Origin of the sequence: Pseudoalteromonas sp. OOF1S-7 (assembly GCF_022347765.1) — a bacterium.
Classification (GTDB): domain Bacteria; phylum Pseudomonadota; class Gammaproteobacteria; order Enterobacterales; family Alteromonadaceae; genus Pseudoalteromonas.
The window spans coordinates 1-230,686 of the sequence record NZ_JAKRFZ010000009.1 but is presented as its reverse complement, the minus strand read 5'-3'; the positions used below and the strand labels follow the sequence as shown (position 1 = coordinate 230,686).

Below are 230,686 nucleotides of genomic sequence, written 5' to 3'. Positions count from 1 at the left end.
TGACTGCTCCAGCTAACCTGGCTCTCTCCGTCAACTGGCCAGACAATTGATACGCGCGCTCTTTGAAGGGTAAAGTGACATTGGCACCCAGACCACCCTGGGCAAAGAACGCCATTATCGTCGATTCGAATTCAGACAATTCAGCCAGTATGGCCCGGTACTCAATGACCGAATTAAACTGACCAGCAAATTGCGTATGAATGGCAGGAGATTTAGAATGCTTAATCGGGTTTCCAAAAACCGCGTATTTATCCATTGAACGGCCTAACGATATAGTGATGTTATATGAAGCAGTTAATTAAACGCATCTTTAATCAAGATGCAAGTGACAATCCATCCTCAGATGCAACCCATCAGGCTCCGACGCCCGAGAAAACACCTTATGAGATCATCGGTGGCGAAGCTGGCACCCGAGCGCTGGCCAACCGCTTCTATGACATTATGGAAAGTGACCCCTACGCTAAACCTTTATACGATATGCACCCGTTACCACTGGATCGCATCCGTCAGGTATTTTTCGAGTTTCTCTCCGGCTGGCTGGGCGGTCCGGACTTGTTTGCAGAACAATATGGTCACCCCAGGCTCAGAATGCGCCATATGCCATTTACGATAAATAAAGAGCTGCGTGATCAGTGGATGTACTGCATGGACAAAGCCCTTGATCAGGAAGTCGACAACCCTTTGTTACGAGAAGGATTGCGAAAATCGCTGGCTCAATTAGCCACACACATGATAAATCACGACTAAAGTATTAATTTCATATTAAATTAGCGCAATAATTTTTTGCGCTAAGTCAAACTGCCCTGATTACTAAACACGCATAATAACGGCTCTGCTTTTTTAAGGTGCGATGCGTGTGAAATCCATTCAACATAAAATTTATGCGTTACTTGCCATTACCGGCGTACTGGTGCTGATCGCCAGTATATTAAGTAACTCCAGTCAGCAAAAACAACTGGCCGAAGAAACCGTCGAGACCAATATTCGTTTGTTGGCAGACAATTATTTCGATTCTATCAACACCATGATGCTTACCGGCACAATGGCCAATCGCGAGATCCTCAGCGACAAAATGCGTAATCACGATAACATTGAAGACGCACATATTATTCGTGGTGACAAAATCAATAAGCTGTATGGTATGGGTAACCCCAATCAGCAACCCACCAGCGAGGTCGAGCGGGCAGCATTACGGGGTCAGGAAACCCTGGTCATTGAACAGCGCGACGGTAAGCGTATCATGACCTACCTTAAACCGATGGTCGCAAAGGAAGACTATAAAGGAACTAACTGCCTGGGTTGCCATCAGGCACAAGAAGGCGATGTGCTTGGTGCAGTGCGGATCAGTTACTCTCTTGAAGATATTGATGACACGGTACACAGCAACACCTGGCTGAGCACAGGCTTACTGACGGGCATTTTTGCCACGACGTTTGTCATTCTGGGTATTCTTTTTCGCAAGCTCTTTATTGTGCGCCTGAAAACACTGGGCCGTACGATGCGCCTGGCAACCCAGAACAAGGACCTGTCGCTACGTATCGACGATACCATAGACGATGAACTGGGTCGGCTGGCCATCAACTTTAATAAGATGATGGCGTCGTTTAAAGACAACATTGCTCAGGTGTCGGCCTCATCGCATGTGCTGATCCAGTCTGCCGAGCAGATCTACAATGCCGCCGATACGACCGAGCGGGCTATTCAGGAGCAAAAGCAAGGCACGGATTCAGTCGCTGCGGCTATCAATGAGCTGGAAAGCTCATCCAGTGAAGTGAAAAACACCACCCACTTTGCGTCTGAAAAATCTGACAGCAGCAACCACCTTGCCGAGCAAAGCATGGCTGTGGCAGAACGTACAGAGCAAAGCATTAATCAGCTGGCACGCGATGTGCGCCAGGCGGCAGAGCAGGTTAGCCAGCTTCAGACACAAACCCTGGAAGTGGGTAAAGTACTGGAAGTGATCAGCAGCATTGCCGAGCAAACAAACTTACTGGCACTGAATGCCGCCATCGAAGCGGCCCGCGCCGGTGAAGCAGGCCGCGGGTTTGCCGTGGTTGCCGACGAAGTACGCACCCTGGCCACCCGAACGCATGATTCAACCGACGAAATAAAACGCACCATAGACAAGCTGCAAAACGAAGCCGCACAAACGGTTAGTGCAATGAGCGCATCTTGTGAGGAAGCGGATGATCGCGCCATGCAGGTCAAGCAGGTGGCACAGGCACTCAAGGATATTTCGAATCAGATGCATGAGATCAATGCACTGAATGTACAAATTGCCGATGCAACGGAGCAGCAGAATCTGGCCGCCGAGGAGATCAATCAAAGTGTGGTGGCAATTCGCGACAACGCTGAGCAATCTCTGATTGATGCCCATGGCAGCAAACAGATCAGTGAAAACCTCCTCGACCTGGCTCGCTCTTTAGATGAGCAGGTGCGTAGTTTCCGATTGGAGTAACACTACCCTGATAATAAAAAAGGCGCCACCGGCGCCTTTTTTATTACGTGACCAAACTAGTCATCTAGCGTAGACATCGCCAGCCAGTCTCTTGGGCGCAAAAAGTGCTTATACAATAATGCTTCAGGCGCGTCTTCGGCCGGCGTAAAGTCATATTCCCAGCGTGCCAGCGGTGGCATCGACATCAGAATAGACTCTGTCCGTCCACCCGTTTGCAGACCAAACAAAGTACCACGGTCCCAGACCAGATTAAACTCCACATACCGGCCGCGACGATATAACTGGAACTGACGCTGTGCCGCGCTGAACGGCGTATCTTTACGCTTTTCCATGATGGGCACATAAGCATCCAGGAAACCTTTGCCTACGGCTTGCATAAAGGCAAAGCTGGTGTCGAAACCCCACTGGTTCAGATCGTCAAAGAACAAACCACCCACACCCCGGGTTTCTTTGCGATGCTTGAGATAGAAGTAATCGTCACACCACTTTTTATAGTCATCGTAAACCTGCTCACCAAACGGCTCACATACCGCTTTGGCAACACTGTGCCAGTGCTTGACATCTTCGAGCACCGGATAGAAAGGCGTGAGATCAAAGCCACCACCAAACCACCAGATAGGATCTTCACCTTCTTTCTCGGCGATGAAAAAACGCACATTTGCGTGACTGGTAGGGATATGCGGGTTTTTAGGGTGGATCACCAAAGATACACCACAGGCATGGAAGCTGCGCCCTGCCAGTTCAGGCCGGTGGGCCGTGGCGGAAGCTGGCATAGAGGCACCATACACATGGGAGAAGTTCACGCCCCCTTGCTCTATTACGGCACCGTCGCGCATGACACGCGTACGACCACCACCGCCCTCTTCACGCTGCCATGCATCTTCAACAAATTTGCCGCTGCCATCCGCCTGCTCCAGACCCTGACAGATTTCGTCCTGCAGGGCGAGTAAGAAGGCTTTAACGGATTCTAGATTTACCTGACTCAACGTCATTAACTCCTTATGATCTTGCCACTTAAGGCATCACGGATCTGACTTGGACTGGTTTGCTTACCCAGCTCACCCGCCTGATAAAATGCCACCCGATCACCAAATGCCGCCTGAGCTTCTGCCAAGGTCTTAGCCGGCTCTTCGCCACTGAAGTTGGCACTGGTAGACACAATCGGTTTACCAAATGCCTGACACAATTCTTTCACGACAGGGTGATCGGTCACGCGAATTGCAATCCTCGGGTTGCCGCCCGTCACCCACACTGGTGCGCTCGCTTTTACTGGTAGCAACCAGGTCACCGGGCCGGGCCAGGATGAAAATATTTCTGTGCGTTTGTCCTGCGGGATTTTACTGTCATCGACGTACGGCAGGCACTGAGCAAAATTATCGGCAATGAGGATCAACCCTTTTTCTACCGGGCGGTCTTTCAGTGCCAACAGCGCATGGACGGCTTGTTCGTTATCGGGATCACAGCCCAGACCAAAAATGGCTTCGGTCGGGTAACAGATCAGCTCCCCTTGTTGTAATGCTTCGACGGCATTTTGGGGTAACTGACGTTGCGTATCTTGTTCGCTCACTGAGGCTCCTCAATTGTATGCTGACAAACTTTCTGCGGGCATTGTAGCACAGCTTTTCCACCCCGGTGTTTTTGCACCATGACGGGCCAGCCACAGGCCTCACAAGGGTGTGCAACCGGCGGGTGATTCACACTGTACTTGCACTGAGGGTATGCATCGCAGGCATAAAAAAACTTACCATACTTATTCTTGCGTTTGTGTAAGGTGCCTTTTTGGCACTTGGGACAGGACGGACCCGACGCTTCTTCTGGCTCATCATCGTGGGCAATATAGTGACACTGAGGATAGCCGGTACACCCGATAAACATGCCATAGCGACCATTGCGCACAACCAGTGGCTCGCTACACAAAGGACAGGCGCTGTCTTCCAGCACCTTAATATCGTGGTTATCATGATGCGCGATGGCGCGGATGTAATCGCACGCGGGATAACTGGCGCAGCCAAGGAAAGGACCCGACTTACTGTGCTTGATCACCAGCTCAGAGCCACATTCAGGGCAAACCTCATACTCCCGCTCCAGGGCATGCTGGTCTGCATTAAACAACGAATGATCTATTTTACTCATAACAAGTCCCGTCTACTTCACCCCTATGGCTGTGCGTTCGTAATAGTATCAAGGGAAAGAGATATAAGGAACAAAGAAGCGTCAGCCAGGCAATTCGCCTGACCTAACAAAACCGTGCCCCTCAGTGAGTGTAAGGAGGGTTAATGCAGCGGACCTGTGGGTTCTTCGAAGATCAGATCCTCCATCTGGGCATAGGCATGCTCTTTGCCTGGGACATTGAATAACACCATCAGGATCACCCATTTTAAATCGTCCAGACAGATGGCCGGTTTATCCAGCGCACATAAGCGGTCGATGACCATTTCACGGGTAGTACAATCTATCACACCTATTTGCTCAACAAACATCAAAAAGCCCCGACATTCGATGTCCAGCATGGCACACTCTTGCTCAGTGTAGATCCGGATCGCGCTATCCGGGCGGGCGTTTAAATAAGGAATTTCATCAGACTGCTGTAAATCGGCCAATTGCTCCAGCCAGTCCAGTGCTTTGTAAATCTCGTCTTGATTGAAACCGGCCCCGACCAGTTCATCAGTGAGTTCGTTTTGTTCGACGAAGATATCCGCTTCGCTGTGAATATAGTTTTCGAATAAATACATTAGGATATCAAACATAATTAACCCCTCGCTAATTTGATGTAGCCGTCTAGTACGCGTTCTACTTTGTCTTCAAGCTCAAGGTCCAGTAGTCTGGCAAGCACCTTCTCTACTGGCCACTGGGTCCTCTGCGATAAGGTATCTACACTGGTTACCTCAAAGCCGAGATGCTGCAATACGGGGCAGTGCTCCTGTTTTTGGTCACTTTCTACTATATATAGACCGTTTTCGGAGAAAAATCTTACCTCTTCGAGAATATCCTCTATCCGCTCTGTTAATTTTGCACCGTCTTTGAGCAAATAATGGCACCCCTGAGACAAAGGGTTACGGATTGAACCTGGCACTGCAAACACCTCTTTGTTTTGCTCCAGGGCGTAACGTGCGGTGATCAATGACCCACTTTTTATTTCGGCTTCGACCACCAGCACACCCAGTGAGAGGCCTGAAATAATTCGATTGCGACGCGGAAAGTGCTCGGCTTTAGGCTGACTGCCAGGTAAAAACTCGCTCACCAGTAGCCCCTGCTCGGCGACCTGCTGATATAAAGTATTGTGACGGCGTGGATAGACCACATCGACCCCGGTCCCCAGTACAGCCAGGGTAGCGCCCCCCTGGCTCAGCGCGCCCTGATGGGCTGCACCATCCACGCCTCTGGCCAGCCCCGAAGTTACCGTCATACCCGCCCCACTGAGCGACCGGCCAAACTCCCTGGCAATCTCCAGCCCGGTAGCGGTTGCATTACGACTACCCACGATGGCAATTTGTGGCTCAGATAACAAAGACAACCGGCCTTTGCAAAAGAGCATCAAAGGTGCACTGCTGATCTGTTTTAATAATGGCGGGTAAGCGGCGTCAAAGTAACCAACCAGCTGAATGTGCTTCGCGATGCATCGCTGGATCTGGGTATCGATAAAGTGCCAGTCTGGCGCTTGCAGGTAGTGGATTGCATCCTGAGGCAGCCCCACTTCATGCAATCTGAGAGGCGAAACAGTGAAAAGTTCGGCGGGCGTGATGTGCTGAATCGCCCGCTCCAGTGTATTGCTGCCCAGCCCGGGACATATCCTCAGTGCCAGACTGTGCCGTAAATCCAGTGTTGCCATGCGCCCTCCCTGAGCAAAGTGCACTCCTGTGCTGAAACTATGAAATCATACTAAGGCAAGTTGCGGGATTAACGACTGCTGACAGAATCCCCCACTCTGACGGGCTGACGTGTTTTGGTCACCATGGCATAACTGATGTTGTCATACACTTTGAACAACATCAGCTCACCAACCTGTTCTTTTGGCATATGCCAGACGACGCTGTCTTCGTCGTTCTCTTCACCAAACCATTCGCTCACTTGCGTGATCACTTTGTCCAGGCTGCTGGCATCTTCGATATAACTCGGACCCGACTCCTTCTCAATCACTGTAGGAGACTGGCGATGGATTGCAAGTACATTCCCTTCATGCAGGTCATCTTTACGACCTAAGTCGATAACCACAACCGCCATGGTGCTGAACTCACGCAACTTATTGCTGCTCGCAATGATGTTGCCTGAAATGGCCTGCACCGGCTGGGTCATTTTGAAGTTAGCCGAATAACTTTGTCCGCTGGAGATAGGCATCAGCACGTCACTGGGTTTTACTTCACGACGAACCGATTCAATCTTCACCGTGCTCGGTTTGCCAGCTTCAATATTACCGGTTCTGACCACCCGGCCGGTCCCGACCAGAATAGACTCATAGGCTAATATCGCGCCGTTATCAGGATCCCGGTAAGCATCTCCCTTACGATAAATGCCATAGTTACCACCACGAGGCAGATCCCCTTTGACATACAAAAGGTGGCCTTCAATGTTCATTTTGTAGTTGAAGTTTGATCCCAGCACCATAGGTAGCTGCGCGAAGTCCCCGGCTCCCAGCGCTTGTTCGAAACGCATAAAGGGTTCCATCACCGCCAAAGGTAAAGTGGGTATGGCCTGGTTTTTATCGCTCACCACACGAACCTGAGGAGAAAGTCGGCGCACCCCTTTTGCCAGACTCAGCCGTGGGTTCCCCTCGCTATCGTAGTGCAGCGATAAAACGTCTCCCGGATAGATCAGGTGCGGATTGTTAATCTGGGGGTTCCACTGCCATAAAGCAGGCCACTTCCAGGGACTGTTCAAATACAGACTAGAAATATCCCAAAGGGTATCCCCTTTTTTAACAACATAACGCTCGGGCGCACTGGTTTTTACCGCCAGCGTTTGTGCTAAGGCAGGAAAAACAGCACTCGTTGCCAGCAAAAGGGCGGCAATATGAGATTTCATGCAGGCTTCCTTGAGTTATTTTTCGATATTATCCACCAAAACCTGTTAAAGGGGAACGTGAATGGCTAAAATAAGAGCATACATTACCCCATTTAATTCAAGTGTAAAAGGTATCTATGGCTAAGTTAGCAGTACTGAGTTTTCCAGATGAGCGTTTGCGCACGGTTGCAAAACCGGTTGCCGAAGTAAATGACGAGATCCGCCTGATTGTCGCGGACATGCTGGAAACCATGTATGAAGAAAATGGTATTGGCCTTGCCGCCACGCAGGTAGATATTCACCAGCGCATTGTGGTGATCGATGTATCAGAAGAGCGCAACGAGCCACGGGTTTTGATCAACCCTGAAATCACAGCCAAAGATGGTTCAACCGTCAGCGAAGAAGGTTGTTTGTCTGTGCCTTATTCCTACGCCAAAGTTGATCGCGCAGAAACCGTCACTGTTAAAGCACTTAACGAGCACGGCGAAAGCTACGAATTTGACGCTGATGGTTTGTTAGCTGTGTGCGTACAGCACGAACTCGACCACCTGCTGGGCAAGTTGTTCATCGATTACTTGTCGCCGCTGAAACGTCAGCGGATCCGTAAAAAAATCGAAAAAGAAGCCAAACTGGCGGCACGCGCGTAAGCGTGTCGTTACCGACTATTAATTACTACCTAAACTGGGATCTTAAGTGAGCAAATCTCTGCGTATTGTCTTTGCGGGCACCCCGGATTTTGCTGCCAAGCACTTGGCAGCGCTGATCGCATCACACCATGACGTTGTCGCTGTATACAGCCAGCCCGACCGCCCTGCCGGCCGAGGTAAAAAACTCAAAGCCAGCGAAGTAAAAACCCTGGCACTGGAACATAACCTGCCGGTCTATCAGCCTCAGTCTCTCAAGTCTGACGATGCGCAGGCGGAACTTGCTGCGCTGGAAGCCGACGTGATGGTTGTGGTGGCTTATGGCCTGTTATTACCAAAAGCCATTTTAGATACGCCAAGGCTTGGCTGTCTCAACGTACATGGTTCAATCTTGCCACGCTGGCGTGGTGCGGCGCCAATCCAGCGTGCTATCTGGGCTGGCGATAAAGAGACAGGCGTCACCATTATGCAAATGGATGAGGGCCTGGATACCGGCGACATGCTGCACATTGCAACCTGCCCAATTGACCAGGACGAAACCAGCGCCAGCCTGTATAACAAACTGGCCGAGCTGGGACCCGATGCATTAGTGGAGACTCTGGACAAACTGGCCGAAGACAAGCTGAGTGCCGAGCCGCAGGATGATGCACTGGCTAATTACGCCAAAAAGCTTTCTAAAGAAGAAGCCAATATAGACTGGTCAATGGATGCGGCACAAATTGAGCGTAACATCCGGGCCTTTAATCCCTGGCCGGTCTGCTACACCCAGATGCAGGGGCAAACAGTTAAGATTTGGCAGGCTGATATCGTATCGCAGCAAGGCACGCCCGGACAGGTACTCAGTGCCGATAAAACCGGCATCACCATTGCCTGCGGTGAGCAAGCACTGACTATCACGCAACTTCAGCCTCAAGGTAAAAAGCCCATGTCTGCGCAAGACTTTTTAAATGGTCGCAGCGACTGGGTCACGCCTGATAGCCAGGTGGGTGCCTGATGGCCAATGTACGCGCGCTTGCCGCGCAAACCCTGTTTCAGGTTGTTGATAAAGGCCAGTCACTGACGACCCAGTTGCCCTATGCCAGCCGCCAGTTGCCAGTAAAAGACCGCGCCCTGTTACAACAGATCTGCTATGGCGTTTTGCGCTATCTGCCCAGTCTGGAGCACTATTGCCAGCAGCTGCTGGAGCAACCGCTCAAAGGCAAGAACCGGGTCTTTCAGTTCTTACTGTATGTGGGTATTTACCAGTTGCAACACATGCGAGTGCCTGCTCATGCAGCCGTCGCCGAAACCGTTAATGCGGCCAATAAGCTTCAGGCGCCTGGACTGAAGGGGCTGATCAACGCGGTGTTACGTAACTTTCAGCGTGCTCAGGACACGTTAGAAGCCAGCGCCGATGCCATCCCGGTATGCAAATACAACCATCCGGGCTGGTTTATCAAAAAGCTGCAGGCGGCTTACCCACAGCAATGGCAAGATATTTTGCACGACAACCAGCAACAAGCGCCGATGTGGTTACGCGTCAACCAACGCCAGTCGAGCACCACAGACTATGCCGCGCGCCTCGATGGTGAAGGCATTGCGCATACGCTGGACCCGGACTTTGTGGATGGCATTTTGCTGACCAAACCTGTGGATGTGCAGCAGTTACCAGACTTTGCTCAGGGTGCCAGTTCAGTGCAGGATGCCGCGGCGCAAATGGCAGCCCGGTTACTGGACCCGCAAGATGGCGAGCATATTCTGGATGCCTGTGCCGCCCCCGGTGGCAAAACCTGCCATATTCTGGAACTGGCCGATGCTCATGTCATCGCACTGGATGCCGATGGTGAGCGCCTCAAACGCGTCGATGAAAACCTTAAACGTCTGCACCTCAGTGCCCAGTGTCTTGAAGCCAATGCTGCAACACCAGATACCTGGTGGCAGGGCGAGCAGTTTGATCGCATTTTACTAGATGTGCCCTGCTCGGCAACCGGCGTTATCCGTCGACACCCGGACATCAAGTGGTTGCGTCGTGCCACCGACATTGATGAACTGGCGGCCTTACAGGCCAGCATTTTGGATGCCATCTGGCCACTGCTCAAGCCTGGCGGTACGTTAGTGTACGCAACCTGCTCTGTGCTGCCTCAGGAAAATACCGAGCAAGTAACGGCGTTTTTAGCACGCACGGCGGATGCTCAGCTCACCCCGCTGCACGCACAGGACACGCCGGATAAACCCGGATTGCAATTGCTGCCAGGCCATACCGATGGCTTTTATTACGCGCGGCTGAAAAAACAATAATAGCGCTAAACTAGCTTATGAAAATCATCATCTTAGGCGCCGGACAAGTCGGCGGTACACTGGCCGAAAACCTGGTCGGTGAACAGAACGAAATCACTGTGGTAGACATTGACGGCGAACGACTGCGGGAATTGCAGGATAAGTACGACCTGCAAGGCGTAACAGGACACAGTGCACACCCGGATGTGCTCAGGCAAGCCGGTGCCGAAGATGCCGATATGGTCATTGCGGTGACCAGCTCGGACGAGGTCAATATGATCGCCTGTCAGGTGGCCTACAGTATTTTTAATACGCCCACCAAAATTGCCCGGATCCGCTCCGAGCAATACCTGAAATATCGGGAAAAGCTCTTCCATAATGACGATCTGCCAGTTGACCACTATATCGCGCCGGAGCAACTGGTGACCCGCTATATTCGCCGCCTTATCGATTATCCCGGAGCACTACAGGTACTGCAATTTGCCGATGGCATGTTATCTCTGGTGGCCGTAAAAGCCTATTATGGTGGTATGCTGGTTGGTTATGCATTGTCTGCACTGAAAGAGCATATTCCCAATGTCGACACCCGCGTTGCGGCCATTTATCGTCAGGGTAAAGCCATTAAACCGCTTGGTACCACAGTCATAGAGGCCGACGACGAGGTCTTCTTTATCGCAGCGACCAAACATATCCGTGCGGTAATGAACGAGTTGCAAAAACTCGAACGTTCGTACCGTAAAATTATGATTGCCGGTGGCGGTAATATCGGTGCAGGCCTTGCTCGATCACTCGAAAAAAACCACAGCGTTAAATTGATTGAACGAAATCATGCACGAGCTTCTTCCTTGTCAGAAATGCTCGACAATACCGTGGTCTTTTGTGGTGATGCTTCTGATCAGGAGTTGTTGTCAGAAGAGCATATTGAACAGGTTGATGTGTTTATTGCGGTCACCAACGACGATGAAGCCAATATCATGGCGGCCATGCTGGCCAAACGTATGGGCGCACAAAAGACCATGGTACTGATCCAACGGGGCGCCTATGTCGATCTGGTACAGGGTGGCGAAATCGACATTGCTATATCACCTCAGCAAGCGACCATTTCTGCCCTACTCACTCACGTGAGGCGCGGTGATATCGTAAATGTTTACTCGCTGCGTAAGGGGGCTGCCGAAGCTATTGAAGCGGTTGCGCATGGTGATGAAAACACCTCGAAAGTGGTTGGCCGCGCAATCCGGGATATCAAGCTGCCAGCAGGCACCACCATTGGCGCCATCGTCCGGGACGACGAAGTGTTAATTGCACACGATGACACCATTATCCTTTCAGGAGATCATGTCATCATGTTCCTGATTGATAAAAAACAGATTGGCGTGGTTGAAAAGCTCTTCCAGGTCAGTGCACTATTTGTGTAATATGCAGAGCACTTCTGGCTGACCAATACCTGGGTCAGCTAATGCTCCTCTTCTTCAGACAAAATAGACAAGTCAATCAGGTAGTCTTTTAATACCGCTTTAATGGTAGTATCCGGACCCACCACCTGGATCCCCAAAGAGACATTGCCCTCTGCACTTTCAATAATACGGCACACCTTACCTTTGATGGCTGACGCATTGTCGTCTTTGCCTTCAATCAGCACCTCACAGTTTTCTGATTCCAGGTCGTCCGGCAGGTGCTCTTTTTGAATATCGAACATCATGCCAGACAGTGAAATGTCTTTGATGACGCCAACTTCATTGTAGTCGGGTAATTGCAAAATGGCCGGGATCAGGGCTGGCACGCGAGTTTGGGCTCGCAGTTGATAGGTTTGTACTTCGCGAGGGTAAAACAGAAAAATAAGCCGCGCGGGGTGATTACTAATGGCTTTAATGTTCTCTTTGAAGGCAATGATCTGACCATTGCTGTCTTCAGGCAGGGCCCGGACAATGATCTCCGTGCCTGTCTTCACATAATCTGCCGCCGCGCCGAGTCGCTTAGGGTTGGGATAGTTTAAAATAATATATTGATCTTCAAGCACCCCGATAAACTCTGTACGAACGCGTTTCCGGCTGGCCGGCATGACGATTTCAATATCGATTAAGCTGCCCGCTGGAATTTGCGATAAGTGCTTCCTGCTCCGCTGCGTTTTACGCCTCAACATCTTGTAACCCTGCTAACTACTCTGCAAATAGTGTAGCAGCAAAATCTAATTAATATAATGCTAAAACCCTATTAAAGGAACGGAATTAACCTTGTTGCAAATACCCTTTCAACAGAATTGCCGCATCCCTGAGAGTCATCATACGGCTTTGTACTTCCAGCGTGCTAAGTGCGAGGTGTTGCTCGTAGTGTTCAGTAAAGAACAACATAGGTTCACCATTGCGCTTTGTAATAAAGGTAATACCCAGCGTATGTTCATGGCTATTGTGTGTCAGCTGACCCGTGTGCTCTTTCATTACCAGGGGCGGTAAACTACGCGTTTGCCATAATGCGTTTTCTGAAATAATGCCAATCATGCACTCACTGACTTCGACGCCGTCATAACGCAGCAGTGATACACTGCCATGTGCAGATGGTAAACAACTATCGTACTGTAAGCTCCCGGCCCCGCTCATATACTGGTTGAGTTGAGCCACACATTCAGTTAAATCACTGGCGCCGCCAGCCAGATTCACCTGGCTTACTATCCCTGTTGCTACTGCTTTGTGTTTATTTTGCTGTGACATGGCAAACATCCCGGCCATTCCTCATAGTTTCATTTTCTGGCAACACCCACTTTCCTGTATGGGCAACTTAAAAGGTTGGGTATTAACCCTGACGATACAAATATGACACCATCACTAATGAAAAAATGCATTTTTTGCGCTTTTTGATATATTTTTTTAACCGCAGTTAACTTTAACACATTTCAACTTTACACAAAAAACACTAACACCCTGATTTAAAAGGAATGTAATTCATAAACGAGTTGAATTTACAGTTATATGCAATATATTTAATTTACAATTATACCTTTATCAGGTCTGTTTGTTCAGAAAGTTCCACTAAGGAATAAGGCAGGTAAATAGATCAAAGATCGGTGCGGCAGGTCTCGCGGTCTCTTTAGATAAGTGCCCAAAAACCATCCACAGCTCGGCACCCCCGGTCTCGCGTTCGGCACTCTCCGAGTGACGTTAAGTCACTCGTCGTCGCGTAGCGACCGTGCCTCACCCACGCCAGAACGTGGGGGTAAACAGGACCAGCAAAGTGAAGATTTCGAGGCGGCCGAAGACCATCGCCAGCGTTAAGATCCATTTTGCGGAATCAGGAATGTCACCATAGTGAGCGGCGACATCGCCCAGGCCCGGACCCAGATTATTCAGGCACGCAGCAGTGGCTGAGAAAGCGGTAATGTTATCCAGCCCGGTGCCCAATAGCGCAATCATGATGATCACAAATACCAGTGCATAAGCTGAGAAAAAGCCCCACACAGCTTCGACTACTTTGTCGGGCAATGCCTTACGACCTAACTTAATAGAATAGATGGCACGCGGGTGAACCAGGCGATTAAGCTCCCGGATCCCTTGCAGGTAAAGTAAAAACACCCGCACCACTTTCATACCGCCGCCCGTTGAACCCGCACAGCCACCAATAAAACTGGAAAAAATCAGCAAAATAGGCAGAAATAGAGGCCAGGCTGCAAAGCTGTCGGTGGCGAAACCTGCGGTGGTGCTGATAGAAACCGCCTGAAATAAAGCATGATCCAGGGTTTCATCCCCGTTGCTGTATACCTGCTTGGAGGAAAGTACCGCAAAACACAACACCACCAGCGCGAGCTGAATAAACAAAAAGACTTTGAGCTCAGGATCTCTGAAGTATACTTTCAGGCTGCGACCCGCCACGGCCGCATAATGCAGTGAAAAGTTGGCCGCCGCAATAAGCAAAAAGAACACACAAATGGCGTTGATCATTGGGCTATCGAAATAGCCTATCGAGGCGTCATAGGTCGAGAACCCTCCAATGGCGATGGTCGCAAAGGCATGACAAATGGCATCAAACCAGCTCATGCCTGCCCAGGCATACGCCAGCGTACAGGCCAGTGTCAGCGTCACATAGATATACCATAAGTGCTTAGCCGTATCGGCAATGCGGGGCGTCATCTTGGAGTCTTTAACTGGGCCTGGCGTTTCAGCCCGATACAGCTGCATGCCACCGACGCCGAGCATAGGCAGTACAGCGACAGCCAGTACAATGATCCCCATACCACCGAGCCACTGCAGCTGCTGGCGATAGAACAGCACGGACTTAGGTAAGTACTCGATACCGGTCAGCACCGTTGCACCTGTGGTTGTCAGACCGGAAAATGCCTCAAAGACGGCATCGGCAAACGACAGATTAGGCTCACTTAAGAAGATCAGCGGCACAGCCGCGAAGGCACCCAGTACCAGCCAGAACAAAACCACAATCAAAAAGCCCTCTCTGGCTTTCAGATCGCCCTGCTCTTTACGGTTCGGGTAGTAGGCCATCAGGCCAATCAGAACACTAAAGATAAATGCCAGAACAAACGGCACCCCGCCGCCGTCCTTATAGATCAAAGACACCAGCGCCGGTGGCACCATAGTCAGACTAAAGAGCGCAACAAGCTGTCCGAGTATCTTTATAATGGTACGAAATTGCATAGCGCGATTCGCGAGTTATTGTAATTACACCCGATTGTCTACTACATCACTCTGTTAGTAAACCGCGAAACCCGTTCAGGGCTGTTTGAGCGTCAGCGAGACTGCACCGTGAGTGAGATCGAATACAGACTCAATCGCCGTTGTAACCTCTCTGCTGTCGAGTTCAATTTCCCAGCGAATAGTCGCGCCATACTGCTTATCGATATTAAGCACGGTGAACTGGCTACTGAGGTGCTGCTCTATGCTCCCCTGCAGTGCATAGTCCGACTCGCCTGTCAGCGTACTCGCCGGGATCCTAATTTGCGTTGGCAGTAAGGACAGCGCATTGTTCAGCGTCCCACCGTAAGCGCGAACCAGGCCGCCCGTGCCCAGCTTAATGCCACCAAAGTAACGGGTTGTGACCGCGGTGATCTCCCCCAGCCCGGAGCCAAGTAGTACGTTCAGCATCGGCTTACCTGCCGTCCCATTGGGTTCCCCGTCATCCGAAAAGCCCAGTACATGGCTGCCGCCCGGCGCACCGGCGATATGGGCCCAGCAGTTGTGTCGCGCATCCGGATACTGCTCGTTAATAGCCCGAATAAACGCCTTGGCATCAGCGATTGTCGGCGTATGGGCAATATGCACAATAAAGGTGCTTTTTTTGATTTCTTCGTGATGGGAAATAGAACTGCTGGGAATGGCGTATTCAGACATGGGTATTCTACAAACAACACAGGGAGCACTTGGCTCCCAGTTTAACATAGTTCAGTTTGGTGCGGGGCAAAGCTTAATCCAGCGCCAGATCCCGAGTCATATTTTCCAGATGGTCGTCATGAACAATAATATTGTCCTCAATGCGAATGCCGCCATACGGCTTAAACGCGTCAACCTTGTCCCAGTTTACATACTGTTTGTTGTCGGTTTGTGCCAGGTCGCCCAGCAGTGAATCAATAAAATACAGACCAGGCTCAATCGTGAACACCTGATTGGCTTCAATCCTACGCGTGCAACGCAGGAACGGGTGCCCTTGAGGCGGGGCCTGGTGTGTACCCAACTCATCTGCCATAAAGCCTCCCATATCATGAACCTGTAAGCCAAGATGATGGCCCAGACCATGCGGGAAGAAGGTCGAGGTAATCCCCTGTTCCAGGATCCCTTCCACACTCAAACCACGAACAATATCGAAATCTATCAGCACCTGAGCAACACGCTTGTGACAATCCAGATGTAGCTCGCCATATAGTTTGCCCGGCTGCAATGCCTGCCCCAGTTCAATCTGATGGGCGTTCATCACCTTGATCAGATCGGCAAACTCCCCCTTACGCGCGAAGTCATAGGTGCGCGTAATATCAGACGCATAACCATTGAAGTTGGCACCCGCATCGATCAGAAATGACACATGCTGCTGCGGAGCACGACGCTCAAAATGGGTGTAATGCAAAATGGCACAGTTCTCATTCAATGCCACTATGTTGCCATAAGGCGTGTCGTTTTCCATATGCTCAGTGGCCTGCAAGTAAGCCTGCTGAATGCCGTACTCAGACTCTTTGCCATAGAAAGCGTCACGTGCAGCCTTGTGGCCCAGCACGGCAAGGCGGTTCGCTTCACGTAAACAAGTAAGTTCATAACTGGTCTTGTAAGCACGGTGAAAGTGTAAATAATTCATCACCGACTCAGGGTTCATCTGCGTAAAGCCCAATGCCTGTGCCACTTCCAAATACTCGCCAATATACGCCAGGCTGGCTTTGTCATACGGTAAGAATTGCTCAACCTGATCGGGCTGAAGCAGCAGCTGAATATCAAAGTAGTCGGCCCAGAAGTCATTCGGCTCATCCGGTACTTTGTGCCAGAAATCCACCGGACGGTAGAAGATCAGCTTAGGCTTATCTGTGCCATTGACCACCAGCCAGCAGTGCGGATTATCGATGACCGGCAACCACGCTTTGAATTGTGGGTTCACCTTGAACGGATAATACATATCATCCAGAAACTGGCGTTTGGCTTGTCCTGAGTGGATCACGAGTCCATCGAGGTTCTCACGTTCAATAATGGTCTTCGTACGCTGTTGCAGCGTTGCAATGTGCTCGGCATACAAGTTTGCTAGTTGTTCCATTGGTGTACCCATCTATTATTTAATTCGCTTGTGACTGAGTCTAACATAGCGCTACCGGTTTGAAGAAGTAAAGCCGCCCACGGCCAGCCTCGCTATCGCGAGACAGACCAACAAATCGCCCTCTTATTTACCCCCGATCTGCATATCCAGGATCCCCGCAAGGATATTGCCATCGCGCCCTAGTTTAGTGTGGTAGACCTGGCGATACGCCATCACATTTTTCACGTAATCGCGGGTTTCCCGGTAGGGGATCAATTCTATCCACAATTCCGCTGGCATGGCCTCTTGTGGGATCCAACGCTTTACCCGATGAAAGCCGGCATTATACGACGCCGTGGCGAGGATCTCATTGCCCTTGTTCTTACCTTTAAGGTAATCGAGATAATCGGTACCCAGGCGAATATTCGTCGCCGGCTTCATCAACTGGCGCTTAGAAACCCTGGATTTAGCCACATACTTAGCGGTACTAGGCAGGAGCTGCATCAACCCGTAAGCATCCGCATGCGAGCGGGCATCCGGGGCGAACGAACTTTCTCTGCGGGCGATCGCAAAGCTCCACGCCAGATCCACGTCATTACGCTCACTGTAGCGCACAAACAGGTCATCGAATGCCATCGGAAAACGCAGATCAACGTAATTCCAGGCTTTGATTTGTGCCAGGGTATAAATGGTGCTGTCATACCAGTCGAGATCTGCGGCCAGCACAGAGGCCGCCAGCTTTTCCGCAGTACTGGAAGTATTAGTCAGATAGTTCCACTCACGCCGCGCAGCGGTAAAGCGCTCCAGCTCATATAAAGCTTTAGCGCGCTTAAATCCCGGCGCTTCAGAAACCTTAGCCACGATACTGGGTGGCACATTGAGTGGCTCAGCATTGAGTTGCGCTGGTAACCCCAGCCGCGCAGCCGCCAGAAAGCCATAGTAGTCGCGCTCCGGCGCAATCTGGCGCCACAGCGCCTGCGCTTTGTCCATCTGATCACGTTTGGCATAGCTGTAACCCAGCCAGTATTTTTGACCATGACTGAGGTTGTCCATGCCGGTGAACAGCACCGCGATGCCTTCCCAGTCCTGCTCTTTGAGCATATTGCTCATCAGCCACTGACGCAGCTTTTTATCCTGTAACTCCTGAGGCACTTTATTCAGCCAGAACTTGGCCTGCTCATGGCCCTTGGAGGCCAGCGCCAGGGCAAAACGATAGGCCACGCTATCTTGTTGCGCCTGACTAAAGGTGAACATTGCCTGCAACTTGTCCCAGGCCCGCAACGCCAGTTTAGGATCGCGCCAGATCAACCGCCGTACGCCATATACGGCAATTTCCGCCTCTTTGGCAGTACGCTTCTTATATCGGTATAACCCGGCTGCGGCGCTGGGATCGCGACGCACCTTAAGATACAGATCGGCCAGATAGGCTTCGTTACGCGGTAACAGGGTTTTTAAATACTTCAGCAACGAGGCCTGGCCGCCCTGCGCGGCATGGGTGATCCTTTGCCACACCAGCGCTTGTGTCCGATACCCGGCTTTTTGCCACTGGCTAAACAACTTGTCGCAGGCTTTTGGCTGTGACTTGCCGACCACCCACAACGACTCCACCTGATCCAGAATGGCTTTTTCCGGCGCGCCCAGGTCCAGCTGGAACTGCAAATAGGTGCACTTCAGCTGTGCATTACTGGTGTCCTGATAGTGCTCAATAAACAAAGCTTTTTTATTGCGCCGCTTGAGGTAATCCAGCCAGCTTTTACGTACCATCCAGTCCAGCGGCGTATGATCGTATACAGACAAAAAGCGCCCTATCTCGTCCTGATATTTAAGTTTGGGGTGGCGTTTATAAAAAGTCGCCTCGACATAAGGCTTGAGCGGGTGATCGAGCTCGGCAAGCGAGCGCTTAAAGGCCTGATGGTTGCCACTCCAGGCCACCCGCTCTGCATCTTTAAACGCCTGATGTGGGTCAGCGGCCTGACCCAGGTGACTCCAGGCACCACTGCACACCGCAAGGCAGGTGGCAGCAATACGACTAAACCATAATTTCATAGTGCTTTAACTTTCATTCTCTTGATTGGCAGTCAATGTTCCGGGGTGTTTAAAATGCGTGAAAATAAGGCCCACTCCAAAACACCTTCCTTTCTCTGAGTTCCCTGCCCGGGCGCACTGTGTGCACACTGAACAGCCCTGTGTTTCACACCAGACTATTGTGTGGCAACTTGCCCGAGGCTTAACGCCCGGATGAACCTGTCATCCGGAAAATATTCAGCCAAACCACCTTAGCATTGTGCCTGACCCTTTGCAGTAAACCTGCGGTAAATTTTTCATTGCAATTTTCTTTTAAAGACGCCACACTGGATGAAATGACAACTCATCGTACCAGTGTAAAAACACGGGAGAACATGTATGTTAATGAAACGCGAGTCCTTTGTTGTGGATTTCTGCAAAGGCAAAATCGCTGAGTTTAAATTTTGTATGCCAGGTTCGGTCAACAAATTATCTCAGCAAACCCTGCAAGATTGTCATGCGGCGCTCAAAGAGTTGGCGCAACGCGATGACATCGACGGCCTGATCTTTAGCTCCGACAAAGACCACTTTATTGTGGGTGCCGATATCTTCGAATTTCTGCCTACCTTTGACCGCCCGGAAGCCGAGCTGGTTGAGTGGATCAAAGCGGCCACTGACGTATTTGACGCGTTAGAAGATTTACCTTTCCCTACCTTGTCTGCGGTCAATGGCCTGGCACTGGGTGGCGGCTGTGAGTGGGTACTTGCTACCGATTATCGTATTGCCTCTGACAGCGCTAAGATTGGCTTGCCAGAAGTAAAGCTGGGCATTATGCCGGGCTTTGGTGGTACCGTGCGTCTGCCGCGCCTGATTGGTGCAGACAACGCGATGACCTGGATCACCACAGGTAAAGAAAATCGCGCAGCCGATGCCCTCAAAGTAGGCGCAGTGGATGCGGTGGTTGCTCAGGATAAGCTGATGGACGCGGCACTGCGTACCATGGAGCAAGCAGCGGCAGGCAAGCTGGATTGGCGCGCCAAACGTCAGGTGAAGCTTGACCCGCTGAAAATGAACCGCGTTGAGCAAGGCATGAGCTTTGCAATGGCAGAAGGCATGGTGATGGCCAAAACCAAAGGTCACTACCCGGCACCTGTGATGGCGGTTAAAACCATCAAGACTGCTGCCAATATGGGTCGCGATGAAGCCATGGCCGTTGAGAACGCGAGCTTCGCCAAGCTAGCCAAAACCGCTGAAGCGGCGGCACAAACCGGGATCTTCCTGGCCGATCAGTACATTAAAGGCGTTGCCAAGAAACAAGCTAAGCAAAGCCAGACTGACATCAAACAAGCTGCCGTTCTGGGCGCAGGCATCATGGGTGGCGGTATCGCTTACCAGTCAGCGTACAAAGGCACGCCGATTGTCATGAAAGACATCAGCCAGGGCGCACTGGACTTAGGTATGGGCGAAGCGGCCAAGCTGCTTGGCAAAAAAGTCGAGCGCGGCCACATGAAGCTGGACAAAATGGTTGGCACACTGGCGCAGATCAAACCAACGCTTAATGATCGCGACCTGGAAGGCAGTGACATCATCGTTGAAGCGGTTGTCGAGAACCCACAGATCAAGAAAACCGTCCTGGCGGGTCTTGAGAAACAATTGCCACAGGGCACTATTCTGACCTCAAATACCTCAACCATTCGCATTGATGAACTGGCTGAAGGTCTGGAGCGTCCTGAGCACTTCTGTGGTATGCACTTCTTTAATCCGGTGCCTAAGATGCCACTGGTTGAAATTATTCGTGGCGCGAAAACCTCGGATGAAACCGTTGCCGCTGTTGTCGACTACGCACTGAAACTGGGCAAATCGCCAATCGTTGTGAATGACTGTCCAGGCTTCTTCGTGAACCGCGTACTGTTCCCTTACTTTGCCGGTTTCAGCCAGCTCGTCGTGGAAGGTGCCGACTTCACACAAGTCGATAAAGTGATGGAAAATGTCTTTGGCTGGCCGATGGGTCCGGCTTACCTGCTGGATGTGGTGGGTATCGACACAGCCAATCACTGTACTGGCGTGATGGCGGATGGTTTCCCAACCCGCATGGCACGTCAGGAAAAAGATCCAGTTGCTCACCTGGCCAACGCGAATCGCTATGGACAGAAAAACCAGAAAGGCTTCTACCAGTATGCACCGGATCGCAAAGGTCGCCTGAAGAAGAGCAAAGACGCTGACGCCGTTGCCCTGCTGAACGAGATTTGTGATGCACCGGCACAGTTTGACAAACAAACCATCATCGAGCGCTGTATGGTACCGATGATCAATGAAGTTCTGCTGTGTCTGCAAGAAGGCATTGTAGCCTCACCACAAGAAGCCGATATGGCACTGATCTACGGCATTGGCTTCCCGCCGTTCCGTGGTGGTGCATTCCGTTATCTGGATCAACTGGGTCTGGCAGAGTTCGTGAAAATCGCCGATAAGTACGCACACTTAGGCGAAATCTATCAGGTGTCGGAGCAAACCCGTGAGTGGGCAGCTGCCGGTAAAGTATTCTACAAAGTGGAGGGTCAGTAACATGGAACAGGCAGTAATCGTAGATTGTATTCGTACGCCGATGGGCCGCTCCAAGGGCGGTGTGTTCAAACACAAACGTGCTGAAGACCTCAGTGCCCACCTGATGAAAGGCCTGCTGGATCGCAATCCGGCAGTAGCACCGGATTCTATCGATGACATTTACTGGGGCTGTGTACAACAAACCCTGGAGCAAGGCTTTAACGTGGGCCGTAATGCCGCCCTGCTGGCAGGCATTCCACACACAGTACCGGCAGTTACGGTCAACCGCTTATGTGGTTCATCCATGCAGGCACTGCATGATGCGGCACGTGCGATTATGACTGGCGCTGGCGATACCTACTTAATCGGCGGTGTTGAGCACATGGGCCACGTCCCAATGACGCACGGTAACGACTTCCACCCGGGTCTGTCGACATCGGTTGCTCAAGCGGCCGGTGTAATGGGTCTGACTGCGGAATACCTGGCCACCCTGCACGGCATTAACCGTGAACAACAGGATGCCTTTGCAGTGCGCTCACATCAGCGCGCTCACGCTGCCACGGTTGAAGGCCGTTTTGCGCGTGAAATTTTACCAATGGAAGGCCATGATGCCGATGGTGCACCTGTGCTGGTTGAACACGACGAAGTGATCCGTCCGGAAACCACCATGGAAGGCCTGAGCCAGTTACGCCCTGTATTCAACCCGGCTTCTGGCACAGTGACCGCAGGTACGTCATCGGCTCTGTCGGATGGTGCTTCAGCCATGCTGGTCATGAGTGAATCGAAAGCCAAAGAACTGGGCCTGCCAATTCGTGCACGCGTTAAGTCGATGGCGGTTGCAGGTTGCGATCCGTCTATCATGGGTTACGGCCCGGTTCCTGCCAGCCAGAAGGCACTGAAGCAAGCTGGCCTGAGCATAGAAGACATTGATGTGGCAGAGCTCAATGAAGCCTTTGCCGCGCAGTCTTTACCGGTACTGAAAGACCTCGGTTTGCTGGACGTAGCTGATGAGAAAGTGAACCTCAACGGTGGCGCGATCGCGCTGGGTCACCCGCTGGGCTGTTCAGGCTCACGGATCAGCACCTCTTTGATCCACATTATGGAAGACAAAGGCGCTAAGTATGGCCTGGCGACCATGTGTATTGGCCTGGGCCAGGGTATCGCAACTGTTTTCGAACGTGTTGAAGACTAACCCGCACCTGATTCCCTAACCGTTTTAACTTGGTGACCAAGGCAAGCTGCTTCGTGCAGCTTGCCTTTTTTCGTGATCGGGTATCTGAACTTGCATATTTATTTGTCACTTCAGGCGCGCTAGAATAGGCGCTTTATTTTTAAAGGGTACCGCCATGAACTTTGACAACACTGACCACACTCTCGATGCGATTGGCTTGCGTTGTCCTGAACCCGTGATGATGATCCGTGGTAAGGTAAGAAAAATGCAGGACGGTGAAACCCTGTTGATCCTGGCAGACGACCCGTCTACCACCCGGGATATTCCCAGTTTCTGTGAGTTTATGGATCACACTCTGGTGGCGAAAGAAGTGGATAGCGTCCCTTATCGCTATCTGGTGAAAAAAGGCAAATAACTGCAAAGCTGGTGCAACAGCCCCACCAGCTCTATCAATTTACGGACTACATAGGATCGGGCATTCGAATGCAGGCATCTAAATGCGAAGGGTTGCGCTTAATCGCGCTGCACAATCAGCTGGGGGACATCGCTTCTTAAGTCCAGTGCAATCCGGTACCAGCCTTTTCTGTCCGGCATAAAGCCAAAATAGTTGTACACCGTATCACAGTCTGCTGCCAGCGGTTTACCCAGGCTGACCTTGCCATCATAACGAAAACCACAGTTGTAACCTGGTGTCCACTTTGCGTCGGCAATTTTAAATTCATAGACTTTACCCGGACTCATAAAACGCACCCGGACACCGTACAACCCTGTCTGAGTTTGCTTTAACCGATAGACTTCATCGGCATCCCATAAAGTAAAATCGCCGCGTAAATACATGGGTCTGTCCAGCGAGTTTACCGCTGCATGACCATTTTGTACCTGCTGCTCAATCTCGCCGTTAGTGGGCTTACCCGGTGCAGTGGTACAGGCGCTCAAACCCAGTGCTGCTATCAAAGCAAAGATGTGCTGTTTCATTGTTAATCCCGATCACAAAAATAAAAGCCAGCACGAATGCTGGCTTGTTTTAAGATTGGCTGTCTTAGTTTTGTAAGACAGAGATGTCCGCTGTGTTGAGGAACAAACGGCTCAGCTGGCTAAGCAGTGCGAGGCGGTTTTGCTTAACCGCTTCGTCATCTGCCATGACCATGACGTTATCAAAGAAGTTGTCTACTGCTTCACGCAGGCTTGCCAGACGCGTCAGTGCTTGCTGGTAATCCCCTTGCGCATAAACCGGTGCAAGCTCAACTGTCAGTGCTGCTACTTCCTGGGCCAGCTGCTGTTCCGCCATTTCAGACAACAAGGCCGTATTTACTTCAGCGTCGCTGGTGACGTTATTCTTCGCCAGAATGTTGTTAACGCGCTTATTTGCCGCAGCCAGTGCGTCTGCCTGCTCCAGCGTTCTGAAGTGACTCACGGCTTTCACGCGACGGTCGAAGTCTACCGGCTGAGAAGGACGACGCGCCAGTACGGCCTGGATCACATCCACAGCAATGCCTTCATCCTGATACCAGGCACGGAAACGACCCAGCATAAACTCAAACACCTCTTCGGCCACATTGTCGTTAGTGAGCTTATCACCGAACAGTGTGCGCGATTTCTCGACCAGCGCATGAATGTCCAGCTCGAGCTCTTTCTCAACCATGATACGCAATGCGCCAATGGCAGCACGACGCAGGGCAAACGGATCTTTATCGCCTTTTGGCGTCTGACCAATACCAAAAATACCCACCAGAGTATCAAACTTATCCGCCAGTGCGACCGCACAACTGATTGGGTTTGACGGCAAAGCATCACCCGCAAAACGCGGCATATATTGTTCATTCTGCGCGACAGCAACCTCTTCAGCTTCACCGTCAATACGTGCATAGTGCATGCCCATCACGCCCTGTACATCGGTGAACTCCATAACCATTTCGGTCATCAGATCGGTTTTACTCAACAAACCGGCACGCTCAGCCAGCGCTTTGTCGGCACCCAATTGCTCAGCAATAAAACCAGCCAAAGCAGCAATACGCTCAGACTTGTCTTTTAACGTACCCAGCTGTTTTTGGAACAATACCGTGCCCAGTGACTCCAGGCGGCTCTCCAGGGTTTTCTTCTTATCGGTTTCAAAGAAGAACTGCGCATCCGCCAGACGCGGACGAACCACCTTCTCGTTACCTGAGATCACCACGCTCGGATCTTTACTTTCGATGTTAGATACGAACAGGAATTTGTTGATTAACTTGCCCGACTGATCCAGCAGCGGGAAGTATTTCTGATCGTCTTTCATGGTGTAGATCAGCGCTTCAGCAGGGACTGACAGGAATTCTTCCTCAAACGAGGCCACCAAAGTTACCGGCCACTCAACCAATGCCGTCACTTCTTCCAGCAGGTCTTCATCCATCGCCACAACCGCGCCCAGCTTGTCAGCCTCTGCGTTGATCTGCTCACGAATGAGTGCCTTACGGGCTTCGTAGTCGGCTATAACATACGCCCCTTTGAGGGTCTCAAATGCGTCATCAGCGTGGTTAATGCTGACCCGTTCAGGATGGTGAAAACGGTGACCCTGAAGCTGGTTTGAAATGGTTTTACCTAATACTTCGCCTGCAACAACGTCACTGCCGAGTAACGCAGCCACGGTGTGTACCGGACGGATAAATTGCGTTTTGTTGGCACCCCAGCGCATGGGTTTTGGGATAGGCAGTTTAGCCAGTGACTTAGCAATGGCATCAGACAACAAAGCACTCGCCTGCTGACCGGCTACGGTTGCGCGGTGTAGCAACCAGGCTCCTTTGTCCGTTTCCAGAGTTTCAGCTTCTGATACTTCAATACCACAGCCACGCGCCCAGCCCATTGCTGCTTTAGTCGGATTACCATCCGCATCGAATGCGGCTTTGGTTGCCGGGCCACGCTTCTCAACCACTTTGTCCTGTTGCTGGGTTTGCAAGTTCGCTACTTTTAGACCCAGGCGACGTGGTGACGCGTACCAGCTAATGTCTTCAAATGCCAGCTCAAGGCCGGTCAGTTCCGCCTGCATATTCTCGGCAAATGATTCTGCCAGCTTACGTAAGGCTTTTGGTGGTAACTCTTCAGTACCAATTTCAACTAATAGATTTTCTGTGGTCATGATTAATCCTTACAAAGCGGGAATCCGAGTGCCTCACGGGCCTCATAATAAGCCTGGGCACACGCCTTAGACAGCGCACGCACGCGTAAAATATAACGCTGACGTTCTGTAACAGAAATCGCATGACGCGCATCCAACAGGTTGAAGGCATGCGATGCTTTCATCACCTGCTCGTAAGCTGGTAAAGGTAATCCCGCTTCGATCAGCTTCTGGCTTTCCAGTTCACACTGATCGAACTGCCTGAACAACGCATCCACATCCGCATGTTCAAAGTTGTAAGTCGACTGCTCTACTTCGTTTTGGTGGAACACGTCACCATAAGTCACACGACCCATAGGACCGTCGGTCCAGATCAAATCATAGATGCTATCAACACCTTGTATATACATGGCCAGTCGCTCTAAACCATAGGTGATCTCACCCGTAACCGGCGAGCATTCCAGGCCACCAACCTGCTGGAAGTAAGTGAACTGAGTCACTTCCATCCCGTTAAGCCAGACCTCCCAGCCCAGACCCCAGGCACCCAGCGTAGGTGATTCCCAGTTGTCTTCAACGAAACGCACTTCATGAGTCAGGGTGTCGATACCTAGTGCTTCCAGTGAGCCAAGGTACAGCTCCTGAATGTTTTCAGGCGATGGCTTCAGTACCACCTGGAACTGATAATAGTGTTGCAGACGGTTTGGGTTTTCACCGTAACGACCATCGGTCGGACGGCGACAAGGTTGTACATACGCGCTCGACATTGGCTCCGGGCCAATTGACTTTAGGAAAGTCAGAGGATGAAACGTCCCCGCACCCACTTCCATATCCAGTGGCTGCGCGATCACACAGCCTTGCTGCGCCCAATAGTCCTGTAAAGCCAGGATCAACCCTTGGAAGGTTTTGATATCGTATTTTTGCATAGTTGGCTTATTTTTGTATGGTACATGGAACCCAGTTTGGCCGAATCACTGCGGGCCAGTTTGGGCTAATAATGTCTGAAAATTATGCTCAGTATACCGCGAGCGCCGCGCTGTTTTAAGCGTTATCACTAAAAAAGCGCGTAAAAATGCACTCACCGGTGAGTTGCTCAGCCCCTTAATTTTGTGCCATTTCCTTAGCAACTCAAACCCTACTCAGTGACAGAGCGTATAACGTAAAAAGCCACTCGCAGTGGAGTGGCTTTTTGTGGATTAGTGACAAGTCGTAACTTGTTTATACATCCAGATTCACAACGCGCAGTGCGTTTTGCTCGATGAAGTCGCGACGAGGTTCTACCTGATCACCCATCAAGGTGGCGAATAACTGATCGGCCGCAATCGCATCTTCAATGGTTACGCGGAGCATACGACGTGCCGCCGGGTCCATAGTGGTTTCCCATAACTGATCCGGGTTCATCTCACCCAATCCTTTATAGCGTTGTGTATACAAGCCACGTTTGGATTCGGCAATCAGCCAGTCCAGTGACTCAGCGAACGTTTCAACCGGATGCGTCTTTTCACCCCGCTGTACATAGCCGCCTTCACTGATCAGGTGCGCTATCGCCTTACCCGTGTTTACGATACGAACATAGTCTTTTGAAGTGATAAAGTCATAGTTCAGCGTATAGGCCTTATCTACACCGTGCTGGCGAATGTTGACCACCGGGTAATACATGTGACGCTCGTCATCGAAGCTGACTTCGGCACTGTAGATAGTGGCATCTTCGTCATACTTGTCCAAGTCAGCAACAAACGTTTGTATCCACTGCGTCACCTTAGTTTCATCACTCAGATCTGCTTCACTCAGCTCATTCTGATATAAGAGACGAGACATCATCGCGCGCGGATATTTACGCGTCAGGCGGTCGATAACATTCAGCGTTTTCTGATAATCATGCACCATGTTTTCCAAGCGGTTACCTGAAATGGCTTCTGCGCCTTCGCTTGCATAGATGCTTGCGCCATCCAGTGCCAGAGTGGTTAAGTAATCTGTCAGTGCATGGTCATCTTTAATGTAGCGTTCTTGCTTACCTTTTTTCACTTTATACAGTGGCGGCTGTGCAATGTAGACATAACCACGCTCAATGATCTCAGGCATTTGACGATAGAAGAAGGTCAACAGCAGCGTACGAATGTGCGAGCCGTCGACGTCCGCATCGGTCATGATAATAATACGGTGATAACGCAGTTTTTCCGGATCGTATTCGTCACGGCCAATACCACAACCCAGTGCCGTGATTAGCGTGGCAACTTCCTGCGAAGACAGCATCTTATCAAAACGCGCCTTTTCAACGTTCAGGATTTTACCTTTCAGCGGCAAAATGGCCTGATTTTTCCGGTTACGGCCCTGTTTGGCCGATCCGCCCGCTGAGTCACCCTCCACAATGTAGAGTTCAGATTCAGCCGGGTCACGTTCCTGACAGTCAGCAAGTTTGCCAGGCAGACCAGCTAGGTCCATAGCGCCTTTACGACGTGTCATTTCACGGGCTTTACGCGCCGCTTCACGGGCACGTGCCGCATCAATGATCTTGCTTACAACTGTTTTAGCATCACCAGGGTTTTCTAGTAGATACTCTGTTAGTTTTTCAGCCATTGCTTGTTCAACGGCACCCTTCACCTCACTTGAAACAAGCTTGTCTTTGGTCTGTGAAGAGAACTTAGGATCAGGCACTTTAACACTCACTACAGCCGTCAAGCCTTCACGCGCATCATCACCTGTGGCGTTGCTTGCTGTTTTAGCTTTCTTGTTAAAGCCTTCTTTTTCCATGTAGTTGTTTAGCGTGCGCGTCAGGGCACTACGGAAACCCGCTAAGTGTGTACCGCCATCGCGCTGAGGAATGTTGTTGGTAAAACAGTAAATATTTTCCTGGAAGCCATCATTCCACTGCATAGAAACTTCAACGCTAATGCCGTCTTCTCGCTCTGAAGTGAAGTTGAATACATTTTGATGAACAGGCGTTTTTTTACGGTTCAGGTATTCAACGAAAGCCTGAATGCCCCCTTCATATTTAAAGTGGTCTTGCTTGTTCTCTTCACGCTCATCGCTCAGGATAATGCTCACGCCAGAGTTCAGGAAAGACAGCTCGCGAAGGCGTTTTGCAAGAATATCGTAGTGGAAGTTGGTATCTGAGAAAGTCTCGGCGCTTGGCCAGAATCGTAATTCTGTGCCCGTGCTTTCAGCTTCACCAATAACACCCAGTGGCGCATCTGGTACACCCATAGTGTATTTCTGCTGATGCACTTTGCCATCACGGCGAATTGTTAGTTGTAGTTTTTCTGAAAGTGCATTTACAACAGAAACACCTACGCCGTGTAGGCCACCTGATACTTTATATGAGTTGTCATCGAATTTACCGCCGGCGTGTAGCACGGTCATGATGACTTCTGCCGCAGAGACCCCTTCTTCCGGGTGCAGTTCCGTTGGGATACCACGGCCATTATCGCGTACTGACACAGAACCATCGGTATGGATGGTAACGAAGATATCGTCACAGTGCCCTGCTAACGCTTCGTCGATTGAGTTATCAACGACTTCGAAGACCATGTGATGTAGTCCAGTACCATCATCAGTGTCCCCGATATACATTCCCGGACGCTTCCTTACCGCATCCAATCCCTTCAGTACTTTAATACTCGATGAATCGTAATTATCAGACATGGTGTATTCCAATTATTTTGTTATTAAGCGGCCATGTTCCACGTGGAACATCTCAACATTTCGTTTCATGGGTTCCACAATGGCCTGGATACTTTCGGAGTTTATTGCAGTAATAAACAGCTGTGACTGACATTCTGCAAGTAAGTGCGCGATGCTGAGCATCGTATCCTGGCTTAACTCCGAAGGTAAATCATCGATCAGCAATATGGATTGCTTCTCGGTCTCGGCCTCAATCAAATTATTCTGTGCGATTTTTAACGCATAGAGGGTTAACTTTAACTGACCCCGAGACAGTATATTTTCAACGCCGTGACCATTTGCATAAAAATTAAAGTCGGCTTTATGCGGTCCCTTAGTTGTATAGCCAAGCTTGCTATCCCGCTCTAGCTGGGCATTTAGCACCTCGGCCAAGTCCCCTTTCCAGCCTGCGTCATAGCGCATTTCAAGGCCTTTAAAGATGGGGCTTATGACCCCTATCTTATCAAAAAAATGCCGCTCAAACCTACTTATATACGCCTTTCTGAACATATTTATTTGTTCCGCTAGGCGGACAAATTCTCGGTCCCAGGTGCGTATCTGAAGCTGGTACTGAACGGGCTTACTCTTGAGCAATGCGTTGCGCTGTTTGAGTACTTTATTGAAGTCTTTCCAGACACTATAAAACTGATGTTCCACGTGGAACACACCCAAATCGAGAAACTTTCTTCGCTCTTTTGGCCCGCCAAAAAACAACTCATAACTCTCTGGTGTGATCACTTGCGTCGGCAGGATTTGTGCAAGTTCGGCAATTTTACGACTAGACTGACCCTGGATCCTGAGCTGAGTCTCACCTTGCAAATCTTTGCTGATGCCGATGGGGATCGACAAACTGTGCAGTTGCTTTTTACCATGCACAACGCACTTGGTCTGCTCATGACGGATCATGAGCTTATGTTTGTTGGTTCGGAATGAGCGCCCGTTAGACAGGAAATAGATGGCTTCGAGCAGGCTGGTTTTTCCGCTGCCATTTTCACCGAGAATGATATTGATCTGATCGCTTGGTGAAAAAGAAAGAGCCTCAATATTGCGAAAGTTATTGAGGCTAATTTGATTTAAACTCATTTAAGAGCACACACCTAAAACTACAGGCGCATCGGCATAACAACGTACATCGCAGAATCGTCGCTCGCCCCTTCAATCAGGGCACTGCTGTTGGTGTCTGCCAATGTAAATTGCACGTCTTCGGTTTTCAGGGTGTTTAATACATCCAGTAAATAAGACACGTTAAACCCGATTTCCAGGTCATCGCCCTGGTACTCAACTTCAACGGTTTCTTCCGCTTGTTCCTGCTCCGGATTGTTCGCACTGATCTTCAACATGCCATTCGACAAGTTAAGGCGCACACCACGAAACTTTTCATTCGACAGAATAGACACTCGCTGAAATGCACTGCGTAGCCATTCGCGATTCGCAGTCACCAGCTTATCGCCACCACGAGGCAACACCCGTCGGTAATCAGGGAAACGTCCGTCCACCAGCTTACTGGTCAATGTGAACTCAGGGTCCAGAATACGGATGTGATTACTACCAAACTGAATGGTCAACGGCTCATCGTCTGCTGGCAACAAGCGCATGATTTCTTGCACGCCCTTGCGTGGGATGATCAGCTGACGTTGCGTGTTCAACGATGCCGCTAACTGGTGCTGCGCTATCGCGAGACGGTGTCCATCGGTCGCAACCGTTTTAATTTCGCTGTTATCAACCTCAAAAGACATCCCGTTCAGGTAATACCGGACATCCTGGTTGGCCATCGAAAAGTGGGTGGCTTCCAACAGCTGGCGTAACTCAAGTCGGGTGATCTGAAACTCGACTTCGCCATCCCATTGCTCAAGATTCGGAAAATCTTCTGCTGCCAGGGTGGTCAAAGAAAAGCGGCTTTGCCCGCTCGTCAGTAATAACTGATGTTCCTGACTGCTCAATTGCAGCAAAGAACCATCCGGAAGACTTTTACATATATCGAGTAATTTTTTTGCTGGTAGCGTAATACTGGCGTCTGCAACTTGTTCTTCCAGTGTCACATTCGCAACCAACTCAATCTCTAAGTCGGTACCCGTCATCGATAGCACACCATTTTTCACTTCGACCAATACATTGGACAAAATAGGCAGTGTGTGTTTTCGTTCAATGGCACCCGAGACCTGCATCAAGGGTTTTAAAAACTGTTCTCTTGAAATCGTAATTTGCATACTAGGCCCTTAAGACGACAATGTTCGGATCAGGTTTTGATAATCTTCTTTTACTTCATGACTTTCATCACGCAGCGCTTTGACTTTACGGCATGCATGCAACACGGTAGTGTGGTCACGCCCGCCAAAAGCATCACCAATCTCAGGTAAGCTGTGGTTAGTCAGCTCTTTGGACAACGCCATTGCAACCTGTCTTGGACGGGCTACCGAACGGCTACGGCGTTTTGATAGTAAATCTGAAACACGAATACGGTAGTATTCAGCCACGGTGCGCTGAATATTGTCGATGGTAACTAACTTATCCTGCAATGCCAGCAGGTCGCGCAGTGCTTCTTTTACGAACTCGATAGATATCGGACGTCCTGTAAAATTGGCATTGGCGATCACCCGGTTTAATGCCCCTTCCAGCTCACGCACATTGGAGCGCAGTTTTTTAGCAATGAAAAAGGCCACTTCATGCGGCAAGTTAATATTACTCTGCTGTGCCTTTTTCATCAGAATCGCAACACGGGTTTCCAGTTCAGGCGGCTCAATGGCAATCGTCAGGCCCCAGCCAAAACGAGACTTAAGTCGATCTTCAACCCCTTCAATTTCTTTTGGATATCTGTCCGATGTCAGAATGATCTGCTGATTCCCCTCTAATAAAGCATTAAAGGTGTGAAAAAACTCTTCCTGGGATCGCTCTTTGTTGGCAAAAAACTGAATGTCATCGATCATCAAGGCATCGACACTGCGATAGTAACGCTTAAATTCTTCAATGGCGTTATTTTGTAATGCCTTAACCATGTCCTGAACAAACCGCTCGGAATGCATATAAACAATTTTTGCGTCCGGCTTTTTATCTATGATGCCGTTACCAACGGCATGCAACAGGTGAGTTTTACCCAGCCCGGTGCCACCATATATAAAGACAGGGTTAAACGCCGACCCCGGATTATCAGCAACCTGGGTCGCAGCCGCCTTGGCTAACTGGTTAGACTTACCCTCAACAAAGTTATCAAAGGTATAGTTTTCTTTGATGTTGGATTTCACCCCGGATTTAGGGGCTGGTTCAACTTTAGCCGTACTTGGGGCACCCGCCGGTGATGCAGCCGGCTTGGCAACGCTTCCGGCCTGGGCGCTTTGGCCACTCTCACCAGAAGCGGGAGCATTATTGATTGCACCAATGGGTTTACTGCCTACATCAAACCGCAGTTCTGGCGCTTCATCACCGCATATCTCCGTCAGCAGCTCGCTGATGCGGTTTAAATACTTTTCTCTCACCCAGTCCAAAACAAATCGATTTGGCGCATAGATGGTCAAGGTATCTTCGGTACTTTCTGCTTGTAGTGGTCGCACCCACATATTGAACTGCTGTGAAGGCAGCTCATCCTGCAAAACATATAAACAACTTTGCCAAACCGACAGATACACGTCGCACTCCGAAATAGTTAATATTCCCGTACATAAAAACTCAGGATATCGCCAGAATTACCAACAAGGTTATACACAGCTAATCCAAAGGATCGACGGAAATGCTTGTTTATTATCATAAATACATAGGTGGAAGCCGGGTATTATGAGGGGATCTTATCCACAACATCAATATTGACTTTTTTAAAATTCAGGATCTTTCCTAGAAACAAATGTATCCACTTGTTTTTGTTGATATTTTATTTTTCACCTTGTTTACTGATCTTAGCAAAAATACGCCAGGATCTCATCTAAAAAACACGATCATTTTAAGTTTTCCAGAGGATGTTGCCACTTTTCACCCAGGCCATGTGGAAAACCCTCATTTAGCCTGATCTGAGTTGATCACATTCACATACACAGATCGGATCCGATCTCATCGCACAATCTGGATCGTAAATTCACGGATTTTGATCCCACTATTGTCACTATAAAGGTATAATGCAATGCGTTTACCTCAAGGGATAACAGCCACAATGACCGTTTTTTGTTATTTCTGGCTAAAATCTATGCTTGATGGCGCGATTATGATTGACTTTCCTACGCCGCGGCATTAATATCTCGCGCTCGCAATGGCACCTGTGCCAGGATCGCGACCTGCATAGGATGTTTTAAACTTTAACCGATCGGATGGATTAGTTATGAAAAGAACTTTTCAACCTAGCGTTCTAAAACGCAAGCGTACTCACGGTTTCCGTGCACGTATGGCAACGAAGAATGGCCGTAAAGTACTAGCGCGTCGTCGTGCTAGAGGCCGTAAAGTACTTTCTGCTTAATATATAAGTGGAAGACTTTAGCTTCAGCAGGGAGTTACGTCTGTTAACTCCCTCGCATTACTCCCGAGTATTTAACGAACCCGCTCGCGCAGCAACGCCTTATTTTACACTCTTAGCTAAACCCAATGATGTTGGACATCCACGTCTGGGACTGACCGTGGCTAAAAAACGCTGTAAAAAAGCCTGCCAACGCAATCGCATTAAACGTCTTGCCCGTGAAAGCTTTCGCCTAAACCGTCATAAACTGGACAATATTGATATTGTACTGATGGTCAAAACCGGCGTAGACGAGCAAACCAATGAAGAGCTCAGCAAACAACTGGCAAAATTATGGCGTAAAGTGAATGAGCGCTGTAAACCAGGTGCTCCTAAGCCACCACCACATAAACGCCAGGGTAAAAAGCGCCCAGCGTCTAAGCAACGAAATCCCAAACCGACTAAACAGAACGATAAATAAAAGCAAGTGTCGCGACTTATCCCGTCCCGCATCGGCCATGCTCGCTACAATTTATTCAGTTCCATCATACGCGGCAGTGACTCAACGATTAATCGAGTTCAACTTATTGTGATTTCGCTAAAATCGCATGGTGCTCAATGGCTATTTTGACCCCGATAAGGTAAAGTTAGCTCACCTTTTAATCGCCAATTTTCCGCAGTTTTTTGGGAATTGGTTATCAGTTCTGACGGCATCATCATGAATCACTCCCCTTCCACACTATCATCGCGCCTGAGGCAGCAATGTAGAACGTGGATCCGGTGGCCATTTAAGGTATGCCAGAGGCTGATCAAAACACTGCTATTAGGTGTGATCCGTATTTATCAGCAATTTATCAGTCCGCTGTTGGGACCACACTGTCGCTTTACACCCACCTGCTCTCATTACGCAATTCAGGCAATTAATTTACATGGAATTGCAAAAGGGAGTTGGTTAGCGCTTAAACGCATATTAAAATGTCACCCTTTAAGTGCAGGCGGGTCTGATCCCGTGCCTGCTAAATCAACGCAAGATAAACAACACGAGAAATAAGAGCTGTTATGGAATCGCAACGCACGTTTTTATTTATCGGCTTGCTGCTGGTTACCTTTTTACTCTTCACTGAGTGGTCAAAGGAACAAACCGCAGCCAATGCTGATACCAGTGCCGTCACACAACAAGTGGCCGGCCCCGCAAACAATGACCAGGCCGACGTACCGGCTTCCAGTCAGGCTGATGTGCCAATGCAGGCCACTGTGGCTACTCGCTCAGTCATTTCGGTAACCACCGATGTACTGGCAGTGAAAATCGACACCCGTGGGGGTGACATTGTTGAGGCGAAATTACTACAACACGCCGAAACCCATGGCAGCGACCAGCCTTACCTGTTATTGGGTGAGTTTGAAGGTAAACAGTACTTCGCTCAAAGTGGTTTGATTGGCCTGAATGGCCCGGATGCTTCAAGCCAGGGTCGTCCGGTCTATCAAAGCGCTCAGACCAGTTACACGCTGAACGGTGATGAGCTGCGCGTACCGCTGACCTATGTCGACAGCAAAGGGGTACAGTTCAGTAAAACCTTCGTATTCAAACCGGGTCAGTATGATGTGGCACTACAATACGATGTGACCAACCCAACTGCGGATCCAGTTCAGGTGCAGCTGTACACTCAAATCAAGCGCACAGTACAAGAAAAAGGCAGCATGGTTGACCAGACTTATCTGGGCGCAGCTTATGGCACCAGCGACGAACCTTACGAGAAATACTCGTTTTCGGATATGGCTGATGCCAACCTGAACAAGAACACCCAGGGTGGTTACATCGCCTTTATCCAGCATTACTTTGTCAGTGCCTGGGTACCAGGTCAGGAAACAAACAACACCATTTACAGCTCGCTGCGTAATAACAACAGCATCATAGGAGCGAAAGGCGAAGCAACCAATATTCAGGGGAACGGTACGGCACAGCTGACCGCGACCTACTACATGGGTCCAAAAGATATGGATGCATTAGAAGCAATACATAGCGATCTGGACCTCACGGTCGACTATGGTTGGCTATGGTTTATCTCACAGCCGCTGCTAAACCTGCTGAAGTTCTTGTATAGCATTATCGGTAACTGGGGTCTGGCTATCATTGCGATTACCCTAATCGTCAAGACGTTGCTTTACCCACTGACCAAAGCGCAATACACCTCTATGGCAAAAATGCGTATGCTGCAGCCAAAAATGCAGGCACTGAAAGAGCGCTATGGTGATGACCGCCAGAAGTTTGGCCAAGCTACGATGGAGATGTACCGTAAAGAAAAAGTAAACCCTATGGGTGGCTGCTTCCCGCTGTTACTGCAAATGCCTATCTTCCTGGCGCTGTTCTATGTATTCCTGGAATCAACTGAGCTACGCCATGCCGAGTTTATACTGTGGCTGACAGACTTGTCTTCAAAAGACCCTTACTATGTACTGCCTGTTCTGTTTGGTGCCAGTATGTTTCTAACTCAGAAGCTGCAACCTATGACAGTGACTGATCCAATGCAACAAAAGATGATGACCTGGATGCCGGTTATCTTCTCTGTGTTCTTTATCTGGTTCCCGTCTGGTCTGGTGCTGTACTGGCTGGTCTCTAACCTGATCTCAATTGCCCAGATGCTTTACATCTATCGTGGTATGGAGAAAAAGGGCATGAAGGTCCGCGGGTAATACCGGATATAGATAAACAAGAAACGGTCCATCGCGGGCCGTTTTTTTATGCTCGTGATAACACCAAACGGCATATCGGTCTCACAGTCTCACAGTCTCACAGTCTCACAGTCTCACAGTCTCACAGTCTCACAGTCTCACAGTCTCACAGTCTCACAGTCTCACAGTCTCACAGTCTCACAGTCTCACAGTCTCACAGTCTCACAGTCTCATTAAATTTAATTATTTAAATCAATATTTTGATATAATTTGAGATCGGTTTTAGGCCACTTTGATAGGAAAACTTAGGCCCATATTGCACGCTACTTGCCATCTTAACAAGTCAGCGAAACAGTATGTTTGAAGTCCCCCTGTTAGACGCATTAAGCACACCGCATCTCAGCTGGTGGCTACTTCCTCTGGCATTATTAAGCGGTGTACTCACCAGCTTTACGCCCTGCGTTTATCCGTTGCTACCCATTACGCTGGCAACCATGACCAAGTACCGCGCTCAGCTGGCACCACTTCAGTACTGTCTTGGTTTTGCCGCAATCTATGCTCTGCTGGGTGGCATTGCGGCCTGGAGTGGTAGCTTGTTTGGCGTGGTTGCATCTAACCCCTGGATACAGGTTGCTTTTGCCAACCTGCTTATTTATCTGGCTCTGGTGAACAAGGGCTGGCTCGCTTTTCCGCGCCTGCCAGGGCTCAGCTTTCAGGCCACACTGAGCCCTCTTTGGATGGGCATGGCCAGTGCACTGGTCGCAGCACCGTGCACTTCACCGGTACTCGGTGGCTTATTACTGTTTGTGGCCTCCAGCCAGCATCTTGTTTTCGGTGCCCTTTTACTATTCAGTTTTGCAGTGGGCATGAGCACCTTGCTGCTAGTGGCCGGTCTGAGCAGCCAATTACTAAATCGATTGCCCCGTGCAGGCTCATGGCTCAACCACATATCCACTGTCAGCGCACTGTTACTGCTTATTATGGCGCAATATTTTCTCATTCAGGCCGGTAAAAGCTGGCTATAACGCAAGGACTACATTATGAATAAATTCATCACTGGTGCAATATTGCTGGCGCTGTCAGCAACGGCCACGGCTAAATCCTACCCCCCTTTACAGGCAGCAACAGTGGAGGGCCAGGCCGTATCCAGCACCAATAAAGTGACGTATCTAAAATTCTGGGCTACCTGGTGCGCTTACTGTGTCGAAGAAATGCCATTGCTTCAGCAAACGTATGAAAATAGCCAGGGTCGTTACCAGGTTATCACCGTGAATGTGGGCTTTAACCAGACCGTCGAGGGGGTGAAAACCTATTTAAACCGATATGGCTATCAGTTTCCCACTGTATTTGATAGCACCGGCGCGATTACTCGCCAGTACCAGGTAACCGGCACACCTCAGCATATTCTGCTCGATGCCAATGGTACAGAGATCTACCGTAGTGCGTTGATGACCGATGAGCTCAAACAACACCTGGCTCCACAACAACAAGGAACACAGCCATGAAATTGCTAAACCCGATCACCCTATTGCTCAACCTCGCCATATTGATGCTCAGTCTGTGTGCAACGGCCGCACCGACCGAATATATTTTTATCAACATCTGGGATGAATACGCGCAGCTAACCGCCCTGCCCAAGCCGCATCCCAAAATCGAACGCCAGTTTATTCACCCGGACATCAACATAGATAAACCCAGTGTAGATCAGTTTATTGCACAGTTTCCGGCCTATAATGGCCTGAAAATAGATAAGCTCAACCAGCTGGCGATCCGCTATGGTGTAAGACAAACCCCCTACCGACTGGTGGTCGAGGACGGAAAAGTACAGCAGCGAGAAGTGTTGGGCACTATGCCAGCAGATGCACACGTTGCCACCTCTACGGAAGGTAAAGCACTTCATACCTTGTCCGGACAGCAGTTTGACCCTGCCAGACCCGAGACTGGCTTGCGGGTACTATTTTTTAGTGACAGCTTGTGTCCATTTCAGCACATACCAGACTGTACACAACGCATCACGCAAAATAATCGCCTGGCTGCAACGATCGACCATCCGGTGGTAACCGTGATCAAACCTTTTTATGTCGATCAAGCTCAGGCCAAAGCCTATCAAGAGCGCTTTAAAGTCAATCATGAAGTCGTCTTTGATAGCCACAACCAGCTATTTAGTCGCTTTGAAGTGACTGAGTTGCCATACTGGTTAGTGCAAGACAGCCAGGGCAAAGTGATCTACCGGGCAAATCAGGTACCTCCTTTTCCATTATAGCGCCCAGCTGCTCTGACAATATACGCTGTAAGGTTTGTCAAGCATAACACTGGCCAGATCAAATGACGGCTTAGGCGCCGCCCTGATCCCGGTCAACTGGTTAAGCAAAGCTTCGCTGTTAGGGCGGATAGCGAGTTGCTCACTCAACTGCTCTGACAGCACATGATCCTGAACCAGCCAGGCCGCTGCCGCACCATACAGTAATTCCAGATGACTGGCTTGCTCGGGGACGGGCAGTAGTGCCAGTGCCCGCCGGGCCTCGCCACGCTGCAGGTGAATATACATGCGAGTGTAGCGGGCATAGCTCAGGGTATCGACCAGGCCCAGTTGCTGGTATACCCCCTGTGCACGCATCACATACTCTTCAGCCCGTGCCAATTCACCTTGTTTGATCAAACTCCATCCCAGCATCAAATTTGCGTGTGCCGCGGTGATTGTGGATACCTTTTCCCAGCCCAGCAACTCTTCAAAAGTCTTTATGGCTGTGGTTAACCCCGGCGCACCATCACGATTAAGTGCACCATCCATAATGGCCATGCCACGTAACAGCCAGTGTAGCTCATACTGAGGAACAAACTGGGGGTCTGGGTCAGCCTGTACCAGGTAAGCCAGTGCCTTTTCTCCCTGATGAAGCTGAATATAGTAAAACCCTAGGTAAGTAAGTATTTGCTTTCTTAAATAATCATCACCCAGATCTGATGCAATCTCCAGCGCCTCCAGCAGACTTGGTTCACTCTCAGTCACCGGCACCAGATAGTTCTGTCCATAGGCAAATAAGGTCCGTGCCAGTAAATTGCGCTGAGGCGATTGCCGGTAAATTCTCACCGTGCGTTGCAGCACTTGCTGACTGCGCGAGAGATCTAGCAGGCGCTTTGCTTCGGGCCCGGCGGCGGGCGGGTTAGCCAGATAAAAAGCACGCTGCGCATCCCGGTAACCCAGAGTATGACTGCCGATCAGCACATCAGCCGAATTCAGCGCCTTGCTGTATGCTTCCCACTGCTGGGAAAGCCAGGACAGATCGGCCTGTAATTGATACGCCGTTGCCAGCTGCTCCAGTAGCTGATGACGTTGCGCCAGGTTAAGGCCCTGCTGCACCGCTAGCTGTGCCTGCTCATAATGGCCCAGCGCCTTGTTAAACTCTGCCAGATATAAATGGTAACGTACCTGTATCGCAGGCTCTGCAGCAGTGAGATCCATGTCAGCAAAAAACCTTCGGGCCTGACCTAACTCCCCCTGCTGCCAGGCAATACGTGCCAGTTCGAGTTGGGCAGCCAAATGCTGTGGATGCTGGATCAGCGCCGCCTCAAAATAAGCTCTCGCCAGCTTATTCCCCTGCTCATCCAGTGCCTGTAATCCTCGATAGTAGTCCTGTGATGCAATCAGATCTGACTGCATCACTGCACTACTCTGCCCGTCGGGCAAGAGCATCAGTGCCGCAATGACCTGCTCGGCCACTTCTTCAAATCCCATATCGAGCTGCTCAACCACAATTTTTCGCTGCTGCTGCGCCGTACTGACTGTCAGCACATAGCGTTGTTGCTGGCGGGATAAGATGAGCTCAATCTGTTTGCTGTTCTGCCCTTTGATCAACTGAGCAGCTGGGATCAGCTGGTAATCGGATTGCAAGCGCGTCGTCAACGCCGAATTCAATGCATAACCCCACCAGGCATTGGCAGCCACACCGGTATCGTTAGTTAGTGGCAAAATAGTCAAAGCAGGGAGTATCACCTGCTCTGTGACAGGCTTCGAAACTGGCTGACTGATATGACCAAATACAACCCCCCCCGCCAGAATAATGGCACTCAGTAGTGCGAGGAATAATGCTCTGTGTCTGTTGCGTTGCGGTTGTACGAGTGGACAAACCCATTGATAGCCTTGTTGGGGTATGGTGCGGATGAACTTGGGTTGCTGCGCGTCATCACCCAACGCCTGGCGCAGCTCAGCCATACTCTGAGTCAACGCGGTATCACGAAACTCACCGTGCTGCCACAATGCATCCAGTAAAGCTTCGCGCGTGACTACCTGGTGAGGCCGGGCCAATAAAAAATGCAATAACTGGCCGACTTTAGGACGCAGCGGCACGACTTGTTGATCTTTGTTTAATACCAGTCTGTCGGTATCAAAAGTAAACTGAGCGAATACAACCACAGTAGATATCCTTATGTCTGAACCGCCTCTACTATACCTCACTGCGCGCGTTTGCTGTACACTTAGCGCTAATTAGAGTTTGCTTTCAAGGGTCACAATGATCGCACAAGACACCATCGCAGCACAGGCAACCGCACCGGGCCGGGGCGGCGTCGGCATAATTCGAATTTCAGGGACTCTGGCTGAGCAGGTCGCACACAAAATACTCGGAAAATGCCCAAAAACCCGCTATGCGGAATACCTGCCATTCCAGACGCTTCAGGGAGAGCAGTTGGATCAGGGCATTGCGCTGTTCTTTAAAGGCCCGAACTCCTTTACCGGCGAAGATGTGCTTGAGCTTCAGGGCCATGGTGGTCCGGTGGTGCTGGACATGCTGCTTAAAGAGATCAGCCAGGTCGACGGCGTGCGACTCGCCAAACCCGGTGAATTCTCTGAACGCGCGTTTATGAATGATAAGCTGGATCTGACTCAGGCCGAAGCCATTGCCGATCTAATCAATGCAACCAGCGAGCAAGCAGCGAAAAGTGCCCTGCACTCACTGCAAGGTGATTTTTCCAAACATATCAATGCGCTGGTGGAACAAGTGATCCATTTACGCATGTATGTTGAGGCAGCAATCGACTTTCCAGATGAAGAAATCGACTTTCTTTCCGATGGTAAAGTGGCCGGCGACTTGAGCGCCATCATAGAGCAGCTGGGCGTGGTGCGTCAGCAAGCTAAACAAGGCAGCATCATGCGTGAAGGCATGAAAGTGGTGATCGCGGGTCGCCCGAATGCAGGCAAATCCTCATTGCTTAATGCGCTGGCAGGCCGTGAAGCTGCTATTGTCACCGATATCGCTGGTACCACCCGGGACGTACTAAGAGAACATATCCATATTGATGGCATGCCGCTGCACATCATTGACACCGCCGGCCTGCGCGACAGTCCGGACAAAGTGGAACAAATCGGAATTGAGCGTGCCTGGGATGAGATCCGCGCCGCCGATCACGTGCTATTTATGGTTGACGGCACCGAAACCAATGAAACCGATCCAGCCCGGATCTGGCCGGAGTTCATTGAGCAACTGCCTGCGGGCATGGACATCACAGTGATCCGCAATAAAGTTGACCTCAGTGGTGAACAGACCGGTACCAGTCACGATCATGGTCATGCCCTGATCCGCCTCAGTGCCAAAGACAGCACTGGGATTGATCTGTTGCGTGAACACCTTAAGGCCTGTATCGGCTTTACCGGCGCAACAGAAGGTGGCTTTATGGCGCGTCGCCGTCACCTCGACGCACTGGAGCGTGCCGCAGAGCATCTGGAGATTGGCCAGACTCAGCTGGAAATGCACATTGCCGGCGAGATCCTGGCTGAAGAACTGCGACTCACGCAACAATACCTGAATGAAATCACGGGTGAATTTACCTCCGATGACCTGCTGGGTAAGATCTTCAGCTCTTTCTGTATCGGCAAGTAATACAGTACTGAGACGCACCGCTCAGGTGCGTCTCACTCTTCCGTCACTGAGTCTCTTTAGTGAGCGGCGCCACCCCTTTTAAGCCCAGTTCGTGAAATAACGCAATGGCAGCTTGCTCGAATTCATAAAAACTATCCGTAGACACCTGATGACTGGCTGTAACCATGCGGATCGCCAGAGGCTCAACAAATGTTGCGTTAGTGCCCCAGAACCCGGAATGTCCGGTTGTGGAATAACCCTCAAAATCAAACCGCTCCTGCGCCAGACCATAATGCTCCTGAACCCCCTCTTCAGGCACTTCGCTCAGCCAATGCTCGGCAATTTCCATTTGTAACTGAGGATCTTCAACCAACTGCCCCTGATGAAGAGCCGTCATGAACACATTAAGATCATCCAGTGTGGAGACCATCCCGCCGCCAGCCCAGGCAAAAGAGGTATTCACCTGCCGTGCAACCACATTGTGATTGCCGCTCAATTCAGGGGGGATCTCCTCATGCTCAGGAATATAAAAGTAGTGATGCGCTATCTGCTCAGCTCCACGCATCGGTTCATGCCTGTCCATATAAGTGTTGTCCATACCGAGCGGCTGCAACACACGCTCATATAACAACTGCTCAAAGCGCTTTTTGGTGTGTTTTTCCAGTGCCCAGGCGAGTAAGTCGGTATTGCTATTGCCATACAGGTGTTTTTCTCCCGGCATAGTCTCCAAGTTTTGTGTTAATCCACGACCAAGCAGATCGGCAATGAGCAGATCCGAGTGCCAAAGCGCTGGAATATCGTCTTCACCGCCTTGCAGTGCCGCAATAAATGAACGCGTGTCAGGCGCTAACGGGTCATGCAAATAGGAAATAAAATCGCGGATCCCGGTACTTTGATCTAATAGTTGCCGGATTGTAAGTGATCCCCCGCGTTTAACGCCCTCAGCAACATGCAAATCCTCGATGCTATAACCCGGTGGCATATCCTCTGGCGAGATCAACGCAGTGATCGGCGTATCCAGCGTGAATTGCCCTTCGTCAATCATGGAAAAGGTCACTGCCGCGCTTAGTAACTTAGAAATACTGGCAATGCGAAACGGTGTATCCGTCTCTAATACCTGAGTCTGCTGCGCATCCCGATAGCCAGCAGCGCCTCGCCAGACGACTCCATCCTGATTGAAATCTATGAGGGCCTGGATGCCTGGGATCAAGGCTTTATCCGCTTCGTAAATCTGCAATAACAAATCATCAAGTTGCACAAAGACGGTTTCTTGCAGCGACTTTGCGACCACAGTGAAACGTTTACTCTGCGAGACATCAAGATCATCCGTGGCAGTGATCTCAAAGGTATAGTCGCCAGCGGCAGTGGGAAGGTGGACATCGATACTTTGTGCCTGATTGCCCGAGACATGCAGCACAGCATCATCCGGCCCGGAGACCTGACGCCACGCGATTGATTTCAGGTTATCATCCTTATCTGTGACCCTGGCTGCCAGTGTCACCTGAGTCATCGCAATGGCCGTCAATTCAGGTTGTTCAATTGTAATAGTCGGTCGTTCATTGCGGCTAACACATGCGCTCAGCACACCAATACAGATCAGCGCAGCGCCCAAGTTGAGTGATTTCATCCGTTTGCTCCTTTGAAAACTGCGCCTAGGTTATGCTCAGATCACACTGCAAACTGTGAGAAATTGATGAAAAACTGCACATATCTGTCAACATATGTATTTCATAAAGGAACATTGGTGTGACAATCCGTGCTCTGGCGAGCAAACTTACTCACATCACATCATCATCTGAAGGTGGCCGTACAGCATAAACAGCTATGCCACGCACCCAATCCTGTCAGCTATGTGAAAAAGATCGCCATTTTTTAGATTATTTCATTATATAGATCAAACTTTATAGATCCTCTTTTTTATCATGGAAAGACGATCAGATCGTCTTATGCACCAGAATCTATCCACAAGCTAAAAATCGTCCTGATTATGACCCTTTACAGCCATTTCTGTAAGGCCTGATAACCCTAAAAAGCATCAGGATATTCGCGGTTTATCCACAACAAGCACACCGGATTAGCATTTGGAATATTTTATTAAGCCATTGATTAATAGTCGCTTATTATGAAATCACGCGTTTTGACTACTAATTGCGCTAGATTTTTTTATCCCAAACTTAGATCAAGGCTTTACTTCTCTGCGAAGGTCATTAAGATGTCGCGAATACGCCCAGAGTCAGTAATCAGGATCTAACGCCTCATGCGCAATATTGAGATCATCATAGGTAGCCAAATGGGCTCCGCAGAGTACGTTGCAGAACAGCTTGCCGAGCAGCTTAATGCCAGTGAATTCAACACACAACTGCATGAACAACCGGACTTGAGCGCCTGTCAGCATTCTCTGTGGCTGGTGGTCACATCCACTTATGGGGCTGGCGACTATCCGGATAACCTGCTGCCTTTTATAGAGCAACTGTCTGATCATGAAGATCTGAGCCATGTGCAATTTGCCGTAGTGGGTATTGGCGACTCAAGTTATGACACCTTTAATCTGGCCGCCAGTAACTGTGCGCAGCTACTGTCAGATAAAGGCGCACAGCAGCTTTTACCGGTATTAAAGATCGATGTACAAGATGAAGCGCTGCCGGAAGATGCTGCCATCGCCTGGTTGCCCGCACTAAAACAGCAACTGGATCAGGCGTGTTAATCCGATATGCGGATCAGTGATGAGATCTTTTACACAGAAGTTATTCACAAAATGACTCTTTCTTAGATCGCATTGTGGATAACCTTTGATCTAACTGCGGATCTAAGCATACTTATCCATTGGATAGTTTTCATCGGATCTAGGGCTGTGAATAAATAGCCACTTTGATCAAAGCTTTTCATCGTGATGATCCGATCTAATTCACATCATATGATCTGATCTAACTCTTTGGATCAAATAAGGAATACACTGTTATTCACAGATCCGGGCTGATCTAATAGTAAGATCTAATAAAAGATCTTTAAAAAGATCCTTATATATTATTAAGTGATCCTTTTGCTCTGATTAAAATTTAAACGTTTCACTTCTGCGTTTTTCTGGGTAGAATACGCACCCTTTCGAAATTTGCTGGTTGTTTTTAAGTAGGATCCCGTAAATGATTTATCACGAACATTTTGACGTTATCGTTGTTGGTGGTGGTCATGCTGGTACTGAGGCAGCGTTGGCTGCAGCACGTATGGGCATGAATACCTTATTGTTAACACACAATATGGACACCCTGGGACAGATGTCCTGTAACCCAGCGATCGGCGGGATCGGAAAAGGTCATCTGGTTAAAGAGATCGATGCCCTGGGTGGCGCAATGGCCAAAGCGATCGACAAAGGCGGGATCCAGTTTCGTACTTTGAACTCGTCTAAAGGCCCTGCTGTGCGGGCAACCCGAGCTCAGGCAGATCGCGCTCTGTATAAAGCGGCGATCCAGGAGATCTTGCAAAACCAGGACAATCTGAAGATCTTCCAGCAATCGTGTGATGATCTGATCGTTGAACAGGATCAGGTTAAAGGTGTCGTAACCCAGATGGGATTGCGCTTTAGTGCACAAACAGTGGTACTGACAGTGGGTACTTTCCTGGGCGGTCAGATCCACATTGGTCTGGAGAATTTTAAAGGCGGTCGTGCAGGCGATCCCCCCTCGATTGCCCTGGCACAGCGTTTACGTGAACTCCCATTCCGCGTTGATCGACTGAAAACCGGTACACCACCCCGCATTGATGCGCGCACCGTAGACTTTTCAGTGATGCAGGCGCAGCCTGGTGATACGCCAACGCCGGTATTCTCATTTATGGGTAAAGCGTCGGATCATCCGCAACAGATCCCCTGCTATATCACCTATACCAATGAAAAAACCCATGATGTGATCCGCGATAACCTGCACCGCTCGCCTATGTATGCTGGTGTGATTGAAGGGATCGGGCCACGTTACTGCCCGTCTATTGAAGATAAAATAGTCCGCTTTGCCGACAAAGAGAAACATCAGATCTTTGTGGAGCCGGAAGGACTAACTTCTTATGAGTTGTATCCGAACGGCATTTCCACCAGCCTGCCATTTGATATTCAGCTGGAGATCGTGCGTTCAATTCAGGGCTTTGAAAATGCGCACATTTGTCGTCCTGGCTATGCCATTGAATATGACTTCTTCGATCCGCGCGATTTGAAACAATCTCTGGAAACCAAATTTATCAATGGCCTGTTCTTTGCCGGCCAGATAAATGGCACTACCGGCTACGAAGAAGCGGGGGCACAGGGCTTGATAGCCGGTATGAATGCGGCCTTGCAAGTAAAAGGTCTACAAGCCTGGACACCGCGTCGCGATCAGGCCTATACCGGTGTCTTGATCGACGACCTGGCTACTCTGGGAACCAAAGAACCCTATCGTATGTTTACCAGCCGTGCTGAATACCGTTTGCTGTTGCGTGAAGACAACGCGGATCTGCGCCTGACCGAAAAAGGTCGTGAGCTGGGTCTGGTGGATGATGAACGCTGGGCGGCTTACAACAATAAGCTGGAAGTGATGGAACAGGAAACCCAGCGACTGCGTAATACCTGGATCCACAAAGATCATCCGGCGCTGGCGCAAGTGAACGAGCTGCTGAAATCGCCATTGACCCGGGAGGCCAGTTTAGAAGATCTGATCCGTCGTCCGGAAGTCAGCTACAAAGATCTGATGCAAATTGAAGGTCTGGCCAGTGAGCAGGACAATATCCAGGCACTGGAGCAGGTTGAGATCCAGACTAAGTACGCAGGCTACATTGCACGTCAGCAGGATGAGATCAACAAACAGCTACGCCATGAAGAAACGCTGTTACCGGCTGAGTTCGATTATGCTCAGGTCAGCGGTCTTTCTAACGAGGTGGTGGCTAAATTGACAGAAGCCAGACCGCAAACAATCGGCCAGGCGTCTCGTATTTCTGGTATCACCCCTGCTGCGATTTCGCTATTATTAGTGTATCTGAAAAAGCAAGGGTTGTTACGCAAGTCTGCGTAACAACAAATGGAAGACTGTGTTATTAGAACAACTTACAGCCCTGTTAGCCCGCACGGATATCACGCTAACTGAACAACAGAAGCAGCAGCTCGTCGATTATGTCGGGCTGCTCGACAAATGGAACAAAGCCTACAACCTGACTTCAGTGCGCGATCCACAAGAAATGATGGTCAAACACATCATGGATTCACTGGTGGTTGCGCCTCACCTGAGTGGCAAAAACTACATTGATGTAGGCACCGGACCGGGGTTACCCGGGATAGTACTGGCCATTGCCCTGCCCGATACTCAGTTTGTCCTGCTCGACAGTCTTGGCAAACGTGTACGTTTTTTAACCCAGGTAAAACATGCGCTTGGACTGGAAAACGTCACACCGGTTCAGTCTCGTGTTGAAGAATATCAGCCAAGTGTTAAATTAGACGGTGTACTGAGTCGTGCCTTTGCGTCATTGCAGGACATGGTTCAGTGGTGTGGACATCTGGTCGACGGTGAAAGCCGTTTTCTGGCATTAAAAGGTCAGTTTCCGCAGCAGGAACTGGATAGCCTGCCCGCCGGTGTGACTCTGGAACGTGATATTAGTTTACAGGTCCCCGAGCTGGATGGTGAACGTCATTTAATCATTCTGAAAAAAGACTAGTATTCGAGGACATAGTGGCTAGAGTCATTGCGATTGCAAACCAAAAAGGCGGTGTGGGAAAAACCACCACTGCAGTCAACCTGGCAGCTTCCATGGCTGCGACCAAACGCAAGGTCCTGCTCATTGACCTGGATCCACAAGGCAATGCGACCATGGGCAGTGGTGTTGACAAATATGGCGAAGTGGCAACCATTTACGATCTTTTGATCGAAGAGACCCCGATCCAGGACGTGATCAGCAAAGAAACCTCCGGCGAGTACCATCTGATTGCTGCCAACGGTGATGTCACGGCGGCCGAAGTGAAGCTGATGGAATTGTTTGCCCGCGAAGTGCGTTTGCGTAATGCACTGGAATCGGTGCTGGATCAGTACGACTTTATTTTTATTGATTGTCCACCTTCATTAAACATGTTGACGGTCAATGCGATGGCGGCGGCAGATTCTGTGATGGTGCCGATGCAGTGTGAATACTATGCACTGGAAGGACTGACGGCACTGATGGATACCATAACGCAGCTGTCTAAGCTGGTGAATCCAAATTTACAGATCGAAGGGATCCTGCGTACTATGTACGATCCGCGCAACCGCCTGGCGAACGATGTATCTGAGCAGCTAAAACAGCATTTTGGTGAAAAAGTCTACCGCACCGTGATCCCACGTAATGTGCGTCTGGCGGAAGCGCCGAGTTTTGGTGCACCGGCTATGTACTATGACAGAGCCTCCAGTGGTGCCAAAGCGTATCTGGCACTGGCCGGAGAAATGCTCCGCCGTCAGGAAAAACAAGCAGCAGCTGTTGCCTAAGAGGAAGAAAAAACAATGTCGGTGAAAAAACGCGGTTTGGGTCGAGGTCTGGATGCCTTGTTGAGTTCAGCAAAACCTGCTGCTTTGCAATCAGCTCAGCCTGAAGTCACGCAAACCCAGGGCACCGAGCGTGCCGTTGAACCCGAACAGACAACGCAAAGTCATGAGGTGACCGATCAGGAATTACAGCGGTTGCCCATCGAGTATTTGCAGCGTGGTAAATATCAGCCGCGCAAAGATATGTCTGAGCAGGCACTTGAAGAGCTGGCCAGCTCTATTCGGGCCCAGGGGGTATTACAACCAATCGTGGTGCGCCCCATCGCTGAAAATCAGTTTGAGATCATTGCCGGTGAACGACGCTGGCGTGCGGCCCAACTGGCCGAGCTGGACGTGGTACCCTGTATCATCAAAGATGTTGCCGATGAAGCGGCGGTGGCCATTGCCCTGATTGAAAACATTCAGCGTGAAGATCTCAATGCCATGGAAGAAGCAGTCGCGCTCGACAGATTACTGAACGAGTTTGAACTGACCCATCAGCAGGTCGCTGACGCCGTTGGTAAGTCACGCACTACTGTGACCAATTTACTTCGTCTCAATAATCTCAATGATGATGTAAAAATCTTGTTGGAACATGGTGATATTGAGATGGGTCACGCCCGTTGTCTGCTGGCACTGACCGGTGAACAGCAGTCTGAAGCGGCCAGAACCGCCGTCGCTAAAGGGCTAACGGTGCGCGAAACTGAGAAACTGGTGCGTGCGATGCTGGAGCCTGTGGAGCAAAAACCAGCAAAAGAGAAAGATCCGGACGTAAAACTGCTTGAGCAACAACTGGCAGAGAACCTGGGCGCCAAAGTGGAGATAAATTATAACCAAAAAGGCAAAGGTAAGCTGGTGATTTCTTATGCAAATTTAGACGAATTAGACGGAATTTTAGGGCGTATCCAGCCTGATTTTCAACAACCCTCCTAATCTTACCTTCTGAGGCGAAATGGGCGCTCGAAAAGCGTTACATTTCGTCTCGTCAAGTTGCAAATTGAGCAGAAATAAGTATAATTTCGCCAGTTTTCTAGCCCTGATAAAATTTAGCGTCATTAAGGTTAAATATAAGTGACTCATTCGTTAGCAAGCCCATATCGGCGTGCCGCATTAAAAGGTGTTTTATATCAGGGTCTCGTAGCTATCATTGCTGCAGTAATAGTTTTTATTGGTTGGGGAGTGGAAGCAGGCCTGTCGGCGTTGGCTGGCGGTGCGGTGCTGGTACTCCCTAATTTTGTATTTGCCGCTTATGCATTCCGATTTATGGGTGCCAGCAAGGCAAATCAAGTGTATTCCTCACTGAAGCGAGGAAACGGATTAAAATTTTTGCTAACTGTTGTGCTTTTTGCGCTCATTTTTAAGCATTTTTCAGTCGTCATGCTGCCGTTTTTCGGCACTTACATGCTGGTGATGCTGACACAATGGTTGGTTCTGATTTTTTTTAATCATTAACTTTTAGGATAAAACAATGGCTGCAGAAGAAGTGACTCTATCGAGCCATATTCAGCACCACTTGACCAATGCCAAGATGTGTTCGACCGATGCCGGTCTGGCCTTCAATAAAGCATGTGCGGACAGTGGTTTCTGGACATGGCATATAGATACCCTCGCATGGTCCATCGGTTTAGGTCTTATATTCTTATGGATCTTCCGAAGTGCCGCTAAAAAATCCACCACAGGCGTTCCTGGTAAATTCCAGTGCTTTATTGAAATGATTGTTGAGCTCGTTGGTGATAACGTGCGAGACACTTACCATGGCAATAGCAAGCTGATCGCGCCTTTGGCCCTGACGATTTTCGTCTGGGTGTTCTTAATGAACTTGATGGATTTGGTTCCTGTTGACTTCCTACCTGCTTTCGCCGGCTTTGTTGGTGAACAAGCATTTGGTATGGACCCACACGATGTTTACATGAAAATTGTACCGACCACAGACGTGAATATGACTGCTGCACTGGCACTGGGCGTATTTATTCTGATGATCGGGTATTCAATTCGTATCAAAGGCCTGGGCGGCTTCATTGGTGAGCTTACGCTGCACCCGTTCAGCTCTAAGAACAAACTGGTGATGGCTATCCTGATCCCTTGTAACTTGCTACTTGAAACAATCGCGCTGGTTGCTAAGCCTTTCTCGCTGGCACTGCGTTTGTTCGGTAACTTGTATGCAGGTGAGATGATCTTCATCCTGATCGGTGCAATCGGCCTGATGCAGCTTCCACTGCACTTTGTATGGGCTGTATTCCACATCATGGTAATCGTACTGCAAGCATTCGTATTTATGATGCTGACGATCGTTTACCTCAGCATGGCTAGCACAAAAAGCCACTAATTAGCTGAAAGAAAAGAATTTTTTAAACTTTAACTTTAATTTACTATTGAAACTTTGGAGATAAAAATGGAAATCGCAGTTGCTATTAAACTTATCGCTGTTGCTCTACTAATCGGTTTTGGTGCAATCGGTACTGCACTAGGCTTCGGTAACATGGGTGGTAAGTTCCTAGAAGCATGTGCTCGTCAGCCTGAGCTTGCGCCTCAACTACAGGTTAAAATGTTCATCCTAGCTGGTCTTATCGATGCCGTAGCAATGATCGGTGTAGGTATCGCTATGTACATGTTGTTCGCTCTTTAATATTGCAAAATACCTGAAACGAACAACTGTCAAGTAAGGAGGAGCGGTCGTGAACTTAAACGCCACTCTAATAGGTGAATTAATCGCATTTGTGGTCTTCGTATGGTTCTGTATGAAGTTCGTATGGCCACCACTAAATGGTGCGATTGAAGCTCGCCAGAAGAAAATCGAAGATGGATTAGCTGCCTCTGACAAAGCTGAAAAAGATCTTGAGCTAGCGCGCGAAAAAGCGGCTGAAGAACTTAAAGAAGCGAAAACTCAGGCTAGCGAAATCATCGAACAAGCTAAAAAGCGTGCAACGCTGATTGTTGACGAAGAGACAACTCGTGGTCAGCAAGAGCGTGAGAAAATCATTGCTCAGGGACACTCTGAGATCGAATCTGAGCGCAACCGCGTGAAAGAAGAGCTACGTCAACAAGTAGCGACTCTGGCTGTGGTTGGTGCAGAGAAGATTTTAGAGCGTGAAATCGATCAAGCCGCACACAGTGACATCGTTGAAAAACTTGTCGCTGAGCTTTAAGTAGAGGGTATGAGCATGTCTGAATTGACTACTATCGCTCGCCCATACGCTAAAGCGGCTTTTGAACTTGCCGTTGAGAAAGGCACAGTTGAAGCTTGGAATGAAATGCTGTTCTTCGCAGGCCAAGTGGCCCGCGATGAACAGGTTCAGGCACTGTTAGGTGGCATTGCCACCGAAGCAGAGCAGTCTGATGTATTCATCAAGCTATGCGCTGAGCAACTCAACGAACAAGGCCAAAACCTTATCAAGCTGATGGCCGAAAATGAGCGTTTAGCCGCCATGCCAGCTGTTGCAGACTTGTTTGCTGAATTAAAAGCAGACTATGACAAAGAAATTGACGTTAACGTCGTTTCAGCAGCAGCGCTTGCCGAAGATGCGCAAGCAAAATTGGTCGCGGCACTTGAAAAACGTTTCGCACGCAAAGTTAAGCTGAATTGTAGCATCGACGAAACCATCGTAAGTGGTCTGGTCATTAAAGCCGGCGACACCGTTATCGACGGGTCTATTCGCGGCAAGTTAGATCGTCTTGTGACGACGCTACAATCGTAATTGGGAAAAAGAGCATGCAACTTAATTCCACAGAAATTTCTGCACTGATCAAGCAACGCATTGAGCAGTTTGAAGTTGTAAGTGAAGCGCGTAACGAAGGTACTATCGTATCTGTTACCGACGGTATCATCCGCATCCACGGTCTTGCTGACTGTATGCAGGGTGAGATGATCGAGCTTCCTGGCAACCGTTATGCTATCGCATTGAACCTTGAGCGCGACTCAGTAGGTGCGGTAGTAATGGGTCCATACGCTGACCTTAAAGAAGGCGTAAAAGTTAAATCAACAGGTCGTATCCTTGAAGTACCAGTAGGCCGTGGCCTGCTAGGTCGTGTTGTAAACACACTAGGTGAGCCGATTGACGGTAAAGGCGCGGTAGACAACGATGGTTTTGAGCCAGTTGAAAAAATCGCACCGGGCGTAATCGAGCGTCAATCAGTAGACGAGCCAGTACAAACTGGTTATAAGTCTATCGACTCTATGATCCCAGTTGGTCGTGGTCAGCGTGAGCTAGTGATCGGTGACCGTCAGACTGGTAAAACAGCACTGGCTATCGATGCTATCATCAACCAAAAAGACACAGGCGTTAAGTGTGTGTACGTTGCGGTTGGTCAAAAAGCCTCTACCATTGCTAACGTAGTACGTAAACTAGAAGAGCACGGCGCTCTTGAGAACACCATTGTTGTTGTTGCTTCAGCCTCTGAGTCTGCTGCACTACAATTCCTGGCGCCGTTCTCTGGTTGTACTATGGGCGAATACTTCCGTGACCGTGGTGAAGACGCACTAATCGTCTATGATGACCTGTCTAAGCAAGCTGTTGCTTACCGTCAGATCTCACTACTACTTAAGCGTCCGCCGGGCCGTGAAGCTTACCCAGGTGACGTATTCTACCTTCACTCACGTCTGCTAGAGCGTGCATCACGTGTTAACGCTGATTACGTTGAGAAATACACCAACGGTGAAGTGAAAGGTCAAACAGGTTCATTGACGGCATTGCCAATCATTGAAACTCAAGGTGGTGACGTTTCTGCATTCGTACCTACCAACGTTATCTCAATCACCGACGGTCAGATCTTCTTAGAAACTGACTTGTTCAACGCAGGTATCCGTCCAGCGGTTAACGCTGGTATCTCGGTATCTCGTGTAGGTGGTGCAGCGCAAACTAAAATCGTTAAGAAACTAGGTGGTGGTATCCGTCTAGCGCTAGCTCAGTACCGTGAACTAGCGGCGTTCTCTCAGTTCGCTTCTGACCTTGACGATGCAACGCGTGCCCAGCTTGAGCACGGTGAGCGCGTAACAGAGCTAATGAAGCAGAAACAGTACGCACCAATGTCTGTTGCTGACATGTCTCTGTCTCTATTCGCTGTTGAGAAAGGCTACCTGAAAGACATCGAAATCAACAAAGTACTTGATTTTGAAGCAAGCCTTATCGCATTCGCGAAAAGCGAATACGCAGCGCTAATGACTCAAATCAATGAAACTGGTAACTACAACGCCGAGATCGAAGCGCAGCTGAAAGAACTTCTTGAGAAGTTCAAGTCTACGCAAACTTGGTAATGTGTTATGTAGGTGAGTAGTTAGCTGCTCACCCAGATTCGGAGAAAGAGTCATGGCCAGCGGAAAAGAGATAAAAAGCAAGATCGGGAGTATCAAGAATACTCAGAAGATCACCAGCGCAATGGAGATGGTTGCCGCTTCTAAAATGAAGAAGGCACAGGAACGCGTCGCGTCCAGCCGCCCATACGCTGAAAACTTACGCAAAGTGATCGGTCGTATTGCTCAGGCTAACCTTGACTTCCAACACCCGTTCTTAATCGAACGTGAGGTGAAGCGAGTAGGTTACATTGTTATCTCTACTGACCGTGGTCTTTGTGGCGGCTTGAACTCGAACGAGTTTAAGCGTGTAGCGAAAGACGTTAAAGCGTGGAAAGAAAAGGGTGTTGATGCAACATTTGCCACCCTGGGTGGCAAAGCTGCCGGTTTCTTTAAACGTTTTGGCGGTGAGCTAGAAGCCAAAAAAGCCGGGTTAGGAGATGCGCCTTCGGTTCAGGACGTAATCGGTCCTGTCACTGTGATGCTTAAAGCATACGAAGAAGGCAAAATTGATCGCTTATTCGTTGTGTACAACAACTTTGTCAACACAATGAAGCAAGAGCCTGTTATCGATCAGTTATTACCTTTGCCAAAAGCTGAAGAAGAAGTATCAGCTCACGCTTGGGATTACTTATATGAGCCAAACCCAGAGGCGATTCTAGAGACACTACTAGTGCGCTTTATTGAGTCTCAGGTTTACCAAGGTGTAGTTGAGAATGCTGCCTCTGAGCAAGCTGCCCGTATGGTTGCGATGAAAGCCGCAACAGATAACGCAGGTGGCCTGATTGATGAGTTACAGCTGGTATACAACAAGGCGCGTCAGGCTGCAATCACACAAGAGATCAGTGAGATTGTATCTGGTTCAGCTGCCGTGTAACGCTTCGGCAAAGTTTAACGAGAGGAATAGACATGAGTTTAGGTAAGGTCGTCCAAATTATCGGCGCCGTTGTGGACATCGAGTTCCCACAAGACAACGTGCCAGCCGTATATGACGCACTAAAAGTTACAGAAGGCGACCTGGCTGGTTTGACACTAGAAGTGCAACAGCAGCTAGGTGGCGGTGTGGTACGTGGTATCGCACTAGGTAGTACTGACGGTCTGCGCCGTGGTACTTCAGTAGAAGGTACAGCTGAGCCAATCAAGGTGCCAGTTGGTACAGCAACACTTGGTCGTATCATGAACGTACTGGGTGACGCAATTGATGAAGCCGGCCCAATCGGTGAAGAAGAGCGTTGGTCAATCCACCGCGCTGCGCCTTCATACGAAGAGCAAAGCAGCTCAGTTGAGCTACTTGAAACAGGTATCAAGGTAATCGACCTTGTATGTCCGTTCGCTAAGGGTGGTAAAGTTGGTCTGTTCGGTGGTGCCGGTGTAGGTAAAACCGTAAACATGATGGAACTTATCCGTAACATCGCAATCGAGCACAGCGGTTACTCAGTATTCGCCGGTGTTGGTGAGCGTACGCGTGAGGGTAATGACTTCTACCATGAGATGAACGACTCAAACGTACTAGACAAAGTATCGCTAGTATACGGTCAGATGAACGAGCCACCGGGTAACCGTCTGCGTGTTGCTCTGACTGGTCTGACTATGGCTGAGAAGTTCCGTGACGAAGGTCGTGACGTACTGTTCTTCGTAGATAACATCTACCGTTACACGCTGGCGGGTACTGAGGTATCTGCACTACTAGGCCGTATGCCTTCAGCGGTAGGTTACCAGCCAACTCTTGCAGAAGAGATGGGTGTACTACAGGAGCGTATCGCGTCAACTAAGACTGGTTCAATCACGTCAATCCAGGCTGTATACGTACCTGCGGATGACTTGACTGACCCGTCGCCAGCAACCACGTTCGCGCACCTTGACGCAACCGTTGTACTTTCACGTGACATCGCATCTCTTGGTATCTACCCTGCGGTAGACCCACTGGATTCAACTTCTCGTCAGCTTGACCCGCTAGTAATCGGTAACGAGCACTACGAGACTGCACGTGGCGTTCAGACTGTACTTCAGCGTTATAAAGAGCTGAAAGACATCATCGCGATTCTAGGAATGGACGAGCTGTCTGACGAAGACAAGCAAGTTGTATCTCGTGCACGTAAAATCCAGCGTTTCCTGTCTCAGCCGTTCTTCGTTGCTGAGGTATTCACAGGTGCACCTGGTAAATACGTTTCACTGAAAGACACTATCTCTGGCTTCAAAGGCATCTTAAACGGTGAATACGATGACATGCCAGAGCAGGCTTTCTACATGGTTGGCTCAATCGACGAAGCGATCGAAAAAGCCAAAAACATGTAATTAGGGGGTTGTTATGGCAATGACAGTACGCCTTGACGTAGTAAGCGCTGAAAAGAGTTTGTACTCTGGTGACGTGACTGCGATCCAAGTGACAGGTAGTGAAGGTGAGCTGGGTATTCACCCGGGTCACGCGCCACTACTGACTGGCCTAAAACCTGGTATGGTACGTTTAGTAACAGAAGATAAAACAGAAGAGTTTATCTATGTTGCAGGTGGTACGCTGGAAGTTCAACCACAGACCGTAACTGTCCTTGCTGACGTTGCGATCCGTGCGGAAGAGCTTGACGAGCAAGCTGCTGAAGAAGCTAAACGTGAAGCGCAGGCGCAACTGGCTTCAGGCACCGCAGGCGAGCTGGATTACCAGCGCGCTGCAATGCAGCTTGAAGAAGCCCTTGCTCAGCTGCGTCTTCTACGCCAGCTGCGCAAATAAGCAGCCACCTATCTGGTTTAAAAAACCCACGCACTGCGTGGGTTTTTTTATGCCTCTCATTCGATACAAGCAATACATGTTGTTATATACAGCACCAGCCCACAATACATAACCTTATTTTCATTTTCCTGTCTCGCAGCCCGTATTTAACTGTCTGAGGTGAAATGGCAGCAGAGCACGACAAAGGGCGGAAGCGGCATGATGATTGAGTCGTATCTGTTTTGATGATAAAAGTAACATTAGTGTTGCACCTTGTTGCAAATTTCTATCGACAATTCGGAAATCACCCAGTATGGAACCCAACGCTAACGAAACACAGAGTAGATATATCAGCATTAATTCGTGGCAATTAGATATTGATTATCGCTTGCTAAGTAGCGGTGAGGTCAAGCGTGAGCTGGAACCGCTTATCTATGAACTGCTGATGTATTTTATCAAACACAATGCGCAACTGGTTAGCAGAAGGGAGTTAGTTGATGCCATATGGGGCGGTCGTTTTGTGGATGATAATACCATTAACCGGGCTATTTTTGAGTTGAGAAAAGCGCTTAAACTGCCGCACGATGATGTTCAATACATTAAGACCTTTTATAAAAAGGGCTATAGTTTTTTGGCCAATATCGAGCATCTTACACCTTCTCAGAGTGATACAAGTGAAACGGATGAAGACATGCTGGAAATTGCCGGTGGGCAGGCCTCTGCGCCACGCTTGCACGCAGATACAGCCGTCATGACCACCAGCAAAGGAGTCATGCACTGGGTGAGCCTATTGGTCGCGCTTGGGGTTATCTCAGTGGTTATTTTGTTTCTGGCCTCGACCCTGAAAACAGAGCTGATACGACCCCAGCTCTTGCAGCACGAAACGCTGTTTTGGGAAAAGGGGACCGTTATTCTGCCTTCGGTGTCTTTTGATAAGCAATGGCTGGCTTTTTCCGCTGACCAAACCGGTGATGGTCATTTCACTTTGAAATTACAGAAACTGGGTAATTTAAATGTCTATAGTGTAAACAGTGATAAATCGGCAGATGCCTACGCGGTTGGCTGGGCTACGCATAGCCCCGTATTGTACTTTCAGCAGCTGTTTCATTCACAGGAGCGTTCAGGAGACTGTGAGTTGTGGTCCGCAGATTTTAGTGAAGGGATTGAGCAGGTCCACTATCAAAAGCTCTTAGACTGCGATACGTCGTATCTGATGAGTGTAGGCAGTGTGGATCCCGCTCATTCGATTGTCTACACAAAGTATCACTACCGAGGTGAACCGGGTCTGTCGGCACTGGTGCAGCGAAATTTGCTCACTGGTACGGAGTTTCAGATCACGTCACCCGATGCAAGTGGGAAAGGAGATTACTTTTTTCACTTTTCGCACAGCGGTACTAAGCTTGCTTTTCTTAGAGAGAAAGAAGAAAAGTCACAGCTATTTTTTGCCAATATCGATGGAAGTAAACAGCATAAATTATTAGATATAAATGACTTTATTAGTCGTGTGGAGTGGTCAGATAGCGATCAACACATTACCTGGTTTGACGCACTAAGCGGATCGTTGTCACAGTTTTCGCTGGCAAATAATGAATTGGCACTGCAGCCGATGCGCACCAGCCACCCGTTACAAAGCGTTATTCGTGGTAATCATGATAGCTATATCGCAGTCTCTAAATACAGAGACTTTGACGTTCAGCGTTTGCAATATACTGATCGGGAGGTCAAAGTTGCTGCCTATTCGGATTCTATGCTGGATGAGAAGCTGGTTGCGCCTTTTTATACTAAACGTGGCAGTATTTACTTAACAGAAGGTCACGATGGTACAACGATATGGCAAAAATCACAGGCGGGGAGAGAAAAGTTATTTTCCACGGCGCCAAAACAAATGAAAGAGCTGCTGCTCTCACAAGATGACCGCTATCTGGTGATGGCGGATAATCATACGCTCTATATATACTCACTCACAGAGTTATCCCTGGCGTTCACATTGCCTGTTACCGGCGTACTTAATAGCGCGGTATGGCATGATCAGCGCGTCTATTTTACCACACTCAGTGAAGGCCAGTCGCAGTCCTGGTATTTTGATTTGGCCGACAAACAAGTCGTGCCATTTTCATCTATTCCTATGCAGTCCATTCTGTCAATCGATCACCAACACGTCTTGTTTTTGTCCCCGCAAAGGCATTTGATGCAAATGAACAGGGCTGGTGGTCAGCCTCACCTGTTGAAAGATTTTAGCCAGTATTCCTATTTACGCTGGGCCATCAGTGGTGAGCAGGTGTTTATGAGTGATGGCTCCGCCGTTTTTAGTTTTCCAGTCAAGGAACCAGACAGCTTCAAAAAGGTTTATCAATCCGACGGTGGCTTTATATTACGACTGAAAGCCAGTTACCCGCCTAATCCCGAAGTGTTTATCAGTACTGTACAATGGCGAGACAATCTGATGCTGCGCCTGTATGAGCAATGAGAGATGACGTCGTTTGGATGAAAGTGATTTTTTTATATCATTTAAATTCAGTATCTTATGTTTTTTAATTTATTTTTTCCTTAGAAATTCCTGAGTTACTTTTTCCTTCATCGTGCTAATTTAATTACATGGTTTAGCGAGGGTTTTGTCCATCGTTAAGCCATAAGTCATTCAAATTTAACCATGTAAAGTGTAGCGAGAAGAGCAATGAACAAGTACCCGAAACTAAAAAAAATGCCCCTTAAACAGCTGTCAAAAAATGACAAAATGTTACCTGGCTTTGTCACGCCAATGGTAGCCGGTGGTGCCGCACAAGCAGATGCGCTTCCTGATCCTGGTACGGATACCCCGTCTATACACCGGACAACAAAAGGTTAAGCCTTTTAACCTGGAGAGGGGCGAACAAGATGTTACATATCACTGTGTTTTCACCTGACCAGTGTGCTTGCTTTGATTTGGGGTGTCTCAATGAAGTGCTCGGGGATACGTCGCTTCAGGGCCGTTTTTTCAAAACCAAAAGTAAACCTGTTTGTGTGGTGGATACCGTCGACATCAGTGACAGTTTAGTGGCGCTGAGACAAGGCGATGTGGTGATCCTCTGTGGCTGGAATAGCACAGACAGTCACCTATGTCGCCAGTCTGTAAGCTCTGTCGAGGCATTTTTGCGCCGTGGTGGCAAGGTTGTGGTTGTCGGACAATTGCCATTACCAGAACACCAGCGGCTGGTTGCAAGGTATCGCACTCAGATCACTGTGCTGGAGTCGGGTCTGCCTGTGTTGGAATGGGCAATCGGGTTTGTGCAGCGCAATGCGGAGGCTGGCATAGCGAACAGGATTGTTGATCGGCTTAAGCTGTGTCCGATTAAAATTGCTGCCTTAAACGGCCTACAGGCACCGCGTGTGATGGAAGGCTCTGCGAGAATAAAAGAAGTGATTGAGTGGGCTGAATCGCACCCCGAGAAGGTAAAGTCTGTGGATACATTAGCAGAAAAAGCCTTTATGTCGCGGCGAAACTTTGACCGGCATTTTAAAGAGGTGCTAGGTCAGAGCCCGAAAGACTGGTTGATGGAAAAACGCTTTAAACTTGCCAAGTCTTATTTGAAATATAGTGATTTTGGTATGGAAGAGATTGCTTGTTTAAGTGGGTTTGGTAATTACCCCAATCTCAGAAACTGCTTTAGTAAAAAACTCGGTCAATCCCCTAATTCATATCGTATTGTCAGTCGAGCTGTTTAAAATACCTTGCTACTACAGTGATAGCATTTGTTAAATATGCTATCACTGTAGTAGCAAGGTAGATTTAATAAATAAAGTTAGGTCTTTGGTATTTCACAGCCAACATTTGGGTTTGTTCCGCCTCCCAGCTCAAATAGAGCCAGTTCCTCCAGCGCTTCCTGTTCTATATCTTGTTCGAGATCTTCTTTTAAAATCTCAAGTTCCTTTTCTTCTGTTTTATTTAATGTCATTTTTTCACCATGGTTGATTTTAACAGTGATAAATTTAGTTTCAAATATCTGGTGAAGCTAGTTAATGTCTTGAACTTTAGTATGTTGTCTTAATTTTTTTGTTTATTAAAAAATGACTTTGCCATTAAATAATGAGCCTAAAATGGTTTTTTTGTTTTTTTATTGTGGTGTATTCGCTAAATTTTAAACATCAAGTTTAGGAGGGCGTATGGACAATAATATTATTCAAATGTTTAAGGCTGAAAGTGGTGAGGTCAATCGCTTTGATCCGCAGTGGTCTCCAAGCGTAGATCCTTTTCCAAGCAGTTTTGAGTCTAGCACGCCCACTCTGACTAAGCCGCGTACCAGTGGTTACACTATTTATGTCGATCTACCCGATACAGAAGAAGAAATGTTACTGGTACACGGCTATCTGGGTCACCGGGTTAAGGTGACCCGGGATGTCGGGCTGTATTTGCGCTCGCAAGAGGATAAACGTCCGCCACGCCCGCTGTATGGTGAGTGGAGCGATCCGGATTACCGCTATGCGGACATTCCTGCCCCGGATAGCGAAACGCTGGCACTGCTCAAAAGCCAGGGGTTTTTAACTCGCCGGACGCAGGCACAGGAGCTGAGCTTTTTTCGTCAGTTTGCCACTCAGAAGGCCAAAAGGCAGGTAAACACACTGCCATTTTACCTGATTATGCCGACTTATTCGTGCAATTTACGCTGCCCCTACTGTTTTCAGGATCATATGCGGACAGATCCGGCTTATAAGCATCTGCTGACTACCATGTCTGAAGAAACGGTCGATTTGATTTTTGAGCAGCTGCCTGTACTGGAGCAGCGCCACCAGGTGGACGAAAGCCAGGAGCTGACCAGAACGTACAAGTTCTTTGGGGGTGAGCCCTTGCTCAAAGAAACGCGTCCGATTGTTGAGTACTTTATGGCCAAAGCGAAAAGTCATAGCAAAGCCCGGTTTGTGGCCATCAGTAATGGCACCGAGTTACACCACTACCGGGATTTGCTGGGAGAAGATGGGATCAGTGAGGTCCAGATCACCCTGGATGGTAAGCCAGAAGAGCACGACAAGAGAAGAATCTACCCAGACGGGACTGGCAGCTTTTCGTTGATTGCTGAAAACATCACCATGGCTTTGCAGGCCGGCGTTAAGATTATGGCGAGGGTGAATGTTGACAAAAGTAACTTAGCTGATCTGCCCGCGTTAGCAAGCGTTATAAAACAATATGGCTGGCATAGGCATAAAAATTTCGGGTCATATCTGGCCGTGATCGTTGCGCATAACGATCAGACGGAAGACGAAGAGTGTTTTGGCACCCGGGAACTCAACCATGCGTTTAATAAACTAAAGCAAAAATACCCCGACTGTGATGTGTTTCAGGCTGATGGTGATGCCATGAAGAAGAAAGCGCGTCAGGCATTCGATACTGGCACAGGCAACAACATGGTGTCGCAGTTCTGTGGTGCTCATTCCAATATGTATGTGATCGATGCTTTCGCCGACATCTATGCGTGTTACGAAAAAACCGGTGATAAGAAAATTCGTATTGGCCATTTTGACAAGGCGTCCGGGCTGAATATTAACCAAAAAAACGAATGTAACTGGCGCTCACGGACCGTGGCATCTAATCCGATCTGCGCTCAGTGTCGCTATGCGCTTTACTGTGGTGGTGGTTGTGCCATTAATGCGGAGGTTCGAACCGGCAAGCTGCATGCCAATTTTTGTGATTCATTTGGCAAGCGATTCCGTGAAAGTATCGCTGAAGTTTACTGTGAGCGAAATGCATTATGAAAATTCTGATTTGCACGCTGGGATCCGCCGGGTTTTATAACCCAATGATTGGACTTGCTAAAGCGCTAGAGACGCAAGGCCATAAGGTCGCGTTTGTAGCGCATCACCGTAAGGCATTGTATTTACGGCTTGCGGGAGTGATGAGGTTATCTGTGCCCTGTGAGGGAGAAGGGTTCACGATTTCTCAATGGATAAACCCAGAGTTTGGCGCTCTGCAATTTAAGGATGTTATGAGTGCAATTCGTGATTTTACACCGGATCTGATTGTAACGCAGCCCATGGTTTTAGGCTGTATTGCCGCTGCTCGCTACACTTCGACCCCATTTGTGACCGTTGGCCAGTTTACCCCTCTATGGCAGGAGTACTCGTGGCAAGACCCAGGGGTACCCAAGGCTTTATCTAAGCTTCGAAACTGGCGGGCCAGGGAGCTATGTGAGTTTTATTTGAGCTTGTGTCGTCATTTGAACTTGACTGACCAGGTTCGGGATAGCAGAGATCTTCTCGGAGTGCTGCATTTGATCCGCAGTGTGGAGCCCTGGTTGCAGGAGCGTTTGCCACAAGGGCTTGCCTATGCGGGGAGCATGTTATGGGAAGCCGGCCCCAGTCGCGAGGTGCGTGACTGGTTGGCCAGGATGCAGCAACAGCAAAGAAAAATCATCTATGTTCAGCATGGCAAGAGGTTCTTTCTGGATACCTTCTGGGAAAAGTTGCCTGTCTGGTCACGCAGTGATGAGTTTGCTTTTGCGTTGAGTACAGGACAAGTGTGCCCCAGCCCGGTTGAGTGGCCAGAGAATGTCTTATGTCTTCCTTATATCCCACAGTCTCTGATGTTCACCCAGTGTTCACATGCAGTGCTGCACGGACATACTACGTCTGTCTTGGGAGCACTTTTACAGAATGAAAAGACAATAGTATTACCCGCCGGCGGAGAGACGGTGGATAACGCAATAGTTTGCCGTTCACTGGGCAGCATCAAGGTGATCGATGATTGGTCAGCATTGTCATTCGATGAGGTGATAAACCACCACTTTACACCTCACGAAGTTAATATCCCGGAAACAGCAAGGGGGTTCGACTTAGCCTCCGGGCTTATTTGTAATGTTATTAAATCCAGCCAGTTAATGGCGTTTAACTAAGAAGGTAATTAAAAATGAGTGATAAAAAATTAGAAGATGTAACGACAGACGAACAAGAACTGGACATTGATGAAGTGTCTGCTGAAGAGTTGGAGGATCAGGCTGGTGGTATGCATCAGGTAGCACCCTGTGGCACCTATAACGGAGATTGTGGGGTTTACGGCTCGTAACGTGCGGCTTGGGAAAGCTGAATGCAATTCAGCTTTCCAGGTTTTCCGTAACCATACGATTGCAGCTTACTGACAGGCGGCAGCCGTATGGTGATTGACGCAAGAAAAGGAGCCGGGTATGAAAGACGATGAGCAGCATTGGGCAAGCCAAGCACACATATCGGAACATCAGACGGCATATCAGGCTTTAAAACGCGCCAGTCTCGCCAATCAGGCTGTGTCTATCAGTGTGCGTGAGCATGCCCTGTATCGTTCAAACAAGTATCTTTATCTGACCATCTTACTGACTGAGCAGTGTAATTTTCGCTGTACTTATTGTTATCAGACTTTCCGTGATACTAAATTGTTACCGGCGATTGAGGCTGCGCTGAAGGCGTTTATTCACACTGAATATCTGCAGGGGTTAAAACATCTGGAAATATGCTGGTTTGGTGGTGAGCCCACACTGCATACGGAGCCGGTATTGCGGCTGGGTCACTGGATCCGGGCACACTGCCCGCAACTGGTATATCACGCCAGTATGAGCACCAATGGTTACCTTTTGAATGCACGGCTGTTTGGGTCGTTGCTGGCAGCAGGAGTCAGGCACTATCAGATCTCCCTGGATGGTGATGAACAAACGCATAACACCACCAGAAAGCGCCGTACGGGGGCCGGGAGTTTTGTGCGTATCTGGCAAAATCTGACAGCGATAAAGCGACTACCAGGTCAATTTGGCATAGATCTGAGGCTGCACCACCACAAGCTGAACGCGCAGGACTTTGAGCAGTTCAGCGCTTTGGTTGAGCAGGAGTTCGGTTCAGATAGCCGTTTTAATTTGGTGGTCGAGGCCATCAAGAACCTTGGCGGTGCAAATCATAAACAGGCACAGGCACTGAATGTGATGCATGACACCTCGGGCCGTCGTGGGAATAACATTTGTTATGCGGCCATGCCCAGGCACCTATTGATTTACCCGGATGGTCGGCTTGGTAAATGTACCGTCAAGCTGGATACCCCGGAAAATCTCATCGGTCAGTTACATGAGGATGGCAGTATCACGTTGGATAAGGCGCGATTTCGTAGCTGGACCCGTGGATTTAGTACACTCGATGCCGTTGAACTGTCTTGTCCGGCTAACCAGCTTAAGCGTGTCAGTCGCCATCCTGACTCAGTAAAACCAGGGGGAAATTCGATCCCCGTTGTTAATGTTGTAGGGTAATCATGGTTGTTCGAAAGAAGCGTTCTATTATCAGGCCGGAAGTGATCGAGGCGAGAATTGGCATTCAGGGTGACGTGCTCATGATCAGGCCGTTGTCTTTTCGCTATTTGTGCCTCTTTTTTATTTTGGTGCTGCTGCTGGTGTGTGGCTTTATGGTCTATGCCGAGTTTACCAAAAGCACCCGGGTGCGCGGGATCATCAAAAGCCCATTGGGAGTAACGAAGGTTTTACCCAGACAATCCGGGGTGATTGATACGCTCTTTGTGCAGGAGGGGGAAAGCGTGCAAAAGGGGCAGCCATTGTATCAGATCCGCACTGAGCAAAATGGCGTCAGCGGCTCAGTATCCAAAGAGGTGACTCAAAGCCTGATCGAGAGCCTCAAACTGGTCGAAGAAAAGTTGCAGTTTCAGGTCCGGTTGAATGATTTAGAGCTTCAGGAAGCGGAGCGCAAAATCGCGCAAATCAAGAGGGATGCAGCGCATACACAGGAGCAATTGGCGCTTGAACGAGAATACCAACAGCTGTTAGGGAAAGAGCTATCAGAAATTGAAACGCTGTATAAAAACCAGCAAGTGTCTAAGGTCGAGTACAACGGCAAATATGCGCAGTACCTGGAGAAGCGGATTGCGGTTAAGGCGCTGGTCAAACAGCACGACGATTTAATTGCCACAGCGGAAGATGAAACGTTAAAGCGCCAGAATATAGGCGTGAACGGGCACGCTATGGTGCTGGAATATCGGCAAAAAATAAATGCATTGAAACGTGAAATTACCAATGCAGGCGCACAGGAAGCGTATCGAATACTGGCACCCCACGATGGCGTGATTGCCAATATTTATTATCAAAATGGCCATTTTGCGCAGCAAGGGCAGGTGCTAATGAACTTACTGCCAGATGAGAGTGAACTGGTTGCCGAAATCTATATCCCAACGAGTGCAATTGGCCTGGTCAATGAGGGGCAGGCGATCAATTTACGCTATCACGCATTCCCGTATCAGGAGTTTGGCTTGTTTAAAGGTCATATCTACAACATCTCGCAAACGTTGATTGAACCGCATCAGGCGGAAGCGTCAAATCTGGTGGAAGGGCCGGTTTATCGTGCTCAGGTCACCTTGCAGCAGCAATCTTTGTATGCCAAAGGAAAGGAAGTGGGCCTGCAAGCCGGGATGACACTGGATGCCGATGTCTTAGGTGAAACACGAACCATTCTGGCCTGGGTATTTGAACCACTCGCAGAAAAAGTGTCAGGAGCACAGCCATGATTGATCTCATTAATAAACTCAATTTTAGTTTGCGAGCAAAATTACCTGTGGTGCTGCAAAGCGAGGGGGCAGAGTGTGGTTTAGCTTGTTTGTGTATGATCGGGAGCTATTATGGCCATAAACTCGATCTGATCTCATTGCGACGCAAATTCTCGATTAGTCTCAAAGGTGCCACAGTTAAACAGTTAATTAGTATTGCTAATCAACTGGCGCTGATAGGCAGACCGGTGCGGCTGGAGTTAGAGCAATTAAAGCAATGTAAATTGCCGATGATCTTACACTGGGACATGTGCCACTTTGTGGTGCTCAAGTCGGTTGGGAAAGACGGCGTGTGGATCCATGATCCGGCCCGTGGCGCTATCAAATGTAGTTGGGAGCAGGTGTCGCGCTCATTTACCGGGGTGGCTATTGAGCTGCGTCCGTCCGAAAGCTTTGAGCCGGTTGAAGCCGAACTCTCACTGGGTTTTTCTTTGTTGTGGCGAAAAATTACGGGTCTGAAACGCAGCCTGGGGCAGGTCATGTTGCTCTCCCTGGTGATGCAGTGTTTTTTACTGATTGCCCCTTACTTCGTGCAGCTGGTGGTTGACAACGTGATTGTCACCAACGATTTCGAATTTCTGTGGATGCTGGGCGTTGGGTTTAGCCTGCTGTTATTATTGCAGGTGGCCACAAAAGGGGTCAGAGCCTGGGTTATTCTGTATATGCGTTCAATTATGGGGATCCAGCTTGTCGCTAATATGATGCGCCATTTGCTCAGGCTACCAATGAACTGGTTCGATAAACGCTTTGTGGGTGACGTGTTGTCGCGCTTTCAGTCGCTGGATTATATTAAGCGGTTGCTCAGTGATGGGTTTGTCGAAGGCATGTTAGATGGCCTCATGGCAGTGTTAACCTTGTCCATCATGTTCTTTTTGAGCCCCTGGCTGGCGGTGATTACCTTAGTCAGCGTGAGTCTGTTTACCTTTATCCGTACGGTGTTATTTGCTCCTTTGCGCAACAACACCAAAGAATCACTGCAACTCAAAGCGGCCTGCGATAGCTTGTTTTATGAATCGGTGCGATCGGTGCAGCCAGTCAAGGTCTTTAACGGTGAAGCGTCGCGTCAGGCTAAGCTGGAAAATGCCCAGGCCAACTGGATCAATGCTGATGTAAAAGTGGGCAGGCTGAACATCATGCAGCTGACCGCCAAGGACTTTGTTTATGGTTTCGAATACATTCTGTTGATTTGGGTTGGGGCGCTGTTTGTGTTGCAAGACAGTATGACAGTGGGCCTGCTATTTGCTTTTCTGGCCTATCGACAGCAATTTGCCAGCAGCTCGCAACTGTTTCTGGACAAGCTGTTTGAATGGCGCATGATGGGGCTGCATTTGTCACGGATTGCCGACATCGCTTTGTCCGAGCCGGAAGAAGCGCTGGACAGCGACTATCCAATGCTGGGTGAGGTGAAAGGCCGCTTAGAATTAAACCAGATTGCCTTTCAGTATGACAAAAATGAGCCCTTTTTATTCAAGAATTTAAATCTGACTATTGAAGCTGGTGAATGTGTTGTGCTGACGGCACCGTCTGGCTTTGGAAAAACCTCTCTGATCAAACTCATGATGGGCTTATCTGCGCCCACACAAGGCAAAGTGTTACTCGATGGTATTGATATTCGGAAAATGGGATTAGTCAACTATCGCAGTGAGATTGCTGCTGTGATGCAGGGAGACACCTTACTGTCAGGCTCCATTGCGGATAACATTTGCTTTTTTGCCAACGAACAGGACCCAGAACTGATGGAATCGGTGTGTCAGCAGGCGCAGATACTGGATGATATTAAAGCCATGCCTATGGGCTTTAATTCGCTGGCGGGTGACATGGGCAGTACATTATCCGGTGGCCAGGTGCAGCGGGTCTTAATTGCACGCGCTTTGTATAAGCGGCCAAAAATACTGTTTCTGGATGAAGCCAGTAGTGCTTTGGATAAGCAAACGGAGAAAAAAATTAATCAGGTGCTCAAGCAGCTTGGGATCACCCGGATCATGATTGCGCACCGCCAGGAAACAATAGACATGGCAGACAGAATAATCAATCTGCCTGAACTGATCTCTGACTCAGTGCCACCTGAACAAGCCCCGCCCCGTACTCTGGTGGCAGTAAAATAAAGACGCGAAAGGAGTGTTGAAAGTGTTTATTCGTATTTGCCTATGCTTAATGGTGCTACTCAGTAGCGGTGTTCAGGCCCAGTCGCGCATATCCGCAGAAGAGCGTTTGTTTGGTCTGGCCATGCTGTGGAAAGAGGCCAGTTACAATTTTGCCTACTTTGATCAGGTGCCAGATTTGGATTGGGACGCAACCTACCAGGCGTTTATTCCTAAGGTACTGGCGGCTAAATCAGACTATCAATATTACAAAGTGCTAAAACAATTTTTAGCCACCTTAAATGATGGGATGAGTTATGTTCAAATGAGTCATGAACTGAGAAACATACACAATGCATTGCCACCCATTAAGCTGGCCGAGGCTGAGCAACAAGCTGTTGTGGTGGGGATCAGCGAGACGCTGGCTTCCCAATTGCCGTTAGGGTCCATTATTACGCATGTTGATGGCGTCGAGGTTAAAGACAAGCTACAACAAGATGTGTTTCCGTTTATCAGTAGTTCAACAGAGCATATTCGATGGCATGAGGGCATCAAAGGCAATCAGGGTCTGGGTTATGGATTATTGATGGGGCAAGCAGGGACTGTGGTGAAGGTGCGTTTTACGACACCTGCAAATCGCGTTGGCCACCTGTCGATAACAAGAGAAGCTGATTTATCAGGGGTTGCCTGGCAATTAGCCAGCGGTGTGATGGCCAATACACACTCGGTGGCGCATAAGGTCCTGGCTGACAATATCCATTACCTGGCTCTGAATGATTTCTCTCAGGACAGTGTGACCGAACAATTCATTAAGTTGCTACCACAACTGCAAACAGCCAATGGGCTGGTTATAGATTTAAGACAAAATCGGGGCGGGAATACCTTTGTTGCCGAGTCAATTCTCAAGTACCTGACTTTTCATGATTTGCTGGGTGTCAGCAGTAAGATGCGGATCCATAACTCAACCTATAAAGCCTGGGGCAAATATGCGGATCAGTTCAGTTGGGCAAAAAAGTACCAGGATTACTCCCGTGGCAATGCCTGGCTAAAAAATGCGCCGGATACATTAAAGGCAGATGACATAGACAACCGCCATAAAGTGGTGGTGCCGACGGCTATTTTAACCAGCAGGGAGACCTCCTCTGCGGCTGAGAGCTTTTTAGTCTATGCATCAAGTGCACGGCACATTGCCTTGATTGGGGAGCCGACATTTGGCAGCACAGGTCAACCATTGGAGATTGACTTACCTGGCGGTGGGAGAGCGACTATTTGCAGCAAAAGAGAGATGTTTGCAGATGGCCGCGATTTTGTGGGTATAGGCATTCAGCCTGATGTGTATGTGCCAAGAGACATCGAGTACTATTTTTCGCAACGTGATAAAACCTTAATCAGTGCCACTGATTGGTTGATGAAGCAGGGAAATTTGGCGCAGGCAACGGCAAGTAACGCTCACTGAAGCCCTGGCTGGGTAAGAAAAATTAGCCTGACGACATGAGTGGCGCTGATTTTCACCAGCGTTGACTGCCAGCTGTTTTCCCGATGGCCACTGTCGGCCAGGCGCTCTGCCTGATTTTTCTCAGCTCAGAGGGGTTGCAATTTATCTTTGACGTGTGGCTAGCACAATCGACAACCTTGACTCATCTTCAGTATTTGTCGCGCTTCGCGACGGTAGGCACTGATTACGACAAATGCTCCGGCAATTGTCATCATAAGCCGTGATGTATTAAGGCACCTGCCTATCCTGTCTGTACACTCATATCTGACATGCGGAACCTTTGCATGCTGCCCGCAGCTTCCTTTGTGACAACCTCGTTTATTTCTCGACTGGCCCAGATCTGCGCGGGCACTGAACACAGTCTTAATCAGAAAAGGCTTTGCGGTTATGGCGGCCGCCTTACTGGTTGGCGGTAGTGTGCTGGGTCTTTCATTTTCGTCATTTGAGTCAGCTGAGTCAGCAGTCACAGTGTAGGACATGCACTACAATGAGCAGCTTTTATCCTGGATACCCGGCCGATCTATGCGGGCTAAAGTATCACCAAATAATGAGTATGTTGCATTTTCCTTTCTGCCAGAAGGTAGTGAGTCCCAAAGCTTGATCATTAAGGAGCTTAAAACTGGACTGGAGAAAAAAATCAGCGAACTGGGGATTAATTTTTATCCTCTGGGTTGGTCTGCAGATTCGAGCAAGCTGTTTTATCGTTTGGACGAGGCGGACCACTGTGAGGTTTGGCAGGCACAGAGAAACCTGGCTGGCAGCAGTCGCTTTCTATTTGAATGTGATGACTTTATAGAACGTGGTGCCGGTGTTGGCGGTAACGCTTTTGTGTACTCCAAGGCCAATTATCGTGGCCGAGAGCAGTTGTCTGTTTTGATGAATTACGATTTCGAAACCGGCGAAGAGTTCCAGTTAACCTCCCCGAACCTGAACTCGTTTGGTGATATGTTTTTGCTATACGAATCTTCGCTCGACACGGTGTTTTTTACGCGCCGTCAGTACGACTCGTATGAGCTTTATATGACGGATATGGAAGGGAGAACACAGACTAAGCTATACGAATCTAAAACGCCCATCTGGGAGCTTAGTTATAACAGCGAGTCGAATACACTCATGTGGTTTTGCAATGCGACAAACCGGATGTTTGAGTTCTCTATGGATGCAAGAGTGTTGAAAAGCAAGACACAGCTTAGCAATGATGGTAACTATGCCAATGCCTACCCCGTATCCAAAGAGCAAGTGATCGCCGTGAAGTATCCGTATAAGCATGAGATTTATGAATTTAGCCTGGCACAGGGGACTTTGTCGCCGCTCCTGATGAATGACGAGATTAAGCAAGACTTGCAGCCCTAATCTGTGACTGCAAGCGATGCCTCTGCGAGGCCTGAGGTCGCCTCAGTCAGGCGATTCAGGCACGCTGTCGCGTCTTTGCATTTAAACACTGTCTATCAAAGGTGAAATATGTATTTATCGAATGAACAAGCACGCAGTGTCGCAGGTGGCACGAATACTGATAAGAAAGACTATTCAAAAATTGAGTGCGATCTTTAACTAACAAAGGAAAATAAAATGAAAATTATTGAAAATAAAGAACTACTCTCACTGGTTTCTGGTGGTATTGATGAAGGCGGTTGTATTTTGTTCCCGCCTCATGGCCTTAAATAGCACTAAGATCCTTGCAGGTGTGAGCTGTCTGCTCTAATCCACTGCAAAGCAAGCCACACAGCAATCTGTGTGGCTTGCTTATAGGTGCTTTCAGGGGTTGGTTTGAAACATAAACCGCTCGCGCAGTGTATCCAGATGGTGCGTAAAATCAGCTAAAACCGTGCAATGTGCCGTGATTGGCGCGGTTGATATATGACACGCGGCCAGCAAAAAGTGAGCAAAGTCGGTAAGAAGCCAGCAAAAATTTGAATGACTGGTAATTTTCTTGTTATTGCGGTTTGGTTCTTATATTAGCGCTAAAAGGTGGTTACAATTGGCGATAGTAAAAAGTCTCGATCGCATAACTCCGTACCCAGGGTCGGATTAGTGGTAATAAAAAATTAAGGATTCTGTTCAATGGCACTGACAACAGTAATATTAGCCGCGGGCAAAGGCACTCGCATGCGTTCCAAGTTACCCAAAGTACTTCATCCTGTCGCAGGCAGGCCGATGGTACAACATGTAATTGATAATGCTATCGCTTTAGGTGCCAGTACCACAAATCTTGTTTATGGTCATGGTGCACAGCAGTTACAGGAAGCGTTAAAGCACAACGAGGTAAACTGGGTACACCAGGCAGAACAACTGGGTACAGGTCATGCGGTTGCGGTGGCCAAAGAGCACATTGCTGACGATGACACTGTACTGATTTTATATGGTGATGTGCCATTAACGCGCTTGTCCACACTACAACGTTTGCTGGATGTGACACCAGACAGAGGACTGGCTGTGCTGACCGTGAACCTCGAGAATCCAATGGGATATGGCCGTATGTTGCGTGACAATGGCAAGCTGGTAGGGATTGTTGAACAAAAAGATGCCACACCAGAGCAACTGGCCATTCAGGAGATCAACACCGGTATAATGGCGGCCAACGGGGGGTTATTGAAAAAGTGGCTGGGTCAGCTGTCCAATAATAACGCCCAGGGTGAATATTACCTGACCGATATCGTTGCCATGGCACATCAGGATGGTGTTGAGATTACCTCGGCGCAACCGGATGATGCGATGGAAGTCGAAGGCGCCAACAACCGCGTTCAGCTTGCGGGACTGGAGCGCGCTTATCAAAAATGGCAAGCCGAAACCCTGATGCTCAATGGCGCCAGCCTGGCTGATCCGCAGCGCATCGATGTGCGTGGCGAGGTGATCACCGGTGAGGACGTCCAGATTGACGTGAATGTTATTTTTGAAGGCCAGGTTGAACTGGGTGATGATGTTGTCATTGGTCCTAACTGTGTCCTGAAGAACTGCAAAATTGGTCGGGGCGTGGTGATCAAAGCGAATACTCTGATTGAAGAAGCTACGGTGGGCGATCTCTGTACGCTGGGCCCGTTTGCCAGACTGCGTCCTGGCTCTGTAATGGAGACGGATTCGCACGTCGGTAATTTTGTTGAGATGAAAAAATCGCGTCTGGGCAGAGGCTCCAAAGCGAACCACTTAACGTACCTGGGCGACACACTGGTTGGTGAAAAGGTTAACATCGGTGCGGGTACGATTACCTGTAATTATGATGGCGTCAATAAGTCTAAAACCATCATTGGGGATGGTGCATTCATTGGTTCAAACTCTTCACTGGTTGCACCGGTCGAAATTGGTAAGGCTGCCACTGTGGGAGCCGGCTCCGTGATCACCACAAAAGTGGCCGACGAAGAACTGGCGGTTGCCAGAGGCAAGCAACGCAACATTGTAAACTGGCAAAGGCCAGTAAAGAAAGGTTAGTAAAAACGGGAGCTTATGCTCCCGTTTCTGATTCTGACACGGGCATTATATGAGACTCTGCGTAGTGAGTTCCTTTCTGCAGGCCAAAGTGATACATTACGGAGGGTTAATTAAAATTTAACAATAAAAACTCAACCAATCGGGTGTTAGTTAATTATGGAAAATCTCTTTAGAAAAGAAGTATTAGAGAGTAAAAGACACCGGCTAGAAGGAGCTGTAAGTTTAGTTCAACCACCCGTGTTCAAGACACTGGCTTTACTTATCCTGATCGTCGTTGTTATCAGTATCATCTTTCTTGCAAGTGGCAGTTATGCGCGCAAAGAGCGCGTCTCTGGTGTGATAGAACCTAATACCGGGGTGCTGAAGCTGGTCGCGCCACAAACCGGGATCATTGCCGAGGTATTGGTGTCTGAAGGAGACTATGTCGAGGCCGATCAGCCCTTATTACGGGTCGCATCCGCCAAGCACAGTACTCAATCACTGGAACTGAACCAGGCATTACTCAATCAATATGGCTTTCAGCTGCGTAATTTGCAGCAACAAATCAGCCAGCAAAAACGCCAACATATCCTTGAGTTAACGGAGCTTAGGCGGCAAAAAGCCACGTCGCAAGCGCGCCTGAAAGAATTAGACAATCAGGCCAGCACGTTTGAAAAACGGCTCCAGTTAAACCAGCAGATGGTGGGACAGATCAGCACGCTTAAAGGCACCGGCTATATTTCTGAGCTGGAATTGCAGCGGCAAAAAGATACCCTATTGTCTTTACAACAACAGGCATCCAGCATTCAGTCAGAGCGACTGACACTGGCCTCGCAAATTCAGCAGTACGACACTGAGCTGGAAAAGCTACCGTTGCAACACGACGAACGCCTCAGCCAGCTGGAATCCCAGCAGGCAGATCTACAGATCCAATTGTCTTCTGTTGAACAGCAACGCCTTGGGGAGTTGCGTGCGCCAAAAGCGGGTGTGGTGACCGGGTTACTGGGCAAGGTCGGCAAAAGCGTCAATGCCGGGCAGAACCTGCTGAGTATTTTGCCGCAGGGCAGTCAGATGCAGGCGATTATCTATGTACCAACTTCTTCTTTTGGTTTCATCAATCTCGGTCAGGAAGCTAAGTTGCGCTACCACGCCTTCCCCTATGAGAAATTTGGTATTTACAACGGCACCATAGAGCAGGTCAGTAACAGTGTGATCCTGCCGGAAGAAACCAGCACACCCGGTGTGATACAACAGCCCGCTTATCGGGTGGTGGTGTCACTGCAGGAGCAGCAGATCTCTGCCTATGGTAAAGCGACGCCGCTACGCGCCGGGATGATGCTGGATGCCGACATCATTGTTGAAGAACGCTCTTTATTGCGTTGGTTATTTGATCCCGTGTTTAGTATTAAAGGACAGCTGTAGGCTGTAACTACAAGAATAAAAAGGCTTTTTATGCACGTTGAAGACGAATCACCGGTACAGCAGTTACAGTTCTGGTCAAGCAAGTCACTGCCTGTTATTTTGCAATCTGAGGCCGCCGAATGTGGCCTTGCCAGCCTCGCCATGGTGGCGGCTTATCATGGTTATCACAGTGATCTCACTACGCTGAGGCAAAAGTTCAGTATTTCCATCGAAGGGGCAACCCTGCTGGACATTATGCACTTTGCTGAGAAGCTGGAAATGAGTTCGCGACCGCTGCGCATTGAATTGGAAGATCTCGATGCCCTGCAAACGCCCTGTATTTTGCATTGGGATATGAATCACTTTGTGGTGCTGAAAAAGGCCAATGAAAAACGTATTGTGATCCACGATCCGGCGTCGGGCGAGAAAACCTTCACGATGGCGGAGGCATCCAAGCACTTTACCGGGGTCGCGCTTGAGCTGACCCCAACCAAGAGCTTTGAAAAGAAAGAAAAGAAACCCAGCTTGCAGTTCTCGGATTTCTGGAGCCGCATTACCGGGCTGAAACGCTCGCTGACGCTGATTTTCCTGTTGTCTATTTTATTGCAGGTGTTTACCCTCGCCGCCCCCTATTATATTCAGCTGGTGATCGACGACGTGGTACTGACCGGAGACACGAATCTGCTCACGGTGCTTGCTACCGGCTTTTTCCTGGTACTGGTGTTTGAAATAGCCACCAATGCGCTGCGGGGCTTTACCTTACTGCACTTTGGTAACCAGATGAACATTCAGCTCGGTGCCAACTTGTTTCATCACCTGGTGCGCCTGCCCATTTCTTACTTTGAAAAACGTCATATGGGTGATGTGGTATCCCGCTTTGGCTCGTTGCAGCAGGTGAAGCAAATCCTCACTACCGGGGTGATCGAAGCCATAATTGACGGGCTGATGGCCATCATCACACTGGCCATGATCTTTTTTTATAGTCCCACTTTATCGGCCGTGGTCTTAGCAGCGGTAGTGGCCTATGCCATTGTGCGCATTGCAATGTACCGACCGTTTCGCAATATCAGCGAGCAGGAGATCATGGCGCGTGCGGAAGAAAACTCCAACTTTATGGAAACCGTGCGGGGCATTCAGACGATTAAACTGTTTGGCTCAGAGGTGAAACGCGAAGGCCAGTGGCAAAACCGCTATGCTAACGCCATCAATCAGAGCATCCGTCTCGGTAATTTTCAGATTGGCTATGATGCCATCAACCGGGCACTGTTTGGTATTGAAAATATTCTGGTGGTGTATCTGGCGGCGCACTTAGTGCTGGACGGAGGGTTCAGTACCGGAATGCTGTTTGCCTTCATGTCGTATAAGCGCCAGTTTATGGACAAAACGGCCAACCTGATCGAAAAGCTCATTGAATTTAAAATGGTGGGGCTGCACTTTGATCGTATCGCCGATATCGCATTGACCGACAAAGAGATCCTTCAGCCGGATCAGGTTAAGCAGCATCAGGTGAAAGGTCAGATTGAGCTGCGCAATATTTGCTTTGCTTATTCAGATGCCACACCCAACGTACTTAATGACCTTAACCTGACGATTGAAGCGGGCGAGTCTGTGGCCATTACCGGGCCTTCTGGCTGTGGTAAGTCGACCTTGCTGAAAATCATGCTGGGTCTCAATCAGCCAAAAAGTGGTGAGGTCCTGATTGATGGCACCCCTATGGAGCAGATCGGCGCACGTCAGTACCGTCAGCAAATTGCTGCTGTAATGCAGGATGATGAGCTATTGTCAGGCTCCGTGGCTGACAACATTGCCTTCTTTGACACCCCGATCGATATGGAGCGGGTTGTTTATTGCGCCGAGCTGGCGGCGATCCATGACGATATCAGTCAGATGCCAATGAACTACGACAGTCTGATCGGCGACATGGGGTCGAGCCTGTCCGGTGGTCAGAAGCAGCGTATTATCCTGGCCCGTGCATTGTATAAACAGCCCAAAATTCTGTTTATGGATGAGGCAACCAGCCATCTGGACACCAATTTGGAGTCAGATATCAATGAAGCCGTGTCGCGCCTGGATATCACCCGGGTGATCATTGCACACCGAAAAGAAACCATTGCCTCGGCGGATCGGGAAGTGCGCCTGAAAAGAGCTGAGGTGCCTGACCCTTATGCCCAGGAGGAAGAATCGGTGTGCGAATAAGGCCTCACCGAATTGTTTTAATTTTGTAATTCTTGTGTGTTTTTGAGGTTGAGCAAGTGAGTTTTTTAGGTTAACGTCAATTGAGGTAACACAGGTACAAACGAGGTTGTGCGCATCATTGATGCGTATGTACCGCCGGCATCACGATAACAATAACGAAAGACGATTAGATTAAGGATGAACATGCCAGAGCAATTTTCATTGTCGACGCAGCAGCGCGATACCATCAACACCCTACTGACTATCATCACTGACAAAGTCAGCAGCAACGTCAAAGACGTCGACTTACCCCATGGTCTACTGAGTGGGTTAGCGGGGCAGCTGCTGTTTCTATACAAGGCTTATGAATACGACGCGAGCCTGGTCGACGAAGCGCTGTTTACAGATAAACTGGAAGCACTTCAGGAGGAGTTGGATCAACAGAGTTTTGAGCTGAGTAATGGCCTGGCCGGACAAGCCTGGTTACTGGAGTACCTGAATCAGGCCGATCCCGAAGACTATGATCCGGAACTACTCGAAGAAGTCGATCAGCTATTCTGCGCGTCACTGGATCATCAGCCCTGGCAGGGTGAAATAGAAATGGTACTGGGACTTTCCGGATTTGCACCCTATGCCTCTCGCCGTGCCAAGCAGTCAGATCAGACGGCGCTGTATGACGTGATTGTCAGCGGCCTGGAAAGTACTGCAACCCGGTTTGACAATGGCCATATCACCTGGTCGCAACCGCAAACGTCTGTTTATCGCTTTAATAAAGATGCGCCCGAAGAGCCCGAGTATAATCTGGGTCTGGCGCATGGTGTACCCGGTATCATCGCAGCCCTGTTACCTGCGGTAGAAATTCCTACGCTGAGAGAGCGTGTGACAGCCCTGCTTCTGGGGGCCTGTGATTGGTTATTGGAGCAGCAAAGCCCGGACAGCGCATCACCTTCATGTTTTGGCTCTTGCGCCGGAGGAGAGCACCTGTCTCGTCTGGGGTGGTGTTACGGTGACCTGACCATCGCTATGACGCTGGCACGTGTCGGCCAGCAGCTTGATCGCCCGAGTTATATCGAGCGGGCATTAGAAATTGGCCTGCATGCAGCCGAGCGTGATGAGCAGTCTGGTCATATTGTTGATGCCGGTCTGTGCCACGGTTTTTATGGTATGGCATTGATTTACCAGATCCTTAACCAGTTAATGCCTGATCCTCGCTTTCTCCAGGCCATGCAGTACTGGCTTGATCATGCTTTACAACAGTACACCGAGCGGGGCATCGAATCATTATACGCGTATAACGGGTTAGACAAAGATTACTATGAGGACTTTGGTTTTCTGATGGGGTATGCCGGGGTAGGCCTAGCTCTGGTCTCGTTGTTGGATGATGATACAAGCTGGGTCGATTGTTTGTTAATGGCATAGGGAGTGAGTGATGTCTAAGCAGTTAAAAAGTGAAGATTTCTTTGTGATTCGTACGCCTCGTCTGGGGCTTGAGCAACTGGCACAGTTTGGCGAGGATCGTGCCGACACCAATGTGTTGCTGGCTGCCTGGCTGGCCACACCGGGTGTGGAAGAGGCCATTTATCTTGCCAGCCCGTCTTTACTGGAGCGGATCGAACAGTGGCGTACTAAGCCTGAGTCAAAGCAAGGCAAAAAGGTGGCTCATGCGCTGATCAAATATATGGTTCGGATGTGCTCCAGACCCACGCCATTTGGCCTGTTTTCCGGGATCCATCAGGGTAGCATCACCCAACAAACTGAACTGAATGTGGCTGAGTTAACGCAGGACAGCCGTAAAACCCGACTCGACATGTTTTACCTGAATGCGCTAAAAGAGCATTTTATTAAGCATGCCTCACGTTCAGATACCCTGACTTACAAACCGAATTCTTCTCATTATTTTATCGCCGAGCAGTGCCGCTACATAGAAACTTACTTGTCTGAAGAGACTATGCAGTATCGCCTCAGCGCCGTGGAGAGTGACGAGTATTTCCGTTTTGTGCTGGATGTTGCTCGTGACGGAAAAAGCTTTAATGCGCTGGTCGCTCAGTTCTGTGCTCAGTATGACGAAGCGGACCAGGAAGAGGTGGAAGCCTATATTCAGGATCTGATTGATGAAGGTGTACTGCTGGCAGATATTCCCTTGCCACTGACTGGCGAGTCGCCGGATCGGGCACTACTGAAATCCATCACTGCTATCGGAGAGCTCGATACCGCCGATAAATTGGCCACGGCACTGGCGCAAATTGACCAGCTGGACGCACAAAAAACGGGTGACATAGCGCCCTATAAAAAGCTGCTGGCGCACCTGCAAAGTTTGCCGGTGAAGGTGCAAGAGAACAAGTTATTCCAGAGTGATATTTATCGCCACTTTAACGACTGTCAGCTCTCTGGGCAGGAAGTATTACGCTTGCAAAAGCAACTGGAATTGATTGCCGGACTGAGCGTCTCTGAACAGGGGAGCACACTCAGTCAGTTTATGACCAAGTTTAATACCCGCTTTGAAGGCCAGTTTGTGCCGCTCGATAAGGTCCTCGACGATGAGTCCGGGATCGGCATTTCCACTGAAACCGGATATGAGGCCCCGCTGGTGGCCGGGCTGAATCTGGCTCGCAGTGGTGCCGCTCAGCAGAACGTGCCGGAAATCAGTGTACTGGATGGCATTGTAGAAGATGCGCTGAGTCAGCCACAGAATCGCGGCAAAGACTGTGTGGTGCTGCGCGCTAAAACGCTCAGGCAAAAAGTGACAAACAAAGAGGCAGTGGCTAAGTTCCCATACTCGTTTGCCACTATGGTGAGCCTGTATCAGGATGACAGGGGCAATCCTGTTTATAAATTCAATGGCTGCTATGGCCCGTCTGCGGCTAACCTGCTGGGACGTTTTTGTCACCTTGATGAAGGACTGAAAGACGATGTGACGGCACATCTGGCCTGCGAGCAGTCGCACAGTGACGAGGTGATTTTTGCCGAAGTGGTACACATGCCGGAAGGGCGTCCGGGGAATGTGATTGCGCGTCCACATTTACGTCAGTACGAAATTGTCTTCCTGGCTGACAGTGCACTGGATGATGAGTACCAGATCCCATTAAGTGATTTGTATGTCTGGGTGGAAGGGCGCAAAGTTAAGTTATGGAGTAAGCGCCTCAATAAGCAGGTGGTGCCACGCTTGTCGAGTGCTCACAACTACTCTGCGCGCAGTCTCAGTGCCTATAAATTCTTGTGTATGCTGCAACATCAGGATGGCAGACCCCCTCAGTTTAAGTTGCCAGCTAGCCTGGATCGCGCCACATTCGTGCCCCGTCTGATGCTGGACAATCTGATCCTGAGTGAAAAAACCTGGCGCATTGAGAGAACTGAACTGGAAGCCGTCAGCAAAAAAGACCAGTTTGATCGGACTAAACTGGATGCCTTGCTGGCAACCTATCAGCTCGATCCACAGGTGAGCTTTGCCATGGCCGACAATGTGTTACAGCTGGATTTACGTAATCCGGACATGTTTGCCATTTTACTGGCAGAAACCAAAGGTCATCGTCGGGTTGAGCTCAAAGAAGTAATCAGTCAGCACTACCCTTCCAGAGTAGTGGATGCGCAGGGCAACCACTACAGTAATGAAGTCATTATCCCATTCATCAATGAGCATGCCCCGGTGCATCATCATTACAGCGATGATCCACTGGGTAACATTACCGCAGCACCACTGAAACGTCGCTTTAGTGCCGGATCGGAGTGGTTAAGCCTGAAGATCTACTCAGGTAACTCACTGGTTGAGCAGTTGCTGACCGAAGAGCTGCTGCCGCTGATTGAACAAAGTGGCGACCTGTACGACAAGTGGTTCTTTATCCGCTATGGTGATCCGGATTGGCATATACGCTTGCGTTTTCATGGTGATCCCGGGTTGCTATGCGGCCAGCTGCTGCCTAAACTGAATGCCTTACTGGATCCCAAGGTGGAAAGCGGTGAGCTGCATAAAGTCGAACTGATGACCTATGAACGTGAAGTTGAACGTTATGGGGGTCCTGAGTCGATGGCGCTGGTGGAGTCGCTGTTCATGTATGACAGTGAGCTGATAGCCAGAACATGTGCGTTGATCGAGGAATACGGCGAGGATGTGCGCTGGCGCATGGCGCTGGCACAGACCCATAAGCTACTGGATCTGTTCGAATATGATGCTGCCACACGCTTTGCTCTGATCAGCCAGTTACGTGACGGATTTGGCAGAGAGTTTAATGAAACCAGTATGTTACGCAAACAGCTGGGCAACCGTTATCGTGATTATGAAGCACAACTGGATAAAGACTTTGCGATGCTAACCAGGCAGGGGGATGCCGAGGCGGATGAAGCGCAGCAGGCATTGTTTGAGATCCTGTCTCAGTGGTATCTGGCGGCTGAGCCAGTGGTCACTGTACTCAATCGTATGATTGATGAGGGCAAGCTCAACTGTAGTAAAGATACGTTACTGAGTTCATTACTGCACATGCACAATAACCGTATGTTTAAGGCCTATGGTCGTGAGCAGGAGCTGGTGATCCACGATATGCTCCGTCGTAAGTACTTTTCTGCAGATAAAAAAGCCGACTAAGTGACTAAGCCACAAAAAGCGCACTGCCAAGTGCGCTTTTTGTGTTTATGGGGCCCATTGACTACCCTAGAATAACAACTGATTAAAGGATGGTTTTATGAACCTTACAATAACGCACTGGCTCAGTATTGTGGCCCTGCTTGTGTGTAGCACACAGCTGTTGGCAGATGACAACAAACCCGCTTCGCTCGCCAAGGAACTCGCTGTATTTCAACCTTTTTTGGGCACCTGGCAGGCGGATTTTTCAGTCCCGGCAGACCAACCGCCGATGCGCGACATCAGTCGCTGGGAGCGGGCGCTGAATGGCACCGCAGTGCGCACTTTACACTCGATCAATGCCGGTATGTATGGTGGAGAGTCACTGATGTTCTGGGATAAGAGCAAAAATGCCCTGGTGTTTTATTACTTCACCACCGCCGGATTTTATACCCAAGGCACCATAGAAGTACTCAGTCCCACTGAGTTTGTCGCTTTTGAGGACGTAACCGGTAATCAGGACGGCATTACTCAGGTGAAATCCATCAGCCGTTTTACGGACGGCCACTTTACGGTATCGACACAGTACCTTAAGCAAGGAAAATGGACCACGCCAGAGCAACGTACCTATGTGCGCAGTAATGAGACGGTACAATTTAAGTAACCGCTGCGGTCAATTCTAACAATAATAAAGAGTTAAACGTGTTCACCTCGCTCAGTATTTCAGGGCTGACAGTGTTTCAGCTGATCTTTGCCTGGCAGATGTGCTTTGCCGCGATACTCGTATGGCAAAATCCACACAGCCGTTGCCTGGTACTATTTTTTGTTTTCCAGACCTTACTGTGCCTTGCCAACGTGCTTGAAAGCGCCGGCTTTACGCTGGCAGGTTACGTTATTACGCCGGCTTTCACTGTGGCCATGGGGCCAGTCTGGTATCTCAGTGTACGCTACCTGGTGGGTGCCTCAGCAGGTGGCTTACTGTCTGCCGGTCATGTGCTGTTGCCCCTGGTGTCGCTGGGCCTGACCGACTATGTTCAGCCGCTTATTGCGCTGGGCAGCATTATGCTGCTGGGTTATCTGGTGGCGTCTTTAAAGCTGCTGCGTGATTATCGCGATACGGTGTGTCAGGTACATGCCGATGCGGCGACGATGGACCTCACCTGGCTGACCAGATTGCTCGGCGTGTATGCCGTGCTGAGTGTGACGGATTTTGTGCGCATGAATGTGCAGCCCTTGACGCCCATGCCCTGGAAAGCCTACTGGTATTTAGCCCATGAAGTGGGCTTCTTTGCTATTCTGTCGGTGTTGCTGATTGGCGTGATAAAGCAGCCGCAGTTGTTTAATCGCCTGGCCCAATATCAAACCCTCAGTCAGCGTGATGATGCTGGACAGGACACGCAGCTGGCGCAGTCGATATTTGCATCGGTAGACGCACAGGTTCGGGAGCTGGGGCTGTTTTGTCAGCCCCGACTGAGTATTCAACATATCGCGGATCAGCTGTCACTGGGGGTGAAGCAGGTTTCTTGGGCCATTAATTCGGTGTCTGGAAATAACTTCTCTAACTATATCAATGAAGTAAGGCTTGAGCAGATTGAAAAACAGTTGGCTGATCCGGCCCACGCTGGGGCGTCGGTGCTCGATATTGCGATGAACAATGGCTTTAATGCTAAGTCGACCTTCAATCAGGCCTTTAAAGCCCGCACGGGAATGACGCCGACGCGTTTTCGACATGGCGCGCTGAAAAACTAACCAAACGCCACTTTTATTCGTTCAGGATCCGGGATCTGGACGAATAAAAGTAGTTTATTCAATACATTGGTTCTTAACTTAAGAGGAGAACCAAATGTATAAAGCCGTTTTTGGACTACTCGGACTCATCGTTTTGAGTTGTCAGCAGTCACATGCAACCCCGTCGCGTGGTACACCCGGGTATCATAACGATGCATATCAAATCCCCGTGTTGCCTGATCAGGTGCGCGATCCGCTTGCCTATTACCACAGCAAAGAGCAGCTGTTTACCCTGGTTGAACGCGAAGACTGGCCTGCGGTCGTTAAACTGGCCACCGGACTGATCCGAGACTATCAAAACGATGGTGTAACCTGGTATTTGCTGAGCCTGGGGTATCGCCAGCAACAGCAGTGGCAGGCAGCCATTGCACCCCTTAAACGGGCGTTGCAGTTGGGCGTGCGGTTACAGCATTTGCCGAAATGGCATGACAATCCCAACGACATGATGGTGACATTAGCTGAGTTGTATGGGGCGCTCAAAGACAAGGCCAATGCTATGTTGTGGCTGGAGCGTGCGCTTGAGGCGCGCTGGGATGACAAGCCCTCGCTGACGGGTCGTAGCCTGTTTAGTCGCAAGCCGAATCCGCATTTTGCTGCGTTTGCACAGGATGCTGATTATCGCCTCTTAGTGGGCGCAGAGTCCGCCTCTGAGCCGGACAGAGATGCACGCTGGCGCTATGATCTGCATTATCTGGCAGATGAGATAAGGCGTTTACATGTGTCGGCCTTTCATCGTATGAGCGAACAGGACTTTGAGCGCAAGCTCGCACAGATTGATAAGCGCATTCCTGCCCTGAGCGATCAGCAGGTCGTGTTTGAGTTGATGCAGCTGCTCGGCATGCTGGAAAATGGCCACAATTTTATTATTCCGGCCTGGGGTAAGGCGGGCAACACGCAGCAGTTACCCGTTCAGTTTTATCTGTTTAAGGAAGGGCTGTTTATTGTGGCGGCCGACTCAGACTATCAACACCTTATTGGCAAACAGGTTTTGATGATAGGAAATACCCCGGCATTGCAGGCACTGGAAAAAACCGGGGCGGTCAACCCGCGCGATAATAATATGCAGCAAGCATGGCTGGGGCCTTACTATTTGAGTCTGACTCTGGTTTTGCAGGGACTCGGGGTGGTCGAAGATGCCAGTGAAGTTGCAGTGACGATCCGTGGTGATGATCGGCAAACACAGCAGCTGACGCTGACGCCGCGGGCTATGCAGTTCCATGGTTTTCCAAAACTGCCGCGCCAGCACCCGCACTCAGAGCCTTACTGGTCAAAGTTACTGCCTGAACACAAGGCGCTCTATGTCAACTTTAATGCCGTGCATGAACGTCAGGATGTGTCGCTGGATGCCTTTAATCAGCAGCTGCGCGACATCCTGCTGGCCGGACAGGCCGAACACTTTATATTGGATCTGCGCGACAACAGCGGCGGAAATGGTTTTTTGTTGCCCAGCACCATTGCCACCGCGGTGCTGTTCGAGGAGAGGGCAAGTTGCTCATTCTGATTGGACGCAATACCTTCTCGGCCGGTCACGATCTGCTGATGGGGATCAGCAGGCTGACCAGCCCTGTTCTGATCGGCGAGCCTTCGGGGACCCGGCCCAACGCCATCGGTGAGGCGGGCTGGTTTAATTTGCCCTACAGTGGCCAGACAGGGGTGATCTCATCCCAGTTTCATCAGCAGGGTGCGGCAGAAGACAGCCGGGTGTGGCTGGCGCCGGACCTGCCCGTTGCCCTGACGGCAAAGGATTACTTTGCCAGTAAAGACGCTGTGCTGGATGCGGCGCTGACATTGGTATCGGGTAAATCACGCTGAGCCTGATCGAGTTGTTGTATATAAGCATGCGCCAGCGTCAGTGCGGCCTGGCCAAAGGTCCTGAAGGGCTTAGTTTTACTGTTGATATTCACCGCCACGCTGAGCTGATGGCGGGGCACCACGATTAACATACTCTGTGATCCTCGCGATACGCCGCCGTGGTGATAGTAAGTAAACGCGGGCTGGTCGTTGTGCTGGTACTCATGACGGCGCCATCCCAGCGCATAGTTTTGCGGGTTGACCTCGCCATGATTCAGGCGCTGTGGTGTCCAGATCTGTTCGCGCACATCAGCATGCAGATAAGCGGTGTCCAGGTAACCACTGCCGAGTCGCACCAGATCGCCGGGTGTGCTGACTAGACCACCGCCCGCCAGGCGGTGGCTGAGGTTGACAGGGCGCCAGGGAATGTACTGAGCGTCCTGCCCCTGACGATTGAAGTAAAAGGTGACCAGCTTATTGGCTTGTGACTCTGCCCCACTGCGCGTCATCCCCAGTGGTGTCAGCACATGCTGTTGCAGTAACTCGAGATAGGGACGCTGGCCATGCTGAGCCAGTACCGCACTTAGCAAGACGGTGCCATAGCTGGAATAATAAAATGCGTCGCCCGGCCTGGTGCGCAGCGGGCCTTCATCAAACTGTGCAACGGCATCTATGACCCGATCAAACTGAGTATTCAGACTGAGTGAGTGGTATAGCCCAATTGGATCCTGGTTGCCTTTGTAATGGGGTAAGCCGGCGCTGTGTGATGCCAGCTGGCGCGGTGTAATATCCCGCCACGCCGGGTTGGGCAGGGGGACCAGACTGTCTTTTAGCGGCGTATCCAGATTAAAGTGGTGCGCCTGTATCAGCTTGGCCATCAACGTAGCGGTCACGGCTTTGGAGGTGCTGCCAATACGAAACTGATGCTCGGGTGTCAGTGCGGTTTTGGTTGCGATATCGGCATAACCGAGTGTGCCCTGCCAGACGAGTTGACCGCGATGTGCGATAGCGGCGGAAATACCGGGCGCGTTGCTGGCAGCTCTGGTGGTGCGGAGAATGTCAGAGGCCCGGATGTTAAATGCACTGAGTGCCGGTGAGTGACGTTGCTGCCGCGGCAAAGGGCCCGTCGGGAGCGGCTCTGCGCTGGCCAGCACCGGCACTTTTTCCAGATTGAAGGCAAAAAACTGATAGACGGGCCAGCCAAAATAGACCAGCGCGGTGACGAGCAGTAATGTCAGCAGACTGAGTAAGTGTTTCATTGTCGATCCTTAATTTACGATAAACTTTCCTAACTATCTGAGAGTTAAGCTTTTAAATCTTGTCTAAAGTGAAAAATGCTGGCCGATTCTGAAAAAGGGGTTAAATAAGCGGGCCTGATCAACCTATGTGTGTGGCAAAAACCACCGGTTTTGCAGAAGGTTAGCCTTGTCTGAGGCTGGTATGACGCCGTATTCCTGCGTATGCTTGGATATTCATCTTGTTATTAATCCATGACTTACCAAGACTGGCCACAATACTAACAACACAAGGACCCGGTCATGACACTCGGACAATACATCAAACAACTCAGACAACAGCAGGCATTGAGTCAGCCCCAACTGGCAACCCGGATGACGGTTGAGCAGAGTTATCTTTCTAAACTGGAGAACGACCACTCCATTCCTTCGAATGACGTTTTCCGAAAACTGCTGGTGGCATTGCAACTGGATCTCGACAGCTTTATGACGGGTATTGGCGATCAGGGAGACAGACATCATTTAACTCAGATCCCGGATATTGAGGCCTGGTATCAGAACCTCGACAAGCACAGGCTGGCGCGGCGACGCAGTTGGTTAGTGATGGCGCTGATGTGTATCGCTCTGGGCTGTGCGCTATTTTACAGTGGCTATCGCACGATATTTCTGCCCGAGTACCAGTATGAGTATTTTTCCTACGGGGAATTACGAGACGAAGAGCCACTGGATTTGTACACTCGCTGGCATCGCTACGTGAGTGAAGCAGACAAACAGAACCGGGCCGACTATGATGCATTGCGGCTGATGTACCAAAAACGCCAGGCGCCGGAGCTGCTTTTCAGTTATGACTATCGTGGCAGTGCCTTTGTGCAGCCGGTGGAAAATGGGCGCCGGTACTATGAGGTGAAGGCTGAACAAGGGCGCATTGTGCCGCGCCCGGGGAATGCCTGGATGCAGTTTATCGGCATTGTCTTATTCGTCGCTGGCCTGCTTGGTTTGTTTATTGAACGTCGCTATGCCCGGGTGCAGTGAACGCTAAGCTGACCCCAGTGTCAGGCAAAAACCCGTATTGAGCGATATACTCAGGGAAAACAGGTCGGGGGTAAGGTATGGCAAAGCGCTTATTTTTTGGCATTGGGCTGGATGAGCACAGCCAGGCACATATTGATGCCTGGTTACAGGCTCAGATCCGCGCCCGCAAAGCCCCGACCAGGCGGCAAAACTGGCACCTGACCCTGGCTTTTCTTGGTCAGGTTGAGGCACCACAGGAGGCCGAGCTGGTGACATTTGCCCGTCAGTTGCAGGTGCCAGCCTTTTCGCTGAACTTTGCCCACACAGGCTACTGGGCGGGCAATGGAATTTTTTATTTACGTCCCGAACCGGTACCGTTGGCGTTGCGCGGGCTGGCTGAGCCGTTACGTGCGCTGGGGGCTAAGCTGGGTTTGCACTGTGATAGGCAGCCCTTTGCTCCTCACATTACGCTGTTTCGCGGTCATAAAGGTGAGCCCGAAGTGCATGCGCCGGTGGCGCCGTTTACCCTTCAGGTCAAAGCTTTTCATCTCTATCATTCGTATCGCTGTGCAGCACAGGGACTGATTTACCGGCCACTTCAGTCCTTTCACCTACCGGCCGGTGATTAAGTGCTTGTCTGCGGTATTCGCCTGGCGTGAGGTGATAGACCTGCTTAAAGGCGCGGTTAAACGGACCAATCGAGTTAAAGCCCGCCTCATAGGCGATGCTCAGAATCGCCGTTCGTGCCTGCGCTACATCCCGCAGCTGCTCGGCGGCATAAGTCAGCCGATGCTGATTGACGAACTGCGAGAAGTTAGTGAATCCCAGTTGCTGATTGATCAGCATGCGCAGCTGATGAGGTGGAATTGTGAGGCGCTCGGCCAGGGTACCTATGGTCAGTTCCGGCTCACGGTAAATGCCTTGCTCAAGCAAAGTTTGCAATGCCTGATAAGTGCTTTGCCACTTTGCAGGGACGGCCGGTGACGCTGTCTGAGTGGTGTCAGTGGCATACCTGTCGTTGGAGCTGGACAGATAAGTGATGAATAACAACAAGATAAAAATAAAGCCCGCATTGGCCAGCAAGAAGGCCGGGTCGCGCCGGATCAGACTGGCACTGAGCTCAAACCCGATCAGCAACAGGCAATGTAACAGCGCAAAGGCGGCCAGCAGCAACCTTAGCTGACGGCGGCGATTGACCAGATCATCGTTAAAATTGGCCAGGCAGTAGAATAAAGTGGCGCCCATCGCCAGAGCGCAAATTACGTGCATAACGGAATGCCAGTGTGTATTGCTCCCGTAGAGCAAAAACACGCTGCTACTGGCCAGTACGCACCCGCCAAGAAGCCAGCGTCCCCAATGCCTGTTCAGCCAGCGCGGCACCCGCTGGTTGAGCAGATACCAGGCAGAGGCGCAGAGCGTGAGCGGCAGCAACTCTGTCCCTGCCAAAAACAGATTTCGCAGCGGGTTAAATCGCCATTCGGGCAGCGGCTGAGTGAGCAACAAAAACAGGCCCAGAGAGATGGCCAGCGCACTACTGAGGAGGCGTTCAACCGAGGTGAAACGGGGCCAGTTAAACAGCACCAGGGCAACGAGTAACCCCATGGCACTGAAGCGAAAAAACAGATCGGCCAGTGTGACTAGCGACACAGTTTGCGCCACAGTCTGCGTAGCAGCCGGATGAGCATACTATCGCGATTAGCTGCCTGCATGAATAACTGTCGGGTTGCCTGGTTGCGAGCTTTGCTGACATGTTTACGTGCGCACTCATGGGCAGCCTGTTGCCAGTCTTCCCGTTTCAGGGCGGTTAAGAGCCTGGGCCAGCGGCTACTGAGGTTAGTCGTGCCCAGGTTGTATGCCAGATCTAACATGGCCAGCCGAACACTGTCTGGCAGCTGTTGATAGGCCCGGGTGTAGCCATTCTCGGGGCTGATCAGGCGGGTCAGCTCCAGCTCAAATGTGCCGATCTGCAGTTCAAGCAGGCGCATGCTTTCGCTGTGCGGCAGGTGTAGGGTGCAGTGCTGGGCATACCAGCGGGCCGTTTTTCCTGCCGGCAGCCGCGTAAACGCAGAGTACTCCTGTCGCTTTTGCGCCCGGCTGGCAGGCCTGTTGGTGTGCTTGTTGCGCAGACTCAGGCGGGTAAAGGCATCCTGACTGGCAACATGAAAGCCCACGCCTATGGTAGGGTTGCCCCGGGTATCCAGATATAAGTGATCGATCACACCTTCAAAGTGACAGATATGACGAACGGCGGGTGACGATGTACGATGTTTAGATAATAGACGCTTCAGCAAACCGGTTAATGCTCCACTGTGGCCGTGTCATCTTGCTGTGCCAGCATTTGTTTGCCCTCGGTGCAATCAGCGACAGGCGACACATGTGAGTCGACAGTAGAAATATAGCACTGTTTGAGCAACGAGCAGTAACAGGTAAAGACCTCTACCTGCTCCGATATATCATCAATTTTATCCCATAAACGATTGTTAAAATTGCTTTTTTGCATGGTGAAAAGGGGCAACGTGGCGCCGTCGGCGAGCAATGAATGTTCGGCCCGGCTGGTAATATACCAGCCAAACTTGGCCAGCACGTTGACCTCGTTGTCGTCCTGCTGCGCAGTATCAAGGGCTTCACGATATGCGCTGATGTTACAGCAGGCATCGAACAGGGCTGTGAGCGAGTCATAGGCCTGGCCGCGATAGTGGTATTGCACCCATTCAATCAGGGCGGGGCCGGTGCCCGAGTTCAGAATGCCAATGGTGATCCTGGGTCTTTCTGCTTCAAGGTCAAAGTTACTGTAGCTAAATTGCAGCCAGGGCCAGGTTTCGGCTTCCAGCTGACGTTCTGCTGCGGCCACTTGCTCCTGCGCGGCTTTGGCCTGCATATAGGTGGCATAGAAAGACGCGGCCGAGATCAGCATAGCGCACAAAGCCAGCACGGTGTTCATTTTGGAGCGTGACAGCCGCAATTGTTTGCCGCGGAAAAACCGTTTTGGCTTGGCATGATGAGGTGCATTGGGGGTGTCGCCCGGAGGCGTAATGTCCGGGCTGTCATCCACGGTGGGAGAGACGATTTCCTGTTGTGTCATACTGCGAGTCCTGTCGAAATGCGGTTTACGGGGCCGAGAGGTGAATGGCCAGGGTTTCTCCCAGTCGCAGACGATTCGAGTTGCGCTGGTTCCAGCGTTTCAGGTCTTTGACCGAGACGCCAAACTGTCTGGCAATACGCCACAAACTGTCGCCACGTTTCACGACGTAATCCAGGGTTTCTGAGCGTGATGGCAGCAACAAAGTCTGGCCAATCCGGATCATATCGCTGCTCAGCTGATTGAACTGACGCAGCTCACCGACCGTGACGCCATGTTGTTTTGCGATCCGGCTCAGGCTGTCGCCACGGCGCACAACCACCTGCTGCCAGCGTGTATCCGGCAGTGCCTGAAATTTCATGGCTGCCAGTTGCCATTCCTGCGCCCGGGTAGTTGGCACCAGCACATGACCGGGGCCGTTGAGCAGCACGGGGAAGCGGCGAAAGCCCGGGTTGAGGACTTCCAGCTCTGCCCAGTTATGTTGGTCGGGCAGGATCACCGCCTTACCCAGTGCCAGCTGCGTAAAAGCCGGCTGATTGTCAATGGCCGGAAAGTGCATGCGCTGCTGTTTCAGCAGGGCGGCGGCGGCTAGCAGCTTGGGTACATAATGCCGGGTTTGTTTCGGCAATGTGAGCGCAAAAAAGTCAGTCGGCTTACCTGCTTTGTGGTTTCGGGCGATGGCAGTGGCAACCCGGCCTTCACCGGTATTATAAGCAGCAATGGCATGGTACCAGTCACCGTCAAAACGCTTGTGTAAATAGACCAAAAAATCCAGTGCTGCCTGAGTGGACTGGATCAGATCCTGTCGTCCGTCAAACCAGGGGTTGATTGTGACACCATAATGCTTTGCGATTAACGGGGTTAACTGCCACAGCCCAGATGCATGCTTTGCTGAGTAGGCCTGAGCGTTAAAATCGCTCTCTATCAGCGGCATCAATGCCAGCTCAATGGGCAGACCCCGGCGCTCCACCTCAGTCACCAGATAATACAGGTAGGGTTGGGCCCGCTCGCTGATGGTGTGCATATAATTCGGGTGTTGCAGATACCAGTTAACCCGCGCCAGTACTCTGGGATGAGTGGACGTGGCAAAGCTCAGCTGCATGCGAATACGCTGCCAGACGTCATCGCTGGTGTGCGGGGTTGGCAGTGCGGGTAAAGGTCTGTCCGGTACGACTGCTGCGGCCGATGTACTGTGATTGGTCGCCAGGTGGTCATCTGAGCGGGTATCTGGGCGGGTAGACTGACACCCGTTGAGTAACATCAGGGTCATCAGCAGGACAAGGATTCTGACTGGCATGTGGTTATTTGGCGTTATTATTGTTTGTTCTGATTGTATATAAGTTGGGGATTTTTGCCACTCTTGTTAGAAGGAGCTGATCGTTCTGACTGAACTGTACGTAAATTGAGCTACACTCAAGTCAGAGGGTCGATCCCTTCAGGCCTGAATTGTTTGCACCGTCAGGGGGTAGTTATGTTACGTTCCGAACTAAAAAGTGAACTGGATCAGAATCATATGGATGCGGTGATCCTCAGTTACGCTGATTCCAACCATTATCTCGCCGGCGGGCTGGATGCGCTGGGCAATTATCATCTGCTGACCGATCGGCAGGGAAAAACACTGACTTATAATTCTCTGCGCGAAGCCGAGCTGGTGCTAAGCGAACTGGGTGCCACTCAGGCTACTTTTGATATGGAAACGGCGTACGACGAAATGATAGGCAATGTCAGCGATGGTCATTGTCGCTTTGTTATGCCGCTAAATAAAAGCACGCTTTAGCCGCGCCTTGTCCGGGTGATGTGGCGCACGCTAGTGGCGCACGCCAGACGCACTTGCCGGGTACCCGCTAATGAAAAGTCTCGTGGCTGAAGCGCAAATGTTTGGCATCTTCCATCAGCTGGCGAAAATCAGCCTGGGCCAGCTGTAGCAGGTGCCTGTGATCGCCTGACTCTATATACACATGAGGCTGAATGAGCAGCAGATCGTCATAGACAATATCCAGGTGATAGGCTTCGGCTATCGGTGGCACGGCACCGGGGCTGCAGTCTGCAAACAGGCGATACACCTGGCGCTCTTTCATCAGGTGAAACCGTCTTTTGAGGGCGTCGTTCAGGCTGCTGAGGCTGATCTTATAATTGGCAGGCAAGACCGCCATCAGGCGTTTACTTTCGTGATCTTCCAGCATCACCGCTTTTGCCAGTTGTGGTAACGGGATCTGGCTGAGATAAGCCGACCCAAAGGATGACTGACTCTCCACGTGTTCGATAACGCGATAAGGAATGAGGTGTGTGTCTAAGTAGGCACTGATACGATGAGTCATGGGACCTCCTCGTGTTGACTTACTGTGACGTTAAGTATAGACGAGCAGGCCCGGTTCGGAAGGAAAATTCGGCTCAGTGTTTTTCTGGTACGCTGATGTGCATATGACCGCGCGCATAATCCAGGGTTACCAGAAAATGTTTAAGCACGTCATAGCCTACTATCCCTCTGACTTTCCTGCCTTTAATCATACTGGATGTATGGGCATATTGCTTAAGCTGAGAGAATTTATGGCCTTTTTCAGGGTAAGCGAGTCGTACATTCGACAACACAAACGGGCCGAAGGTAAACTCTGCTAACCGGGTGGCGCGCATCTCGCTCAGTGCATTGACCCCTCGCGATGTAATCTGTTCGTCATCCGGGTGAATTAAATCCAGTCCTTCAGCCAGGCGGCGGCCAATTAGCACGCCACTGTTGCTGCCGGTATCGAGCAATAACCAGACTTTTTTGCCTGCCATCTCGGCCTGCACAATGGGCAGCCCTGATCCTTTATGTGTTTGGGTCTTAATGTTTTCGTGCTCCGCCACGTTGATCACGTCACGGGTCACCATGCGTATACGATTATTTGGGTAGTCAATCTGAACAACAAATTGACTAAAAAAGCCAGCGCCAATTAGCAGACTGTTCTGCGAGCTGCCCATATTGATCCCAGCTAATTGATTCAGTTTGGTTTTGATACCAAACAAGTCGACATCAACATTGCTATACAGCTTTCTGCGCTCTGTATCGTGCACACCCTGCACTTTAATGTTGCCACGATGTGCGAGGTCGAGTTTGTGCCGGTTAATAAAGTTCTGATTGATGGCGTTACTCTGCGCGCCCGTATCGAGGATCGCCATGCTGTCTACACCTGCCACAGTGACCGGCACTTTAATATGGCCATTTTCCAGTTCGAATGGGATCCAGGGGGTAACGCCGGCATGGGCAATACCAGATACCATCACCGCTATTAAAAAACAGATGAGTCTTGTCATATTAGAGCGCCTTCCTTGTGTTCAGCGATAAGCAAAAACGCATTATCGCTGAATTTTTCCGCAACGGATAGTTTTGGCGCAAATTTAAAGCTGGCCACTGAGTGTCAGGCTCAGTTGAGGCTGTATTGATTCCTCCAGCACTTCTCTGTGCGCCGGGGCGTGGCTGCGATCAGGGTCGTACAGCACTCTGGTATAGCGGTATTGTGCTTTATTGAGCGTGTTCATTTCGGCTCTGAGTGACAATCCATCGCCAATCTGAGTCTGGATAAATGCACTGAGCTCTGCGCCAGAGCGCTCGGTCAACACCTCATCGTGGTAGTACTCCCGCAGGCGGGTAGGTAAAAAGGCCTCAACCCCCCAGGATAAGGTGGCCTGATCACGGCGAAACCCGATAATGAATTCGTGTGGCGTCAGATCTGTAATGGGACGTACACCGCTGAGCGGATCTTTATATCGCGCGTCCCGCCAGGTGTAGCTGAGCTCAATGCGACTGGCGCTGAGCAGGTGCTCGGTGTTAATGCTCCACTCGCTGTCCAGACCAAAGTAGTGGGCCCGTCCGGCGTTGGTGATGGCACCATTGCCATTGGATTGTACCTGATATTCGTGGACCTCCTGTTGCCACTGATAAAGCGGGCTCAGCGTAAATTCAAACAGATCGGCCCGGGCATATTGCCAGGTGAGCATCAGCTCAGTGTACTGCATGGGCTTGAGCTGTTCGCTGCCATTTTGCGTTCGCTCAAAGCCACTGCTCTGGGAGGTCTGAAACAGGGCAAAGTCGAGCTGTTCAGCCTGGTGCTGGGCACTGAAAGTCAGTTGCGAGGCCTCACTGAAGTCGTAACCCAGCTTGAGCTGGGGCTTAAGCAGGCGATGTTTTAAGGGCGGTTCACCATTGTTGCCGGATGTCAGGGTTGCCTGCTCCAGCGCGAGTTTGCCCGAGAACTGCCACTGCGGCGTTATGTGCCAGCTGGCAGCCAGAAAAGGCTCATAACGCGTTTCTGTAACCTTGCTGGATAACGTGTTGCCATCGTCCCGCGTGTCGGCAGTGACCGAGTTGTAACTGCCTTCTATGCCGAGGCTGGGCTGCAGCAGGTGCGCAGGATTGCTGTAGGCCAGCCTGAGCACCTGTTCGCGGGCTCGTTCGCGCTGGGCAAAGGTCGTGAATGCCGGTTGCTGGTTAAACCATTCTTGTATAGACAAGTCTGATTGCTCACGTCTGGCAAGGCCTGTGAGTTGCCACTGCCAGTCTTCAGGCATGTCTCTGAGCCAGTCAAAGCCCAGCTCATATTCGTTCACCTGTTCGTTATCTGTTGTGCCATTCACGGGGGCTGGCGCAGCCGGTGTCCAGCGATAGCGGGTGAGCCAGTCGGTTTGCTGAGCGGATGCACTGAGTTGCAGGCTGCCATTGCTCAGTGGTGCTCGGCTTACCAGAGCCAGCTGCACGCCTTGCTCGCGCTCCGCAAAATGCTCCCGCTGTATCTCGGATGCCTGTTGCTGCTGCAAAGCCGAAAACAGTGCCAGATCACCAGACGAGTAGGCATGGTTATTGACCCATTTTGCACTCACCGTGTGGTGCCACAGAGCGCGGCGGGTTTGCATGCTCAATATCGCCTCGCTCAATGCATGATCACTGTGCTGAGACTGCACAGTGGCCCGCCAGTCAATGGTGGCCCCCTGATCTTTTTTAATGATGTTCACGACCTGGGTGTATTCACTGAGCTGGCTGAACGGGTGCTGGCCGGTATATAACTCCAGGCCTGCTATCTGATTCATTGGCAGCTGACGCAGCAGGGTTTCGATGGAATCGGATTTGGATAAGGGCACTGCGCCGTCGATCAATACATTGCTGCTGGCTCCACTGAGACCGCGTTCGTTGTTGCCTTCACTCAGCACAAAGGTTGGCAACTGGTTGAGCAGATCCAGAGCATGCTGGGCATTAAACTTGGCCAGCGCAGTTTGATCAAACACCTTGTCGGCTTGCTGCTGACCATACACAGGCGTCAACAGGGTACACAACAGCATCGAAGAGAGCAGAGCAGGTTTAAATAGGTTCATACAACACTCCTTGAAAGTTGGCGCTATATTAAGAGATTCAAACCAAAGGAAACAAAAGCTTAGGGGCCAGTCAGAGCTAGCTGGGATGAATGGACGAGGTCGGTGTATTAATCCCGGTGGGTGTGGGACGAATGGTGTGTTTGCTTTTTAGGCATTTTGAGTAAAGCGGGCTTTTACTGCCTGCTTATAGCCTTTACTGAGGGCCACCTGAGTGCCACTGCGTAGCTGAATCATGGCACTGCCAGAAGGCTTGTTCTGGATCCGCTCTATGGCAGACAGGTTAACGACGTGGGAGCGATGTGTGCGGACAAACTGTGCGGGCAGTTTCGCCATTAACTCTTTCAGAGTGCCGCGTTTCAGATATTGCTGCGTGAGCGTGTGGATCTCCATATAGTTGCTGGCCGCACTAATGTGGGTGATATCGTCAAAAGCCACCAGGACCTTATCCCTGCCCTGATCAACCCACAGCGCCTGCTGATGCTGCCGGGGATCGGCAATGGTGCGCAGTTGGGTGTGCCATAAAATGGTGATGACAAACAGCACCAGCAGGTGGGAGGGCGCAAAGTAGTAAAGTGTATAGGCAATGGGGTCGTCCAGTGCTATCAAGTCGAACAATGCCTGAAACAGCATAGCTATGAAGTAGGCCGCTGTCATGATTTTCAAAAAGGCGGTGGTATCTACCCGTGGCGCTGGTTCAAGCCGGGCCAGAGCGCGAAATATCACAGGAGATATCAGATACCATAATCCCCACTCCTGCACAGCCCACCACAGCGGGTTATTGAGTCGCTTGTCTTCGGGCACCGACCAGTCGTGCAGCAAGTCGATAAAGGTCAAAAAGCCAATCACCAGCGTCCAGCCACACAGCGACAGTAACCATTCTTGTCTGATCCGAGCCGACACCATAATTTCCTATATTTGATACACCCGCGTATTTTAGCATTCTGCAAACGGATGTGAAGCCAAACAAAGTGCCTGCTACTCAAGCGTCATAAACATACACCCCGATATCCCGCCTCCACCTCTGTCCTTCGTCATCTCGCCTTTCTCCTTCCATCACCCAGCTCCTTCCTCCGTCACCCAGCTTCTCCTTCCGTCATCCAGCTTCTTCCTCCGTCATCCAGCTTCTCCCTCCGTCACCCAGCTTCTCCTTCCGTTACCCAGCTTCCCCCCTCCGTCATCCCGGCCCCCGAGCCGGGAACCATAAAAGCGCCGTCAGGTGCCAAAAACAGTCACGAAGCCGAAGGCGAGTAGATCTCGCCCCCCGATCTTTTTGCTGTCATCCAGCCCGTTTCCTCCACTCTCCCCGTCTTTAACAACCCAACTAAAAAAGGGCACTTCCACAATAAAAAAGCCATGCTCAAAATTTAACTTGTTTCGAACCGTAAGTTTCGACTATAATTTCGCAACGTTCGAAACGAAACTTATAACTAAATATAAAACCACGATGACTAAACGCAATACACAGCAACGCAGACACACAATTCTTGCCATGGTAAACGAGCAAGGCGAAGTGAGCGTGGAAACTTTAGCCAGTGAATTTGCTACATCAGAAGTTACGATTCGAAAGGATTTAACCGCATTGGAAAAAAGCGGCCTGTTATTGCGCCGCTACGGGGGCGCAGTTGCGCTGCCCCAGGAAATCGTCGCCAAAGGTAACGATGCGCGCGATACGCTACGTAAAGTGGCAATCGCCAGAGCGGCGGCTACATTGATTAAAGATCACCACCGCATCATTATCGACAGCGGCCGTACTACCGCTGCCATGATCCCGGAGCTGGCGCAAAAGCGCGGGCTGGTGGTGATGACCAATGCCATTAATATTGCTAACCGCTTGTTGGCACTGGAAAACGAGCCGACCTTATTGATGACCGGTGGCACCTGGGACCCCCATTCGGAGTCGTTTCAGGGGCAGGTTGCCGAGCAGGTTTTACGCTCTTACGATTTTGATACCTTGTTCATCGGTGCCGACGGCATTGATGTGGCAAGGGGCACCACCACGTTTAACGAGCTGGTGGGCTTAAGCCAGGTCATGGCTGAAGCCGCCCGTGATGTGGTTGTGCTGGTCGAATCTGAAAAGATCGGCCGCAGAATACCGAATTTAGAATTGCCCTGGGATCAGGTCACGACCTTGATCACCGACAACAACCTGGCCGCCGACTTGCGCCAGGCGATCGAGGCCCGTGGCGTGCAGCTGATCTGCGCAGAGGTAGAATAACAACACACAACGTGCAAATAATGGAGAGTTTATGTGTGGTATAGTTGGTGCGGTAGCAGAACGTCCTGTTAACCGTATTTTGATCGAAGGTTTAAAACGTCTTGAGTACCGTGGATACGATTCAGCGGGTGTGGCATTAAGCAATGCAGGCACGCTGAATACGGTCAAGGCCGTGGGTAAAGTGGCCAACCTGGAAGCGGCCGTGGCCGAAGCCGGTGTCAGCGGACACACAGGTATTGCCCACACGCGTTGGGCTACACACGGTAGTGTAACCGAAGTGAATGCTCACCCTCATATTTCAAACAGCGAAATCGCACTGGTTCACAATGGCATCATCGAGAACCACGAGTCACTGCGTTCAGTATTGAAAGACGACGGCTATACCTTCCTGTCTGATACCGACACCGAAGTGATGGTCCACCTGATCCACCAACTGCGTCAGCAGCACGACTCTCTGCTGGACTCGGTTAAAGCCGCGGTTAAGCAGCTTGAAGGCGCTTACGGCACTGTGGTATTCGACAAAGCCAACGACAACGAAATCATCGTGGCCCGTTCAGGCAGCCCGCTGGTTATCGGCTTAGGTCTGGGCGAAAACTTTATCGCGTCTGATCAGCTGGCACTGCTTGCGGTAACGCGCAACTTTATCTTCTTAGAAGAAGGCGATGTAGCACGCATCACCCGCGATACGGTTGAAATTTACGACATCAACGGCGAGCCGGTTGAGCGTGAAGTGGTTGAATCGAACATTTCTCAGGATGTCTCGGGCAAAGGCGAATACCGTCACTACATGCTTAAAGAGATCTACGAGCAGCCAATGGCCGTGCGTAACACGCTTGAAGGTCGTTTAGATGGCGACAAAGTATCGGTAGATGCATTTGGCGACCAGGCAAACCGGATCTTCAAAGACGTTAAACACGTTCAGATCATCGCCTGTGGTACCTCTTACCATTCAGGCATGGTGGCGCGCTACTGGCTAGAGCAATACGCAGGCGTAAGCTGTAATGTCGAAATTGCCTCTGAGTTCCGTTACCGTGAGTCGTTCGTACACGAAAACAGCTTACTTGTAACCATTTCTCAGTCTGGCGAAACCGCCGATACCCTGGCTGCACTGCGTCTGGCTAAAGAGCAGGGTTACATGGCCTCTATGACCATTTGTAACGTGCCGGGCTCGTCACTGGTGCGTGAATCCGATCTGGCCTTTATGACCAAAGCCGGTGCCGAGATTGGTGTGGCATCAACTAAAGCGTTTACTACGCAATTAGTGGGTTTATTGATGCTAACTGCGTCAATCGCACAGGAAAAAGGCCGCGACCAGAGCGTGATCGTGAACGCCATCAAGACCCTGCCAAACAAACTGGAAGAGTCACTGAACATGGCTGACGGCATCGAAGCGCTGGCAGAAGAATTCGCTGACAAGCACCATTCATTGTTCCTGGGTCGTGGTTCACAGTACCCAATCGCAATGGAAGGCGCACTTAAGCTTAAAGAAATCTCGTATATTCACGCCGAAGCCTACGCCGCAGGCGAGTTAAAGCACGGCCCACTGGCCCTGATAGACGCCGACATGCCAATCATCGTCGTAGCGCCAAACAACGAGCTGCTTGAAAAGCTGAAGTCAAACGTTGAAGAAGTCCGCGCCCGCGGCGGTATCATCTACGTCTTCGCCGACAAAGACTCCAACTTTGCATCAGACGACACCATGCGTGTAATGAACGTGAATCACGTTGAAGACATCATCGCACCCGTTGTCTATACAATCCCGCTACAGCTGCTGTCGTACTACGTTGCCGTGATCAAAGGCACCGACGTCGACCAGCCACGTAACCTGGCTAAGTCAGTGACGGTAGAGTAAGTTGGGTTAGGTTGATTGAACCGGTGTCACATCCAAACTAGGTTGGAAAGTTATAAACAAGGATGGAAAGTGACAAACAAAGTTGGAAAGTAAAAGGGCTCAATGAGCCCTTTTACTTTGTATTGTCGTGTAAATAATATTAAATCTCACCCCCAACGCCTTTAAACTTATCAACAAAAGCAGCAATTTTCTGGAAAACGAGTTGCTTAAGAGTGCGATATTTTGGATTTAAAGGACTCAATTTTGGTAATGCATCAGTGAGTGCGGTGCCATTTTCTGACGCAAATTCTCGTTTTAGAGAAAAAGAAATATATCGCTTTGCAGCTTCTTCATTTAAAGACTCTGATTCAATAATCTCTTTTGCTTCTTTGACCTGCTCCGCCTGGGCGAACTTGAAGAAAGCGTCGATAATGCTGGCTTTGTCATTGATCTCATCTAGATTTGTCTGATTAATAAAATCAACCACCAAGCTCTCTTTCGCTCTATTGCCAAGGCTACCGCGGATCATACGGCGGACTTCTTCAATCAAGCCTTCTTTGCTCTTGTTCTTCTTATTGTGATCAAAAATCAGTTCAAGAATGTAATCGAGGTTTATTTCTTGGGATTTAAGCAAGTCCACTTCAAAGACCACATCGTCCCAATCAACGGTGGAGTTATCCTTTTCTTCCCCTTGTTTCTGGCGGCGCAACCAGTCACGAGTATCGTTATAAGTAGAGCGATAATCTTGGATAGCACGCTCGCTCGGCATATTGATGGTTTGCATTGACTCCAATTCAGCATCGTCTAAATAGTACTTAGCTTTAAACTCTGCAACAGCGAGTTCATCACTGGTGTCTAAGCTTTGCAATGCCTTTAAAGCAGCAAATTCATCGTAGTTTTGTAATATATTTTCTGCTTTTAGGTATTCACCAAACAGCTTGGCAAATTCTTTTTTATCTTGTTCTTTTTCAATATTTTCTGGGTTTGGAAAACGCTCTTGCAGCTCTTTAACGATCTCAACAAAACCTCTACGAGCTAGACCGCTTGCAATATCGTTAAAACCTTCCATGTATTCTTTGTAGCTCTTTTCGAGTACCACGTTTTTGGTGTTTTTGTCGCCAAACAAGGTAATGGCATCAATGGTTGCCTGCTCTAAGTCCCGGAAGGTGACAATATTGCCAAAGGTCTTCGTCGCATCATAAATACGGTTAGTGCGAGAAAACGCCTGCATTAAGCCATGATAGCGCAAATTTTTGTCAACAAACAAGGTATTGAGCGTAGGCGCATCAAAGCCCGTTAAAAACATACCGACCACGATGAGCAGATCGATTTCTTGATTCTTCACGCGCTGGGCAAGGTCACGGTAGTAGTTCTGAAAGCCATTACTGTCCACGCCATAGTTAGATTTAAACATGGCGTTGTAATCGTTAATCGCGACGCTCAAAAACTCTTTCGCACTGCTGTTCATGGCACTGACTTCAAAGCTCTCATCTAAGATATCACCAATGGCGTCCTGCTCTTCATTGGCTGTAAATGAGAAGATAGTCGCTACGCGCAAGGGTTTACTTGTGGGTCCTTTCTCAGCCTCGGCCTGCAATGTTTTAAAGGTTTCATAGTATGCTTTCGCTGCATCAACACTGCTTACCGCAAACATGGCGTTAAACCCTTTGGCACCAGAATAGGCTCGATGCGTTTTCTGGTTAAAATGGCTCAGAATATACTGCGAGATTTCACGAATGCGCACCGGGTGTAAGAACGCTTTCTTGTTCTCCGCGGCACTGAGTTTCTTCTCATCCTGCTCAGTCTCAATGCTCTTAAATTGCGGACGAACATCGTTGTAGTCCACTTTGAACTTGAGGACTTTCTCATCACGAATGGCATCGGTGATCACATATGTGTGCAACTGCTGGCCAAACACGCTGCCTGTGGTTTCAGCACCCAAAGCGTTTTCAGGGAAAATTGGCGTACCGGTAAAGCCAAACTGGTAGTACTTTTTAAATTTCTTCTTCAGGTTTTTCTGCGCTTCACCGAACTGGCTTCGATGACACTCATCAAAAATAAAGACAACTTGCTTGTTGTATATAGCTAAATCGCTTTCACTTTTGATTAAGTTGTTGAGCTTTTGGATAGTGGTAACGACAATCTTGTTATCATCTTTATCCAGGTTGATTTTAAGCCCTGCGGTACTGTCCGAACCGTTCACACTATCAGGCGAGAACCGCTGATACTCTTTCATCGTCTGATAGTCGAGGTCTTTTCTGTCCACCACAAAAAAGACTTTATCGATACAGTCTAAATCGGTGGCTAAACGTGCCGCTTTAAAGCTGGTGAGTGTTTTTCCTGAGCCCGTGGTGTGCCAAATGTATCCACCGCCCTCGGCGTTGCTCCAGTTTTTAGCATTAAACGCGCTCTTTATCTTCCATAAAATACGCTCTGTAGCGGCAATCTGGTAGGGTCGCATTACCAGCAAAGTATTGCTTACGTCAAACACCGAGTAACGCAAGATCACTTCAAGTAGTGTCTCTTTCTGGAAAAAAGTGGCGGTAAAGTCTTTTAAATCTTTGATCAGCGTATTGTCTGACTTCGCCCAGTTCATCGTAAAGTCGAAGCTGTTTTTGTCGCGCTTGGTGGTATTGGCAAAATAGCGCGTGTCGGTGCCATTAGAGATTACAAACAGCTGCAAGAATTTGTACAAGGAGTTTTCGGCATTAAAGCTTTCTTTGCTATAGCGATGTATTTGGTTGAATGCTTCGCGAATGGCCACACCACGCTTTTTCAGCTCGATTTGCACCAAAGGCAAACCATTGACCAAAATCGTCACATCGTAACGGTTGGCATGGCTTCCCGTTTGCTCAAACTGTTTAATCACCTGCACTTTGTTACGAGCAATGGTTTTCTTGTTGAACAGGTAGATGTTTTCGATATGGCCATCATCAAAGACAAAATCGAAGATATAGTCGCTGTGTACCTTTCGGGTTTTATCAAGAATATTGTCGCTGGGTGTGTTCAGGTATTGCTCGCAAAAGCGCGCCCACTCGGCATCGGTAAACTCGACCTTATTGAGGGCTTGTAGCTGCTTGCGCACATTCGCCATCATGGCATCAGGCGTGGTTAGCGCAGGTAAATACTCATATCCCTGACTAGCTAAGTCTTGGATCAGCTCACGCTCTAAATCACCTTCGCTCTGGTAGCTCTCAGCAATTTGATCTTGTCGTGTATATTTATCTAACACAATAAAGTTATTCGACTCTGCAACGGTTTTATACGTCGTCATTCGTTTACATCCTTTTTTTGGCCGTGGTGTTTTCCAAAATGGAAATAGCCACAGCTTCGTATTATTCAGTTACTTGCCAATGGCCGGTTTTCTTGGCACCAACCCGTTTTAATAGTGAATGTTGTTTGAGTTTTCTGATCCGGCGTTCAATGGTACTGAGCGCTTTTCCGGTCTGCTCGGCCAGCATGGCGTTGGTGATATAGCAGTCTGCTTTGATCAAATCGAGAATAGCGTGGTCTAACGCCGACAACTTTAAACCCGCATTTATACCTGCATTTAACCCCTCATTTTTAAGCTGGCGGTAAGTACTGCCCTCAATGGCATCGAGTATCATCTGCAACATAAATAGAATAAACGGCGCACAGTCTGTTTGCGCAGTGCTGTTGCGGATGGCAAGGTAGTACGCTTCCTGGTGCTGATGCACCAAACTCTCCACCGGAATGTTAATAAAGATGGGCTGCCACTTCGACAGAATCAATGTTTGCCACAAACGCCCCATACGGCCATTACCATCCGAAAAGGGGTGAATAAACTCAAATTCGTAATGAAAAATACAACTTGCCATCAGTGGGTGTACATCGGTTGTGCCCAGCCAAGCCAACAACTCGCCCATCAGATTGGGAACTCGGTCCGCCTGTGGCGCCATATGTACTACCTGCTCACCCGACATGACACCAACCCCTTGGCTGCGGTATCTGCCAGCTTCTGCAACCAAGCCTGTCATCAACACCCGATGGGCAGCCAGTAAATCCTCACTACTGCTGGGCTGCCAGCTGCCGATTGCCTCATAGGCCGCAATGGCGTTGTGTGCCTCCTGCACCTCTTTTGGCGGTGCAATCACCCGTTTACCCTCAAGGATCGCCGTAATTTGCGCCTCTGACAGCGTGTTGCCCTCAATCGCCAACGACCCCTGAACTGTTCGCATGCGGTTAACTTTTCGCAGGCGCAGCAGTTTTTGCTGTTCAAACTCAACGCTTAAACGGCCAATAGCTTCACTAATGTTGGCGACTAAATTGAGGATCTCACTGGTGATGGTAAAAGGCGGTTGGTAGGCCATTAAGCTGAACCCTTATTTTTGTTACCTTGGCCTAGCAACTTATTCACGCTTTGGGCAAAAGCTTCCATAGTAAAGGTATTTAGGCGCTCTAAAATACCTTCGATATAATCAACAAAGGCCGAAACAGCGCGCTCTAGCTTTTTAATTTCTTCTTCTGACAAACAGTTTTTCGCAATGGCGGTGTCTAATTTAAGCACTTGTCCTTTAGGAGAACTTTTATACGTTGTTATACCCATAAATGGCTGGCTGGCATCGGCTTTAAGGACAATAATTTCAGTGGTTTGATCTTGTATGGTCAAATTCTTATTGGTCATTTTCTGCCTCTTGCTTCCAGTAGCTGTAATTATTAACTAGGTGGGTTAATAGAAAGTTAACTATTTGCTTTTCTTCAGGCTTAAGCATAGCCGGACGTAAGTTTGCTAAAGAGTCATGGCTTGAAAACTGAATAATACGATTGAGATAGGCCTCCCTATTTTCATCGCTATTGCCTGGCAATAGCTTTGACCATTTGGGGTAACCTAGAAAACTAGCCGTTTTTTCGTATAGGTTGCGGATGAATATAAAATGTTGCCTCTCAATAGTCTCATTCTTAATGGCCTGTTCAAGCTGCCTTTTAAGATCTAGGTGATAAAAAAAGCTAGTATTTGAATCACCATTTTTTTTAACTAATGAAACACTTTGATCTTCTGTTGCTTCTAATAAAAAGCATTCCTTTGAATTTAGTTCATTATGAAGAAAGTTATAGAACGTAGTGTCGTGTGTTGAAATAATAAATTTAATTGGTGAAGTGCTCTTTTTTATCAAAGAAGCCAAATCAACAGCAAGTTGCATTAAATGGTTTTCATCCAATGAACTAACTGGGTCGTCAATGTAGATATATTTTAAGTTATTAAACTGAGCCGTTTCTCTTTCTTCCACTTGAGTTATATTAAGAACCTCAACAACTTGCTCAATCAGACTATAAAACACACTCCAGATAAAATTACTTTCTTCACCTTTAGATATTTTTATATTGGGCTCAGATTCATTATTACCTCGCTCAAAAGAAAACTGAACCTCAGAGAACGCAGGAACCGTTATTGCATCATTGTTAGAATTAACAAAGGTATACTCATCATTAAATAATGGTGTAAGTTTAGGGTTGGAGTATCGTTGAAAGTGGCCAACAACATTTCGGTCTTGCCCTTGCTCTTTAAATACCCAATCAGTAAAAACGTTTGGATGAATCTTTAAAATACGACGCTCGTCCTGCGCTAAGTCGTTATCCCAATAAAAAAGGTCCTCAGTGAAAGCGTTATAATAAAGGATATTCTTTTGAGCTAATTCAGAACCTATTTCGTCATTCTTGTCTCGCGCTACCTCAGATTCTAACAACTCTTTAAAAGCCCTAGATAAACGAGTTTTTCCAGTTCCATTAAAGGCGTAAATCAGCTGTGCTTTTTTAGTATTTCTACGAAGTGTTCTCGCTGCTTCTTTTAATGATTCACTCATTAAGCTGCCTCATCTGAATGAGATTTAGGGAAGCTCAACAACAAGTCGCGATAGTATTCGTATTGTTTTTGACGTAACTCGATTTCGCGAGGGAGGCCTTCTTGGATTGAAGTGGTTAAAGTGTCGAATTTATCCAATATAGCTACAATTCGTGCCTGCTCCAACAGTGATTTCTCTGGATCGTTTGCGTAAGGAACAGGTAATCTAAAGTTCTTAATGATTGTCGAATTTAAATCTCCTCTTGCACCTTGTCCTAGAGCTTTTATGTTTTCGTAATTTAAGCTAACCCAATGAAATACGTATCGGTATAGGGCTTTTTTATCGTCGATTTCCAAACATCCACAGTGTTGATTTGTTGTTAGTGGAATCTTATTAATTGCTGATCTTCCAGCGGTTGCTCCAGAAATTGCAATAATCACGCAATTTTCTGGAATCCATTTGGCTGATGAATTTTTCAACGCAGCTGGCGTTATAAATACCTCAGTCTCAGATACATCAGTAAACTTCACTTCCTGAGTTCTCAACCATGGAATATTGCCCCCTTCGTAGAATTCAAGCTTTCCAGCAGTAGGTGTACCACCTGAGTACCATTTTTTCGTGACATCACCTAGGGTCATCCATTCAAAATCACCTTCTTCAAAGCTTAGCAACTGGTCACGGTAGTAGTTGTATTGTTTTTTCCGCATGTTTAGCTCGGCGGTCAGCTCGGCGGTCATGGCGGTAAATGCATCTAGAATACGCACAATTTCAGCTTGTATTGCTAGCGATTTTTCTGGGTTACCTGGGCATGGGATGGGAATGAGTATTTTTGCTAGGTTATCTTTTGACACTCTTCGAACTTTTGCGCCTGTTATAAACTTTCGTTTTTGCTCTTGAAAAGAATCGGATGTAAAAAAATAAGCTAGGTATTTAACGTTATTTCTATGCCTGTAAAGCATCATGTCACCTGAAATTGCAACGTCTTCACCTAACCACGCAAGCGGCTTAACTACATCTACATCATTCTCTGATGTTGTTGCTAACAAAAGATCATTTTTTTTTGCTTTTTTTAGTTTTTTTGCTAATTCATGATTTACATGAACAAAAGTACTCTTTGCTTCTAGTCCGTACCGTGTATAAATTTGGCCATAATGGATTGCTGGAAAGCCCGTGTCTGTAAAGTCTTTTTTTTGCAATCCACTTCCTCTAATAAACTCACCTATTTCACCCAATGGTTTCCACTCAACCTCATAGCCATCAAGTAACTTATTCATAAAATTTAGTATGCTCATGCTTCAACCTCCGCAACAATGGCATCAATCTCACTGCGAAGCGCATCAATTTTAGCAACGGTGGTTTTAAGTTCGGCATTAAGCTCGGTAATGTCGATTACTTCGCGAGTATCTTCGGCTTCCACATAACTGCTCACCGAAAGGTTATAGCTGTTGCCTGCGATAACATCTAAATCAACGCATTTAGCAAAATGCTCAACGTTTTCCTTGCTGGCAAACACCTTCATGATTTGCTGAATATGACCCGGATTTTTTTCGTCGTCGTTGTCCGTCAGTACGTTGTTATTGGTTTCTTTTTTAAACAAACCGCTGGCATCGATAAACTGGGTGGTGGTGTCGGCTTTATGTTTAGATAGCACTAAAATATTCACGGCAATGGTGGTGCCAAAAAACAAGTTAGGTGCTAGTGAAATTACGGTTTCAACATAGTTGTTATCAACCAAGTACTGGCGAATTTTTTGCTCAGCGCCGCCACGGTAAAAAATACCGGGGAAGCACACAATAGCCGCTCGGCCTTTGCTTGATAGGTAACTCAGCGCATGCAGCACAAAGGCAAAGTCAGCTTTTGATTTTGGTGCAAGTACACCTGCGGGCGCAAAGCGGTCGTCGTTAATTAGGGTTGGATCGTCGCTACCAATCCATTTCACCGAATAAGGCGGGTTAGAGACAATGGCATCAAACGGCTTGTCGTCTAAAAAGTGCGGTTCGGTTAATGTATCGCCCAACTGAATATTAAACTTGTCGTAGTTAATGTTATGCAAAAACATATTCATACGCGCCAAGTTGTAGGTAGTGTGATTGAGCTCTTGACCAAAAAAACCATCTTCAATGATATGCGCATCAAAGTGCTTTTTGGCTCGTAATAGCAATGAGCCCGAGCCCGCCGCAGGGTCATAGATTTTATTGACACTGGTTTGGCCGTGCATGGCCAGCTGCGCGATCAATTTTGAAACGTGCTGAGGGGTGAAAAATTCACCACCGGATTTACCTGCATTTGCCGCGTAGTTAGAGATAAGGAACTCGTAAGCATCTCCAAACAAGTCGTTTTCGTTATTTTCAAACTGATTGATTTTTAAATCTGCCACGCCTTTTAACACAGCAGCAAGGCGTTTGTTTTTTGCCTCTACCGTATTACCTAAACGATTACTGGTGGTATCAAAATCCGCAAACAAGCCTTTGATGTCTTTTTCTGAATCATAGCCATTGGCTGAGTTTTCGATTGCAGCAAAAATTGCTGCCAAATCCGTATTTAAATTTTCGTTTTTGTGTGCATTAGCCGCCACATTGCTAAACAACTGGCTAGGGTAAAGAAAATAGCCTTTGGTTTTAATGGCATCTTCTTTAGCAAGCTTGATGTTTTCGTCATCGTCAGGCATGGCCGCATAATTCACGCTCTCATCACCGCCTGTGATGTAATTGACAAAGTTTTCACTGATAAAACGGTAAAACAGCGTACCCAGTACATACTGCTTAAAATCCCAGCCATCCACTGAGCCTCGAACATCGTTGGCAATCGCCCATATTTGGCGTTGAAGTTCGGCACGTTGTTGTAAACTTGTCATTTATAGTTCCCATTCAATTGCTACTTGTGCGTGTAGCCAAGATATATCAAAAATTCTAACCTCATAAAAACTTGGGCGTTTCATCTAGATTTTATGGGCATTCAAGCCTGCCGCTTTTAACCTAGTTGTTAAATTACGCATCTTGCTGAACTCAGTTCCCAAACTTTGTTTAAGCCCTACACCTTCACAGAATTCTTTTGACGTGATGTGCTGGAGTTCATCCGCGTATTTGATCATTTGCAGGTGTAATTCAGCCATATAATGATTACGAGGTGCTGCATTGAGCGCTAATTTAATTTGTTCAAAAATTAGTTGTTCAGACATAAGCAGCTCTGTGATTTCATCATTTAGCTAGATTAGCTAATTTAGCAAAGACCTGCAAAGATTATCCTTTATTGAGAGGTTGATTTTTCTACTTAAACTAGAGTTGCTGTTGTTTTTCAAGCCTAGAGCAATTAATGCTGACTTATTCGCTGCTAATGTTATAGCAAGCTATAAGTTACATATGAATTAAACTATGTCTTTTGTCGATTGTGAATGCCGTCGGAGCTGTGTTACAAATTAAAAATGCTAATTACTCGTTGGTGTTGGGAATCTTCAAGTTGGGAACTTTTGTTAAGGAAAAGAAAGATTGTAACCTTCAGGGAATGGATTGGTGTTTCTATGCTACGGATCAGAATCGCGCTATGCTCCAGGCAAAATACCGGACAGGCCAGTCCATTAGGGTCAAAGCTCAGAAAAATCGCCCTGATAGGGGTAATGTCTACGCCGATGGTAATGCGCTTATTGGGTTTCTCTGTGAAGAAGATTTCAGTTGGGTCAGCGTGCAGCGTGAACAAGGAAACAAGATTTATGGTCAGATCCACAAAGTTGAATGTCTCGAAGACTTTCCTAAACATGTTGTTATTGTTCGTCTACAAACCTCTCCTTTTAAGAAACTGAGCAAAGCATCATCGGTGTCGCCAGGTGCTTCAATCAGTAATCCTGTTTTGATTAGAAAGCCACGTAGTGCATCTATAGAACACCCCATCACACAGAAAGCTTTTAGAGCACAAAAAGATCTTAGTAGTGTGTGTAGAAACTTGAGCGGGCGAACAGGAATCTATTGCATCTATGCTAAGTCGTTTGCGACGTACATTGGTCAATCAAAAGACATTGGCTCAAGAATGAGAAGGCACATTGCAGACTTAAGGGCTGGCAGGCACCATAATTCGCTATTGCAGTCAGATTGGAATCAGTACGGAGAAAGCTATTTTGCATTTCATCAAGTGGAGTTATGCACTGACAGTGAACTTGATAAGCGAGAGCACTTCTATATTCGCGCGTTTAAGACTTTTGAATATGGTTACAATGCTACCGAAAATGGCCAGCCACCGGTAATGCTAGTAGACCAAGAAATAACTACTTCTGAAGAAGTAAGTGGTGCGAACGAAGAGGTGATTGAAAATAAATCAGAAAGTAACTCTGCACTTCAAGAAGAAGGCCCCTGTGCTGAAAAGAGCGAAAATACTAGTACCATCGCAGAGGTTTTATTAAAGCGCTTAGAGGGACCCGAATCATTGTTTGCGGCAAGCAGTGATATTCCGCAAAATCAAAATGGTACAAACACTGGACGAAAGAATGTAGTTAAAACACAAGTTCAACTTAGTGCTACCAGTCGCAAGACGCAAGGTGCTTCATTCTTTTCTGAAAGCAAGAAAAAAGCGGATAGCTCAACTCCAGTCTCTGATAGAGCTAGTGTTAGGGAGTTTGGTATAGAAGTAAGCCCCGGATTGTATGCTGACCTTGAAACGTCTGTTAGTGAATTATATTCTGAGTTTCACAGTTTTAGGCTCAAGCTATCAGTTTATATAGAAAGATACTTTAAACGACCCAGTGAGCGCAGACTAAATCTGTTAAAACGGATGAATAAATTAGAGTTGAGAGTTGCACTTAACAAAAGGCATCTTACCGAAGAGCAGTTTTTGACCCTGAATGAACGGCTTACAAAAATAGAAATCGAACGATAGTGGTTTGTTTGCATTTCACTCATCCCGCCCCAAAATAAAATCAATACAGGGGCAGTTAAAGTCGTCGCCGAACATCAGGTGAAGATGATAAACCTGCTCTATGGTCATGACCGATCTGCCGGATTCGAAGTTGCTGATGGTGGATTGATCCACATTCAGTTTGGCGGCCAGCTGGGCCTGGGAGAGTTTGTGATCACGCCTTAAGTTGCGCAGGTTTGCCTGTAGCGCTCTTAGCATGCGGTTGACCTTCTGGTTCCTGATATGGTTGTTGTTTTTCATTGTTTCCTTTTCCTTTTGAATCAACCGGTTTAATAAAATAGTGGGCGCTTTATGGTTTAAAGGTATGCTACCGGAATGTGAGTCCAATAGGTTTGACAATATACTTTTAATTTACTTATCATTATCATTTGTAGTTATTTAGATTGGGCACCTTTGTGCTGCGCGTAAGCGAGGTAAAAAACCAAGGATAGAAAATTGACTCTCGATTCAAAACATCTGGTTCAGCAGCTAAGGCTCTCTGGGCCTTACAGTGTGGTACAGTTTGCAAAAAAATTGGGTGTATCAAAGCAGACCGTGTATAACTGGGAGAGCGGGAAAACAGCACCAGACCTGCCTCAGCTCATCAGAATGTATGTGGTTTGTGGGCTAAATCCTCGGTCGCTATTGCCCCAGAAGAAGCCGCAAGAGGGGGAAGGAGTGAGTAAAGATTTAGGCATTTCTGAATGAGGCACTTCTTTCACTGATATTCACTTGTTACACTCAACACGTAAATTCACTCTACAATTAAGGAATAATATGAAGACCATAAACAAAAGAAATCACTTAATTACACTTGATGCTCTGAGTTTAAAAGCCGTAACAGGCGCAGGTGGCGTTGCCGGAGGCGGTGGTCAGGTAGACCCTAGAGTAGCACCTATCGACCCTGCTTTCCTGAAAGGGCAAAAAAAGTCTAACTAATTTCCTGGATTTATATGGACGTTTTATCTCAAATAGCTGTAGACCATAATCATTTGATGAATATTTTCATATGGTTTTCGCTCGTTATTGCCGTTTTTGCCAGTCGTAATAGCCCAAATGTCAGGTGGGTAGCGTGCAGTATTCTTATCGCCAGAACTGTTAGCATATTAATATATGGCTGGGCACTGACGACCGAGGGGTGGTTCTACCTGATTATGAGTGTGCAGGATGCGGCGCTTATCCTGTTGATTATAAAACGTCACGCTTTGGCTTCGGCCATAGCTGGGCTCAGGCTGGGCATGTTGAGCCAGTTTGCCAAAGACTGCCTGTCTAACTTTAAGATGACCTCGAACGAGCTGATGTATGTGCTGATTTTATCTGTGTCTGTTGTGGTTAATATGGCGGCACTGATAGAGCGTGAAATCAGGTTATTCACCGAGTTCAACCCCATGTTTATTTACAACGCCTACGAACCCATCAAGCTGGTGCTTACGCTATTAGCTGTTCTGACTATTCTGTCTTTAACGATAGATGCGGTACGCGGGTTTTATTCACAAGATAAGATGGAAGACGGTCAGCGACAGTAGCTAAATTCAGCTTAGTTAATTACATAGTAAAAACCGCTCTGTCATTTAGAGCGGTTTTTTTGTGATCTTTGGCTGCGTTATGCCTTTTGGTGAAGGCTGTAATTGAGCGCTTGCAGCAAAAGCATTTTGGCTGAACTCTCCGCACGAAAGAAATGTCGTGCTATTACGCATAGGGTACTTCTATGGCTAGCACCATATTGGCCTTTCTTGCCAGTTATCAGGAAAACCCATTTTGGCTGTATCAATGTTATGCTTGCTTATTAAATGTTTCAGCCTGAGTTTCCACTGGTTGCCTGGCGCTATTATATCCATCAAGTTTGCGGTCATTGTGAGAGTGTTGTAGAGCTTGCGAAGGCGTCTATCGCTATCTGGAAGAAGATGCAACGATTGCCGTAATACATCGGGCCCTTTTTTAGGGAGCATCATGGTTTTGGTAAAATCTCGGTTCCAGAGCCTGGCATGATGTGCTGAGTGTCTTCAACGTTTAACCCTCGGGCCTGGAGTTGCCTAATCTGGGCGTGGTAAGTAGTTGGAGGCTTGCTATACCGGACCTTAGGGCTGTTGCGCATTTCTATACCCCATAAACGAGTAACCCCTCGCGGTGCGCTGTTCCAATGAGAAGCGGGAGGGGTATTGTTACGATGGATTGTAGCGTCTAAATCATTAGATTCAAGGCCAAATACTGTCCTAATTTGACTCGATATTGCAGTTGAGCCGTGTCATTTCACTCTGAATGTTAAAGTTGGCAAAAGACGACTGTGCTCACTCCACACTCACCACTTCAAAACACGCCATTATCATTTTGAATATCGCCACCGCTGAAAAGTGAGTACAGGCGCATCGACAGGTCCAGGGCCTGGATTGAGTCCCAGTGTTCTACAATGCGGCCGTCTTCGATGCGCCAGGTGTCGATGATGTTCATGCCTTTTTGGTCATTGCCGCGGTGATCTTTATCCAGCGTGGCGTGAGAGTGAAAAATCACGAAGTCGCCGTCGGCGTAGATGTGTTTTACGTCATAGCTGTAGTCTGGGTAATCCTCTACAAACTCTTGTAAAAAGCCGACCAGACCGGGAATTTTATCCGGTAAGTTTCGGTTGTGCTGCACGTAGGCGCTGTCGTTGTAGTGTTTTAGCACATAGTCAAAGTTGTGGTTGTTCATCAGGTTTTGCACAAAGTCGGTGACCAGGCGTGCATTGCTTAATTCCTGCTCGCTCCAGCTTGGTTTTTTTAATTGATCAAAGTGGATTTTAGGGGCGTCTTTGCCAGCGGCAAATGTCACGGTACTGACCAGTAAAAGTAATGCTGCGCTTAGGGTTTTCAACATGGGGTGCTCCTTAGTTGTAAATTCAGGTTTAAGTCTCATCTGGTAACCATGGTAATTATTAGTAACTACCTTTGCAAGAAGGCACCAATTACTTACCAGGGCACTTTTTGGTAACCCATGTCGCACATAGGCTGTGACAATCAGGGTGGGAAAGCGTGCGTTATGGCGCATCGTATTGCGCCCTGACAAGCACCGCAGAAAAGCCCCAGAGATAAAAGAGGATGAAGAAAGTGGTGTAACGTCATGAAAATATTTAAAATAAAAAGTTCGAACGGGCCCATTCAAACGACATAAGCACATTTTATCTGCATTGTTTACCCTCACCAGTTCATGGACCTAATACGAGGAAAACAATGAAAAACACTGACCACACAACTAAACAATGGGATGCCCGATTTTTTCTGATGGCAGGAGGTTGCATGCTGATCAACACCCTGTGTTTATGGGCACGCCACTTTTCCGGATACCAGCTTTCTATTTTGTGGCCCGCAATTCCGGCGATCATTGGCTTGGGCGCGAGTGTGCTGGGCTTATATGCACTGTATCCGCGTATTGTGTTGCATACACCCAGACTGGCTAAGTGGGGCGCCGGGTTTGCTCTGTCGTCATTGGTCGCGCTGAGCATTGGCGCCTGCTGGGTGATCGCCAGTGCGCTGCTGGGCGATGCCACCAGAGGTGTTGGCATGCAGGCGCTGATAGGCGTATTTATGATTGCGATGGTCGGTGCCTTTATTTGCAATGCGATTGCCTGCCTGCGGGATCCTGCCTCGCGTGCTCTGGGCCTGGCTTTGTCTATCCCCGTTGTATGCTGGAGCCTGATGCTACTGGTGGGCATGCTGTATGGGGCAGAAATGGGGTTATCGCTGGACTTTTATACCAATGGGTTACTTGCGCTGGCGTTTGTGTGGGCCAGCCGGGTAATTCGCTCTGATACGGTGGTCGGATCTCAGGTGGCGTGAATAGACGCCGTGGGGCGCTTTAACCAAGACGAAAGTGTAGAAATTTAGGTACATATTACGCTACTGTGGTTGTATGTTTTTAAATCTGAAAGGAGAAACAGATGAGCATACACAAATCGGTATTTGTGACTGGCGGAACCGGCAATATAGGCAGTGCCATAGTGCGGGAACTGGTCACACATGGTTATCAGGTCAAGGTGTTATGCAGAAATGCAAAAAGTGCCGACAAAGCCGGGCAACTGGGCGCAACGGCAGTAACCGGATCACTGACCGAGCCGCAATCTTGGCTCAGCGAGCTTACAAGCTGCGATGCGTTTATCCATACCGCCTGTACCTTTGATGACAATATGGGCGAGGTGGATGCGACGCTGATGCAGGCTGTGGCTGAGTATGCCTTAACACGTACTGCGCCACTTATACTTGTATATACCGCTGGGTGCTGGGCCTATGGCAGCCATGATGCGGTGATCACCGAAACCACACCAAAGCACTCAGTGGCCGATTTTCAGTGGATGCTGGATAATATCGCCTGGTTATCGGACAAAGAAAACATCGACTTACGCGTTGTCAGCCCGGTCAATGTAGTGTGTGAGGAAGAACACTATTTGCCGCCCATCCTGAGCTGGGAAATAGAGCGCTGTGGCCACCCCGTGTTACCGGCGGACGAAACGCAAACCTGGCCACTGGTTGAGCGCACTAACCTGGCCGAGCTGTATCGCCTGGTACTTGAGCGCGGCAAGCAAGGTGAAGAGTACATAGGATCGGCAGAGCCAAGCGCTCCGCTGGCAAGCTTATTACAGACATTGTCTGAGCGACCGATTGTGTGCAGACAAGCGGCGCAGTGGGCGCAAATATATGGCACCTGGACCGAAGGCTATGCACTGCGGCAGGTGTTCTCAAGCGACAAAGCCATCTGCGAGCTAGGCTGGCAACCCAGACCTTTTTTAAACCTGGGTTAAGAGACGCTATCAGTCCCTGCAAGTTCAGTGAGGCGTAAAAATGGCCTCACGTCGTTAATTGTCTTTTATCGGGCGTCGTGTGGGCGCGCTTCTTTTTGGCCATCATCGCCCCCGGTTGGGCAATCTGGCAGTGTTTCCTCGAAGGGTACCTCATCCGCTTCATGGTCCTGAGGATCATAATCCCGGGGTTGGGTGTCGCCAACCTCATCTTCATCCACAACCAGCATTTGCTCGTGGGCTGTGGTTTCTTCAATCCGCGGATCCATGGTGGCGGCCAGCGGCGAATTAGTCACATCGGACGTACCCACCACGTAATCACTGGGTTCAGGCTGTTCGGCTTTTTGTCGTGAGTTGATGTAAGTGAGCAGGGTAAACATCAGCACAGTGAGCAGGGCTATGGAGGCATACAGGGCCTGGTGTCCAAACTGCGCCATCAACTGAGCATTCATGGCCGACCCCAACGCGGCGCCGCCGCCAAATGCAACCAGCAGGGCCGAGGAAACGCCCACCCGATCTTCATCTTCCACCCGGGAATTAGCCAGTGCAGACGACAGCGGATATAAAGTGAAAGCAAATAAGCCAAAGATAAAACTCAGTACATAGGCGGTTTGCTGAGCCGCAGGCAGCAGACACAGCAACAGGCTGACCACGCCAATGGCCACGGCATTGCTGCGCAGCAGGACACTACGGCGAATTTTGTCGGAGATCACCCCCATTGGCCACTGTGCCAGCAACCCGGCAAAAATAGTGATCGACATAAACAGCGCGATCTCTTCTGCATTGAAGCCCGATGAATGTGCGAAGGTCGGCGCAAGGCCATAAAAGCTGCCATTAATGATCCCGGCAAACAGCACGGCGGTCAGTGACTGAGGAATTTTCTTCATGTATCCGAACAGGCTGACCTGAATGGGTTTGAGCGGTTTGGGGTGGATCCGGCGGGTGGTTGAAATCGGGATGATCCCGACCGACAGCGCCATACAGACCAAAAACAAAGGTGCGTAGCCCAGATCCGGAAAGTGCGACAGTGCATATTGCCCTGCCACCATGCCCAGATAAGAGGTGATCATATAAAATGAGAACACCCGGCCACGGGATTCAGGAGCAGCCTGTTCATTCAGCCAGCTTTCCAGCACCATGTAATTACACATCATCCCGAGCCCGACAAATAAGCGCAGTGCCAGCCACAGATAAATATTATCGCTCACCCCGTGGGCAGCCACACAGGCGGTGACCGCCGCGGTGCTGGCTGCAAAGGTCCGGATGTGCCCCACCGATTTGATCAGGTGATAACCCAGCTTGGAGCCCAGTAACAGGCCCAGGTAATAAAATGAGGTCAGCAAACCTATCCAGAAGGTGGAGACCCCTTGTTTGCCCAGGTACAGTGCCAGGTAGGTGGTCAATAAACCGGTGCCACCGATCAAAAACAGGTTGGTAAAATAGAGCGACGGGAATGATTTCATTTGATTATTATTTATGCGTCAATACAGTCACATAGTAGATGAAGAATGGCGCTTTGACTAGCAAACTTTGGGGCTGGCAGTGGGAGTGTGTACGCTTTATTTCAAGGTCAGCGGGGGCACGGACCCCCGACACACCGGCGGTATTACAGCGCCCGGGCAAACATCGCCCAAAACATCACACGCACGTGCGATTTGGCCACAATATCAAACTCTTCTTCTCTGCCTTTACGGTATTTTTCTGCCATTTTGGCATGGGCAAAGTCAATGATTTCATTGGTGTAGCCAGCGTACCAGCTAAATGGTGATTCGCCCTTAAAGTGCTCGGCGAACTGGGCTTTGGCCAGGCCCGCATGAATAAAGGTTTGCACATCCCGGATATAGTCCTGCACAAATTGTACATCGGCTTTGTAGCCCAGATTACTGTGACCGGTGACCATCACGTCCCAGTCCAGAGTCATCAGGGTATCTATGTCGTTTTTGTAGGCAATGGCGTCTTCAACATTCGAAAAGCTGCGAAATTCCAGCTGATCCGGGTGGACCAGATCGATGGCATGAATGATGGTGCGTCCCTGATCCTGAATTAATAACGCGGTGTTGTCCTGAGTATGGCCGTTAAAGTTGCTAAATGTTTTAAATGTGTGGCCTTCAAACTTAAACGTATCGCCAATGAGCTGAGTGACCGGCGCAGGCGCAGTCACCTTATGGGAATACAGCGCATCGCGTACCTCTGCAGTGGCGTAAATCTCAATGGGGGTATCAGCCAGTGCTTTTTGGATAAGCCGTGAGTCGCCCGCATGATCAGCATGGGCATGGGAATAGACGATGCCACTGAGCGGTTTATCTGTGAACGATTTAATGGCGGCGAGTAATTGCTTGCCTGTGCCGTGCGGGGCATCGATCAGCAGCACACTGTGCTGGCCTACCACTGCCGTGACATTGTAGTTGGCTACGGATATCCAGTACACATTCTGGCTTAGCCGCTGCACTTCATAAGGCTTCACAAAACGTTCGCGGTGACTGCCAGCCACTTTCTGATGGTGCACTGCTATTTCAGTGGCAGAGGCGGGTTTGTAAATAAAATCGGCGGCCTGTGCGGTGGTGGTTAAAAGCATCGCCAGTGCGCCGAATAAAGCATATTTTGATGTGGTCATGAGTGTTTCCTGATCCAGTCGTGTTACGTTTCTCAGGGCCAGTCAGCATAATATGTGCCTTTAAAACTAATAAAAGTATCAAAATGGCCCTTGGTATCTTTTTGAAACTATAGAGTTCAGATATACTCAGTTCAAGTAAGCACCAATTTGTAAGCTAGTATGGCCGGGGTAACCAATGACAAAAAACAACGCGTTACGCACAGAAGAAAATGACATTAATTTAGGTGGCTGTCCGATGACCTCGGTCATGAACGTGATCGGCGGCAAGTGGAAGGTGATCATTCTGTTTCACCTGCGTGACAACACGCTGCGTTTTGGTGAGCTGAAAAAGCGTATTCCCAGGATCACCCAAAAGATGCTGACACAACAGTTGAGAGAGCTGGAAGCCGACGGGTTGGTCTCCCGACAGGTGTATGCAGAAGTACCACCGAGAGTGGAATACACAAGTACCGGGCTATCTGATGAGCTCAGGCCTATCTTGGATATGTTATGTGAATGGGGCCAGCGGCAGCAGCGGCAGAAGCCTTAAAAAAGGCGACACCTCAGTGTCGCCTTTTTGTTTACTCTCAATAAGTTGTCGGAGACGGCTTAATTACAAGCGCCTAAATCAGTCCAGACTTTCCAGGCATTACCCACGTTGGAGTTTTGTGCCGGATTTTTGCCACGGTTCCACCAGTTGCTGTGATATTTGTGGCCATTGTAGGCAACTTCATCACCTGAACGGTATGTTTTGCTGGCCGACCAGGTTTCCAGGCCGCTGCAACCGGTATGGTTGTTGCCATCTGTGACAGAGACTGACTGGGTGACAGTGTGCGTAGCACCGTTATCGTCCGTTACCGTCAGTGAGACCTGATAGCTGCCCGCGTTGGCAAAAGCGTGGGTCACGTTTACACCTGTGGTTGCAAAGCCGTCGATATTCCAGTCATAGGCAACAACCTGGCCATCCGGATCGCGGCTGGCTGTGGCATCAAAACGACAGGCCAGATCGGTGCAGCTAGCTGTAAAGCTGGCTACCGGCTGCTGATTTTCCTGTGTGCCGCTACAACCGTTGGCTGCAATATAATCCGATGCCGCTTTGGCCTGTACTAAGCCATGGCCGTATTCGTGGTCACGACCTGCTGTACCTAAGTCGATGGCAGTGGCATTCAGGGCGTTACGGATATCGACATTGCTACAGCTCGGGTGCTGGCTCCAGACCAGTGCGGCAACTCCGGCTACGTGCGGGCTGGCCATTGATGTGCCTGACTTTTCATCGTAATCCAGAATGGCTTCAAGCTGCACTTCTACCGTGCTGCCAACGGATGACTTAAGGGCAGTTCCGTCCTCCTGAGACAGTGAAATTACCGGAATGGTTACGCCGTGCGCGCCATCACCTAAAGTGCCCCCAAAGGCACCCGGGGCATTGTTAAAGATGATAGCTGCCACACCCCCACCGGCCTGACAATTGGCGGCCTTGTCTTTAAAGGACGCCCCTCCGCGCTCAATTAAACAGATGCTTTGCGTGGCGGCGCAGGTGCTCAGGCCCTGGCCACAATCAACCAGCTCGGCGCTGACTTTGCCTTCAACTGAGTTGGTCATGCCGCGGCCTTTGACAAAGACCCCATTGGCTGTCACGCCAGCTGCAACACCGGTACTGCGCGGTACCGTTGACAACACGTTGGTACCAGGTGCGGCCATCTCGACCTGCGCGTTATACTGAGATGAGCTGTTTTTAACGCGGTTTTCGTCAATATTGGCAACCGATACCACAGTATCATAGCTGGCCGGGTAGCTCAGAGTAGCGTCGCCACCGTTACCGGCTGCCGCTATCAGTAATACGCCTTTGTCATAGGCTGCCTGCAGGCGTTCCTGGAAATACTGACTGGGGCTACCTCCACCCAAACTCATATTGATGACTTTAGCGCCATGTTCAACACAGTTATCGACCGCACGGGCAATACGCGAAGTTAGACCTTGCTTGCCGTCATTATCGAACACCCGCACGTTATGTACGCCAATTTTATCATTCGGCAGCACACCCACTACACCCTGGCCGTTTTTCAATGCCACTATGGTGCCCGCAACATGGGTACCGTGGCCGGAGCCATCCTGATACCAGGTCAGACCGCCCGGCAGATCGGTAAAGCCGGTGGCGTTTTGTGGCAGGTCCGGGTGACCCAGATCATAGCCTGAATCAATCACACAGACCTTAAACAGATCAGCATTGGTGTCTTGCAGAAGCGGTGCCTGAACTTCAGCAAGGCCATACGGTGAGACTTCCGCGCTGATGGTCGATGTGAAAGGCACGTATTCATAGTCTTCTTCAATGTAGGCGTACTGACCAGAGGCTTTGAGCTGAGCAACCTGCTCTGCGGTCAGCTCCATGGTAACCACAGTGCCATTATCGTCGTTTGACAGTACTTCTGCAGCAGGCTCAGCGGCAAAATCCTGCGCAATAGCTGCGCGGGCAAAACGGCTTGTTTGTGGTGCGAAAATGGCTAAATCGCTTTGCTTAAGAATGTACTGTTTGGTTTCCTGTGCGTTGACCGCGGTTGATGACAGTGCTGATAGCGCAATGGCTAACGAGGTAAGCCTGAATGTTTTGTTCATGTTACTTCCTACTGATTATGATGTTGTTAGTTATTGTTTTTGCTGCATCCGCTGCAATGGTGTCCTACTTGTTGTTTATTTTGTACCCCAATGAGGATCAACCTACCGTTTGAATGTGTTGTTTGCAACCTATTGTTAATGTAAGTGACACAAATACGTAAAAATGATGAATAATTCGGGTACAAGCTCATGCTGAGGTGCTTTTATGACGAAATGATTTGGCGTAGTATCAATACATCACACTGAAAGGAATGAATAATAACAATGGCTTATAAATCAGGCGCGGCATCTTTTGTGCTATTGATGGTGCTGTTTGCGCATTCTGTACTGGCTGCAGACTATCGTATCGCAAAGGCACTGTTAGTCTCTCAACAGCAGATAACACTCACCATTACACCGGGCGAGCGCACCTTTAGCGGAGAAACAAAACTAACGTATCAGCTTTCTCAACCTGTTGATTATATTGCTTATCATTCCCTTGGGTTAACGCTTGAACAGGTTGAGCTGGCGTATCAGGACAAACAGGTTTTACTCCCTGTGATCGCCGCGGATGAGTTTGATATTGTGCGCCATGATCTACCTTTTAAGCTCGAAGAAAGCGCTGAGCTGACCATACGCTTCACCGGCTTGGTTGGGAAGCAGGACAGTGTACAGGGGTTATATGAAGTCGGTGGGGGCGATGGTCCACCCACTTTGTTTACCCAGTTTCAGGAGATGGAGGCACGCAGAGTGTTTCCGGCTGTAGACGATCCGGGTATCAAAACTGAGTTCACCCTGACTGTAGATATCCCGGCCGGATTGCAGGCATTGCACAATACGCGCCCGATTGAAACGCTGCAACAGGGCAGCAGGCAGCTGATCCGGTTTGCGCCAACGCCGAAAATCAACACCGATGTGCTGGCACTGGCGGTTGGGGAATTTACTGCCACTAAGCTTGCGGGAGCTGGCGTGCCTGCGACGGCGTATATGCCAAAAAATGTGCGTCAGAGCGTGCCGGCTGAGCTGGGTACCCTGATCCACCAGTCAATCAGTTACCTGTCTGAGCACCTGGATTCATCGTTTCCCTATGACAGGCTCGATTTTTTTATCGCGCCCATAGGCACGCTGGCGGGGATGGAAAATGTCAGCCTGATCGCGCTGAATACCAATCAGCTGCCCGGTACAGATGCCAGCCCAGAGGCGTTATGTCGTTTTCGTAAGTTGATTGCCCATGAAGTGGCACATACCTGGTTTGGCCATAATGTCACCATGCAGTGGTACGACGATTACTGGCTGAATGAATCGTTCAGTGAGTTCTTTGCTGCCAAAGTGGTGATGCATTATTACCCGGACAACGATGCCTGTACCTATACACCTCAGATCAGCGCATTTGACGGTGATAACCACAGTGCCCCGGCTTTGCAGCGAATCGTCAGAGACCGGGCAGATAATGAAGGCATTGGTGGATTGTATTACACCAAAGGCCGGGCGCTGCTGAACATGCTGGAGGCGCATGTAGGTGACGCCACGCTCAAACAGGTGATGCGTCAGTATATCGATGCGCATCAGGGCGGTCATGCAACGACGGCCGACTTTACCGGATTGTTTCCCAAAGCGCTGCGAGTGGATGAGATAGTTGGCTCTTATCTGACTCAGCCGGGCTATCCGCTGATCACGCTAAGCAAACAAAATGACAAGTTAGTGCTGTCACAGCAAAGCTTTCATGGCGATGCAGACAGACGCTGGACGATCCCCTTGCAGCTTAAGCTCTGGGATGGTCATAAAGTCAGGACCCAGCGACTTATCTTGTCCGAAGCGTCGCAGCTATTGCCACAGCCGGGCGCCCAGGATGCTGTGCTGATCGACCCGGCAGGCGTGGGATATTTTCGTCATATCGACCGCTCCGGTCATCCCCGTTTTCCCATAGAGCGGCGCACAATGGCCGACAGACTCGCTGATATGGACAACCAGGAAGCGCTGACCAAAATGGGTCTGCTGGGCTATACCCGGTATATTCAGGGGCTGACCGAGCTGTTGCGCACTCAGCCAGCCGACAGCCTGGAGGCCAGTAAAGCGCTGGATATACTCAAAGATGCGTTTGTGGCACAGATCCCCGCGCATTTGCAGCTTCAGTTTGCGGGTTTTCTGGCGCAGCATTTGCCAATACAGCGCCCGTGGCAGGCGCTGATCACGCAAAGCACAGGTAGCAGCTGGCTTGAGCTCTATGGGATGTATCTTGCAGCACCCGAGGCGATCCGGTTTGCCCGTGAGTATGCAGCCAGCAGACCGCTTGCTCAGCTCCGGCATCGCGCCAGTGTGTTACGGGTCCTGGCCAGAAACAGCACCTACGACGAATATCAGGCCTTATTAAAGTTGTTCAACACAGATAACCGCCCGATACAGGAAGATCTGCTGGATTCGCTGGGATATGTAGCCAATGCACAGCAAGTGTCGCTGTTTTATGACTTTTTGCTCAGTGAGGCCACTCGCAGCTTTGTGATCGATTATCGCTTTCAGTTTCCGGCATTTCAGAGCGCACTGAGGCCGGTTGCAGCCCGGTATATGCAACAGCACAAGGCACAGATCCAGGCGCGGATCCCCGATGACCAGCTACAGTGGTTCCCGTATAACTTTATCACGGGGTGCTCAGAACAAGACCATGCCCTGCTCAAGCGCACGTTTGCCGACTGGCTGACAGTACCCGGGCTGGAAAAGAAACTGGCGATAGTAGGGGCGCATATCCGCGATTGTCACCATGATACCCGCAAAGCCCGAGAAGAGATTGCCGTTATGTCGGACGGCTGAAGCCGGAGCAAGCGCGGAGGTGCATTGGTGGCCTGTGCTTGTTCCGGAGCGCCGGAGGTCAGCGCCCTTGGCCTCTTTTGAATAGCTATTGAAGTCCGGGATGTAATTAGGGTCTTTTTCTGACACAACCCCGAACACGTCCTCGATGGCGTTATGGAATCCCCAGATATCTATGTACTCAGGCTTACCCCCGGCGAGGTAATAGAGCGCTTTTTCGTACCTGAATCTACACCAAAGACTGAGAAAAACTGCACGATAGGGTCATACTTTGTCGCAAAAGTCAGCGAACCATGATGGATCTTACGGTGGTCGGCCTTATAGGTTTCATAATCCTGAGTCGCATGAGCAGCGTCACAAAGTCGCCTGGTAATTTATTAAACAGGCCGTTATCACTGAGTTTCTTGTGAACGCTCTGGTGGAGAATAACCGCCGCGATTCTGCGTGCAGAAAATACCAGCCCAGCACAGCAACATGATGCCAATGCTCTGATCGGCAACCTGATTGTAAAAGCTACCCATATAGGAAAGAAAACAGCAAGCACAAACGCAACGTGCAGTGTTCAGTGCAATTGAAATTGATTTCATTGGAGCGCAAGATGGTATCCAGGATGGTCTTACATTCCTTTCCTTGCACCTGTGAGTTGTTCACTTTTATGGTGAACTTTTTGGCTTCTTTTAAAAAACATATTATCTCCTTTAACTTAATGCTGTGTTTTAAAGTTGCTTCAATAAGTTGTTGTCAGAGCATGGTTTTTAGAGAAAAGAACACCCCCATACTGGCCAGTACAACGAATAGGGTATTTTTTACCAGCAGGCTTAACACGACAGCGATAATACCGGCCAGTAAAAAGGGGTTAGTGATGTCCTCGCTCGACAAAGCCACCTCGCCAAACACAATGGGTGCTGCCATGGCGGTTAAAATGCAGGGTGCTGTAAAACTCAAAAAGCGTTGCAATCTCAGGTTGAGCTTGATGGGCAGCTTTTCCATAAAAAAGGCGTAACGCATGAAAAAGGTGATCAAAGCCATTAACAGGATCAGGTCATAACTCATTGTTGCGCTCCTACAGTGCTTCTTTGTCCAGGCTGTATCCCACAACCATACCGATCAGTGCAGAGAGCAGCAGGGCATTGGGCACATCGAGTTTGTGAAACAGCACCGCACAAAACGCCGATACCAGGACTGCGACTAACACTGGAGATGAGTTGATACTGGGAACTACCATGGCGATAAAGGTTGCGGCAATGGCAAATTCCAGTCCCAGACTTTCGAGGTTGGGAATGCTGGTGCCGGCCACAATGCCCGCCAGCGTAGACAGATTCCAGATGACATAGAAGGTGGCTCCTGAAATCAGCGCATAATCCAGCGGAAAGCGCCCTAGCTCTTTGCGTTTGTTTTCCGTGACCGCAAACATTTCGTCGGTGAGTAAAAAGGCCATAAGCACCTTGTGATGCAGTGGTAGCGCAATGGCGCTGTTACGAAAGGTGGCGGAATACAGCAGGTGGCGTGAACTGATCACTGCTGTACTGCCCAAAATAGTGGCGATCCCACCGCTGGCACCGACTATGGTCAGAGAAGAAAGTTGTGCCGCACCGGCAAACACCAGCAGTGACATTAATTGGGATTGTAAAGGACTTAGCCCCACTTGTATTGCCAGTGAGCCACATAAAATGCCCCAGGGGATCACGGCAATAGACAGGGGGAGAATATCAAAAAATGCGGCCAGCCTGAGTGATCTGGCTGGCTGTGTACTCATCGTTCGCTCCGTGCTCATGGTGTCTACCTAACTTGCTTATGAATGCAACAACCTAAGCGGACCACGATCATGACTGAACGGCTTTATTTCGCTGAGATTGATGATCTTTGCTGTTGTTTTGCGGGAAAATGTACCCTGAGTAGAACCTGGGTGCAACAATCGTTACCCATAAATAAAACGAAATATTTTCAATGTTGCAGTATTTGGATTGTTGTGTTTTTAGAAGTGTGAGCGACTTCGTGTTGGTTTCACTGTGGCACTCTATCGTGCCCTTGAGCTTTTGTGTCACAATATTAAAAACAATGTGCATACCCAGTCCGGTGCCTCCATTGCTGCGCCGGGTAGTATAAAAAGGCTCGAAGACATTGCTGAGGGTGTCTTCACTCATGCCTGCGTGGAGCTAGGGCCAATATACAACACCAATAATGCAACACCCGCAAGCCTGATGAGCTGGTCACGTGTGCTCTGCCAGGTTCAGTGCGCTGAGGGAATACCAGTACGTCCATACTGAGTATGGATAAACCGGCATGCTATGCGCTCTGTTCATTCCGGTTTATTTTGTTTAATGGCTTCAAGGTAGCGGCTTTCCACAAAGTTTTTCTCTTTATTCAAGTGTATTAGTTTTTTTCGGGTCTGCTCCAGTTCCGCTTTCAGAGCGGCGACTTCTGCACCATTGCCGTCGCCCTCGTGTTCCACCGAGAGTTGATCTATCAGCTGATTTTGCTCCTCGATTTGGCGTTTATACTGGTTGAGTAATGTCTGGGTTTGCTGGTCGCTCATGGTATTTGAGGACACATCGGCTTTGTCCTGCCTGAGTTGTTCGAGCTCTTCTTGTAACTGCGTATTGGCCTGACGCAGTGTGTCGGCAGACTGGAACTGATGTTCCAGCTTGGAGCTGACATGACGCAATTTTTTGCCGCTATTGTCGAGTTCTCCTTTGAGGCGCTTGATGAGCTTGTGAGAGCGGATCAGCTTTTTGTTGAGTTCATTAATGGAGCCCTGTTCTTCTTTGGTAATGTGGTCTGCGGTGGACGCCCGGATCTGTGAGAGCTGGTTTTCAAGGGTCAATTGCACTTGCAAGAGTTCTGCAATGGTCTGGCTGTGTTGCTGGGTAAACTGGCTGGCCCGGGCCACCGACTCCCGGCACTGAGCAAGCAGGGGATCGGTGTCTGGTGCACTTTGTTTGTGGTTTAAAAAAGTGCCGGCAAATTGGCGAAACTCTCTTAAAATCAATAATAAAATATAAAACCAGGCCGCCAGGATCAGCAGCCCCACATTCAGTGCCACATATTGGTAAACTTCGAGAGGAAGCATGAGCTGAGATACACCGCTTTGGTTTATCAATGAGATAAGTTTAGTTTTCGTTCAAAATTCTGCCTATACTGAAAAAGAATAATTGCGTTAGGGTAAAGAGTGAAAGTTCTGATCGTTGATGACAGCCATGCGACCTGTGAAATCATCCGGCGGGCCCTGCAACAGTTTGAGTATCGCAAGCTGTTTCTGCGCTGTGCCAGCCGTGTTGATGATGCATTGGCACAGGTAGCCAGCTGGCAGCCACACATCATTCTGACCGACTGGCATATGCCGGATAAAACCGGTATTGAGCTGTTGGAAACACTTCACGTCAGTCACCCGGATCTGCCTGTGGCCATGATCTCAACGGTGGATGATGCAACGCAGATTGATTACGCCACGTCTTTGGGTTGTGCCTTTTTTCTGTCTAAACCTTTCAGTGATGATGCTTTGCGCAGCGCCATTATGCCTTTGGTGTTGGAGCAAGAAGCCAATGAAGTCATCGCTGAAGACGAAGCGGTGCCGCTCAGAGAAGAGCTGGCTTTGCCGAAAACGGATATGCTTGAACGCCTGATGCAGAAAAATATCAGCGATTCACTCGTGTTAAAACCCATCAGAGCGCAGCAACTGGATGAAAGCAAAGTGCCTTGTGTCATGGTCGTCTATGCAGAACGGGGCAGCCAGAGACCGCGGGTCATTGGCGTGTTAGATGTGTACGCGGCTTGTGTGCTGGCCAGTAGCCTGCAAGTGATCCCCGAAGAAGAAGCCCACAAAGCCATTCATTTCAATCAGATTAACCCGGAGATTATGGCGGCGTGCAAAGAGGCGCTGGCTAAAACGGCGTATGCATTTTTGGATAAACAAAGCAAAATGAGCTTATTTGTCAGGAGCTGTACCTTCTTGTATAAAAGTCACCCCAAACTGGAACGTTTATACCAGTACCCCATCGATAGCCGGCTTGATTTAAGCTGCGAGAGAGAGGGGATGGCGCAGGGTAAGATGTTGATTGTGGGAGTGTGATGCCCGTTCTGCTATTTGTATCGCTACATTGACTCTGCGACTCGATCCGATATGATGGACTCAGAATTGACGGAAAAACACCCTGGAGGACATTGATGATAGTAACTAAACCGACCGGGCAGCCTGGCCTTAACTAACCGATTTTGGTCTAGCCAGCACTCCTTTTCGCCCGGTATCTACCGGGGCACTCAGCCCCTTTCTCAGTTATTAACATCATTGTTAAGGGGTCGTCATGACCAATTTTCAGAATCTGGCCAGATTAGGCTGGACACCCTTTTTTCAGCAACAACTCACACTTGAAGAGTGGAGCAACGCAGGTCCTGCACGGGTACTTTCGGTACACCGCTCCTGTATCTCGGTACAAAGCGAAGCGGGGAGCTATTCCCTGGCACTAACACCAGCCATGGACGCACTCACAGTTGGTGACTGGATACTTATGGACAGTCAGCAGCGATATATCCGCTTGCTGGAGCGGCAAAGTTGTTTCAGGCGCAAGGCGCCCGGTACGCACATGGAGTGGCAGTTAATCTCGGCAAATGTCGATACCGCCTTTATTTTGTGCTCACTGAATGAAGACTTTAACCTCAGCAGACTGGAGCGTTACCTGGCTCTGGTAAACAGTTCGAGTGCACAAGCCGTCATCCTGTTGACCAAATCCGATCAGGTTGAATCTGCTGATCAGACGCTCGATGCAGTAAGGCAGCTTGATACCAGTCTGGATGTGCTGGCACTGAACGCGCAAGCGCCGGAGTGTGCTGAACGTCTGTCTCCCTGGCTCACTGAAGGCCAGACCGTGGTACTGCTTGGCTCATCTGGGGTAGGAAAGTCGACACTGACCAATACGCTGATGAAGGCGCAGCATCAGCGGACGGGCAGGATCCGGGAAGATGACGGAAAAGGGCGACATACCACTACGCATCGAACACTGGTGACGCTGCCATCGGGTGGGCTGCTGCTGGATACACCGGGGATGCGGGAATTGCAACTCGGTGGGTGTGATACAGGGATCAGCGCGGCGTTTTCAGATATTGAATTGCTTGCTACGCAATGCCGGTTTAGTGATTGTCAGCACAATCAGGAACCGGAGTGTGCTGTACATCGTGCCATCGCATCCGGCGCACTGACGCAAAGACGGCTTAACAACTATCTTAAATTGAACAGAGAAAATGCGTTTAATACGTCAACCATGGCGCAAAGGCGCGCCAAGGAGAAGTCGTTTGGTAAAATGGTTAAGCAGACAGTGAAGGACAAAGCGCGATTCAAAGACCGCTAGTCTATGTGTCAGGCCATGCCTTTGGCATGGCCTTATATTGATTTAACCTTATATAATCACCTCAACATCAGCCCTGGAAGGAGCACTATGTTATTTGGGATGAGTAATCTAAGGCTTTGCTTTTCAAACTTTTTTATTGTTTGTGGCATAAGCGGCTTTAGTACCGGGTGCGCAATGTTTGATGAGCAAGCGCCGGGCGTTGCTTTGCAACATCGCTATGTAGATAACCAAAACGGCATAGACGGGCTGGATAATGTTCGGCGCCTGCTCTTTGATAATACCCGTCAGGTGCTGTACGCGGTCAGTGCGGATGACGATGCGCTGACCGCTTACCATGTTGCTGATGACCTATCACTGACGATGCTGGACATGATGTCGGGTAATGAAGCGCGTGGAACCCTGGTAGGCGCGTCAGATATGACATTTTCAGGTGCCAATCAGGATATCCAGGTTATCAGTTTCTACAGCGGTGCGGTGGCACAGTTTCGCTTGCAGGAGAATGATTCATTGCGTTTATTGTCTTATTTGACCGATAGCCTAGATATCCAGCGGGTGTTCAGACAAAGCAACCCCATTTCTGCTGAAGAAGACACTCTGGGGCTCTTAGGCCCCTACGCCATTGTGGGAAGTGACACCGGAGCCAGTTACGTGGCCGCCAATGTGTCGCAGGCCCTGGTCAAAGTGACATCAACAAAGGGACGGCTGGACGCAGGCCAAATACTCCGTGCCAGTCAGGTAAAGGCGCTGGCCGGGGCTGTGTCGGTCGCGCTGTCGGAAGACGGAGAGCTGCTCGCCGTTGCTGGCATGCAAGCCAGTCAGATTGCCGTATTTAAAATGAGTGAATCGCAGTCACTCACTGTGCAGCAAATTTTACCTGATGAGAAACACCAGACACAGACAGCGCCGCTGTTTGTGACCTTTGTACCAGGTGCTGAGGATTTGATGGTGGCGACTCAGTCAGGCGTATTCAGGTATGTTCCGGATCCTGCTGGGCGCTTTAAGCTGGCTGCTCAGCTCAACGTTGCGGGCTCCCTGCCACTGGCTGCGGTGACGCGTATGGCATTTTCGCCCGACGGGCAGTGCATGCTGGCACTGTCTGAGTCGACCGATCAAGTCAATATTTTTGCCCGCCAGTCAGGGGGAGACTGGCAATTTGCTGACATAATCGATGTCGAGGGGGGGCAGTCACCAACTTCCGCTGTGTTTTTGACACCTGCTCAGGTGGCAATCAGTTTTGCAAAGAGTGATGCTGTGCATATTTATGCAAATGTTTGTGCTTACTCACATACTAAGAAATAAGTCACAGAGCGTGAGTGCTTGCTATGGAAGCTGGACATAAATAAATAGCTTATTGCGCCTAAAAGCATAAAATTTCTATTTTTGAAATAGTTTGTCATGTTTGTAACAGGTTTTAACGCTTAGAGGGCCGATATTGTTCGGTTTTAGTTGAACTTCGTTTCTTTTCCCTGTTAGTCTAATGCACTGTGACGATTTGACATTGTAAAATATTCTTTTTTTTTGAAATAATACCCCGCCTGAGGTGGTTGTGTTGGCCCTGAGTATATTGCTTATAAACTGGGCCTGGTTGTCTAATCGTCCATCAATGACTGGAAAGTTTGACCACTTTGATTGGATGCCATGCCTTCGTTAAAAGATATTAAACTGACAAAACTCGGAGCATTTGTTCTGGATCTGAGCGATCAGGTTTTATATCGCGATGCCGACGAGGTTGCCATTGAACCTAAGGTGATGGCGTTATTACTGTATCTGTATGAAAATCGCGACAGATACGTGAATATTGAAGAGTTGCACCAGCAGGTCTGGTCAGATCGCATCGTGTCTGACACGGCGGTTCGCAGTGCGGTCAAGAAGCTCAGGCTGATCTTAGATGATAATGATATCGCGAATGCCCGTTATGTGAAGTCGGCTTCCAAGCGTGGTTATAAGTTAGTGTGTGATATTGAGCCCGTTGAATCTGTGCACTCAAAGAGTGTGTCTGCCAGTCCTGCTCCTGTGGCAGATACTCCATCAGAGCCCTTTCCAACGCAAGTGTCGGAACCATCCCCTTCCTCACAACACGTTCTGTCCGAACAGCCATTGGCGGCCCGTCAGCCGCACAGACTGGCATTTAAAGTATTTGTTCTGCTGGCGACATTGATTGCTGTTGTCACAGGCTGGACTAAATATGACGCCATCATCAAGTATGTTTTGGATAGTCAGGTGGCAAACGTCAGCGAGCTCGAACAACTGACGGGGTTCAATGGCGAAAAACATGATTTATCGGTGTCTCAGGATGGTCGATATGTCGCTTTTTCCGGCCGCACGTCTATTGATGAAGACAGGCAAGTTTACTTGCTTGACAGGCAAAACAACAAAGTTCGCCAGCTCACTTATCACGCGAATAATGCGGCGTATGTGCAGTTTGTTCAGAATGATAAGGTCTTAATATACAGTGATTTAAATGGTGGCAAAACGTCTGTGCAGTTATTGCCATTGACCCTGTCCGAGCCCGAATCTGGTCGAATAACTCTCATAGATGGTGTGGTTGCGGTTGGAGATCCTTCCCGTGGTCGACATGCTTCAGAGCTGTTACTACCTATGCTGATTGACCTGGAAAGTGAGATGACACTTTACGCGCTTGACCTGCATACGCGTGAGTACTTACGCATGCTCGCGCCCAGTGATGCAAGTGAAATATTGTTTGATGTAAGTTTGTCACCGGACAAACAAAAGCTGGCACTGATAAAAAAAATCAAAGGCCAGTTCCACATTTTGTTATTTGATTTAACAACAAAAGAAGAAACCTTAATGTACAGCAGTAAGCATACGTTGTACGCCGTTGAATGGAAAGACAATACATCTCTCATGATCATGGCCAAAGGGACGCTTTTCGAGATTGATAGCGTGACCGGGGCACATGTCAGGTTGATCGAAGACAGTGACGTATTATTGCGTGGCTTTGATACTCACGATGGTGTCGATATTGTATTGCTACAAAAAGAATTCAGCCGGGCGAAGCGCCTCTATATTGAACACTTGCTTACGCCTCAGATGGAAGTTCAGCAGATTATCAACACCGCTCCTCAGGTTGTCGCTATGCTGTATGACGCACAATCAGATAAGCACCGGTGGGCGATGAACCTGAAAGATGAGGTCACGACCATAGGGCGGATGGCGATGAGCACCCGAGAGATGGAACCCTACTATAGTACTGATGAGAATGTCGAGCTGCTGGATGTATCCTATCAGGCTGGTGGGGTGTTGTTTAAGGAAGGCCCCAAACTGGCATTTTACTCGTTTAAACACAGCCAGGTTGATTATATTACTTCATCCATGGAGATCAGCAGCGATGCTGCTTTCAGCGCCGACGGACGTGCTATCTATTACGGTGTCAATGTTGCCGGTGAGTGGGAAATACAAAGCTATAATATTGACACCAAAATCAGTAGTCTGCTGATACCCGGGTATCGCTCAATCCGCCCAGCGGGTGCAGGCTATATTGTGGCCGAGCCAATTGATGCACAGCTATTCTATTTGTCTGATCTTGCAGGCCCGGCAAGGGCATTGAATCATCCTATTGATTTCAGATACATCTGTCGCTGGTATGTGCGGGGCGATCATATTATCTGGACTGCATTTGATGATCGTAATACGTACCTGCACAAACTAAACTGGCGGACTGGCTCGCATCACGTTTCTGAAGATCGCTTGTTTGCCCTTTATCCTACTATTGCGACAGATACGAGCGGAGATAAGGTCCTTTCGCTGTCGGTTCAATTAAACGACACCTCTATTGCAACAATCAAAATAGACCACTAAGATGATACCTGAAAGGGGGCCGAATGTTTGGGTCACTTGCTCTTGCTCTGGCCTCTTTATTCGCTCTACTTAATAAAAACAAAAGGATCATTCGTGTGAACAAATTAATCTGTATAACCATCCTGTCTTTTTTCTCAGTTGCCGGGTCTTTTTCTGCGCATGCAGGCGATGGTGGTAGTACCCCAACTAAGCCTATCTGGGTTTGTGGTATTCTGAACTGTGATAAACCGCATGACAAAAATCTACGCTAATCATGTAGACAATTAATTTTGCGATTTCTATTAAAATAAGTCTTTGATATAAAGGCTTATTTTTTTGGTTATAAAAAAGAGATGTCACAGTTGTTTAGAAATTTGAGATAAATTTCTATATTTGCAACCGAGTTAACAACAACCGGACAGGGACTGATGAAAGGTTGTAACGGGGTCTGCACTCTGGCGCCGTGTGCCAGTACTATCAGGGAAGAGGGGTGCCGTGCGACAACGCTTCTTGCAAGGAAAGGAAGAAGTGAGTACCAAACACCAGGGAATGAAAATGCAGTGTTTGGTGTTAGCTCAGTATGTACCCCAGAATTGTTTAGTTGTCTTTCTGGGTGTATGTGTTGCTCTCGATGCAACATGCAGGTGAAACAATAACAATAATAAAAATATCCGGGCCAACACAGGGAGAGCAACAGGAACAGTGTTGGAAGCGCTGAGTGGGTACCTGCCACACGCAGTATCAGTGTCCTGGATTGTTACAAGGAAAGGTCGATGAGCGTCAGGGATTGATTGCCGGCGATGCAGTGGTCCTACTGCCACTGTGTCGCTGGTCCGATTCATCAATAGTATTAACAGGCTAGGTTTGCTGTATAGGGAAGATTGTCTTCCGAACTAAAATAATAACAATAATAATGTCACCATTAAATATAGGGTTGTCAAACAACAAGTCGTCACAGCTACTTGTCAATACTCCGTCATTGGCGTTTGTTTGTCAGCCCTGTTTTTTCTCATAGCCGGGGATTTTTTCGTGGCTCACCTCATCAATTTGGTCAGGTTTTAGGAACTGATTGGCGTACTTCAAATACACTTTTGAATCGACAAAGACATCAAATAAATCCGGATCTATGTGGTCACCGAGCTTCATTTTTCCCATGATGAATAGGCATTCACTGAGCTTTTTAGCCTCTTTATAGGGGCGATCAGCTGCTGTCAGCGCTTCAAAAATATCTGCAATGGCCATGATCCTGGCGGGGATGGACATCTGATCGCGTGTTAGCCCTCTGGGATAACCTGTGCCATCCATTTTTTCATGATGCCCACCAGCAAACTCAGGCACACGACGTAAGTGTTTTGGAAAAGGAAGTGCTTCGAGCATTTCCAGCGTGATGTCCATGTGGCGGTTAATGATCTGACGTTCTTCTGAGGTTAACGTGCCTCGTGCAATATTGAGGTTGTACACTTCGTTGTCGGTCAGTAAGGGGTGTTCTTCTGTGCCGATCCGGACTGAAGTGAGTTCGGCGATACGTTTCACGCGCTGCTGGTCTTCTTCGCGCATAAATTCCCCGCCTACGTTGGCATGACGCAAAAATTGCCGATCTAGCTCTAATTGGGTGAGTTTTTCCTCTAACTCTGCACTAAGCAGGTTAATTTGAGCTTGCTCGCCATCTCGTTCAAAACGGAGTATACGCTTGGTATAGTCGAGCTCGAGATCCCGCTTCGCCAGCTCTATTCTGGCATCTATCAGGGCGATTCTATCATTGACGGACTCTAGTTTAGTCGCTTTATCCATCACATATTCTGGAATGGCTATCTTGCCGCAATCGTGCAGCCAGCCTGCCAGGGACAATTCGGCTCGATCGGCTTCTGTCATTGAAAAGTCGGCCATGGGACCCGAATGTGCATCGTGTACCGCTTCGGCAATCATCATGGTGAGCTCAGGCACCCGACGACAGTGGCCGCCGGTATAGGGTGATTTTTCGTCAATGGCTTTTGCTATCAGCCGGGTGAAGGCTTGGAATAGCGTTTCCATGCCATCAATGAGCTGGCGGTTTGTCAGTGCCACAGCGGCCAGTGCACCAATAGAACAAATCATTTCGGTTTGATGCCCAGAGAACGGGACTATTTCACCCTTACTGTGGGGGTTGATCAACTGCAGCACGCCGTTGAGTTCCTGCTCATGATTGAGTAACGGAATAGTCAGCACGGATTGGGTGTGATAACCGGTTTTTGCATCCATCGCGCGCGCGGCGGACAGGTCGTACTCCCCACATTGATAGACGTCGTCTATCTTGATCACCTCTCGTTTTGCAGCCGCCAGTGCGACCAGGGCACTTTCATTACACTGGCCATTTTCCAGATAGATAGGGATAGGAGGAAAGGGAATTGGCTGATTTGAAGTACCACCCATATGGAGGTCCAAAGGGCCGTTTATCAATGTTGCAAACTGTAATTGCATGTCGTCTGACACTGAGTATATGGTGCCGCCATCAGTGGCGCTGAGTTCCATGGCAGAGAGCAGGATGTTTTCCAGCAATCGGTTGGTGTCATGTTCTGATGCCAGTTCAATGGCCAGCTTGAGCAGATGTTGCAGCGCTACCTGTGAGCCTGCCTGCTCAAACTTATTTGCGATGTTTCGAATATGCTGTTCCATAACTCACCTGCTATTTCGATGTATGGGTGTAGCTGCCATCCCACTGCTCACCGGGCGGATTAGCCTGTAATACAATGATACGCTCGCTCAGAAGCGTGTAAATTTTTCGCTCTGGTGAGTGCTCTTTAAGTTTAGTAAAAGCTGTCAGAGCCTGCTGCCATTGTTGTGATAAATAAAGTGACCAGGCCTGCTTATGAGCTGCCAGTTCATCGTGTAAGTCAGGGGTTAATGCATCCTGACTACAAATTGGCTCATACACAGTCACGGCCTGGTTTTTGCCTTTGACTTTTACCTTGTCAATGGGGCGACATACCAGACCCGGGCACTGAGCATGGGTTGTTTCATTGATCAGGATACCGACACCATAGTATTTGGTCAGACCTTCCAGACGGGATCCCAGATTGACGGCATCGCCGAGCACGGTGTAAGCACGACGGTATTCGGAGCCCATATCACCCACATTCATATCACCGGTATTAAGCCCAATACCAATTTTAAAAGGCGGCAATGACTGCTGACGCATCGGCTCCTGCAGTGCCTCAACCTGGTCCTGCATGGCCATGGCGCAGCGCACCGCCAGTTCCGGGTGGCGTTCAACAGGCAGGGGGGCATTCCAAAATGCCATCACCATGTCACCTACATATTTGTCTATCGTGCCCTGATGCTCAAAGATGATCCGCGTAATGGGTGAAAAGTACTGGTTGAGATAAGACTTGAGCCGGCCCGCGTCGAGGGATTCTGAAATGGTAGTAAATGAGCGAATATCGGCAAATAGCACGGTAATGTCGCGCTTTTCTCCTTCCATAGATACGCTGTCAGGGTTATCCAGCATGGCCTGAATATGAGCAGGCGGGACATACTGATCGAAAATCGACTTGATCTGGAGTCGTTCTTTGTGCTCCCGGACAAATCCCAGGCTACCCAGGATCATGGCCTGGCTGATCAACATAGCCAGAACGGCCACCTGAGGTAAGTCTAGTCTGAGCACTACCCATAAAAAGGCGCTCAACGAGACAAATAACCCGCTCAGGCAGAGTGTAAAAATCGCGATACCGAGTACTTCGAGTGTTGGCAAGATCAGGACACACAGAATTCCCAGTAGCAATAACAGCATAATGACAGCGCCATCCATCCAGTTTGGCCTGCTCGGTAACAACTCAGGAAAAACCAGACCTTCAAGTACGTTTGCATGGACCTCCACACCCGGGTATTGCACTCCGACCGGTGTGGTCCGCAAATCTGCATGACCAACTGCAGACGTTCCAACAAATACGATGGCCTGATCAAACAGTGCTTTATCTATTTTACCACTCAGGACGTCGGCAGCAGAGACATAGGGAAAACTGAAAGCTGGGCCGCGATAAGGTACGGTGACCCGGCCATAGTCATCCGTCGGAATAAGTGCAGTGCCCAGGCGGATCCCCTCCACGCTATGTCCCGTTCCAAAGGGTTTAGCGACCACTTCCACTTGCTCTGCCATGGTGTAGAGCCGCGCGGCTTCCAATGCCAGAGCCGGATAGAGCTGATCCCGGTGCTTGGCCAGCAGCATGGAGTTACGAATAAAGCCATCACTGTCGGGGGCGCTGTTTATAAAGCCACTCCCCGGACTGTTTTGCTGTAATTCGGTTACATTGGCAACATGTCCGGCAAAGGCCGGAACGGGTAAAGCTGATGAAGGAACAGAGCTGAAAAAAATGGTGTCGGGTAAAGTGCCCACCTGGATCTCTGGCTGATGTTCAAACAACAGACCAAGCACGGTATCGGTATCCTGTAAGCGGCTGGCAAATGCCTTGTCGGCATCAATGCTCGGAGCCAGGGTGTGCAATGTACGTGAAACATTTGGTGAGCTCTCAGCATTGAGGTGACTCAGCACCTGATGTGCCGGGTTCAGTTCGGGTTCTGAAAATAAGATATCGTAGGCAATCACAGCCACACCTGCGTTGGCCAGTTGAGACTGCAAGCGTGCCATCACGTGACGGCTCCAGGGAAAACGACCGATTTGCTTCAGACTGGGCTCATCAATATCGACAATTACGATCGGTAAAAAGGAGCGAGACTGCAGGGACAGCGTTGATTTCAGACGCAGATCATAGCCCAGTCCTTCAAGGCGTTTCAGCGCATCACCATAAGGTGAAGCGGGAGATAATGTAAGCAGTTGCACGACAATAAACAGGGCGATAAGGCAGAGGCCGCAAAGCCATTGCTGATAGTACTTACGCCACAGTCGCGGGAGGCTCATGGCAGTGTCAGTCCCTCGCGGGCCAAAATGGTAGTAAATGGCCTGTTCTGGCGCTTAATTTCCGTCGCTATTTGATCCAGTGCAGTGTCACTGCGGTCCGGATCATGGCTGATCAGAACAAGATGCTTAACTGTCCCCTGTTCAGCCAGTAGCAGGGCATCTTTGATCAGCGAATGCCCCCAGCCGTGTTTGAGTGGGTAATCTTCAGGCACAAACTGACCATCGTGGATCAAATAGTCAGCGTCTTTGACAAAATCAACCCACTGCTGGAACGAAGTGACGGGCAAGCCAGGTGGATTAAGTTCATTGTCGGTGGCATACACCACATCCATGCCGTCTGCGGTTATCCGATAGGCACTGCCACCACCGGGGTGGTTCATTGCGCAGCGCTGAATATCAAATTCCCCATAGCGCCAGTGATCCTGCGTCTGCGGCACGACCTGAATGTCCGCTGCTAAGGTGGTGTGCGGTACCGGAAAATAGCTTCCCAACATTTGTTTTAAGATGGCGTCGGGGGCATGCTCTTCCGTGACGCCGGGCACGATAGTGATCTGGCGTTTTGCAATGTATGCAGGAATGAAAAAGGGGAAGCCCTGAATATGATCCCAGTGATTGTGGCTCAGTAAAATGTAAAAAGGCTGGCGGGCGTGCATTAATTCCTGACCCAGCACCCTGAGCCCGGTGCCTGCATCCAGAATGATGCGCTTGCCAGCGTCGCTCTCAAGGGTGACACACACCGTGTTACCACCATAGTAAACGGTTGTTGGACCAGGCGTGGGGGTTGACCCCCGCACACCGTAAAACTTTATTTTCATACCTAACCCTTTGGTGACGAAAAACTTATTTCGTCACTGTTGAACGATCTGGCCGGCTTGCAAACTCACCCTGGCGGGAGAGGACTGCTGTATTACAAAGACAAAGTCAGTACTGCTGCTTTGCTGAAGCACCGTTTTCAGTTCGCCACTGACTGCGCTACTGAACAGTTGTGAGCCATCCTCATCGAAACTGGTGTCCCAGCTGCCCGGCGATTCGCTCAGTAGTAACTGACCAACATACAAAGATTTAGAGCCGCTGGCCTGCGCAAACAGCAATAATTTTCCCTGGCTGTCGATCCAGGCCTGGTGCAATAGCACGGCTTCACCTGATAGTTGTTCAAACTTGAGCACGCCGCCATCGGCAAAGCTGGTATCGAGTGCCCCCGAACTGGTCACCCGCACCACAAAGTTGGTACTACCCGCGTAGCCAAAGACAATAAAGCCCTGGCTGGCATCAACCACCGATCCTTTCAGAGTAATGTCATCACCCACGCTCAGGCCAATATCCAGCAAGGCCAGGCCATCTGTGCCAAAGCTGGTATCGGGTATGCCTGTCGCGCTGGCTTTGGCAAGCAGCAACACAGGAGGGGTCGGCCCGGGCTGACTCTGACCAACGCCGACCAGAGCGCTTCCTGCAGTATGGATCATAGACACCTTGTGCGCATTGGGGCTACAACTAGGCGCACCAGGAATGGTGTATTCGAAGAAGCTCGACAAGGTGCCCGAGCTGGAAATCACAAAGGCCATGCTGTGTGTATAACAGTCGGTCATGGCCTGGCCAAGGGCCAGCAGGTCTCCGCTCACAAGGGGAGTAAGTTGGGTTATGTCCAGCGATGAAGCATCACTTTTGTATTCGCTGGCAGGCAAAGTTAATACGCCATTATTAGCAAAGCTGGTGTCTAACGTGCCAAGATTACTGAACTTGTTCACCGTTGCCATGGCTTGTTCATCACCGGCGGAAATAGACACATTGCCGGATGCACTCAGTATGACGGCACCTGAGCTGTCTTCATTAACTGCGCCGACTGTGGCACTGGACATGGGGCCCATACTGGTTGAGGGCAAAGTGGATGTCAGACCCAGATTACCAAATGTACTGGTTCGTTGAGCTGTGGTGTCCAGTTTCAGTACGTAGGGGATGGTTTGTGGTGCAGTGTGCCAGGTTGTTGCCTGCCCCCCAAGCAATAGGTGCCCCATTGACGCACTGAAGTGAGACGTGGCGCCGGTACTAAATGCCTCATCACGACGGCCTACACTGACCAAGCGTTGACCAAATGACGCAAAGCTTTGGTTAAATTCGGCACTCGTCGCGACTTCTGCAAGCCACTGGTGCGTTACAGTGTCAGTACTTAATAGCTTGCTCTTTTGTCCGCTGAGTAACAACCCGCTTTGGGTCTGCAACATATGAGTGAGTTTCAGCCCGGCAGCATGGTAGATGCTAAAGCCATTACTGCCTGGCAGCCAGTCGGTGTCAATTGCACCGCTCAGATCGACTTTGATGATTTGTACCACTTGTTCGTCGGTACCATCAGTCCGGTTCAGCGCAACATAATAGCTATCACCGTCGGCGACCAGTGACTGACCAGAGGCACTGTGAAAGGTCAGGTCCACTGCCGAATCTGACGGCAACTCACTCACCGGATAGGTACGCAAGCCACTGCCAGCAAAGGCGGTATCGAGTACGCCATCCGTTGTTAATTGCAAAACGTAGACAGAGCGCAGCTCTTCTATTGGGTCATAAGTTGTCAGGCCTGTCACCAGTAGTGTGTTACTGTCTTTGAGGACAACCTGCCGAGCCGTATCATTGTATAACGTACCCGGTAGCTCACTATCAACAGGCGTGATGTTGAGTTGTAACAGACCATTATTCTGGAAGCTGCTATCAGGTGTTAGCGTGCTTTGTGTGAGGCGCACTAACATGACATCCTGGCCTGTTTCGGTCGCGGTGATCTCGCCATATACCAGGTAGTCACCTGAGGGCAGTGTGATCATTCCTCTGGCATTTTTACTGGGGGTTTGTGCCAGAGTTTGGGTGACGGAGACTTCGCCTTGCGCTGTGATCCTGGACAGAGTGACCGTGCCTGTGGTTGCGCCGCTTGTGGCTCTGATATTACTCAGAACAGTGATGGTTTCATTGTCTTCCAGCGCAATGGCAACGGGAGTAACAAAGACATTGCTGCCTAGTGGTAACGTCATATACCCATTGCCGTTGGCGTAACTGGTATCCAGTGAGCCATCACCCAGCAGACGGAATACGAGTAACTGTTGTGAACTGGAAAAGTTAACGTAGCCAGCCACATAGATACGCCCTTGCTCATCAATAGCGGCCGTGGTTGCCCAGACATCCTGAACGATGGCTTCGATTTCGATATCAAAGTTACTCTGGAAGTTGCCATAATCCGCAAAGCTGCGATCCGGGTGGCCATTGCTGAGCTGCCTGCTCACATAAACGCGATGAATATTGCGATCAGCCGATACATTAAAGTGCCCCACTGAACCGACACTGATAATTTTGCCATCGGCCTGCAGCAGAGTTTGTCCGGGTGTATGGAATTCCTGGCTGGCATTGAGCACGACCATCAGGCTCCCGTCGTCGCCAAATTCACTGCGTTTTGTCGCAACATAGCTTGGCTCGGCCTGGGTTACAAAAATACTGATCTCGCTTTCAGCACAAAGCTGGGGTGTGCCAGAGTCACACACTGTGACCGTCAGCACATAGGTTTGCTCCCCATTGCTGGCAAGCTGATCGGCATCGGCAACAGTGACTGCACCTGCACTATCAACCGAAAACAGCGCCGCGTTGGTACCAGACAGCTGATAGGCGAGGGTATCGCCATCCGGATCTGAGGCGCTGATCAGCAACACCTGTTCCCCATTGCTGATACTGGTATCTATCTCTGCCGAACCGGGCTCCACAGAAGGTGCGTAGTTTTTGTCGTTGACGGTAATGGTGACCGTCGCAATGTTGGAAGTTTCGGCCAGGTCGTTGCTCACCACATAACCAAAACTATCACTACCGACGAAGTTAAACTGGGGAATGTAAAGGGCTGTGCCATTAGCTGAATCTATTGAGACACTGCCATGGGACGGTTCAATCACAACCATTATGCTATTGATCAACAGATCGCGTCCTTTGGCCTGATCATTGTTCAGGATGGAGATGCCCACAGCCACATTTTTGTCGGTTTGCGCACTGTCATCGACGGCCACAGGGGTCGTATCCGGTGCTGTGATCGTAACGGTCACAGTGGCAGTATTAGAATGCGCCCCCAGGTTGTCTTGCACTCGATAGGTGAAACTATCTTCGCCTTCAGAGGTGCCGGTATGAGTATAAATGATGGTCCCGCTGCTGCTTATTTCTGCGGTGCCCATTTGTGGGCTCTGAACTATCTCAACGGTGTCGGCCTGTACAGAGCCATCAGCATCACTGTCATTGTCTAAAACCGTGATAGTGACAGATTGAGCGATTTCGACAGAGGCGCTGTCATTACCAGCTACCGGCGCCTGATTCAGTCGTTCAACCGTAACGGTGACGGTCGCAGTATTGGAAAGACCTCCTTCATTGTCTTGCACCTGGTACGTAAAAAAATCACTGCCTGAGAAGCCGCTTTGCGGGGTATAAATAAATCCGCTTTGCTCCGCTGTATCCAATGTCACGTTGCCGTTAGTCGGGGCGGTGATCACTGTGAGGCTGCTGTAGTTCAGGCTGCCGTCACTGTCGCTGTCATTGGCCAGTACGTCTATGGTAACCGGTACCTCTTGGGTAGTTGTGGCGCTGTCATTGACTGCAACCGGTGGCTGATTAAGTTGTTCAACCGTAATCGTGACTGTCGCGGTATTGGAAAGACCCCCTTCATTGTCTTGCACTTGGTATGTAAAAGAGTCACTGCCTGAGAAGCCGCTTTGCGGGGTATAGATAAATCCGCTCAGTTCCACTGTATCCAATGCCACGTTGCCATTAGTCGGGGCGGTGATCACCGTCAGGCTGTTGTAATTGAGGCTGCCATCGCTGTCGCTGTCGTTAGCCAGTACATCTATGGTCACCGACATGTCTTGTTGCGTTACTGCACTGTCGTCTGTGGCGACAGGGGCATTATTGTCTCCTGTCACTTCAATAAAGACATTGGCAATGTTAGAAGTTGCACCTTGGTCGTCTTCTATTTGGTAAGTAAAGCTGTCACTGCCCCGATAGTCGGCTTCACTCTGATAGATAAAATGGCTGTTATCACTACTCAGGCTGACGCTGCCGTGGCTGGGGCCTTCGACCAGAGTCAGGCTGGCCAGATCCAGGCTGCCATCAATATCCAGGTCATTGGCTGCGACTAAAATACTGATTGTCTGACCTTGAGCAACTTCAATACTATCGTCATTGGCCACTGGCGCGTCGTTCACTTCAATAACCTCAATTAAAGCAAAGGCTTGAACGCTGGCCGAGCCATCGTCAATCTGATAAACAAAATAGTCCTGGCCATGGCTGTTTTGTTGTGGGGTATATCGAAAGCTGCCTGTTTCGCTGAGTTCCAGCGTACCCATGGTAGGTTGTTCTATGATCGATAAAATGAGGGGGTCCTCATCGGCATCACTGTCATTCTCCAGCACACCGGGGATCTCAACAAACAGCTGTTCGTCTTCATTAGTCTGGTAGTTGTCATTCACGGCGACGGGTGGAAAGTTACTCACTTCGGTTTCGATAAGCAGTGTGATGGTGGCTGTATTCGAGCCGCCATTGCCATCCTCTACCCGGTACTCAAAGCTATCTGTACCGATGAAATCTGGATCGGGTTGATAGTTAAAGCTGCCATCCGAATTGAGTGTGAGTGTACCATGTTGCACATCCGTTACGGGAGTTGTGTTCACGGTAAGTGTGTCACCATCGAAGTCAATGTCATTGACCAGCAATCCAGCGCCGCTGACGGTTAATACGCTGTTTTGTGCCAGCGCATAGCGATTGTCAAAGGCAATGGGATCCTGATTGACGCGTTCAATCAGCAAATTTACCTCGGCTTCAGCGGTGACGCCCTGACTGTTCACGATGCGATAGCGGAAACTGTCTGTGCCAAAAAAGTTTTCGCGTGGCACATAGGTAAAGCGGCCATCGGAAAACAGCGTCAGCGTACCATTTTGCGGATCCCGGACCGCAGTGGTGATCAGCGTTAGCGGCGTCAGGCCATTGGCGTCATCATTGCTAAGCAGATTGCCAGACACCGATTCAAATTGTACGCCACTAAAACGGTCAGCAACGGCGATTGGGGTGATCAGGTTTGTGGCTGCCAGCATGCGGGATTCACTGAAGGCACTTTCGCCACTGCCATCAATGCCGGTGATGCGGGTGTAATAGTGCTTCTGAGGATCTAACCCGCTGAAAGTATGTGTAGAATCAGTCAGAGCGATAACCCGTTGACCTCCGGGCAAAGTGGTGATGGTGCGTACATCATCAATAGGTGACTCTGCCAGATACGCGTTATAGCGCAAGAAACTGGGCAACGGCTGCCAGTCAAGCGCCGCAGTGCCGTCACTGCGTGGGGTGCTATTAAACGCGATACTGCGTGGTAACCAGGTAATTTGTTGGGTGGCCACGGTGCTCAGATTGCCGCCATTGTCTTCTACCCAGACCTGTAATTGCAGGCTACCGGGCTGCTGAGAGAAGTTGGCCGGGTTTACGCCTGTTTCGGTAAATGCGAACGGGTCGTTACAGTTACCATCGCATAAAACCTGGGCCTGTTGTGCATTTTCAAAGCCAAGCAGCACCCGGCTGACGCCATCAGGATCGGTGATGGCGTCCAGAGAAACCGTTAAGTTACCCCGGTAAGTACGTTGGTCATCGGGAAAAAGAACAGTCCCGGTGCCGTTCACGAATTGCGTATTGACCACCTGACGGGCGGCGAGGTGGCGGTTCGCAAACCTGGCCTGATAGTCAAAAGGGATCAGGTTAGGCTGGCCTGATGGACCATTGGGCTGTTCGCCGCTGTGATCCTGGGCGGGTGGTGTCGCGGTGATATCAGGGCTTGGTGCTGTGCTGGTTGCCTGGTCCCCCTCGCCCGAGCAACCTGTTAACAGCCCGATGCAAAATAGTGTCAGAATGCCCAGTTGGTGTAAGTGCGAGCGCTTCATCCCCCATCCCCCCTAAGGTTGACTCAAAATAAATAAGCCCGAAGCGGTAACACTCGGCTCATCAATTTCATTCAAATTAAAATTGCCACGTAATTTATTCAGTTCATCGCTAAACTGAGTGTCTATCGTGCCTTCAGCCAGGTTCTGACCGTGCGATGCAAAGTTTACCCCTAAGGTCATGCCGCTGGCGTCTATCAGACCATTAAAGGCGGCAAACCACTCGCCCTGCTGATCATTAAACGACAAGACACCTTGGGGCACGGTGCCACTGTCAAAGTCGATGCTGATCTGCATCTGAATATTGCTGACTGCGCCTTCGGAAGAGCTAAACTCGGCGCGCTCCAGCTCAGAGTAAAGTGCTGTTCCAGTGCGCTCGGCCAGCAGCTCTTCGAGTGGGTCAATCCCCACGGTGTCGAGGTTTTCCTCGGTAATAAAGCTGTTTTCTGAGATATCGCGGCCAATATCAGGCAAGGCTGCTTCAAAAGCTGCCTCAGTGGCGGGGGCCGTGGCTACCGGGGCTTGTGCTATGGCAAGTGTGGTTGTCTCGGCAGGGGAGTCAGGCAGCTCACTGGTGTCTGAGGTATTAGCAGCGTCGTCTTGCGTATCCGGGTCGGCGCCGCCGGTAGCTGCCTGACTGCTTGGTGTCAGTCGTGACAGCTGCTGCGGCGGCGCAAGCAGGGGCGTGACTTCGCCACTTTGGCTGACACTGGCAAAGGAAAAGTTACCTTCCTGACCCAGTAGCAGAGGTTGGTCATTGATATCAACCTCAATGGTGCCATCCCAGACGGCAAGCAGCAGTGTATCCCCCTGCCATTCTACTTCATAGTGGGTTCCCCGGATCCCAATACTGCCTACCGGGGTACGTAGCTGGTAATTGTCTTTATTACCTTTTATTTTGCCTGTAATCGTGCGCAACCCACCGGTCACCAATTCCATGACTACTGAGCCGTCTTCCTCAGACGCGCCGGTATACTCATTGATGATTAGTTGGGTGTTTTCCTTTAGGGCGATCAAGGCGCCATCTTGCATACGCAGCTGCGCATTGCTTTGTTGACCTGTATTCACGACATCGACGTCAAACACCGGGCTGCGACGCTTGAGTGTACGCTGAGCAGCACTGTCACTTGCGGTGGCGACCACTTGCCCCCGAGACATCAGTGTTTTGCCTGCCGGGGCTGCGAAACTGGTGTGGATGAATAGCAAACTGGACAGCAGTAAAGTTAGGTGCGTACCGTATCTGAGTGACTGCCAGCGGGTGCGAGAATTAGAAATCATAATGTACTCCTAAAGACCATTCAGTACGATCATAACTGTACAGTTGCAGTGAGCTGTCTTTGTCATAGTAAGCCAGCTTGGTTTCCAGACCCCAGGCCGGGGTGATCTGGTACACCCAGCCCAGGTGAGCGATGTGGAGCGTTTCGTCCCGCACCTGCAAAAAGAAGGGGTGTGCAGCGCGATGTTCTATATCACGGTACTGCACCCTGGCATTGAGGCGGTGTGCATCATTGAGTCGATATACCAAAGCGGCGCTAATGTGACTGTAATCGCGTGCATAGTGTTCTCCCGCCGGGTCTCTTGCTGGTTGCCAGGTATACCCTGCACTCAGGCGTATTAACCAGTTGCGGGCCGCGCGGCTGAGGGCCAATCCGGAGGTGTATAAACGACTGTCTAGCTCACTGTCCCTGACATTATTGAGATTAAAGGCACTGATATTGATCGTCGCTGTCCAGTGTTCATCAATGGTGTACCTGAGTGCGCCAAACACGCCAGCGTCTTGCTGATAGGTCGATGAGTCGAGTGACATGACGCCCAGCTGCGCACCGGCATGAAGTTGCACGGCATCGATATCCTGAACATAGCTCAGATTGGCGCTTAGCTGGGTCCTGTCGAATTCATCACTATCCTGATGGCGCTGGTCTGATAGCTGAAGATTGGCCCGCCATGCCTGGTGCTGGGTTTGTTGCCAGCGACCATCAAAGCGGTAGCTGGCACGGGCAAAGGCATCGGAGACCTCTCGGCTGCTTTCATCCAGCAAAATCGGCAGGCCGCCAATCACGATACGGTCATCCGTGGTGCCGCTGTTTACATTACTGTCGTGGCCCAGAGCCAGTGAAATCCGGTGTTTGAGCTGTTGTGCCATACTTGCCTGATTGTCTTCAACGGCAGTCAGTGCCCGCTCTACTCTTTGTCTGAACGCATCGCTGAGCTGTGTTGCCAGCAAGCTATTAAACGTACTGGCGGCTTGTGGGTAGTTCTTTTGTTTGTTGTAGGTCAGGCCGAGTAAATACAGGCTCGGTTGGTGATTGGGCTGTGCCGCAAGCACTCGTTCAAGTGCAAAGACCGCCTCGTTATAATGGCCTGTTTCGAGCGCAGCTCTGGCATACAAAAAGTCGAATTCAGCATCGCCTGCAGCGGTATCGAACTGTGACTGTGCCAGTGAATAAGCCTGCTCAAACTGGCCCTGATCCAGTGCTGATTTGAGTTGTGTGAGCGGCGTCGTTGCGGCCAGAGCGGCACTATGGTGCAGTCCAACCAACAAAACGACCGGAATAAACGCGCGATGAAGTAATAGCTGCATAACAGATCACCCAAGGTTCGATTATTCTCTGGTACTGCCGGTCAACTTTGTTTGTAAGCATTATTTCTCCCGTGTAATGGCGTGCCTGTGCGCCTAAAGTGGCGAATAATTAACGGCAGCAGCACTACGCAGCAGTATGACTGATAACGACCTAACAGCTTAATCTCTATCAGCTTTAAGTTAACGGACCAAGAGAGTGTGATTAAATTATAGACAGTGCTTTCAATAATTCACTTCAAGTTACGGGTACAAATCAGGTTTGTATGTATTGAGGTGCTTATTGAGGTGGCGGATTAACCTCTTGGCTGCGCTCAATCAGGGGATATTGCGACAGCAGGTGCTGGTATGTGCCGTCCTTGATGATGTCGCTGAGACCTTGATTGAACTGGGCAATAAGCTGGTGGGCCCGGGGGTGGGTTTTGACAATGCCAATATGCAGTGGCCAGGACGCCACCACCTGAGTATGTAAAGTGAAGGTCTCGCGCTGAAACTGATGACTGATAGCATAAGCGGCAGCAAAGCGATCGGCGAGTAAACCGTCGACCCGGCCTCGGGCCAGCTGGCGCAGACATTCACTTAAATGCAGTTGCGTGATAACGCGGATGTCGGGGTGTCCGCTGAGCAAGTTTTGGTAAGCAAAGCCACGGATCATACATACACCTTTGCCGGCCAGTGAATCCAGCCCTGAAAAAGACAGGGACTGATCGGTGCGGGAGATAAAAATAAGCTCATTGTGTAAGTAGGCCAAGCTGAACAGGAACTGCTGTGCCCGCGTTCGGGTGTACCACAGTGCCGGGATCAGGTCGACCTTACCACTTTGCGCCAGGCGCATTGCCCTGCTGAATGGGGCAACTTCGAGGGCAAAGGATTCGCCGCTGCGCGCAAAGGCTGCGGCTACAATATCATAGCTGAGGCCGCTATCATCGTCCTGCACATAGGGTGGCCAGACGCTGTGACTGCCCAGCAGCATAGGTTTTGCCATCAGAGTGAAGGAGGCAATCAGGCACCCAAATAGGGCTATGGACACATACTTGCGCAAAACAATTCCTCTCTACCACCGACTGATCTGAGTGTAGTTGAATTCGTCCCAATTGGTATGTTGAGGCGAGTGCACAGGGGGAAAGTGTGAACTTCTGTTTGTGACTGGCTAAACAATGCAGATTTCATCCTGCCTGTCATGCCGATGTCACAATGTACGTTTTATAGTGGCTTACGGCCAAAAAACATAAACAATACATTATGACAACAAAGCAGCGTATATACTGGGTATCTGTGGTAGCCGGGGTGGGTTTGTGCCTGGATCAGCTCGGTAAGTGGTTTGCCAGTTACTATCTGAATGGTTGGCAGATGACCAGTTACGGGTTTGATTTGGTGCGTTTGGGCTACCGGGAAAACAGCGGTGTATTTTTGAGCTTGGGCAGTGAGTTACCGACACCACTTCGCAGTGTGTTGTTTATCGCAGTGGTCGGCTTGCTGCTGGTGGCGATATTATTGTACACACTGAAAAGCGAGGATTTAAACTGCAATCAAATCACTGGATTGGCTCTCGTGCTGTCGGGGGGCGTTAGCAACTTGATTGATCGGGTACTGAACAATGGTATTGTGATCGACTTTATCAACCTCGGTTTTGGTGAACTCAGAACGGGGATATTTAATATTGCTGATGTTGCGATTCTGTGTGGTGCCATGATGTTGATCCTCTATACCACTCATAATCAAAACATAGCGGTACAGAAAACCTGATGGCAGTTATGTGCGCCACTAGCAATGGAGTTAGCTGACGGGTAACTCGGAGGGCTTACTGAGCAGATAGGCCATGACCAGCAGTTCGGTCAGTGCGACACCCGCCAGTACATACCAGGGGGCTGCGGTCATACATAAGATTACAAATCCCACTAACATGCCCAGGCCAGCGCCCCACTTGCCTTTGACCGGTACCACCTGATGGGTGTGCCAGGCATGCAGGGTGGGGCCAAATTTGGGGTGAGCCAGCAACCAGTGGGCTAACTTAGGGTTCGAGCGGGTAAAGCAGGCCAATGCCAGGATGAAAAAAATGGTGGTGGGCATAACCGGCAGAGCCATGCCAATAAAGCCCAGTGCCACACATAAGATCCCGGCAAGATGCAACCAGAAGCAACGGTTAAAGAGTTTTTGAGCGTGTTTTTTCATCGCTGTCCATCCTGGTATTATCCCGCATGTTTATCATCGGTGTGGTTTGTTTTTTCATTATAGCCAAAAACACACAGACGAATAGCCACTGTAATATTTTTGCGTTGCACGTAATATTTGTCCGATCTAGCGATGGGCCGGTATGTTTAGCCTCACGGCTGCGCTAAAGCCATCCTCCCAGCTGCTGTTGCTAACACCTGAGACCCTGAAGGTTAAGCAGCGACTGGAGAATCGCTGCTATGCAAATGGTTAGAAATAGTAGCCAATATTGATATTAAAGCGGCGTTCTGTGTCGTCGCTGTTACCCGCAATGGAGCCACCTACAAACGGCTGGTTCTTCGCGAGTACATAATCTATATAGGTAAAGAAGGCCCCCGCGGAAAGTGAAACGCCGGTAACATTCATCCAGGTGTCTTCGCTGTCGTCCGATTTATCGTAAATAATGCCGTAGTCATTGTAGAACTGTAAGCCTGTAATAGGGCCAAACTCTACGGGCAAGCTATAAGCGATATTGGCATTGCTCATGGTTGCCTCAGCCGCAATGGAGTCGAAAAATGCATACGCGCCGACGGCCATTCGTGTGGCAGGCGTATCGACATCATACTCGTATTCGCCATGCTGCAATTGTAAGTTCCAGGGGCCATAGTTGCCGTTCAGGTGAATGGCCCAGGCCATATAATCCCCCGCACTGTCAGTCCCGTCATGCAGGCCACCACTCAAGCCCGATACTCCCACTTCTGTTGTGCCACCTTTGTGTTTGAAGTGGTAGGCATACCGGCCCGCAAAAGTGTTATATTCGCCTAAAGGCTGAGTGGGGTCGTCGTATACGCCATCCCCCGCTTTGCGAAAGCCAACAATGTCATAGGAGTAGCGATCGCTGCGATCTTCGACGTAGCCATCAACACCACCGAGTTCATCATTCTTAAAAAAGCCCAGATCTAACTGCCAGTTGTCGGCAATCTTGCGTTTAAACAGGACACCCATATCGTGGTCGTCTTCTAAGCCAATATAATAAGTGGTGTTGAAAAAGTAGTTGTGGGAGTTGTAGGGCCAGTTACCAAAGGGGACTTTGGTCATGCCTACTTGAGCCTGCCAGTCTTTGGCAAAATCATAGTGTAAGTAGGCATACTTGACGGCGGTCATGTAGTCGAAAAAGCGGATCTCGGCATTGAGGCCAAAACCACCCACATTGCCAGAAAAGTTAAGCCGAAAAATATCGAAGTCAAAGTCGCCGCCACGATTTTTGTTATCGTCATCGTACGAGGTGTGGCTGAGGTTGGTTCGTACTGCACCACCTACTTTGATACTGGGTTTGGTCTGTTCGGCCCTTTTCTCTGCCTTTTTATCAGCTTTGGCCTGTGCTTTTTCGCGTGCCTGTTCACGCTCCATTTTATGTACTTTCTGTTGTAACAGTTCAAGTTGCTTTTTCAGCTGTGCCAGTTCATCTTCACTGGCCATGGTGGGGGAAGAAGACAACATCATAGCGCCGCACAGAGCCGTCATGAGTCGAGAGAGTTTTAGCATGGGAGCGCACCCGTTTGTTTGAGTTAGTGAGAATAAATTATCTCTAAATAGCCTAGACCATTCGTTCCCGGGTTCCAAGTCATCAGACATGAACAACGGTAATTTCTCCTGATCCTTTGGATAGTTGCGCAACTATCAACTATATTTTTTGCAGTATTGTGCAATTTAATTAGATACGCGTTGAAGCGTATTGGCGCAGTCAATCAGTCCAGTGAGGAATCCACACTATGACCATTTCGCAAAAGCTCAGGCTGGCTTTTATTGTCGCTATCGTCTCGCCTATTTTGATCATTGCCGTTCTGATTGTGTCCCAGACACGGCAGCTGGCGCTCGACAAGTTTGTCGAAATGAGCAGCCGGGAAGCGCTTCAGGTTGATAACGGGATTGGCATGTTTTTCGATGAAATTGCCAAAAATGTCGAATTTCTGGCCACGAACCCCAAGCTCACCCGGGCACAAAGCGAGGTGCAGGTTTACACCGATAAAAGCACTGCCAGCCAGCTTAACTCACGTGCAGGAAGTGAGACAGAGCAGGCGGTGTACGACTTATTTGAACGCTTTGGCGATACCCACCCTGGCATTGCATATATCTATTTCGGCAATACTGAGGGAGGGTACATTCAGTGGCCGCAAGGTGAAGTGAGTGCAAACTATGATCCGCGCCCCCGGCCCTGGTACCGGAGCGGACAGGCTGCCAATGGAAGAACTACAATGACCGATGCATATTACTGGGCACCGGATGATATGGCCATTGTGTCGACGGTACGTTCGGTCAAGTCTGACGGCAGGGAGATTGGCGTGACGGGCATGGATGTGTCGCTGCAGGGCCTGACCAAGATCATTCGAGAGGTCAAACTGGGCGAAACGGGTTATCTGATGCTGGTGGAAGACACTGGAAAAATTTTGGTGGACGCTAAACACAGCGATTATCGGTTCAAAGATGTTAAGCAGGTCGAAAATGGCCTGTATCGAACACTCGCCAGTAATCCATCCGGTTTGTATGAAATTCAAATAGACGCTACCGACTACTTTGCCAGCATTTATACCTCTAAGAAACTGGGCTGGAAGTTCATTGCCTTTGTCGAGCAGGGCGAAGTGATGGCAGCGGCCAATGCCATGACCTGGACCCTGGTGATCCTCAGTGTGGTACTGGTGGCGCTGTTTGTGGTGCTGGCGAATTACATTGCCAATGTGTTGTCAGGTCCCATCGTGGAAGTCAGTGATGGGCTGACCGTTATCTCTCAGGGAGGAGGAGATCTGACTCAGCGCCTGCAGGTCGACAGCAAAGATGAAACCGGTAAGCTGGCAGATAGCTTTAACAGTTTTCTTAATCTGATTGCACAGCTCGTGACAGACATCAATGCGTGTGCGCAGCAGCTCAATCAGACAGCGCGTGCAACCGCGACGGAGTCGGAAGAGCTGACCAGCTCAACCGCGCAGCAGCAACAGGCACTTGAGATGGCAGCAACGGCTATCAATCAGATGGCAGCCACAGCCAATGAAGTGGCGTCCAGCTGCGCCAATGCTGCTGACCTGGCGACTCAAACCCAGCAAGCTTCGGAGCTTGGCCAATCTGTTATGTCTGAAGCCGTTAGCAGTGTGGCGGCGTTGTCGGATGTGATCAAACGGGCAACGTCAGACATTAACCAGTTAGACAGTGAAAGTGAAAACATCATGTCGATCCTGAGTGTGATCAGGGGAATTGCCGAGCAAACTAACTTACTGGCGTTGAATGCTGCCATTGAGGCTGCGAGAGCGGGCGAACATGGTCGGGGGTTTGCGGTGGTTGCTGACGAAGTCAGGGCACTGTCGCAGCGTACTTCAGAGTCAACCGAAGAAATTGCCTCGCAGCTCGACAAGTTGAGAAAAATGACAGAAGGGGTATCGCAGGATATGCGTAGCAGCTTGACTCGCACTGATAAAACGGTCGAGCTGACCGGATCTGCGCAAAGTCAGTTCAGCGAAATCACCCAGTCTATTCAGACTATTAGTGATCTGAATACTCAGATAGCCACGGCGGCTGAGGAGCAACAGCACGTGGCAGAAGATATCAATCGGAATGTGATTGAAATAAAAAATGCCGCTGACAGTGTCAGTGATGTCGCGAATAATACCAGCGAAAATGGGGATAAAATGCAGCGATTATCTGAGCAATTGACCCAGTTAGTGGGCCAGTTCAAAGTGTGATGGAGACACGCTGTGATGAATATCACTCATATTCGATGGGTGGCCCTTACACCGCCCAAGCAATTTAGGTAAGGTAGTGCCAGTTTAGTTTAAAAATAGGTGTTATATGGAACTTTCTGCCTCAGTAAAATTGGCACGTACCGAGTCCGGCCTGGAGTATTTTGACGTTAACGGACCGCTGTGTCAGGCTAAGATTTATCTTCAGGGTGCACAGATCACCGAATTTATTCCTGCGGGACAGAAAAACCTGCTGTGGGTATCTCAGGACGAAACCTACCTCGAAGGTCAGTCAATCCGCGGTGGCATCCCGATTTGTTGGCCCTGGTTTGGGGTGCATGCCGAGCCAGACTGGCCGGCACATGGGTTTGCACGTAAGCAGGTTTGGCGTGCAGAACGTATCGAGGAGGACGACGCGGTTATCCGCATTGTGCTGTCTTTGCCAATGAGCAGCATAGATCGTACTTTCTGGCCCCATGAGTCCAGTCTGACGGTTGAGTTTGTGCTCAGCGAGCAGCTCGAAGTCAAACTCAGCAATACCAATACCGGCAGCGAGACGTTTTCCCTGACTCAGGCGCTGCACACTTATTTTCCAACACCAGCAATAGAGCAAACCCGTGTGGATGGCCTGCAAGGGGCGAAGTATATAGAGTTTGGTGAAGGCCCTTTTACTCAGGATGAGGTGGTCACTTTTGCCCGCGAAACCGATATGGTCTATACCCAGGCTCCTGAAGTACAAATCATTGAGACTCCGGATGGCAAAATTGCAGTCGGCCGTGAGCACTCAAGTTCTTGTGTCTTATGGAACCCCTGGATAGACAAGTCCAAACGTCTGAGCAATTTCCGTGATGACGAATATCACACTATGTTGTGCCTCGAAGCGGCCAATGTGATGGACGACGCAGTCACTTTAGCCCCGGGCGAATCCCACACCCTAATCACCAAAATCGGTTGGGTTCAGTAAGACCGAAGCAACGCTTCGCAGCTATCGTGCAAAGTCGTGCTTTAGCGCGGCCTTTGCGCAAGGTGAAATGAGCCATTTTAGCGAACGCTGCGCAAACCTTAGGGCCCGAACCGGATGCCCTCCACATGGAAGTGTGTCCACTCGTACTCTAGCAAAGACCGAAGCAACGCTTCGCAGTTATCGTGCAAAGTCGTGCTTTAGCGCGGCCTTTGCGCAAGGTGAAATGAGCCATTTTAGCGAACGCTGCGCAAACCTTAGGGCCCGAACCGGATGCCCTCCACATGGAAGTGTGCCCACTCGTACTCTAGCAAAGACCGAAGCAACGCTTCGCAGTTATCGTGCAAAGTCGTGCTTTAGCGCGGCCTTTGCGCAAAATGAAACCCACACGGCCATCTTACGCTCGGTACTCTGTCAACGATCACCGAAAACTGATCCACTTTTAACCTGAATTCGATCATTCAAAATTGATCCACTTGTTTACTCAGGTATTGCGCCCGCTCGGCGCTTGTCTTTCAGTCTGTAGCTTTCTCCACTCAACTGTAATACATGCGAATGGTGAAGTAAGCGGTCTAACATTGCAGCTGTTAATGTAGCGTCATCGGCAAACGCGCTGGGCCATTGCCCAAACGATAAGTTGCTCGTTAAGATGACGCTGCCATGTTCATATCGCTTGGCGCCCCGCACTCGAATGGACACCACAGGTAAGGTGGCTGGCGCTTTTCGTCTTTGCCAATTTCCCGTATTCTGAATGCAGTGATAAACGAACAGGGAACACGATGGCGGTACTCATTGTTGATGACAACCCAGAGGTGCGACTAAGCGCCGCATTTTTGCTTGAAGATCATGGTTTTGAAGTATTTGAAGCTGAGCATCCGGAGGTCGCCAAGCAATTTCTGAGCTGTAAACAAATAGAGCTGATCTTGCTGGACATGAATTTTACCCGGGACACCACATCCGGCAATGAAGGGCTGGCCTTTCTGAGTTGGCTACAGACTCAACCCCAGCCACCGGCGGTGATCTGCCTGACCGGCTGGGGCAGTGTGACACTGGCCGTTGAGGCAATGCGCCTGGGTGCCGCAGACTTTATTGAAAAACCCTGGCAAAACCCGCAACTACTGGATGCCATTCGCAAGCAGAGCAAACTCAATGCATTACAGGCAAAGCGGGGCACGACGCCAGACCCTGAAGTCGCGGTGCCGATTTATTCATGGCGCTCCGGGGCAATGCAATCGCTACTTCGCAAGCTGGCGCGAATCGCCGCCACGGACGCCAGCGTACTGCTGTGTGGCGAAAGTGGTAGTGGTAAAAGCTATCTGGTGGATGCTCTTCACCGTCAGTCTGCGCGCGGTGACGGGCCTCTGATCAGCGTAAACATGGGGGCGATCCCCGAGAGTCTATTTGAAAGTGAAATGTTTGGGCACACCAAAGGGGCGTTTACTGATGCCAAGTCACAGCGTAACGGGCGTTTTGAGCTGGCCAGGGGCGGAACACTGTTCCTTGATGAAGTGGCGACTATTCCTCTGACTCAGCAAGCGAAATTGTTGCGGGTACTGGAAAATGGCGAGTATGAACGAGTTGGAAGTAGTCGTACGGAGCGGGCCGACATTCGTCTGATCTGTGCCACAAATAGTGACTTAGAAAAGGATGTGGCGGACGGGCACTTTCGCAGCGATCTGTTTTATCGTATTAATACTTTTACCTTTGAGCTCCCGCCCCTGCGTGCACGGCTGGATGACATTGTGCCGCTGGCAAATCACCTGCTCGCGCGCCATGCGGCGCGTTATAAGCTTGAGACCAAGCCTCTGCACAGCGAGGCACAGGCCGCGTTACTGGCCTACCGCTGGCCCGGTAATATTCGTGAACTTAGCCATGTGATGGAGCGGGCCTTATTGCTCAGCGAAGGCGCCCAGATCAGCGCAGCGGATTGTCAGCTACGCCTGATCAGCCCAGAGCCTGAGTCATTGCATAAGCCAGTGCCTGGCACCACACTGGCTGAGGTCGAAAAAGCGCTGATTGAGCAAACGCTGGTATTGCACCAGGGCCAGGTCAGCGAAACGGCTAAAGCACTTGGGCTGACGAAGTCCTCTTTATATCGCCGTCTGGATAAATACGGATTACGCAGTGAAAGCTAACTTTGAGCATAACCTGCACTGGCATCTGGCTTTACTGGGCTTTGTCGTGGTTGCTTTGCTGATATTATTGTTGTGGCAGCAGGCGTTGCCCTGGTGGCAGGTTGCACTGATCGCCGGTGGTACAAGCGGATTACTCTGGCGCCTGCAAAAGCGATGTCTGAAACAGCTGACGCGTATTTTTTCCCGTGCACACTGGCAGCTCGAAGCTATGTTACAGGCGGATTTTAGCCAGCAGATCCGGCCACACTTTTCATCCGGCCAGGTGGCGGCATTTGAACAGCAGTTGATTACTTTGGGCGAGCAACTGCATCAGCAGAAATCGCGTTATAACTCGCAGATATTTGTCATTTATCAGCTTATCGACAAGCTCAATACTCCGATCCTGGTTTTTACTGAAGATTCTTGTTTAAGCTATGCAAATCAGGCGTTTGAAAGCTTGTATAGACAACACTGGCGGCATTATAAAGGTGCAACAGCCCTGTCGCTGGGGCTTAAAGAAGTGCATCAGGGCTGGCAGTTTATCAGCCACGCACAGGCGGCCCGCTGGCAGCTCCACAGCAGCTATTTTTACGAGCAGGGCGCACGCCACAGTCTGCTGGTAGCGCTCGATATCACCAAAGCATTACGGCAGAAAGAGCTGGCGGCCTGGCAACAGTTGATCCGGGTGATCAGTCACGAAATCCGCAATTCACTGACGCCGGTCAGTTCACTGGCGCAAAGTCTGGCTGAGCGTGCAACGTCCGCCAGAGAGCAGCAGGCGTTGAGTGTGATTGAGCAGCGCTGTCAGCATTTGCAGCACTTTGTTGCGCGTTACGGCGAGATCAGTAAAGCCATCGAGCCACAGATCCAAAAGACACCACTGGGACCCTTATGCACGTCGGTCCGTGATCTGTTTACATCACAGTACCCCACGCAACACATTGAACTGGACTGCCAGGCTCGTCAGTGCGACAGCGATCCTCACTTGCTTGAGCAGGTGCTGATCAACCTGGTTAAAAATGCCATTGAGGCCAATCAGACAGCCAGTCCGGCGGGTCACCGGGTGAGTATTCGTAGCTACTACCTCAGTCCGCAAGTGGTGATTGAAGTGGCTGATGAGGGAGGCGGATTTGCCAATCTCGACAATGTACTGACGCCGTTTTATTCCACCAAGGCCGATGGCCAGGGCATTGGCCTGACCTTCAGCCAACATGTGATTGAATGCCATGATGGCCAGTTTGAAGTAGCCAATGTGAACGATGGTGAGCGATCCGGGGCTGTGATCAAGCTTATTTTACCCAGTTGATAATAATTATCATTTGCGTATAATGGTTAATCAAAGTGATCCTAATCGGTGTTGTCGTCGTATTGCGTGTTCGACAACCCTTGACCCGGGAGTGGACTATGTTGGTTTTAATCCCTTTAATCCTGTTTGTTATCGCGGCTGCGTTTGTCAGTCAACTCAGACTGGCTAGCCTGATGACGGCAAGACTCCGTACAGGGCTGGCCTGGGCGAGTGCGGGTATTCTGGCGCTGGCGAAGGCATACGCCGGTCTCAGTCTGGCAGCGGCATTGGCGGTATTTGTGGTGGCGGGCGGTATACTGCACATGGTCAGCTCACTGAACCAACATACTGATGCCTGATTGTTTAAAAGTGTTTCAAAAGATAAATACCCACTGATTTTCAAGCACATTGTTTGCCATACTAACGTCTGTTTCGGATCACTTCATCGAGGATGAGTATGGCTGTGCGATTGACGACTACCCATTTTACGGCATTGTGCGCTGCATTGTGGCTACTGATTTTTACCACCCAGCTACGTGCCAGTGACTGGCAAACGCTCCATACCGAACATTTCAGAGTACACTATACACCTGCTCAGCAGGCCTGGGCGCGCTCTGCAGCCATAGAGCTGGAACTGGTCAGAAATCGCGTGCTACAGCAGCAGGGGCGGGCGCTGAACAGCATTGCCGATGTGGTGGTGTTTGACCCCATCAATGGCGCCAATGGGTTTGCTTTGCCAAGTACCGACTCGCCTTTGATGGCACTGTTTACCACGCCGCCCCAGTCGAACTCAGTGATTGCGAATAGTCCGGGCTGGCAGCAGTTGCTGATTTTGCATGAGTATATTCACCTGGTGCATCTGTCTCAGCCCAGTCGCAGTGGCTGGCGTCAGCACTTGCGTGACTGGTTCGACATTTATGATCTGGCCAGCGCCGTGCTACCTCGTTGGGTGGCTGAAGGATATGCCACTTTGCTGGAATCCCGGCTGACGGGACGAGGCCGCCTTTACGATAACTACAGCGAGGCGCTATTGCGTAATTTTGCTCGTCAGGGGGCTTTGTTGTCTTATGGCGCGCTGAGCGATGGAGATGGCAGTTATCGATCCAGTGCCATGGCTTACTTATTGGGCGTGCGATTTCTGGCCTGGCTGGAGGATAATCACGGCAAGGAGAGACTGGATGCTGTCTGGACGCGTGTGCATGGGGTGCGTAAGCGCAGTTTTGAAGGTGCTTTCAAAGGCGTATACGGGCAAAGTGCAGCGCAGCTGTATCGTCGTTTTATTGCTGAATATACTTATCAGGCGATGGCCCGGGAGCGTGATTTGGATACGCTAAACAGCCCCTTGTGGCTCGAGTTTGACTATGCAGCGAGCGACCCCGTGATGTCTCCTGATGGCACGCAACTTGTGGTCACTGAGCGTAATCAGGAGGGAGAGCACTGGCTCAGAGTCTATAAAACTGAAGACAATACAGAGGCGCAAAAAGCGTTCGACGCCGCGCAGCAGGCCATTCTGGCGGCCGATCCGGCAGACATTGCGGATAAGCCTCCGGCAGTGTTTAAGCGTGAACTCGTAGCCGAGCTGGACGCGATTGATTTTGCCGGAATGCAGTATCCGCAGTGGCAGAGTCAGGAGACGATCTACTTTGTAGCCCGAGCGCGGGTGGACGAAACACGGGACAATCGGGTCAACGATCTGTATCGCTGGCACATCCCAAGCAATGAGGTCACCCGATTAACCAGAGCGCTTGGGATCCGCCGCTTTACTTTGCATGATCAGGATACGCTGTATGCTGAGCAGGTGCGTGATGGCTTCTCCGAACTGGTGCGCCTTGAGGTAGGCAGCAATACAGTGACGCCCCTGTCTGAGCGCAGCCTGGGTACTGTGTATGATTATCCACAACTTGCGCCTGATGGACGTCAGCTGGCCTATTTAAAAACCACGCTTAACGGCAACTGGCAGTTGTATATACAAGACTTGCAATCGGCAGTAACGCGCCGTGTGCCGATGCCACAGGGATATCAGTATCTGACGGCACCAGCCTGGCAACATGACGGGCTGGGACTCTACTTTATCGCTGGTCTGGATGGTCAGCTGGGTATCTATCGTTACGACTTAACACACAACCGCCTCTATCAGGTGACCTTCGGGCAAGCCGTTTTTGAGCAGCTCGTAGTGCGTGCCGCGCAGCCGCTGCTTTATGCCCATTCTACGCCTTTGGGTACCCGATTACATGCACTGGATAGCCAAGTCAGTGAGCAGCGAGTGACCGCGCTCAGCGAGGATTTTGCGGTGCCGCTGGGTAAGACCGATCCGGTGGTGCTACCCGATGCGCAGATCTATGACCCCGATGATACGGCTGTGACGCACAGTGATTACCAGTGGCTGGCGCAAAACGCGTCGGCAGCCATATCAGCCCAGGCCAGTACGGCCAGCAGTGAGCTGCTGAGTGTGGGTCTTAAAGGCAGCGATCTGCTGCAACAATTGTCCTGGCAGTTGGGGCTGGCCCAGAGCAGCGATAATGTGCTTACTGGCAGCTTTGCGGCCCTGCGCTACCGTTCGGGAGACTGGCGTTTTGATGCCCATCTGAGCGACTATCGTTTTGATGGTCGCCGTCAGCATGGTGATGCAGAGCAGATCAGGCTGGATGGCATGGGGCTGAGTACCAGTTTAAGCTATGAATGGCGCTTTGATACCCTGACCCTCGCTCCCTTTGCAGCCATAACGCATTACGATGATGAAGGTCATCAAGCCATCACTACGCAGTGGGCTGGGTTAGAACACGGGTGGCATAAATACCATCAGGATTTTGCACTGGGGTATCGTGTTAAGGCTGCATTCCTCAGTGGCAATGCCACAGGACATGGTTATGACTGGCAGGGGTTTAGCAAGGTCTGGAACTGGCCCTGGTTTGCCGGTGTGCAGTCTCAGTATCGTACGTCACAGGCTGTACGCCTGGGTGGGTTCGATAACAATCTTCTGAGCGGGCGTACACGCAGCGATCTGGTACTGAGTCCTGAGTTGCCTTTTCAGTTTGCGACGGGCCGGCACTATTATGGCTATGAGCTGGCGTCCAGCTGGGCACTGGGGCAGCCCAGAATATTTATCAAACACCACCGTCTTGACGGCCAGCGTATCGCAAAAAGTTACGGCGTGAAGTGGCGGCTAGATTTGAGTCAGCAGGCGCTGGGGTGGGCAAACTGGTTTGCACCTGCCGGGGTGACCGATCTGCGCTTTGACCTGGGTATTGCCCGGGTAGAAAGCGATCTGGCACAGGATACGCTGCGTGCCTGGCTGGGGCTGTGGTATGCCTTGTGAGTTGTCAGGTTGCTTTATGTAATTGGCTGTTAACCCGTTGATTTAAATTGACACTTTTAAATTAAAACTGTATTTATATACAGTTTTAATGTGTGCAGTACAGCGGGAGTACGTCTATGACCAGTTTGACTCTGGAACCGGGTATCAAAAAGATCGTCAGTGAATTTATTAGCGCGGGCTGCCCATCGGTCCGGTCGTTATCAATTGCCGAGCGACGCCAGGGTTACCTGGACAGCGTAGAGCTGGCCGGAGCGTGTGAACCTGTTTGTCAGTGCACGGATATAGAGATACATGGTTTGATGCTCCGTATATACCGACCGTCTGCACAGGGCATACTACCGGTTGCTATATATTTTCATGGCGGGTGCTTTGTCAGTGGCGGGTTTGAGACCCATGAACAACAACTGAGCAAACTGGCTAATCTCTCAGGGGCGATGGTGATCGCCATCAGGTATCGGCTTGCTCCTGAGCATGTCTATCCGGCTGCACATGATGATGCATTTAATGCGGCGCAGCTGATCCGTCAGCACTGTGCACAATGGGATGGTGACCCCGACAATATCAGTCTGATCGGCGACAGTGCGGGCGGTCATTTGAGCTTAGTAACGGCCTTACGGTTAAAAGAAAAAGCAGACTGGCTGCCTGCCAGGCAGATACTGATTTATCCGATGCTGGATGCCACAACCTCAAGTCGAAGTTATCAGGAGTACGGTACGCATTACGTTATTACCAAAGAGGCGCTCGAATCGGGTTACGAGCTGTATTTTAAACAGGTATCTCGTACACATCCAGAAGCAAGCCCATTATTCAGATCTGACCTGGCTGGACTGCCGGAAACACATATCATTACAGCCCAGTTTGATCCCCTGGTAGATGAGGGAGAGCAGCTCTACCGCACCTTACTGGAAGCCGGTGTACCTGTACAGTGTCGGCGCTACCTGGGTGTGATCCATGGCTTTTTTCAACTGTCAGCGATTAGCAGGGCAGCCAGAGAGTCGATTGCACAGGTGGCCGGTTTGATCCGAGTTCAGTCTTAAATTGCGTGCTAAGGAGATAGCGTGACAGAACGAAAAAGGCAGCGGATGCTGCCTTTTAGGGAGAAAAGTTTAAAACCGGATTACTGGTAATCTGCAACCAGACTCAGACCTGAGTATGCGTTGTAGGCACGAATACCCACCCAGTAGCGACCTGCACCATCGTTTTGCGTACAGTTCTCAGTGTTACCCCAGCGATATGGACGGCAGTCATAAGTCGTCGTTGTTGGTTGCTCACCTTTACGTACATATAAATCCGCATCACCGCTGCCACCTGAGATATCAAAGGTGATATTCGTCGCGCCAGCAGGTACGTCGAAGTAGAAGTAAGTCATCTCACCACGTGCTGCCGACAGATCTGTTTTGGCAACACCTTTTTGCAGCTGATCTTCACCACCCGGGCCATATACAGGCACTTCTTTAGTTGTGGTTGCGGTTGCGCCGGTGTTGTCTGTGATGGTCAGTGATACTGTGTAGTTGCCCGCTGCGGCATAAGTGTGGTTGACCGTTGCACCGAACCCAGTGCCGCTGTCACCATAGCTCCACTCATACTGAGAGATAGCACCATTTGGTGAGCTGGATGCGCTGCCGTCAAAGCTACACGCCAGTTCAGTACAGCTGGCCGTGAAGTCTGCTGTTGGCGTTGGCTCATTGTTATTGTCGCCATCCGGAATGCCATTGAAGTGGCTTGATACTTGTGGCCAGATCTTGCTGATCTTAACGCCCTGGTTCGTACAGCCACCGAAGTGGTGCAGTGCAATCACTTTGTTGCTTGCTGCCGCCAGTACCGGCGAACCAGAAGAACCACCTATGGTATCGCAGTAGTAGCCCATGTCTGTGCCAGTGCCACGACCATTTGCTGTGACCACGTCAGCCTGACACAGGCCATTGCTGTTCTGATCGGATTCAATCGCCAGCTCTTTCGGGTTACCTGAACCGTGCTGAGGAATGTAGATACGCTCGCCCTGAGTTGCATCGCGAACATCCAGGCCAAAGTAACCAAACGGCTGTGCTTTGTTGAACTCGTTGATGGTGAACAGGGTGTAGTCGAGCGTGTAGTCAGAAGACAGGAAGTCTTTACCTGTTACTTTAACGACAGTCTCAAGGTTTGAGCCATTACAACTGGTGTGCTGATAGTTGAACCACACCTCAGTATTCGCCAGCTCAGACGCCGAACCCACGCAGTGTTCGTTGGTGAACATGCGGTTGTCCGGGCCAACACGCCAGCCGGTACACAGGCCGCTGCCGTTCATCAATAGGCGGGCAACCGGGCGTGTACGCTCAAATTCAGTTGGGTTTGAACCTGCCCAGCACTGCACGTCACGGCGTTCATTCACACCACATGTCGACTCAATGCCCACGTCAGTTGACGCGTTCATGGCTTCCATCATCGGCGTGTTTTCTGTGCCGTGGTCGTAGAAATCGATCACTGCTGGCATGATGGCCTGCGTCGAAATTTGCGCTGCGTCAGACGCTGTACCTGGGGTGTATTCAACCACTGCGGTGTCGGCAGAGATAGACATGGCAGAGAAGCTGCTCACGCCGTCATCGCCCAGCTTGCTGTTAACCGTTGCGGCACGCATATTCGCTTCGGTGTACTCGTAACGCTCGCTGCCATCAGCGGAGCGGACAACCAGTTTTCCGCCATTGGCCAGATTAACATTTTTGAAGTGTAGTTTGATGTAGCTGGCATCAGGGTGGCTGATAGTACGGGTGATAACCGTGCTGCCTGTGCTGCTTAGCGTGGCAAATTCCTGACCGAGCGAAATATTAGCATCGGCACGGGCACCAATGATGGCCTTGCTGGCCTTACTGGTGTATTGCATCATTTGTGCTTCTGTCAGTGGCGCGGTGTTTTGAGCCAGTGCTGCGGTGGAGAGCAAGCCTAGCGCAGAGACAAGATAGGTTAGTTTCATTGTTGTTCCTTTTCACTTGTTGTTGAATGATTTTTTTAGAATAAAAAGTTATTGAATATATTTCGCACAGGTACAAAGGTAATCACAAAATTCGTCGTTGTAAAGAAAGTGATAACAAAAAATTAATTAAGTAAATCATCACTCCCTTTTTAGACGCTGTATAGTCACACAATTGGGGCCGAAATTTTTATTCCGTGCGGGAATATGCTGATATTTATTCTCAAATCATGAAAGAAAAGCGGATAAGTTTAGCAAAATGCTTTAACTTAACTGAATTTCACGGAATTTTCTTGATCATGTCGACAGCTGGGATCATGCCTCAAATTGCCGATTTAAAATTAACAAAGACATTACATGTTCACCGGCATCGGGCCAATAGCATGTAATAGTGAAGTAATAACAGGGGGAGGGTGAGGCGCTGGCACTCAATAAAAGTCACGTGAGCTCAGATAGTCACAGGGTGGCAGTGCTTACCGCTCGGCCAGTGACTGTAACATGGCGTGTTTGGCGGTGAATACCCGGCTTTTTTCCGGATCTGACGTTTTTTCTATCGCCAGCTCCAGGAGCTGACGGGCTGTGTCAAGGTCACCTTGCAGATAACTGATCTTGGCCAGTTCAAAATAAGGTTCGGGCAGGTAAGGGGTTTGCTTCACCACCTTAGCCAGGATGCGGGAGGCCTTATTCAGGTGGCCTTTGGCAATGGCGCTGCGGGCATTCATCAGAAAGTCGAATGGGGTTTTCGCCTCTGTGAGGAGCTGCTGTTCAAGCTGGTCGATGAGGGCCGTGGCCTGCTGTTCTCTGGCCAGCACCAGATAGTTCGACAGCAAGTTGTGGCTGATCAGGCGATGTTCCAGCGCATACTGGTAAATGATTTCTGCACTTTGCCTGTCACCCGCCCTGCGGTGCAAAACCGCTGCGATATTGATCAGTTCGGGGTCATCCGGTGCATAGCTTCGGGCACGTAAAATACGCGCGGCACCCAGATCAAAGTCCTCTGCCAGCATGGCCTTCACCGCCAGGTTGGCGTAGAACTTCGCCACCAGATCTCTGTACTGGGCTGAGGCAACAAAAATGGCATCCTGAGCGGGGAAATAATCAATAACAGTGCCGGGTCGCACCAGGGTGATCCAGTCTTCGTTTTCCGGCTCCTCAGGCGCCAGCAGCTTGGTTTTAAAGTGTGAGGAGATCAGTATGGTGTCGGCCACCTGCTGATACACAGGTGCCGAGGCCACTTTGCGATAGCGAGTATCTATACCGGCCACAAAAGCATAGGCCTGAGTGAGCACAGCCAGCGAAATACAATTGCCGCCGCCGTGTTGTAACGACTCGGTAGCGCTGTAGGTTTCGCCGCGATAGTGAAACTCATCAAGCTGGTCGTGCAGGTAGTCATAAATGGCTCGGTCGCCGCGTGTCCCGGCGGCAACCTGTTGCTGGTAAAAGTTCAGAAAGGCCTGCTGTTCTTGCGCTGGCAAGGCAAAAATCGACTGCTCATCAATCACCGCAACGGGGTTAAACAGGGCGTGATTAAAGGGCATATCAGGACGAGGCGACGGTGTAACCGGGCGATTTTCAGTGCTGGCACAGGCGCTGAGCAGCACAGAAAACAAGCAAAGCAGCCACAGGCGAACGGGCATAAAGACTCCTTAAAACACGCGTTCAGCGTGTCCGTGTGGTCGTGGTTCTTGTTATTATTTTTACCCGACTTTACACTTATCCCGGCGATCTGCCAACGGGTTTATGGGTAGCTGGATAAGATGCGCAGGCACTGGCTGCTTTAAGCCGCTATCCCGTATTTGAAAAGGGCGCCGTTCAGTGGCCACCGCAAATAGTCGCCCGTAATGAATACGGGCGCAGCGTGACGACAAGCCTTAAAATGCTGCTCTGTCATTGCGACAGAGAGTTGATATTGGCGTGACTTACAGCCACGCCGGGCTGTCTGCGATGAATAAATTAATAATCTGCTTGTTTAGTCTTTATCGGGTTTTTTGTCTTTTCCCCAAAAAAGGTGGGGCGGTGCTACTCTGGGTAGGGTCGCTCTATCTGCATCTCCAAAGCCTCCACCCATAATTTGAACCAATGAAACACGTTCAATGACTCTCATCGTCTGCTCCCTTCTTTTTGCCTTTGGCTAGCAAATTCTTAGTTAGGTCTATGAATTAATTAATAAAGCAATTCAAATTAACCAGGCAAGGTAGTTTTTTTCTTTTTATCTTCAAGCACTAAATTAACTGATCGAGGTAATTGGGGTTTGCCTTCTCCTCCAGGGACTATTCCACCTTTGATAGTATTAAGAATGTTATTTTTAATTTCTTTCATATACGAGCTCTCCTTTTGAGCGCATTGATCTAATCATAAAAGTAAACAGCGCTAGTGTATCTAAAATATGAAACGTATATTGAGCAGGGGACCACAAATGATGATATATAAATGGATAGTTGAGCACTTCATAATAATACAACTGGATTTCTATCCATATTGAAGCGTTCAAGAGCATAGAACAGAAAATAATAATGCAAACTGCACATTCGGGTATCGTAAGGCAATAGCGCTCTCTAGCCTTTTTGAAAAAAGTAAGCTTTGTTGTTCTGTACACTAAACCAGCGAGCACCCCTCGCGTCAATATTAGAAATAAAAAGAATGTATTCAATGCAAGACACCACAAGTAATAATGTCTAGTCCATTGTATAGCTATAGGGTTGAACGTAACATCAACAAGCTGGAAAAAGCTAAGTAGTAAAAACATCCACCTAGCGTTGTAGTCTCTCCATGTAAGTACTAACCCTATAAAAACAGCAGAGGAAAGTATCATATCAACAATATGCATCAGTCTTCTCCCTTGTCTTCTGCGTTTGGTTCCATAGGTGGCTCTTTCTGTAGCGGTTTTTTCGTTGTTCTTCTTTCTGCGTTATCGGCCAGCAGACCAAAAAAGCTTTTCCAGTCTTTCCCGAAGATCATCAGGATATCCAGCAGCTGTTCCAGATCCATAATGGTTTTACCACTTTCCCAGTTTGAGATAGTGGACTGATCAACCGGGACGGACATTTTTTTGGCCAGCTCTGCTTGCGACATTTTTTGCTGTATTCGCAGAGTGCGCATTGACGCCTGAATGTCCCGTCGGGCGCTGTTTAGCCAGTTCAATCTTTGACGTGTATTCATTGTACATCCGTATATGAATATTAAAACAGTGAGGTTACATTTTGTTTCTTATTATTTTACCGGGTGTAATTTAACAGCTGTTTAAAAAATGTAAAGTGTCAATGTGTTGATTTGTACCCGAAAAATTTTTGGCTGCTGGCCTAAATGTTTGCTTTGTTTACATGTGCTTAGGTATAAATGATGGGTTATTTAGGGTTTTTTCTTCAGCCTGACAGCTTAATTGCTTGACGGTATTTACGTACTTTATGAATCGGTTCATAAAGCGCTTATTCAGTTATGTAAACAAATAAACGCCTGGGTGGTGGTTTTTTTGATCTGTGAAGCTTTTTTCAACTCTCCATATGCCATGGTGAAAGTGTGAATAACATGGCGTGATTTGCATGGTGTTGTTGTCCGTGCGCTTACCCGTTGACAGTAAAACTCATCCTTATTACCCAGTCTGAGTCCATAGTGATTGCACAATTGTGGCTTATAACTTCCCTCATCCAGATTTCTTTGCGCATATCTTTACTTAACTCATGGAGACTAACATGGTGGTTTATCAAAAGGCACTACTGGCAGCGGCACTGTCGCTGACCCTGTTGCCAAACAACGCGCTTGCCACGCGGCTGGCTGCGCCAGGCGCCTACTGTAATGGCCTGGATCGGACCCAGATAGACATTGGCGAGCATGTTGAAAATCAATATATGATTTACCTGGCACTGAGCCCCAAGCTGGCTGACACCGCATTGACCGTGAGGGGAACTCAGACTTCTATTGTGGTTTCGTACAATGGCCGCTGTGAAGTGCTCAACGGCACTAGCTATAACGGGCTGCACGTGAACCTGCCGGACAGTGGTGAATATTACAATGGTGCGAACCTGGACTTTCATCAGCAGGTGTTTGGTGGTGAAGGGAACGACACCATTCTCACCGGCAATAAAGTCGATTACGTGTATGGCAATGGCGGTAATGATCAGATCCATACTTTTAGGGATTATGAGCGCGTGGATGGCGGTGCCGGTGCTGACTGTGTTGAAGAAGGGGATGAAGGCACTATTTCGAGTCGCTTCGAAAACGTGGAATCCACCAGTTGTGCTAACTATGCACCGGCCAGTTGTGAAGGCCTGGACCGTGCAAAAATTGCCGTTGCCGATGATAACTCCTTAAACCCGTATATGAACTACCTGTCGGTGTCACCGAATGTAAGTGGTGAGAAGCTGACCGCCGAAGGCGATGATGCGCTGGTAACTGTGTATTACGCTGGCAGCTGTGAAACCTTTGATGTGAGCAGTCACAATGGTTTTCAGGTCAACCTGGCCGACAGTGGTGAAGAATACGACGGCACGGCGCTGAACTGGCACCAGCTGGTATACGGTGGTGATGGCAATGACACCATTTTAACCGGCAATAAAGTGGATTATGTGTATGCCGGCAAAGGCGATGACATCATTTACACTTATGGTGACTTCGAAAAAGTAGATGGTGGCACAGGTATGGACTGTCTGACCGAAGGGTCAAACGGCAGTATCCAGAGTAATATCAGTGGTATTGAGCAATATTCCTGTACGCCGGTGGGCAATGTACCGGACAGCCTGACTGCCGCATACGAGCGTTGTCATACTCAGACTGGTAGCTTTGACAGTGAGCTGAACAATGGGGTGTGGAAACTGCGTGCGCTCGACAACAATCTTACCCTGTTTGTGGAAGAGCACGATGAGTATGTGTTTGCTTACTCAGCAGGCTACCAGCACTGCGCATTCAGTAATGCCGTAGAAGAAGTAGAGGTGCAGTTGTCAAACGGCAACGATACCCTGTCGGCAACTGGTGTGGGTCGCGATATGACAGTGTATGGCCTCAATGGGAATGACACCATCCAGACGGGTCGGGGCAATGACCTGATCTTTGGCGGTGACGGCAAAGATCAGATCCGCGCAGGCGATGGTAACGACTGGGTTGCCGGTGGTTCTGAGATTGAGACTGATCACGATGGTGTGGTACATCGGGTTCGTATCAGCGGTTACAACAATGATGGCGCCGACGATATCAAAGGTGAAAACGGCGATGATGTGCTATTCGGTAACCGGGATGGCGACAATATCTCGGGTGGTGACGGGGAAGACATCATCTTTGGTAATGATGGTAACAAAGACCGCCTGTCTGGTAATTCAGGGGCCGATATCATTGTTGACTCCGGCGGTGGTTCATGGGGCAACCGGGCTAAATCCTGGGGTGGCAGTGGTCAGGATATTCTGGTGTGTGAACGCGGCCATTGTGAGCTCAGTGGCGGCGGCAGCAAAGACTTTTTAGCAGCAATTTCGACCTATTCAGATATTGGTCTGTATGGCGGCGGTGGCGGCGATATTCTCTTCGTACGCGGTGATGAGATCCCATCCGGCACCGGTGGCAGTGGTAACGACGTCATCTATAACGAGTGGAATGATCGTGACATCAGTGGCTACGTGAGCAGTGCCAAGCATAGATCAGGCTACTTTGACCGTGCGGTACGTAAAGCCGGCAGTGGCATGTCATCACGTCATGAAGAAGTGCTCAGACTGAAGCAATTCTACAATGAGAAAGGCTACAGTGAGTTTAAAGGTCGCATTGCTGATCTGGTTGACGAAGACACCTTTGCAGCCTGGCTGAACAACCGCAGTAAGAGTGTATACGACTTACAATAGGTTTCATAAATCGCATTTCAATTACTTAGGGCCTGTAAAAGGACCCGTCCCGAGCAAAGGGGAAGTCTGTGACTTCCCCTTTTTTCTTGTCTTGGCGGTGAACTGCAAACCCACACAACCCAGCTCAGTTATCGGGCTCAGTAAGCAACCACAATGCCCGTTCCAATTCCGGACCAATTGTCCGATCCTGCCGAAACTTGTCGTAGAAAAATATTAACTTTTTGATTTTATGGGGATAAAAATTTGGCACGAAACTGGCTCCAGGCGTTACTGAGTGAACATATACGGAGCTGAGAATGGATTTAATCAAACCGCCAGAACCCACCAGTTACTGGCGACGCTGGCAATGGGGGGGCGTGCCAGTCATTTTGCTGATCGGATCCTGGCTACTGGGAACCGGTGAGCCGATCACCCGGCTGGCCCGCCAGGATGTGTTGATCGCAACCGTGGAATACGGACCGCTGGCCATAGGTGTGGACAGTTTTGGGGTGCTTCGTAGTGCTGAGCAGCACCTGCTCAGTGTAGAGAGCGATGCCGTGGTGAAACACATTCACCTTAAAGCCGGGGCTGCAGTTAAGGTGGGAGACGTGATTGCCACACTCGACAATCCGGATCTGTCACTGGCCGTGGCGCAGGCACAACAGGCCCGGCAAGACAGCGATATGGCATTGCAGCAGCTGACGCTCAATCAGCAGCGAGAATTTTTGAGTGAACAAACCTTGCTGGACAAACTGACAGGTGATCTGGCAACGGCACGGTTGAGAGAGCAGGCAGAACAGGGGCTGGCAGAAAAAGGGATTATTTCACAGCTGGCCTTTGCTCAGACTCGCTCGCGGGTGGCCAACTTAGCTCGCCAACGGGACAGCGCACAGCAGCGCCTGGCGCAGTTAAAAAAGCTCCATGCCAGTGCGCAGCAGCTGGCATCACAACGCATTGCGATTCGGCGTCAGGAGTTGGCGCGCAGCCGTGCCAGGCTGGCTGCGCTGACCGTCACTGCACCGGTTTCCGGTATTCTGGAGCGTATGCCACTGGCTGTTGGCCAGCGCCTTAAGGTGGGTGATGAAGCCGCGTTGATAGGCAGCCAGACTCGCCTGCTGGCTGAACTGCGGGTCGCGCAATCTCAGGTGCAAAAAGTGCAGCCCGGGCAGGCGGTAACGGTGCGGATCCGCGATCAGCAGGTGCCAGGCACTGTGAAGCGGATTGATCCTGTGGTGGTTGAAAACAGTGTGAAGGTTGAAGTGGCATTGCCCCGGACATTACCCAAAGCCGCCCGACCTATGCTCAGCATTGATGCCAGCATCACAGTGGCTGAGCTGGAACAGGCGTTGTATATCCGTCGTCCGGCCAATGTGCGCGAGCAGCAGAGCGCACAGCTGTACCGGCTTGCAGAGGATGGCTCTACTGAGCTGAAAACAGTGCACTTTGGAGCACTGGCTGGTCGTTACGTGGTGATTGAACAGGGTGCAAAACACAATCAGCGCTGGATTATTTCCGATTTGAGTAGCCTGGCACAACAGGGCGTGCAGGTCGCACTGAATTAAAGCTTTAAGGGTCAACTATGGCACAATGGGGTGCCGGTTTGTCAGCGGGGAAAGTATGACACAGATAATAGAAATGAAGCACATCAGTAAAGTGTTCGAAACCGAAGAACTACAGACACATGCGCTGCGACAGGTGAGTTTGAGTATCGAACAGGGAGAATTTGTATCCATCTCTGGCCCATCCGGGTGTGGTAAATCCACTTTGCTGTCCATCATGGGTTTACTGGATGAAGCAAGCAACGGGCAATATCTTATCCAGGGAACCGAGGTGGGGACATTGACCGCGGATCAGCGCGCGGAGTTAAGGAATCGCCATATTGGGTTTATTTTCCAGTCTTTTAATCTGATCGACGAATTGTCGGTGTTTAATAATGTGGCGCTGCCGCTGCGCTATAGCACCACCCGGTTGTCGCGTGATGAAGTGCAAAGTCGTGTGCAAAATTGTCTGGATAAGGTGGGCTTGTCGCATCGCGCTGCGCATAAGCCCGATCAACTCTCTGGTGGGCAGCAGCAGCGGGTCGCTATTGCCCGGGCACTGGTTGCCAACCCCAGTATTTTACTGGTGGATGAGCCAACCGGAAACCTGGATTCGAAAAGCGGTGATGCGGTGATGCAGTTGATCGCACAGCTGCATCAGCAGGGCACCACCATTTGTATGGTGACACATGACCCCAGATATGCCGACATGGCTTCTCGGCAGATCCGCCTGCTGGATGGTGAGATAGTGGGCAGCAGCCACATGCGTGATAGTGCACGCAGTGCAATTGCCTGAGGGAGTGCACCAAGATGTGGTTAGATATTCAGGATGCTCTAAGGGCGCTCTACAGCCGTTGGCGAATGACGGCATGTTTTACTCTGTTGCTGTCCAGCGCCATGGCAGCGTTACTGGTGGCTGGCGTACTTGCTTTGCAGGCGCATGGTGCGCTGCCATATGAACAGGCAGCGCGGCTGGTCTGGGTCGATGGCGAGCTGCGAAATGCGCAGGGCGAAACCACCCTCAGTGAATCGCTCTCAGCGCCCGCTGCCTGGCGTTTGCATGAGACTCCGGGGTTATTCGACCTGGCCACGCCCGTGTATTACACCGATATGCTCTATGTGAACCATCCGCAGCAACCCCGAATTGCAGCGGCCCTGGTCGAGCCAGGCTATTTTTCACTGTTTAATATGTCACTGCAAAGTGGTCATTATTTCTCTGCTTCATCATTACAGGGTCAGCAGGCGCAAAGCGCGGCACAGGCCGTTGTTAGCGCGCGTTTTGCCCGTCGTTATTTGCCGGATCAAGAAGCAACAGGTCAGGTGATCCAGCTGGACGACCGGCGCTTTCAGGTTGTGGGTATTCTTGCACAGAACAGTCACGAACCTGAGTTATTTCGGGCGGCACAGCAAAGTGATGTGTTTTTACCTTTCTTCAGCCATACTGCGACCGATATTACCCCATTTGCTGATATGGCGATCCGCAATAACCTGATGCTGGTAGGTCGAACCCTGCCTCAGGCCAACACGGTCTTGCAAACACAGGCCTTGCAACTGAGTGCGGATATTAAAGCGTTATCCAGGCAGTATGGCTTTGGTGATACCACGCTCAAACTGACCCTGCGTCCGCTCGACAGCAAGCTTAAGGGGGCACTGCAGGAAATGGGCACATGGTTGTTGGGGGCGGCGCTGGGCGTGGTCACAGTGACCCTGTGTAATTTGTTTGCATTATATCTGCTGGATTTTAAAAGCCGCCAGTCGCAGTTGGCACTGCATCTGGCTCTGGGGGCCCGTCCATCCCATCTGTTCCGCCAGCTGCTGTGCCATGCGGTGGCCCTGTTTGCGTTATCGGCTTTAGCCGCGACGGCACTGGCACCGGGGTTGCTGGCGTTAGTGCAATATTGGGGTGAGGAGGTGCTGGGCAGTATTACCTGGTTGCACTTGTCCTGGTCTGCCTATCTGGGCATGTGGCTGGTGGCGTTACTACTGGCCTGGGGGTTTGCCCGTAGTGTGTTTGCCTTTGTTGAGCTGCGTAGTTTGAGGCAGCAATTGAGTGGCTCAGGCAAAGGTCAGGTAAAGCAGTTACCAGGCTGGCTGAGCCAGTTGCTTATTAATGCACAGCTGGCGACAGGCATGGTGGTTCTGTGTTTCAGCCTCTGGTTGTTAAGCTATTACGGCGCCCAGATGAGCAAAGCGCAGGGGTTTGATGACACGGGATTAATACAGGTACAAATGCAACAGCTGGACTTTGAACGTAGTGAACAAAAAGCACGGGCCAGACGCCTGCTCAGTGAGGCCAATATTGACACGCTGCTGGCCCAACCCCAGATAGCTGCGGTGAGCTTGTCTGCTAACCATCCGCTGGAAATGTCCTGGGTGGAGCCTATCAGTGCGGTGCCAGATAGTGCGCGGCAGTTGACAGCCTTTGGGCAATGGAGTGGTGTGGGCTATTTTGCCACTGTCGGGCAACGGGTGCTGGCAGGGACGGAATTTAGTGCTGAGCAGCTGACGCTGGATGCCCCTGCTGAAGTGGTGATCATTAACCAAGGCCTGGCAGGCAAGCTCGGACTGACGCTGCAAGACGTCGGAGTCACGTTGTACTCGCGCAATCAGCGTCCGGTTAGGTTGCAGGCCATCGTAGAAGATGTGTACTCCCCCGCGCTGGGGACCCCGGACATTGTTTATCTGCCGCATAACTTTTTTATCAATAACCTGATGATCAGGCTGGCACCGGGGCAGTCACTGCTAAAATCTGATCTGAATGCGCTGCTGCGCGTACAAGATACCAGGCAAAGTGTATTTCAGTTGAGTGACATGACAGCGCGCTCAGCAGCCATGAGTAAATCGGCCAGACTCAGTGCATACACAGGTATTGCGCTGAGTAGTTTGATGGTGATACTGGTTGGGACTGGCTTGTACGGCGTACTGGGATATCTGGCATTGTTGTCGGCACCAGTATGGCGAATAAAGTGGCAACTTGGTGCTAAGACGGGCACGCTGATAAGAGAACACCTGATTGGTCGGGTTTGCAAGGTCTTACCAGTTGCCTTTGTGTCATTATTGTTACTCTTCGGGGTGTGCTGGGTGTTTAAAATGGCGTTTACTGGTCTGCTAAGCAGCTTTGTGGTGGCCGTTACTCTCATGTTTTTAATGGCTTTATTGCTGGATTACTACCACACCATCAGACAGCTGAAAGATTTTTGCTAAATCAGTAACAGATTCTTACAAATGTCACGTTATTGAACGTCTCTATATTGGTAAGATAGGCGGTAGGAAAATTTCAATAGGTAAAGTCATGAAAGCACAAGCACTAAAATGGATCTTTCCCTTTGTGGCGTTGGGCCTTGGGGTGGCAGGCTTTGCAGCCGTCAACGCGGTCGCAAAAAGCGAGGAAGAAAAACAGGTTGTTGATACACGTCCTGTTGTACAGGTCGAATCCGTTCAGGCACAGGATCATCAGGTTTTAATCCAGAGCTACGGCGAGGTGATGCCGCTTGAAACAACCCAGTTATCTGTTCAGGTTGCCGGAGAAGTGGTCTACTGGCATCCCAGCTTTGTTGCAGGGGGCGTGGTCGCTAAAGGTGACACATTACTCAGTATTGAAAAGGACAATTATGAAGCGGCCGTATTACAGGCTGAAGCTCAGCTGGCAAGTGCTGAAGCAGCACTGATCGAAGAGCAGGCACAGGCGGACGTGGCGGCAGATGAAGCTAAGCGCTTCCCAAACAAAAAACATACCGACTTGTTTTTACGTAAACCACAAGTGATGAGCGCAAAAGCGGCCGTTAAGTCGGCCAAGGCGGCATTAATGCGCGCCCGGCGCGATCTGGAAAACTGTGATGTGGTTGCGCCGTTCAATGGTTTGATTGTCTCTCGTGACGTCGGCCTGGGCCAGTTTGTTTCAACAGGTAGCGTGGTTGCAAGGTTGAACAATATTGAGCAGGCTGAAGTGGTGATCCCCATTGCCGGCTTTGACTCTGTGTTTTTGCCTGAAACCGTGGGGGGAACTAAAGCAACTGTGTTCAATAAAGGGGTTAATGGCTTTACCCGCGAAGCACAGATCCACCGTGATCTGGGCACCGTTGATACCCAAACACGGATGAGCAATCTGGTGGTCCGTATTGATGATCCCTATGCGCTGAACAGCGACCAGCCCAAAGTGAAGTTTGGCACTTATGTACAGGTGAGCTTTTTAGGTAAAACGCTCAAACAAATTTATCGCCTGCCTCAGGAGTTGATCAATAACCAAACAGTATGGTTGCTCAATGACAACGCCGAACTTGAGCCTCGTCAGGTGCAGGTGGTCCGTGAGGAAGGTGAATACTTCCTGGTTGGCGCTGGGCTAAGCAACAGTGACAAAGTGGTTGTCACCTTACCTGAATATCCACAACGCGGTATGGCGGTGAAAGTAGCAGGTGCTGACGAGTCAACAGAGCAGGGCGCTGGCCTGGAAAAGCTGTAACGGCAGGGATGGATTATGAGTGAACAACACACACCTAAGCAAACGGGGCTGATAGCGTACTTTGCACATAACTCAGTCGCTGCAAACCTGATGATGGGGTTTATCCTGATCATGGGGATTATCAGCTACTTTACTATCCAACGGCAGATGTTTCCGAGCATTGAGCTCAATCTAATCTCGGTGAATGCAACTTATCCGGGGGCATCTCCTCAGGAAATTGAAGAGAGTATCCTGATAAAAGTAGAAGAAGCGCTCAAGGACGTGACAGAGATTGATAAGGCTGTTTATCGCGCTTATCGCAACGGTGGCAGTGTTCAACTGGAAATAGACACCAGTGCCGAGCTGGCAGACGTTGCCGATAAAGTACGCTCTCGGGTCGATGGTATTGCCACTTTCCCTGCATCGATGGAACCTATTCGCGTACAACAAATTGAGTTTACTCAGGATGTTGTGCAGATGGCATTGGTGGCTGATCTGCCGCTAACACAGCTGAAACCTCTGGCCAAAGAAATCGAAGACGAGTTGTTGCAATTATCTAATATCTCTCTGGTCGACCGTAATATGCCAGAATACGAAATTGCCATAGAAGTTGACCCGGATGCGCTGCGCCGTTACAACATGTCGATGTCAGATGTCGCGGCTGCCATTAGCCGTTACTCAACCAATGTGTCAGCTGGTCAGATCCGGACCAATGCGGGCCTGATCTCTGTGCGGGTCGAAAATCAGAAATATCGGGGTAATGAGTTCCGCCGTATTCCAGTTAAAGTGGGGGCGAACGGCGCTAAGGTGCTCTTGCAGGATGTCGCAGACATTAAAGATGCGTTTATAGAAGGTGAATTTTACTTCAAACTCAACGGCGTGAATGCCGCTTATCTGTCGGTGAAAGCCACCAATGATCAAAATATGGTGCCCATTGCCAAAACCATTCACTCCTACATTGATGCGAAAAATAAAACGCTGCCTGAAGGGGTAGAATTAACCGCTTTCGTGGACATGACATATTATCTGGAAGCACGTCTGGCAATGATGAAGAAGAACATGTTTCAGGGGGCGGTTCTGGTTGCCATCATGCTGAGCATCTTCTTGCGCTTTAAGCTCGCGTTTTGGGTGATGGTCGGCCTGCCTGTGTGTTTCCTGGGTGCCATTATGCTGATGCCGGTATTTGGCATCAGCATGAATATCGTCTCTTTGTTTGCCTTTATTATGGTGCTGGGGATCGTGGTGGACGATGCCATTGTTATCGGAGAGGCAGCCTATACTGAAATTGAGCGCAAAGGGCCCGGCGTGAATAACGTGGTTATAGGTGCCAAACGGGTGGCGACCCCGGCCACATTCGGAGTTCTGACGACCATGGCCGTATTTGCGCCTATGGTGATGTCCAGTGGCCCGGAGGCGGCCTTCTTTAAGTCGATTGCGGTTGTGGTGATGCTGTGTCTGGCCTTCAGCCTGATTGAATCCAAGTGGATCCTGCCTGCGCACATTGGCCATACTAAGTTTTCGCCAATGCGTGAAGGGAGCTGGCGCGCAAAGTTCAATAAGCGTTTCTTTGCCTTTGTGAACGGGCCTTACCGCAACCTGGTCGAAACCTGTGTGCAGTGGCGCTGGACGGTACTGTGTGGCTTTGTAGGTATGCTGATACTAAGTGTTTCGCTGATCACTTCTAATCAGGTTCGATTCGTCGCGATGCCTAAGGTACCGCACGATTATCCGATGGTGAAACTGACACTGAACGATAACGCCTCGGACTCGCAGACACTTGAAGCTCTGAGCACCATAGAAAACATGATGTTGAAAGTGGAAGCCGAGATTGAGCAGGAATACGGTCAGGGCATGATCAAGGACATCATGGTCTGGAATGAAGGCCGTACCGAAGGAAATGTACTCGCCGTGTTGGTAGAAGAGGATATCCGCCCGTTTGATGCGTTTGAGTTGTCGCGTCGCTGGCGTGAAAACATGCCGGATATTGCGGGTGTGAAATCTTTACTCGTGATTGATGATGTAAATGACGAAGGTCAGGGGCAAGGGGAATTTGGTTACCTGCTGTATGGCCCGGACATCGATACTCTGAATGCCGCTGGTCGCCAGTTTATTGCCATGTTGCAACAAGAAAAGGGATTGTTCGATGTGAGTTCGAGCATTGACCCGGAAAGTAAAGAAGTGCAGCTGGTGCTCAAGCAGGTGGCCTATGATCTGAATCTGAGCCTGTCGGACATTGCCAATCAGGTCGGTATGAGCTTTTACGGCGGTGAAGCACAGCGCGTGATCCGCGATGGTGAAGAAATCAAAGTGATGGTGCGTTACCCGCGCCTGGATCGGGAGGCTTTCTCGTCACTGAAACATACGGTGATCACAACCCCTGAGGGCAAAGACGTGATGCTGGGTGATGTGGTGGAGTTTGTGGAACGTCCGGGTGTAAGCTACATTCGTCGCGAAAACGGCTATCGCACTGTGTATATTTACGGCAATATTGATGAGCAGGTAATTGAACCAAACCAGGTGGTCGAAAACATCAAAGACAACCTGTTGCCTAAACTGATGGAGCAGTTCCCAGAGGTGAAGACCGAACTGGGTGGTGACATCGAAGAAGATCAGGCTCAGGCCAACGAGCAAATGATGTTCTTTATTGCTGGTATGTTCATTGTGTACATCCTGCTGGCGGTGCCGCTTAAGAGCTATGGTCAGCCATTAATCATTATGTCGGTGATCCCGTTCAGCCTGGTCGGTGCCATCTGGGGCCACTGGTTCTTTGGTCTGGATATGAGCATGATGTCGACTTACGGCCTGATTGCCGCAGCCGGTGTTGTAATTAACGATTCACTGGTGATGACTGACTATGTGAACCAGGTAAGAAAAGAGGGCGTGAAGCTTAAAGATGCCGTGGTCGAAGCAGGATGTGCGCGCTTCAGAGCCATTACTCTGACGTCTATCACAACGTTTGCCGGGGTCATGCCAATCATCTTTGAGACCAGCCTGCAGGCCAAGTTTGTGATCCCCATGGCGGTGTCGCTGGGCTTCGCGGTGCTGTTTGCTACCCTGATCACCCTGGTGCTGGTGCCATGTCTGTATATCATTTTGATTGATGTGCGAGCCTTGCTTGTTAAGGTGTTTGCTTTCATCTCAGCGGTGCTTATGGCAATGTTGAACAAGCTGAAGCGATTAATTAACCTTAACGTGGATCAGCGTCCGGGCTAAATACGCATGTTATAAAAAACTGTTCAGAGGCCAGCAATTGCTGGCCTTTTTTATGCGTGCATATTGGCCTATAGATTAAGTGGCTCTCCATAAATTTGTTTCTATTTTGGTTAATTATTATTGAGCAGCTGTTTTTTTTGGTGTTACATTTGCGTTGATTTTAAATAAGGAGATAGTTATGAAATCAACGCTTTTCAAGTCTGGCCTGGCATTGCTGGCAGTGTTCTCATCTTTGTCGGCACTGGCATCACAGCCTTCTATGCCCATGGAGCACGAATATAGAGGGTACTTTTTTGAATCTCAGAATGTTCAGATTAAGGTGGATTTACAGCGGCGAGATAAGTATTCCCCTGTTGAGCGTATCGTGTTTTCCGCAGAGTGTGGCCGTAATCCCGCCCGCTGTACGTCAGATTCGTTTCAGGCACGTATGATGGATGATTTTGTCGCTGCGCTGAAGTACAGAAAATTCTATAAATATGTATTCAGGCCATTTGATCCCTGTGAGCAGCCTGGTTCGGGTTGTACTCCTATGGGTGTCGAGCCATCGGAAGAGGTATCAGAAGCGGGTAATGTGGATATTCAGCGCCGAGGAAGCGGGTACCGCCCAGAGCCACAACCCACTCACCCGGGTATTTTCCAGACGCTTTGGACTAGTATGGCGCAGGCAGCTGGTACTACCGTCGTTTCTGGGGCTGCCGATTACTTAAAGCAGCAAAGCGCTGAAAGGAACGGCAAAAACAAATCCTATTTCATTCCGACGTATCGCAAGGGGTCTCAGAAAATTCCCAGTCTGGTGTGTAAAATTGTGTCAGACGGCTGTGATACGCAAACGGATATTACGATCCGAGATTTAAATAATGGCAAACTCGCCGTGTCGGTGCCAGTTGGTGATGGCTCCGGTCATGGAGACAATCGAGAATACTGGGAAAGAGAGCAAAGTGTCCGGGAGTGGCTAGGTGACATTGAATATAAATGTATTCCTGCCTATACCAATACAGGCGGTGGTCTGGTGCTGCAAATGGTTTGCAGTTATATGAAATAAAACCGCTTTCACTATTTTGAGGCCAGCATTTGCTGGCCTTTTTCTTTTACCGATAGAATCTCTGCGGCTCACAGTGAATTAAATGACATCTCAGGGGTTTATTTGCTATGTTAGGGTCACAATGGTTTTAACAAATTAGGAACACGTGAGTGACCAAAACGCTGACCCCGCCAGTGGCTGAGAAAGTGCCACACACCATGACACACCACCAACATCAAAGGACAGACAACTATTACTGGATGCGTGACGATAAGCGTCAGAATGCCCGGGTATTAGACCATTTACACGCGGAGAACGCCTACTGTGAGGCAATGATGTCGGCGCATAAAGGGCTACAGGCGCAGTTGTTTGAAGAAATGAAGGGTCGCATTGTCAAAGATGACAGCACGGTGCCGGTAAAGGACGGGCGTTTTTGGTATATGAGTGAAGTCCGTGGCGATGATGAGTATTCGCGTCACTTTCGGGGCTGCGACGAAGCTATGAGTGACAAGCAGTTGCTGCTGGATGTTAACCAGCTGGCTCAGGCTTATGAATTCTTTGAACTAGGCGATATAGCCATCAGCCCCAATGACAATCTGCTGGCTTATAGCGAAGATACGGACGGCCGACGTATTTATACGGTGCGCTTTAAAGACTTGCAAAGTGGCGAGATGTTGGCAGATGTACTGACTGAAACCGAAGGAGAAGTGGTCTGGGCCAACGACAATAAAACCGTGTTCTATGTGCGCAAAGACTTGCAGACTCTGCTGGGTTATCAGGTCTATCGTCATATTTTGGGTACGCCACAAAGTGACGACCAGCTGGTGTACGAGGAGCAGGATCGCCAGTTTTATATGGGTCTGGGTAAGAGTCGCGATGAAAGCGAGATTTATATTCATCTGGCTGCGACCGAAACCACCGACATTCTGGCGCTGTCGGCCGATGCACCTCTGGGTGAATTTGCCCCTTTGCTGGCACGTACACCAGGTCATGAATACGGGCTGGATAAGCTGGGTGAGTATTACTATCTGGTGTCAAACCGGGAAGCGAAAAACTTCCGCTTATTGCGTGCCACCAGAGACACGCTGGCTGAGCCACAGCAATGGGAAGAGCTCATTGCACACCGTGAACACATACTGCTTGAAGGCATAGAGTTGTTCCACAGCCACTATGTGGTCACGGAACGTGTGCGCGGCCAGATCCGGTTTGTGGTGCACGACTATGTCGGGAACAGCTATCAGCTGAAATTTGATGACGCCTGTTTTTATGCCGGGCTGGGCTATAACCCTGAGCCCGAAGCCCAGTCTGTGCGAATTTACTATTCAAGTCTGACGACACCAACCAGTATATATGACTTTACACTGGCCGAGGGCAAAAAGACGCTGAAGAAGCAACAGCGCGTGCTGGGCGAGTTTAATTCGGAGCACTATCGCTCTGAGCGTTTGCATATTCGTGTGCGAGATGGCGTTGAAGTGCCTGTGTCACTGGTTTATCGCAAAGACAAATTCAATAAAGATGGCACCAATCCCCTCCTGCAATATGGCTATGGTGCATATGGGATTACCATAGATCCGAACTTCTCCAGCAACACGCTGAGCTTGCTTGACCGGGGTTTTGTCTATGTCATTGCCCATATCCGGGGCTCTGAAATGCTCGGACGTCACTGGTATGAGCACGGCAAAAAAGCACACAAGCAAAACAGCTTTAACGACTTTGAAGACGTCACCCGTGCTTTGGTTGAGCAAGGCTATGGTGCAGCGGATAAGATCTTCGCATCTGGTGGCAGTGCCGGTGGTCTGCTGATGGGAGCCGTTGTGAATCAGGCACCCGAACTATATCGTGGCATTGGTTGCCATGTGCCTTTTTTGGATGTGCTCACGACTATGCTGGATGAGAGTATCCCGCTGACCACCAATGAATACGACGAGTGGGGAAACCCCAATAAAGAGGCGGATTATCACACCATATTGGCGTATTCTCCCTATGACAATCTGCGTGCGGGAGACTATCCTCATATTCTGGTAACAACCGGATTGCATGATTCTCAGGTGCAGTATTGGGAGCCCATGAAGTGGGTGGCCAAACTGCGTGAGTTAAAAACAGACAACAACTTGTTGTTGTTTAAAACCGATATGGACGCCGGGCACGGAGGCGCGTCGGGCCGCTTTAAGAGCCTGCATGAAAAGGCACTGGAAATGGCCTTTTTCATTGGCTTGCTTGAGCCTTGATATACGCGTAATAGCCTGTTGAACGCGATCAACCGATGTGCCAGGGCCTGATGACTCAGGTGACATAACAGGTGGGAGAGCAGACATGTTTGCTGCACATGGAAAATGGCAAATCGACATTGTGCCGCCCGTGATTTTTGTCAACTTGATTGGCGCATTTAATCGTGAAGGGGTTCAGGCATTTGAGCAACAGGCGCTGAGTGAGATCGCGCCTCATCCTGCCGGGGCACTGCAGCGCGTAGTGATTAATCTGACTCAGTGTGAACTGGTAACTGCAGACAGTCTGGCTGCATTGCAGGCGTACTTTGCAGATGTGGCCCAGCGGGGTTATCAGGAAATTGATTTTATTGGTGTGAATACGCTGTCTCGCCAGCTTTTGACGCAGTTGTGGCAGATGCAACCAGTGAAAGTGCTGTTTTATCTTGATGCCGATGCATATCTGGTTCAGCATCCCCATTATCGAGATGCTACTTCGTGGCTCAGCTGATCAGCATCTTTGAGGTGGAGGAAGTGCCCTCCACCTGAGGTGACTATGCCAGGTAAGCTTTAAGCATCCACACCAGCTTTTCCTGCTCTTTGATGTAGTCGCTCATCATGGCTGCCGTTCCTTCATCGCTGGCATCGCCGGCTTGTTCCAGAATGTCGCGCTGCATTTTGATTAACGTGGTAAAGCCATCCAGTAAGCTCTTTACGGCTTCCTGACCATCACTGATCCCTTTCGCTTCATTGATTTTACTGTGCGCCAGATAATCGCTGAAGGCATGTAAAGGGATACCTTCAATGGTCAAAATACGCTCTGCGATTTCATCGACCTGAAGTAATAGCTGGTTGTATATTTCTTCAAATTTAACGTGTAACTCGAAGAAGTTACGGCCTTTGATGTTCCAGTGAACACTGCGGGCGTTCATGTATTGGATTTGGTAACTACTTAACAGGGTATTGAGGTTGCTTACCAATGCCTGACTTTTCTGACTGTCTAATCCAATGCTGTTGCTCATCGTTTACTCCTGTACTGTGGTTAAAAAGAAGACGCGTCTGCGGTGCGTCTGATTGATTATTAGTGTGACTAAAAAGGCGGCAGATGCCAAATGGGAAAAGTCGATTGCAGGTATCGACAGAATTGAAGGCGCTGCTTTACTGACCGCGACACACTATGAGAAAAAATCTTACACAACAGCGGCTTAATCCCCACTTAATAATGCTTAAAGTTTGCCACTTTGACGAACACAGCGATAACAACGCACACGAAGTTGATCTACCTCAAATGGCAAATGGGTTGCTTTTTCGCTGCTCTGGCTCTTTGATTTAGGTCAAAATTTCCGCGATTTAGACGCGCATAATGAGTCTAACAGGCACAGAGAGCTGGTTTCATTTGAGGTTCGCTGAAGCAGACATCTGAGCCATTTAGTTAGGTTTTTATTTAGGCGTGTCAGAGCACAAAAACGGTGCAGCACCCAAGGAGCGTATCATGCAAGGTAAAACCCCTTCTCAACATAAATCTGAAATCGCCGTTGTCGTGATTGCATTATTGACCTTTGTCGTTGGTCTGGTTGGTCATCTGGCAGGGGCCAGTTATGCGAACTCAGATGCATTTGGTTATATTGCTGCACCGATTCCGCTGATTGTGGGCATCATCGCGGTGGTTGCGTATAAAATAGCAGCGAAAGGCGATCACTGATCGCGTTTGAGCACCTCGACGATGTAATCGAGTACAGCACGAGAATAAATTAAGGTCGTATGGCTGAGGCGAAAGATCTTGTGCTCGGCCATACCCTGTAGTGTGGTTTCATCCAGCAGCACAGTACCATCCGAGCGGCTACCCTTTTTTAATAGTGGCATCAGACCAATCGGCAGATCTCCGGCAATGCTATACAGCTTGGCTTTAAACGGCCAGTTTTGCCGCTGGCTGAGCAGATACTCCACACTGTTTTTGAGCAGCATATCGAAGCCATGCTCATGCATATGTTTGGCAATGTAGCTGCCTTTATGTGGTGTGCCCAGGGTGATCACTTTGTGGATGGCAGTGCTGGCCTCTGAATTGTGAGTAAGGTAATCCCGGGCCACCAGACCGCCCATGGAGTGACAGACCAGCGCGGCATCCTGGCCCGCAACAAACGCATCAATCTGCTCAAAGATAGCTTGCCTGTCGGGTGTTAGCGTGTTGTAGCTGAGATTGAGGATCTCAAAGCCGAGTTTTTCCAGACGCTCGCACAGCGGGCGCATGACAAACCCTGACATATATAATCCATGTAATACGACGATTCTGGTTACTGCCATTGTGTTTACCTCTTGTGCATCCGGGTGAGCTTACCCCTGCAGTCTTTCTGGGATCAGATGCACGCTGTGTTGTTCATCACTGAACCAAATTTCGCCGTCCTGTACTGTGACTGTCAGTGCCATGGTACGGGTCAACATCTCAGCCATTACGCTGGTGGCGCTATAAGGCAGGCTGATGATCCTGAGGTTACTATACTGGCGCAGTGTATTTTGGTGCTTTTGCCACCAGGGGCCCTGATTGTTCTCACCATAGGTATAAAGTACCACTTGTTTGGCCCGATTGCTGGCTTTTTTCAGCCATTTTTCTTCTGGTAAGCCAACACTGAGCCACAGCTCGATTTCGTCACTGTAATTTTTCAGCCAGATATCCGGCTCATCTTCGACGCACAACCCTTTACTGAAACTGAGCCCATCCTGGTATTCCAGCGCAAACGCCAGTAGCCGCACCATCACGCGTTGGGCATTTTCTGACGGGTGTTGTGCCAGTGTGACACTGATGTCCTGATATACATGACGGTCCATATCGCTGAGCGAGAGGTTGGCCTTTAAAATAGTTGATTTGAGTGCCATTGCCTGTCCAATTAAGCAAAAATGTCATTATATCGGTAAATGCATAGTTTGTGCGGGGAAAGTGAGGCTGTATCTTTGATCCCTCAATATCCACGTTTATAGTACACTATGCGTTATTCATGTGTCGTATGGCCGGGTAAAGTAGATAGTGTGTGCCCTGGTCGATGAATCAGACACAGCCAGATTTAATAAGGTAGAAAACGATGAGCAGAACAGGTATCCAGTGGTTTCCCGGACATATGAACAAGGCGCGCAATGAGATCAAAGAGATCATGCCGCAGATGGATGTGATTATTGAAGTACTGGACGCCCGTATTCCTTATAGCAGTGAAAACCCCATGGTGGCACAGCTGCGCGGTGATAAGCCGGTCATCAAAATTCTCAACAAAGCCGATCTGGCCGACCCCGAACTGACCCAGGCCTGGATGGCGTATTTTGAGCGTGAAGACGGGGTGAAAACTCTGGCGTTTGGTCATGACAAAGGCAATGAAGTACAACGGATCAATGCGTTGTGTAAAAAGCTGGCACCGCAAAAGGTCGGTCAGGATAAGCAGCTTAAAGCCATGATCATGGGCATTCCCAATGTTGGCAAATCGACACTGATCAATATTCTGGCCGGGCGTATCGTCGCGAAAACGGGCAATGAACCGGCGGTGACTAAGGCCCAGCAGCGCATTAAGCTCGAAGACGGCATAATGCTGTACGATACACCGGGCATGTTATGGCCCAAAGTAGAAAACGAAAATTCGGGCTATCGTTTGGCCGCGACGGGTGCTATTCGTGATACCGCTATCAATTATGAAGAGGTGGCCAGTTACACCGCCGAGTACCTGTTGCAGGCGTATCCTAAGCTGTTACAGGCACGCTATAAAATTGATGAGCTGCCCGACTGTGACTGGACCTTTATTGAAATGGCCGGGCGTAAGCGTGGCTGTATTCGCGGCGGTAATCAGGTAGATACCCATAAAATGTCGGAGATCCTGATCAATGAGCTACGCGATGCCGTGATTGGTCGTATTACCATGGAAACACCGCAGATGCGCGATGAGGAAGAGGAAATGGTGGCTCAGCTGCGCCTGGCGGCAGAAGCGAAGAAAGCGGCCAAGGAAGAAGAAAAACGTCAGCGCCGTGCCCGAGCGCGTAAAAATCGTCGTTAAGTTTTGTTGGGTTTAAAAATCAGACATAAAAAAAGCCCGGGGCAGGGCTTTTTGATTTCATATCTACCGTCACCGATATGAGCAATGTAGCAAGTAAAATGTGAGTTGGTTGCCTGTGAGCCACATTAAGGGGCGTTAATGTTTTTCACCTGCAACCAGAGCTTTGTGCGTAAGCAACACGTACTTCTGAGTCGAGAAACAAATTAAGTACTAAAACAAAGTGAGCCGTCAATCCCGCTTTGTTGATAATGATTATCAGTTAGATTTCATTATGTGTCAACACCAATTTGAAATTAATTCTCATTTACATTTTTGTATGGATCGATTGTTTGGCGGTTATGCCAATTTGCTCCTTCAAATTGAGCAGGTGTTAAGTGAAACTGGTATTGAATTTCAGGCATAAAAAAAGCCCCGAGCAGGGCTTTTTGTGTTCATATCTACCGTCACCGATATGAGCAATGTAGCAAGTAAAATAGTAAGTTGGTTGCCTGTATTGTGTACTAAGGGGCGTTAGTGCTGAACACCTGCAACCAGAGCTGTTTACGTGCGCATCACGTGTTTCAGGGTCGAGAAACAAATTACGTACTGCCACAAAGTGAGCCGTCAATCTCGCTTTGTTGAGATTGATTATCAATTAGATCTGTGTTCCTGTCAAATTATTTTTGAAAACAATTCTCATTTAGTTTTCTCCTCATCTTGCAAATCGGATGATGTGGCGTAGTGAGTTGAGTTGCTGTTGCGGTTTATATACACGTTCTGGGTGATGGTGTAACTGCATCGCAGCCGCCAGGGCCAGTCTGGAGGGAGTTCATCCCGGTGCAGAAATGAAAAAAGCCCTGAGGAGGGCTTTTTGGGATCATATCTACCGTCACCGATATGAGCAATGTAGCAAGTAAAATACAAAGCGGTTGTTGAGTTACACCAAGGGGCGTCAATGTAACTCATTAACAACCAGTGCTGTTATCGTGCGCAACACGCGTTTCAGGGTCGAGAAACAATTAGAGTAACAAAATGAACCGTCACGTCACTTTGTTGAGATTGATTATCAATTAGATCTGGGTGCCTGTCAATAGGTTTTTGAAAATAGTTCTCATTTATATTTTAGGGAGCTTGTGTATAGTATCGCGGTATTATTTTATGAATATATACATGGAGTGTATCTATACTGTAAACAGGCGGGTGTTAATCTGGCTTTGCCTGAATTGCTAAAAGGAATTTATGATGACCCCCTGTTTTTTGCCGGTTGCAGCCGTAGCCGCGCTTAGCCTGCCTGTGTATGCTCTGGGCTCTTTCGATTTAGACGCCCAGTTACTTTCATTCGACTCTCAGGGTCACACAATTTATCTGGAGGCATCGCCTGTACCACGTTCAGGGCAAGCTGTACGTTTGCGCTTATGGACACAATGCAAGGAGCAGCAATGCGATGACTCACGTTTTCAAAGGCAAGTGGTCCGTGATCTGGAGCGGGCGATGCCACGAGATGCGGTCGGCGTTTCAGACAAAGCGGATGTTCTACCCTGTCAAAATGTGCCTCAATGTGTCTGTAGCCAGTAATAGTAGTCGGTGGCATCGTGAATATCGACGCGCTGCTGCGCGGCTTCCAGCTCATCAATGACCTGGTGTAAATGTGTCGGGTTTTCCCAGGTTTCACTGACGTCCACGCCCAGTCTTACCGAAAATGTGGGTGAGGCCAGTGCACGCTCAGTAACGGTCGCATTTAATATAGAAGCACTGTTATCCCGCTCGTAGGCCATAATTGAAATACCATCTAACACCTCACTCAGCGCCGCAAAAAAGGCGGTGCCCTGATCTGGCCAGTCAATTTTGGCTGAGCTGTCATACCAGGTGGGCATATCGGCGTACAGCTTTAACTGTGTCATCCCTTGATTATCCAGCTGCGCTCTGATTGCTTTAAGTGTATCAATAAGCTGCCACAACAATGCCTGACGAGACTGGGGCGTGCCTTGCTTCCATTCAGTCAGAGCATGGGGCTCAATATCCAGGTGAAGCGCCGTAAATTCTGCATCTGGCGCAGCATTGTGCTGATAGTCAATAAAACGTGCCTGTAACTTACTCAGCATTTTGCCGTGGTTGTGCGGGAAAACCCAGGTGTTTTGTGCCATCAGATAGTGTGACTGAATCCCCTGTGTTGCAAGTGTTTGATTCCACTGTGCGACGGCCTGAGACTGCGTTTGTGTATACTGTCCGTAGGAGCCATAGACAACAGAGATACTCTGCTGCTGCAGTAAATCAATCAAGGTCTGCTGTTCAGGTTGTGTGGTGATCATAGAGGAAGCTCCCAGCGGGTCGCCCCCTTTTTTCCACAGCCAGGTTGCGCGTTCAGATGCCTGAATGGAAACGCTGGTCGTGAGTGCCAATATCGTACCGAGAAAGATGTGGCGCTTAGACATTGTTAAACTCCTTATTGATTATTTTACCGCCGACAGGGTGTGTCAGATGTATTCCATGATGGGTGCTCGATCCCAGTGCCAAATTGCCGTATAACTAACCTTAAATAACAAAAAATAAACAGGATATTTATGTTAAGTCTGCTTGGCTTAATCGGTGCGTTGGCACTGCTGATTGGCCTGACCCTGCGCGGGGTCAACTTGTTTATCGCAGCGCCCCTGTGCGCATTAATCGTCGCCCTGACCAGCGATATTGCTATTTTTAACGCCGCCACAGGCCAACCCTTTGTGTCTCTTTATATGGCCGGATTTGCGGGATTTTTGCAAGCCTGGTTTTTAATGTTTCTGTTGGGCTCCCTGTTTGGCAAATTTATGGAAGACAGCGGAGCGGCGGATGCCATTGCCCACTATGTCATTGGCAAAATCGGCATGAAATACGCCGTGTTAGCCGTGGTGTTGGCCTGCGCTTTACTGACCTATGGTGGCGTCAGTGTGTTTATTGTCGCTTTTTCTGTTTACCCGATGGCACTGAGCTTATTTAAGGACGCCAATTTACCCCGGCGTTTTATTCCGGCCGTACTGGCATTTGGCTCTGTGACCTTTACTATGACTTCTGCGGGGTCACCTGAAATTCAGAATTGGATCCCGATCAAGTACCTCGGTACCTCGCCGTACGCTGCCTGGCAGGAAAGTCTGGTGGTGGCTGTTTTTATGGCGGGATTAGGCTATCTGTTATTGAGCGCGATGATCCGTCGGGCCGTGGCCAATGGGGAGTGTTTTGTGGCGCGCGATAATGACCCTGAGCAAGTCCAGCGTAACCTGCCACACCCTATCACCGGCTTGCTGCCCTTGCTGGTGGTCCTGATTTTGTCGTTTACCTTGCACAGCACACTACAGCAAAATGCCTTGATCGTTGCCTTGCTGGGTGGGGTACTGACGATTTTAGTGATTAATTTTAAGCACTTTCATAATTTATCTCAGGCAGTCAATTTAGGCACCACAGGGGCACTGGTGGCGATTGGCAATACGGCTGCGGTGGTTGGCTTTGGTGCGGTCGCCAAAGGCACACCGGCATTTAATGAAGCCGTTGCTTTGATGACCAGTATTCCCGGCAACGAACTGCTTGGTGCTGCGATTGCGGTGAGTGTGATTGCGGCACTGACGGGGTCGGCGTCGGGCGGGCAGGCCATCGCATTACCCCTGGTTGCACCGCATTATCTGGATTTGGGTGTGGACGCCAGCCAGCTTCACCGGGTTGTGGCGATCAGCTCCGGCGCGCTGGATACTTTGCCGCACAATGGCTATGTCGTGACCACAGTGCGGGCAATCTGTGGAGAGAAACATCAGGACGCGTACTGGCCACTGGCGGTGCTCACTGTGTGTGTGCCTTTATTGGGGGTTGCGCTGATCCTCGGATTATTTATCTGGTTTTAATCGGCCCGAAGAGCCTGTCTCGGCGTATGGGGGGCTAAGCCATAAGTTCGCCCCTTTTTTGGTGTTCAGGCCTGCTGAATTTGCTAACTAGCAGGCCGGGGAGCGGGCTTTCATGGCCTGCAAAAAGAGGGACAACCTTTATCTGACGGCGTTTTACGCCCCCTAAAGTTGGCATAAGCAAAATACATTCCACTATAAACCATTTTTTTCTCAAATTGATTGCATTTTAGACGACGTGAAGGATGATGTTCGCCTAAAGAGGTGATATACTCCCGCCGAATAATTTTTCTACTTTAAATAGAGTAAAACAATGGCAGATTTATCGAAATACAGAAACATTGGTATTTTCGCGCACGTTGATGCGGGTAAAACTACCACCACTGAGCGTATTCTAAAGCTTACTGGTAAAATCCACAAAACGGGTGAAGTACATGACGGTGAGTCTACTACTGACTTCATGGAGCAGGAAGCTGAGCGTGGTATTACAATCCAATCAGCAGCGGTAACGTGTGAGTGGAAAGGCCACCGTTTAAACGTTATCGATACTCCTGGACACGTTGACTTCACAGTCGAAGTATATCGTTCACTGAAAGTACTAGACGGTGGTATCGGTGTATTCTGTGGATCTGGCGGTGTTGAGCCTCAGTCAGAAACTAACTGGCGTTACGCGAACGAGTCAGAAGTTGCTCGTGTTATCTTCGTGAACAAGCTGGACCGTATGGGTGCAGACTTCTACCGCGTAGTTGGTCAGGTTGAGAAAGTACTTGCTGCTAACCCGCTGGTTATGACTCTGCCTATCGGTATCGAAGACGAGTTCTGCGGTGTAGTAGATGTGCTTGAGAAGAAAGCGTACGTTTGGGACGAGACTGGTCTTCCTGAAAACTACGAAGTCCAAGACGTGCCAGCAGACATGGTTGATAAAGTTGAAGAATACCATGAAATGTTGATCGAAACTGCGGTTGAGCAAGACGACGACCTGATGGAAGCGTACATGGAAGGTGAAATGCCTTCTCTTGAGCAGATCAAAGCATGTATCCGTAAAGGTACTCGTGATCTGGCGTTTTTCCCAACTTACTGTGGTTCTGCGTTCAAAAACAAAGGTATGCAGCTGGTACTAGACGCGGTTGTAGATTACCTGCCTGCGCCTACAGAAGTTGATCCTCAGCCTCTGACTGACAAAGACACTGGTGAGCCTACTGGTGAAGTAGCGACTGTAGATGCTGATGCGCCGCTTAAAGCGCTTGCGTTTAAGATCATGGATGACCGTTTCGGCGCCCTGACCTTTATCCGTATCTACTCTGGTCGCATGAAAAAAGGTGACACAGTACTTAACTCTGCAACTGGTAAAACAGAGCGTATAGGCCGTATGGTTGAGATGCAGGCAGACGAGCGTAACGAACTGACTGAAGCACAAGCGGGTGACATCATCGCGGTTGTGGGCATGAAGAACGTTCAAACTGGTCACACTCTATGTGATCCTAAGCACGAATGTACTCTTGAAGCGATGATCTTCCCTGATCCGGTAATCTCTATCGCGGTTGCACCTAAAGATAAAGGTGGTAACGAGAAGATGGGTATCGCGATCGGTAAGATGGTTGCAGAAGATCCGTCATTCCAGGTTGAAACTGACGAAGATTCAGGCGAAACCATCCTGAAAGGTATGGGTGAGCTTCACCTTGACATCAAAGTTGACATCCTTAAGCGTACTTACGGTGTTGAACTAATCGTTGGTCAGCCTCAGGTTGCTTACCGTGAAACTATCACGCAAGAAGTTGAAGACAGCTACACGCACAAGAAGCAGTCTGGTGGTTCTGGTCAGTTCGGTAAGATCGACTACCGCATCAAGCCTGGTGAGCCTAACTCTGGCTACACTTTCTCTTCTTCAGTTGTTGGTGGTAACGTTCCTAAGGAATTCTGGCCAGCAGTTGAGAAAGGCTTCAAGATGATGATGGACGAAGGTGTTCTGGCTGGCTTCCCGGTACTAGACGTTGAAGTTGAGCTGTTCGACGGTGGTTTCCACGCAGTTGACTCATCTGCAATCGCGTTCGAAATCGCAGCGAAAGGTGCATTCCGTCAGTCAATCCCTAAAGCGGGTCCTCAGCTTCTTGAGCCTGTGATGAAGGTTGACGTGTTCACACCAGAAGACAACGTTGGTGACGTAATCGGTGACCTTAACCGTCGTCGTGGTATGATCAAAGACCAGGAAGCTGGCGCAACTGGCGTACGTATCAAGGGTGAAGTACCGCTATCTGAAATGTTTGGATACATTGGTCACCTGCGTACTATCACGTCTGGTCGTGGTCAGTTCTCAATGGAATTCTCTCACTATGCTCCTTGCCCGGCAAACGTTGCTGATGCAGTGATCGCAGCTGAGAAAGAGAAAAAAGCAGCTAAGTAATTAGTTGACCGATTTCTGAAAAAAGGCCGCATTTGCGGCCTTTTTTAATGGCTGGAATTCCTCGGTCAGATTGTACAGCCATACAGTTTATCGGTGCCATTTGAGGTAAAAATATAAATAAAATCATGTCGTCATTTTTCCTCTGCCAGTATGCGAAACTATTGCTAAAAATTACATAAACGGACTTGATTTAGGGACTTTGCAACTTTATCATTAGAGCCCGGAGTCAGTCGATTCCGCTAAACATTGAGTAAAATTGGGAGGTACTCATGAGAACCATAGATTTGGATATCAGCTGGTTTGCCGTCTTGGCCACAGTGTGTGGTATTTCGTTGTGTTATGTGATGATGAACTTAGTGGCCCTGAATAGTGTTGCCTCATCACTGATGGTTCTGTCGCTGGCGAGTGTTGGCTTGATTGTGCTAATGACACTCACTGACAAGCGGTTTGTACATATTGATAAAGCAGGAATTTGTTACCGCACATGGGTGAAAACACAGTATGTGCATGCAGACGAAATAGCGTCACTGGAACTACAAAAGCTGGGTCCATTGCAATGTTTGAAAGTTGTTCTTAAGAATAACCGAAGATTGTCCTTTCCGTATTGGTCTATTGATGATGCTGAGTTAAGCAGAGCCGCACAGGTGTTATCGGTGCCAATATCAGAAAAAAGCCATCACGCAAAAGCCTGATGGCATATCCATTCACCTGGTGAACGGATATAAAACTGAGAGCAAACAAAAATGCGCCGTAAGGCGCATTTTTTTATTTTATTTAAAGCGGCTATGGCTTAAGCACTTATACATACTTAAGCCATCACATTCACACTTATTTTGTGCGACGACGCAGCAGTGCCAGTGGCGCTGCAAACAGGGCTAACCAGCCAAAGCTGCCTGAGTCATCATCGTCACCATCGTTGTCATCGCCTTGTTTGACGTCCTTCACGTTGACGATCACCTGAACTTGTTCTGACAGGTTACCTGCACTGTCTTGTGCCTGAACCATAAACTCGATTCGGTTATCGAACTCGTAATCCAATTCACTGGCGACCACAACCTGACCCACTTCATTGATGGTGATGGCACGGGTGCCAGTCACAATGAAACGCTCAACCGGTGTGACATCTGCATCGGCATCTGAGAATTTTAGTGTGCCAATTGCGGTGTTGATCGGGGTATTTTCTTCTACCTCAAAGTGCTGACCGGCTTCAATCACTGGGCGTGGATCAACGGGCGGTTCGGCAGCAACTGTTTTGATTTCTACAATCACAGGGTCGTGATCTGAGGCACGATAGGCGTGGTTTGCATAGAGCTCTGCAATTTGTGCGTCAGTGCGGTACTCTGTGTTGTAATCCAACATACGCGGCTCATCCGCGTTGATGTGCCAGTCTGTTGCATCGGTCACTTTCGCAAGCAACGGAGCAGAGGCTACAGCATGGTCCAGGCTACCCAGGCGACCAGAAAAGTTGTAAGAATAACTTTTCGTATTGCCATCCAGGTGCGTCATCACATTGCTCAGACCTTTATCTGCAAAGGCACGCATTGGATCTTCCATTGCATAGGCGTTCATATCACCAACCAGGATCACGTCTTCATCTTCGTTGCCCGTTGGGTTGGTTGCCAGCCACTGCGCAAATGCAGTTGCTCCTTGAGTACGAATAACATTCCAGCAGCCCTGACCATCGCCCTGATCTGCATTATCGCCGTCTGCACTGCCACAGCCTTTCGATTTCAGGTGTGCAACGGCAACGGTAAACTCTTCGTTGTTGTCCAGCTTTCGGAAGCTCTGAGCTGTTGGAGGGCGGTTGCTGTAGTCAAATGGCGCAACGGTCGTAAAGCTGGCCGTACCGGCCTCTTCCACTGTGTCAGTACGATAGATAATGCCTGTAGTGATATCGTCAGTACCGATTTTGTCGGCATTGAAGTCGACGTAAGCATAGGTGTACTCAGATTCTGCATTGATGGCGTTGACCAGATCGGCAATCGCGCTGTGTTCACCAAATCCGTCATTCTCAAGCTCCATGAGGCCTATCACGTCGGCATCCAGTGCTGTGATGGCAGACACAAGCTTCGCTTCCTGGCGCTCCAGTTCTTCTGCAGTGTCTGCACCACGAGGGGTTGGGAAGCCGTTGCCCTGACCATCGCCATTGAAGTAGTTAAGTACGTTGAAGCTGGCGATGCGCAGATCACCTTCACCTTTGAGCTCAGGCGCTTCTGTACGCTCATTGGTGTTATTGAAAGTGGGTGCTGTAGTTGGGTTCAGGCGGTACTTGCCAAAGCTATATGCAATGACCCCTTCCAGGTTGGTGACTGTGTCGCCCAGGCGGATGGTTTTATAGGCATCCAGACCTGTGCTTGGATAAGGGATGACGTCCGGGTTCTGAACAGTTGAACCATCATCCATTAGCAGGAATTTTTTCTCGTTTTCTGCTTCCAGTTCATTGGCTTTATCGCCTGGCATCGCCAGTTGCGTGCCCTGATACAGGCGCTCGGTTGCCAGGCCTACTTCACCATAGCGACCCAGGTTGTAGGTGTCTGCGACCACCATTTCATTTGACAGGCTAACCAGCATGCCTTCTACGGCCTCCAGATCGCTGACTTCACTGACTGGCAGAGTCAGCATTTGCGCCTGAACATCGGCAGTGCCACAAATTTCAAGCTGAGTGACATTACCTAATTGAGTCGCGTTGTAGAATTCCTGAACAGTACCCTGAACGCGAACCTGATCACCGACTTTTACATCGACATCTTGGTAGTATACAAACAGACCTTCTGAAGTCATGCTGTCTGCGTCCATATCCGCTGTCAGCGACTGAACAAAAAAGCCCTTAAGCTGGTCGTCAGCTTGCAGGTCCGCAGTGACAACCGCTTCAATCGTCACGAGTTGGTCTTTCAGCGGGCTCTCATCGGTGCTGCCCTGAATTGCGTTGATGGCTGTCGCTGCTTCACCACACACGAGAGGTTCTGGCTTGTCGCCATCATCACCGCCATCGTCACCACCACCGGTGTCGCCACTGTGGCTGCCCAGGCCTGAGAAATCGTCTTTGTCGAATTGGGTCCACTCAGCGCTCGGGTCAAAGGCTGCGTCAAAGGCTGTACGGCCGCTCGTGACGTCCAGGTTGCGACGCAGTGTTTTGTCTTTTGTTGCAACGCCATTGTTTTCCCAGCTGCTGCCCGGGTCAAAACCAACCTGACCAAAGCTGTCCAGTACCGTATCGCCATTACGCAGTACAATTGCATCGTCACCATTGTACCAGCTGCCGCCTGTCGCCAGTTGCGCGGCGCTTAATACGGTATCAACTGCGCTGCTGTTTGCGATGACATACGTACCGCCTGCTGCGATTTCACCGCTTAGCTCTATGGTATTGGATGGATCGGTGCCACCATTGGAGTAGTAGCTTAGCGTGTAGCCATCCAGCGATATTGCGTTTTCCGAAGTATTGAAGAGCTCGACGGCTTTGTTATTTGAGCTACCTTCAATGTACTCAGACATGATGACCTGCGCCTGCACAGGCGCGGTTGCGGCGGCCACAAGGAGCGCCAGTGGAGTGAATTTTGTTTTTATCATGGTTTTTCCCGTGTGTAGTTTAAACCCAAATGGGTACATAAGCTTACGGGGGGTATGTTACACAAAAATGACACAATGTTAATCAGAAAAATGTAAAAAAGGAGCAATTTATTGCTCCTTTTTTAATAATTGCCAATTATTTATTTATCATTCAACCAGATAGCGGCTTGCTTCGCAAAGTAGGTCAAAATGCCATCGGCGCCAGCACGTTTAAAAGCGAGTAATGACTCCATAATGGTCGGCTGTTCTGCTAGCCAGCCATTGTCAATGGCGGCTTTATGCATGGCGTATTCACCACTAACCTGATAGGCAAAAGTTGGTACACCGAACTCATCTTTGACGCGGCGTACCACATCCAGGTAGGGCATCCCGGGTTTAACCATCACCATATCAGCGCCTTCTTGCAAGTCCAGTGCGACTTCGCGTAAGGCCTCATCTGAATTGGCCGGATCCATCTGGTAAGTTTTCTTATCTGCGCCTTTGAGGTTCCCCGCTGAACCGACCGCATCACGGAATGGGCCATAGTAGCTGGAGGCATATTTGGCAGAATAGGCCATGATACGAGTATGAATGTGTCCGGCTTCTTCAAGTGCATCACGGATAGCACCAATACGCCCATCCATCATATCTGAGGGGGCAACGATATCGGCACCTGCGTCGGCGTGCGACAAGGCCTGCTTCATCAGCACCTCAGTGGTGATATCGTTGATGACGTAGCCAGCTTCATCTATGATGCCATCCTGACCATGGGTGGTGAACGGGTCCAGTGCGACGTCTGTGATCACGCCCAGCTCCGGGCATTCACTTTTCAGGGCGCGTACTGTGCGTTGAGCCAGCCCTTCCGGGTTATAGGCTTCTTCAGCGTGCAAGGATTTTTTGTCGGCCGGAGTAACCGGAAAAATGGCTATGGCGGGTACGCCCAGTGCCACCAGTTCTTTGGCTTCTTCTACCAGTAGATCGATGGACAAACGTTCAATGCCTGGCATGGAAGGAATGGCTTCTTTGCGGTTCTTGCCCTCCAGCACAAATACCGGATAGATCAGATCGTTCACCGTCAGTGTGTTCTCACACATCATACGGCGGGAAAAGTCGTCTTTGCGCATACGGCGCATACGCGTATAAGGAAAAAGATCCAGTCCTGACTGAGCCACGTTAAGTCTCCTGCTTAGGTTGGTAAATACAGATGCGATTACGGCCTTGTTGTTTGGCCATGTACAAGCCTTTATCAGCCAAATCGGTAAATAGAGTGGGATTGCTGGTGTCCTGGGCGATGGCACTATAAACCCCCGCGCTGGTCGTAAATTTAATGTGATGACCGGCTACTTTCAGTTTATGTGCTTCGGTCGCCTGGCGGATCTGCTCGGCCAGCTCCAGCGCGCCTTCCTCTGAGGTATTTGGAAGCAGGATCACAAACTCTTCGCCACCATAACGAAATACTTCATCATGGGGTCTTTTCAGGTGTTGCTCTATCAGCCGAGCGAAGGCACAAATGGTGTGATCTCCGGCCAAATGGCCATAGTTATCGTTTACTTTTTTGAAGAAGTCGATGTCCAGCATGATCAGACTCAGGGTGGTTTGCTCCCTGCGTGAGCGGCGTACTTCCATCATCAGACGTTTATCAAAGTACCGGCGATTTTTCACTTTGGTCATCGGGTCTTCCATGTTGAGTTTTTCCAGCTCATGGTTTTTCTCTTCAAGCTCCCTGAGCGTGACCTGAAGTTCAAAGGTCCGCTCATCAATGCTGTTCTCAAGCTCCTGCTGCGCCTGTTCCTGAAGCTTGAGCTTTTCTTTCAGCAGGGCGTCTTCCGCCTGGGTCCGCGCGAGCTTATGCTGTTGTGTTTTAATGTGCTTTTCGCGCTCAAGGATGAACTGTCGGGTCAATACAAAACTGAGATAGAGGCTCAGGATCAGATAGCAGACGTAAGTCACCGGACGGTCCAGTTGAGCACCCCCAAATATGCCCAGTTCAAAGCCAAACTGATAGCTGAGCGTCACCAGCATGATGATATAGATCAGCAGAGCGGTGATCTTAGTTGTGCGGCGATAGCGACTACGTAGTGTGCAGACGATGTAACCCAGCACCAGGGTTATTGCCATGCTGTAGGCCGCAAAGGTTGCCTGCGTTAACGGCAACAGCGGACTGAGTAGGGTCAGAGTCAGGCCCAGCATCAGCAGCTGCGTGAGCTTACGGTTATATTTTGCTGGCAGCAGATTGGGCAGCGCTTTACTGCGTTGAATGGGGATCAGGGCCAGCGTTGAACTCATCACCAGCAGGCTTTGTCCATATTGTTGTAACCACACGCTTCCACCATACAGATAACGATAACCAAAGCCGTACAGATGCACTATAAGCAGCCAGAAGAGGCTAATAATGAGCGTGCCATGTAAAAAGTACCGTCGGCGGGTAAAACTGTACAAGGTAAAATTAATGGCGATCATGGCCAGAATAAACCCGGCCAGAATCCCATAGATCAGATTAAATTTACTCTTATATTTGAGGTACTCGATTGGGTGCCAGAGACTCAATGGTGCGTTCAGCGTGCCGTGATGGCTCAGTTGCAAATAGACCTGACTGTGGCTGTGGGCTGGCAGTTCCAGTGGGATCAGCTGAGCTTCATGCTTTATCGGACGCTGCATCAGCGGCAACGCGTCACCCAGTGCGAGGGTCAAAAAGGAGGCGTCATCATGGCGAATATAGGCGGTGATCTTGTCCAGCAAGTTGTTATCAATACTGAGTAGCAGTGGTACCTCAATCGGTCCCGGGTTATGCAGTGAAACGCGGATCCAGGCTTGGGTATTTGCGGGCGGCTTTAACGCCTGACGCTGGCCTGATTGCCACTGCGGGTTACCTGCCAGCAACGCCTGGATGGTGTCAGCCTGGCTGAAAGTGTATTGGTAATACAATGACTGATGCTGCTTAAATTCAGCGGATACCTCCAGTGCCTGAGCAGCACCGGATAAGCACAGCAATAGCAGCATCCAGCGCCACAGCATTAGCCTATTTTCCCTGAGGCTAAGAATAGTGCGCTGAAGTTCTCGCTGGTTTGTTGGGCCAGCTGTGTCAGGGAAAGGCCTTTAAGCGCAGCGACATGATGCGCTATTTCTGGCAAATAAGCAGGTTCATTACGACGAGACTTAGGCTTGGGCGTGAGTGTTCTGGGCAGCAAAAAGGGCGCATCGGTTTCCAGCAGGATCCGATCCTGGGGAATATAGCGTACCAGCTCCCGTAAGGTTTCACCCCGACGCTCATCGCACAACCAGCCCGTCAGGCCAATCATAAGGCCATAATCCAGATAGTGACGTAGAGCGCGCCTATCACCAGTAAAGCAATGTAAAACACCACGCAGGGAAAATTCATCCAGCATGGCACTGAGCGTATCAAAGGCCTCACGTTCATGTAGATACACTGGCATATCGAGTGTTTGCGCCAGCTCCAGCTGAACGCCACAGATCAGTTGCTGTACCGGGCGTGGTGAATAGTCACGATTAAAGTCAAGCCCGCATTCACCAATGGCAACCACATGGTCCTGGGTCGCCAGGCTGCGCAGCTGAGCGATGAAATCATCCGGCACGTCTTTTGCGTCATGAGGGTGAACGCCTGCGGTGGCATGCAAGTCATATTGTTGTGCCAGCGCCAGGCTCTGTTCACTGGTGAGTAAGTCACAACCAATCAGCAGCATAGACTCAACGCCCTGGTCAGTAGCACGTGCCAGGACAGCTGCGCGGTCGGTGTCAAATTGGGTACTGGTCAGGTTGACTCCGGCATCAATAAAAGTCGTCATCTAGTCCACCCTGCGCACTTTAACAGAGCGGTTTGAGCCCTCTTTTAGCATGATGAAAGAGTTGAATGAACCACGGCGAATGATCACTGTGTCCCCTTTTTTAGCAAAAAAAGCGTGGGTGCCTATCTGTTGCCAGCGCTGTTGATTATCGAGTGTAAAGCGGCGCTGTCCGTTGGCGGATTTACTGACTTCGGACACGGTCGCGCTAATGACCTGATCTTGCTCTTTTTTGTGCTCCAGGCCAAACGACTCCGGGGGAGATATGGGGGCCTGAGAACGCGTCCTGTGCTGCTTACTGGCATAGTCAGCTGCCAGCGTGTCGTAGCAACTCAGGCGTTGGGCGTCGTTTTGTTGCTGGCTGCACATCTGTAACTTGTGGACAAGTTTACTTTTTGCCTGGGCCGGCTGTGCGCCAAATATCGAGCTCAAAACAAGCGTGCCGATCAGCACGAGTAAAGGGTTATTCATGGGGCTCTTCCTCAGCAACTGGCTTTTTGCTGTACAGTCTGGCTAACAGTAAGCCCACTTCAAACAGCAGTGCCATGGGTACCGCCAGCAGAGTTTGTGATAACACATCCGGTGGGGTTAAAAACATGGCGACCACAAACACACCGACTATGATGTAGGGGCGTTTTTGTGCCAGGCTTTCGGTGGTGGTGACACCACTCCAGCACAGCAACATAATGGCAACCGGTATTTCAAACGCGACACCAAAGGCAAAAAACAACTTTAAAATAAAGCCCAGATAACTGCTGATATCCGGCGAAAGGGTCATCATATCTGGGCCCACGGCAGTGAAAAAGCCGAGTATGATGGGCATGACGACAAAATAACAAAAGGCAATTCCGGCGTAAAACAGCAGTATACTGGACAGCAGAATGGGCATCAGCATGCGTTTTTCGTGCTGATACAAACCCGGTGCCAGGAATCCCCAGATTTGATGCAGGATCATCGGCACCGCCAAAAACAGTGCCACAAAAAGAGTCAGCTTAAACGGGGCAAAGAAGGGGGCCGTGACATCCGTGGCTATCATAGTGCTGTTTGCCGGCAGGCTCTCAACCAGCGGGGCTGCCACAAACGCGTAGATATCATTGGCAAAATAGACCAAAGAAACAAAGATGATCAGAATACTTAGCAGCGCCTTGATCAGACGGTTTCTAAGCTCAATAAGGTGGCCAATGAAGCCACTGTTTGTCATATCTGACATGCAATAACTCGTAAACGGTTAGTTTTGAGAGGACGGATCTTTGTCGTTTTTCGACGTATCTGGGGACTTACTGTAGCTATGGCGCACCGATTCTGCCGCGCGCTGCAACTCTTCTACCGATTGCTTAAGTGCCGGAGAAATATTATCCAGACCTTGTTCTTCGGCTTTTTTCAGGTTGCTATGCAACTCGTGTACTCTCAGCTCTTCACTGACTTCCGCTTTGACGGAGTTAGCAACAGATTTGACCGTGTTGATCCAACGGCTGACCGTTCTGATAGCAACTGGCAGGCGTTCCGGCCCGAGCACAACTAACCCCACGATCAACACCACGACGAGTTCCCACATCCCCATGTCAGATCACACCTTGTCTTTTTCTTTTTCGCCAGCTGTTTTAGCTTGTGCAGCCTGATCGGTCAGCTGCTCTTTGCTATCCGCTTTGTCCGACTTTTTTTCTTCTTCGTCTTCAGACACTGCGTTTTTAAAGCCCTTTACCGCATTGCCTAAATCACTGCCAATGCCGCGTAGCTTTTTTGTTCCGAACAACAGCACGATAATGGCCAGAATGATAAGCAACTGCCAAATACTGATACCACCAAAACCCATGTCGACTCCACTTTATGTGTTATTGAATTAAGAAAGATTATACGCCGAGTGTGTAAAATATCACCCTGTTTTACGCCATGCTTTGATAAATATTGCAATTGCCAGTGCCGCGCAGACGCTGCTGGCCAGCTGGCGCTCGTCAATAAAGCATAACCCGGCCACAATTGTGAACGCAGCTGAGGCAATACCAAGTAGCAGGGCACGTGTGTCTGCAGGACTTTGTTGCGTAACGGATATGGTCTGGCGTTGGCTGCGTTTCAAATTCTGATAGATAAGATCGGGTAGCTCAGGCATTTTCTCAGCCCAAAAAGGCAAATTGGTATAGAGTTTCTTTGCCACAGCCAGCGGCCCTACCTGATCCTGTACCCACTTTTCTAAAAAAGGCTTAGCGGTTTTCCAGAGATCTAACTGCGGGTATAGCTGTCGGCCCAGGCCTTCTACATATAACAGGGTTTTTTGCAGTAATACCAACTGTGGCTGCACTTCCATATTGAAGCGTCGTGCGGTGTTGAATAGATTGACCAGTACATGGCCGAACGAAATTTCGGCCAGTGGCTTGTTAAAAATTGGTTCGCAAACCGTACGAATGGCAAACTCGAATTCCTCAACACAAGTATCTGCTGGCACCCAGCCAGAGTCGACGTGCAACTGGGCGACCTGGCGATAGTCACGGTTGAAAAAGGCAATGAAGTTTTCCGCCAGGTAGCGTTTGTCTTCACGATTCAAAGTGCCAACAATACCGCAGTCAATACCAATATACTGGGGGTTGTGAGGGTTTTCACGTGACACAAAAATATTGCCCGGATGCATGTCGGCATGGAAAAAACTGTCGCGAAAAACCTGGGTAAAAAACACTTCGACACCGCGTTCAGCCAGCACTTTCATATTGGTGCCCTGCGCCAGGAGAGCTTCCGTATCCGATACGGGGATACCGTAAATACGCTCCATGACCAGTACATTGCGTCTCGAATAATCACTGTAAACTTCTGGGATATAGAGAGACGCCGAGCCCTCAAAGTTGCGTCTGAGCTGGATGGCATTGGCCGCTTCACGCATCAGGTCGAGTTCATCAAGCAGGGTTTTACGATATTCCCTGACCACTTCGACCGGGCGCAGGCGACGTCCGGCGCTTATCAGGCTGGCCAGCAGGTGGGCAAAGCGTTCCATCAAAGACAAATCGGCCAGGATTTGTTTTTCGATATTGGGTCGAATGACTTTGACCACCACCTCTTTGAGTTGGTCGTCGACAAGCAGTTTGGCGCAATGGACCTGGGCAATAGAGGCTGAGGCCAATGGTGTTTGTTCAAATTCGACAAAACTATCGTCTATGCTGTCCAGTCCCAGTGCCTTTTCTATTAGTGCCTGCGCTTGGTCGCCGGGAAATGGCGCGACTTTGTCCTGCAACAGGGCCAGCTCTTCGGCAATATCGGGTGGAAGCAAGTCGCGGCGTGTAGAGAGCATCTGGCCAAATTTGACCCACACCGGTCCCAATGTTTGCAGCGCCAGTCTGAGGCGCGCACCGAGCGGTTTGTCGCGATGTTGATTGGGTAGCCAGAATAAACTACGTCTTACCGCCCGGGCATACCAGGGTTGCTTTTGCCTGGGTAGCAGGTCGTCCAGGCCATAATTAAGAAACGTTTTACCGATTTGATACAGACGAGCGATGGACAAATCCAGCTCCTTATAATTCGCTTAACGCGTTGATACGTTGTTCCAGTGCCGCCAGTTGTTGTGCCAGCTGTCGCGTATGGATTTTAAATTGGCGGACTTCCAGAGGGTGAACGGCGACTTTTAGTTCGTCCTGGCACAATTGTGTGACGGTCCGTTGCAGTGTGTTGAGTTGGCCGGCACCACGTTGAGTGGCCTTTTTGCATTGCCCGACCAGCAGCTGGGCCGGGGCGTCGCCAAGGTGGGTCGAGAGGTGCTCTGCCCAGTCGATATCCAGGCCAGCAAAGGCTTTACTGTAACTTTGCGCCAGCTGCAAATCACCTTCCAGATCCAGCTTTTCCTCTCGAATAAGGCGTGTTAACTGACTGGGATCGGAGATTTCCCCGAGCGTTGACAGAGTTGTAGTGATGTGGCAGTCGGCCTGGTCCTGATAGTTACCGTACACGAAACAGCGCGCTTTACCTTGCTGTTCACCGACATAGTGCAGTGCACAGCATAAACTCAGGTCGGTTAAGGTGATCGCCAACGTCTTATGCTGCGTGGGGGCCAGCTGAACGGCCAGGGTTGGTTCTTTGTTCAGCAGCTGTGTCAGTGCACTTTCAGCAACGGCTGTGAGCAGCGTGATCCACATACAGTTTCCTTTGTTCCCGGAGTTAGAATTTAAAGCCTCGGTGAAGTGCTACGATACCGCCAGTAAGATTCTGGTAGCTTGCCTGCTCAAAACCGGCTTCTTCCATCATCAACTTAAGCGTTTCCTGATCCGGGTGCATACGAATTGACTCCGCCAGGTAACGATAGGATTCACTGTCGTTAGCAACCAGTTTGCCCATGGTTGGTAGTATGTTAAACGAGTAAAAGTCATAGAGTTTAGACAGCGCCTCGTTGTCTGTTTTTGAAAACTCCAGGACCAGTAAACGGCCGCCTGGCTTCAACACCCGGTACATAGAACGGAGTGCTTTGTCTTTATCTGTGACGTTACGCAAGCCAAAGGCGATGGTGATCACGTCCAGACTGTTGTCCGGGAAAGGCAGCGCTTCAGCGTTCATCTGGACATACTCAATATTGCCAACCCGACCCAAATCGCGCAGCTTGTCACGGCCAACCCGCAGCATAGAGTCGTTGATATCGCCCAGGATCACCTGGCCAGATTCACCCACCAACTCGCTGAATTTGGCGGTCAGATCACCGGTCCCACCGGCCAGATCCAGTACTTTGTGACCCTGTCGAACACCGGAGCATGCGATGGTCTGGCGTTTCCAGAGGCGATGGATCCCAAATGACATCAAGTCATTCATCACATCATACTTTGCAGCCACGGAGTGGAAAACGTCAGCCACCATAGAGGCCTTTTCCTGCGTCGCTACTGTTTGATAACCAAAGTGTGTGGTGTCGCGATTTGCTTCTTTCATGTGTGTTGTTTGTGCCGGATCTGGGTGTCAATAGTGTACTTGATAGCACTGAGTGAGCGCAATCGGTGTCGGCAATTTAAGCTGATTAATCAACATGGCGCTGAATGCAAAGCAGACGTCAGGGGCGCTGAAGCGGGATCTTAATTGGGGGCAGAAATATAATAGTTCTGACCCAGCGACTGGGCTTTTTTGGCTGCAAAAGCGGCGCGCTGTGCCAGAGTATTGAAGTCGTGCTCTGGTTGATGCTGGGCAATGCCAATGGCCAGGTCGATATCTGGAAAGGATATATCGCCTTTGGCGCTGACAAACTTCAGGCGGCTAACACCACGACGGATTTTCTCAGCAACGACCTGGGCCGTGTCGGCCTCACAATCAGCCAGCACAATCGTAAATTCTTGTCTGCCCGTTCGTCCCGGCAGCCCACTGTGCAGCACATATTTCTTTATTCTCTTTGCTACCCGTTGCAATACGGTTTCACCGACCAGCTCGCCAAAGTCCTGGCTAAAGGCATCAAGGTTTTCAACCAATACGGAAATGGCGCAGATGGATTTATCCTGAGTCAGCCACAGCTGGGTTTTGTGACCCAGATAATGACGTTTATAGAGGCCGGTTTGCGGGTCTAAAATACGTTGCTTGCGTAGTTTCAGTAATTGTTGCTGTTGTTTTTCGTGGAGCTCACGGGCCTTACGCAGAGCATTTTTAAATTGTTGATGCTGTTTAAGCAGCTGTTCCGTGTGTGCACTAAAATCGCTCAGAGCAGCCCGGGTTTTGACCACATTATGTTCATCCAGATTATGAATACAGTGGCTGATCTGCTTGGCAAAGCCGACCAGGTGTTGCTGGGATTGCTGTGCGGAGTCGTTGAGGTGATCTATCATGCCGCCCACTTGCTGGATAAGGGCTGCTTCTGTTTGGTGTTCTTTTTGCAAATACTCGTAGTAGAGCTGCTCGATATAAATACTGTCGATACTGGTGCGATTACGGATATCACGCTCCAGGCGTTCATTCAGATCACGGTGGGTCTGGCTGATATAGACGTAACCGATATGATAGTTCAGGGGCGTAGGGGGCAGCTTATTCTGTTCCAGAAACTGACAAACTTTAGTCATTTTTTCTTGTGCTATTGCCATGGGATCATGGAACATCATTCTATTTACCACAATAATCAGTTGCTGTTGTACATCTAGCCGAAGCGTTCAAAATGACACTCAATGAGCTGTCAGCTTCGCTGCGGTTACATTAATCGCTCTCCTGAGTTTTGCAAAGTAAAATTCAGCGCAATGAGTCAAATTTATCGCTTTTTTTACGGTGCTGCTGAATTAGTAATCACTTTTTTCGCCATCTCCCGGCTAGTGCAGTGTGCCCACACTTCGGGCGCTGATCAACCACTGGTCGTATTAAGTTGCAAGCCCTTGAGGAGCATGATTAGGTGTTGCGTAAATTTCACAAGATTGTTAAAGGAACACCCTCGTGAGCACCTCACTGAAAACGACTTTATCCCGCTCTCTGTGCGCAGTGACACTGGCACTGGGTCTGGCAGGATGTGAACTGACCCAAGTCAGTGCCGACCAGCAATTCACTGCTGTGGCCCAGCAAGTGATGGCCTTTCGCGGCGATAATGAAGCGCGCAGACTGGCCCAGTTGCCGGATCTGAGCGCGACTCACCTGGCTGCGAAAAACGCAGAGCGCGTTGCATTAATACACCGCTTAGACGCGCTGGATGGGGCAAAATTGAGTGAAGAAAATCGTATTAACCTGACGATCCTTCGTGCTCAGGTGCAGGATCAGATCGATCGCTACCGCTTCAAAGCCCATTATATGCCACTCAAGTCTGAAAGCGGCTTTCACAGTAGCCTGCCCTGGTTATTCAACGATGTGGACCTGAGCACCCCTGCAGGTTATACCGTATATCTGAAAAAACTTGCTCAGGTGCCGCGATATTTTGCGCAAAATATTGCCTGGATGCGTGAAGGGTTGGCCATTGGGCTAACTCAGCCAAAAGCCGTACTGGCGGGATACGAAGAGTCGATCAAGGCATTTATTGTTGATGATGTGACGCAATCGCAGTTTTTCCAACCTTTTGCGGTGAATCGGCACAAGCTGCCCGAGTCAGAGTTCAAGGCTATTCAGGCTGAGGCTAAAGCTGTACTGGCAAATCAGGTGATCCCGGCATATCGCGACTACCTGACGTTTTTCGTCGAGCAGTATCGCCCCGGTGCCCGTGATGACATTGGTATTTCCAGCACGCCGGATGGGGTTGAGTTTTACCGCAACCGCACGGCGCATTTCACCACGACTCAGATGACCCCGAAAGAGATCCATGAGCTGGGGCTGAAAGAGGTTGCCAGGATCAAGAGCGAGATGATGGAGATCATCGAGCAAACCGAATTTGACGGTAGTTTTGCTGAGTTTGTACAATTTTTGAGAACTGATCCACAATTTTATGCCAACAGCGCAGAAGAATTGCTGAAAGAAGCCGCTTATATCGCGAAAAAAATGGATGCACAGTTGCCTAAGCTGTTTCACACTTTGCCTCGTCGCCCTTATGGCGTTGCGCCGGTGCCAGATGCGATTGCACCTAAATACACCACAGGCCGATATCTGGGTGCAGACAAGGACACCGATGCAGGCTTCTACTGGGTCAATACCTATGCTCTGGATAAGCGTCCTCTGTATGTACTTGAAGCGTTGACACTGCACGAAGCGGTGCCGGGTCACCATCTGCAAATTTCACTGAACCAGGAATTAGACTATCTGCCAGATTATCGCCGTGACTCTTATATTTCGGCATTTGGTGAGGGCTGGGGACTGTACGCTGAATATCTGGGTCTGGAAGCCGGGTTTTATCAGGATCCGTACAGCAATTTTGGCCGTCTGACCTATGAAATGTGGCGGGCGGCCCGTTTGGTTGTAGATACCGGTATGCACATGTTTGGCTGGAGCCGTGAGCGGGCGATGAACTTTATGCGCGACAACACGGCCTTGTCACTACACAATGTGAAGACAGAAACGGACCGTTATATCTCCTGGCCTGGTCAGGCGTTGTCTTATAAAGTGGGTGAACTGACCATCAAACGCTTGCGTGCAAAAGCCGAAGCTGCATTAGGGTCTGATTTTGATATTCGTGAGTTCCATCACCAGATCCTGCGCCACGGCTCGGTGCCTTTGAGTGTACTGGAAACACAGATCGATAAGTATATTGAGTCGGTGCAACGCGCCAGTCAGACGCATTAAAAGCGGTGGATCCAACCCTGAGCAGCAGATCTGGGTTGGATCTTATTGCAGTACGCTAATGATCAGCTGATAGCAGGCGTTTTTGCTTTGACAGCTGCGGGCGTGCAGGATCAGTTGCTGCCCGACTTCTAGCGCCAGCCGCTGAGCGCGCAAACGTGCCTGGTCATCTTCAATCTCATCCAGATCACTGACATGGGCCAGTCCTATGGTACGGCGGATCATTTCGCTGCCACCGTAGCCAACGGCATCCTGCAAGACTGCACGCAGAAAGTGTTCTGCATAGCCTGCGACCTGCAGTGTGCTGTCTGTGCCATGTTGTGCACACAAAGTGAGCCATTGATGCTCAAATTCACTCAAACAGATATCTATCGTACGCAGCAGATAGGTATGCATATCACGACGTTTTGACGCTTCACTGATGCGGCCGTGTTGGGCACAGAAGTTGAGCAACAAATTACCAATGAAAGATCCTAAATCGAAGCCGATGGGCCCGAAAAAGGCAAACTCCGGGTCGATGAACTTAGTGGTTGTGTCATCAACAAACAGGCTGCCACTGTGTGCATCGCCATGTAACAGCGTCTGTGGTGACGACAGAAAACCTTGCTTGAGCCGGGCAACGGCCAGCTTTAGCGCAGCATTCTGGCGCAGTTTACTGACCTCATTGTGCAGTGCGTCGGGATATTGGTTACGCGTTGAGCCCTGATACGGGTCATCAAAAAACAGCGCTTCGGTGATGGCGCACAACTGTGGATTGGTAAAACACTGGACCAGTGCTTTTTTGTCCCCCGGGGTGAGGTAAAAATCGCTGTGATAAAAACTGCTAATCGCCAGGTAGTGGGCTACATCCCGGCCCAGATTGGCAAAAGTACGCCCTGCGTTAAGCTCTGCGCGCAAGATGTTCAGGTGACCGAGGTCTTCGAGTATGGTAACTGCCTGTTCACTGTCATGGTGCAGCACCTTAACGGTATGGTCCGGACACACCTCGCCATGGCGACGTAAGGCACTGGCTTCAATACGTGCCCGGTCCAGCGTCAGTGGCCAGCTTTCTCCTACGCAGCGGGCGTATGGCAGGGCCTGCTTGAGGATCACACTATGATGATGTTGATCGATGATCCGAAAAACGAGGTTCAGGTTGCCATCGCCAAATTCATAGCAGCTTAGTTTTGCATCCGGTGGGAACATACCCCTCAGATTATTGATGTATTCAATGGCTTTTTGATTGTCAAACGCCTGATAAGCACTCATCCGGATCATCCACTTAGAACAAAATAGATCAGCATTCTATACCTGCAAACGTTTAGAAGTCTATACATCTTTAGATCTTGATGTAGAATGGCCGAGTCTGATCAGTTAACCGGGCAAAGCACAAACTAAGTACGCTGGTCGGTAGCGTGCGGCACAAGGGGTTGTGTGTGCCAGGCATGATTATGGATGCGAATGGGCAACAGCCAGGATCAAAGCGGAGTAAGCAACATTGAAAGAATTAGTCGCACGAAGTCTGAAGTATCAAGCGGGCAGGGTTCAGGTATTGGACCAGTATTTACTGCCACATGAAGAGATATGGCATCATTGTGAGAGCGTCGCACAGATGAAGTTGCTGATCCTGACATTGAAAGTACGTGGGGCACCTTTGATTGGGTTGGCTGCCAGCCTGCTGGTTGCTTATCTGGCGGAGCAGGGTAGCAACAAAGCGCAGTTAAGTGAGGCGATTGATGAGCTGCAAGCCACTCGTCCAACGGCGGTGAATCTGATGCACTGTATGACCAGACTGCGCAAGGCGTTGCAGCAACACGAGTATGTTCATGCGGTGGTTGCCGAAGCTGAGCGTTTGTTCGAGGAAGATTGCGTGTTATGTGACCGGATGGCTACATTCGGTGCCAAATTGGTTGCGCCTGAAGATAATATCCTGACTCACTGCAATACCGGTTCTTTGGCAACCGCCGGGGTGGGTACTGCGCTGGGTGTGATCCACCATGCTGCCAGACAGCATGCTGATATTCATATCTGGGTGGACGAGACCCGCCCGTTGTTGCAGGGCGGTCGCTTGACGGCGTATGAGCTGGCACAGTGGCAGATCCCCTATACACTGATCTGCGACAACATGGCGGCCAGCCTGATGGCGGCGGGCCAGGTGGATAAGGTTTTCGTGGGGGCTGATCGCATTGCGGCAAACGGCGACTTTGCTAATAAGGTTGGTACTTATAATCTGGCTGTGCTGGCGCACCATCACAAAATTCCTTTCTATGTGGTTGCGCCGGTCACGACCCTGGATATGAGCTGTGCCTCTGGCGCAGAGATTCCGATTGAGCAACGCGCAGAGGACGAGGTAACCGGGGTGAGTGGCAGCTTCGGCAGCTGCCAGTGGGCACCGCAGGGGGCTAAGGTGTACAACCCGGCTTTTGATGTCACACCGGCTGCACTGATCACGGCCTGGGTGCTGGACACGGGCATCTATTATCCGCAGGAGGTTGCGGCAGGGGAGTTAGGCACGGTATGAGCGATGCTTTAACCCAATAACGGGAAACGCTCGGCGATTGGATTGTCGGTACTTTGTGCCACCCAACCCTGCGCATTGTTGAACAGGCGGATCGCGGTAAACTGGGGGTCGCTGCCCATATCAAACCAGTGCGGTGTCATGGCGGGCACGGAGATTAGATCGCCCTGCTGACACAGGACCTGATAAACCTGCTCGCCGATGTGCAGGCAAAACAGTCCCTGACCCTCAACAAAGAAACGCACCTCATCTTCACTGTGGGTATGCTCAAAGAGAAACTTCTGGCGCATTGATGCTGCGTCCGGGTGCCCTTTTGATAATGAGATCACATCCACGGTCAGGTACCCTCCCTGTGCTTTCAGGCGAGTAATATCCCGCTGATAGGCATCAAGAATGTCTTCATGAGAGGTGGTTTTGGTAATCGCAAAAGCGGCCTCCCATTGCTCAAAGCGAACGCCCACTTGCGCAAGCTGAGAGGCTATCTGGTTATGTACTGTACTCTGGAACTCTATGCTATCCGGGTGCTTATCATGAAAAATGGTCAACTGGCTCATTGTGATTCCTTTGCTTTGTATTGGCTAAAGTTTTCAATAAAGGGATGTGCCTGCGCGCGCGTCTGTCCGTCACGCCACAATTGCAGGGTCTGCATGCCTGCGGCTTGAGCTGCATCCAGTTCGGCTACCACATCGCTCAGAAAGAGGACTTCGTGTGGTGCGAAGGATATCTGACTGAGAATAGTCTGATAGGCTTCGGGTTGCTGCTTAGCACCCACCCGGGTATCGAAATAACCGCTGAACATGGGCCTGATATCACCATAATCTGAATGAGCAAACAGCAATTGCTGAGCCTGTACTGAGCCGGAAGAATAGACATAGAGTGCTTTGCCCGCAGCATGCTCGGTACATAAAAACTGGTGGGCATCTGGATAAATATGGCCTGTAAAATCACCGTTCTGATAGCCATATTGCCATATCATGCCTTGCAATTGCTTAAGCGGGGTGATTTTCTTATCTTCGGCTATCCAGTTGAGCAGTGATCCTATCACGCGTTCCAGCGTGGCCTGCGGCTCACCCAGTTCAGCGCGCACGGCATCCAGTTGTGCACTGACCTCTGGGGTGCGAGCGTGCTGGATCACGAAGTCGGGTAGTTTGTCCGCAGCATACGGGAACAGGATCTCTTTGACGAAAGAAATGCGCGTTATGGTGCCTTCTATGTCGGTCAGAATTGCTTTGATCATCCGTTTTTTTCCAGTTGTCGGCGCGTCAGTTCGCAGTTGAACAAAAACTCCAGTGCCTCGATATGGCGGCGAGTTTCGCTGATGTCTGCCCCCATGGCGTAGAGCCCGTGACCTCGGATCAGCACCCCGTTTTGGAGCGGTGTGTGGGCATGATAATCAGCCACCCGGCGCGCCAGAGCGGGTATATCCTGATCGTTATCGAAAACCGGGATTGCCAGTGTTTCCAGGTGACTGGTGAAGCCATACAGGGCCTTTTGCATTTCATAGCCGGTGATCTCGAGCTGGGGTTGTTCCGTCAAACGTGACAACACGGTTGCGGCTACAGAATGAGTATGCAAGATGCAGTGTGTGCGAGCACTGAGTGCGTACAGGGCCAGGTGCAGATCGGTCTCAGCTGAGGGCTTACCAGTTCCGGCAATGTGTGTGCCCTGGACATCAAATTCCAGAAAGTGCTCAGGCTGCAACGCACCTTTGTCGTGACCACTGGCCGTGACAACAAAGCCCAGCTCTGTTTTAATGGAAAAATTGCCTCCGGTGGCCGGTACCCAGCCTTGTGCGCTGAGCCAACGTCCGGCGTCTATCAGGGCATGTTTCGCTTGTGCTAATTGCATACGCTTACCTCTCACGAATAATATCGTGGATAATTTTAGACGGCTATACTTCTATTTGCAGCAATGATAGCATCGCTTGGGCCGTTACACCACATACAAACGAGGACTTGGTCGTGGAAAGCAAATTACCTCATGTAGGCACCAGTATTTTTACCAAAATGACCGCGCTGGCTAATCAGCATGGCGCACTTAATTTGTCTCAGGGTTTTCCCGAATTTGATGCGCCGGAACGCCTTAAGTTGAGACTGACACAGCATGTTCAGGCGGGTATGAACCAGTATGCGCCTTCGCCTGGGGTGCCGGCTTTGCAGCAGCAGATTGCGGCGCTGATAGAGCGAAAGTATGGTGCTCAGATCCAGGCTGATGCCCAGGTCACTGTCACTGCCGGGGCTACAGAAGCCTTGTTTGTGGCTATTCAGGCTCTGGTACGCCCGGGTGATGAAGTGATTGTGTTCGATCCGGCGTATGATTCTTACCATCCCGCCATTGAACTGGCTGGTGGCACCAGTGTGCATATCGCATTGCAGGCACCGGACTATCTGATTGACTGGCAGCGGGTTGCGGCGGCGATCACGCCGAGAACTCGCGCGATTATTGTTAATACACCCCATAATCCCAGTGCCAAAACATTGAAAGCAGCGGATATAGCGGCACTAAAAGCGCTGGTGATTGATCATGATCTATACGTGATCAGTGACGAAGTGTACGAGCATATTACGTTTGACGCCCAGCCACATTTGAGTGCATTACTTGACCCTGAACTGGCAGAACGGGCAATGGTGATAGCCAGCTTCGGTAAAACTTTTCATTGTACTGGCTGGAAGATGGGGTATTGCATTGCGCCCCAGACACTGAGCAAGGAGTTTCGTAAGGTCCACCAGTATGTGACCTTCTCATGTTTTACACCAGCGCAACTGGCACTGGCAGACATGCTTAATGAGGAGCCGGAGCATGTAGATGCGCTGGCTGAGTTTTATCAGCAGAAACGCGATTTGCTGATTGAGGCACTGCAGGACAGCCGGTTTACCATTTTGCCCAGCGAGGGCAGCTACTTCCTGTTGCTGGATTACAGTGCTATTTCGTCACTGGATGATGTCGGCTTTTGTGATTATCTGGTCGAAGCCATCGGCGTTGCCGCTATTCCGCTCAGTGTGTTTTATGCACACGGTAGCTCAGATAAAGTGATCCGTTTGTGTTTTGCCAAAGAAGATAACACTTTGCTGGAGGCTGCGAAGCGATTATGTCAGCTTTAACTGTCGCCCTGGTCCAGCAGTCCATTGACTGGCTGGCACCTCAGCAGAATTTTGCTCAACTGGATATCCAGCTGAGTGCTCAGCAGGTGCAGCTCAGCGGCTGCGATCTAATCATTCTGCCGGAAACCTTTGCAACGGGTTTTGCCCTGGCCGAGCCCTGTGCAGAGTCGCCGGTAGGTGGTGAGGCATTGACTTTTTTACAGCGTCAGGCACAGCGCTGGCAGGCCGTTGTTGCGGGTAGCGTGCTGGTGACACAGGGCGAGAAAAAAGCCAATCGTTTTTACTGGTGCTGGCCGGATGGTACGGTGCGCCATTACGATAAACGGCATTTGTTTTGTCTGGGCAAAGAAGGCGACCATGTGATTGCCGGGAGAGAACGGGAGGTATTCGAGGTAAACGGCTTTCGGATCTTGCCACAAGTGTGTTACGACCTGCGTTTTCCGGTATTCCAGCGTAATCGCAATGACTATGATGTCATGATCAATGTAGCCAACTGGCCTGCTGCACGACGTCGCATCTGGGATACCCTGTTGCAGGCCAGAGCAATTGAAAATCAGTGCTACGTACTGGGCTGTAACCGGGTTGGTGAGGATGGTTTTGGCACGGCACATAACGGCGGCACGGCAGCCTATGATTTTACAGGCGCTTTACTGGCGAGCGCCCCGGACGACCAAGCCGATGTGCTGGTGGTGAGCCTGGAAAAGGGGCCACTGGAAGCGTTTAAACAGGGCTTTCCTGCTCATCTGGATGCCGATTCATTTTCTCTGCAATAAGTTTTTATGTACAGTGCGGTGGAAACTATGACGCACTGTACATAACACTGACCCTGACAGAGGCTTAAGAGGCATTATAGCTGTGGATCAGCAGCGCCTGCTCGGGTTGCGCCAATGCATCCGTATTCTGCTGACGTGAAGCAATTTCAAAATAGCCCAGCAGCTCACGCATTGCATTGGCTTGTTCCGCCATTTGTCTTGCCGCAGCCATAGTTTCTTCAGTGATAGCTGAGTTTTCCTGAATTAAATCGGTCAGACGCTGTACCACGATATCCACTTCCTTGATCGACTGTTGCTGTGTGGTGGTCGACATATTGATTTTCACTATGTTCTGACTGACATCGGCAACGGCTTCGACTATCTGATTGAGCTTATCACCCGAATTGTTTGCCAGTTGGGTGCCTTGTTCCACTTTCTCATTGCTGTTGGCAATGATCTCTTTAATCTGCTTGGCAGAAGCGGCACTGCGGCCCGCCAGTTCACGCACTTCGTTTGCGACTACAGCAAAGCCACGACCATTTTCACCGGCTCTGGCCGCTTCTACGGCGGCATTGAGTGCCAACAGATTAGTTTGAAATGCCAGTGCATCAATCACTGACACAATTTCATTGATGTCTTTGCTGGCCCGGTTGACTTCTCCTATGGCTGCGACCGTATCCTGAGACAGCGATCCCCCTTCTTTGGCGATGGTCTCGGCATTGCTGGCCAGCTCTACCGCGGTACCAGACTGTTTGGCAACCTGAGTCAGCTCTTCCAGCATGTGGCCGGTGCTGGCACTGGCTTCTTCCAGGTTCGCTGCCTGCTCTTCGGTGCGCTGGCTGATCTCGGTGTTGCTGGCAGCAATCTCACCGGCACTTTGTGTGACCTGGCCCGCCGCATACTGGATCCCTTCAATCACTTCGGTCAGTTTGGCGATAGTGGCGTTGACATCACGCTGCAGGGTTTCGAAGACACCTTCATAATGGCCATTGATCTGCTCATTGAGCTGCCCTTTGGCCAGCGCACCCAGTACTCGGGTGACTTCATTGATGGCGTCGGAAACCGTCGTGGTCGACGTATTCACGTCTTGCTTGAGCTGTAACAGCTGACCCTGCAGATCGGATTCAATTTGAATGGTAAAATCTCCCTGGCTCATGGCTGACATGACGCTGGCCAGCTCTTCAATCACACGGCTGAGGTTGTTCACCGAATGATTGATATCGGTTTTGAGGGTGTCCAGCTGGCCCAGCATAGGCGAATTGATGGTTCTATCGAAGCGCCCATGACTGATTGCCATCATCACTGAAGAAATCTCGCTGATCGCTTCGTCAACACTGCGTACTGACACATTAATGTGTTCTTTCAATTCACCGAGCTGACCCTGCGCGGGAGTTGACACGACGTGTTTAAAGTCTCCCTCACTGACCGCTGCCATGGTGTGACCGATGTCTTCAATAATGGCTGCAAGATTTTGCACGCTGGAGTTGGTGTCCTCTTTGAGTTCCTCCAGCTGGCCGCGCAGCGGTAGCTCAAGGCGCTGACTAAAGTCACCCTGACGCAGTGCACTCATCATGGCCGCCAGGCCATCAATGGCCCCGGCTACGCTGCTCACAGAATTATTCACGCTCACTTTGAGCTGTTGCAGGCTGCCCTGTGCTTCAACCTGAACTTGCCCCTGAAAATGACCTTGTTCCATATCCGACATCACATCGACAATTTCGGTCATGGTGGTGTTGATAGAGAGCATCGAGCTGTTGATATGCGCTTTCAGGGTTGCCAGGTCGCCACACATCTCGGATTGCAGCTGTTTATCGAACTGGCCTTGTGACATGGCATGGATCACCTGACCTATGTCGCTCAATGCACTTTGCAGGCTCTGGGCACAATCATTGGTGGCGCGTTTCAGGCTATCCAGCTCGCCTTTACATGGTACGCTGATCCTGTCATCAAAGCGGCCGGCGGCCATGCGGTTCATCACCCGATTGGTTTCTGAAATAGACGACTGTAGTGCATCCAGTAGCGAGTTGAACGCCTGACCACAGCGGCCAATTTCATCCAGGGTATTTATCTCGGTACGCAAAGCGAAGTCGCCTTCCTGTTCTACTTTGCGTATGGTGTTCACCAGTGCGTGAACCGGACGAGTCAGGGTGCGTGCAAACCAGAATGCGGCCACGATGATCATTAGCACACAGGCGGCCAGTACGATGAGTAACTGAGTACGTAACGTATTGATGGGCGCGAAGGCCTCTGCTTCATCGATTTCGGCCAGTAATGCCCAGCGCACATTAAATACGTCCACCGACGTGTAAGCCGACAGTACCGGGTTGCCGTTGTAGTCCAGCACCACCTTTTGCCCTTGCTGCCCCTGCATGGCCAGCTGGAAGGCTTCGGTATTCACTGTGCCTTTGTCTGGGTGGCGGAAGGAGGCGATCACTGAGTGATGAACCGGGTCCAGATAAGAATCTGAGCGCATCAATCCTTCCGGCCCAACCAGATAAGTCTCGCCGCTTTCTCCCAATCCCTGGCGCTCTGTCATAATGGCGTTCAGTGCATCAATTGAGAGTTGGAAGATGAGCGTGGCTGAGACCTGGCCATCAATCACCAGTGGGGCGGCCACAAAACTGGCCGGAGCATTATATGAAGGCAGATACTGCTGGTAGTCAACAAACGCCATATCGCCTTCTCGGGTTAACTCACGAGCGGTGAGAAACGCTTTGGCAATATTACTTTGTGCGTAAGGGCCATAGAGCAAGGAGGTGGCAAAATCGCTCTCTTTATACACGGAATAGATGACATTGCCGCTCAGGTTATCAACGATAAAGATATCGTAAAATTCGTATACGTCGGCAATTTTCGTGAAAAACGCGTGGTATTGTCTATGTACTTGATCATATGTGTCATTAACGGGGCTGCTGGTCAGATTAAGCTTTTCCCCCAGAGGATGAGGGTTCTCCGCCAGGTAGCGGGTTTGCAAAGTGATCCCTTGAGGGGATAAGTCGTCTAAGAGTATCGCCGGTGGCGCGGCCTGCTCGTTAAGTGATTTAAATCGTGGGGCAAACTGTTCGCGATAAAAGCCTTCCAGGCTGGCAGGAACGGCAACGGTATCATCGACTTCGGCATAAGCCCGGATAAAATCGGTGGCTGCTTGTTTTACATAGGGGTTCACCGCGAGGGAAACCAGTTTGTCCTGCACGCCGCTGAAATGACGTTCTATGGCGCTCTCTTTAATTTCGCCGACTGCACCCAGTTGAGCGTACACCTGACGGGTCATAGCATCGGATGACTGCATCAGGGTCATGGCGATGATGATGGCGGTCGGGATCAGGGCAACCAGTAAAAAGGCCGAGATCAATTTTTGTGTCAGGTTAAGTGACTTAAAGAAGTGGCTGAGATCAGACATGCTCCCTGCTCCTTGTATTAGCTTGATATACCCGTGAGGCTGTACTGGTAACTTGTGAACACGCGGCCTCGCTGCGTCGCCATCATAGCATGCGCCAGACGAAAGAGTATCCTATTCAGTGACACAGTTTAGAACAGTTCTCGACATTATCCAGCGTGCGGATCGGGACAAGCCGATATGTGTAAGGCACTGCCGCCAGAAGATAAATGCGTTGATGGGGAGTTTGGCGAAAAAAAAGCAGCCTTTCGGCTGCTTTATGAATGGAATGACCTGGAATTAGTGTTTCCAGTGATATTTATGTGCTTTTTCTTCCATGTAAGCTTCTGTCGCCGGGTGCATGGGCGTTTTGCTGCCATTTTCGAAGAACAGCGGCTGTCGCTGCACATTGTAGTTACCGGTTTCGTTCATGGTTGCGGCATCATAGATGCGACCATTCAGGACAGTGTAGGCGACTTTTTCAGACGCGCGGATGTCGCTGAGCACATCACCGTCGATGATCACTAAGTCGGCCAGTTTGCCTTTCTCGATGGTGCCGATATCGTGATCCATGGCCAGGTACTTCGCACCGTCAATGGTGCCGCTACGCAGTGCTTCCCAAGGCGTAAAGCCACCTTGTGCCATTGACCACAACTCCCAGTGGGCGCCCAGGCCTTCACGCTGACCGTGCGCACCAATGTGCACGGTAACGCCTTTATCACGCAGCTGCTTGGCAGATTTCGCTGCATTGATATGGTTGTAGTGGTGCTCAGGTGCTTTTTCACGGCGCACAGAGCGTGGGTTCAGAATGTAGTCCGGAACAAAGCTTGCCAGGCGCTCATTCTTCCACACGTCAGTGGTGTCATAGAAGTAGTCTTCCCCTTTAATACCGCCATAGGCTACGTTAAAGGTTGGCGTAAAGCCGGCTTTGGTCTGGCTCCACATCTGGGTGACGTCTGAATAAATATTCGGGATCGGCAGGGCGTGCTCAAGACCCGTGTGCCCATCGATGATCATATTCATGTTCTGCTGGAACTTAGAACCGCCTTCCGGCACCACCATGATCTCCATCTGTTTTGCTGCTTCCAGCACCTGCTGGCGGGTATCACGACGTGGGTGGTTGTAGCTCTTAACCGTAATCGCACCGGCATCTTTCAGACGCTTAACGTGGAATTGAGCATCTTCCAGGTTGCTGATCGGGGTTTTGTATCCTGGTGCATTACCGGCATAGAGGATCCGGCCTACGGAGTAAATACGGGGTGCAACACTCAGGCCGGCACGTTGCATTTCTGCCATTGAGAAGATTTCGTTGGAGTCATTCGACGGATCGTGAATGGTGGTCACACCAAAGCTCACATTCGACAGCTGATTCCAGTTTTGCTCTGGTTGCAGGTTGTAGCTGCCATAGCTGCCGTGGGCGTGCGCATCAACCAGGCCCGGGATCACGGTTTTACCTGTGATATCCATGACCTTAGCTTTGTTCGGGATCTCGACTTCACTGCGGGTGCCCACTGCGATAATGCGGTTTTCTTCAATCAACACGACACCATCTTCGATGACCTCTTGTTGCTCGTCGGCATTGCGCATAGTCACGACTTTACCGCCAACCAGGGCCAGAATGCCTTCAGGTTTGTCGGCCTTTTTCTCAAAGCTCAGATCGATGCCTTCGGCAGTCAAAGGTTCAGCCTCGGCTGCGGCACCTTGCAGGAATGCAAAAGTGTCGCTCAGCTTACGCTGGTATAAAGTCGGACCAAAGGCCCAGGTCAGGGTGCTGCTGTCTGCCTTCCAGTTCAGGAAATCACCTGAGTATTTAGAGACTTGCTGCACCGGGAACGATTTAGAACCTTTGTTGATAGACAGGGTTTTACCTGTGCTGGTGAACGGGGCAACAAAGGTATTGAAGTTCTCGATGAAGGCCACATAGTTACCATCTGGCGAGACGCGGTAATCAAAAATGTAGTCGCCTTTGAAGTGTGAACGCTCTTTTTCACCACTGAGGTCAACGGATTTCAGTTCACGGTGTGTCTCATCGCTCATTACGCTGAAATAGATGCGGTCTTTTTCTGCCCCAAAGTGCGGGTTGTCACCACGTTTGATGATGCGTTTGGCTTCGCCGCCTTTGGCACTGGTCAGATAGATGCCCGGTTCCATTGACCAGTCACCACTGAGCAGGTAACCACCGGTCACTTTGCGATACAGCACGTGCTTGCCATCCGGTGAGAAGCTGGGGTTGATGTAATGGCCCGGGTCCTGGGTGATCACCCGGCCTTTACCGCCACTGGCCGAGACAATGCGCACGGCGCCTAAGTCCTGGTCGTCCCAGCTGGTGTATACGATGTACTTGCCATCGCGTGAGAAGCTTGGGTAGAACTCAAAGTGGTCGTTTTGTGTTGTTACACGGCGCACTTTACCGGAGGCAATGTCTTTGGTGTACAAATGGCCCAGCGCCTGGAACAGGGCAGTTTTACCGTCCGGAGAGATCTGCGACCAACGCGCCAGTTTGACCTTGAAGGTGTCCGGTGCTACATCCACGGCAAATTTCAGTGCCGGGGTAATTTCTTTTTCAGCCACCACGCGGGTTGGGATCACCTTCGCCTGTTTGCTGGCGATATCCACTTTGTGGAAGACACCACCGGCCCAGAAAACCAGTGCTTTGCCATCCGGCGTGTAAGCGAATGCCGGGGTGTTACCCTGTGCGCCATTGGCTTCTTGCAGGTCACGGTCCAGACCGGCAAAGATCTCGGTTTCGATGCCAGACTTCAGATCTTTGATGTACAAGGCACTTTGCATGACCTGACCATTTTCAATGCGCTTTACGAATGCCAGTGATTTACCGTCCGGGCTTGGGGTCGGGCGAATTGCGCCGCCGGAGCCTCGGATCACAGTTTCTTCATCACCGGTAGCCAGATCCCAGGAGCGGATCTCAAATACGGAGCCCAGTGCATTTTTGTTGTATTCCCAGGTTACGCCAGGGGTGGCATCCACTGAGTAGTAGAGCTTCTTACCATCGGTAGAAAAGGCGGGCTCGGCGATGTTCTTCTGTGATTTTGCACCGTGCAAACGATCTCTGACAACCACGCCTTTACCACCTGAAATGTGGTACATACGGATTGAACCACCCGGAATTGTTCGACCGGTTACCTGACCTTGCTTTACTGCGATGTACTGGCCATCTGGTGACCAGGCTGGGTTGTGCAGCAGGTTGTGAGACTCATCTGACACCTGGCGCATGTTGCTGCCATCAATGTCCATCACCCATAGGTTTTCAGCGCCTTCACGGTCTGAAATGAAAGCGATTTTAGTGCCATCCGGGGAGAACTTAGGCTGGAAGTTCCAGGCTCTGTCACTGGTGATCGCCGTGGCTTTGCCACCGCTCATTGGCATGACGTAAATGTCGCCCAGCATATCGAAGATAATGGATTTGCCATCAGGGCTGACATCCAGGTTACTCCAGGTGGTCTCATTGGTGTCTATGGTAATGGTTTGCTTGTCACCCGGCGGGTTCAGCACGTTCCACTCTTTAGTACTGGCAGCTTCAGCTTTATCTGTGGTGGCTGCCACGCTGGGCGTGCTGAGGCCAATCATGGCGGCACCGATGGCAATGGCCAGCGGTGATTTAAGTAGTGTCATAATGAAATTTCCTTCAGATTTCTTGTTATCTGGGTAGTCAGGTACCCTGTGTCAGCTAGGATGAACAAATTTTCCCGTAAAGTCGACTTTGTGGCGATAAAAGTACCGCTTTGTGCGTTTGCTTTGCAGTGCATTGTTTCAGCCGATGGTCTGGTGGCGCACATACTGTAAATAGGCTTCCAGGCTCTGTTGCCACAAGATCATGGCATCGGCCAGCTCCTCGTCACAGCGTTTCTTGTCCAGCAGCCGGCGTTCAATTTTCTTCAGGGTCAGGCCATAACGATTAAAACCAAGCTGCAATGCCGTGCTGGCCTGGCGGTGCAGGAGCTTGATGCACTGCTGAGTGTCCTCATCCAGTAATTGCTGAATGTGACGCAATTTAGTTCGCGCAGATAAAACAAATTCGTTGTAGATGGATGAGACTTCATCTTCGCTAAAACCGCTCAGTGATGTGACCGCGCTTTCATCATACAGGGTGTCACTGAGTTCAACGCTGATGTCCGGTGTTTGCGCTTTTTGTGAGTTACTGATGGCCTGACGCAGCTTATCTTGTTTAATTGGTTTACCCACGACATCGCGGATCCCCAACGCCAGATACTCCTTAATTTCTTCCGGACTGAGGCTGGCCGTAAAGGCCAAAAACGGCGTGCGTCGATTCTTGTGTTCTATGTTTTTGAGTCGCTTCAGTACTTCCTGGCCGGTTAAGTCTGGCAGATTCATATCCAGCAGCACCACATCGAAGGCATGCTCAGTGAGCTGCTCAATGGCACTTTGACCGTCGTTGGCTAATTTGATCCTGTGCTCATCAATAGCCATAAATTCAATGGCAATCTTACGATTGAGGTCGAGATCTTCAACCAACAAAACGTCCAGGCCGGTGGCATAATCCACATTATGATGGCGCTTTTCAACCAGGCTGAGTTCTCCGACGGTCAAGGTTAAATCAAAACTGAAGGAGCTGCCTTTATCCAGTTCGCTGATGATTTCCAGCTGGCTGCCCATTTTATCCAGCAGACGTGCTGTGATAGCCAGGCCCAGACCGGTGCCGCCTTTGGTTTTACCGGCACTGCTTTGGACATAAGGCTCGGTGAGTTTTTCTATGTCTTCTTCTTCAATACCGGGGCCGGTGTCAATCACGCTAAAACGCACCCGGTGTTCCATATTTCCTTCTTTGATCAGTGTCACGCAGATTTTTACCTCGCCCTGATCGGTAAACTTGATGGCATTGCCCACCAGGTTTAGCAGGATCTGACGCAGCTTTTGCTGGTCGCAGTAGTAGCAAATCTGCTCGGGCATGTCGTACACCAGGGTAAAAGTGAGTCCACGCTGCTCTGCCATTGGTGTCATGAGCAGACAAAGGTTATTCAGCCAGCTCTTAAATTCAATGTCTTCGGCGGCCAGCACCTCATCACTCTGTTCCAGGCTGGCATAGTCGAGTACTTTGTCGATAAGCAAATTGAGGGACTCGGCCGAATTAATAATGGCTTCACAGTAGGCTTTACTGGCCTGATCCCCAATACGGTTAAGCACCAGTTGTGCACTGCCCAGTATGCCGTTGAGCGGGGTGCGGATCTCATGGCTGACGGTGGAGAGAAACAAACCGCGGATCTCCAGATCCTGTTGCGCTTTTTCTGTCAGGCGATTGAGGTTATGTTCACGCCGCTCGTTACATAAAATGGCCATGCCGGTGGCGTAAAAAATGGGCGCCAGCACACCATTGAAAAACAGTGTGATGGTGAACCAGGGGCTGTCGAGCAGATTACCGTGATGGATTTCACCCATTAATAAGGTACGACCGGTAAATACACACAGAATAAAGCTCAGCACAATGAGATAAACGATGCTGCCATTAGGGTACAAAGGGTGAGCATAGCGGATAAAATAATACAGCAGCAGCAGTGCTTCGGCGATATGCTGGAGATCGGAGATCAAAATACGCTGCCTGAGACCGGGGTGGATGGCACTGAAATAGACCAGTGCACAAAACAATACACCTGTGACAATCAGATAGAGCCTGAAAGCTCTGTCCCGGACGCCTAGAAACTGGCTAATTGCCCAACAATGGAGCATGGATGCCGCAAACAGCAGGCCGTTAGCGACTCCTATGCTCTGCCACTGCTGGAAGTGACTGTGCAGCGCAAATCCAATAATGCCGGTAAATAACACCAGAGGGTAAAAAATGTACAATACCGTGCCTGGGGTGTCTTTATTGGCCCGCCATGTCAGATAATTAAGCAGGGTCATCATCGCCGTCATAACGACGCTGGTGACATACAAAGTTTTGGGATCCAGCATGGTGTACCCTAGCAAAAAATAGACTTTGCTAGCATAAAAGGAAGTATGGGATCAGTAAAGTGGTGCAAAGCAGTAAACAGTGCCGTGAATGACCCGGCACTGTTGTCATTGAGAAGTTAGCTAGCGGATCTCGTCGGGGATATTTTGTTGCGCCCATGACAATAATTCAATCCGGTTACGGCATTTTGTTTTTCTGAATGCACTGTAAAGGTGCGTTTTCACCGTATGTGGGCTGATGTTCAGATCTTCGGCAATCTCTTTGTTCTTCGACCCTTTACTCATCAGAGTAATAATGGCCTTTTCACGTTTGGTGAGTTTCACCGGCTCAATATCACCTTCAGTCAGTTTATGTAATGCGTCTTTATTGAACTGCAACATGCGGTTCAGTGCATTGCACATAATCTCACGTCGGTACCAGAGCTGATCTTCCATCAACAGACGGATCCCCTTCATCAGCACATCCGCATTGTCTGTGGTGTAGAAGACGCCGCGGATACCGCTGAGCAAGGCGCGGTTAGCCAGCTCGGGGTTTTCATCGAGGTTAAACAGAACAATGTCACAGCTGACTTTCAGGTTGACGAGCTGTTCTTTTAACTGACCCCAGGCATCGCTGGCGGCTGTTTCGATGAAGAGCAAACGAGTGTTCTCTGGTACTTCTGAAATATCGGTCCCAGTGATTACGTCCAACCCCTGAGTTTTCAGTAAAGGTTGTAATACATTGACGCCTATGGTGTTAATAGGTTCTTTGTCTAGCAATAAAAATGCAGTACTGCTCATGTGGAAAACACTCTCATTCTGTCTGATTACGCAATGCTATCACGTGACTCAGGCCTTTTGTATTAGAAATCACATCAATAAATAGATTGTTCTGCTATATATTGTGGCATTTCTGATCTTGTTGTTGAATTAAAGCCTTAGGTTGTTATGTAAGGCTTTGATTAATATGATTTTAATTTTTATTTTGCTAATATGTTAGTAAATTACATTCTTTAACAAAGAATAATTTAGCTTAGTACTTTCTTCCTATCCTGGTACGGTGGCCAGCCCATTTCTTTGCCGGCGAGCACATGTAAATGAATATGGTAGACGGTCTGGCCGCCATCGTTATTACAGTTCATAACTGCGCGATAGCCGTTGTCAGCAAAACCATGCTCTTTAGCAAGTTTAGCTGCTACGAGATACAAATGCCCAACCAGGTGTGCATTTTCTTCATTAATGTCATTCATGGTGGCAATCGGGGTTTTTGGGATCACCAGCACGTGAAAAGGGGCTTGCGGATTGATGTCCTTAAATGCCAGGGCCAGATCATCTTCATACAGGATATCGGCGGGAATTTCCCGATTAATTATCTTGGTAAAAATTGTTTCTTGGCTCATTATTTTTCCTTGTAGACGATAGTTTAGCTGATCAGCATAGCGTGCAGAGAGTAAGATACAAGCGAAAACTGTTGTTCAGAGTTTAGTCATCTGACAACCGCACTCTGTGCAGGGGTAAGGCCTGAACGGAGCGCTTGAATACTCTGTGGCTATTTTAGGTTCAAAGCTAAGTGTCAGCCACATTAACAACAAAATAAAGAGGAATTATGAAGAAAACACGCATTTTTTACTTTCTGCTGGTCAGTTTGCTCAGTGGGCAAGTTGTGGCGGCACAATTGTTTTTCCCCGAAGAGCTACTGCCGTTACAGGTAGGGCAGCAGGAAATAGAGCACTCGTTTTTTAATAAAGTGCGGGATCTGTCACTGGCAGCAGGCAGGCATCAGCTGCGCGTTAAATACACAGACTTGTACGAGGTAGGGTACGACGATCATGAAGTGATTGAGTCAAAACCGTTCTGGGTCACCATTGAAGTGGCAGAGCGGGGGGATTACCATGTTGAGTTTGAACGGGCCGATACACTCAAAGCGGCCAGGCAATTTGCAAAGCAGCCACAGCTGTGGCTCAAGGCGCCAGACGGGACACGCACGCCAGTCAAAACACTGACCCAACAGTTGCGGATCCGCTCTGTACCAGAAGCGGTGGAAATGCCTAAAACTCCTGTGACTAAGCCAGACTATGCTGACTCTTTACCCGTCGAGCCGCCTGTGGCACCTCAGGCTGGCAAATCAGCTGTACCCGTGGAGTCTGCTGTTGCGCCTCAGGCAGGCAAGCCTGACGCAGCGGCAATGCTGGAGTTCTGGTGGCAGCAAGCGAGCCCGGCTCAGCGCGCGGCGTTTTTAGAAAAAGTACAGCCGCAGTGAGGCTGTACTGTTGTCGGTATCAATTAGTTAGCAAAGATAGCATCAATAGTGCCTTGTGCTAACGGGTGATAACCCGGACGGGCTTTTTGGTAGACTTCATAAGCCCAGTCGCGTTTGCCATTGGCAACCAGTGACTTGTACAAGCGCACGATGAGCTTACGGCGGCCAATGCCACTGAGGTGCTTGTCGAGGGCCGGGTAAATGGCGTCATAGCCATTGCCAACGGCCAGCATAAACCAGGCAAAGGCCAGCTCGGCATTGGTTGAGTTGGTCAGCCCAAACGCCTGATCGAGCGCTGCCATTTTATCCTGTGCCAGGTCGCGCGGCAGGTTATTAATAAAGTGCAGCCACTCGTGCACCGTCCAGCTGGTGGTGGGAATGGCATTAAGCGTGCTGTTTCCTGCTAACCAGGCCTTTGTCGCGGCATCTACTTTGTCAAATGCATCTGAGGTCGGGTTCGGTGCATCGGCCGGTAATCCCGGTTGGTGGATCCACTCATTGACTTTGTCCATGCTGACTATGCCAGGGTGTTTGTTGATGAGGTGTTGCTCTATATATTGAACAAACTCGGCGGTGGTCAGTGATTTAAACGCGTAGGCGTCAAAGTAGCCTTTCACAAAGGCGTCAAACACTTTACGGCCAAACTTTTCTTCCAGGTAGATCAGGAACAGCTGACCTTTAGTGTAAGGAACCGTGCTGAATGCATCGTCCGGATCGCGGCCATTGAGGCGCAGATTCAGGCGCGTATCCGGTGCCGGCAACTCCTCAACAACGGTCCGCAATCTGGCGGAATCCAATGCTTGCTCCATGACCGCGCGCTCACGACCAAACACTTCTTCCATAATGCGGTTTTCGACATAAGAGGTAAAACCCTCATTCAGCCACAGGTCTTCCCAGGTGGCATTGGTGACCAGGTTGCCCGACCAGGAATGTGCCAGCTCGTGGGCTATCAGGTTAACCAGGCTTTTGTCACCCGCAACGACGGTTGGGGTGATAAAGGATAAGCGTGGGTTTTCCATGCCACCAAACGGAAAGCTCGGCGGCAGCATCAGTAAGTCATAGCGTCCCCAGGCATATTCGCCGTACATAGCATTGGTCTTATCTATCATTGCCTGGGTATCATTAAACTCAGCAACAGAGGCATCTAATATCTGTGGCTCAGCAAAGATGGCGGTTTGGTGCGACATCTTTTTATATTCGAGGTTACCAGCACCGATGGCGATAAGATAAGGCGGGATGGCCTGCGGCATATCAAACCAATAGTCGCCATCTTTGATTAACGCGCCACTGTTGTCGGCACTCATGACTGCACGCACATCTTTGGGTGTATTAACACGGGCGGAATAGGTAACACGCATCGCTGGAGTATCCTGGACGGGGATCCAGCTGCGGGCATGGATAGCCTGAGACTGGCTGTACATAAATGGATGCGACTTACTGGCGGTTTGCTCTGGTGTCAGCCATTGCAGGCCGGATGCCTGTGGCAAGCTGTTGTAGTAAATACGGGCTTTTTTCGCTTGTTGTTTAAAGCGGATTGTCAGTTTGGCGCCTTTCACATCATCGCGTTTAGCAAGGGTGAAAGAGGCTGGGTACCATTTGCCGTTGCTGCCCTGATACATCACCTTGTCTATTTCAAGGTCTCGGGTATCCAGCACCAGGGTTCTGGCTTGTGTGTTTCGCCATGCCAGCGTGTGTTCCACAAAACCTTCCAGCTGTTTGTCTGCAAAGTCGACATCCAGATCCAGGTGAAGGTGCGTACTGATCACGTCGTTGAGGTTGGCATAGGTATGTTCGTCCACCGCCTGAGCACTCAGCGCGGTATGTGACAGGCCTGCCAAGGCAAGACCAAAGGTTAGGGCAGAAAGTTTCATTATTATCCTTGCTCATGATGTGAGTAGAGCCGTTGTTATACCACTTAAGTGCCAAAATGACACCTTGATGCGCCAAAGCCAAGGATAGGCTACACTAGCGGCAATTTTGCATTTGTTACAGGGTTCGGGTGTGCATTCTTTGCAGTCATTACACACATTCTCGCTACCGGCGTCATGCCGCACTTTGCTGCGTATAACGGATCCGGCGCAGCTTTACGACCATGATTTTAGTACGCCGTTTTATATTCTGGGTGAAGGCAGTAACAGTGTGTTCCTGAGCGATTATGCGGGCACAGTGATCCAAATGGCCAATCGTGGCGTGGCAATCGAAGAGCAAGCCAGTCACTACGTTGTGCGCGCAGCAGCCGGTGAATCCTGGCATGCACTGGTGATGCATCTGCTGGCACAAGGGATTGGCGGGCTCGAGAACTTAGTCTTGATCCCGGGCACCCTGGGTGCAGCCCCGATCCAGAATATCGGCGCTTATGGCGTGGAGCTGGCCGATGTGTTGTATCAGGTGCAGGGCTTTGATATTGCCAGCCGCACCATGCAAACCTTAGATAAAGCGGCCTGTGAGCTTGGCTATCGCGACTCTGTCTTTAAACATGTGCTGAAAGATCGCTTTATTATTACCGAAGTGACTCTGCATCTACCCAAACAGTGGCAACCTGTGCTGAGCTATGGCCCCTTAAAAGCATTGTGCTGCGATACGGTGACCCCTCAGGCGGTCGCTGAACACGTGATGGCAACCCGACGCAGTAAACTGCCCGACCCTCAGGTGCTGGCAAATGCCGGAAGCTTTTTTAAAAATCCGGTGGTCGACAAAGCGCAAGCCGACGCCTTGGCCAGTCGTTATCCCGACATGCCCAGTTACCCGGTCGATGCGCAGCATTGCAAGCTGGCCGCGGGCTGGCTCATTGAACGCGCCGGGCTTAAAGGCTATCAGCAGGGTGGGATCAGAGTGTATGAGCGCCAGGCCCTGGTGCTGGTCAATGAAGGCAACAGCAGAGGTGAGGACCTTAAGGCGGTGATCAGCCATATTCAGCACACCATACTTACCCAGTTTGACATAGTGCTGGAGCATGAGGTCAGGCTGATAGGCCCGCAGGGTGAAATTACAATACAGGAAGCGCACTATGGTTAAAGCACCCGATGGCAACAAGCTGGCCATTTTACATGCCCTGAAGTGCGGTGAATTTGTCTCCGGACAGGCACTGGGCGAACAGTTGGGGATCAGCCGGGCGGCGGTGTCTAAGCACATTAAGTCTTTACAGCAAATGGGCATCGATATTTTTAAGGTAACGGGCAAGGGCTATCGCCTTAATAACAGCCTGCCTTTATTAGCAGAAAACGAGATCCGTCAGAGCTGGGCGCAGCTCAGTGACACGCCGTGTCAGATAGAAGTGCATTCTATTATTGATTCGACCAATAGCGAGCTGATGCGTCGCATTCAGGCCCACCAGTATATTCCCAAGGGACAAGTGCTGGTTGCAGAAATGCAGCAGGCTGGGCGAGGCCGGCGTGGTCGTCAGTGGCAGTCTCCGTTTGGTGCCAACTTATATTACAGCTGTTACTGGCAGCTGGATGAAGGCATGCAGGCTGCCATGGGGTTGTCGATTGCCGTCGGGCTGGCGGTGCATGATGCGCTTAAAGCCTTGTTTGATTTGGATGTGCAACTTAAGTGGCCAAACGATGTGTATCTGAATGAACGAAAGCTGGCGGGCATTTTAGTTGAGCTGGACGGCCAGGTTGAAGGCCCCTGCCATCTGGTGATTGGCATCGGCCTGAATGTGGCGATGCCAGATAGTGCTGCAGGGCAAATTGATCAGGCCTGGACGGATCTGAGCCAGCACGTTAATGCGGTAAATAAAAATCAGCTGGTAGCCGTGCTGACTTTATGTCTGCAAAAGCGCTTAGAGATTTATCAGCGGCATGGGTTAAGTGTGATGACAGAGCAGTGGAATGCACTGAATGTGCATCGTCAGCAGGCCGTGACGCTGACCACAGGGCAAAAACAGTGGCGGGGCATTTGCGAGGGCATAGACTCACAAGGTGGGCTAGTGCTGCGTCAGGATGGTGAGCTCAAAACTTATTATGGTGGTGAAATCTCAGTACGTAAGGAAGCATCATGAAACTGCTCGTAGATGTGGGTAACACGGCACTGAAAACGGCAACGCTGGCAGGGGACGTTATCACCTTAGTGACTGAGGCAGATATTCCCTGGTCAGAGATAGAAGAAGTGCTGATTGCGCAGGTGGGTAAGGAAGAGCTGGTGGCGCCGCTAATTGCACGTGCGCAGCAACTGGCGATTCCACATTATCAGGCGAAGACCAGTGCAACATTGGGTGGGCTAACTTGCGCTTATCCGCAATTTGAGAACCTAGGAGTCGATCGCTGGCTGACGGTGGTGGCCTGTTATCATCTTTATCCACAGCAAAGCTGCGTGATACTCGATTGTGGCACCGCCAGTAAAATTGATGTGCTGAATAAAGCAGGCCAACACCTGGGCGGTTGGATCTTGCCGGGACTGGACCTGATGATCGGCAGTCTGGTGAGCAACACCCAGAAAGTCTTCAGTGATGATACCAGCCCCTTTTTGCCGGAGCTGGGTACTAACACACCCAACGCGGTCAAAAATGGTGCTCTGGCCGCAACTCTGGGGGCACTGGAGTATTATTTGAGCCAGTCTGATGACATTCCCGTGATTGTTTGTGCAGGTGGGTATGGCGAATTAATGCAACAACACTTGGCCCGTCCCAGTACATATAACGATATTTTGGTGCTACAAGGCCTGATGTACTGGCGTAAATATCAGCAGTTTGCATAATAATTTGCCTGCAATACAGGTTTTTGCTGTAAATGTGACCATTTAAACAATTATCTGTGATTTTTTTTAATTTGGGTGTTGCATAGTCCCGGTCATTCCTCTAATATCTCGCCCCGTACTAAAGCAGTGCCGACTTAGCTCAGTTGGTAGAGCAACTGACTTGTAATCAGTAGGTCATCCGTTCGACTCGGATAGTCGGCACCAGTTTTTAAACAGCAACGCTTTAGACAAGAATTTTTTGACGTGGAGGGGTTCCCGAGCGGCCAAAGGGATCAGACTGTAAATCTGACGGCACTGCCTTCGCTGGTTCGAATCCAGCCCCCTCCACCACTTTATTCTTGACGGTTAGAGGTAGTTAAGAACAGGTTCCTAAAGCGGGCATCGTATAATGGCTATTACCTCAGCCTTCCAAGCTGATGATGCGGGTTCGATTCCCGCTGCCCGCTCCAGTTTTCTGGTGTGCTGATATAGCTCAGTTGGTAGAGCGCACCCTTGGTAAGGGTGAGGTCGGCAGTTCAAATCTGCCTATCAGCACCAGTCTTCGGATCTTCCTAAATACTTCCTTTGATTTGTCATAAAAACATTTATAATTGTACAGAATAATTCTAATCTGCCGCCGTTGTGGCGTGTGGATTATTTTTATATGTAATCTAGATACACAAAACTTATAGGTTCCGTCATGGCAAAAGAAAAGTTTGAACGTTCGAAACCGCACGTTAACGTTGGTACTATCGGCCACGTTGACCACGGTAAAACTACCCTAACTGCAGCAATCACTAACGTACTTGCAAAAGTATACGGTGGTG

Annotated in this window: 188 protein-coding genes, 4 tRNA genes and 1 pseudogene (1 of these 193 cut by a window edge); 105 read left to right on the top strand and 88 right to left on the bottom strand. The window is 49.9% G+C overall.

All coding sequences use genetic code 11. The annotated features are described in order from the left end of the window. Positions 1–256 carry the start of a shikimate dehydrogenase gene (gene aroE / locus MHN33_RS14650; protein WP_239398803.1) on the bottom strand. Its footprint begins 566 nt before the window's first position, so only the first 256 of its 822 coding nucleotides appear in the window; it begins with the start codon at positions 254–256; its stop codon lies beyond the left edge, outside the window. A 29-nt stretch (positions 257–285) separates the two neighbouring features. Between aroE and MHN33_RS14645 the strand changes: the two genes are divergently transcribed. Together MHN33_RS14645 and MHN33_RS14640 are read left to right on the top strand one after the other, a co-directional pair. Then, positions 286–747 (top strand): group II truncated hemoglobin, encoded by a 462-nt coding sequence (locus MHN33_RS14645; RefSeq protein ID WP_046004770.1) that lies wholly within the window; start codon positions 286–288, stop codon positions 745–747. Positions 748–850: 103 nt separating this feature from the next. Then, positions 851–2,458 carry a methyl-accepting chemotaxis protein gene (locus MHN33_RS14640; protein ID WP_125783217.1) on the top strand — a complete coding sequence of 536 codons (1,608 nt, stop codon included), beginning with the start codon at positions 851–853 and terminating at the stop codon, positions 2,456–2,458. A gap of 56 nt (positions 2,459–2,514) precedes the next feature. Here the strand turns inward: MHN33_RS14640 and hemF are convergent, their stop codons facing one another. From hemF to MHN33_RS14610, 6 genes are all read right to left on the bottom strand, one after another. Next, the gene (hemF, locus tag MHN33_RS14635) at positions 2,515–3,450 is read right to left on the bottom strand and encodes an oxygen-dependent coproporphyrinogen oxidase (RefSeq protein WP_239398801.1); all 936 of its coding nucleotides are present in this window, start codon (positions 3,448–3,450) and stop codon (positions 2,515–2,517) included. Next, positions 3,450–4,025, bottom strand: coding sequence for a Sua5/YciO/YrdC/YwlC family protein (locus MHN33_RS14630; protein ID WP_239398799.1), 576 nt, complete (start codon positions 4,023–4,025; stop codon positions 3,450–3,452). The genes hemF and MHN33_RS14630 overlap by 1 nt, the downstream gene beginning before the upstream one ends. Further along, positions 4,022–4,591, bottom strand: a complete 570-nt coding sequence (locus tag MHN33_RS14625) for a topoisomerase DNA-binding C4 zinc finger domain-containing protein (RefSeq protein ID WP_239398796.1) — start codon at positions 4,589–4,591, stop codon at positions 4,022–4,024. The genes MHN33_RS14630 and MHN33_RS14625 overlap by 4 nt, the downstream gene beginning before the upstream one ends. A gap of 140 nt (positions 4,592–4,731) precedes the next feature. After that, the gene (locus tag MHN33_RS14620) at positions 4,732–5,205 is read right to left on the bottom strand and encodes a DUF494 family protein (protein WP_046004765.1); all 474 of its coding nucleotides are present in this window, start codon (positions 5,203–5,205) and stop codon (positions 4,732–4,734) included. A gap of 2 nt (positions 5,206–5,207) precedes the next feature. Then, on the bottom strand, positions 5,208–6,287 hold the full coding sequence (gene dprA, locus MHN33_RS14615) for a DNA-processing protein DprA (RefSeq protein WP_239398794.1): 1,080 nt from the start codon (positions 6,285–6,287) through the stop codon (positions 5,208–5,210). A gap of 68 nt (positions 6,288–6,355) precedes the next feature. After that, positions 6,356–7,477, bottom strand: a complete 1,122-nt coding sequence (locus tag MHN33_RS14610; RefSeq protein WP_239398792.1) for a LysM peptidoglycan-binding domain-containing protein — start codon at positions 7,475–7,477, stop codon at positions 6,356–6,358. Between the two features lie 116 nt (positions 7,478–7,593). Here MHN33_RS14610 and def point away from each other — a divergent pair, with 116 nt between their 5' ends. From def to trkA, 4 genes are read left to right on the top strand one after another with little or no spacing between them, the layout of a single operon-like run. Further along, positions 7,594–8,103, top strand: a complete 510-nt coding sequence (gene def / locus MHN33_RS14605; protein ID WP_239398790.1) for a peptide deformylase — start codon at positions 7,594–7,596, stop codon at positions 8,101–8,103. 46 nt (positions 8,104–8,149) lie between these two features. Further along, complete coding sequence (gene fmt, locus MHN33_RS14600; RefSeq protein ID WP_239398788.1) at positions 8,150–9,094, top strand: methionyl-tRNA formyltransferase; 945 nt, start codon at positions 8,150–8,152, stop codon at positions 9,092–9,094. Next, positions 9,094–10,377, top strand: a complete 1,284-nt coding sequence (rsmB, locus tag MHN33_RS14595) for a 16S rRNA (cytosine(967)-C(5))-methyltransferase RsmB (RefSeq protein ID WP_239398787.1) — start codon at positions 9,094–9,096, stop codon at positions 10,375–10,377. The genes fmt and rsmB overlap by 1 nt, the downstream gene beginning before the upstream one ends. A 17-nt stretch (positions 10,378–10,394) precedes the next feature. Next, the gene (trkA, locus tag MHN33_RS14590) at positions 10,395–11,771 is read left to right on the top strand and encodes a Trk system potassium transporter TrkA (protein ID WP_239398786.1); all 1,377 of its coding nucleotides are present in this window, start codon (positions 10,395–10,397) and stop codon (positions 11,769–11,771) included. A 38-nt stretch (positions 11,772–11,809) separates the two neighbouring features. On the opposite strand, the gene MHN33_RS14585 is transcribed toward trkA, so the two are convergent. The 6 genes from MHN33_RS14585 to MHN33_RS14560 all read right to left on the bottom strand — a co-directional run bounded on the left by MHN33_RS14585 (position 11,810) and on the right by MHN33_RS14560 (position 19,110). After that, positions 11,810–12,496, bottom strand: coding sequence for a flagellar brake protein (locus MHN33_RS14585; protein WP_239398785.1), 687 nt, complete (start codon positions 12,494–12,496; stop codon positions 11,810–11,812). Positions 12,497–12,581: 85 nt separating this feature from the next. Continuing rightward, a complete protein-coding gene (locus MHN33_RS14580) occupies positions 12,582–13,061 on the bottom strand; it encodes a hypothetical protein (protein WP_239398784.1) in 480 nt (159 codons plus the stop codon). Positions 13,062–13,541: 480 nt separating this feature from the next. Further along, positions 13,542–14,993, bottom strand: a complete 1,452-nt coding sequence (locus MHN33_RS14575) for a TrkH family potassium uptake protein (RefSeq protein ID WP_239398783.1) — start codon at positions 14,991–14,993, stop codon at positions 13,542–13,544. 75 nt (positions 14,994–15,068) lie between these two features. After that, positions 15,069–15,686: a YigZ family protein gene (locus MHN33_RS14570; protein WP_239398782.1), complete on the bottom strand. Its 618-nt coding sequence runs from the start codon at positions 15,684–15,686 to the stop codon at positions 15,069–15,071. Positions 15,687–15,759: 73 nt separating this feature from the next. Next, the gene (pepQ, locus tag MHN33_RS14565; protein ID WP_239398781.1) at positions 15,760–17,085 is read right to left on the bottom strand and encodes a Xaa-Pro dipeptidase; all 1,326 of its coding nucleotides are present in this window, start codon (positions 17,083–17,085) and stop codon (positions 15,760–15,762) included. A 123-nt stretch (positions 17,086–17,208) separates the two neighbouring features. After that, positions 17,209–19,110, bottom strand: coding sequence for a transglycosylase SLT domain-containing protein (locus MHN33_RS14560; protein WP_239398780.1), 1,902 nt, complete (start codon positions 19,108–19,110; stop codon positions 17,209–17,211). A gap of 357 nt (positions 19,111–19,467) precedes the next feature. Between MHN33_RS14560 and fadB the strand changes: the two genes are divergently transcribed. The 3 genes from fadB (at position 19,468) to tusA (ending at position 23,195) form a co-directional block, all read left to right on the top strand. Further along, complete coding sequence (gene fadB / locus MHN33_RS14555) at positions 19,468–21,630, top strand: fatty acid oxidation complex subunit alpha FadB (protein ID WP_239398778.1); 2,163 nt, start codon at positions 19,468–19,470, stop codon at positions 21,628–21,630. Between the two features lies 1 nt (position 21,631). Then, positions 21,632–22,801, top strand: a complete 1,170-nt coding sequence (gene fadA, locus MHN33_RS14550; RefSeq protein ID WP_046004753.1) for an acetyl-CoA C-acyltransferase FadA — start codon at positions 21,632–21,634, stop codon at positions 22,799–22,801. Positions 22,802–22,955: 154 nt separating this feature from the next. Continuing rightward, on the top strand, positions 22,956–23,195 hold the full coding sequence (tusA, locus tag MHN33_RS14545) for a sulfurtransferase TusA (protein ID WP_046004752.1): 240 nt from the start codon (positions 22,956–22,958) through the stop codon (positions 23,193–23,195). 98 nt (positions 23,196–23,293) lie between these two features. Here the strand turns inward: tusA and MHN33_RS14540 are convergent, their stop codons facing one another. The 7 genes from MHN33_RS14540 to dnaA form a co-directional block, all read right to left on the bottom strand. Then, positions 23,294–23,755 (bottom strand): hypothetical protein, encoded by a 462-nt coding sequence (locus tag MHN33_RS14540; RefSeq protein WP_239398776.1) that lies wholly within the window; start codon positions 23,753–23,755, stop codon positions 23,294–23,296. A gap of 64 nt (positions 23,756–23,819) precedes the next feature. Further along, positions 23,820–25,889, bottom strand: a complete 2,070-nt coding sequence (gene glyS / locus MHN33_RS14535) for a glycine--tRNA ligase subunit beta (protein ID WP_239398774.1) — start codon at positions 25,887–25,889, stop codon at positions 23,820–23,822. A 2-nt stretch (positions 25,890–25,891) separates the two neighbouring features. Continuing rightward, positions 25,892–26,791, bottom strand: a complete 900-nt coding sequence (gene glyQ, locus MHN33_RS14530; protein ID WP_239398771.1) for a glycine--tRNA ligase subunit alpha — start codon at positions 26,789–26,791, stop codon at positions 25,892–25,894. Positions 26,792–27,083: 292 nt separating this feature from the next. Further along, a complete protein-coding gene (gene gyrB / locus MHN33_RS14525; protein ID WP_235414483.1) occupies positions 27,084–29,507 on the bottom strand; it encodes a DNA topoisomerase (ATP-hydrolyzing) subunit B in 2,424 nt (807 codons plus the stop codon). Between the two features lie 12 nt (positions 29,508–29,519). Beyond that, positions 29,520–30,608, bottom strand: a complete 1,089-nt coding sequence (gene recF, locus MHN33_RS14520; protein ID WP_125718645.1) for a DNA replication/repair protein RecF — start codon at positions 30,606–30,608, stop codon at positions 29,520–29,522. Positions 30,609–30,628: 20 nt separating this feature from the next. Continuing rightward, the gene (gene dnaN, locus MHN33_RS14515) at positions 30,629–31,732 is read right to left on the bottom strand and encodes a DNA polymerase III subunit beta (protein WP_239398769.1); all 1,104 of its coding nucleotides are present in this window, start codon (positions 31,730–31,732) and stop codon (positions 30,629–30,631) included. 9 nt (positions 31,733–31,741) lie between these two features. Continuing rightward, complete coding sequence (gene dnaA, locus MHN33_RS14510) at positions 31,742–33,145, bottom strand: chromosomal replication initiator protein DnaA (protein WP_239398767.1); 1,404 nt, start codon at positions 33,143–33,145, stop codon at positions 31,742–31,744. A gap of 680 nt (positions 33,146–33,825) precedes the next feature. Here dnaA and rpmH point away from each other — a divergent pair. From rpmH to MHN33_RS14475, 7 genes are all read left to right on the top strand, one after another. After that, the gene (rpmH, locus tag MHN33_RS14505) at positions 33,826–33,960 is read left to right on the top strand and encodes a 50S ribosomal protein L34 (RefSeq protein ID WP_010384852.1); all 135 of its coding nucleotides are present in this window, start codon (positions 33,826–33,828) and stop codon (positions 33,958–33,960) included. A 7-nt stretch (positions 33,961–33,967) separates the two neighbouring features. Then, positions 33,968–34,417 carry a ribonuclease P protein component gene (rnpA, locus tag MHN33_RS14500; protein ID WP_130245864.1) on the top strand — a complete coding sequence of 150 codons (450 nt, stop codon included), beginning with the start codon at positions 33,968–33,970 and terminating at the stop codon, positions 34,415–34,417. Positions 34,418–34,654: 237 nt separating this feature from the next. Next, positions 34,655–34,987 carry a membrane protein insertion efficiency factor YidD gene (yidD, locus tag MHN33_RS14495; RefSeq protein ID WP_239398765.1) on the top strand — a complete coding sequence of 111 codons (333 nt, stop codon included), beginning with the start codon at positions 34,655–34,657 and terminating at the stop codon, positions 34,985–34,987. An 8-nt stretch (positions 34,988–34,995) separates the two neighbouring features. Next, entirely contained in the window at positions 34,996–36,627 is a 1,632-nt protein-coding gene (gene yidC, locus MHN33_RS14490) for a membrane protein insertase YidC (protein ID WP_239398763.1), read from the top strand. 335 nt (positions 36,628–36,962) lie between these two features. Continuing rightward, on the top strand, positions 36,963–37,631 hold the full coding sequence (locus MHN33_RS14485; protein WP_239398761.1) for a cytochrome c biogenesis protein CcdA: 669 nt from the start codon (positions 36,963–36,965) through the stop codon (positions 37,629–37,631). A 15-nt stretch (positions 37,632–37,646) separates the two neighbouring features. Continuing rightward, entirely contained in the window at positions 37,647–38,111 is a 465-nt protein-coding gene (locus MHN33_RS14480) for a TlpA disulfide reductase family protein (protein ID WP_239398759.1), read from the top strand. Continuing rightward, on the top strand, positions 38,108–38,869 hold the full coding sequence (locus MHN33_RS14475) for a hypothetical protein (RefSeq protein WP_239398757.1): 762 nt from the start codon (positions 38,108–38,110) through the stop codon (positions 38,867–38,869). The genes MHN33_RS14480 and MHN33_RS14475 overlap by 4 nt, the downstream gene beginning before the upstream one ends. Here the strand turns inward: MHN33_RS14475 and MHN33_RS14470 are convergent. Beyond that, positions 38,864–41,017, bottom strand: a complete 2,154-nt coding sequence (locus MHN33_RS14470) for a winged helix-turn-helix domain-containing protein (protein ID WP_239398755.1) — start codon at positions 41,015–41,017, stop codon at positions 38,864–38,866. The genes MHN33_RS14475 and MHN33_RS14470 overlap by 6 nt on opposite strands. Positions 41,018–41,114: 97 nt before the next feature. Here MHN33_RS14470 and mnmE point away from each other — a divergent pair, with 97 nt between their 5' ends. Beyond that, positions 41,115–42,479 (top strand): tRNA uridine-5-carboxymethylaminomethyl(34) synthesis GTPase MnmE, encoded by a 1,365-nt coding sequence (gene mnmE / locus MHN33_RS14465; protein WP_239398753.1) that lies wholly within the window; start codon positions 41,115–41,117, stop codon positions 42,477–42,479. A 43-nt stretch (positions 42,480–42,522) separates the two neighbouring features. Here the strand turns inward: mnmE and MHN33_RS14460 are convergent, their stop codons facing one another. Continuing rightward, the gene (locus MHN33_RS14460; protein WP_239398751.1) at positions 42,523–44,085 is read right to left on the bottom strand and encodes a serine hydrolase domain-containing protein; all 1,563 of its coding nucleotides are present in this window, start codon (positions 44,083–44,085) and stop codon (positions 42,523–42,525) included. Between the two features lie 630 nt (positions 44,086–44,715). Between MHN33_RS14460 and mioC the strand changes: the two genes are divergently transcribed. From mioC to MHN33_RS14380, 16 genes are all read left to right on the top strand, one after another. Beyond that, positions 44,716–45,162: an FMN-binding protein MioC gene (mioC, locus tag MHN33_RS14455; protein WP_239398749.1), complete on the top strand. Its 447-nt coding sequence runs from the start codon at positions 44,716–44,718 to the stop codon at positions 45,160–45,162. A gap of 436 nt (positions 45,163–45,598) precedes the next feature. Then, positions 45,599–47,488 carry a tRNA uridine-5-carboxymethylaminomethyl(34) synthesis enzyme MnmG gene (gene mnmG / locus MHN33_RS14450; protein WP_239398747.1) on the top strand — a complete coding sequence of 630 codons (1,890 nt, stop codon included), beginning with the start codon at positions 45,599–45,601 and terminating at the stop codon, positions 47,486–47,488. A gap of 16 nt (positions 47,489–47,504) precedes the next feature. Further along, positions 47,505–48,125: a 16S rRNA (guanine(527)-N(7))-methyltransferase RsmG gene (rsmG, locus tag MHN33_RS14445; protein WP_239398744.1), complete on the top strand. Its 621-nt coding sequence runs from the start codon at positions 47,505–47,507 to the stop codon at positions 48,123–48,125. A 14-nt stretch (positions 48,126–48,139) separates the two neighbouring features. Then, positions 48,140–48,925 carry a ParA family protein gene (locus tag MHN33_RS14440; RefSeq protein WP_239398742.1) on the top strand — a complete coding sequence of 262 codons (786 nt, stop codon included), beginning with the start codon at positions 48,140–48,142 and terminating at the stop codon, positions 48,923–48,925. Positions 48,926–48,940: 15 nt separating this feature from the next. Then, complete coding sequence (locus tag MHN33_RS14435) at positions 48,941–49,894, top strand: ParB/RepB/Spo0J family partition protein (RefSeq protein WP_239398740.1); 954 nt, start codon at positions 48,941–48,943, stop codon at positions 49,892–49,894. Between the two features lie 138 nt (positions 49,895–50,032). After that, positions 50,033–50,413 (top strand): ATP synthase subunit I, encoded by a 381-nt coding sequence (locus tag MHN33_RS14430; RefSeq protein ID WP_010384869.1) that lies wholly within the window; start codon positions 50,033–50,035, stop codon positions 50,411–50,413. A gap of 16 nt (positions 50,414–50,429) precedes the next feature. Continuing rightward, positions 50,430–51,287, top strand: coding sequence for a F0F1 ATP synthase subunit A (atpB, locus tag MHN33_RS14425; protein WP_239398738.1), 858 nt, complete (start codon positions 50,430–50,432; stop codon positions 51,285–51,287). A gap of 66 nt (positions 51,288–51,353) precedes the next feature. Next, positions 51,354–51,587: a F0F1 ATP synthase subunit C gene (atpE, locus tag MHN33_RS14420; RefSeq protein WP_008222392.1), complete on the top strand. Its 234-nt coding sequence runs from the start codon at positions 51,354–51,356 to the stop codon at positions 51,585–51,587. 49 nt (positions 51,588–51,636) lie between these two features. Next, positions 51,637–52,107: a F0F1 ATP synthase subunit B gene (gene atpF / locus MHN33_RS14415; protein WP_046004732.1), complete on the top strand. Its 471-nt coding sequence runs from the start codon at positions 51,637–51,639 to the stop codon at positions 52,105–52,107. Between the two features lie 15 nt (positions 52,108–52,122). Then, complete coding sequence (gene atpH, locus MHN33_RS14410; RefSeq protein WP_046004731.1) at positions 52,123–52,656, top strand: F0F1 ATP synthase subunit delta; 534 nt, start codon at positions 52,123–52,125, stop codon at positions 52,654–52,656. 14 nt (positions 52,657–52,670) lie between these two features. Next, on the top strand, positions 52,671–54,212 hold the full coding sequence (gene atpA / locus MHN33_RS14405; protein ID WP_046004730.1) for a F0F1 ATP synthase subunit alpha: 1,542 nt from the start codon (positions 52,671–52,673) through the stop codon (positions 54,210–54,212). Between the two features lie 52 nt (positions 54,213–54,264). Then, on the top strand, positions 54,265–55,125 hold the full coding sequence (gene atpG / locus MHN33_RS14400; protein ID WP_239398736.1) for a F0F1 ATP synthase subunit gamma: 861 nt from the start codon (positions 54,265–54,267) through the stop codon (positions 55,123–55,125). 32 nt (positions 55,126–55,157) lie between these two features. Continuing rightward, positions 55,158–56,543: a F0F1 ATP synthase subunit beta gene (gene atpD / locus MHN33_RS14395; protein WP_010384876.1), complete on the top strand. Its 1,386-nt coding sequence runs from the start codon at positions 55,158–55,160 to the stop codon at positions 56,541–56,543. 13 nt (positions 56,544–56,556) lie between these two features. After that, a complete protein-coding gene (locus MHN33_RS14390; RefSeq protein ID WP_239398734.1) occupies positions 56,557–56,973 on the top strand; it encodes a F0F1 ATP synthase subunit epsilon in 417 nt (138 codons plus the stop codon). A gap of 292 nt (positions 56,974–57,265) precedes the next feature. After that, complete coding sequence (locus MHN33_RS14385) at positions 57,266–59,419, top strand: winged helix-turn-helix domain-containing protein (RefSeq protein ID WP_239398732.1); 2,154 nt, start codon at positions 57,266–57,268, stop codon at positions 59,417–59,419. A gap of 407 nt (positions 59,420–59,826) precedes the next feature. After that, positions 59,827–60,654 carry a helix-turn-helix domain-containing protein gene (locus tag MHN33_RS14380; protein WP_239398730.1) on the top strand — a complete coding sequence of 276 codons (828 nt, stop codon included), beginning with the start codon at positions 59,827–59,829 and terminating at the stop codon, positions 60,652–60,654. A gap of 77 nt (positions 60,655–60,731) precedes the next feature. On the opposite strand, the gene MHN33_RS14375 is transcribed toward MHN33_RS14380, so the two are convergent. Further along, positions 60,732–60,884 (bottom strand): hypothetical protein, encoded by a 153-nt coding sequence (locus MHN33_RS14375; RefSeq protein WP_239398728.1) that lies wholly within the window; start codon positions 60,882–60,884, stop codon positions 60,732–60,734. A 208-nt stretch (positions 60,885–61,092) separates the two neighbouring features. On the opposite strand from MHN33_RS14375, the gene MHN33_RS14370 reads away from it, so the two are divergent. From MHN33_RS14370 to MHN33_RS14290, 17 genes are all read left to right on the top strand, one after another. Continuing rightward, the gene (locus MHN33_RS14370; protein ID WP_239398726.1) at positions 61,093–62,676 is read left to right on the top strand and encodes an SPASM domain-containing protein; all 1,584 of its coding nucleotides are present in this window, start codon (positions 61,093–61,095) and stop codon (positions 62,674–62,676) included. Next, entirely contained in the window at positions 62,673–63,812 is a 1,140-nt protein-coding gene (locus tag MHN33_RS14365; RefSeq protein WP_239398724.1) for a hypothetical protein, read from the top strand. The genes MHN33_RS14370 and MHN33_RS14365 overlap by 4 nt, the downstream gene beginning before the upstream one ends. Before the next feature lie 14 nt (positions 63,813–63,826). After that, positions 63,827–63,982, top strand: coding sequence for a hypothetical protein (locus MHN33_RS14360; protein ID WP_239398722.1), 156 nt, complete (start codon positions 63,827–63,829; stop codon positions 63,980–63,982). 118 nt (positions 63,983–64,100) lie between these two features. Further along, positions 64,101–65,183, top strand: a complete 1,083-nt coding sequence (locus MHN33_RS14355; RefSeq protein ID WP_239398720.1) for a radical SAM protein — start codon at positions 64,101–64,103, stop codon at positions 65,181–65,183. A 2-nt stretch (positions 65,184–65,185) separates the two neighbouring features. After that, the gene (locus tag MHN33_RS14350; protein WP_239398718.1) at positions 65,186–66,445 is read left to right on the top strand and encodes an HlyD family efflux transporter periplasmic adaptor subunit; all 1,260 of its coding nucleotides are present in this window, start codon (positions 65,186–65,188) and stop codon (positions 66,443–66,445) included. Continuing rightward, a complete protein-coding gene (locus tag MHN33_RS14345) occupies positions 66,442–68,589 on the top strand; it encodes a peptidase domain-containing ABC transporter (RefSeq protein ID WP_239398717.1) in 2,148 nt (715 codons plus the stop codon). Before MHN33_RS14350 ends, MHN33_RS14345 begins: the two co-directional genes overlap by 4 nt. Before the next feature lie 22 nt (positions 68,590–68,611). After that, complete coding sequence (locus MHN33_RS24055; RefSeq protein WP_239398716.1) at positions 68,612–70,021, top strand: S41 family peptidase; 1,410 nt, start codon at positions 68,612–68,614, stop codon at positions 70,019–70,021. Between the two features lie 516 nt (positions 70,022–70,537). Beyond that, positions 70,538–71,413, top strand: a complete 876-nt coding sequence (locus MHN33_RS14335) for a hypothetical protein (protein WP_239398715.1) — start codon at positions 70,538–70,540, stop codon at positions 71,411–71,413. A gap of 708 nt (positions 71,414–72,121) precedes the next feature. Then, positions 72,122–73,483 carry a bifunctional UDP-N-acetylglucosamine diphosphorylase/glucosamine-1-phosphate N-acetyltransferase GlmU gene (glmU, locus tag MHN33_RS14330; protein WP_239398714.1) on the top strand — a complete coding sequence of 454 codons (1,362 nt, stop codon included), beginning with the start codon at positions 72,122–72,124 and terminating at the stop codon, positions 73,481–73,483. Between the two features lie 156 nt (positions 73,484–73,639). Then, on the top strand, positions 73,640–74,884 hold the full coding sequence (locus tag MHN33_RS14325) for an HlyD family efflux transporter periplasmic adaptor subunit (RefSeq protein ID WP_239398713.1): 1,245 nt from the start codon (positions 73,640–73,642) through the stop codon (positions 74,882–74,884). Between the two features lie 30 nt (positions 74,885–74,914). Then, complete coding sequence (locus MHN33_RS14320; RefSeq protein ID WP_239398712.1) at positions 74,915–77,059, top strand: peptidase domain-containing ABC transporter; 2,145 nt, start codon at positions 74,915–74,917, stop codon at positions 77,057–77,059. Positions 77,060–77,242: 183 nt separating this feature from the next. Next, entirely contained in the window at positions 77,243–78,457 is a 1,215-nt protein-coding gene (locus MHN33_RS14315) for a lanthionine synthetase C family protein (protein WP_239398711.1), read from the top strand. A 10-nt stretch (positions 78,458–78,467) separates the two neighbouring features. Beyond that, a complete protein-coding gene (locus MHN33_RS14310; RefSeq protein ID WP_239398710.1) occupies positions 78,468–81,614 on the top strand; it encodes a lantibiotic dehydratase in 3,147 nt (1,048 codons plus the stop codon). A 97-nt stretch (positions 81,615–81,711) separates the two neighbouring features. Further along, on the top strand, positions 81,712–82,254 hold the full coding sequence (locus tag MHN33_RS14305) for a hypothetical protein (protein ID WP_239398709.1): 543 nt from the start codon (positions 81,712–81,714) through the stop codon (positions 82,252–82,254). Positions 82,255–82,292: 38 nt separating this feature from the next. Continuing rightward, positions 82,293–83,339: an AraC family transcriptional regulator gene (locus MHN33_RS24050; RefSeq protein ID WP_239398708.1), complete on the top strand. Its 1,047-nt coding sequence runs from the start codon at positions 82,293–82,295 to the stop codon at positions 83,337–83,339. Between the two features lie 94 nt (positions 83,340–83,433). Beyond that, entirely contained in the window at positions 83,434–84,879 is a 1,446-nt protein-coding gene (locus tag MHN33_RS14295; protein ID WP_239398707.1) for a hypothetical protein, read from the top strand. Beyond that, the gene (locus MHN33_RS14290) at positions 84,867–85,190 is read left to right on the top strand and encodes a hypothetical protein (RefSeq protein ID WP_239398706.1); all 324 of its coding nucleotides are present in this window, start codon (positions 84,867–84,869) and stop codon (positions 85,188–85,190) included. Before MHN33_RS14295 ends, MHN33_RS14290 begins: the two co-directional genes overlap by 13 nt. Here MHN33_RS14290 and MHN33_RS14285 read toward each other — a convergent pair. Further along, positions 85,124–86,428 (bottom strand): serine hydrolase domain-containing protein, encoded by a 1,305-nt coding sequence (locus tag MHN33_RS14285; RefSeq protein WP_239398705.1) that lies wholly within the window; start codon positions 86,426–86,428, stop codon positions 85,124–85,126. The two genes, MHN33_RS14290 and MHN33_RS14285, sit on opposite strands and share 67 nt — an antisense overlap. A 279-nt stretch (positions 86,429–86,707) precedes the next feature. Here MHN33_RS14285 and MHN33_RS14280 point away from each other — a divergent pair, with 279 nt between their 5' ends. After that, on the top strand, positions 86,708–87,436 hold the full coding sequence (locus MHN33_RS14280) for a helix-turn-helix transcriptional regulator (RefSeq protein ID WP_239398704.1): 729 nt from the start codon (positions 86,708–86,710) through the stop codon (positions 87,434–87,436). 77 nt (positions 87,437–87,513) lie between these two features. Then, positions 87,514–88,044, top strand: coding sequence for an RNA 2',3'-cyclic phosphodiesterase (gene thpR, locus MHN33_RS14275; RefSeq protein ID WP_239398703.1), 531 nt, complete (start codon positions 87,514–87,516; stop codon positions 88,042–88,044). On the opposite strand, the gene MHN33_RS24045 is transcribed toward thpR, so the two are convergent. Genes MHN33_RS24045 through MHN33_RS14255 form a run of 4 tightly spaced genes read right to left on the bottom strand, consistent with a single transcriptional unit; the run spans position 87,950 to position 91,791 of the window. Then, positions 87,950–89,062: a helix-turn-helix domain-containing protein gene (locus tag MHN33_RS24045; RefSeq protein WP_239398702.1), complete on the bottom strand. Its 1,113-nt coding sequence runs from the start codon at positions 89,060–89,062 to the stop codon at positions 87,950–87,952. The genes thpR and MHN33_RS24045 overlap by 95 nt on opposite strands. After that, the gene (locus MHN33_RS14265) at positions 89,053–89,706 is read right to left on the bottom strand and encodes a hypothetical protein (protein WP_239398701.1); all 654 of its coding nucleotides are present in this window, start codon (positions 89,704–89,706) and stop codon (positions 89,053–89,055) included. The genes MHN33_RS24045 and MHN33_RS14265 overlap by 10 nt, the downstream gene beginning before the upstream one ends. Positions 89,707–89,711: 5 nt before the next feature. Then, positions 89,712–90,497, bottom strand: coding sequence for a hypothetical protein (locus MHN33_RS14260; protein ID WP_239398700.1), 786 nt, complete (start codon positions 90,495–90,497; stop codon positions 89,712–89,714). 25 nt (positions 90,498–90,522) lie between these two features. Beyond that, on the bottom strand, positions 90,523–91,791 hold the full coding sequence (locus tag MHN33_RS14255; protein ID WP_239398699.1) for a LysM peptidoglycan-binding domain-containing protein: 1,269 nt from the start codon (positions 91,789–91,791) through the stop codon (positions 90,523–90,525). Between the two features lie 174 nt (positions 91,792–91,965). On the opposite strand from MHN33_RS14255, the gene MHN33_RS14250 reads away from it, so the two are divergent. Beyond that, positions 91,966–92,271, top strand: a complete 306-nt coding sequence (locus MHN33_RS14250; protein ID WP_239398698.1) for a DUF6482 family protein — start codon at positions 91,966–91,968, stop codon at positions 92,269–92,271. Positions 92,272–92,338: 67 nt separating this feature from the next. Here the strand turns inward: MHN33_RS14250 and MHN33_RS14245 are convergent, their stop codons facing one another. The 4 genes from MHN33_RS14245 to MHN33_RS14230 form a co-directional block, all read right to left on the bottom strand. Beyond that, positions 92,339–92,812, bottom strand: a complete 474-nt coding sequence (locus MHN33_RS14245) for a YbaK/EbsC family protein (RefSeq protein WP_239398697.1) — start codon at positions 92,810–92,812, stop codon at positions 92,339–92,341. A 73-nt stretch (positions 92,813–92,885) separates the two neighbouring features. Then, positions 92,886–93,785 carry a pepsin/retropepsin-like aspartic protease family protein gene (locus MHN33_RS14240; protein WP_239398696.1) on the bottom strand — a complete coding sequence of 300 codons (900 nt, stop codon included), beginning with the start codon at positions 93,783–93,785 and terminating at the stop codon, positions 92,886–92,888. An 84-nt stretch (positions 93,786–93,869) separates the two neighbouring features. Then, a complete protein-coding gene (locus tag MHN33_RS14235) occupies positions 93,870–95,837 on the bottom strand; it encodes a TonB-dependent receptor (RefSeq protein ID WP_239398695.1) in 1,968 nt (655 codons plus the stop codon). 147 nt (positions 95,838–95,984) lie between these two features. After that, positions 95,985–96,740 (bottom strand): LytTR family DNA-binding domain-containing protein, encoded by a 756-nt coding sequence (locus MHN33_RS14230; RefSeq protein WP_239398694.1) that lies wholly within the window; start codon positions 96,738–96,740, stop codon positions 95,985–95,987. 541 nt (positions 96,741–97,281) lie between these two features. Here MHN33_RS14230 and MHN33_RS14225 point away from each other — a divergent pair. Then, entirely contained in the window at positions 97,282–98,052 is a 771-nt protein-coding gene (locus MHN33_RS14225; RefSeq protein WP_239398692.1) for a DeoR family transcriptional regulator, read from the top strand. A 31-nt stretch (positions 98,053–98,083) separates the two neighbouring features. Continuing rightward, complete coding sequence (glmS, locus tag MHN33_RS14220) at positions 98,084–99,904, top strand: glutamine--fructose-6-phosphate transaminase (isomerizing) (RefSeq protein WP_239398690.1); 1,821 nt, start codon at positions 98,084–98,086, stop codon at positions 99,902–99,904. A gap of 139 nt (positions 99,905–100,043) precedes the next feature. Here the strand turns inward: glmS and MHN33_RS14215 are convergent, their stop codons facing one another. The 7 genes from MHN33_RS14215 to MHN33_RS14185 all read right to left on the bottom strand — a co-directional run bounded on the left by MHN33_RS14215 (position 100,044) and on the right by MHN33_RS14185 (position 108,862). Then, entirely contained in the window at positions 100,044–103,157 is a 3,114-nt protein-coding gene (locus tag MHN33_RS14215) for a type I restriction endonuclease subunit R (RefSeq protein ID WP_239398688.1), read from the bottom strand. Positions 103,158–103,218: 61 nt separating this feature from the next. Further along, positions 103,219–104,214 (bottom strand): Fic family protein, encoded by a 996-nt coding sequence (locus tag MHN33_RS14210; RefSeq protein ID WP_239398686.1) that lies wholly within the window; start codon positions 104,212–104,214, stop codon positions 103,219–103,221. Next, positions 104,214–104,528, bottom strand: coding sequence for a RhuM family protein (gene rhuM / locus MHN33_RS14205; protein WP_239398684.1), 315 nt, complete (start codon positions 104,526–104,528; stop codon positions 104,214–104,216). The genes MHN33_RS14210 and rhuM overlap by 1 nt, the downstream gene beginning before the upstream one ends. Next, on the bottom strand, positions 104,518–105,705 hold the full coding sequence (locus MHN33_RS14200) for an AAA family ATPase (protein WP_239398682.1): 1,188 nt from the start codon (positions 105,703–105,705) through the stop codon (positions 104,518–104,520). Before MHN33_RS14200 ends, rhuM begins: the two co-directional genes overlap by 11 nt. After that, positions 105,705–106,976, bottom strand: a complete 1,272-nt coding sequence (locus MHN33_RS14195) for a restriction endonuclease subunit S (RefSeq protein WP_239398680.1) — start codon at positions 106,974–106,976, stop codon at positions 105,705–105,707. The genes MHN33_RS14200 and MHN33_RS14195 overlap by 1 nt, the downstream gene beginning before the upstream one ends. Beyond that, complete coding sequence (locus tag MHN33_RS14190; protein WP_239398678.1) at positions 106,973–108,538, bottom strand: type I restriction-modification system subunit M; 1,566 nt, start codon at positions 108,536–108,538, stop codon at positions 106,973–106,975. The genes MHN33_RS14195 and MHN33_RS14190 overlap by 4 nt, the downstream gene beginning before the upstream one ends. Before the next feature lie 84 nt (positions 108,539–108,622). Continuing rightward, complete coding sequence (locus MHN33_RS14185) at positions 108,623–108,862, bottom strand: transcription factor (protein ID WP_239398676.1); 240 nt, start codon at positions 108,860–108,862, stop codon at positions 108,623–108,625. A gap of 227 nt (positions 108,863–109,089) precedes the next feature. Between MHN33_RS14185 and MHN33_RS14180 the strand changes: the two genes are divergently transcribed. Then, positions 109,090–110,547, top strand: a complete 1,458-nt coding sequence (locus MHN33_RS14180) for a GIY-YIG nuclease family protein (RefSeq protein WP_239398674.1) — start codon at positions 109,090–109,092, stop codon at positions 110,545–110,547. Positions 110,548–110,562: 15 nt separating this feature from the next. Here MHN33_RS14180 and MHN33_RS14175 read toward each other — a convergent pair whose 3' ends face one another. Beyond that, on the bottom strand, positions 110,563–110,826 hold the full coding sequence (locus tag MHN33_RS14175; protein ID WP_239398672.1) for a helix-turn-helix transcriptional regulator: 264 nt from the start codon (positions 110,824–110,826) through the stop codon (positions 110,563–110,565). 195 nt (positions 110,827–111,021) lie between these two features. Between MHN33_RS14175 and MHN33_RS14170 the strand changes: the two genes are divergently transcribed. The 3 genes from MHN33_RS14170 (at position 111,022) to MHN33_RS14160 (ending at position 112,091) form a co-directional block, all read left to right on the top strand. Beyond that, positions 111,022–111,273: a helix-turn-helix transcriptional regulator gene (locus MHN33_RS14170; RefSeq protein WP_239398670.1), complete on the top strand. Its 252-nt coding sequence runs from the start codon at positions 111,022–111,024 to the stop codon at positions 111,271–111,273. 69 nt (positions 111,274–111,342) lie between these two features. Further along, positions 111,343–111,504 carry a hypothetical protein gene (locus MHN33_RS14165; protein ID WP_239398668.1) on the top strand — a complete coding sequence of 54 codons (162 nt, stop codon included), beginning with the start codon at positions 111,343–111,345 and terminating at the stop codon, positions 111,502–111,504. A 215-nt stretch (positions 111,505–111,719) separates the two neighbouring features. Next, a complete protein-coding gene (locus tag MHN33_RS14160; protein ID WP_239398666.1) occupies positions 111,720–112,091 on the top strand; it encodes a hypothetical protein in 372 nt (123 codons plus the stop codon). A gap of 781 nt (positions 112,092–112,872) precedes the next feature. Here MHN33_RS14160 and MHN33_RS14155 read toward each other — a convergent pair. Then, the gene (locus MHN33_RS14155) at positions 112,873–113,415 is read right to left on the bottom strand and encodes a nuclear transport factor 2 family protein (RefSeq protein ID WP_239398664.1); all 543 of its coding nucleotides are present in this window, start codon (positions 113,413–113,415) and stop codon (positions 112,873–112,875) included. A 353-nt stretch (positions 113,416–113,768) separates the two neighbouring features. Between MHN33_RS14155 and MHN33_RS14150 the strand changes: the two genes are divergently transcribed. Next, positions 113,769–114,374 carry a hypothetical protein gene (locus MHN33_RS14150; protein WP_239398662.1) on the top strand — a complete coding sequence of 202 codons (606 nt, stop codon included), beginning with the start codon at positions 113,769–113,771 and terminating at the stop codon, positions 114,372–114,374. A gap of 101 nt (positions 114,375–114,475) precedes the next feature. Continuing rightward, a complete protein-coding gene (locus MHN33_RS14145) occupies positions 114,476–115,333 on the top strand; it encodes an NAD-dependent epimerase/dehydratase family protein (protein WP_239398660.1) in 858 nt (285 codons plus the stop codon). A 65-nt stretch (positions 115,334–115,398) separates the two neighbouring features. On the opposite strand, the gene MHN33_RS14140 is transcribed toward MHN33_RS14145, so the two are convergent. Further along, positions 115,399–116,793, bottom strand: a complete 1,395-nt coding sequence (locus MHN33_RS14140; RefSeq protein ID WP_239398658.1) for an MFS transporter — start codon at positions 116,791–116,793, stop codon at positions 115,399–115,401. A gap of 143 nt (positions 116,794–116,936) precedes the next feature. Beyond that, entirely contained in the window at positions 116,937–117,944 is a 1,008-nt protein-coding gene (locus MHN33_RS14135; protein ID WP_239398656.1) for an MBL fold metallo-hydrolase, read from the bottom strand. A gap of 175 nt (positions 117,945–118,119) precedes the next feature. On the opposite strand from MHN33_RS14135, the gene MHN33_RS14130 reads away from it, so the two are divergent. Continuing rightward, positions 118,120–118,473: a helix-turn-helix domain-containing protein gene (locus MHN33_RS14130; protein WP_343224845.1), complete on the top strand. Its 354-nt coding sequence runs from the start codon at positions 118,120–118,122 to the stop codon at positions 118,471–118,473. Between the two features lie 59 nt (positions 118,474–118,532). Here the strand turns inward: MHN33_RS14130 and MHN33_RS14125 are convergent, their stop codons facing one another. Continuing rightward, a complete protein-coding gene (locus MHN33_RS14125) occupies positions 118,533–120,533 on the bottom strand; it encodes a S8 family serine peptidase (protein WP_239398654.1) in 2,001 nt (666 codons plus the stop codon). Positions 120,534–120,797: 264 nt separating this feature from the next. On the opposite strand from MHN33_RS14125, the gene MHN33_RS14120 reads away from it, so the two are divergent. Continuing rightward, complete coding sequence (locus MHN33_RS14120; protein WP_239398652.1) at positions 120,798–123,317, top strand: M1 family aminopeptidase; 2,520 nt, start codon at positions 120,798–120,800, stop codon at positions 123,315–123,317. A gap of 738 nt (positions 123,318–124,055) precedes the next feature. On the opposite strand, the gene MHN33_RS14115 is transcribed toward MHN33_RS14120, so the two are convergent. The 4 genes from MHN33_RS14115 to MHN33_RS14100 form a co-directional block, all read right to left on the bottom strand. Then, complete coding sequence (locus MHN33_RS14115; protein ID WP_239398650.1) at positions 124,056–124,367, bottom strand: AzlD domain-containing protein; 312 nt, start codon at positions 124,365–124,367, stop codon at positions 124,056–124,058. A 10-nt stretch (positions 124,368–124,377) separates the two neighbouring features. Further along, positions 124,378–125,070: an AzlC family ABC transporter permease gene (locus MHN33_RS14110; RefSeq protein ID WP_239398648.1), complete on the bottom strand. Its 693-nt coding sequence runs from the start codon at positions 125,068–125,070 to the stop codon at positions 124,378–124,380. Between the two features lie 67 nt (positions 125,071–125,137). Next, entirely contained in the window at positions 125,138–125,458 is a 321-nt protein-coding gene (locus tag MHN33_RS14105; protein ID WP_239398646.1) for an ATP-binding protein, read from the bottom strand. 155 nt (positions 125,459–125,613) lie between these two features. Further along, positions 125,614–126,384, bottom strand: a complete 771-nt coding sequence (locus MHN33_RS14100) for a chromosome partitioning protein ParA (RefSeq protein ID WP_239398644.1) — start codon at positions 126,382–126,384, stop codon at positions 125,614–125,616. Positions 126,385–126,483: 99 nt separating this feature from the next. Between MHN33_RS14100 and MHN33_RS14095 the strand changes: the two genes are divergently transcribed. The 5 genes from MHN33_RS14095 to MHN33_RS14075 all read left to right on the top strand — a co-directional run bounded on the left by MHN33_RS14095 (position 126,484) and on the right by MHN33_RS14075 (position 132,726). Continuing rightward, entirely contained in the window at positions 126,484–127,383 is a 900-nt protein-coding gene (locus MHN33_RS14095; protein WP_239398642.1) for a response regulator, read from the top strand. A gap of 232 nt (positions 127,384–127,615) precedes the next feature. Continuing rightward, positions 127,616–128,656 (top strand): ribosome small subunit-dependent GTPase A, encoded by a 1,041-nt coding sequence (gene rsgA, locus MHN33_RS14090; protein WP_239398639.1) that lies wholly within the window; start codon positions 127,616–127,618, stop codon positions 128,654–128,656. A 174-nt stretch (positions 128,657–128,830) separates the two neighbouring features. Then, the gene (locus tag MHN33_RS14085) at positions 128,831–129,955 is read left to right on the top strand and encodes a lactonase family protein (RefSeq protein WP_239398637.1); all 1,125 of its coding nucleotides are present in this window, start codon (positions 128,831–128,833) and stop codon (positions 129,953–129,955) included. 339 nt (positions 129,956–130,294) lie between these two features. Further along, positions 130,295–132,475 carry a winged helix-turn-helix domain-containing protein gene (locus tag MHN33_RS14080; RefSeq protein ID WP_239398635.1) on the top strand — a complete coding sequence of 727 codons (2,181 nt, stop codon included), beginning with the start codon at positions 130,295–130,297 and terminating at the stop codon, positions 132,473–132,475. Positions 132,476–132,570: 95 nt separating this feature from the next. Continuing rightward, a complete protein-coding gene (locus tag MHN33_RS14075; protein WP_239398633.1) occupies positions 132,571–132,726 on the top strand; it encodes a hypothetical protein in 156 nt (51 codons plus the stop codon). 721 nt (positions 132,727–133,447) lie between these two features. Here the strand turns inward: MHN33_RS14075 and MHN33_RS14070 are convergent. The 7 genes from MHN33_RS14070 to MHN33_RS14040 form a co-directional block, all read right to left on the bottom strand. Continuing rightward, positions 133,448–135,106: an HD domain-containing phosphohydrolase gene (locus MHN33_RS14070; protein WP_239398631.1), complete on the bottom strand. Its 1,659-nt coding sequence runs from the start codon at positions 135,104–135,106 to the stop codon at positions 133,448–133,450. A 10-nt stretch (positions 135,107–135,116) separates the two neighbouring features. Then, positions 135,117–137,345 (bottom strand): adenylate/guanylate cyclase domain-containing protein, encoded by a 2,229-nt coding sequence (locus MHN33_RS14065; protein WP_239398629.1) that lies wholly within the window; start codon positions 137,343–137,345, stop codon positions 135,117–135,119. Then, on the bottom strand, positions 137,342–138,160 hold the full coding sequence (locus MHN33_RS14060; protein ID WP_239398626.1) for an MBL fold metallo-hydrolase: 819 nt from the start codon (positions 138,158–138,160) through the stop codon (positions 137,342–137,344). Before MHN33_RS14060 ends, MHN33_RS14065 begins: the two co-directional genes overlap by 4 nt. A gap of 33 nt (positions 138,161–138,193) precedes the next feature. Continuing rightward, the gene (locus MHN33_RS14055; RefSeq protein WP_239398624.1) at positions 138,194–144,271 is read right to left on the bottom strand and encodes an Ig-like domain-containing protein; all 6,078 of its coding nucleotides are present in this window, start codon (positions 144,269–144,271) and stop codon (positions 138,194–138,196) included. A gap of 12 nt (positions 144,272–144,283) precedes the next feature. After that, positions 144,284–145,546 (bottom strand): FecR family protein, encoded by a 1,263-nt coding sequence (locus MHN33_RS14050; RefSeq protein WP_239398622.1) that lies wholly within the window; start codon positions 145,544–145,546, stop codon positions 144,284–144,286. Next, the gene (locus MHN33_RS14045) at positions 145,536–146,849 is read right to left on the bottom strand and encodes a tetratricopeptide repeat protein (protein ID WP_239398620.1); all 1,314 of its coding nucleotides are present in this window, start codon (positions 146,847–146,849) and stop codon (positions 145,536–145,538) included. The genes MHN33_RS14050 and MHN33_RS14045 overlap by 11 nt, the downstream gene beginning before the upstream one ends. A gap of 277 nt (positions 146,850–147,126) precedes the next feature. Continuing rightward, a complete protein-coding gene (locus MHN33_RS14040) occupies positions 147,127–147,888 on the bottom strand; it encodes a transporter substrate-binding domain-containing protein (RefSeq protein ID WP_239398618.1) in 762 nt (253 codons plus the stop codon). 200 nt (positions 147,889–148,088) lie between these two features. Between MHN33_RS14040 and lspA the strand changes: the two genes are divergently transcribed. Then, positions 148,089–148,592, top strand: a complete 504-nt coding sequence (gene lspA, locus MHN33_RS14035) for a signal peptidase II (protein ID WP_239398616.1) — start codon at positions 148,089–148,091, stop codon at positions 148,590–148,592. Between the two features lie 30 nt (positions 148,593–148,622). Here lspA and MHN33_RS14030 read toward each other — a convergent pair whose 3' ends face one another. Both MHN33_RS14030 and MHN33_RS14025 read right to left on the bottom strand, forming a co-directional pair. After that, positions 148,623–149,018, bottom strand: a complete 396-nt coding sequence (locus MHN33_RS14030; RefSeq protein WP_239398614.1) for a YbaN family protein — start codon at positions 149,016–149,018, stop codon at positions 148,623–148,625. Between the two features lie 249 nt (positions 149,019–149,267). Beyond that, positions 149,268–150,542 carry a porin gene (locus MHN33_RS14025; RefSeq protein ID WP_239398612.1) on the bottom strand — a complete coding sequence of 425 codons (1,275 nt, stop codon included), beginning with the start codon at positions 150,540–150,542 and terminating at the stop codon, positions 149,268–149,270. Positions 150,543–150,769: 227 nt separating this feature from the next. Between MHN33_RS14025 and MHN33_RS14020 the strand changes: the two genes are divergently transcribed. After that, positions 150,770–152,728 (top strand): methyl-accepting chemotaxis protein, encoded by a 1,959-nt coding sequence (locus tag MHN33_RS14020; protein ID WP_239398610.1) that lies wholly within the window; start codon positions 150,770–150,772, stop codon positions 152,726–152,728. A 106-nt stretch (positions 152,729–152,834) separates the two neighbouring features. After that, on the top strand, positions 152,835–153,689 hold the full coding sequence (locus MHN33_RS14015) for a D-hexose-6-phosphate mutarotase (RefSeq protein ID WP_239398608.1): 855 nt from the start codon (positions 152,835–152,837) through the stop codon (positions 153,687–153,689). A gap of 477 nt (positions 153,690–154,166) precedes the next feature. Here the strand turns inward: MHN33_RS14015 and MHN33_RS14010 are convergent. After that, positions 154,167–154,364 (bottom strand): annotated as a pseudogene (locus tag MHN33_RS14010) (ATP-binding protein); the annotation flags it as partial. Between the two features lie 101 nt (positions 154,365–154,465). Here MHN33_RS14010 and MHN33_RS14005 point away from each other — a divergent pair. From MHN33_RS14005 to MHN33_RS13985, 5 genes are all read left to right on the top strand, one after another. Further along, a complete protein-coding gene (locus tag MHN33_RS14005; protein WP_239398606.1) occupies positions 154,466–155,821 on the top strand; it encodes a sigma-54 dependent transcriptional regulator in 1,356 nt (451 codons plus the stop codon). Next, positions 155,811–157,106 carry an ATP-binding protein gene (locus tag MHN33_RS14000; RefSeq protein WP_239398604.1) on the top strand — a complete coding sequence of 432 codons (1,296 nt, stop codon included), beginning with the start codon at positions 155,811–155,813 and terminating at the stop codon, positions 157,104–157,106. The genes MHN33_RS14005 and MHN33_RS14000 overlap by 11 nt, the downstream gene beginning before the upstream one ends. A 98-nt stretch (positions 157,107–157,204) precedes the next feature. Beyond that, positions 157,205–157,444, top strand: a complete 240-nt coding sequence (locus tag MHN33_RS13995) for a hypothetical protein (RefSeq protein WP_239398602.1) — start codon at positions 157,205–157,207, stop codon at positions 157,442–157,444. A 98-nt stretch (positions 157,445–157,542) separates the two neighbouring features. Then, positions 157,543–160,401, top strand: coding sequence for a hypothetical protein (locus tag MHN33_RS13990; RefSeq protein WP_239398600.1), 2,859 nt, complete (start codon positions 157,543–157,545; stop codon positions 160,399–160,401). Positions 160,402–160,517: 116 nt separating this feature from the next. After that, positions 160,518–161,438, top strand: a complete 921-nt coding sequence (locus tag MHN33_RS13985) for an alpha/beta hydrolase (protein WP_239398598.1) — start codon at positions 160,518–160,520, stop codon at positions 161,436–161,438. Positions 161,439–161,518: 80 nt separating this feature from the next. On the opposite strand, the gene MHN33_RS13980 is transcribed toward MHN33_RS13985, so the two are convergent. From MHN33_RS13980 to MHN33_RS13965, 4 genes are all read right to left on the bottom strand, one after another. Next, positions 161,519–163,351: a PKD domain-containing protein gene (locus MHN33_RS13980; protein WP_239398596.1), complete on the bottom strand. Its 1,833-nt coding sequence runs from the start codon at positions 163,349–163,351 to the stop codon at positions 161,519–161,521. 470 nt (positions 163,352–163,821) lie between these two features. Next, positions 163,822–164,985, bottom strand: a complete 1,164-nt coding sequence (locus MHN33_RS13975; protein WP_239398594.1) for a hypothetical protein — start codon at positions 164,983–164,985, stop codon at positions 163,822–163,824. Positions 164,986–165,529: 544 nt separating this feature from the next. Next, positions 165,530–165,667 (bottom strand): hypothetical protein, encoded by a 138-nt coding sequence (locus MHN33_RS13970; protein ID WP_239398592.1) that lies wholly within the window; start codon positions 165,665–165,667, stop codon positions 165,530–165,532. A 507-nt stretch (positions 165,668–166,174) separates the two neighbouring features. Next, entirely contained in the window at positions 166,175–166,507 is a 333-nt protein-coding gene (locus tag MHN33_RS13965) for a helix-turn-helix transcriptional regulator (protein WP_239398590.1), read from the bottom strand. A 530-nt stretch (positions 166,508–167,037) separates the two neighbouring features. Between MHN33_RS13965 and MHN33_RS13960 the strand changes: the two genes are divergently transcribed. The 9 genes from MHN33_RS13960 to MHN33_RS13920 all read left to right on the top strand — a co-directional run bounded on the left by MHN33_RS13960 (position 167,038) and on the right by MHN33_RS13920 (position 182,071). Then, positions 167,038–169,167: a calcium-binding protein gene (locus tag MHN33_RS13960; protein WP_239398588.1), complete on the top strand. Its 2,130-nt coding sequence runs from the start codon at positions 167,038–167,040 to the stop codon at positions 169,165–169,167. A gap of 296 nt (positions 169,168–169,463) precedes the next feature. After that, entirely contained in the window at positions 169,464–170,708 is a 1,245-nt protein-coding gene (locus MHN33_RS13955; RefSeq protein ID WP_239398586.1) for an HlyD family efflux transporter periplasmic adaptor subunit, read from the top strand. A gap of 55 nt (positions 170,709–170,763) precedes the next feature. Beyond that, positions 170,764–171,480 (top strand): ABC transporter ATP-binding protein, encoded by a 717-nt coding sequence (locus MHN33_RS13950; RefSeq protein ID WP_239398584.1) that lies wholly within the window; start codon positions 170,764–170,766, stop codon positions 171,478–171,480. A gap of 14 nt (positions 171,481–171,494) precedes the next feature. Further along, positions 171,495–173,888: an ABC transporter permease gene (locus MHN33_RS13945; RefSeq protein ID WP_239398582.1), complete on the top strand. Its 2,394-nt coding sequence runs from the start codon at positions 171,495–171,497 to the stop codon at positions 173,886–173,888. An 88-nt stretch (positions 173,889–173,976) separates the two neighbouring features. After that, positions 173,977–175,143, top strand: coding sequence for an efflux RND transporter periplasmic adaptor subunit (locus MHN33_RS13940; RefSeq protein ID WP_239398580.1), 1,167 nt, complete (start codon positions 173,977–173,979; stop codon positions 175,141–175,143). 15 nt (positions 175,144–175,158) lie between these two features. After that, positions 175,159–178,335, top strand: a complete 3,177-nt coding sequence (locus MHN33_RS13935) for an efflux RND transporter permease subunit (RefSeq protein ID WP_239398578.1) — start codon at positions 175,159–175,161, stop codon at positions 178,333–178,335. A 178-nt stretch (positions 178,336–178,513) separates the two neighbouring features. Further along, positions 178,514–179,377 (top strand): hypothetical protein, encoded by an 864-nt coding sequence (locus tag MHN33_RS13930; protein WP_239398576.1) that lies wholly within the window; start codon positions 178,514–178,516, stop codon positions 179,375–179,377. 149 nt (positions 179,378–179,526) lie between these two features. Continuing rightward, positions 179,527–181,584 carry a S9 family peptidase gene (locus MHN33_RS13925; protein ID WP_343224844.1) on the top strand — a complete coding sequence of 686 codons (2,058 nt, stop codon included), beginning with the start codon at positions 179,527–179,529 and terminating at the stop codon, positions 181,582–181,584. Between the two features lie 85 nt (positions 181,585–181,669). Next, the gene (locus MHN33_RS13920; RefSeq protein ID WP_239398574.1) at positions 181,670–182,071 is read left to right on the top strand and encodes a hypothetical protein; all 402 of its coding nucleotides are present in this window, start codon (positions 181,670–181,672) and stop codon (positions 182,069–182,071) included. 43 nt (positions 182,072–182,114) lie between these two features. Here the strand turns inward: MHN33_RS13920 and MHN33_RS13915 are convergent, their stop codons facing one another. Continuing rightward, positions 182,115–182,582, bottom strand: coding sequence for a Dps family protein (locus MHN33_RS13915; RefSeq protein ID WP_239398572.1), 468 nt, complete (start codon positions 182,580–182,582; stop codon positions 182,115–182,117). Positions 182,583–182,646: 64 nt separating this feature from the next. Here MHN33_RS13915 and MHN33_RS23875 point away from each other — a divergent pair, with 64 nt between their 5' ends. Together MHN33_RS23875 and MHN33_RS13910 are read left to right on the top strand one after the other, a co-directional pair. Then, complete coding sequence (locus tag MHN33_RS23875; RefSeq protein ID WP_275442817.1) at positions 182,647–182,769, top strand: hypothetical protein; 123 nt, start codon at positions 182,647–182,649, stop codon at positions 182,767–182,769. Positions 182,770–183,052: 283 nt separating this feature from the next. Then, positions 183,053–183,262, top strand: coding sequence for a hypothetical protein (locus MHN33_RS13910; protein ID WP_239398570.1), 210 nt, complete (start codon positions 183,053–183,055; stop codon positions 183,260–183,262). Here the strand turns inward: MHN33_RS13910 and MHN33_RS13905 are convergent. Further along, the gene (locus MHN33_RS13905) at positions 183,256–183,861 is read right to left on the bottom strand and encodes an alpha/beta hydrolase (RefSeq protein WP_239398568.1); all 606 of its coding nucleotides are present in this window, start codon (positions 183,859–183,861) and stop codon (positions 183,256–183,258) included. The two genes, MHN33_RS13910 and MHN33_RS13905, sit on opposite strands and share 7 nt — an antisense overlap. A gap of 30 nt (positions 183,862–183,891) precedes the next feature. Further along, entirely contained in the window at positions 183,892–184,431 is a 540-nt protein-coding gene (locus tag MHN33_RS13900; RefSeq protein WP_239398566.1) for a YaeQ family protein, read from the bottom strand. A 203-nt stretch (positions 184,432–184,634) separates the two neighbouring features. On the opposite strand from MHN33_RS13900, the gene ylqF reads away from it, so the two are divergent. Further along, positions 184,635–185,588 (top strand): ribosome biogenesis GTPase YlqF, encoded by a 954-nt coding sequence (gene ylqF, locus MHN33_RS13895; RefSeq protein WP_239398565.1) that lies wholly within the window; start codon positions 184,635–184,637, stop codon positions 185,586–185,588. Between the two features lie 1,218 nt (positions 185,589–186,806). After that, positions 186,807–187,142 (top strand): hypothetical protein, encoded by a 336-nt coding sequence (locus tag MHN33_RS13890; protein ID WP_239398564.1) that lies wholly within the window; start codon positions 186,807–186,809, stop codon positions 187,140–187,142. Here MHN33_RS13890 and MHN33_RS13885 read toward each other — a convergent pair. Beyond that, the gene (locus MHN33_RS13885) at positions 187,121–187,999 is read right to left on the bottom strand and encodes a hypothetical protein (protein WP_239398563.1); all 879 of its coding nucleotides are present in this window, start codon (positions 187,997–187,999) and stop codon (positions 187,121–187,123) included. The genes MHN33_RS13890 and MHN33_RS13885 overlap by 22 nt on opposite strands. Before the next feature lie 129 nt (positions 188,000–188,128). On the opposite strand from MHN33_RS13885, the gene MHN33_RS13880 reads away from it, so the two are divergent. From MHN33_RS13880 to MHN33_RS13870, 3 genes are all read left to right on the top strand, one after another. Beyond that, positions 188,129–189,430: a GntP family permease gene (locus MHN33_RS13880; protein WP_239398562.1), complete on the top strand. Its 1,302-nt coding sequence runs from the start codon at positions 188,129–188,131 to the stop codon at positions 189,428–189,430. A gap of 310 nt (positions 189,431–189,740) precedes the next feature. Further along, complete coding sequence (fusA, locus tag MHN33_RS13875) at positions 189,741–191,828, top strand: elongation factor G (RefSeq protein WP_239398561.1); 2,088 nt, start codon at positions 189,741–189,743, stop codon at positions 191,826–191,828. A gap of 269 nt (positions 191,829–192,097) precedes the next feature. Next, entirely contained in the window at positions 192,098–192,520 is a 423-nt protein-coding gene (locus MHN33_RS13870) for a hypothetical protein (protein ID WP_239398560.1), read from the top strand. A gap of 136 nt (positions 192,521–192,656) precedes the next feature. Here the strand turns inward: MHN33_RS13870 and MHN33_RS13865 are convergent, their stop codons facing one another. From MHN33_RS13865 to MHN33_RS13810, 12 genes are all read right to left on the bottom strand, one after another. Continuing rightward, positions 192,657–195,395, bottom strand: coding sequence for an ExeM/NucH family extracellular endonuclease (locus MHN33_RS13865; protein WP_239398559.1), 2,739 nt, complete (start codon positions 195,393–195,395; stop codon positions 192,657–192,659). A gap of 140 nt (positions 195,396–195,535) precedes the next feature. Beyond that, positions 195,536–196,546: a porphobilinogen synthase gene (gene hemB / locus MHN33_RS13860; RefSeq protein ID WP_239398558.1), complete on the bottom strand. Its 1,011-nt coding sequence runs from the start codon at positions 196,544–196,546 to the stop codon at positions 195,536–195,538. Between the two features lies 1 nt (position 196,547). Beyond that, entirely contained in the window at positions 196,548–198,389 is a 1,842-nt protein-coding gene (locus tag MHN33_RS13855) for a diguanylate cyclase (RefSeq protein WP_239398557.1), read from the bottom strand. After that, positions 198,389–199,177: a TatD family hydrolase gene (locus MHN33_RS13850; RefSeq protein WP_239398556.1), complete on the bottom strand. Its 789-nt coding sequence runs from the start codon at positions 199,175–199,177 to the stop codon at positions 198,389–198,391. The genes MHN33_RS13855 and MHN33_RS13850 overlap by 1 nt, the downstream gene beginning before the upstream one ends. Beyond that, positions 199,178–199,645, bottom strand: a complete 468-nt coding sequence (locus MHN33_RS13845) for a hypothetical protein (protein WP_239398555.1) — start codon at positions 199,643–199,645, stop codon at positions 199,178–199,180. It lies immediately after the preceding gene. After that, the gene (gene tatC, locus MHN33_RS13840; protein WP_239398554.1) at positions 199,638–200,384 is read right to left on the bottom strand and encodes a twin-arginine translocase subunit TatC; all 747 of its coding nucleotides are present in this window, start codon (positions 200,382–200,384) and stop codon (positions 199,638–199,640) included. The genes MHN33_RS13845 and tatC overlap by 8 nt, the downstream gene beginning before the upstream one ends. Positions 200,385–200,402: 18 nt before the next feature. Continuing rightward, positions 200,403–200,735: a Sec-independent protein translocase protein TatB gene (tatB, locus tag MHN33_RS13835; RefSeq protein ID WP_239398553.1), complete on the bottom strand. Its 333-nt coding sequence runs from the start codon at positions 200,733–200,735 to the stop codon at positions 200,403–200,405. Between the two features lie 6 nt (positions 200,736–200,741). Further along, positions 200,742–200,987: a Sec-independent protein translocase subunit TatA gene (gene tatA, locus MHN33_RS13830; RefSeq protein ID WP_239398552.1), complete on the bottom strand. Its 246-nt coding sequence runs from the start codon at positions 200,985–200,987 to the stop codon at positions 200,742–200,744. A 60-nt stretch (positions 200,988–201,047) separates the two neighbouring features. Further along, the gene (gene ubiB / locus MHN33_RS13825) at positions 201,048–202,658 is read right to left on the bottom strand and encodes a ubiquinone biosynthesis regulatory protein kinase UbiB (protein ID WP_239398551.1); all 1,611 of its coding nucleotides are present in this window, start codon (positions 202,656–202,658) and stop codon (positions 201,048–201,050) included. Positions 202,659–202,668: 10 nt separating this feature from the next. After that, positions 202,669–203,286: an SCP2 sterol-binding domain-containing protein gene (locus MHN33_RS13820; RefSeq protein WP_239398550.1), complete on the bottom strand. Its 618-nt coding sequence runs from the start codon at positions 203,284–203,286 to the stop codon at positions 202,669–202,671. 22 nt (positions 203,287–203,308) lie between these two features. Next, positions 203,309–204,064 (bottom strand): bifunctional demethylmenaquinone methyltransferase/2-methoxy-6-polyprenyl-1,4-benzoquinol methylase UbiE, encoded by a 756-nt coding sequence (ubiE, locus tag MHN33_RS13815; protein WP_239398549.1) that lies wholly within the window; start codon positions 204,062–204,064, stop codon positions 203,309–203,311. A 140-nt stretch (positions 204,065–204,204) separates the two neighbouring features. Next, entirely contained in the window at positions 204,205–205,212 is a 1,008-nt protein-coding gene (locus tag MHN33_RS13810; RefSeq protein WP_239398548.1) for a GGDEF domain-containing protein, read from the bottom strand. Positions 205,213–205,534: 322 nt separating this feature from the next. Here MHN33_RS13810 and MHN33_RS13805 point away from each other — a divergent pair, with 322 nt between their 5' ends. Next, positions 205,535–207,298 carry a DUF885 domain-containing protein gene (locus tag MHN33_RS13805; RefSeq protein ID WP_239398547.1) on the top strand — a complete coding sequence of 588 codons (1,764 nt, stop codon included), beginning with the start codon at positions 205,535–205,537 and terminating at the stop codon, positions 207,296–207,298. Between the two features lie 42 nt (positions 207,299–207,340). Here MHN33_RS13805 and mtnK read toward each other — a convergent pair whose 3' ends face one another. Further along, on the bottom strand, positions 207,341–208,543 hold the full coding sequence (gene mtnK / locus MHN33_RS13800) for an S-methyl-5-thioribose kinase (protein WP_239398546.1): 1,203 nt from the start codon (positions 208,541–208,543) through the stop codon (positions 207,341–207,343). A gap of 229 nt (positions 208,544–208,772) precedes the next feature. On the opposite strand from mtnK, the gene mtnA reads away from it, so the two are divergent. Further along, positions 208,773–209,795, top strand: a complete 1,023-nt coding sequence (gene mtnA, locus MHN33_RS13795) for an S-methyl-5-thioribose-1-phosphate isomerase (RefSeq protein WP_239398545.1) — start codon at positions 208,773–208,775, stop codon at positions 209,793–209,795. 8 nt (positions 209,796–209,803) lie between these two features. Here the strand turns inward: mtnA and MHN33_RS13790 are convergent, their stop codons facing one another. The 3 genes from MHN33_RS13790 to MHN33_RS13780 are packed head-to-tail and all read right to left on the bottom strand — an operon-like array spanning position 209,804 to position 211,640. Continuing rightward, positions 209,804–210,346 carry a cupin domain-containing protein gene (locus tag MHN33_RS13790; RefSeq protein WP_239398544.1) on the bottom strand — a complete coding sequence of 181 codons (543 nt, stop codon included), beginning with the start codon at positions 210,344–210,346 and terminating at the stop codon, positions 209,804–209,806. Continuing rightward, a complete protein-coding gene (gene mtnC / locus MHN33_RS13785) occupies positions 210,343–211,029 on the bottom strand; it encodes an acireductone synthase (protein WP_239398543.1) in 687 nt (228 codons plus the stop codon). The genes MHN33_RS13790 and mtnC overlap by 4 nt, the downstream gene beginning before the upstream one ends. Beyond that, entirely contained in the window at positions 211,026–211,640 is a 615-nt protein-coding gene (locus MHN33_RS13780; protein ID WP_239398542.1) for a methylthioribulose 1-phosphate dehydratase, read from the bottom strand. Before MHN33_RS13780 ends, mtnC begins: the two co-directional genes overlap by 4 nt. Before the next feature lie 158 nt (positions 211,641–211,798). On the opposite strand from MHN33_RS13780, the gene MHN33_RS13775 reads away from it, so the two are divergent. Next, complete coding sequence (locus tag MHN33_RS13775; RefSeq protein ID WP_239398809.1) at positions 211,799–212,893, top strand: methionine aminotransferase; 1,095 nt, start codon at positions 211,799–211,801, stop codon at positions 212,891–212,893. Further along, positions 212,881–213,666 carry an amidohydrolase gene (locus MHN33_RS13770; protein WP_239398541.1) on the top strand — a complete coding sequence of 262 codons (786 nt, stop codon included), beginning with the start codon at positions 212,881–212,883 and terminating at the stop codon, positions 213,664–213,666. The genes MHN33_RS13775 and MHN33_RS13770 overlap by 13 nt, the downstream gene beginning before the upstream one ends. Positions 213,667–213,730: 64 nt before the next feature. Here MHN33_RS13770 and MHN33_RS13765 read toward each other — a convergent pair whose 3' ends face one another. The 5 genes from MHN33_RS13765 to MHN33_RS13745 form a co-directional block, all read right to left on the bottom strand. Then, entirely contained in the window at positions 213,731–217,045 is a 3,315-nt protein-coding gene (locus MHN33_RS13765; RefSeq protein ID WP_239398540.1) for a methyl-accepting chemotaxis protein, read from the bottom strand. 276 nt (positions 217,046–217,321) lie between these two features. Next, entirely contained in the window at positions 217,322–220,651 is a 3,330-nt protein-coding gene (locus MHN33_RS13760; protein ID WP_239398539.1) for an amidohydrolase family protein, read from the bottom strand. Between the two features lie 138 nt (positions 220,652–220,789). Next, positions 220,790–222,946: an ATP-binding protein gene (locus tag MHN33_RS13755; protein ID WP_239398538.1), complete on the bottom strand. Its 2,157-nt coding sequence runs from the start codon at positions 222,944–222,946 to the stop codon at positions 220,790–220,792. Between the two features lie 120 nt (positions 222,947–223,066). Then, entirely contained in the window at positions 223,067–223,723 is a 657-nt protein-coding gene (locus MHN33_RS13750; protein WP_239398537.1) for a response regulator transcription factor, read from the bottom strand. 227 nt (positions 223,724–223,950) lie between these two features. Next, positions 223,951–224,322, bottom strand: a complete 372-nt coding sequence (locus MHN33_RS13745; protein ID WP_239398536.1) for a histidine triad nucleotide-binding protein — start codon at positions 224,320–224,322, stop codon at positions 223,951–223,953. Positions 224,323–224,528: 206 nt separating this feature from the next. On the opposite strand from MHN33_RS13745, the gene MHN33_RS13740 reads away from it, so the two are divergent. After that, a complete protein-coding gene (locus tag MHN33_RS13740) occupies positions 224,529–225,182 on the top strand; it encodes a DUF2057 domain-containing protein (protein ID WP_239398535.1) in 654 nt (217 codons plus the stop codon). A gap of 23 nt (positions 225,183–225,205) precedes the next feature. Here MHN33_RS13740 and MHN33_RS13735 read toward each other — a convergent pair whose 3' ends face one another. Beyond that, positions 225,206–227,053, bottom strand: coding sequence for a M1 family metallopeptidase (locus MHN33_RS13735; protein WP_239398534.1), 1,848 nt, complete (start codon positions 227,051–227,053; stop codon positions 225,206–225,208). Between the two features lie 130 nt (positions 227,054–227,183). On the opposite strand from MHN33_RS13735, the gene murB reads away from it, so the two are divergent. The 8 genes from murB to MHN33_RS13695 all read left to right on the top strand — a co-directional run. After that, a complete protein-coding gene (murB, locus tag MHN33_RS13730; RefSeq protein WP_239398533.1) occupies positions 227,184–228,197 on the top strand; it encodes a UDP-N-acetylmuramate dehydrogenase in 1,014 nt (337 codons plus the stop codon). Beyond that, positions 228,190–229,185, top strand: coding sequence for a bifunctional biotin--[acetyl-CoA-carboxylase] ligase/biotin operon repressor BirA (gene birA / locus MHN33_RS13725; RefSeq protein ID WP_239398532.1), 996 nt, complete (start codon positions 228,190–228,192; stop codon positions 229,183–229,185). Before murB ends, birA begins: the two co-directional genes overlap by 8 nt. Next, positions 229,182–229,880, top strand: a complete 699-nt coding sequence (locus MHN33_RS13720; protein ID WP_239398531.1) for a type III pantothenate kinase — start codon at positions 229,182–229,184, stop codon at positions 229,878–229,880. Before birA ends, MHN33_RS13720 begins: the two co-directional genes overlap by 4 nt. Before the next feature lie 128 nt (positions 229,881–230,008). Further along, positions 230,009–230,084, top strand: a tRNA-Thr gene (locus MHN33_RS13715). Between the two features lie 41 nt (positions 230,085–230,125). Next, a tRNA-Tyr gene (locus MHN33_RS13710) sits at positions 230,126–230,210 on the top strand. Between the two features lie 44 nt (positions 230,211–230,254). Beyond that, positions 230,255–230,329, top strand: a tRNA-Gly gene (locus MHN33_RS13705). Between the two features lie 12 nt (positions 230,330–230,341). After that, positions 230,342–230,417, top strand: a tRNA-Thr gene (locus MHN33_RS13700). Positions 230,418–230,559: 142 nt separating this feature from the next. Next, on the top strand, positions 230,560–230,686 hold a 127-nt coding region (locus tag MHN33_RS13695), incomplete at its 3' end, for a GTP-binding protein (RefSeq protein WP_228553369.1).

Excerpts from the sequence above, each read along its gene's own strand:
- recF (WP_125718645.1), bottom strand. The coding sequence starts at position 30,608 with ATGAGTTTAAATCAAATTAGCCTCAATAACTTTCGCAATATTGAGGCT.
- MHN33_RS13880 (WP_239398562.1), top strand. The coding sequence starts at position 188,129 with ATGTTAAGTCTGCTTGGCTTAATCGGTGCGTTGGCACTGCTGATTGGC.
- MHN33_RS13845 (WP_239398555.1), bottom strand. The coding sequence starts at position 199,645 with ATGAATAACCCTTTACTCGTGCTGATCGGCACGCTTGTTTTGAGCTCG.
- MHN33_RS13790 (WP_239398544.1), bottom strand. The coding sequence starts at position 210,346 with ATGAGCCAGTTGACCATTTTTCATGATAAGCACCCGGATAGCATAGAG.
- birA (WP_239398532.1), top strand. The coding sequence starts at position 228,190 with ATGGTTAAAGCACCCGATGGCAACAAGCTGGCCATTTTACATGCCCTG.
- glmU (WP_239398714.1), top strand. The coding sequence starts at position 72,122 with ATGGCACTGACAACAGTAATATTAGCCGCGGGCAAAGGCACTCGCATG.
- MHN33_RS14100 (WP_239398644.1), bottom strand. The coding sequence starts at position 126,384 with ATGCTTCCTCTCGAAGTTTACCAATATGTGGCACTGAATGTGGGGCTG.
- fadA (WP_046004753.1), top strand. The coding sequence starts at position 21,632 with ATGGAACAGGCAGTAATCGTAGATTGTATTCGTACGCCGATGGGCCGC.
- tatA (WP_239398552.1), bottom strand. The coding sequence starts at position 200,987 with ATGGGTTTTGGTGGTATCAGTATTTGGCAGTTGCTTATCATTCTGGCC.
- rpmH (WP_010384852.1), top strand. The coding sequence starts at position 33,826 with ATGAAAAGAACTTTTCAACCTAGCGTTCTAAAACGCAAGCGTACTCAC.
- MHN33_RS14175 (WP_239398672.1), bottom strand. The coding sequence starts at position 110,826 with ATGAAAAACAACAACCATATCAGGAACCAGAAGGTCAACCGCATGCTA.
- MHN33_RS13905 (WP_239398568.1), bottom strand. The coding sequence starts at position 183,861 with ATGGCAGTAACCAGAATCGTCGTATTACATGGATTATATATGTCAGGG.
- MHN33_RS13930 (WP_239398576.1), top strand. The coding sequence starts at position 178,514 with ATGAAATCAACGCTTTTCAAGTCTGGCCTGGCATTGCTGGCAGTGTTC.
- MHN33_RS14345 (WP_239398717.1), top strand. The coding sequence starts at position 66,442 with ATGATTGATCTCATTAATAAACTCAATTTTAGTTTGCGAGCAAAATTA.
- MHN33_RS14580 (WP_239398784.1), bottom strand. The coding sequence starts at position 13,061 with ATGTCACAGCAAAATAAACACAAAGCAGTAGCAACAGGGATAGTAAGC.
- MHN33_RS14280 (WP_239398704.1), top strand. The coding sequence starts at position 86,708 with ATGACACTCGGACAATACATCAAACAACTCAGACAACAGCAGGCATTG.
- MHN33_RS14230 (WP_239398694.1), bottom strand. The coding sequence starts at position 96,740 with ATGGTGTCGGCTCGGATCAGACAAGAATGGTTACTGTCGCTGTGTGGC.
- MHN33_RS13990 (WP_239398600.1), top strand. The coding sequence starts at position 157,543 with ATGGCTGTGCGATTGACGACTACCCATTTTACGGCATTGTGCGCTGCA.
- MHN33_RS14255 (WP_239398699.1), bottom strand. The coding sequence starts at position 91,791 with ATGCCAGTCAGAATCCTTGTCCTGCTGATGACCCTGATGTTACTCAAC.
- MHN33_RS13740 (WP_239398535.1), top strand. The coding sequence starts at position 224,529 with ATGAAGAAAACACGCATTTTTTACTTTCTGCTGGTCAGTTTGCTCAGT.
- MHN33_RS14060 (WP_239398626.1), bottom strand. The coding sequence starts at position 138,160 with ATGAAAATAAAGTTTTACGGTGTGCGGGGGTCAACCCCCACGCCTGGT.
- glyS (WP_239398774.1), bottom strand. The coding sequence starts at position 25,889 with ATGACCACAGAAAATCTATTAGTTGAAATTGGTACTGAAGAGTTACCA.
- MHN33_RS13980 (WP_239398596.1), bottom strand. The coding sequence starts at position 163,351 with ATGAAACTAACCTATCTTGTCTCTGCGCTAGGCTTGCTCTCCACCGCA.
- MHN33_RS14210 (WP_239398686.1), bottom strand. The coding sequence starts at position 104,214 with ATGGCCTACCAACCGCCTTTTACCATCACCAGTGAGATCCTCAATTTA.
- mtnC (WP_239398543.1), bottom strand. The coding sequence starts at position 211,029 with ATGATCAAAGCAATTCTGACCGACATAGAAGGCACCATAACGCGCATT.
- MHN33_RS14610 (WP_239398792.1), bottom strand. The coding sequence starts at position 7,477 with ATGAAATCTCATATTGCCGCCCTTTTGCTGGCAACGAGTGCTGTTTTT.
- MHN33_RS14375 (WP_239398728.1), bottom strand. The coding sequence starts at position 60,884 with ATGACATTAAATAAAACAGAAGAAAAGGAACTTGAGATTTTAAAAGAA.
- trkA (WP_239398786.1), top strand. The coding sequence starts at position 10,395 with ATGAAAATCATCATCTTAGGCGCCGGACAAGTCGGCGGTACACTGGCC.
- MHN33_RS14335 (WP_239398715.1), top strand. The coding sequence starts at position 70,538 with ATGCACTACAATGAGCAGCTTTTATCCTGGATACCCGGCCGATCTATG.
- MHN33_RS14625 (WP_239398796.1), bottom strand. The coding sequence starts at position 4,591 with ATGAGTAAAATAGATCATTCGTTGTTTAATGCAGACCAGCATGCCCTG.
- MHN33_RS13890 (WP_239398564.1), top strand. The coding sequence starts at position 186,807 with ATGATGACCCCCTGTTTTTTGCCGGTTGCAGCCGTAGCCGCGCTTAGC.
- tatB (WP_239398553.1), bottom strand. The coding sequence starts at position 200,735 with ATGGGGATGTGGGAACTCGTCGTGGTGTTGATCGTGGGGTTAGTTGTG.
- MHN33_RS14150 (WP_239398662.1), top strand. The coding sequence starts at position 113,769 with ATGAAAAACACTGACCACACAACTAAACAATGGGATGCCCGATTTTTT.
- MHN33_RS13970 (WP_239398592.1), bottom strand. The coding sequence starts at position 165,667 with ATGAAAGAAATTAAAAATAACATTCTTAATACTATCAAAGGTGGAATA.
- MHN33_RS14325 (WP_239398713.1), top strand. The coding sequence starts at position 73,640 with ATGGAAAATCTCTTTAGAAAAGAAGTATTAGAGAGTAAAAGACACCGG.
- fusA (WP_239398561.1), top strand. The coding sequence starts at position 189,741 with ATGGCAGATTTATCGAAATACAGAAACATTGGTATTTTCGCGCACGTT.
- MHN33_RS14285 (WP_239398705.1), bottom strand. The coding sequence starts at position 86,428 with ATGAAACACTTACTCAGTCTGCTGACATTACTGCTCGTCACCGCGCTG.
- MHN33_RS14070 (WP_239398631.1), bottom strand. The coding sequence starts at position 135,106 with ATGGAACAGCATATTCGAAACATCGCAAATAAGTTTGAGCAGGCAGGC.
- MHN33_RS14125 (WP_239398654.1), bottom strand. The coding sequence starts at position 120,533 with ATGAACAAAACATTCAGGCTTACCTCGTTAGCCATTGCGCTATCAGCA.
- MHN33_RS14225 (WP_239398692.1), top strand. The coding sequence starts at position 97,282 with ATGACTAAACGCAATACACAGCAACGCAGACACACAATTCTTGCCATG.
- MHN33_RS14540 (WP_239398776.1), bottom strand. The coding sequence starts at position 23,755 with ATGAAACAGCACATCTTTGCTTTGATAGCAGCACTGGGTTTGAGCGCC.
- MHN33_RS13960 (WP_239398588.1), top strand. The coding sequence starts at position 167,038 with ATGGTGGTTTATCAAAAGGCACTACTGGCAGCGGCACTGTCGCTGACC.
- MHN33_RS13820 (WP_239398550.1), bottom strand. The coding sequence starts at position 203,286 with ATGTGGATCACGCTGCTCACAGCCGTTGCTGAAAGTGCACTGACACAG.
- MHN33_RS14110 (WP_239398648.1), bottom strand. The coding sequence starts at position 125,070 with ATGAGTACACAGCCAGCCAGATCACTCAGGCTGGCCGCATTTTTTGAT.
- MHN33_RS14380 (WP_239398730.1), top strand. The coding sequence starts at position 59,827 with ATGTTACATATCACTGTGTTTTCACCTGACCAGTGTGCTTGCTTTGAT.
- MHN33_RS14130 (WP_343224845.1), top strand. The coding sequence starts at position 118,120 with ATGACAAAAAACAACGCGTTACGCACAGAAGAAAATGACATTAATTTA.
- MHN33_RS14260 (WP_239398700.1), bottom strand. The coding sequence starts at position 90,497 with ATGACACAACAGGAAATCGTCTCTCCCACCGTGGATGACAGCCCGGAC.
- MHN33_RS13940 (WP_239398580.1), top strand. The coding sequence starts at position 173,977 with ATGAAAGCACAAGCACTAAAATGGATCTTTCCCTTTGTGGCGTTGGGC.
- MHN33_RS14560 (WP_239398780.1), bottom strand. The coding sequence starts at position 19,110 with ATGAAATTATGGTTTAGTCGTATTGCTGCCACCTGCCTTGCGGTGTGC.
- MHN33_RS13760 (WP_239398539.1), bottom strand. The coding sequence starts at position 220,651 with ATGACACTACTTAAATCACCGCTGGCCATTGCCATCGGTGCCGCCATG.
- MHN33_RS14645 (WP_046004770.1), top strand. The coding sequence starts at position 286 with ATGAAGCAGTTAATTAAACGCATCTTTAATCAAGATGCAAGTGACAAT.
- mnmE (WP_239398753.1), top strand. The coding sequence starts at position 41,115 with ATGATCGCACAAGACACCATCGCAGCACAGGCAACCGCACCGGGCCGG.
- MHN33_RS13765 (WP_239398540.1), bottom strand. The coding sequence starts at position 217,045 with ATGTCTGATCTCAGCCACTTCTTTAAGTCACTTAACCTGACACAAAAA.
- MHN33_RS14185 (WP_239398676.1), bottom strand. The coding sequence starts at position 108,862 with ATGTCTGAACAACTAATTTTTGAACAAATTAAATTAGCGCTCAATGCA.
- fadB (WP_239398778.1), top strand. The coding sequence starts at position 19,468 with ATGTTAATGAAACGCGAGTCCTTTGTTGTGGATTTCTGCAAAGGCAAA.
- MHN33_RS14355 (WP_239398720.1), top strand. The coding sequence starts at position 64,101 with ATGAAAGACGATGAGCAGCATTGGGCAAGCCAAGCACACATATCGGAA.
- MHN33_RS14140 (WP_239398658.1), bottom strand. The coding sequence starts at position 116,793 with ATGAAATCATTCCCGTCGCTCTATTTTACCAACCTGTTTTTGATCGGT.
- MHN33_RS14160 (WP_239398666.1), top strand. The coding sequence starts at position 111,720 with ATGAGTGTGCAGGATGCGGCGCTTATCCTGTTGATTATAAAACGTCAC.
- MHN33_RS14480 (WP_239398759.1), top strand. The coding sequence starts at position 37,647 with ATGAATAAATTCATCACTGGTGCAATATTGCTGGCGCTGTCAGCAACG.
- hemF (WP_239398801.1), bottom strand. The coding sequence starts at position 3,450 with ATGACGTTGAGTCAGGTAAATCTAGAATCCGTTAAAGCCTTCTTACTC.
- rsgA (WP_239398639.1), top strand. The coding sequence starts at position 127,616 with ATGACCAATTTTCAGAATCTGGCCAGATTAGGCTGGACACCCTTTTTT.
- MHN33_RS14460 (WP_239398751.1), bottom strand. The coding sequence starts at position 44,085 with ATGAAATCACTCAACTTGGGCGCTGCGCTGATCTGTATTGGTGTGCTG.
- atpE (WP_008222392.1), top strand. The coding sequence starts at position 51,354 with ATGGAAATCGCAGTTGCTATTAAACTTATCGCTGTTGCTCTACTAATC.
- MHN33_RS14570 (WP_239398782.1), bottom strand. The coding sequence starts at position 15,686 with ATGTCTGAATACGCCATTCCCAGCAGTTCTATTTCCCATCACGAAGAA.
- MHN33_RS13955 (WP_239398586.1), top strand. The coding sequence starts at position 169,464 with ATGGATTTAATCAAACCGCCAGAACCCACCAGTTACTGGCGACGCTGG.
- MHN33_RS14120 (WP_239398652.1), top strand. The coding sequence starts at position 120,798 with ATGGCTTATAAATCAGGCGCGGCATCTTTTGTGCTATTGATGGTGCTG.
- MHN33_RS13755 (WP_239398538.1), bottom strand. The coding sequence starts at position 222,946 with ATGCTGGATCCCAAAACTTTGTATGTCACCAGCGTCGTTATGACGGCG.
- tusA (WP_046004752.1), top strand. The coding sequence starts at position 22,956 with ATGAACTTTGACAACACTGACCACACTCTCGATGCGATTGGCTTGCGT.
- MHN33_RS14245 (WP_239398697.1), bottom strand. The coding sequence starts at position 92,812 with ATGACTCATCGTATCAGTGCCTACTTAGACACACACCTCATTCCTTAT.
- def (WP_239398790.1), top strand. The coding sequence starts at position 7,594 with ATGGCTAAGTTAGCAGTACTGAGTTTTCCAGATGAGCGTTTGCGCACG.
- MHN33_RS13945 (WP_239398582.1), top strand. The coding sequence starts at position 171,495 with ATGTGGTTAGATATTCAGGATGCTCTAAGGGCGCTCTACAGCCGTTGG.
- MHN33_RS14045 (WP_239398620.1), bottom strand. The coding sequence starts at position 146,849 with ATGCAGCTATTACTTCATCGCGCGTTTATTCCGGTCGTTTTGTTGGTT.
- MHN33_RS13870 (WP_239398560.1), top strand. The coding sequence starts at position 192,098 with ATGAGAACCATAGATTTGGATATCAGCTGGTTTGCCGTCTTGGCCACA.
- MHN33_RS14310 (WP_239398710.1), top strand. The coding sequence starts at position 78,468 with ATGTCTAAGCAGTTAAAAAGTGAAGATTTCTTTGTGATTCGTACGCCT.
- atpH (WP_046004731.1), top strand. The coding sequence starts at position 52,123 with ATGTCTGAATTGACTACTATCGCTCGCCCATACGCTAAAGCGGCTTTT.
- MHN33_RS13995 (WP_239398602.1), top strand. The coding sequence starts at position 157,205 with ATGTTGGTTTTAATCCCTTTAATCCTGTTTGTTATCGCGGCTGCGTTT.
- MHN33_RS14065 (WP_239398629.1), bottom strand. The coding sequence starts at position 137,345 with ATGAGCCTCCCGCGACTGTGGCGTAAGTACTATCAGCAATGGCTTTGC.
- glyQ (WP_239398771.1), bottom strand. The coding sequence starts at position 26,791 with ATGCAAAAATACGATATCAAAACCTTCCAAGGGTTGATCCTGGCTTTA.
- MHN33_RS14005 (WP_239398606.1), top strand. The coding sequence starts at position 154,466 with ATGGCGGTACTCATTGTTGATGACAACCCAGAGGTGCGACTAAGCGCC.
- MHN33_RS13750 (WP_239398537.1), bottom strand. The coding sequence starts at position 223,723 with ATGAGCAGTACTGCATTTTTATTGCTAGACAAAGAACCTATTAACACC.
- atpB (WP_239398738.1), top strand. The coding sequence starts at position 50,430 with ATGGCTGCAGAAGAAGTGACTCTATCGAGCCATATTCAGCACCACTTG.
- MHN33_RS14200 (WP_239398682.1), bottom strand. The coding sequence starts at position 105,705 with ATGAGTGAATCATTAAAAGAAGCAGCGAGAACACTTCGTAGAAATACT.
- MHN33_RS13965 (WP_239398590.1), bottom strand. The coding sequence starts at position 166,507 with ATGAATACACGTCAAAGATTGAACTGGCTAAACAGCGCCCGACGGGAC.
- pepQ (WP_239398781.1), bottom strand. The coding sequence starts at position 17,085 with ATGGAACAACTAGCAAACTTGTATGCCGAGCACATTGCAACGCTGCAA.
- MHN33_RS13720 (WP_239398531.1), top strand. The coding sequence starts at position 229,182 with ATGAAACTGCTCGTAGATGTGGGTAACACGGCACTGAAAACGGCAACG.
- MHN33_RS14365 (WP_239398724.1), top strand. The coding sequence starts at position 62,673 with ATGAAAATTCTGATTTGCACGCTGGGATCCGCCGGGTTTTATAACCCA.
- dnaN (WP_239398769.1), bottom strand. The coding sequence starts at position 31,732 with ATGCAAATTACGATTTCAAGAGAACAGTTTTTAAAACCCTTGATGCAG.
- MHN33_RS13745 (WP_239398536.1), bottom strand. The coding sequence starts at position 224,322 with ATGAGCCAAGAAACAATTTTTACCAAGATAATTAATCGGGAAATTCCC.
- mtnK (WP_239398546.1), bottom strand. The coding sequence starts at position 208,543 with ATGAGTGCTTATCAGGCGTTTGACAATCAAAAAGCCATTGAATACATC.
- ylqF (WP_239398565.1), top strand. The coding sequence starts at position 184,635 with ATGAGCAGAACAGGTATCCAGTGGTTTCCCGGACATATGAACAAGGCG.
- thpR (WP_239398703.1), top strand. The coding sequence starts at position 87,514 with ATGGCAAAGCGCTTATTTTTTGGCATTGGGCTGGATGAGCACAGCCAG.
- atpA (WP_046004730.1), top strand. The coding sequence starts at position 52,671 with ATGCAACTTAATTCCACAGAAATTTCTGCACTGATCAAGCAACGCATT.
- MHN33_RS14105 (WP_239398646.1), bottom strand. The coding sequence starts at position 125,458 with ATGAGTGAAGACACCCTCAGCAATGTCTTCGAGCCTTTTTATACTACC.
- MHN33_RS14015 (WP_239398608.1), top strand. The coding sequence starts at position 152,835 with ATGGAACTTTCTGCCTCAGTAAAATTGGCACGTACCGAGTCCGGCCTG.
- MHN33_RS13910 (WP_239398570.1), top strand. The coding sequence starts at position 183,053 with ATGCAAGGTAAAACCCCTTCTCAACATAAATCTGAAATCGCCGTTGTC.
- MHN33_RS14350 (WP_239398718.1), top strand. The coding sequence starts at position 65,186 with ATGGTTGTTCGAAAGAAGCGTTCTATTATCAGGCCGGAAGTGATCGAG.
- MHN33_RS13975 (WP_239398594.1), bottom strand. The coding sequence starts at position 164,985 with ATGCCCGTTCGCCTGTGGCTGCTTTGCTTGTTTTCTGTGCTGCTCAGC.
- MHN33_RS14050 (WP_239398622.1), bottom strand. The coding sequence starts at position 145,546 with ATGATTTCTAATTCTCGCACCCGCTGGCAGTCACTCAGATACGGTACG.
- MHN33_RS13770 (WP_239398541.1), top strand. The coding sequence starts at position 212,881 with ATGTCAGCTTTAACTGTCGCCCTGGTCCAGCAGTCCATTGACTGGCTG.
- MHN33_RS14360 (WP_239398722.1), top strand. The coding sequence starts at position 63,827 with ATGAGTGATAAAAAATTAGAAGATGTAACGACAGACGAACAAGAACTG.
- MHN33_RS14385 (WP_239398732.1), top strand. The coding sequence starts at position 57,266 with ATGGAACCCAACGCTAACGAAACACAGAGTAGATATATCAGCATTAAT.
- mioC (WP_239398749.1), top strand. The coding sequence starts at position 44,716 with ATGCGCAATATTGAGATCATCATAGGTAGCCAAATGGGCTCCGCAGAG.
- MHN33_RS14390 (WP_239398734.1), top strand. The coding sequence starts at position 56,557 with ATGGCAATGACAGTACGCCTTGACGTAGTAAGCGCTGAAAAGAGTTTG.
- MHN33_RS13810 (WP_239398548.1), bottom strand. The coding sequence starts at position 205,212 with ATGATGTTCCATGATCCCATGGCAATAGCACAAGAAAAAATGACTAAA.
- MHN33_RS14115 (WP_239398650.1), bottom strand. The coding sequence starts at position 124,367 with ATGAGTTATGACCTGATCCTGTTAATGGCTTTGATCACCTTTTTCATG.
- MHN33_RS13855 (WP_239398557.1), bottom strand. The coding sequence starts at position 198,389 with ATGCTGTGGCGCTGGATGCTGCTATTGCTGTGCTTATCCGGTGCTGCT.
- MHN33_RS14240 (WP_239398696.1), bottom strand. The coding sequence starts at position 93,785 with ATGACAAGACTCATCTGTTTTTTAATAGCGGTGATGGTATCTGGTATT.
- rsmB (WP_239398787.1), top strand. The coding sequence starts at position 9,094 with ATGGCCAATGTACGCGCGCTTGCCGCGCAAACCCTGTTTCAGGTTGTT.
- MHN33_RS14155 (WP_239398664.1), bottom strand. The coding sequence starts at position 113,415 with ATGTTGAAAACCCTAAGCGCAGCATTACTTTTACTGGTCAGTACCGTG.
- MHN33_RS14295 (WP_239398707.1), top strand. The coding sequence starts at position 83,434 with ATGTATAAAGCCGTTTTTGGACTACTCGGACTCATCGTTTTGAGTTGT.
- MHN33_RS14080 (WP_239398635.1), top strand. The coding sequence starts at position 130,295 with ATGCCTTCGTTAAAAGATATTAAACTGACAAAACTCGGAGCATTTGTT.
- MHN33_RS14055 (WP_239398624.1), bottom strand. The coding sequence starts at position 144,271 with ATGAAGCGCTCGCACTTACACCAACTGGGCATTCTGACACTATTTTGC.
- mnmG (WP_239398747.1), top strand. The coding sequence starts at position 45,599 with ATGATTTATCACGAACATTTTGACGTTATCGTTGTTGGTGGTGGTCAT.
- MHN33_RS13850 (WP_239398556.1), bottom strand. The coding sequence starts at position 199,177 with ATGACGACTTTTATTGATGCCGGAGTCAACCTGACCAGTACCCAATTT.
- MHN33_RS13775 (WP_239398809.1), top strand. The coding sequence starts at position 211,799 with ATGACCGCGCTGGCTAATCAGCATGGCGCACTTAATTTGTCTCAGGGT.
- MHN33_RS14195 (WP_239398680.1), bottom strand. The coding sequence starts at position 106,976 with ATGAGCATACTAAATTTTATGAATAAGTTACTTGATGGCTATGAGGTT.
- MHN33_RS14640 (WP_125783217.1), top strand. The coding sequence starts at position 851 with ATGCGTGTGAAATCCATTCAACATAAAATTTATGCGTTACTTGCCATT.
- MHN33_RS14585 (WP_239398785.1), bottom strand. The coding sequence starts at position 12,496 with ATGTTGAGGCGTAAAACGCAGCGGAGCAGGAAGCACTTATCGCAAATT.
- rhuM (WP_239398684.1), bottom strand. The coding sequence starts at position 104,528 with ATGACCAATAAGAATTTGACCATACAAGATCAAACCACTGAAATTATT.
- atpG (WP_239398736.1), top strand. The coding sequence starts at position 54,265 with ATGGCCAGCGGAAAAGAGATAAAAAGCAAGATCGGGAGTATCAAGAAT.
- MHN33_RS13735 (WP_239398534.1), bottom strand. The coding sequence starts at position 227,053 with ATGAAACTTTCTGCCCTAACCTTTGGTCTTGCCTTGGCAGGCCTGTCA.
- MHN33_RS14575 (WP_239398783.1), bottom strand. The coding sequence starts at position 14,993 with ATGCAATTTCGTACCATTATAAAGATACTCGGACAGCTTGTTGCGCTC.
- MHN33_RS14485 (WP_239398761.1), top strand. The coding sequence starts at position 36,963 with ATGTTTGAAGTCCCCCTGTTAGACGCATTAAGCACACCGCATCTCAGC.
- MHN33_RS13885 (WP_239398563.1), bottom strand. The coding sequence starts at position 187,999 with ATGTCTAAGCGCCACATCTTTCTCGGTACGATATTGGCACTCACGACC.
- MHN33_RS14085 (WP_239398637.1), top strand. The coding sequence starts at position 128,831 with ATGTTTGATGAGCAAGCGCCGGGCGTTGCTTTGCAACATCGCTATGTA.
- MHN33_RS13985 (WP_239398598.1), top strand. The coding sequence starts at position 160,518 with ATGACCAGTTTGACTCTGGAACCGGGTATCAAAAAGATCGTCAGTGAA.
- MHN33_RS14370 (WP_239398726.1), top strand. The coding sequence starts at position 61,093 with ATGGACAATAATATTATTCAAATGTTTAAGGCTGAAAGTGGTGAGGTC.
- MHN33_RS13935 (WP_239398578.1), top strand. The coding sequence starts at position 175,159 with ATGAGTGAACAACACACACCTAAGCAAACGGGGCTGATAGCGTACTTT.
- gyrB (WP_235414483.1), bottom strand. The coding sequence starts at position 29,507 with ATGTCTGATAATTACGATTCATCGAGTATTAAAGTACTGAAGGGATTG.
- MHN33_RS14235 (WP_239398695.1), bottom strand. The coding sequence starts at position 95,837 with ATGAACCTATTTAAACCTGCTCTGCTCTCTTCGATGCTGTTGTGTACC.
- MHN33_RS14020 (WP_239398610.1), top strand. The coding sequence starts at position 150,770 with ATGACCATTTCGCAAAAGCTCAGGCTGGCTTTTATTGTCGCTATCGTC.
- dprA (WP_239398794.1), bottom strand. The coding sequence starts at position 6,287 with ATGGCAACACTGGATTTACGGCACAGTCTGGCACTGAGGATATGTCCC.
- MHN33_RS14305 (WP_239398709.1), top strand. The coding sequence starts at position 81,712 with ATGAACCTTACAATAACGCACTGGCTCAGTATTGTGGCCCTGCTTGTG.
- MHN33_RS13865 (WP_239398559.1), bottom strand. The coding sequence starts at position 195,395 with ATGATAAAAACAAAATTCACTCCACTGGCGCTCCTTGTGGCCGCCGCA.
- MHN33_RS14435 (WP_239398740.1), top strand. The coding sequence starts at position 48,941 with ATGTCGGTGAAAAAACGCGGTTTGGGTCGAGGTCTGGATGCCTTGTTG.
- atpD (WP_010384876.1), top strand. The coding sequence starts at position 55,158 with ATGAGTTTAGGTAAGGTCGTCCAAATTATCGGCGCCGTTGTGGACATC.
- ubiE (WP_239398549.1), bottom strand. The coding sequence starts at position 204,064 with ATGAAAGAAGCAAATCGCGACACCACACACTTTGGTTATCAAACAGTA.
- MHN33_RS14320 (WP_239398712.1), top strand. The coding sequence starts at position 74,915 with ATGCACGTTGAAGACGAATCACCGGTACAGCAGTTACAGTTCTGGTCA.
- MHN33_RS14145 (WP_239398660.1), top strand. The coding sequence starts at position 114,476 with ATGAGCATACACAAATCGGTATTTGTGACTGGCGGAACCGGCAATATA.
- MHN33_RS13920 (WP_239398574.1), top strand. The coding sequence starts at position 181,670 with ATGTTTGCTGCACATGGAAAATGGCAAATCGACATTGTGCCGCCCGTG.
- MHN33_RS13915 (WP_239398572.1), bottom strand. The coding sequence starts at position 182,582 with ATGAGCAACAGCATTGGATTAGACAGTCAGAAAAGTCAGGCATTGGTA.
- glmS (WP_239398690.1), top strand. The coding sequence starts at position 98,084 with ATGTGTGGTATAGTTGGTGCGGTAGCAGAACGTCCTGTTAACCGTATT.
- MHN33_RS13950 (WP_239398584.1), top strand. The coding sequence starts at position 170,764 with ATGACACAGATAATAGAAATGAAGCACATCAGTAAAGTGTTCGAAACC.
- MHN33_RS14315 (WP_239398711.1), top strand. The coding sequence starts at position 77,243 with ATGCCAGAGCAATTTTCATTGTCGACGCAGCAGCGCGATACCATCAAC.
- MHN33_RS14025 (WP_239398612.1), bottom strand. The coding sequence starts at position 150,542 with ATGCTAAAACTCTCTCGACTCATGACGGCTCTGTGCGGCGCTATGATG.
- MHN33_RS14030 (WP_239398614.1), bottom strand. The coding sequence starts at position 149,018 with ATGAAAAAACACGCTCAAAAACTCTTTAACCGTTGCTTCTGGTTGCAT.
- MHN33_RS13900 (WP_239398566.1), bottom strand. The coding sequence starts at position 184,431 with ATGGCACTCAAATCAACTATTTTAAAGGCCAACCTCTCGCTCAGCGAT.
- MHN33_RS14215 (WP_239398688.1), bottom strand. The coding sequence starts at position 103,157 with ATGACGACGTATAAAACCGTTGCAGAGTCGAATAACTTTATTGTGTTA.
- MHN33_RS14165 (WP_239398668.1), top strand. The coding sequence starts at position 111,343 with ATGAAGACCATAAACAAAAGAAATCACTTAATTACACTTGATGCTCTG.
- yidD (WP_239398765.1), top strand. The coding sequence starts at position 34,655 with ATGAATCACTCCCCTTCCACACTATCATCGCGCCTGAGGCAGCAATGT.
- MHN33_RS13780 (WP_239398542.1), bottom strand. The coding sequence starts at position 211,640 with ATGCAATTAGCACAAGCGAAACATGCCCTGATAGACGCCGGACGTTGG.
- tatC (WP_239398554.1), bottom strand. The coding sequence starts at position 200,384 with ATGTCAGATATGACAAACAGTGGCTTCATTGGCCACCTTATTGAGCTT.
- MHN33_RS14135 (WP_239398656.1), bottom strand. The coding sequence starts at position 117,944 with ATGACCACATCAAAATATGCTTTATTCGGCGCACTGGCGATGCTTTTA.
- MHN33_RS14190 (WP_239398678.1), bottom strand. The coding sequence starts at position 108,538 with ATGACAAGTTTACAACAACGTGCCGAACTTCAACGCCAAATATGGGCG.
- lspA (WP_239398616.1), top strand. The coding sequence starts at position 148,089 with ATGACAACAAAGCAGCGTATATACTGGGTATCTGTGGTAGCCGGGGTG.
- MHN33_RS14475 (WP_239398757.1), top strand. The coding sequence starts at position 38,108 with ATGAAATTGCTAAACCCGATCACCCTATTGCTCAACCTCGCCATATTG.
- MHN33_RS14250 (WP_239398698.1), top strand. The coding sequence starts at position 91,966 with ATGTTACGTTCCGAACTAAAAAGTGAACTGGATCAGAATCATATGGAT.
- MHN33_RS14620 (WP_046004765.1), bottom strand. The coding sequence starts at position 5,205 with ATGTTTGATATCCTAATGTATTTATTCGAAAACTATATTCACAGCGAA.
- yidC (WP_239398763.1), top strand. The coding sequence starts at position 34,996 with ATGGAATCGCAACGCACGTTTTTATTTATCGGCTTGCTGCTGGTTACC.